The sequence below is a fragment of the Curtobacterium sp. Curtsp57 genome (assembly GCF_047324335.1).
GTDB lineage: Bacteria > Actinomycetota > Actinomycetes > Actinomycetales > Microbacteriaceae > Curtobacterium.
Genome location: NZ_CP168511.1, coordinates 1 through 230,686, shown reverse-complemented (window position 1 = coordinate 230,686; position 230,686 = coordinate 1). Strand labels below are relative to the sequence as shown.

The 230,686-nt window shown below is 70.6% G+C and carries 197 protein-coding genes, 4 tRNA genes, 3 rRNA genes and 1 other RNA gene (1 of these 205 cut by a window edge); 69 read left to right on the top strand and 136 right to left on the bottom strand.

The features are described 5' to 3' along the window. The 19 genes from ACEN9V_RS01025 to ACEN9V_RS00935 form a co-directional block, all read right to left on the bottom strand. Positions 1-1,243, bottom strand: the 5' portion of a protein-coding gene (locus ACEN9V_RS01025; RefSeq protein ID WP_413601780.1) for a DUF58 domain-containing protein. It extends 170 nt beyond the left edge of the window; the window shows 1,243 of its 1,413 coding nt (coding positions 1-1,243); the start codon lies at positions 1,241-1,243; its stop codon lies beyond the left edge, outside the window. After that, complete coding sequence (locus ACEN9V_RS01020) at positions 1,240-2,211, bottom strand: AAA family ATPase (protein ID WP_281264739.1); 972 nt, start codon at positions 2,209-2,211, stop codon at positions 1,240-1,242. The genes ACEN9V_RS01025 and ACEN9V_RS01020 overlap by 4 nt, the downstream gene beginning before the upstream one ends. Positions 2,212-2,261: 50 nt before the next feature. After that, positions 2,262-8,117: an Ig-like domain-containing protein gene (locus tag ACEN9V_RS01015; RefSeq protein WP_413601779.1), complete on the bottom strand. Its 5,856-nt coding sequence runs from the start codon at positions 8,115-8,117 to the stop codon at positions 2,262-2,264. Then, entirely contained in the window at positions 8,114-9,526 is a 1,413-nt protein-coding gene (locus ACEN9V_RS01010; RefSeq protein WP_402728876.1) for a serine/threonine-protein kinase, read from the bottom strand. Before ACEN9V_RS01010 ends, ACEN9V_RS01015 begins: the two co-directional genes overlap by 4 nt. A gap of 125 nt (positions 9,527-9,651) precedes the next feature. Next, positions 9,652-10,473 carry a PP2C family protein-serine/threonine phosphatase gene (locus tag ACEN9V_RS01005; RefSeq protein ID WP_281264742.1) on the bottom strand — a complete coding sequence of 274 codons (822 nt, stop codon included), beginning with the start codon at positions 10,471-10,473 and terminating at the stop codon, positions 9,652-9,654. Positions 10,474-10,476: 3 nt separating this feature from the next. After that, complete coding sequence (locus ACEN9V_RS01000; protein WP_413601778.1) at positions 10,477-11,232, bottom strand: hypothetical protein; 756 nt, start codon at positions 11,230-11,232, stop codon at positions 10,477-10,479. Between the two features lie 67 nt (positions 11,233-11,299). Further along, complete coding sequence (locus tag ACEN9V_RS00995; RefSeq protein ID WP_413601777.1) at positions 11,300-11,854, bottom strand: hypothetical protein; 555 nt, start codon at positions 11,852-11,854, stop codon at positions 11,300-11,302. A gap of 98 nt (positions 11,855-11,952) precedes the next feature. Beyond that, positions 11,953-12,714: a YaaA family protein gene (locus tag ACEN9V_RS00990; protein WP_413603023.1), complete on the bottom strand. Its 762-nt coding sequence runs from the start codon at positions 12,712-12,714 to the stop codon at positions 11,953-11,955. 5 nt (positions 12,715-12,719) lie between these two features. Next, the gene (locus ACEN9V_RS00985) at positions 12,720-12,983 is read right to left on the bottom strand and encodes a F0F1 ATP synthase subunit epsilon (protein WP_056124084.1); all 264 of its coding nucleotides are present in this window, start codon (positions 12,981-12,983) and stop codon (positions 12,720-12,722) included. A gap of 1 nt (position 12,984) precedes the next feature. Continuing rightward, positions 12,985-14,439: a F0F1 ATP synthase subunit beta gene (atpD, locus tag ACEN9V_RS00980; RefSeq protein ID WP_144765305.1), complete on the bottom strand. Its 1,455-nt coding sequence runs from the start codon at positions 14,437-14,439 to the stop codon at positions 12,985-12,987. Positions 14,440-14,486: 47 nt separating this feature from the next. Then, the gene (locus ACEN9V_RS00975; RefSeq protein WP_281264745.1) at positions 14,487-15,389 is read right to left on the bottom strand and encodes a F0F1 ATP synthase subunit gamma; all 903 of its coding nucleotides are present in this window, start codon (positions 15,387-15,389) and stop codon (positions 14,487-14,489) included. Further along, positions 15,390-17,018 carry a F0F1 ATP synthase subunit alpha gene (atpA, locus tag ACEN9V_RS00970; RefSeq protein WP_413601776.1) on the bottom strand — a complete coding sequence of 543 codons (1,629 nt, stop codon included), beginning with the start codon at positions 17,016-17,018 and terminating at the stop codon, positions 15,390-15,392. A 107-nt stretch (positions 17,019-17,125) separates the two neighbouring features. After that, positions 17,126-17,920 (bottom strand): F0F1 ATP synthase subunit delta, encoded by a 795-nt coding sequence (locus ACEN9V_RS00965; RefSeq protein ID WP_281264747.1) that lies wholly within the window; start codon positions 17,918-17,920, stop codon positions 17,126-17,128. 2 nt (positions 17,921-17,922) lie between these two features. Next, complete coding sequence (locus tag ACEN9V_RS00960; protein ID WP_281264748.1) at positions 17,923-18,489, bottom strand: F0F1 ATP synthase subunit B; 567 nt, start codon at positions 18,487-18,489, stop codon at positions 17,923-17,925. Between the two features lie 9 nt (positions 18,490-18,498). Continuing rightward, on the bottom strand, positions 18,499-18,735 hold the full coding sequence (gene atpE / locus ACEN9V_RS00955; RefSeq protein ID WP_027465781.1) for an ATP synthase F0 subunit C: 237 nt from the start codon (positions 18,733-18,735) through the stop codon (positions 18,499-18,501). 61 nt (positions 18,736-18,796) lie between these two features. Further along, positions 18,797-19,657: a F0F1 ATP synthase subunit A gene (gene atpB, locus ACEN9V_RS00950; RefSeq protein ID WP_402728880.1), complete on the bottom strand. Its 861-nt coding sequence runs from the start codon at positions 19,655-19,657 to the stop codon at positions 18,797-18,799. Positions 19,658-19,762: 105 nt separating this feature from the next. Then, positions 19,763-20,239 carry a hypothetical protein gene (locus tag ACEN9V_RS00945; RefSeq protein WP_402728881.1) on the bottom strand — a complete coding sequence of 159 codons (477 nt, stop codon included), beginning with the start codon at positions 20,237-20,239 and terminating at the stop codon, positions 19,763-19,765. After that, positions 20,236-21,468, bottom strand: coding sequence for an MraY family glycosyltransferase (locus ACEN9V_RS00940; protein ID WP_281264751.1), 1,233 nt, complete (start codon positions 21,466-21,468; stop codon positions 20,236-20,238). Before ACEN9V_RS00940 ends, ACEN9V_RS00945 begins: the two co-directional genes overlap by 4 nt. Further along, on the bottom strand, positions 21,465-22,139 hold the full coding sequence (locus tag ACEN9V_RS00935) for an L-threonylcarbamoyladenylate synthase (RefSeq protein ID WP_281264752.1): 675 nt from the start codon (positions 22,137-22,139) through the stop codon (positions 21,465-21,467). The genes ACEN9V_RS00940 and ACEN9V_RS00935 overlap by 4 nt, the downstream gene beginning before the upstream one ends. Positions 22,140-22,176: 37 nt before the next feature. On the opposite strand from ACEN9V_RS00935, the gene ACEN9V_RS00930 reads away from it, so the two are divergent. Further along, a complete protein-coding gene (locus ACEN9V_RS00930) occupies positions 22,177-22,839 on the top strand; it encodes an HAD-IA family hydrolase (protein WP_413601775.1) in 663 nt (220 codons plus the stop codon). Here the strand turns inward: ACEN9V_RS00930 and prmC are convergent. The 9 genes from prmC to argS form a co-directional block, all read right to left on the bottom strand. Continuing rightward, entirely contained in the window at positions 22,836-23,708 is an 873-nt protein-coding gene (gene prmC, locus ACEN9V_RS00925) for a peptide chain release factor N(5)-glutamine methyltransferase (protein ID WP_413603022.1), read from the bottom strand. The genes ACEN9V_RS00930 and prmC overlap by 4 nt on opposite strands. A 16-nt stretch (positions 23,709-23,724) precedes the next feature. Next, positions 23,725-24,804 carry a peptide chain release factor 1 gene (prfA, locus tag ACEN9V_RS00920; protein WP_281264754.1) on the bottom strand — a complete coding sequence of 360 codons (1,080 nt, stop codon included), beginning with the start codon at positions 24,802-24,804 and terminating at the stop codon, positions 23,725-23,727. 3 nt (positions 24,805-24,807) lie between these two features. Beyond that, positions 24,808-27,021 carry a transcription termination factor Rho gene (gene rho / locus ACEN9V_RS00915; RefSeq protein ID WP_413601774.1) on the bottom strand — a complete coding sequence of 738 codons (2,214 nt, stop codon included), beginning with the start codon at positions 27,019-27,021 and terminating at the stop codon, positions 24,808-24,810. 182 nt (positions 27,022-27,203) lie between these two features. Further along, on the bottom strand, positions 27,204-28,118 hold the full coding sequence (gene thrB / locus ACEN9V_RS00910; RefSeq protein WP_413603021.1) for a homoserine kinase: 915 nt from the start codon (positions 28,116-28,118) through the stop codon (positions 27,204-27,206). Positions 28,119-28,192: 74 nt separating this feature from the next. After that, positions 28,193-29,272, bottom strand: a complete 1,080-nt coding sequence (gene thrC / locus ACEN9V_RS00905) for a threonine synthase (protein ID WP_413601773.1) — start codon at positions 29,270-29,272, stop codon at positions 28,193-28,195. Positions 29,273-29,342: 70 nt separating this feature from the next. Continuing rightward, positions 29,343-30,650, bottom strand: coding sequence for a homoserine dehydrogenase (locus ACEN9V_RS00900; protein WP_402728885.1), 1,308 nt, complete (start codon positions 30,648-30,650; stop codon positions 29,343-29,345). A gap of 29 nt (positions 30,651-30,679) precedes the next feature. Next, positions 30,680-32,104, bottom strand: coding sequence for a diaminopimelate decarboxylase (lysA, locus tag ACEN9V_RS00895; RefSeq protein WP_413601772.1), 1,425 nt, complete (start codon positions 32,102-32,104; stop codon positions 30,680-30,682). Between the two features lie 93 nt (positions 32,105-32,197). Then, positions 32,198-32,959: an LmeA family phospholipid-binding protein gene (locus ACEN9V_RS00890; protein WP_413601771.1), complete on the bottom strand. Its 762-nt coding sequence runs from the start codon at positions 32,957-32,959 to the stop codon at positions 32,198-32,200. Between the two features lie 187 nt (positions 32,960-33,146). Beyond that, the gene (argS, locus tag ACEN9V_RS00885; RefSeq protein WP_413601770.1) at positions 33,147-34,811 is read right to left on the bottom strand and encodes an arginine--tRNA ligase; all 1,665 of its coding nucleotides are present in this window, start codon (positions 34,809-34,811) and stop codon (positions 33,147-33,149) included. Positions 34,812-34,880: 69 nt separating this feature from the next. Between argS and ACEN9V_RS00880 the strand changes: the two genes are divergently transcribed. After that, complete coding sequence (locus ACEN9V_RS00880; RefSeq protein ID WP_402728888.1) at positions 34,881-35,489, top strand: hypothetical protein; 609 nt, start codon at positions 34,881-34,883, stop codon at positions 35,487-35,489. A gap of 58 nt (positions 35,490-35,547) precedes the next feature. On the opposite strand, the gene ACEN9V_RS00875 is transcribed toward ACEN9V_RS00880, so the two are convergent. Beyond that, the gene (locus tag ACEN9V_RS00875; protein ID WP_413601769.1) at positions 35,548-36,276 is read right to left on the bottom strand and encodes a gamma-glutamyl-gamma-aminobutyrate hydrolase family protein; all 729 of its coding nucleotides are present in this window, start codon (positions 36,274-36,276) and stop codon (positions 35,548-35,550) included. Positions 36,277-36,367: 91 nt separating this feature from the next. Here ACEN9V_RS00875 and ACEN9V_RS00870 point away from each other — a divergent pair. From ACEN9V_RS00870 to ACEN9V_RS00855, 4 genes are all read left to right on the top strand, one after another. Beyond that, positions 36,368-36,439: transfer RNA gene (locus tag ACEN9V_RS00870), tRNA-Arg, on the top strand. 132 nt (positions 36,440-36,571) lie between these two features. Next, the gene (locus tag ACEN9V_RS00865) at positions 36,572-37,618 is read left to right on the top strand and encodes a Gfo/Idh/MocA family protein (RefSeq protein ID WP_413601768.1); all 1,047 of its coding nucleotides are present in this window, start codon (positions 36,572-36,574) and stop codon (positions 37,616-37,618) included. 44 nt (positions 37,619-37,662) lie between these two features. Next, positions 37,663-41,586, top strand: coding sequence for a Pls/PosA family non-ribosomal peptide synthetase (locus tag ACEN9V_RS00860; protein WP_413601767.1), 3,924 nt, complete (start codon positions 37,663-37,665; stop codon positions 41,584-41,586). Continuing rightward, a complete protein-coding gene (locus ACEN9V_RS00855) occupies positions 41,583-42,896 on the top strand; it encodes a M1 family metallopeptidase (RefSeq protein ID WP_413601766.1) in 1,314 nt (437 codons plus the stop codon). Before ACEN9V_RS00860 ends, ACEN9V_RS00855 begins: the two co-directional genes overlap by 4 nt. Here ACEN9V_RS00855 and ACEN9V_RS00850 read toward each other — a convergent pair. Together ACEN9V_RS00850 and ACEN9V_RS00845 are read right to left on the bottom strand one after the other, a co-directional pair. After that, a complete protein-coding gene (locus ACEN9V_RS00850; RefSeq protein ID WP_413601765.1) occupies positions 42,893-43,480 on the bottom strand; it encodes a 4'-phosphopantetheinyl transferase family protein in 588 nt (195 codons plus the stop codon). The genes ACEN9V_RS00855 and ACEN9V_RS00850 overlap by 4 nt on opposite strands. A 100-nt stretch (positions 43,481-43,580) precedes the next feature. Beyond that, complete coding sequence (locus ACEN9V_RS00845) at positions 43,581-43,784, bottom strand: hypothetical protein (RefSeq protein WP_144765352.1); 204 nt, start codon at positions 43,782-43,784, stop codon at positions 43,581-43,583. A gap of 211 nt (positions 43,785-43,995) precedes the next feature. Here ACEN9V_RS00845 and ACEN9V_RS00840 point away from each other — a divergent pair, with 211 nt between their 5' ends. The 5 genes from ACEN9V_RS00840 (at position 43,996) to ACEN9V_RS00820 (ending at position 49,476) form a co-directional block, all read left to right on the top strand. Beyond that, positions 43,996-45,987 carry a TPM domain-containing protein gene (locus ACEN9V_RS00840; protein WP_413601764.1) on the top strand — a complete coding sequence of 664 codons (1,992 nt, stop codon included), beginning with the start codon at positions 43,996-43,998 and terminating at the stop codon, positions 45,985-45,987. Between the two features lie 64 nt (positions 45,988-46,051). Continuing rightward, positions 46,052-46,777 (top strand): PspA/IM30 family protein, encoded by a 726-nt coding sequence (locus tag ACEN9V_RS00835; RefSeq protein WP_402728895.1) that lies wholly within the window; start codon positions 46,052-46,054, stop codon positions 46,775-46,777. A gap of 55 nt (positions 46,778-46,832) precedes the next feature. Continuing rightward, positions 46,833-47,654, top strand: coding sequence for an arginase family protein (locus tag ACEN9V_RS00830; RefSeq protein WP_413601763.1), 822 nt, complete (start codon positions 46,833-46,835; stop codon positions 47,652-47,654). A 58-nt stretch (positions 47,655-47,712) separates the two neighbouring features. After that, entirely contained in the window at positions 47,713-49,116 is a 1,404-nt protein-coding gene (locus ACEN9V_RS00825; protein ID WP_413601762.1) for a dihydrolipoyl dehydrogenase family protein, read from the top strand. A gap of 3 nt (positions 49,117-49,119) precedes the next feature. Beyond that, positions 49,120-49,476: a Fe-S oxidoreductase gene (locus tag ACEN9V_RS00820; protein WP_413601761.1), complete on the top strand. Its 357-nt coding sequence runs from the start codon at positions 49,120-49,122 to the stop codon at positions 49,474-49,476. A 243-nt stretch (positions 49,477-49,719) separates the two neighbouring features. Here ACEN9V_RS00820 and ACEN9V_RS00815 read toward each other — a convergent pair whose 3' ends face one another. Beyond that, a complete protein-coding gene (locus tag ACEN9V_RS00815) occupies positions 49,720-50,511 on the bottom strand; it encodes an ABC transporter ATP-binding protein (RefSeq protein WP_413601760.1) in 792 nt (263 codons plus the stop codon). Between the two features lie 20 nt (positions 50,512-50,531). Beyond that, entirely contained in the window at positions 50,532-51,425 is an 894-nt protein-coding gene (locus tag ACEN9V_RS00810) for a siderophore-interacting protein (protein ID WP_281264773.1), read from the bottom strand. A 65-nt stretch (positions 51,426-51,490) separates the two neighbouring features. On the opposite strand from ACEN9V_RS00810, the gene ACEN9V_RS00805 reads away from it, so the two are divergent. The 6 genes from ACEN9V_RS00805 to ACEN9V_RS00780 are packed head-to-tail and all read left to right on the top strand — an operon-like array spanning position 51,491 to position 57,495. Next, positions 51,491-52,432, top strand: a complete 942-nt coding sequence (locus ACEN9V_RS00805; RefSeq protein WP_413601759.1) for an alpha/beta fold hydrolase — start codon at positions 51,491-51,493, stop codon at positions 52,430-52,432. A 57-nt stretch (positions 52,433-52,489) separates the two neighbouring features. Then, positions 52,490-54,004, top strand: coding sequence for an ABC transporter substrate-binding protein (locus tag ACEN9V_RS00800; protein ID WP_413601758.1), 1,515 nt, complete (start codon positions 52,490-52,492; stop codon positions 54,002-54,004). Positions 54,005-54,024: 20 nt separating this feature from the next. Continuing rightward, on the top strand, positions 54,025-54,975 hold the full coding sequence (locus ACEN9V_RS00795) for an ABC transporter permease (RefSeq protein WP_413601757.1): 951 nt from the start codon (positions 54,025-54,027) through the stop codon (positions 54,973-54,975). Further along, positions 54,972-55,904, top strand: coding sequence for an ABC transporter permease (locus ACEN9V_RS00790; RefSeq protein WP_413601756.1), 933 nt, complete (start codon positions 54,972-54,974; stop codon positions 55,902-55,904). The genes ACEN9V_RS00795 and ACEN9V_RS00790 overlap by 4 nt, the downstream gene beginning before the upstream one ends. Next, complete coding sequence (locus tag ACEN9V_RS00785) at positions 55,901-56,719, top strand: ABC transporter ATP-binding protein (protein ID WP_413601755.1); 819 nt, start codon at positions 55,901-55,903, stop codon at positions 56,717-56,719. Before ACEN9V_RS00790 ends, ACEN9V_RS00785 begins: the two co-directional genes overlap by 4 nt. Next, positions 56,716-57,495, top strand: a complete 780-nt coding sequence (locus ACEN9V_RS00780) for an ABC transporter ATP-binding protein (protein ID WP_413601754.1) — start codon at positions 56,716-56,718, stop codon at positions 57,493-57,495. The genes ACEN9V_RS00785 and ACEN9V_RS00780 overlap by 4 nt, the downstream gene beginning before the upstream one ends. A 339-nt stretch (positions 57,496-57,834) precedes the next feature. Here the strand turns inward: ACEN9V_RS00780 and ACEN9V_RS00775 are convergent, their stop codons facing one another. Beyond that, positions 57,835-59,274, bottom strand: coding sequence for an amidase (locus ACEN9V_RS00775; RefSeq protein WP_413601753.1), 1,440 nt, complete (start codon positions 59,272-59,274; stop codon positions 57,835-57,837). A gap of 78 nt (positions 59,275-59,352) precedes the next feature. On the opposite strand from ACEN9V_RS00775, the gene ACEN9V_RS00770 reads away from it, so the two are divergent. The 3 genes from ACEN9V_RS00770 to ACEN9V_RS00760 are packed head-to-tail and all read left to right on the top strand — an operon-like array spanning position 59,353 to position 61,419. Next, positions 59,353-60,018 (top strand): YigZ family protein, encoded by a 666-nt coding sequence (locus ACEN9V_RS00770; RefSeq protein WP_413601752.1) that lies wholly within the window; start codon positions 59,353-59,355, stop codon positions 60,016-60,018. A 10-nt stretch (positions 60,019-60,028) separates the two neighbouring features. Then, positions 60,029-60,550 carry an AAA family ATPase gene (locus ACEN9V_RS00765; RefSeq protein ID WP_413601751.1) on the top strand — a complete coding sequence of 174 codons (522 nt, stop codon included), beginning with the start codon at positions 60,029-60,031 and terminating at the stop codon, positions 60,548-60,550. Continuing rightward, positions 60,547-61,419, top strand: a complete 873-nt coding sequence (locus tag ACEN9V_RS00760; RefSeq protein WP_413601750.1) for a phosphotransferase family protein — start codon at positions 60,547-60,549, stop codon at positions 61,417-61,419. The genes ACEN9V_RS00765 and ACEN9V_RS00760 overlap by 4 nt, the downstream gene beginning before the upstream one ends. 85 nt (positions 61,420-61,504) lie before the next feature. On the opposite strand, the gene ACEN9V_RS00755 is transcribed toward ACEN9V_RS00760, so the two are convergent. Together ACEN9V_RS00755 and ACEN9V_RS00750 are read right to left on the bottom strand one after the other, a co-directional pair. After that, the gene (locus ACEN9V_RS00755; RefSeq protein WP_413601749.1) at positions 61,505-62,242 is read right to left on the bottom strand and encodes a sulfite exporter TauE/SafE family protein; all 738 of its coding nucleotides are present in this window, start codon (positions 62,240-62,242) and stop codon (positions 61,505-61,507) included. Positions 62,243-62,263: 21 nt separating this feature from the next. After that, complete coding sequence (locus ACEN9V_RS00750) at positions 62,264-63,148, bottom strand: oxidoreductase (RefSeq protein WP_413601748.1); 885 nt, start codon at positions 63,146-63,148, stop codon at positions 62,264-62,266. 14 nt (positions 63,149-63,162) lie between these two features. Here ACEN9V_RS00750 and ACEN9V_RS00745 point away from each other — a divergent pair, with 14 nt between their 5' ends. Together ACEN9V_RS00745 and ACEN9V_RS00740 are read left to right on the top strand one after the other, a co-directional pair. After that, positions 63,163-64,806 carry an ABC-F family ATP-binding cassette domain-containing protein gene (locus ACEN9V_RS00745; RefSeq protein WP_413601747.1) on the top strand — a complete coding sequence of 548 codons (1,644 nt, stop codon included), beginning with the start codon at positions 63,163-63,165 and terminating at the stop codon, positions 64,804-64,806. Positions 64,807-64,826: 20 nt separating this feature from the next. Beyond that, positions 64,827-65,729: a L,D-transpeptidase gene (locus ACEN9V_RS00740; protein ID WP_413601746.1), complete on the top strand. Its 903-nt coding sequence runs from the start codon at positions 64,827-64,829 to the stop codon at positions 65,727-65,729. Here the strand turns inward: ACEN9V_RS00740 and ACEN9V_RS00735 are convergent. Further along, positions 65,722-66,267: a gluconokinase gene (locus tag ACEN9V_RS00735; protein WP_413601745.1), complete on the bottom strand. Its 546-nt coding sequence runs from the start codon at positions 66,265-66,267 to the stop codon at positions 65,722-65,724. The genes ACEN9V_RS00740 and ACEN9V_RS00735 overlap by 8 nt on opposite strands. Next, complete coding sequence (locus ACEN9V_RS00730; RefSeq protein ID WP_413601744.1) at positions 66,264-67,766, bottom strand: GntP family permease; 1,503 nt, start codon at positions 67,764-67,766, stop codon at positions 66,264-66,266. The genes ACEN9V_RS00735 and ACEN9V_RS00730 overlap by 4 nt, the downstream gene beginning before the upstream one ends. A gap of 201 nt (positions 67,767-67,967) precedes the next feature. On the opposite strand from ACEN9V_RS00730, the gene ACEN9V_RS00725 reads away from it, so the two are divergent. Further along, positions 67,968-68,672, top strand: coding sequence for a FadR/GntR family transcriptional regulator (locus ACEN9V_RS00725; RefSeq protein ID WP_413601743.1), 705 nt, complete (start codon positions 67,968-67,970; stop codon positions 68,670-68,672). Positions 68,673-68,782: 110 nt separating this feature from the next. Here the strand turns inward: ACEN9V_RS00725 and ACEN9V_RS00720 are convergent, their stop codons facing one another. From ACEN9V_RS00720 to ACEN9V_RS00700, 5 genes are all read right to left on the bottom strand, one after another. Beyond that, positions 68,783-69,409: an N-acetyltransferase family protein gene (locus ACEN9V_RS00720; protein ID WP_413601742.1), complete on the bottom strand. Its 627-nt coding sequence runs from the start codon at positions 69,407-69,409 to the stop codon at positions 68,783-68,785. Positions 69,410-69,467: 58 nt separating this feature from the next. Continuing rightward, a complete protein-coding gene (locus tag ACEN9V_RS00715) occupies positions 69,468-70,154 on the bottom strand; it encodes a uracil-DNA glycosylase (RefSeq protein WP_413601741.1) in 687 nt (228 codons plus the stop codon). Positions 70,155-70,162: 8 nt separating this feature from the next. Then, a complete protein-coding gene (locus ACEN9V_RS00710) occupies positions 70,163-70,882 on the bottom strand; it encodes a Type 1 glutamine amidotransferase-like domain-containing protein (RefSeq protein WP_413601740.1) in 720 nt (239 codons plus the stop codon). Continuing rightward, positions 70,879-71,409 (bottom strand): phosphoribosyltransferase, encoded by a 531-nt coding sequence (locus ACEN9V_RS00705; RefSeq protein WP_281264794.1) that lies wholly within the window; start codon positions 71,407-71,409, stop codon positions 70,879-70,881. The genes ACEN9V_RS00710 and ACEN9V_RS00705 overlap by 4 nt, the downstream gene beginning before the upstream one ends. Before the next feature lie 91 nt (positions 71,410-71,500). Continuing rightward, complete coding sequence (locus ACEN9V_RS00700; RefSeq protein ID WP_413601739.1) at positions 71,501-72,277, bottom strand: SDR family oxidoreductase; 777 nt, start codon at positions 72,275-72,277, stop codon at positions 71,501-71,503. Positions 72,278-72,363: 86 nt separating this feature from the next. Here ACEN9V_RS00700 and ACEN9V_RS00695 point away from each other — a divergent pair, with 86 nt between their 5' ends. The 6 genes from ACEN9V_RS00695 to ACEN9V_RS00670 all read left to right on the top strand — a co-directional run bounded on the left by ACEN9V_RS00695 (position 72,364) and on the right by ACEN9V_RS00670 (position 79,832). Continuing rightward, positions 72,364-73,455: an acyltransferase family protein gene (locus ACEN9V_RS00695; RefSeq protein ID WP_402728921.1), complete on the top strand. Its 1,092-nt coding sequence runs from the start codon at positions 72,364-72,366 to the stop codon at positions 73,453-73,455. A 140-nt stretch (positions 73,456-73,595) separates the two neighbouring features. Continuing rightward, positions 73,596-74,927 (top strand): bifunctional o-acetylhomoserine/o-acetylserine sulfhydrylase, encoded by a 1,332-nt coding sequence (locus ACEN9V_RS00690; RefSeq protein WP_281264797.1) that lies wholly within the window; start codon positions 73,596-73,598, stop codon positions 74,925-74,927. Between the two features lie 303 nt (positions 74,928-75,230). Then, complete coding sequence (gene metX, locus ACEN9V_RS00685; RefSeq protein ID WP_413601738.1) at positions 75,231-76,430, top strand: homoserine O-acetyltransferase MetX; 1,200 nt, start codon at positions 75,231-75,233, stop codon at positions 76,428-76,430. Positions 76,431-76,593: 163 nt separating this feature from the next. Then, entirely contained in the window at positions 76,594-77,751 is a 1,158-nt protein-coding gene (locus ACEN9V_RS00680; protein WP_402728923.1) for an ATP-binding protein, read from the top strand. Continuing rightward, positions 77,748-79,070, top strand: a complete 1,323-nt coding sequence (locus ACEN9V_RS00675; RefSeq protein ID WP_281264801.1) for a hypothetical protein — start codon at positions 77,748-77,750, stop codon at positions 79,068-79,070. The genes ACEN9V_RS00680 and ACEN9V_RS00675 overlap by 4 nt, the downstream gene beginning before the upstream one ends. Before the next feature lie 90 nt (positions 79,071-79,160). After that, positions 79,161-79,832, top strand: a complete 672-nt coding sequence (locus tag ACEN9V_RS00670; protein WP_402728925.1) for a response regulator — start codon at positions 79,161-79,163, stop codon at positions 79,830-79,832. 245 nt (positions 79,833-80,077) lie between these two features. Here the strand turns inward: ACEN9V_RS00670 and ACEN9V_RS00665 are convergent, their stop codons facing one another. From ACEN9V_RS00665 to ACEN9V_RS00650, 4 genes are all read right to left on the bottom strand, one after another. Beyond that, the gene (locus ACEN9V_RS00665) at positions 80,078-81,343 is read right to left on the bottom strand and encodes an MFS transporter (RefSeq protein WP_413601737.1); all 1,266 of its coding nucleotides are present in this window, start codon (positions 81,341-81,343) and stop codon (positions 80,078-80,080) included. 253 nt (positions 81,344-81,596) lie between these two features. After that, on the bottom strand, positions 81,597-81,815 hold the full coding sequence (locus ACEN9V_RS00660) for a hypothetical protein (protein ID WP_413601736.1): 219 nt from the start codon (positions 81,813-81,815) through the stop codon (positions 81,597-81,599). 75 nt (positions 81,816-81,890) lie between these two features. Further along, positions 81,891-82,199, bottom strand: a complete 309-nt coding sequence (locus tag ACEN9V_RS00655) for an MTH1187 family thiamine-binding protein (RefSeq protein ID WP_413601735.1) — start codon at positions 82,197-82,199, stop codon at positions 81,891-81,893. Beyond that, positions 82,196-83,461 carry a hypothetical protein gene (locus ACEN9V_RS00650; protein ID WP_413601734.1) on the bottom strand — a complete coding sequence of 422 codons (1,266 nt, stop codon included), beginning with the start codon at positions 83,459-83,461 and terminating at the stop codon, positions 82,196-82,198. Before ACEN9V_RS00650 ends, ACEN9V_RS00655 begins: the two co-directional genes overlap by 4 nt. Positions 83,462-83,522: 61 nt before the next feature. Between ACEN9V_RS00650 and ACEN9V_RS00645 the strand changes: the two genes are divergently transcribed. Beyond that, positions 83,523-84,236 carry a YceI family protein gene (locus ACEN9V_RS00645; protein WP_413601733.1) on the top strand — a complete coding sequence of 238 codons (714 nt, stop codon included), beginning with the start codon at positions 83,523-83,525 and terminating at the stop codon, positions 84,234-84,236. Positions 84,237-84,252: 16 nt separating this feature from the next. Here the strand turns inward: ACEN9V_RS00645 and ACEN9V_RS00640 are convergent, their stop codons facing one another. Both ACEN9V_RS00640 and ACEN9V_RS00635 read right to left on the bottom strand, forming a co-directional pair. After that, positions 84,253-85,038 carry a family 16 glycosylhydrolase gene (locus ACEN9V_RS00640; protein WP_413601732.1) on the bottom strand — a complete coding sequence of 262 codons (786 nt, stop codon included), beginning with the start codon at positions 85,036-85,038 and terminating at the stop codon, positions 84,253-84,255. 825 nt (positions 85,039-85,863) lie between these two features. Then, positions 85,864-86,709, bottom strand: coding sequence for an NAD(P)H-hydrate dehydratase (locus ACEN9V_RS00635; protein WP_413601731.1), 846 nt, complete (start codon positions 86,707-86,709; stop codon positions 85,864-85,866). A 24-nt stretch (positions 86,710-86,733) separates the two neighbouring features. Here ACEN9V_RS00635 and ACEN9V_RS00630 point away from each other — a divergent pair, with 24 nt between their 5' ends. The 4 genes from ACEN9V_RS00630 (at position 86,734) to ACEN9V_RS00615 (ending at position 91,004) form a co-directional block, all read left to right on the top strand. After that, positions 86,734-87,366, top strand: coding sequence for an HAD family hydrolase (locus tag ACEN9V_RS00630; protein ID WP_402728934.1), 633 nt, complete (start codon positions 86,734-86,736; stop codon positions 87,364-87,366). Continuing rightward, positions 87,363-88,445, top strand: a complete 1,083-nt coding sequence (locus tag ACEN9V_RS00625; protein WP_413601730.1) for an NADH:flavin oxidoreductase/NADH oxidase — start codon at positions 87,363-87,365, stop codon at positions 88,443-88,445. Before ACEN9V_RS00630 ends, ACEN9V_RS00625 begins: the two co-directional genes overlap by 4 nt. Positions 88,446-88,605: 160 nt before the next feature. Next, positions 88,606-89,967, top strand: a complete 1,362-nt coding sequence (locus ACEN9V_RS00620; protein WP_413601729.1) for a hemolysin family protein — start codon at positions 88,606-88,608, stop codon at positions 89,965-89,967. Next, complete coding sequence (locus tag ACEN9V_RS00615) at positions 89,964-91,004, top strand: hemolysin family protein (protein WP_413601728.1); 1,041 nt, start codon at positions 89,964-89,966, stop codon at positions 91,002-91,004. Before ACEN9V_RS00620 ends, ACEN9V_RS00615 begins: the two co-directional genes overlap by 4 nt. A 140-nt stretch (positions 91,005-91,144) precedes the next feature. Here ACEN9V_RS00615 and ACEN9V_RS00610 read toward each other — a convergent pair whose 3' ends face one another. Further along, complete coding sequence (locus tag ACEN9V_RS00610) at positions 91,145-92,584, bottom strand: GuaB1 family IMP dehydrogenase-related protein (RefSeq protein WP_413601727.1); 1,440 nt, start codon at positions 92,582-92,584, stop codon at positions 91,145-91,147. Between the two features lie 144 nt (positions 92,585-92,728). Here ACEN9V_RS00610 and ACEN9V_RS00605 point away from each other — a divergent pair, with 144 nt between their 5' ends. Then, on the top strand, positions 92,729-96,457 hold the full coding sequence (locus ACEN9V_RS00605) for a multifunctional oxoglutarate decarboxylase/oxoglutarate dehydrogenase thiamine pyrophosphate-binding subunit/dihydrolipoyllysine-residue succinyltransferase subunit (RefSeq protein ID WP_413601726.1): 3,729 nt from the start codon (positions 92,729-92,731) through the stop codon (positions 96,455-96,457). Between the two features lie 25 nt (positions 96,458-96,482). On the opposite strand, the gene ACEN9V_RS00600 is transcribed toward ACEN9V_RS00605, so the two are convergent. Next, complete coding sequence (locus ACEN9V_RS00600; RefSeq protein WP_413601725.1) at positions 96,483-96,923, bottom strand: GNAT family N-acetyltransferase; 441 nt, start codon at positions 96,921-96,923, stop codon at positions 96,483-96,485. Positions 96,924-97,035: 112 nt separating this feature from the next. On the opposite strand from ACEN9V_RS00600, the gene ACEN9V_RS00595 reads away from it, so the two are divergent. Beyond that, positions 97,036-97,617, top strand: coding sequence for a hypothetical protein (locus ACEN9V_RS00595; RefSeq protein ID WP_413601724.1), 582 nt, complete (start codon positions 97,036-97,038; stop codon positions 97,615-97,617). A gap of 62 nt (positions 97,618-97,679) precedes the next feature. Then, complete coding sequence (locus ACEN9V_RS00590) at positions 97,680-99,098, top strand: LamG-like jellyroll fold domain-containing protein (protein ID WP_413601723.1); 1,419 nt, start codon at positions 97,680-97,682, stop codon at positions 99,096-99,098. A gap of 11 nt (positions 99,099-99,109) precedes the next feature. On the opposite strand, the gene ACEN9V_RS00585 is transcribed toward ACEN9V_RS00590, so the two are convergent. Then, the gene (locus tag ACEN9V_RS00585) at positions 99,110-99,352 is read right to left on the bottom strand and encodes a zf-HC2 domain-containing protein (RefSeq protein ID WP_281264820.1); all 243 of its coding nucleotides are present in this window, start codon (positions 99,350-99,352) and stop codon (positions 99,110-99,112) included. Beyond that, positions 99,349-100,104, bottom strand: coding sequence for a sigma-70 family RNA polymerase sigma factor (locus ACEN9V_RS00580; RefSeq protein ID WP_413603020.1), 756 nt, complete (start codon positions 100,102-100,104; stop codon positions 99,349-99,351). Before ACEN9V_RS00580 ends, ACEN9V_RS00585 begins: the two co-directional genes overlap by 4 nt. 111 nt (positions 100,105-100,215) lie before the next feature. On the opposite strand from ACEN9V_RS00580, the gene aroA (ACEN9V_RS00575) reads away from it, so the two are divergent. The 8 genes from aroA (ACEN9V_RS00575) to ACEN9V_RS00540 all read left to right on the top strand — a co-directional run bounded on the left by aroA (ACEN9V_RS00575) (position 100,216) and on the right by ACEN9V_RS00540 (position 112,077). Next, on the top strand, positions 100,216-101,592 hold the full coding sequence (aroA, locus tag ACEN9V_RS00575) for a 3-phosphoshikimate 1-carboxyvinyltransferase (RefSeq protein ID WP_413601722.1): 1,377 nt from the start codon (positions 100,216-100,218) through the stop codon (positions 101,590-101,592). A 4-nt stretch (positions 101,593-101,596) separates the two neighbouring features. Continuing rightward, positions 101,597-102,655: a ribosome small subunit-dependent GTPase A gene (gene rsgA / locus ACEN9V_RS00570; RefSeq protein WP_281264823.1), complete on the top strand. Its 1,059-nt coding sequence runs from the start codon at positions 101,597-101,599 to the stop codon at positions 102,653-102,655. 291 nt (positions 102,656-102,946) lie between these two features. Next, positions 102,947-104,110, top strand: a complete 1,164-nt coding sequence (locus tag ACEN9V_RS00565; protein ID WP_413601721.1) for a hypothetical protein — start codon at positions 102,947-102,949, stop codon at positions 104,108-104,110. Positions 104,111-104,130: 20 nt separating this feature from the next. Continuing rightward, positions 104,131-104,913 carry an inositol monophosphatase family protein gene (locus ACEN9V_RS00560; protein WP_413601720.1) on the top strand — a complete coding sequence of 261 codons (783 nt, stop codon included), beginning with the start codon at positions 104,131-104,133 and terminating at the stop codon, positions 104,911-104,913. 590 nt (positions 104,914-105,503) lie between these two features. After that, complete coding sequence (locus tag ACEN9V_RS00555) at positions 105,504-108,215, top strand: AAA family ATPase (protein WP_413601719.1); 2,712 nt, start codon at positions 105,504-105,506, stop codon at positions 108,213-108,215. Between the two features lie 468 nt (positions 108,216-108,683). Beyond that, complete coding sequence (glmS, locus tag ACEN9V_RS00550; protein WP_413601718.1) at positions 108,684-110,465, top strand: glutamine--fructose-6-phosphate transaminase (isomerizing); 1,782 nt, start codon at positions 108,684-108,686, stop codon at positions 110,463-110,465. 134 nt (positions 110,466-110,599) lie between these two features. Continuing rightward, positions 110,600-111,316 carry a M50 family metallopeptidase gene (locus ACEN9V_RS00545; protein WP_413601717.1) on the top strand — a complete coding sequence of 239 codons (717 nt, stop codon included), beginning with the start codon at positions 110,600-110,602 and terminating at the stop codon, positions 111,314-111,316. Between the two features lie 221 nt (positions 111,317-111,537). Further along, entirely contained in the window at positions 111,538-112,077 is a 540-nt protein-coding gene (locus ACEN9V_RS00540; RefSeq protein WP_413601716.1) for an NUDIX hydrolase, read from the top strand. 18 nt (positions 112,078-112,095) lie between these two features. On the opposite strand, the gene ACEN9V_RS00535 is transcribed toward ACEN9V_RS00540, so the two are convergent. Further along, the gene (locus ACEN9V_RS00535) at positions 112,096-113,310 is read right to left on the bottom strand and encodes an amidohydrolase family protein (RefSeq protein WP_413601715.1); all 1,215 of its coding nucleotides are present in this window, start codon (positions 113,308-113,310) and stop codon (positions 112,096-112,098) included. Positions 113,311-113,409: 99 nt separating this feature from the next. On the opposite strand from ACEN9V_RS00535, the gene ACEN9V_RS00530 reads away from it, so the two are divergent. Both ACEN9V_RS00530 and ACEN9V_RS00525 read left to right on the top strand, forming a co-directional pair. Beyond that, on the top strand, positions 113,410-114,792 hold the full coding sequence (locus tag ACEN9V_RS00530) for an O-acetylhomoserine aminocarboxypropyltransferase/cysteine synthase family protein (protein ID WP_413601714.1): 1,383 nt from the start codon (positions 113,410-113,412) through the stop codon (positions 114,790-114,792). Beyond that, entirely contained in the window at positions 114,793-116,100 is a 1,308-nt protein-coding gene (locus ACEN9V_RS00525) for an LLM class flavin-dependent oxidoreductase (protein WP_413601713.1), read from the top strand. Between the two features lie 91 nt (positions 116,101-116,191). Here the strand turns inward: ACEN9V_RS00525 and ACEN9V_RS00520 are convergent, their stop codons facing one another. From ACEN9V_RS00520 to ACEN9V_RS00465, 12 genes are all read right to left on the bottom strand, one after another. Next, the gene (locus ACEN9V_RS00520; RefSeq protein ID WP_402728952.1) at positions 116,192-117,859 is read right to left on the bottom strand and encodes an APC family permease; all 1,668 of its coding nucleotides are present in this window, start codon (positions 117,857-117,859) and stop codon (positions 116,192-116,194) included. Positions 117,860-117,985: 126 nt separating this feature from the next. Further along, positions 117,986-118,789: a hypothetical protein gene (locus ACEN9V_RS00515; RefSeq protein ID WP_413601712.1), complete on the bottom strand. Its 804-nt coding sequence runs from the start codon at positions 118,787-118,789 to the stop codon at positions 117,986-117,988. A 117-nt stretch (positions 118,790-118,906) separates the two neighbouring features. Further along, positions 118,907-119,284, bottom strand: a transfer-messenger RNA (tmRNA) gene (gene ssrA, locus ACEN9V_RS00510). A 96-nt stretch (positions 119,285-119,380) separates the two neighbouring features. Next, on the bottom strand, positions 119,381-119,857 hold the full coding sequence (smpB, locus tag ACEN9V_RS00505) for an SsrA-binding protein SmpB (RefSeq protein WP_144765472.1): 477 nt from the start codon (positions 119,855-119,857) through the stop codon (positions 119,381-119,383). A gap of 116 nt (positions 119,858-119,973) precedes the next feature. Next, positions 119,974-120,888, bottom strand: coding sequence for a permease-like cell division protein FtsX (ftsX, locus tag ACEN9V_RS00500; protein ID WP_402728954.1), 915 nt, complete (start codon positions 120,886-120,888; stop codon positions 119,974-119,976). Further along, positions 120,885-121,643 (bottom strand): cell division ATP-binding protein FtsE, encoded by a 759-nt coding sequence (gene ftsE, locus ACEN9V_RS00495; protein ID WP_413601711.1) that lies wholly within the window; start codon positions 121,641-121,643, stop codon positions 120,885-120,887. Before ftsE ends, ftsX begins: the two co-directional genes overlap by 4 nt. A 61-nt stretch (positions 121,644-121,704) precedes the next feature. Beyond that, entirely contained in the window at positions 121,705-122,814 is a 1,110-nt protein-coding gene (gene prfB, locus ACEN9V_RS00490; RefSeq protein ID WP_281264837.1) for a peptide chain release factor 2, read from the bottom strand. 153 nt (positions 122,815-122,967) lie between these two features. Further along, positions 122,968-123,330, bottom strand: a complete 363-nt coding sequence (locus ACEN9V_RS00485; RefSeq protein ID WP_413601710.1) for a hypothetical protein — start codon at positions 123,328-123,330, stop codon at positions 122,968-122,970. Between the two features lie 9 nt (positions 123,331-123,339). Next, positions 123,340-124,347 carry an alpha/beta hydrolase gene (locus tag ACEN9V_RS00480; protein ID WP_413601709.1) on the bottom strand — a complete coding sequence of 336 codons (1,008 nt, stop codon included), beginning with the start codon at positions 124,345-124,347 and terminating at the stop codon, positions 123,340-123,342. Between the two features lie 178 nt (positions 124,348-124,525). Next, positions 124,526-125,689: an MFS transporter gene (locus tag ACEN9V_RS00475; protein ID WP_413601708.1), complete on the bottom strand. Its 1,164-nt coding sequence runs from the start codon at positions 125,687-125,689 to the stop codon at positions 124,526-124,528. Positions 125,690-125,871: 182 nt separating this feature from the next. Then, entirely contained in the window at positions 125,872-126,300 is a 429-nt protein-coding gene (locus ACEN9V_RS00470; RefSeq protein WP_413601707.1) for a 2'-5' RNA ligase family protein, read from the bottom strand. Positions 126,301-126,345: 45 nt separating this feature from the next. After that, positions 126,346-127,509: a cysteine desulfurase family protein gene (locus ACEN9V_RS00465; RefSeq protein WP_413601706.1), complete on the bottom strand. Its 1,164-nt coding sequence runs from the start codon at positions 127,507-127,509 to the stop codon at positions 126,346-126,348. A 59-nt stretch (positions 127,510-127,568) separates the two neighbouring features. Here ACEN9V_RS00465 and ACEN9V_RS00460 point away from each other — a divergent pair, with 59 nt between their 5' ends. The 3 genes from ACEN9V_RS00460 (at position 127,569) to glgB (ending at position 134,552) form a co-directional block, all read left to right on the top strand. Further along, complete coding sequence (locus ACEN9V_RS00460) at positions 127,569-129,596, top strand: glycogen debranching protein (RefSeq protein ID WP_413601705.1); 2,028 nt, start codon at positions 127,569-127,571, stop codon at positions 129,594-129,596. A gap of 286 nt (positions 129,597-129,882) precedes the next feature. Beyond that, a complete protein-coding gene (locus ACEN9V_RS00455) occupies positions 129,883-131,883 on the top strand; it encodes a maltotransferase domain-containing protein (protein WP_413601704.1) in 2,001 nt (666 codons plus the stop codon). Then, the gene (glgB, locus tag ACEN9V_RS00450) at positions 131,880-134,552 is read left to right on the top strand and encodes a 1,4-alpha-glucan branching protein GlgB (protein ID WP_413601703.1); all 2,673 of its coding nucleotides are present in this window, start codon (positions 131,880-131,882) and stop codon (positions 134,550-134,552) included. The genes ACEN9V_RS00455 and glgB overlap by 4 nt, the downstream gene beginning before the upstream one ends. An 80-nt stretch (positions 134,553-134,632) precedes the next feature. Here the strand turns inward: glgB and ACEN9V_RS00445 are convergent, their stop codons facing one another. Further along, positions 134,633-135,616 carry a tetratricopeptide repeat protein gene (locus ACEN9V_RS00445; protein ID WP_413601702.1) on the bottom strand — a complete coding sequence of 328 codons (984 nt, stop codon included), beginning with the start codon at positions 135,614-135,616 and terminating at the stop codon, positions 134,633-134,635. Further along, positions 135,613-137,355, bottom strand: coding sequence for a hypothetical protein (locus tag ACEN9V_RS00440; protein ID WP_413601701.1), 1,743 nt, complete (start codon positions 137,353-137,355; stop codon positions 135,613-135,615). The genes ACEN9V_RS00445 and ACEN9V_RS00440 overlap by 4 nt, the downstream gene beginning before the upstream one ends. Before the next feature lie 187 nt (positions 137,356-137,542). Here ACEN9V_RS00440 and ACEN9V_RS00435 point away from each other — a divergent pair, with 187 nt between their 5' ends. Next, positions 137,543-139,354: a hypothetical protein gene (locus ACEN9V_RS00435; protein WP_413601700.1), complete on the top strand. Its 1,812-nt coding sequence runs from the start codon at positions 137,543-137,545 to the stop codon at positions 139,352-139,354. 65 nt (positions 139,355-139,419) lie between these two features. Here the strand turns inward: ACEN9V_RS00435 and ACEN9V_RS00430 are convergent, their stop codons facing one another. The 10 genes from ACEN9V_RS00430 to ACEN9V_RS00385 form a co-directional block, all read right to left on the bottom strand. Next, complete coding sequence (locus ACEN9V_RS00430) at positions 139,420-140,196, bottom strand: alpha/beta hydrolase (RefSeq protein ID WP_413601699.1); 777 nt, start codon at positions 140,194-140,196, stop codon at positions 139,420-139,422. Further along, positions 140,193-140,501 (bottom strand): hypothetical protein, encoded by a 309-nt coding sequence (locus ACEN9V_RS00425; RefSeq protein ID WP_413601698.1) that lies wholly within the window; start codon positions 140,499-140,501, stop codon positions 140,193-140,195. Before ACEN9V_RS00425 ends, ACEN9V_RS00430 begins: the two co-directional genes overlap by 4 nt. 15 nt (positions 140,502-140,516) lie before the next feature. Next, a complete protein-coding gene (locus ACEN9V_RS00420; RefSeq protein ID WP_413601697.1) occupies positions 140,517-141,371 on the bottom strand; it encodes a transglycosylase SLT domain-containing protein in 855 nt (284 codons plus the stop codon). 248 nt (positions 141,372-141,619) lie between these two features. Continuing rightward, entirely contained in the window at positions 141,620-142,177 is a 558-nt protein-coding gene (locus ACEN9V_RS00415; protein ID WP_413601696.1) for a DivIVA domain-containing protein, read from the bottom strand. Between the two features lie 49 nt (positions 142,178-142,226). Further along, a complete protein-coding gene (locus tag ACEN9V_RS00410) occupies positions 142,227-143,225 on the bottom strand; it encodes a phosphatidate cytidylyltransferase (RefSeq protein WP_413601695.1) in 999 nt (332 codons plus the stop codon). Then, entirely contained in the window at positions 143,225-143,779 is a 555-nt protein-coding gene (gene frr, locus ACEN9V_RS00405) for a ribosome recycling factor (RefSeq protein WP_144765499.1), read from the bottom strand. The genes ACEN9V_RS00410 and frr overlap by 1 nt, the downstream gene beginning before the upstream one ends. A 46-nt stretch (positions 143,780-143,825) precedes the next feature. Continuing rightward, on the bottom strand, positions 143,826-144,545 hold the full coding sequence (gene pyrH, locus ACEN9V_RS00400; protein ID WP_413601694.1) for a UMP kinase: 720 nt from the start codon (positions 144,543-144,545) through the stop codon (positions 143,826-143,828). Between the two features lie 120 nt (positions 144,546-144,665). Then, positions 144,666-145,493: a translation elongation factor Ts gene (gene tsf, locus ACEN9V_RS00395; RefSeq protein WP_281264855.1), complete on the bottom strand. Its 828-nt coding sequence runs from the start codon at positions 145,491-145,493 to the stop codon at positions 144,666-144,668. Positions 145,494-145,577: 84 nt separating this feature from the next. Continuing rightward, the gene (gene rpsB / locus ACEN9V_RS00390; RefSeq protein ID WP_281264856.1) at positions 145,578-146,498 is read right to left on the bottom strand and encodes a 30S ribosomal protein S2; all 921 of its coding nucleotides are present in this window, start codon (positions 146,496-146,498) and stop codon (positions 145,578-145,580) included. A 259-nt stretch (positions 146,499-146,757) separates the two neighbouring features. Next, positions 146,758-148,200, bottom strand: coding sequence for a sugar porter family MFS transporter (locus tag ACEN9V_RS00385; RefSeq protein WP_413601693.1), 1,443 nt, complete (start codon positions 148,198-148,200; stop codon positions 146,758-146,760). Between the two features lie 396 nt (positions 148,201-148,596). Here ACEN9V_RS00385 and ACEN9V_RS00380 point away from each other — a divergent pair, with 396 nt between their 5' ends. After that, positions 148,597-149,157 (top strand): murein hydrolase activator EnvC family protein, encoded by a 561-nt coding sequence (locus ACEN9V_RS00380; RefSeq protein ID WP_413601692.1) that lies wholly within the window; start codon positions 148,597-148,599, stop codon positions 149,155-149,157. A gap of 263 nt (positions 149,158-149,420) precedes the next feature. On the opposite strand, the gene ACEN9V_RS00375 is transcribed toward ACEN9V_RS00380, so the two are convergent. The 9 genes from ACEN9V_RS00375 to rplS all read right to left on the bottom strand — a co-directional run bounded on the left by ACEN9V_RS00375 (position 149,421) and on the right by rplS (position 156,421). Beyond that, positions 149,421-150,374 carry a tyrosine recombinase XerC gene (locus ACEN9V_RS00375; protein WP_413601691.1) on the bottom strand — a complete coding sequence of 318 codons (954 nt, stop codon included), beginning with the start codon at positions 150,372-150,374 and terminating at the stop codon, positions 149,421-149,423. 54 nt (positions 150,375-150,428) lie between these two features. Beyond that, positions 150,429-151,592: a DNA-processing protein DprA gene (dprA, locus tag ACEN9V_RS00370; RefSeq protein WP_413601690.1), complete on the bottom strand. Its 1,164-nt coding sequence runs from the start codon at positions 151,590-151,592 to the stop codon at positions 150,429-150,431. Positions 151,593-151,648: 56 nt separating this feature from the next. Beyond that, positions 151,649-153,181 (bottom strand): YifB family Mg chelatase-like AAA ATPase, encoded by a 1,533-nt coding sequence (locus ACEN9V_RS00365; RefSeq protein WP_413601689.1) that lies wholly within the window; start codon positions 153,179-153,181, stop codon positions 151,649-151,651. Continuing rightward, positions 153,178-153,531, bottom strand: a complete 354-nt coding sequence (locus ACEN9V_RS00360; protein WP_413601688.1) for a YraN family protein — start codon at positions 153,529-153,531, stop codon at positions 153,178-153,180. Before ACEN9V_RS00360 ends, ACEN9V_RS00365 begins: the two co-directional genes overlap by 4 nt. Positions 153,532-153,669: 138 nt before the next feature. Next, positions 153,670-154,020 (bottom strand): histone-like nucleoid-structuring protein Lsr2, encoded by a 351-nt coding sequence (locus tag ACEN9V_RS00355; protein WP_413601687.1) that lies wholly within the window; start codon positions 154,018-154,020, stop codon positions 153,670-153,672. A gap of 109 nt (positions 154,021-154,129) precedes the next feature. Continuing rightward, complete coding sequence (locus ACEN9V_RS00350) at positions 154,130-154,453, bottom strand: DUF2469 family protein (protein ID WP_214978948.1); 324 nt, start codon at positions 154,451-154,453, stop codon at positions 154,130-154,132. Positions 154,454-154,507: 54 nt separating this feature from the next. Then, the gene (locus ACEN9V_RS00345; RefSeq protein WP_413601686.1) at positions 154,508-155,212 is read right to left on the bottom strand and encodes a ribonuclease HII; all 705 of its coding nucleotides are present in this window, start codon (positions 155,210-155,212) and stop codon (positions 154,508-154,510) included. Beyond that, complete coding sequence (gene lepB / locus ACEN9V_RS00340) at positions 155,209-155,955, bottom strand: signal peptidase I (protein ID WP_413601685.1); 747 nt, start codon at positions 155,953-155,955, stop codon at positions 155,209-155,211. The genes ACEN9V_RS00345 and lepB overlap by 4 nt, the downstream gene beginning before the upstream one ends. 109 nt (positions 155,956-156,064) lie before the next feature. Then, a complete protein-coding gene (rplS, locus tag ACEN9V_RS00335) occupies positions 156,065-156,421 on the bottom strand; it encodes a 50S ribosomal protein L19 (RefSeq protein ID WP_144765525.1) in 357 nt (118 codons plus the stop codon). 167 nt (positions 156,422-156,588) lie between these two features. Here rplS and map point away from each other — a divergent pair, with 167 nt between their 5' ends. Then, positions 156,589-157,371 (top strand): type I methionyl aminopeptidase, encoded by a 783-nt coding sequence (gene map, locus ACEN9V_RS00330; RefSeq protein WP_413601684.1) that lies wholly within the window; start codon positions 156,589-156,591, stop codon positions 157,369-157,371. 76 nt (positions 157,372-157,447) lie between these two features. Here the strand turns inward: map and trmD are convergent, their stop codons facing one another. The 8 genes from trmD to aroA (ACEN9V_RS00290) form a co-directional block, all read right to left on the bottom strand. Beyond that, the gene (trmD, locus tag ACEN9V_RS00325) at positions 157,448-158,140 is read right to left on the bottom strand and encodes a tRNA (guanosine(37)-N1)-methyltransferase TrmD (RefSeq protein WP_413601683.1); all 693 of its coding nucleotides are present in this window, start codon (positions 158,138-158,140) and stop codon (positions 157,448-157,450) included. 4 nt (positions 158,141-158,144) lie between these two features. After that, on the bottom strand, positions 158,145-158,750 hold the full coding sequence (gene rimM / locus ACEN9V_RS00320; protein WP_402730161.1) for a ribosome maturation factor RimM: 606 nt from the start codon (positions 158,748-158,750) through the stop codon (positions 158,145-158,147). After that, on the bottom strand, positions 158,707-158,943 hold the full coding sequence (locus ACEN9V_RS00315; RefSeq protein WP_022905822.1) for an RNA-binding protein: 237 nt from the start codon (positions 158,941-158,943) through the stop codon (positions 158,707-158,709). The genes rimM and ACEN9V_RS00315 overlap by 44 nt, the downstream gene beginning before the upstream one ends. Positions 158,944-158,947: 4 nt before the next feature. Next, positions 158,948-159,361, bottom strand: coding sequence for a 30S ribosomal protein S16 (gene rpsP / locus ACEN9V_RS00310; protein ID WP_413601682.1), 414 nt, complete (start codon positions 159,359-159,361; stop codon positions 158,948-158,950). A 168-nt stretch (positions 159,362-159,529) separates the two neighbouring features. Then, a complete protein-coding gene (locus ACEN9V_RS00305; RefSeq protein ID WP_413601681.1) occupies positions 159,530-161,653 on the bottom strand; it encodes an FAD-dependent oxidoreductase in 2,124 nt (707 codons plus the stop codon). A gap of 2 nt (positions 161,654-161,655) precedes the next feature. Then, complete coding sequence (locus ACEN9V_RS00300) at positions 161,656-162,495, bottom strand: SDR family oxidoreductase (protein WP_402730163.1); 840 nt, start codon at positions 162,493-162,495, stop codon at positions 161,656-161,658. 88 nt (positions 162,496-162,583) lie between these two features. Beyond that, the gene (locus tag ACEN9V_RS00295; RefSeq protein WP_413601680.1) at positions 162,584-163,741 is read right to left on the bottom strand and encodes an acyl-CoA dehydrogenase family protein; all 1,158 of its coding nucleotides are present in this window, start codon (positions 163,739-163,741) and stop codon (positions 162,584-162,586) included. Positions 163,742-163,746: 5 nt separating this feature from the next. Further along, positions 163,747-166,905, bottom strand: coding sequence for a 3-phosphoshikimate 1-carboxyvinyltransferase (aroA, locus tag ACEN9V_RS00290; RefSeq protein WP_413601679.1), 3,159 nt, complete (start codon positions 166,903-166,905; stop codon positions 163,747-163,749). Positions 166,906-167,023: 118 nt separating this feature from the next. Between aroA (ACEN9V_RS00290) and ACEN9V_RS00285 the strand changes: the two genes are divergently transcribed. Beyond that, positions 167,024-168,163 (top strand): glutamate--cysteine ligase, encoded by a 1,140-nt coding sequence (locus ACEN9V_RS00285; RefSeq protein WP_402730166.1) that lies wholly within the window; start codon positions 167,024-167,026, stop codon positions 168,161-168,163. Positions 168,164-168,232: 69 nt separating this feature from the next. Here the strand turns inward: ACEN9V_RS00285 and ffh are convergent, their stop codons facing one another. Next, a complete protein-coding gene (gene ffh / locus ACEN9V_RS00280; RefSeq protein ID WP_413601678.1) occupies positions 168,233-169,783 on the bottom strand; it encodes a signal recognition particle protein in 1,551 nt (516 codons plus the stop codon). A gap of 93 nt (positions 169,784-169,876) precedes the next feature. On the opposite strand from ffh, the gene lipB reads away from it, so the two are divergent. Both lipB and lipA read left to right on the top strand, forming a co-directional pair. After that, positions 169,877-170,620, top strand: coding sequence for a lipoyl(octanoyl) transferase LipB (gene lipB / locus ACEN9V_RS00275; RefSeq protein ID WP_413601677.1), 744 nt, complete (start codon positions 169,877-169,879; stop codon positions 170,618-170,620). Next, positions 170,617-171,600, top strand: a complete 984-nt coding sequence (lipA, locus tag ACEN9V_RS00270; protein WP_413601676.1) for a lipoyl synthase — start codon at positions 170,617-170,619, stop codon at positions 171,598-171,600. The genes lipB and lipA overlap by 4 nt, the downstream gene beginning before the upstream one ends. 86 nt (positions 171,601-171,686) lie before the next feature. On the opposite strand, the gene ACEN9V_RS00265 is transcribed toward lipA, so the two are convergent. Both ACEN9V_RS00265 and ftsY read right to left on the bottom strand, forming a co-directional pair. Beyond that, positions 171,687-171,845, bottom strand: a complete 159-nt coding sequence (locus ACEN9V_RS00265; RefSeq protein ID WP_281264879.1) for a hypothetical protein — start codon at positions 171,843-171,845, stop codon at positions 171,687-171,689. A gap of 58 nt (positions 171,846-171,903) precedes the next feature. Further along, positions 171,904-172,773: a signal recognition particle-docking protein FtsY gene (gene ftsY, locus ACEN9V_RS00260; RefSeq protein ID WP_281264880.1), complete on the bottom strand. Its 870-nt coding sequence runs from the start codon at positions 172,771-172,773 to the stop codon at positions 171,904-171,906. A gap of 204 nt (positions 172,774-172,977) precedes the next feature. Between ftsY and ACEN9V_RS00255 the strand changes: the two genes are divergently transcribed. Next, positions 172,978-174,009, top strand: a complete 1,032-nt coding sequence (locus tag ACEN9V_RS00255) for a TerC family protein (protein WP_413601675.1) — start codon at positions 172,978-172,980, stop codon at positions 174,007-174,009. Between the two features lie 132 nt (positions 174,010-174,141). On the opposite strand, the gene ACEN9V_RS00250 is transcribed toward ACEN9V_RS00255, so the two are convergent. The 7 genes from ACEN9V_RS00250 to ACEN9V_RS00220 form a co-directional block, all read right to left on the bottom strand. Then, complete coding sequence (locus ACEN9V_RS00250) at positions 174,142-177,882, bottom strand: chromosome segregation SMC family protein (protein WP_413601674.1); 3,741 nt, start codon at positions 177,880-177,882, stop codon at positions 174,142-174,144. A gap of 66 nt (positions 177,883-177,948) precedes the next feature. Beyond that, entirely contained in the window at positions 177,949-178,920 is a 972-nt protein-coding gene (gene mutM / locus ACEN9V_RS00245) for a bifunctional DNA-formamidopyrimidine glycosylase/DNA-(apurinic or apyrimidinic site) lyase (protein ID WP_413601673.1), read from the bottom strand. 3 nt (positions 178,921-178,923) lie between these two features. Continuing rightward, positions 178,924-179,718 (bottom strand): ribonuclease III, encoded by a 795-nt coding sequence (rnc, locus tag ACEN9V_RS00240; RefSeq protein WP_413601672.1) that lies wholly within the window; start codon positions 179,716-179,718, stop codon positions 178,924-178,926. A gap of 13 nt (positions 179,719-179,731) precedes the next feature. After that, entirely contained in the window at positions 179,732-179,935 is a 204-nt protein-coding gene (gene rpmF / locus ACEN9V_RS00235; protein ID WP_058728177.1) for a 50S ribosomal protein L32, read from the bottom strand. A 105-nt stretch (positions 179,936-180,040) separates the two neighbouring features. After that, on the bottom strand, positions 180,041-180,502 hold the full coding sequence (locus ACEN9V_RS00230) for a YceD family protein (protein WP_402730172.1): 462 nt from the start codon (positions 180,500-180,502) through the stop codon (positions 180,041-180,043). A 124-nt stretch (positions 180,503-180,626) separates the two neighbouring features. Continuing rightward, positions 180,627-181,118, bottom strand: coding sequence for a pantetheine-phosphate adenylyltransferase (coaD, locus tag ACEN9V_RS00225; protein ID WP_413601671.1), 492 nt, complete (start codon positions 181,116-181,118; stop codon positions 180,627-180,629). Positions 181,119-181,148: 30 nt separating this feature from the next. Further along, complete coding sequence (locus ACEN9V_RS00220; protein ID WP_413603019.1) at positions 181,149-183,338, bottom strand: ATP-dependent DNA helicase RecG; 2,190 nt, start codon at positions 183,336-183,338, stop codon at positions 181,149-181,151. Positions 183,339-183,477: 139 nt separating this feature from the next. On the opposite strand from ACEN9V_RS00220, the gene ACEN9V_RS00215 reads away from it, so the two are divergent. Beyond that, positions 183,478-184,041, top strand: coding sequence for an RsmD family RNA methyltransferase (locus ACEN9V_RS00215; protein WP_413601670.1), 564 nt, complete (start codon positions 183,478-183,480; stop codon positions 184,039-184,041). 208 nt (positions 184,042-184,249) lie between these two features. Here the strand turns inward: ACEN9V_RS00215 and thiL are convergent, their stop codons facing one another. Further along, the gene (gene thiL / locus ACEN9V_RS00210) at positions 184,250-185,239 is read right to left on the bottom strand and encodes a thiamine-phosphate kinase (RefSeq protein WP_413601669.1); all 990 of its coding nucleotides are present in this window, start codon (positions 185,237-185,239) and stop codon (positions 184,250-184,252) included. 25 nt (positions 185,240-185,264) lie between these two features. Here thiL and ACEN9V_RS00205 point away from each other — a divergent pair, with 25 nt between their 5' ends. Next, positions 185,265-185,750, top strand: a complete 486-nt coding sequence (locus tag ACEN9V_RS00205; protein WP_413601668.1) for a DUF3515 family protein — start codon at positions 185,265-185,267, stop codon at positions 185,748-185,750. Positions 185,751-185,810: 60 nt separating this feature from the next. Here ACEN9V_RS00205 and ACEN9V_RS00200 read toward each other — a convergent pair whose 3' ends face one another. From ACEN9V_RS00200 to leuC, 6 genes are all read right to left on the bottom strand, one after another. Further along, positions 185,811-186,899: a D-alanine--D-alanine ligase family protein gene (locus ACEN9V_RS00200; RefSeq protein ID WP_413601667.1), complete on the bottom strand. Its 1,089-nt coding sequence runs from the start codon at positions 186,897-186,899 to the stop codon at positions 185,811-185,813. A gap of 32 nt (positions 186,900-186,931) precedes the next feature. Further along, entirely contained in the window at positions 186,932-187,945 is a 1,014-nt protein-coding gene (locus tag ACEN9V_RS00195; RefSeq protein ID WP_281267598.1) for an NAD(P)H-dependent glycerol-3-phosphate dehydrogenase, read from the bottom strand. 103 nt (positions 187,946-188,048) lie between these two features. Continuing rightward, on the bottom strand, positions 188,049-188,891 hold the full coding sequence (locus ACEN9V_RS00190; protein WP_413601666.1) for a lysophospholipid acyltransferase family protein: 843 nt from the start codon (positions 188,889-188,891) through the stop codon (positions 188,049-188,051). Continuing rightward, positions 188,888-190,255 carry a UDP-N-acetylglucosamine 1-carboxyvinyltransferase gene (gene murA / locus ACEN9V_RS00185; RefSeq protein ID WP_281264891.1) on the bottom strand — a complete coding sequence of 456 codons (1,368 nt, stop codon included), beginning with the start codon at positions 190,253-190,255 and terminating at the stop codon, positions 188,888-188,890. The genes ACEN9V_RS00190 and murA overlap by 4 nt, the downstream gene beginning before the upstream one ends. Then, on the bottom strand, positions 190,255-190,851 hold the full coding sequence (gene leuD / locus ACEN9V_RS00180) for a 3-isopropylmalate dehydratase small subunit (protein WP_281264892.1): 597 nt from the start codon (positions 190,849-190,851) through the stop codon (positions 190,255-190,257). Before leuD ends, murA begins: the two co-directional genes overlap by 1 nt. After that, the gene (gene leuC / locus ACEN9V_RS00175; RefSeq protein ID WP_413601665.1) at positions 190,851-192,287 is read right to left on the bottom strand and encodes a 3-isopropylmalate dehydratase large subunit; all 1,437 of its coding nucleotides are present in this window, start codon (positions 192,285-192,287) and stop codon (positions 190,851-190,853) included. The genes leuD and leuC overlap by 1 nt, the downstream gene beginning before the upstream one ends. Positions 192,288-192,469: 182 nt before the next feature. Between leuC and ACEN9V_RS00170 the strand changes: the two genes are divergently transcribed. Both ACEN9V_RS00170 and ACEN9V_RS00165 read left to right on the top strand, forming a co-directional pair. Then, positions 192,470-193,537, top strand: coding sequence for an FUSC family protein (locus ACEN9V_RS00170; protein ID WP_402730130.1), 1,068 nt, complete (start codon positions 192,470-192,472; stop codon positions 193,535-193,537). A 49-nt stretch (positions 193,538-193,586) separates the two neighbouring features. After that, positions 193,587-193,997, top strand: a complete 411-nt coding sequence (locus tag ACEN9V_RS00165) for a GNAT family N-acetyltransferase (RefSeq protein WP_413601664.1) — start codon at positions 193,587-193,589, stop codon at positions 193,995-193,997. Between the two features lie 28 nt (positions 193,998-194,025). Here ACEN9V_RS00165 and ACEN9V_RS00160 read toward each other — a convergent pair whose 3' ends face one another. From ACEN9V_RS00160 to ACEN9V_RS00150, 3 genes are read right to left on the bottom strand one after another with little or no spacing between them, the layout of a single operon-like run. Next, positions 194,026-194,628, bottom strand: a complete 603-nt coding sequence (locus ACEN9V_RS00160; RefSeq protein WP_281264896.1) for a histidine phosphatase family protein — start codon at positions 194,626-194,628, stop codon at positions 194,026-194,028. Further along, complete coding sequence (locus ACEN9V_RS00155) at positions 194,625-194,999, bottom strand: fluoride efflux transporter FluC (protein ID WP_413601663.1); 375 nt, start codon at positions 194,997-194,999, stop codon at positions 194,625-194,627. The genes ACEN9V_RS00160 and ACEN9V_RS00155 overlap by 4 nt, the downstream gene beginning before the upstream one ends. After that, positions 194,996-195,463 (bottom strand): fluoride efflux transporter FluC, encoded by a 468-nt coding sequence (locus ACEN9V_RS00150; RefSeq protein WP_413601662.1) that lies wholly within the window; start codon positions 195,461-195,463, stop codon positions 194,996-194,998. The genes ACEN9V_RS00155 and ACEN9V_RS00150 overlap by 4 nt, the downstream gene beginning before the upstream one ends. Positions 195,464-195,546: 83 nt before the next feature. Between ACEN9V_RS00150 and ACEN9V_RS00145 the strand changes: the two genes are divergently transcribed. From ACEN9V_RS00145 to ACEN9V_RS00135, 3 genes are read left to right on the top strand one after another with little or no spacing between them, the layout of a single operon-like run. Continuing rightward, a complete protein-coding gene (locus ACEN9V_RS00145; RefSeq protein WP_243561894.1) occupies positions 195,547-195,804 on the top strand; it encodes a BatC protein in 258 nt (85 codons plus the stop codon). Further along, positions 195,801-197,048 (top strand): cupin domain-containing protein, encoded by a 1,248-nt coding sequence (locus tag ACEN9V_RS00140; RefSeq protein ID WP_413601661.1) that lies wholly within the window; start codon positions 195,801-195,803, stop codon positions 197,046-197,048. The genes ACEN9V_RS00145 and ACEN9V_RS00140 overlap by 4 nt, the downstream gene beginning before the upstream one ends. Further along, on the top strand, positions 197,045-197,983 hold the full coding sequence (locus ACEN9V_RS00135; RefSeq protein WP_413601660.1) for a sucrase ferredoxin: 939 nt from the start codon (positions 197,045-197,047) through the stop codon (positions 197,981-197,983). Before ACEN9V_RS00140 ends, ACEN9V_RS00135 begins: the two co-directional genes overlap by 4 nt. Before the next feature lie 64 nt (positions 197,984-198,047). Here ACEN9V_RS00135 and ACEN9V_RS00130 read toward each other — a convergent pair. From ACEN9V_RS00130 to ACEN9V_RS00095, 8 genes are all read right to left on the bottom strand, one after another. Further along, positions 198,048-198,123 (bottom strand) — tRNA-Glu (locus tag ACEN9V_RS00130). A 36-nt stretch (positions 198,124-198,159) separates the two neighbouring features. Further along, positions 198,160-198,235: transfer RNA gene (locus ACEN9V_RS00125), tRNA-Glu, on the bottom strand. 128 nt (positions 198,236-198,363) lie between these two features. After that, positions 198,364-198,993 (bottom strand): MBL fold metallo-hydrolase, encoded by a 630-nt coding sequence (locus tag ACEN9V_RS00120; protein WP_413601659.1) that lies wholly within the window; start codon positions 198,991-198,993, stop codon positions 198,364-198,366. 48 nt (positions 198,994-199,041) lie between these two features. After that, entirely contained in the window at positions 199,042-200,046 is a 1,005-nt protein-coding gene (locus ACEN9V_RS00115) for a LacI family DNA-binding transcriptional regulator (RefSeq protein WP_413601658.1), read from the bottom strand. Between the two features lie 21 nt (positions 200,047-200,067). Continuing rightward, positions 200,068-200,505 carry a hypothetical protein gene (locus ACEN9V_RS00110; RefSeq protein ID WP_413601657.1) on the bottom strand — a complete coding sequence of 146 codons (438 nt, stop codon included), beginning with the start codon at positions 200,503-200,505 and terminating at the stop codon, positions 200,068-200,070. 5 nt (positions 200,506-200,510) lie between these two features. Continuing rightward, positions 200,511-201,368, bottom strand: a complete 858-nt coding sequence (locus tag ACEN9V_RS00105; RefSeq protein WP_413603018.1) for a carbohydrate ABC transporter permease — start codon at positions 201,366-201,368, stop codon at positions 200,511-200,513. A 50-nt stretch (positions 201,369-201,418) separates the two neighbouring features. Beyond that, positions 201,419-202,441 carry a carbohydrate ABC transporter permease gene (locus tag ACEN9V_RS00100; protein ID WP_413601656.1) on the bottom strand — a complete coding sequence of 341 codons (1,023 nt, stop codon included), beginning with the start codon at positions 202,439-202,441 and terminating at the stop codon, positions 201,419-201,421. A 97-nt stretch (positions 202,442-202,538) separates the two neighbouring features. Next, a complete protein-coding gene (locus ACEN9V_RS00095; protein WP_413601655.1) occupies positions 202,539-203,819 on the bottom strand; it encodes an ABC transporter substrate-binding protein in 1,281 nt (426 codons plus the stop codon). A 322-nt stretch (positions 203,820-204,141) separates the two neighbouring features. Between ACEN9V_RS00095 and ACEN9V_RS00090 the strand changes: the two genes are divergently transcribed. Next, the gene (locus ACEN9V_RS00090) at positions 204,142-205,473 is read left to right on the top strand and encodes a glycosyltransferase (protein ID WP_413601654.1); all 1,332 of its coding nucleotides are present in this window, start codon (positions 204,142-204,144) and stop codon (positions 205,471-205,473) included. Positions 205,474-205,544: 71 nt separating this feature from the next. Here ACEN9V_RS00090 and ACEN9V_RS00085 read toward each other — a convergent pair whose 3' ends face one another. Then, a complete protein-coding gene (locus tag ACEN9V_RS00085) occupies positions 205,545-206,855 on the bottom strand; it encodes a glycosyltransferase family 2 protein (RefSeq protein ID WP_413601653.1) in 1,311 nt (436 codons plus the stop codon). 159 nt (positions 206,856-207,014) lie between these two features. On the opposite strand from ACEN9V_RS00085, the gene ACEN9V_RS00080 reads away from it, so the two are divergent. From ACEN9V_RS00080 to ACEN9V_RS00065, 4 genes are all read left to right on the top strand, one after another. Further along, on the top strand, positions 207,015-207,179 hold the full coding sequence (locus tag ACEN9V_RS00080) for a hypothetical protein (RefSeq protein WP_413601652.1): 165 nt from the start codon (positions 207,015-207,017) through the stop codon (positions 207,177-207,179). A gap of 93 nt (positions 207,180-207,272) precedes the next feature. Beyond that, complete coding sequence (locus ACEN9V_RS00075; protein WP_413601651.1) at positions 207,273-208,181, top strand: beta-1,6-N-acetylglucosaminyltransferase; 909 nt, start codon at positions 207,273-207,275, stop codon at positions 208,179-208,181. Then, on the top strand, positions 208,178-209,644 hold the full coding sequence (locus ACEN9V_RS00070) for a lipopolysaccharide biosynthesis protein (RefSeq protein WP_413601650.1): 1,467 nt from the start codon (positions 208,178-208,180) through the stop codon (positions 209,642-209,644). Before ACEN9V_RS00075 ends, ACEN9V_RS00070 begins: the two co-directional genes overlap by 4 nt. Before the next feature lie 44 nt (positions 209,645-209,688). Beyond that, on the top strand, positions 209,689-210,840 hold the full coding sequence (locus ACEN9V_RS00065) for a glycosyltransferase family 4 protein (protein ID WP_413601649.1): 1,152 nt from the start codon (positions 209,689-209,691) through the stop codon (positions 210,838-210,840). A gap of 3 nt (positions 210,841-210,843) precedes the next feature. On the opposite strand, the gene ACEN9V_RS00060 is transcribed toward ACEN9V_RS00065, so the two are convergent. The 12 genes from ACEN9V_RS00060 to ACEN9V_RS00005 form a co-directional block, all read right to left on the bottom strand. Further along, entirely contained in the window at positions 210,844-211,842 is a 999-nt protein-coding gene (locus ACEN9V_RS00060) for a glycoside hydrolase family 16 protein (RefSeq protein WP_413601648.1), read from the bottom strand. After that, positions 211,827-213,689 (bottom strand): PIG-L family deacetylase, encoded by a 1,863-nt coding sequence (locus ACEN9V_RS00055; protein ID WP_413601647.1) that lies wholly within the window; start codon positions 213,687-213,689, stop codon positions 211,827-211,829. The genes ACEN9V_RS00060 and ACEN9V_RS00055 overlap by 16 nt, the downstream gene beginning before the upstream one ends. After that, a complete protein-coding gene (locus ACEN9V_RS00050) occupies positions 213,676-217,236 on the bottom strand; it encodes a glycosyltransferase (RefSeq protein ID WP_413601646.1) in 3,561 nt (1,186 codons plus the stop codon). Before ACEN9V_RS00050 ends, ACEN9V_RS00055 begins: the two co-directional genes overlap by 14 nt. Then, positions 217,233-218,204 (bottom strand): glycosyltransferase family 2 protein, encoded by a 972-nt coding sequence (locus ACEN9V_RS00045; protein ID WP_413601645.1) that lies wholly within the window; start codon positions 218,202-218,204, stop codon positions 217,233-217,235. Before ACEN9V_RS00045 ends, ACEN9V_RS00050 begins: the two co-directional genes overlap by 4 nt. Continuing rightward, positions 218,201-219,025 (bottom strand): glycosyltransferase family 2 protein, encoded by an 825-nt coding sequence (locus ACEN9V_RS00040; RefSeq protein WP_413601644.1) that lies wholly within the window; start codon positions 219,023-219,025, stop codon positions 218,201-218,203. Before ACEN9V_RS00040 ends, ACEN9V_RS00045 begins: the two co-directional genes overlap by 4 nt. Positions 219,026-219,370: 345 nt before the next feature. Further along, entirely contained in the window at positions 219,371-222,103 is a 2,733-nt protein-coding gene (locus tag ACEN9V_RS00035; protein ID WP_413601643.1) for an alpha/beta fold hydrolase, read from the bottom strand. A gap of 205 nt (positions 222,104-222,308) precedes the next feature. Beyond that, positions 222,309-222,380 (bottom strand) — tRNA-Gln (locus tag ACEN9V_RS00030). 45 nt (positions 222,381-222,425) lie between these two features. Continuing rightward, positions 222,426-223,349, bottom strand: a complete 924-nt coding sequence (locus tag ACEN9V_RS00025; protein ID WP_413601642.1) for an NAD(P)/FAD-dependent oxidoreductase — start codon at positions 223,347-223,349, stop codon at positions 222,426-222,428. A gap of 1 nt (position 223,350) precedes the next feature. Beyond that, the gene (gene gltX, locus ACEN9V_RS00020) at positions 223,351-224,838 is read right to left on the bottom strand and encodes a glutamate--tRNA ligase (RefSeq protein ID WP_413601641.1); all 1,488 of its coding nucleotides are present in this window, start codon (positions 224,836-224,838) and stop codon (positions 223,351-223,353) included. 137 nt (positions 224,839-224,975) lie between these two features. Beyond that, a 5S ribosomal RNA gene (gene rrf / locus ACEN9V_RS00015) occupies positions 224,976-225,092 on the bottom strand. A 134-nt stretch (positions 225,093-225,226) separates the two neighbouring features. Then, a 23S ribosomal RNA gene (locus tag ACEN9V_RS00010) occupies positions 225,227-228,354 on the bottom strand. 425 nt (positions 228,355-228,779) lie between these two features. Beyond that, positions 228,780-230,301 (bottom strand): 16S ribosomal RNA (locus tag ACEN9V_RS00005). Together the 16S, 23S and 5S rRNA genes form the textbook arrangement of a ribosomal RNA operon. Positions 230,302-230,686: the final 385 nt, after the last annotated feature.

The window sequence follows — 230,686 nt, the reverse complement described above, 5'->3', positions numbered from 1 at the left end:
GGAGTTCGACCGCAGAACCGACGACGAGGAACGCCACCGAGATCCCGGCGGTGTCGTTGCCCACGATGCGAGCGACCTCTGCGACGGGCAGGCAGGCGTCCGCCAGGCCGACGGTCGCGAAGTCGTCAAGCAGTCGCGTCGGGGTCACGGTCGGCAGGCGGTGCACGGCGTAGACGGCGCGCTTGGCGAACTCCGGGGTGCGTTCGGACACCACGACCGTGACCTCTCGGCCGTCTCGCACCGCACGGCTGCCGAGGGACGCCGCAGCGCTGACCGCGAGCTCGAACTCCTCGTCGTCAGCGAACTCGGTCCTGGAGATGCCGAGCGCGATCACCAGGTGCGACCGACGCGTGTCCTCGAACTGGCGCACCATGAGCGCGCCGGTCTTCGCCGTCGACTTCCAGTGGATGTTCCGGGGATCGTCACCCGGCATGTACTCACGGATCGCGTGGAAGGAGATGTCGGCAGGCGAGAGGTCGGTCGTCGCCTGCCCCTCGAGGTCCCGGACCAGACCGGTGCTGGTCGACGGGATCGCGACCGTCCTCGGGTGCACGATGACCTGTTCGCGAGCGGTCCAGACGATCTCCCGGCGCACGAGGCCCACCGGGTCGGCGCGGACACCCGTCACCGGACCGACGTCGAGGACCCCTCGGCGGACCGTCGGGACGGGCACCTCCCGTTCGAACGTGCCACGAGGGGCGATGGTCGGGATGGCGACGTCCACGAGTCCGGCGCCGACCGGCACCTCGACCGTGATCGGGACGGACGGCAGACGTGCGGGGTTCTCCGCGGTGACGGTCACGCCGGCCGGGTCACCGACCGCGACCCGGCGGACCGGGAGGCTCATCCGGATGAGCAGCCTCGACCCACCGATGAGCGCGACGGCAGCGACGACCACGAGCAGGGCACCGGCGAAGCCGACGACGACGACCTCGCGCAGGCCGAAGACGTACCCCGTGACGAACGCGACGAGTGTGAGCGCGGCGACCGTCCAGCCCAGGCCGGTGACCACCGACGAGACCTCGGCCCACCCGCGTGCCACGAGCCTCCAGGCCGTGCGCCACAGACGGACGATCCCGACGACCGCGTCGGCGGCGACGCCGTCGCGGTCGCCGACCAGCCGCGTGCGGACGTTCGTCAGGCCGGCGACCGTCCCCGTGCGCTCGTACGCCGTGCTCGAACGACGCGACCGCGTCGACGAGGGACGGCGCGAGCGCGTGGAGACGGGCCGGCGGTCCGTCACGACGTGACCCGGTCCGCGGGCGGCGGGGTCTCCACCAGGAGCTGGGAGACGACGCTCGAGGCACTGACGCCGTCGAACTCCGCCTCGGCGTCGAGCACGAGACGGTGGGCGAGCACGGGCTCCGCGAGTGCCTTGACGTCGTCGGGGGTGACGTAGTGCCGGCCGCTCAGCGCCGCGAACACGCGCGACGCGCGCATGAGCCCCATCGCACCACGGACACTGACGCCGAGGCGGACCTCGCTCGCCGAACGCGTGGCGTCCACGAGGCGGGCGACGTAGTCGGCGATCGTCGCGTCGACGTGCACCGTGCGGGCCAGCGCCGCCATCTCCGTGATCGTCGCAGCGGGCACCACGCTCGCGAGCGGCACCGACGACGCCGGCGCCGAGGAGGTCTCGAGGATCTTCACCGTCGCCGCGTGGTCGGGGTAGCCGATCGACGTCTTCATCAGGAAGCGGTCGAGCTGCGCCTCCGGGAGCCGGTACGTGCCCGCCTGCTCGATGGGGTTCTGCGTCGCAATGACCATGAACGGCGCCGCGAGCCGGTGGTTCACGCCGTCCACCGTGATCGCGGATTCCTCCATCGCCTCCAGCAGTGCAGACTGCGTCTTCGGGCTCGCGCGGTTGATCTCGTCGGCGAGCACGATGTTCGCGAAGACCGGTCCGCGGTGGAACTCGAACTCCTGCGCGCGCTGGTCGTAGACGCTGATGCCGGTGATGTCACCAGGCAGCAGGTCCGGGGTGAACTGGATCCGGTTCGTCGAGCCCTGCACGCTCTGCGCCAGCGCCCGCGCCATGCTCGTCTTCCCGGTGCCGGGGACGTCCTCCAGCAGCAGGTGGCCCTCGCTGAGCATCGCCGTGACCGCGAGTCGGATCACGAACGTCTTCCCCAGGAGCACCTGCTCGACGTTGGTCACGATGCGGCCGGAGACGTCGGCGAACCAGGTGGCCTGCTCGGGGGTCATGCTCATGTGAAGGGGTTCCTCGTGTCGGTCGGCTCGGGTCGGTCGTCGTGGGTCGTTCAGCCCGCCGGCGGGGCAGCCGGGGCCGGCGCGACGTCCTGCTCGGTGGGGTTGGAGTCGGTTCTGCCGGCGACGGTCGCCTGCACGGTGATCTTCGTCGCGTCCGCGGGGATCGTCGACCCTTCCGCGTACTTCCCGTTCGCGTCACCGTCGGCGCATCCGAAGACGCCTTCGCCGATGGCACCGGTGCAGATGCGGATGGAGTAGGTGACGGTCGGCGACCCGACGTTCTGCGGCGGGTTGAGCGCGATCTTCCCGCCGGCGGTGGGCGCCACGGCCGTGGCCCGGGTGTTGAGCGGGACCGCGTTCCCGACAGCGGTGTCGTCGGTGCAGTACTGCCCGCCGTTGTTCGCCAGCCGGCAGGCCGAGACCGTCACGGCCAGCGAGTTCCCGAAGTCCTGCGCCGACGGGTAGAGCGTCACGGCGTCCCCTGACGTGGTGGCGCTGTCACCGTTCGCGAGCGCGACGCGGTAGAGCGTCGCGCGACCGGCGTCCACACGGAAGTTCGAGACGACGACCGGGTACCGACCGGCGCTGTCGGACTGGCCGGGGAGACCGACGTCCGCTCGTGGGCCCGACGGCGTGAGGTACGACTGCACCGGGCCGACGACGCTCGACGCGCAGAAGCCCAGGGAGTTGACCGCGACCACCGCGTAGTAGTAATTCGAGTCACCGCCGGGGGTGTCGGCGAACGACTGGGTGCCAGCGCCGCCGATCTGCGTCGCGTCGTTGCGTGTGACGGCCGAGCAGTTGAACGACTGCGACGACAGTCGGAACAGCCAGTACTCCCGGATGTCGGTCCCGCCGCCGTCCGAGGGTCCGAAGGTGATCGAGACCTTCGTCTGTCCGCCACTCGACTGCCCGGTCGCCGACAGCCCGCTCGGCGCCGAGGGGTTGCCCACCGCGGTCGCCGAGGCCGAGGCGGAGTTCCACTGGACCGGGCTGCCGTCCCGGTCCGCGTCGTTGCGCGCGGAGACCGTGAAGGTGTAGTTGCCCCCGCCGGTGAGGCCGTCGAAGGAGGCGCTCGTCGCCGTCCCGACGCTCCTGGTCGTGGAGGACCCGGGTCCGTCGATCGTGACCACGTAGTTGTCGACGGCCGTTCCTCGTCCGGGCCGCGGAACCGCGTTCCAGGACAGGTCCAGTCGGTTCGGCGAGGACGAGTTCGGCACCGCCTTGACTCCGGTCGGCGGTGCCGGGACGAAGTCAGCACTCAACGGCGCCGACTGCGGCGACGGATCAGACGTCCCGACGGCGTTCACCGCGATGACCGAGAACCGGTAGGACGCGCTCGGGTCGAGATCAGTGAGCGTGCAGACGGTGGAGGTCCCGCAGTCCTTCGACACGCCGTTCGTGCCGGTGACCCGGTAGCCGGTGATCGCCGAGTTGTTCGCCTGCGGCGCCGACCAGGTCAGCGTGATCTGCCCGCCGTCGTACGACCCGGTGCGTGTCGGGGTACCGGGGGCGTCCGGGACGTCCTGCACCGAGATCGTGACGTCGCCCCAGACGTACCGGTCGGGGTCGTTCGTCGCGTCGGCGACCTGGTACTGCAGGTTCGTGTTCACGGGCTTGGCGGTGCCCGAGACGGACACCTGGAGCCGTGACTTGTCGGCACTCGGGGTGATCGTGACGCCGGAGGGCAGGCCGCCGGCGAGCCCGCGGATGTTCACCACGCGCAGGCGCTCGTTCGGGAACGGGTTGGTCGGTTGATCGTTCGCGAGGACGTCGATCGTCGTCGACGATCCACGCTTCGCGACGGCGCTGTCCGCCCCCGGCTGCACGAGCGGCCTGGTGGACGCGACGATCCCGACGGTCACGAGACCGGACCGGCCGGCGTTCGCGGCATCGGCGACGCCGACGCCGATCGTCGCCGAGGTGTTCTTCTGGGCGGAGTCCGCGACCTTGATCGTCAGTCGCTGGCCGGAGATCGTGGCCGTGGTCCCGGAGGACGGCTGGCTGACGACGGAGTACTGCAGTTCGGGCAGGTCCTTCGGGTACGGGTAGTCCGTCAGCCGCGTGAGGTCGAGCGTCCGGGAGTCGCCCGGCTGCATCTCGATCGAGGACCCGGTGAACGCGGGCGGCTGGTTCGAGCGCGGCGTGACCTTCACGGGGAGGACCAGGGTCGCGACCCGCCCCTTGCCGCCGTTGGCGTTCGAGCCGTCGGTCACCTCGAACGAGATCGACGCGTTGCCGTAGTACAGCTTCGCCGACGTGAACTGCAACGTGGACGAGTCGACGGTGAGGTCGTCGCCGTTCGCGTGGGTGGCCTTGACCGTGCCGGGGTCGGTGATCTTGGCGGTCTGCCCGTTCGCGGTCACGACGTACTTCGACAGCGGGATCCTGATGGTCGACTCGCTCTTCACCGTGATCGCGCCCGCTGACCGGTTGACCTGCGGGAGGGCGTCGTCGAACCCCGGGACGTGGATGAACCCGTACGACACGATGTCCGGGTGGTCCTGCCGGGCGACCGAGAACGGGATGACCTGCGAGTCGTCCGTGAGCCGAACGGAGATCCGACCGTCGGTCGTGGTGCGGGCGGTGTCGCCGTAGCCGTCCACCACACCGACGGTCAGGGACGACGTCGACCCCTCGGCGAAGAACACGTTCTTCAGCACGTCGACGGTCACGCTCTGCCGGTGCAGGATGTCCTGCAGGTCGAGCGTGGTGTCGTCGACCTCGGGACGGAGCGGGCGCGCGTCCTTGTCCACGGTGACCGTGAGGAACGCCGTGCTCGCGCCGCCGCTCTCGTTCGACGCCGTGTAGAGCACCGCGAAGTCTCCGCTCTTCGCGGTCTTCGGCGGGGTGACGCGGATCTCCTGCTTCCGCAGGACCTTCGCGGTGACGTCCTTGGCGGTCGGCTCGGCCTTGGAGACGGTGAGGTCGCCGCCCTCGGGGTCCGAGTCGTTCTGGAGCACGCGAACCGTCACGGAGCCGCCCGGCCGGATCGTCACGTGGTCCGCCTCGGCCACCGGGTTCGACGCCTGTTCGGCCCGCGGTGCGATGCCGACGCGGATGGTGCCCGTGGCGCGAGCGCCCAGCGCGTCGACGACCGTGTAGGTGAACTCGTCGGTGCCGGCCGAGTAGTCCCCGGCCTCGTAGGTCAGGGAGTCGGAACCGATGTCGCTGACCGAACCCTTGTCGGGGTTCGACGCCACCCCGACCAGCTGCACGGAGTCCCCGTCCGGGTCGATGCCGTTCAGCGGCACGGAGATGCTGACCGCCTGGCCCGCGACGACACGAGCCGTGACCGTCTGTGGCACCGGCGGGTTGTTCGTGGCACTGTCCTTCTCACGGACCGAGATCGAGACCGCGGCGTCCGCGGACTGTCCGTCCGGGCCGGCGACGCGGTACACCGCCGTGTAGTTGCCAGGGGTCTTCGGCGCAAGGTACCGGAGGTGGTCGCCGGAGGCGAAGAGCAGACCGCCGTCGCCGGGGACGTTCTGCACGAGGTCCGGCTGCAGGGTCAGCGGCTCGCCTTCCGGCTGGGTGTCGTTCGCGAGGACGTCGATGTTCGCGACGTCCCCGACCCGGACCGTCGCGGTGTCCGGCTGCGCCACGGGCGGCTGGATCCGGTCGGGCTTCGGGATCTCGACGACCGTGACGGTGCCGGGCGACGACGCGAGGCCGTTCGTCTCGGTGTAGGTGAAGGTCACCGGTCCGTCGAGCGGTGCCGACAGGGTCGTCCTGATCGTGTGCTGGTCGAGGATGCTCGCCTGCACGCCGGAACCCCGCGCGGGTCCGTCGAGCGCCGTGACGAGGAGGACCCCGCCCGCCGGATCGATGTCAGTGGCGGTGACGTCGGTGTCCTTCGTCGACAGCGTGTTGACGAAGACGGTCTTCGGGGTCGTGATCGGCGCGGTCGAGGCGTCCGGCGGGGCCGCGATCGTCATGCGGACGATCCCGCTGGACGTCTTCGTGCCGTCCGTCACGGTGTACTCGACCTGGTGGTCCCCCACTGCGTCGCTCTGCACCCGGAAGGTCCCGGCGTCGTAGCTCGGGGTGATCGTCACGCCGCTCGCCGACGAGACACTCGTCAGCGTGATGCTCCCGTTGCCGCCCCGCACGTGCTCGAGCGGGTTCACCGTGAAGGACTTGCCTGCGTAGCCCTTCACCGGGAACGCGTCTGCCCGGAGCGGCACGCTCCCCTGCGCGGCGACGTGCACGGTGAGGGATCCGCGGCCGTCCGAGCGACCGTCGCTCACCACGAGCTGGACGCTGCGGTCGCCGGTGCGACCGCTCTTGTTGCGGAAGTCGAGGAGGCCGTCCGGCGTCGTCGAGACCTCGTCCCCGTCCGTCGCGGTCGCCGACTTCAGGTACACCGGGTCGCCGTCGGGGTCGACCCAGTCGCCGAGCACGTTGCTCGACACGTGCCCGCCCTGGACCACGTCGGCCGTGGTGTCCCTGACCTGCCTGGGCGCGTCGTTCTCGGACTCGGGTCGCACGCTGACCCGGACGGTCGCGGTGGCCGAGCCGCCGTTGCCGTCGGTGATCGTGTACGGGAACGTCACGGTCCCGGACGCGCTGTCCGACAGGGCGATCTGCAGCCGCTGCCCGTCGTCGACGATCGCGACCTTCCCGGCGGCCTGGTCGACGGACCCGACCTCGCTGACGATGATCGGGTCGCCGTTGGGGTCGTAGTCGTTGAGCAGGACCGGGAGGCTCGTGGTGCGCCCCGGACGGGCTCCCAGGTCGTCGTCGACCGCGACCGGCGGCTTCTGGTCCTTGTCGACCTCGGGGTTGTCGTCCGAGATCTGCTCCTGCTGCTGGTCGTCGTCCCGCTTGATCAGGTCGGACCAGTTGTCGATGAGCTGACCGCTGCGGTCGATCGCCCAGGAGCGCCCGGTCGCCGGGTCGTTGGCGACGACGGTGTCGGCGTTGTGGACGATCTGGAGGGCGGCACCGCCGGGCACCCGGTCGAGCTGCTGCAGCGCGCGGCCGGCGCACGTGTCGATCGCCTGCCCGCCGCTCCACGCCCCGAACGTGCAGTTGCCGTCGACGTAGGGTCGGGCCGCGCGTCCCGACACCGCCAGGGCGGTCGTGGTCACTGCGCCCGACGGCGTGACGCGGACGAGACCCGCGGCACCGGCGACGACCACCGAGTCCCCGTCGGCCGAGGACCGCTGGAGCGCCGGGGACCCACCGACCCGGTCGCCGAGGTCGACCGTGTCGCCGTCGACCGAGAGCGCGCCGGTCGTCTGGTCGAGCACCGCCATGTGGGAGCCGAACGCCGCGACCTGGAAGTCGTCCTTGCGGTCCATCCGCACGGTCCAGCGCTTCGCGACGGACAGGGTCGAGCCGACCTCGACGAGGGACGCCGTCCCGGTCCGCGGCGAGTACACCGCGACGTGCTCGTCCGACGCGTCGAACACCGCGTCCGCGCCGAGCGTCAGATCAGCCTTGGTGGATGCGTCGAAATCGGCGAGCTCCTTCGCCGGCGTGGACCAGACCTCACCGGTCTCCTGGTTGCCGATGACCGCGGTCGATCCCGAGAAGAACACCTGCGGTGACCCGGAGGGCAGGGTGACCGGGTCACCGATCGTCGCGTCCGCCACGTCGACCTTCGCGACCGTGCCCTTGGTCTCGTCGACGCTGTAGACCATCGATCCGCTCTGCAGTACGGAGAGCGCGTCCGTGGACGACTCCACCGCGGTGTTCAGCTGCAGGACCGCGGTGTTCGCGCGGCCGACCGCCCCGTACTGCGACGAGGGCACCCAGACGGTGCCGTCCCCGAGCGCGACCCGCTGCGTGTGGTACCCGCTCGAGACGACGGCGGCCCCGGCGACGAGCGCAGCGACGACCACGGACGCGCCGACGGTGATCGCGGCGGACCGGTGTTGTGCGATGAGCCGCCGGATCACGATCCGCCGCCGATCGTGGCGCACCGTTCGGCACTCGCGACGCCGGTCTTGCCGTCGCGGTTCACCGCGACCGAGATGCACTCCTCGTCGCCCTTGCTGCCGGAGACGACGAACGACGTGCCCGACTGCTGGCTCGACGCGCCGTTCGAGGAGATCACGTAGGTGTCGCCGTTCCGGAGTCCTGGGTCGCTCCAGCGGAACGTGACGGACTGACCGGCGGTCGACGCGCGGACGTCGGAGACCGTGGGGATCGCCCCGGAACCGACGCGTGTCACGAGGACGAAGGAGGTCACGGCGAGGGCGACCACGACCGCAGCCGCGACCGAGGACGCCCAGATCACGGTTCGGCGGGATCGACGTCGGGCCCGGGTGACCGAGCCGGTCCGGTGGACGGTGCCGACGCTCCGCGAACCGGTGGCCGCCACACCGCCCTGCACCGGGCGACGCGTCCGGCGCCGACGACCGACCCGGCTCGGCGGCTGGAGCTCCCGGATCATCGTGCGGTCACCCTCCGGCGTGGGCGTGGCGACGGCCCATGCCTCGACCGCGACGTCGGCAGCAGTCTGCGGGATGCCGAGCTCGGCCTGGACCTGCTGGAACCCGCGGACGAGTTCCATCACGGTGGCCGGACGCTGCTGGACCTTGCGGGACATCGCCGTCGCCAGCAGTCGCTCGAGCGACGGCGGCACGTCCGTGCGACCGGACGGCTTCACACCGCCCTTGTCCACGCGCGCCATCAGGTCGGCGGCACCGTTCTTGCCGCCGGGGACCTCGAACGGGCTGCGCCCGGCGAGGAGCGAGAAGACCGTCGCCGCGAGGGAGTACACCTCGGACTGGATGGTCCCGCGGGACTCGTCGATGAGGACCTCTGGCGCCGACCACGGGATGGACATGCCGATCGGCTCGTCGGGATCCGACTCACCGATGGTCGCCGCGATGCCGAAGTCGGACAGCACGGGGTTGCCGTACGCGGTGAGCAGGATGTTGGACGGCTTGATGTCGCGGTGCAGCACGCCTTCACGGTGCGCCGTCTCGAGCGCGGAACCGATGCGCACCCCGATCGACAGGACCTCGGAGACCGGGATCGGCTCGCGCCGGTAGCGCTCGCTGAGCGACGACGAGCAGAGTTCCATCACGAGGTACGGACGTCCGTCGGCCGCGACGCTCGCCTGGAACACGGTGAGGATGGACGGGTGCGTGCTCAGCCGAGCCATCAGGTTCGCCTCGGCCTGGAACATCTGCCGGACCCGGTCGTCGACGACTTCGTCGAGCAGGACCTTCACCGCGACCTGGCGCCGCGGCATGTCCTGCTCGTAGAGGAACACGTCGGCGAAGCCGCCGGAGCCGAGGACGTGCACCGGGCTGAACCCGGCGATCACGGGAGGGGTGGACGGTAGCCGTCGCGCCATGGCACCCTCTCCTCCCCGGCCGCAGCCGATCGTCCCCTCGGCCCTTCAGTCTACGGAAACGAGCCGGCCGGAATTCCGCACACCAGAGTACGGGATTCCATCCGCTGCCCCCAATTCGGGGGACGTCAGTGGCGAGGCAGCGTGTCCTCGAGGTCGCCGTCCTGCGGTGCGTCCTCCACTTGGAGGACCACGACGGTGACGTTGTCGCGACCACCTGCGATGAGGGCATCGCCCACCAGGCGCTCGGCGAGCTCCTGCGGGTCGGCGACCTTCGCGGCGATGCGGCCGATGACCGCGTCGCCGATCTCCTTCGTCAGACCGTCCGAGCACACGATGTACCGGTCGCCGGTGCGGAGCGGCAACGTCCACCAGTCCGGCTCCGGCGGTTCGCCGAAGCCGACCGCGCGGGTGATGACGTTGCTGTCCGGGTGCGCTTCGGCGTCCTCTGCCCGCAGCACACCGGCGTCGACCATCTCCTGCACGACCGAGTGGTCGACCGTGATCCGACGGAGGACGCCGTCGTCGACCCGGTAGGTGCGCGAGTCACCCACGTTGAAGACGAGCGCTGCCGGCTGCCCGTTCGACGCGACGAGCGCGAGTCCGGTCACGGTCGTGCCGGCACCGATCGCGTTGCCGCCCGCCGCACGCTCGATGTCCGCCGTGGCGAGCAGGAGCGCGCGCTGGATCGACTGCCGGGTACCGAACGGCCCGTCGACCGAGTCACCGAGGCGACGGACAACGGCGTCGCTCGCGCGGTCACCGGCGAGGTGTCCACCCATGCCGTCCGCGACGACGAAGAACGGTGCTTCGACGATGTAGCTGTCCTCGTTGTGGTCTCGGCGACGACCGACGTCGGTCGCGGCTCCCCACGAGAGCGTCAGGGTGGCGCCGTCCGTTCCGGGGACGTCGATGGCGTGGGCGGCGGCTGCTCGGCCGAGTTCGGTCACGTTTCAGGATCGCTCTCTGGGGGTTCGGGGCGTGCCGGTCTGAGGGGTCGGAGGCTGGTGGAGCGACGGCGGGACACCGTCGGCCCCTGGCGTGAGCCGGAGGTGCGGCGAGAGGATCTCCACCACGATGCCGTCCCCGATCTCGACTACCGTACCCGTCAGCGCGACGATCGACGCACCCGACGCCATCCGGTACGGCGCCGAGCCGGCGGGCCGGACGACGGTCCCGTTGGTCGAGCGCAGGTCGTCCACCACCGCGGCTTCGCCCTCGGCGTGCACGAGCAGGTGGGACGACGACACCTGTCCGAGCGGCGACGGTACGGTCACGAGTTCGGGCGCCGGCCCTCGGACGACACGCGGCAACGCGGGACGCCGGCCGATCACCACCGGGTGGTCGAGTCGGATGACGCGTCCGCCGACGCGGATCGACGGCACGCGGGTGCGTGCTGGTTCCGGGACGGTCGGGAGGCTCGGGGGCGCGTCCGACAGGGAGGCCGTCGGCCGCGTGGACGGCGCGGTCCGACGCGGCCCGAGGACCGTGTCCTCCGGGACCGTCGACGGGTCCGGCGCAGTGCGCGGCCCACGGATGACGGTGTCCCCGAGTGGGCCGTCGTCGAGCAGGTCCGATCCGTGCGACCCGCCACCCGAGGGGACCCGGAGGACCGTGTCGTCGATCGCGTCCTGCGCGCGAGCGGATCCGAGCGGCCGCGACCGAGGACGGATCACCGTGTCCTCGACGTCATCGGCGTCGTCGTGCACGTGGTGCCTCCCTGCGTCCTGCCCGCGGTGCGGTCTCACAACCGTAGACGATCCGGTGCACGCCCCGTCACCCCCACCACTCCGGGCGCGCCCCGGCCCGGGCCGATCGATGGACGACGAGCGCCAACGCGTCGTCCGGCACCACGTCGAGCGCGTACCCGGCTCGGACCTCGGCCTCCGTCAACGCACCGATCGCCCATGAGCACCAGGCGCCGAGCGCGACCGCTCCCGCGACGCCCCGACGTTCGTCACGCGGTGCGCCCTGCTGCTTCCAGCCGTGCCAGACCGCGGTGCACCGTGCGCCAGCGGTCCGGATGCGGTCGCGTGACGGAGCCGGGCCGCGGCCGTGGAACGCCGGCGGGGTCGGGTCCGTGAAGGGGTCGAACGGTCGGGCCGCCCGCAGGTCCGGTCCGGATGCGGCACCGATGAACCGCACCAGGGCCATCCGGGTCGCGAGTGCGGCGCACGCGGTCGCGACGGCCGACCGGCCGGCGGTGTCGAGGAGCGCGGTGCCGGGCGCGACGAGCGCGGCGGCGGCGACCGGCAGGGTCACGGCTGCTGCGATCTCGCGCGGGTAATGGACGAACGGGGAGCTGGACGATCGTGCGACGTCGAGGTTCATGCGTCGATCGAAACGCGCACCGAGCCTCCAGAGCGGTGACGGAGGCGATTCCGTGGTGAGCGCGACGTACGGGGCGCCTGTGGAGGAACGGCCGCCGATCAGACGGAGGCCGGCTCCAGGCTCTCGGCGACCAGGTCCCACCCGGTGTCCGAGCGCTCCACCAGCACGCCCACGGACGTCGCCCATGCGACGAGGTCGTCCATCGACCCGATCGACGCATCGGCCCGAGCCAGCAGCGACACCAGTCGCCCCTTCGCGGTCTTGTTCCAGTGGTTCAGCGCCTTCCGGCGGTCGCTGCCGTCGACGCTCACGACCCGCAGGGCCACGGCGCCGTCGACCGGACCGAGCGCGCGGTAGCCCTCCGAGCGCAGGTCCAGGACCAGTCCACCACCCCTGGTTGACAACGCTGCGGTCGCGACTGCGGGCCAGTGCGACGCGAGGCGCAACGGCCCGAGGCGCGAATCGTGCGACAACCGGTAGGCCGGGATCTGGTCCCCCGCGCCGATCGGCCCGAACATCGCGGACTGGACGACCACGTGCCGGTACCACCAGGAACGGACCTCCGCAGAGGCCGACGGGACGTCCAGCGGGTCGTAGAGCACCCCGGTGTACCGCTCGATCGCCGGCAGCGTCGGCGACGTGTCCAGCGAGAGGTTCCGGAACCGCTCGGCGATCGACTTCGGTCCGAGCTTGAGCGCCGTCCGCGCGGTGGACTCCTCGGAACTGACGGAGCGGGCCGCGGCGATCACCGCGGCCCGCTCTCGGGTCAGTTCCGGGAACGAGAGACCACCCAGGTCGAGGGTGGTTCCCGTGTCCCCGCCCTCCCGCTTCGTCTCCGAAGGCGGGAGGAGGACGGTCAGTCCGGTCAGGAGGCCAGCGCGGCCTGCCGCGCCACGATCGTGACCGTGTCGTGCTCGACCGAGAGGAACCCATCCTCAGCGTCGACCGCGACGGTCGAACCGTCGGCCCGCGTGATGCGGACCTGGCCCTGGGCGAGGATCGCGAGCATCGGCTCGTGACCCGCCAGGATGCCGATCTGGCCTTCTGTCGTGCGTGCGACGACCATGGTGGTGTCGCCCGTCCAGACCTCGCGGTCCGCCGAGACGACACTCACGGTGAGACCCGCCATGTCAGCGGTTCTCCTTCTGGATCTGCGCCCACTTCTCTTCGACGTCGTTGATGCCACCGACGTTGAAGAAGGCCTGCGTGGCCACGTGGTCGAACTCGCCGTCGGCGATGGCGCGGAAGGACTCGATCGTGTCCTTGAGCGGGACCGTGGAGCCCTCGACACCGGTGAACTTCTTCGCCATGTACGTGTTCTGCGAGAGGAACTGCTGGATACGACGAGCGCGCTCGACCGTGATCTTGTCCTCTTCGGAGAGCTCGTCGACACCGAGGATGGCGATGATCTCCTGCAGTTCCTTGTTCTTCTGGAGGATCTGCTTGACGCGGGTCGCCGTCTGGTAGTGGTCGGCGCCCAGGTACCGGGGGTCCATGATCCGCGACGTGGAGGTCAGCGGGTCGATCGCCGGGTAGAGGCCCTGCGACGCGATCTCACGGGAGAGCTCGGTCGTGGCGTCGAGGTGCGCGAACGTGGTCGCCGGCGCCGGGTCGGTGTAGTCGTCGGCCGGGACGTAGATCGCCTGCAGCGAGGTGATCGAGTGACCACGCGTCGAGGTGATGCGCTCCTGGAGCACACCCATCTCGTCGGCGAGGTTCGGCTGGTAGCCCACCGCGGACGGCATGCGGCCGAGCAGCGTGGAGACCTCGGAGCCGGCCTGCGTGAAGCGGAAGATGTTGTCGATGAAGAGGAGCACGTCCTGCTTCTGGACATCGCGGAAGTACTCCGCCATCGTCAGCGCCGACAGGGCGACGCGCAGACGCGTTCCCGGCGGCTCGTCCATCTGGCCGAACACGAGGGCCGTCTTGTCGAAGACACCCGCCTCTTCCATCTCACCGATGAGGTCGTTGCCCTCACGGGTGCGCTCACCGACACCGGCGAACACCGACACACCACCGTGGTCCTGCGCGACGCGCTGGATCATCTCCTGGATGAGGACGGTCTTGCCGACACCGGCACCACCGAACAGACCGATCTTGCCACCCTGGACGTACGGGGTGAGGAGGTCGATCGACTTGATGCCGGTCTCGAACATCGAGGTCTTGGACTCGAGCTGATCGAACGCGGGGGCCTTGCGGTGGATCGGCCAGCGCTCGGTGATCTCGAGCTTCTCGTCGGTGTTGAGCACGTTGCCCAGCACGTCGAAGACCTTGCCCTTGGTGACGTCGCCGACGGGGACCGAGATCGGGGCGCCCGAGTCACGGACCTCCTGACCACGGACGAGGCCGTCGGTCGGCTTCAGGGAGATGGCACGGACGAGGTCGTCGCCGAGGTGCTGCGCGACCTCGAGGCCGATCTCCTGCGACGAGTCACCGATGGTGATGGTCGTGAACAGGAGGTTGTACATCTCCGGGATTGCGTCGTGCGGGAACTCGATGTCGACGACGGGACCCGTGACACGGGCGATCCGGCCGACACCGGGCGCCGACGACGTCTCGACCGCGGTGGTTGCGGTGTCGGTCATGGCTGGTGCCTTCCTGAGGGTGGGTATCTGTCCGCGAACGACGCGGACTACTTCTTCTTCGACGAGAGGGCGTCGGCGCCGCCGACGATCTCGGAGATCTGCTGGGTGATCTCGGCCTGGCGTGCGTTGTTCGCGAGACGGGTGAAGTCACGGATCAGCGAGTCGGCGTTGTCACTGGCCGCCTTCATCGCCTTCTGCCGGGCGGCGTGCTCGGAGGCAGCCGACTGGAGCATGGCGTTGAAGATGCGGCTCTCGATGTAGACCGGGAGCAGCGAGTCGAGCACCGCATCGGCGTCCGGCTCGAACTCGTACAGCGGGAGCGGCTCGTTGTCCGTCGGCTCCTCGACACCCTCGACGACCTCGAGCGGGAGCAGGCGAACGACCTGCGGCTCCTGGGTCGCGAGGCTGAGGAAGCGGTTGAACACGATGTGGATCTCGTCCACGCCGCCCTCTGCCGTGTCCTGGAGGAACTTCGACACGACCGCGTCGCCGATCTCCTTCGCCGTCGAGAACTCGGGCTGGTCGGTGTTGCCGACCCACTGCTGCTCGGATGGGCGCTCACGGAACGCGAAGTACCCGACGGACTTGCGCCCGACCAGGTAGTACACGACGTCCTTGCCCTCGCTGCGGAGCAGGGAGGCGAGCTCCTCGCCCTGCTTGAGGACGTTCGTGCTGAACGCACCGTTGAGGCCACGGTCCGAGGTGAACAGCACCACGGCCGCACGCGTCGACGACTCCGGCTCGGTGGTCAGCACGTGGTCGACGTTCGAGAACGTCGCCACGGCCGACACCGCCCGCGTCACGGCCCGCGAGTACGGGCCGGACGCGGCCATGCGGGCCTGTGCCTTCTGGATCCGCGACGCCGAGATCAGCTCCATCGCGCGAGTGACCTTCTTCGTGGTCTTCGCCGACTTGATTCGCTGTCGGTAGACCCGGACCTGCGCTGCCATCTAGCGACGACCCTTGACGATCTGCTCCTGGTCCACGTCCTCGGCGTCGGCGGCGTCGAACTGCTCGGACCCGAGCGTCTTGCCGTCGCTCGTCTGGAAGCTCTTCGAGAACTCGTCGATCTGCTTCGACATCTCGGCGACCGTCTCGTCGCTGAGCTGGTTGGTCTCGCGCAGCGTCGTGAGGACGTCGGAGTTGCGACGCAGGTGGTCGAGCAGCTCGGACTCGAAGCGGAGCACGTCCGGCACGGGGACCGTGTCGAGCTTGCCGTTCGTGCCGGCCCAGATCGAGACGACCTGCTCCTCGACCGGGTACGGCGAGTACTGCGGCTGCTTGAGGAGCTCGGTGAGACGGGCGCCGCGGTCCAGCTGACGACGCGAGGCCTGGTCGAGGTCGGACGCGAACATCGCGAACGCCTCGAGCGAGCGGTACTGCGCCAGCTCGAGCTTCAGCGTGCCGGAGACCTTCTTGATCGACTTCACCTGGGCGTCACCACCGACGCGCGACACCGAGATGCCCACGTCGACGGCCGGACGCTGGTTCGCGTTGAAGAGGTCCGACTGCAGGAAGATCTGGCCGTCGGTGATCGAGATGACGTTGGTCGGGATGTACGCCGAGACGTCGTTCGCCTTGGTCTCGATGATCGGGAGACCCGTCATCGAGCCTGCGCCGAGCTCGTCGGACAGCTTCGCGCAACGCTCCAGCAGACGGGAGTGCAGGTAGAAGACGTCACCCGGGTAGGCCTCGCGTCCCGGCGGACGACGCAGGAGGAGCGACACGGCACGGTAGGCCTCTGCCTGCTTCGACAGGTCGTCGAAGATGATGAGGACGTGCTTGCCCTGGTACATCCAGTGCTGGCCGATGGCCGAGCCGGTGTACGGGGCGAGGTACTTGAAGCCGGCCGGGTCGGATGCCGGGGCGGCGACGATGGTGGTGTACTCCATCGCGCCGGCGTCCTCGAGCGCACCCTTCACGGAGGCGATCGTCGAGCCCTTCTGACCGATCGCGACGTAGATGCAGCGGACCTGCTTGTCCTCGTCGCCGGACTCCCAGTTGGCCTTCTGGTTGATGATCGTGTCGATCGCGATCGCCGTCTTGCCGGTCTGGCGGTCGCCGATGATCAGCTGACGCTGGCCACGGCCGACGGGGATCATCGCGTCGATCGCCTTGATGCCGGTCTGCAGCGGCTCGTGGACCGACTTGCGGGCCATGACGCCGGGAGCCTGCAGCTCGAGGGCACGACGGCCCTCCGCCGCGATCTCGCCGAGGCCGTCGATCGGGGCGCCGAGCGGGTCGACGACGCGACCGAGGAAGGCGTCGCCGACGGGGACGGAGAGGACCTCGCCGGTGCGGGTGACCTCCTGGCCCTCCTCGACGCCGGCGAACTCGCCGAGCACGATGGCGCCGATCTCGTCCTCGTCCAGGTTCTGGGCCAGGCCGAGCGTGCCGTCCTCGAAACGGATGAGCTCGTTGGCCATGACGCCGGGGAGGCCTTCGACGTGGGCGATGCCGTCACCGGCGTCGGTGACGTGCCCGACCTCGGCCGTGGAGGCCTTCGTCGGCTCGTAGTTCGAGACGAAGTCCTTCAGGGCATCACGGATCTCATCGGGGCTGATGGTGATGTCTGCCATGGGATTTTCCTTGTTGGTTTCCGGGGCCCTTCGGCTCCGAGAGGGTGATGCTGTCCGGTCAGGACAGTTCCCGTTGTGGACTTGGGGTGTCGGGTACGACCGTACGCTCAGCCCGCGAGCTGGAGCCGGAGGTCGGCGAGGCGCGTGGACACGGTGCCGTCGATGACGTCGCCGCCGACCTGCACCCTGACCCCGCCGACGACCTTGGGGTCGACGACGTGGTTGACGATGATGTCCTTGCCGTAGCGCGCCGACAGCCCACGGGCGACACGAGCCGCCTGTGCTTCCGACAGCGCCGTCGCGGTGATGACCGTCGCCACGACCTTCTCGGCCTGGTCGGCGACGATGCGCGAGGCATCGCGGACCAGTTCACCGATCCGGCGGCCACGGGGCTGCTGGACGAGTGCCGACAGGATCGTCACCGTCTGCGCCGACGACTTGCCGCCGATGAGCCGCTCGACGAGCGCGCTCTTCTCAGCGGGGCTGCCGAGCTTCGTGCCGAGCGCGAGCTCGAGGCCCGCGTCGGACCGGACGGCGGTCTCGAAGGCGAAGAGCTCCGCCTCGATCGAGGTCCCGGGTCCAGCGGTGGCCGCGACGGCGCGGATGCCCGCGTCCTCGATGCCGGCGAGCAGGTCCTGCTGCGAGGACCAGCGCGCCCCGGCGACCGCCGTCAGGACAGCCCGCGTGGTGGTCGCCTGCCCGGCGAAGACGCGGTCGATGACCGCCTTCTTGCCGACGACGTCCGCCGTGGGGTCCGCGAGCAGCGTGAGGAGCTGCGAAGAACCGGCGACCACTCGCCCGGCGGCGAGGATCTCAGCACCGGTCGCCAGGTCGGCGCTCCCGCCGAGTTCGGCGAGGACCGCCTGCGTCGACGAGAGTGCTGAACGAGTGGCGCTCCGCATGCTCAGCGCTCCGTCTCTGCCTGCGACGCCTGCGCGTCCTTCGACGACTCGAGGTCGGCGAGGAAGCGGTCGACGACCGCGGTGGCCTTGGCGTCGTCCTTGAGGGACTCGCCGATGACACCAGACGCGAGGTCGAGTGCGAGCGAGCCGACCTCGGTGCGGAGCGACTGGAGCGCGCTCTGGCGCTCTGCCTCGATCTGCGCCTGGGCGTTCGACGTGATGCGCGCGGCGTCGGCAGCAGCCTGCTCGCGGACCTCGTTGCCGATCGCCGTGGCGTCGGCACGGGCCTGCTCGCGGATGCGGGAGGCCTCGGCACGGGCGTCGGCGAGCTGCTTGTTGTACTCCTCGAGCGCAGCAGCAGCCTGCTCCTGAGCGGCCTCGGCCTTCTTGATGCCGCCTTCGATGGCCTCGGTGCGCTCATCGAGCATCTTCGTGATGCGCGGCGTGACGACACGCCAGAACACCAGGAAGATGATGACGAAGGCCACCGCAGACCACACGATGTCGTACACCGGCGGGATCAGCGGATTGTGGGTCTCCTCCGCCGCGATGATGAGTGCGTTCTGCATCGAGGAACCTTAGTTGGTGAAGATGAAGTACGTGGCGATACCGATGAAGGCCAGGGCCTCGGTGAAGGCGATACCGATGTACATGAGGGTCGTCAGTCGGCCCTGGAGCTCGGGCTGGCGAGCGACGGACTCGATCGTCTTGCCGACGACGATGCCGACGCCGATGGCCGGGCCGATCGCAGCGAGGCCGTAGCCAACCGTCGCGATGTTGCCGTTGATCTCCGCGAGAACGGTCGTTGCGTCCACGTGTTTTCCTTTCGAGGTGCGGGCCCGACGGTTGCCGGCCCCGTAGGGGGTCAGTGAGGAATCAGTGCTCGTCTGCCAGCGCCAGCTGGATGTAGACGGCGGTGAGGAGCATGAAGACGTAGGCCTGCAGCAGCGCGACGAGGATCTCGAAGAAGCTGAAGGCGATGCCGAACGCGAGCGTGCCGATCCCGAAGAACGCCAGCAGGCTGTGCGAGTCGAAGAAGAAGAACCAGGTGGCCGAGAAGAACAGCACCAGGAGCAGGTGGCCGACCACCATGTTCATCAGCAGTCGCAGGGTCAGGGTGACCGGGCGGAGGACGAAGGTCGAGACCAGCTCGATCGGCGTCACGATGATGTACAGGTACCACGGGACACCGGGCGGGAAGAGCGAGTTCCGGAGGAACGTGCCCGGGTGCTTGCGGAGACCGGCGTAGATGAAGGCCACGTACGCGACGATCGCGAGGATCAGCGGCATCGCGATGCGGCTCGTGCCGGCGATGTTCATGAACGGGATGAGCCCCGTCAGGTTCATGAACAGGACGCCGAAGAAGATGGTCGCCAGGAGCGGGAGGAACCGCTTGCCGTCCTTCTCACCGAGGTTGTCGAAGGTGTTCCGGCGGACGACGTCGAAGCCGTACTCGATGAACGCCTGACCGCGGTTGGGGATCAGCTTGAGCGCCCGGGTCCCCGCGAACGCGAAGACGAGCAGCACTGCGACCGCGATGAAGCGGATGATGACGATCCGGTCGATCTCGAACGGCGTCCCCGCGAAGAAGATCGGGTCGGGGAAGAACTCGTTGATCGACGGACCATGGAACTCGGCGGCCTTACTGCTCCCCGCCGCAACGGTGTTGGCCGCAGCGGTGAGGGACAGGGGAAGAGCGTGGGATAGCAGCGCTGTCTCCTGTGTCGGCGCGCGCACGTCATGGCACGCGATGGTGGACTGTGTGGAGGCTCGTCCGCTCCGAGCATGGCTCCGGGCGCGGACTCCTCAAACCCTATCAGGTGTCAGAGCCTTCCCGGGCTCTCAGACGCCCGGGTCGTCCTTCTCAGCATCCGCAGAGCCGGGCAGGGGCACGTCGATCGGCACACGTCCCTTGGCGATGACCGTCACGTCGATCACGAGCGACCCGATGACGCCGACGATGATCGCGATCGCGAGCACGGGCGTGTTCACCCAGTCCCGGTCCTTCAGCAGCACGAGCACCACGATGAAGAGCACGAACTTCACGAGGAACATCCCCATGATCGTGCCGAAGAAGGCGCCGGAGATCATCTGTCCGCGGGAGAACCGGATCGCCAGCAGGACGCTCACCGCCGTGAGCCCGCAGAACACGACGCTCATCACCGCGCCGATCAATCCCCCGACCAACCCCGGCGTCCCGGCGACGAAGAAGCCGACGACTCCCCCGACGACGGCGAGGGCGACCGCGAGCACGGCCCCCTGCACGAGGATGCGGCGGAAGAGCGGGCTGACGTGGTCGAGGCCGTTCGGCGTGGTCACGAGGGGTCTCCTGGAGTCGGGATGTCGCGGGTGGCTGCGGCGCGGTCGAGCGGGTCGAGCCGGGCATCGACGGCCGCTCCCGTTCCTGCTCGGCTCTGGGCGGCGATCTCGGCACGCTTCCGGCCGAGCGGGGCGAACGTCGCGATCGCGCAGATCGTGAACCCGACCGCGACGAAGGCCACGACCCACCACCACTGCAGGAACAGGAACAGCAGGCAGCCGATCGCGACGGTCGCCGTCCACGCGTAGAAGATCAGCACGGCGTGGAAGTGCGAGTGGCCCATGTCGAGCAGCCGGTGGTGCAGGTGCTTCCGGTCCGCCGAGAAGGGCGACTTCCCCGCGCTCAGTCGCCGGACGACGGCGAGCCCGAAGTCGAGGATCGGCACGATGAGGATCGCGAACGGCAGCAGGATCGGGATGAACGCCGGCAGCAGGTCGGTGCGGGTGCGCACGGCGGCCGGGTCGATGTTGCCCGTGATCGACACGGCGCTCGTCGCCATCAGGAAGCCCACGAGCAGCGCGCCGGCGTCCCCCATGAAGAGCTTCGCCGGATGCCAGTTCAGGATGAGGAACCCGAAGCACGCGCCGACGAGGACCGCCGTCAGCAGCGACGGCAGGTTGAAGAAGAACTCGGTCTGCACGACCACGCGGTTGATGAAGAACGTGTAGAGGAAGAACACCCCGCCGGCGATGATCGCGACGCCGGCGACGAGCCCGTCGAGCCCGTCGATGAAGTTGACGGCGTTCATCACCAGCACGACGGCGAGCACCGTGAAGATCAGGCTCATGTAGGACGAGCCGACGCCGAGCGTGTTGCCGATCGGCAGCGACACGATCGCGACGCCCTGCCACGCCAGGATCCCCGCGGCGATGATCTGGCCGGCGAGCTTCGTCATCCAGTCGAGGTCCCAGATGTCGTCGGCGACACCGAGCACCACGATGATCGTCGCCCCGGCGAGCACCGCCAGCACGCGCCCGGGTTCGGCGAACACCAGGCGGAAGTAGTCGACGCCCGCGATCTCGGGGAACAGGAACCACGCACACAGCAGCGACACCATCACGCCGATGAACATCGCGATCCCGCCGAGCCGCGGCGTCGGGGTGCGGTGCACGTCGCGTTCGCGGACCTTCGGGTACCACTTGTACTTCAGGCCGAGCTTCCAGACCAGCCAGCTGACCAGGAAGCTCACGACCGCGGAGATGAGCCCCGCGAGCAGGTAGTACTTCACGTGACGAGGTCGGCCCCGACGACCCGTTCGATCTCCGAGTCCGGGATCACGCCGTGCCGCACGATGCGCAGCCCGCCACCGGTGGAGAGCCCGGTGGCGTCGACGATCGTCGACCCGGTCGACGCCTCGAACCCGTCGTGCGGTTCGAGGGAACCACCGTCGAGGTAGACGGACACGCTGTCGCCGAGCATCGACTCGGCGGCGTCGATCGTCATCGCGGCAGGATCACCGGTCGAGTTCGCCGACGACACCGCGAGCGGGCCGACCTCTTGCAGGAGCTCGAGTGCGATCCGGGAGTCGGGCATGCGGAGCGCGACCGTGCCGCGGGTCTCCCCCAGGTCCCAGTCCAGCGAGGGCTGCGCGTGCAGGATCACGGTCAGCCCGCCCGGCCAGAACTCGGCGACCAGGTCGCGCACCTGCTGCGGGACCTCGCTCGCGAGCGCGTCGAGCGTCGGCGGACCGGGGATGAGGACCGGCGGCGGCGACTGCCGGGTCCGCCCCTTCGCGTCGAGCAGCCGCTGGACGGCGGCCGCGTCGAAGGCGTCGGCGGCGAGGCCGTAGACGGTGTCGGTGGGGACGACGACGAGTTCTCCCCGGCCGAGTGCGGCACGTGCGAGCCGCATCCCGGTCAGGAGTCCGTCGGGGTCGGTGCAGTCGTATCGGGATGCCATGACTCGACGATGATAGTGCGACACAATGGAGGACATCGTGAACGAGACGCCAGCGCCCCGACTCCTGTTCCTCTTCGACATGGACGACGTCCTCGTCCGCTACGACTGGAAGACCCGGATGGCCGGGTTGACCGACCTCACCGGGCACGAGCTCGACGAGCTCCGTCGCCGGTGGTGGCTGTCCGGCAACGAGTCCCGTGCCGAGGCCGGACACTTCCCGGACGGCGACGCGTACCTCGCCGCGTTCGCGGCCGCGATGGAGTGCGACGTCCCCGAGACGGAGTGGGCGCGGATCCGCGGTTCCGCGATGACCGAGCTCCCGCAGCGCATCGAGGCGGTCCGCATCGCCAGCGAACACGGGCGTGTCGCGCTCCTCACCAACAACGGTCCGCTCGCCGGCCGCTGGATCCACCGATGGGCACCGTCACTGCCGCCGCTGTTCGGCGAGCACCTCGACACGTCGAGCAACTTCGGTGCCAGGAAGCCCGACCCCGAGGTCTTCCGCCGTGCGCTCGCACACCACGGCGCGCGGGCGGAGGACACCTTCTTCGCCGACGACATGCCCGAGAACATCGAGGGCGCCAGGAGCGTCGGCATCTCCGCGGTGCTCGTGGAGCACGACACCGACCTGCGGAACGCGGTCCGGGACTTCGTCGCGTCCCGGAACGACAGCCTGGAGGCTCGGCTCACCTCCGCCTAGCGGGTCGCGGTGGTCGTGCGGTCGCGGCCCGTCAGGTCCTGGTGCGTCTCCGGGGATCGGAACCCCAGGCGCGCCAGGACGTCCCGCACGGCTGCGCCCTGCGGCTCGGCGTGCTCGATGACGAGCGCGCCACCGGGGACGAGCAGGCGCCAGGCGGTCTCGGCGAGGGCCCGGACGGCATCGAGACCGTCCGGTCCGCCGTACAGCGCGAGCGCCGGGTCGTGGTCACGGACCTCCGGGTCCACCGGGATCGCGTCGTCGGGGACGTACGGCGGGTTCGACACGACGACCGAGACGGTCCCGTCGAGCTCCGGGAACGCGTCGGCGAGGTCGCCCTCGACGAGCCGGACCGTGCCGCCGTACCGCTCGACGTTGCGACGGGTCCACGGCAGGGCCTCGGCAGAGCGCTCGACGGCGTAGACGAGGGCGTTCGGCACCTCGGTGTCCATGGCGATCGCGATGGCGCCGCTGCCCGACCCCAGGTCCACGGCGATCGGCTCCGGCACCGCCGTCGCCCGGAGCGCGTCGATGCCGAACTGCACGACGCCCTCGGTCTCGGGCCGCGGGACGAACACCCCTGGACCGACGGCCAGGGTCAGCGCGCGGAAGTGCGCCTCGCCGGTGATGTGCTGGAGCGGCTCACGGGTCATGCGTCGCGCGACGGCCTGACGGAACCGTTCGACGTGCTCCTCCGCGATCGCCCCGCTCGTCATCGCACGCGCCTGGACGGCACCGCGCGAGGTGTCGGTCGCCCACGCGAGCAGGAGTTCCGCGTCCACGCGCGGTGTCGGGACACCGTGCGCGACGAGCGCAGCGGTCGCCTCGTCGAGGAGGCGATCCGCTGTGAACGTACCGTGCGTGCCGGACAGGAGCCGAGCCTCCAGTTCAGCTCTGGTCGCCGACGGCAGCCAGGCGTGCTTCTTCGTCCGCACGGATGGCGGACTCGATGACGGGCTCGAGCGCACCGTTCATCACGCGGTCCAGGTCGTACGCCTTGTACCCGGTGCGGTGGTCCGCGATGCGGTTCTCCGGGAAGTTGTACGTGCGGATGCGCTCGGACCGGTCCATGCCGCGGATCTGCGAACGACGGGCGTCCGACGCGATCGCGTCGAGCTCCTCCTGCTGCTTCGCGAGGATGCGGGCGCGCAGGACGCGCATTCCGGCCTCTCGGTTCTGCAACTGGGACTTCTCGTTCTGCATCGCGACCGTGATGCCCGTGGGCAGGTGGGTGATGCGGACCGCGGAGTCCGTGGTGTTGACCGACTGACCGCCGGGGCCCGAGGACCGGTACACGTCGATCTTCAGGTCGTTCTGGTTGATCTCGACCTCTTCGGGCTCGTCCACCTCGGGGAAGACGAGCACGCCCGTCGTCGAGGTGTGGATGCGCCCCTGGGACTCGGTCGCCGGCACACGCTGGACGCGGTGCACGCCACCCTCGTACTTCAGGTGCGCCCAGACACCCTGTGCGGGGTCGGACGAGTTCGACTTGATCGCGACCTGGACGTCCTTGTAGCCGCCGAGATCGCTCTCGGTGCGCTCGAGGAGCTCGATCTTCCAGCCCTTGGACTCGGCGTAGTGCGAGTACATGCGCAGGAGGTCGGCCGCGAAGAGCGCCGATTCCTCGCCGCCCTCGCCGCCCTTGATCTCCATGATGACGTCGCGACCGTCGTCGGGGTCACGCGGGACGAGCAGCCGGCGGAGACGCTCCTGGCGCTCCGCGAGCTGCTCCTCGAGCGCGGGGACCTCTTCGGCGAACGCCGGGTCCTCGCGCGCGAGCTCCCGGGCGGCGGCGAGGTCGTCCCCCGCCGCCGTCCAGGCCTCGTACGCGGACTTGATCTGGTTCAGTTCGGCGAAGCGGCGGTTGACCTTCTTCGCCCGGGCCGGATCGGCGTGGAGCGCGGGGTCCGACAGCTGCTGCGTCAGGTCCTCGTGTTCCGCCAGCAGCCCTGCTACCGACTCGAACACCGGTTACTCCTGGTGGCCGTGGTGACCGTTGCCGGTCGCCGGGACCGACTTCTGCACCTGGACGAGGAACTCGACGTTGGACTGCGTCTCCTTGAGGTTCCGCAGCACGATCTCGAGCGCCTGCTGCGGGTCGAGCCCGGCGAGGGCACGACGCAGTCGCCACGTGATCTTGACCTCGTCGGCGGAGAGCAGCTGCTCCTCGCGACGGGTGCCGGACGCGTTGACGTCCACGGCCGGGAAGATCCGCTTGTCCGCCAGGTGACGGTTCAGGCGGAGCTCCATGTTGCCGGTGCCCTTGAACTCCTCGAAGATCACCTCGTCCATCTTCGACCCGGTCTCGACGAGCGCCGTGGCGAGGATGGTGAGCGAGCCGCCGTTCTCGATGTTGCGCGCTGCGCCGAAGAAGCGCTTCGGCGGGTACAGCGCGGACGAGTCGACGCCACCCGACAGCACGCGACCGGAGGCCGGCGTGGAGAGGTTGTATGCGCGGCCGAGTCGGGTGATCGAGTCGAGGAGCACGACGACGTCGTGACCGAGCTCGACCAGGCGCTTCGCACGCTCGATGGCGAGCTCGGCGACCGTGGTGTGGTCCTCGGCCGGGCGGTCGAAGGTCGAGGCGATGACCTCGCCCTTCACCGTGCGCTGCATGTCGGTGACCTCTTCGGGCCGCTCGTCCACGAGGACGACCATCAGGTGCGCCTCGGGGTTGTTCTTCGAGATCGCGTTCGCGATGGCCTGCAGCACGACGGTCTTGCCGGCCTTGGGCGGCGAGACGATCAGGCCGCGCTGGCCCTTGCCGATCGGGGCGACGAGGTCGATGATCCGGGTCGACAGCTTCGCCGGCTCGGTCTCGAGGCGCAGGCGCTCGTTCGGGTACAGCGGGGTGAGGTCCTGGAAGTCGACGCGGTTCGCGGCGTCGTCGGCGGACTGGCCGTTGATCGTGTCGATCTTCACCAGGGCGTTGTACTTCTGGCGGCTCTGCTGCTCGTTGTCGCGCGGCTGCTTGATCGCGCCGACGACCGCGTCGCCCTTGCGCAGGTGGTACTTCTTGACCTGGCCGAGGGAGACGTACACGTCGCTCGGGCCCGGGAGGTACCCGGTCGTCCGCACGAACGCGTAGTTGTCGAGCACGTCGAGGATGCCGGCGACCGGGATCAGGACGTCGTCCTCGGTGATCTCCGGCTCGAAGTCGTCGTTCTGGCCACCACGGCCGCGCTTGCGGTCACGCTGGCGACGGCTGCGGCCGCTCTCGGCCTCGTCGTTGTGACGCTGCTGCTCGTCGCGCTGGTTCTGGCTGCTCTGGCCCTGGTTCTGCTTCTGCTGGCCCTGCTGGTTCTGGCCCTGCTTCTGCTGCTGCTGCTGCTTCTGCTGGTCGCCCTGGTTCTGACCCTGCTTCTGCTGGTCGCCCTGCTTCTGCTGGTCGCCCTTGTCGGCGTCCTGCTTGCCGTTCTGCTGGCGACCGTTCTGGTCGTCCTGCGCCTGCTGGCCCTGCTGGTCGGCGGTGTCGGCGTTCTGCCCACGGCCACGACCACGGCCACGGCTGCGACGACCGCGGCGCTGACCGCCCTCGTGCTCGCCGTTCTGGTCGCTCTGCTGGTCGTTCTGGTCGTTCTGGTCGTTCTGGTTCGACTGGTCGTCGACCGCGTCGGTCGACGGCTCGGCGTCGGGTGCCTCGGCAGCGCTGGTCGGAGCCTGCTCGGCGGGCTTCTGCCCACGACGACGACGCTGGCCACCGTTCTGGCCTGCGGGCTGGCCACCGTTCTGGCCGGCTTCGGCTGCGTCCTTCTCGGCACGGACCTGGTCGAGCCCGGCGAGGAGGTCCTCGGTACCGGTCTGACCGTGGTTGGTGTGCTCCGCTGCCGTGGTCGGCGCGGTGGTCACGTTGCCGCCGGAGGTGGCGCGGCGCGAGCGACGAGCACGCGAGGGTGCCTCGGTCGTGGTCGCCTCGGCGGCGGGGGCCTCGGCGGCAGGTGCCTCGACCTCGGGCAGGGTGGGCTGCTCGGGCGTCTGGGCGGCAGCCGCGGGGGCCGTGGTGTCTGGCGTCGTCGCCTCGGCGGGACGCTTGTCCTCGATGGCGGCGATGAGGTCGCCCTTGCGGAGCTTCGAGAGTCCCGTGATGCCGAGGGAGGACGCGATGCGCTGCAGCTCGGGCAGGCGCAGTGCGCGCAGGTCGCTGGGGATCTCCACCGTGTCGGCAGAGTTGTTCACGTCGGTCAAGTTCCTGTGTTCCTTCCGAACCGCAGAGCGCGGAGATTTTTCACCGACTCCCGCACGGAGCGCACTTGCACGGGTGGGCAAGCGCAGTGCATCGGCCGCCGTTCAGACGACGGGCCGGGAATCGGTGATCTGAGGGAGATCACACCTGGGGTCGGAGATTCCCTGCTGACTGTCGAGCCGCGCTAGGGGCGTTCTTCGTGGACCGCCGGGTGCGGCACTACTGTAGCACCACCCAGATCGACGGCCAGCATGAGCGGGCGCCAGGTGGATTCGGCGTGTCGTTCCACCAGCCCGGCGGCGGTGAGACGCTGCGCGGGATCGCTTCCGAGCACCAGCAGGCTCGGCCCGGCACCGGACACCACGGCGGCGAGCCCGTGCTGCCGGAGCAGCCGGATGAGGACGTCGGTCTCCGGCATCGCGCTCGCCCGGTACGTCTGGTGGAGCCGGTCCTCGGTCGCAGCGAGCAGGAGCTCCGGGCTCTGGATGAGCGCCGCGACGAGGAGTGCCGAGCGGGACACGTTGAACGCGGCGTCGGCGTGCGGCACGCTGGCCGGCTGCAGGGACCGCGCGAGCTTGGTCGACAACGTCGAGGTCGGTACGAAGACCACCGGCGAGACGCCACGGTGCACCAGGAGTCGCTTGTACGCGGGGCCCTCTGCGGTCATCCACGCGATGGTGAGCCCGCCGAAGAGTGCCGGCGCGACGTTGTCCGGGTGCCCCTCCATCTCCGTCGCGAGGGTCAGCAGGGTCGACGCGTCCAGGTCGACGACGCCCTCGAGCAGTCCCCTGGCCGCCATCAGCCCGGCGACGATCGCGGCGGCGGAGGACCCCATGCCGCGGCCGTGCGGGATCGCGTTCACCGCGTGCAGCTCGAGCCCCGGCTGCTCGACGCCCGCGTGCTCGAGACCACGCCGGATCGCACGGACCACGAGGTTCGTGTCGTCGGTCGCGACCTCGCCAGCACCGACACCGTCGACCGTGACGGTCGCACCCGGCTCCGGCCGCACACGGACCTCGACCTCGTCGTACAGGGACAGCGCGAGGCCGAGCGAGTCGAACCCCGGCCCGAGGTTGGCGGAGGTCGCCGGCACCCGCACGCGGACCGCCCGTCCGGCCGGTACAGCGTTGCGGGCGGTGACGCCCCCGTCCGGCCCGGACGAGCGGTCGGTGCTCACTGCGCGCCGGCCAGTCCGAGCACGTCCGCGACCGCCGCGGTGTCGACCGGGACGCTCGTCGGCGTCACGTCGCTGCCGTCCTCGGTGCGGAGGGCCCACTGCGGGTCCTTCAGGCCGTGGCCCGTCACCGTGATGACGACCGTCGCGCCCTTCGGGATCTGCCCGGCGTCGGCGCGCTCGAGGAGCCCAGCGACACCGATGGCCGATGCTGGTTCGACGAAGACGCCGACCTCGGCCGACAGGATGCGGTGTGCGGCGAGGATGCCGGCGTCGGTGATCGCACCGAAGTAGCCGTCCGTCTCCTCACGCGCTTCGAGGGCGTACTTCCACGAAGCGGGGTTCCCGATGCGGATCGCCGACGCGACCGTCTCGGGGTGCTCGACGACCGCGCCGTTGACGATCGGCGCCGAGCCGGCAGCCTGGAAGCCGAACATGCGCGGCATCTTGGTCGAACGACCGGCGGCGACGTCCTCGCGGTAGCCGCGGGAGTACGCCGTGTAGTTGCCGGCGTTCCCGACCGGCAGGAAGTGGAAGTCCGGCGCGTCGCCGAGGACGTCGACGACCTCGAACGCGGCGGTCTTCTGCCCCTCGATGCGGTCGTTGTTCACGGAGTTGACGAGGTGCACCGGGTAGTTGGCGGCGAGGTCGCGCGCGATGTCGAGGCAGTCGTCGAAGTTGCCCTGGACCTGCAGCAGCTGGGCGTCGTGTGCGACGGCCTGGCTGAGCTTGCCCATCGCGATCTTGCCCTCGGGGACGAGCACGGCGGCGGTGATGCCGGCGTGCGTCGCGTACGCGGCGGCCGAGGCGCTCGTGTTGCCGGTCGATGCACAGATGACGGCCTTCGCGCCGTGCTCGACGGCCTTCGAGATCGCCATCGTCATGCCGCGGTCCTTGAACGAGCCCGTCGGGTTCATGCCCTCGAACTTCACGTAGACGTCCGCGCCGGTGCGCTCAGACAGCCGACGCGCCGGGATGAGCGGCGTGCCGCCCTCCCCCAGCGTGATGACGGGCGTCGCCTCGGTCACGTCGAGACGGTCGGCGTACTCGCGCAGGACTCCCTGCCACTGGTGGGCCATCAGGGTTCTCTCTCTGTCTGGTGCTTCGGGGCTGGTGGAACGGGGACGGTGCTGGTCGGGACGGTGCTGCTCAGGCGCCGACGACGCGGAGCACGCTGGCGACGTCGGTCACGGTCGCCTCGCCACGGAGGGCTGCGACGGTGTCGGCGAGGTCGGACTCGCGTGCTTCGTGCGTGCCGATCACGAGGGTGGCGGTGCCGCCCTCACCGTGCGCGCTGGACTGCTCGACCGTCTCGACGCTGACGCCGTGCTTCGCGAGCACGCCCGCGACGGTCGACAGCACGCCGGGGGCGTCCGTCACGTGCAGGGTGATCTGGTAGCTCGTCCGGACGGTGCCGATCGGGAAGACAGGCAGCGCGGACTGCGTCGACTCGGCGACACCGGGGCCGCCGATCACGTGCCGACGAGCAGCGGACACCAGGTCGCCGAGGACCGCGGATGCAGTCTCGACACCACCGGCACCCGCGCCGTAGAACATCAGGTCGCCGGCGGCTTCTGCCTCGACGAAGACGGCGTTCTTCGCGCCGTGGACGCTCGCGAGCGGGTGGGTGTCCGGGACGAGCGCTGGGTACACGCGGGCGCTGACGCCTTCACGACCGTTCTCGTCCGTCAGGCGTTCGCACGTCGCGAGGATCTTCACGACGTAGCCGGCCTTGCGCGCGGCACGGACCTGCTCGATGGTCACCGAGGTGATGCCCTCGCGGTGCACGGCGGCGAGCGGCACCGAGGTGTGGAACGCGAGCGACGCCAGGATCGCGGCCTTCTGCGCGGCGTCGTAGCCCTCGATGTCGGCGGTCGGGTCGGCCTCGGCGTACCCGAGCTCCGTCGCGGTCGCGAGGGCGTCCTCGAACGTGGCGCCTTCGCGGTCCATCAGGTCGAGGATGAAGTTCGTGGTGCCGTTGACGATGCCCATGATCCGCTCGATGCGGTCCCCCGCGAGCGAGTCGTGCAACGGGCGGATGATCGGGATCGCCCCGGCGACGGCGGCCTCGTAGTAGAGCTGCGCGCCGACCTGCTCCGCCGCGGCGAAGAGCTCGGGACCGTGCGTCGCGAGGAGCGCCTTGTTGCCCGTCACCACGTCGGCACCGGACTGCAGCGCCTGCAGCACGAGGGTGCGTGCCGGCTCGATGCCGCCGATGAGCTCGACGACGATGTCCGCGCCGAGGATCAGCGAGCCGGCGTCCGTGGTGAAGAGCTCCCGCGGGAGGTCGACGTCGCGCTGGGCGTCGACGTCACGGACGGCGATGCCGACGAGCTCCAGGCCGGCGCCGGCGCGCGAGGCGAGCTCGTCGCCGTGCTCGAGGAGGAGTCGCGCGACCTGCGAGCCGACCGAGCCGGCTCCGAGCAGCGCGACGCGGACGTTGCGGTATTCGATCATGTGGTGCGTGTCTCCGGGATCTCGGGGGCTCACCGCGCGGCACCGGCTGCGGCCGCGGGCGACACCCCGGTGTCGCGGGCGAGGAGGTCGTCGACCGTCTCACCACGGACGAGGATACGGGCTCGGCCGTCGGCGACCGCCACGACCGGCGGGCGACCGACGTGGTTGTAGTTGCTCGCGAGGCTCCAGCAGTAGGCACCGGTCGCCGCGACCGCCAGCAGGTCGCCGCGGTGGACGTCCCCGGGGAGGTACTCGTCGTGGACGACGATGTCCCCGCTCTCGCAGTGCTTGCCGACGACGCGGGTCAGCACCGCATCGGCGTCGGAGGTGCGGGCGAGGCGCGCGGTGTACTCGGCGCCGTACAGGGCGGGGCGCGCGTTGTCGCTCATGCCGCCGTCCACCGACACGTAGGTGCGCGTCGCCTGGTCGTGCCCGTCGGAGGTCTCGAGCGTCACGGGCTTGATCGTGCCGACACGGTAGAGCGTGAGCCCCGCCGGCCCGACGATGTACCGCCCGGGCTCCACGGCGACCTCCGGCACGGGGATGCCGCGCTCGGCGCAGGCATCCGCCACGATCGTCGCGAGGGCGTCCGCCACGTCCTCCGGTTCGAACGCCGAGTCCGCCTCGGTGTAGTCGATGCCCCACCCGCCGCCGAGGTTGAGCTCCGGCACCGGACCGGACTGCACGAGCGTCGCGTGCACGTCCATCAGACGACGAGCGGCTTCACGGAAACCGGACTCGTCGAAGATCTGCGAACCGATGTGCGAGTGCAGCCCGACGAACGCCAGGGACGGCAGGGATCGGATCGTCTCCGCGGCGGCGACCGCCTCGGTCAACGGGATGCCGAACTTCTGGTCTTCCCGAGCGGTCGCGAGGTACTCGTGCGTCGAGGCGTGCACCCCGCTGTTGATCCGGATGCGGACACGCTGGACGACTCCGGCGGCGGCCGCGGCGTCGGCGACCCGCTGCACTTCTTCGTGGCTGTCGAGCACGATCGTCCCGACACCCACCTGCACCGCGCGGGCGATCTCGGCATCGGACTTGTCGTTGCCGTGGAACCCGAGCCGACCGGGGTCGACACCGCCGGCCAGGGCGACCGCGAGCTCTCCCCCGGTGCACACGTCGACGCGGAGGTCTGCCTCGGCCATCCACGCGGCGACCTGGGTCGTGAGGAACGCCTTGCCCGCGTAGTAGACGTGCGCCGTCGTGCCGATGCGACCGAACGCCTCGGCGAAGGCGTCGCGCACCCGGACCGCGCGGGACTGCACGTCACGCTGGTCGACCACGTAGAGGGGCGTGCCGTACTCGGCCACCAGGTCGTCGGCGGACACGCCGCCGACCGCGAGCGAGCCGTCGTCCGTCCTGGTCGCGGAGGCGGGCCAGATCCGCGCGGTCAGCGCGGAGGCGTCCGTCGGGAACCGCAGCCGCGGCGGGGCAAGTGGGTTCTCGCTCACGGGACCCGATCCTACCGAGCCGGGACGGCCCTCCCGGCCTGCGTTACGCCGCTGTGGACAAAACCCACTGTGGACGAAACCGCTGTGGAACTGTCAGCACGTTCCTGTGGTCTGGAGGCCCTGCTCGCTCAGCGGGAGCTCGTCCGCCGTGACGCGCACCGTCGCGTGCGCCGCCGTCACGTCGAGCGACCGGACCCGCAGCGACTCGGGGAGGAACTGCGCCGTGCACACCGACACGGGCGTGTTCGTCACCCCGGGGATGTCGTCCACCTTGAGGTCGAGTGCCGAGTTCGTGATCCTGACCGTCTTCGGGGTGATCGTGATGCCCTTGCCGTCGCTCTGGGCGACGACGGAACCGCGGGCCTCGTACGAGATGTCGTACCCGAGCACCGCGGTCGTGCCGGACAGCTGCACGCCGCCGTCGACGAGCGACATCCGGTCGAACAGCGGGCTGTACTTCGACAGGTCCTTCACGCTCGACGCCGCGAGCGTCACGGTGCCGTCCACGTCGTGCACGGCACCGGCAGCGTCGATCGGCACGTCGTGCGCCGTGACGTCGGCGGCGAGCGGGACGCCGTCGACGGTGATCTTCCTCGACGAGATCTCGACCTCGTCGAGGGAGCCGCCGATCAGCTGCGGGATGAGGACGCCGTTCGCGTGGGCGTCGACCGTCCCCTCGGTCCCGGCGGGCAGGGACTGCTCCACCTGCTGCGCGATCATCCGGTCCACGACGCCGCGGAGCACGAACTCGGCGATGACGACGAGCGCGGCGAGCACGACCACGATGCCGATCACGACGATCGTCAGGGTGCGGCCGCGGCGGCGCCGCTTCGGGGTGTCGGTTGCGGTGGACATGCGTCCCACCTTGCCAGCGTCCCCCGGCAGCCCGCCTGGAGGCTCGGCGCGGGTCGGGCGCATGTGTCGCGTCTGGCGCGTGGTGCGGAATGCTCCCGCACAACCGAAAGCAGCTCGCGCCACGGAATTCCGTGGCGCGAGCTGCTTTCGGTTGTGCGAGCGGCGGCGGGGCGGCGGCGCGCGGAGACTACATGCGCTCGGGGGCGCTCACGCCGAGGAGCCCGAGGCCGTTGCGCACGACCTGGCCCGTGGCGTCGTTCAGCCAGAGCCGCGTGCGGTGCAGGTCGGTCACGTCCTCGTCCCCGAGCGGCGTCACCCGGCAGGCGTCGTACCAGCGGTGGTACAGGCCGGCGAGCTGCTCGATGTACCGCGCGATGCGGTGCGGCTCCCGGAGCTCGGCGGCCTGCCGGACCACGCGCGGGTACTCGGCGAGGGCCCCGAGGAGCGCACCCTCGGTGTCGTGCGTGAGGAGCGACGCGTCGAACGCCGAACGGTCGACACCGGAGGCCGCGGCGTTCCGCGCGACGGACTGCGTGCGGGCGTGGGCGTACTGCACGTAGAACACCGGGTTGTCGTTGGTGCGCTTGGTCAGCAGGTCGAGGTCGATGTCGATCGCGGTGTCGATCGCGAACCGCACGAGCGCGTACCGGCCGGCGTCGACACCGACTGCCTCGACGAGGTCCTCCATCGAGACGATCGTGCCGTTGCGCTTCGACATCCGGAACGGCTGGCCGTCCTTCAGCAGGTTGACCATCTGGCCAATGAGGATCTCGAGGTTCTTGCCCGGCTCGTCACCGAACGCGGCGCACATCGCCATCATGCGGCCGACGTAGCCGTGGTGGTCCGCGCCGAGCATGATGAGGTTCCGCTCGAACCCGCGCTCGCGCTTGTCGAGGTAGTACGCCAGGTCGGCGGCGATGTACGCGGGCTCCCCGTCGGACTTGATGACGACGCGGTCCCGGTCGTCGCCGAAGTCGGTCGTGCGGAGCCACTGGGCGCCGTCGGCCTCGTACATCTGGCCCTGCTCCTGCAGGCGCTCGATGGCGCGCTCGACGGCCTTCGACTCGTGCAGCGAGTTCTCGTGGAAGTAGACGTCGAAGTCGACGCCGAACTCGTGGAGCGACTGCTTGATGTCGGCGAACATGAAGTCCACGCCCTCACGGCGGAACATCTCCTGCGCCTCGTCGCGGGGGATGTCGCGGACGTCCCCGTCGAAGGTGGCGAGCACGCGGGCCGCGATCTCGGCGATGTACGCGCCGCCGTAGCCGTCCTCCGGTGCCGGTTCCCCGAGCGCCGACGCGACGAGCGACCGGGCGAACCGGTCGATCTGGCTGCCGTGGTCGTTGAAGTAGTACTCGCGGGTGACGAGGCCGCCCTGCGCCTGGAAGACCCGGGCGAGGCTGTCGCCGACCGCCGCCCAGCGGACACCGCCCATGTGGATCGGTCCGGTCGGGTTCGCGGACACGAACTCCAGGTCGATGCGCACACCGTCGTACAGGTCGCCGTGCCCGAAGGACTCGCCGGACTCCACGATGGTGCGGGCGATCTCGCCGGCCGCCGCGGCCTCGAGCGTGATGTTGATGAAGCCGGGGCCCGCGACGTCCACCGAGGCGACACCGTCGAGCTCGGTCAGCTCGCCCGCGATCTCGGTTGCGAGCTCCCGCGGGTTCGTGCCGAGGCGTTTCGCGAGCTGCATCGCGGCGTTCGACGCCCAGTCGCCGTGCGCCCGGTTCTTGGGGCGCTCGAGGGCGACGTGCGACTCCTCGACGGTCACGGTGTCGGACGCGCCTCGGCGCTCGACGATCCCGGTCAGGATCGACAGGTACGCGGCGGAGAGTTCGGCAGGAGTCACGGCGCACGAGTCTACCGGGCGAGCGAGGACCCACCGGTCGCACCCGGCGACGTGCAGCATCATGTCCGCATGACCACCCGACGATCCGCCCGGGCGATCAGCGTCGCCGCGCTCGCCGTCCCCGCAGCCCTCGTGCTCGCCGCCTGCTCCGGCGGCGACTCCGGCGGGTCCCCCACGCGGACCCCGACGACGGCTCCGAGTGCGAGCGCCACGGCCGCCCCGATCGGCAAGCGCATCAGTCAGACGTGCGCCGAGCTCGTGCCGGACACCACCTTCGCCGTGTACGGGAAGCAGTTCGAACTCGACGCGTCCGCGACCCCGGAGAAAGGGTCGGCAGCGGCGAAGATCGCGCAGCAGCGCGGCCGCGTCTGCGTCTTCCACGAGGTGACGGACGAGTCCATGACGATCACGCTGGCCGTCGCAGACCTGCCTGAGAAGTCGCTCACGAACCTCAAGGACGCACTCTACGAACGCGGCGGGTCGGTGCCGACGTACCGCGTGGAGGGGTACTTCGCCCTCACCGACGACGTCGGCCGCGCCGACGCGTTCGCCGACCCGTACTGGATCACCACGTCCTCGACGCTGTTCACCGAGCCGGGCTCCGCCCAGCCGGTCGTCGATGCCGTCCGCCAGGCCCTCGCGCCGGCCGCCTCCTCGACCGCGACCCCGGCAGGCTGACGCGGGTCGGACCGACTGGAGGCGCGGCGCCGGACCGCCACGAGCCTCCCGTCGGTCGTCAGTCGCGTGACGGCAGCATGGCGACCAGCAGGTCGCGGAGGGCGGTGCCACGGGCACCGGAGTCCTCCGGGTGCCACTGCACCGCCCACAGCGGCGCAGTCTCGTGCTCGACCGCCTCGACCGTGCCGTCCGGCGCGGTGGCGACCACGCGGAGTCCGTCGCCGACCCGCCCGATCGCCTGGTGGTGCGACGACCGCACGTCGAGCTCCTCGGATCCGAGCGCCGCTGCGAGCCGACTGCCCGGCGCCAGCGACACCCGGTGGTCGACCATGCTCTCCGCGGGGTCCCCCGGCGCCACGTGCCCGCCGTGCTCGAGGTGCTGGACCAGGTCGCCACCGAGCGCCACGTTGATCACCTGCATGCCACGGCAGATGCCGAGCGTCGGCAGCCCGTCCGTGACCGCCGCCCGGACCGCCTCGATCTGCGCGAGGTCGGCGACGGCGAAGTGCTGCCCGCGCCCCTCGTAGTCCTCGGGGCCGCCGTAGTGCGCCGGGGCGACGTCCTCGCCGCCCATCACGAGCACGCCGTCGGCGTCAGCCAGCGCCCGCTGCAGTCCAGCGGGCCCGAGCTGCTCGGCGGCCACCCGACGCGGCTCCCACCCCGCTGCGCGGGCGACCTCGACGGCACGCCCGGTGAGCGTCGTGAGGGCGTCGTGGAACGCGGGATCGTGTCGGTCGGCGTCGCTGACGTCGACCACGGCGAGGACGGGACGCGCTCCTGGCTGCATGGGACGATCTTGGCGGAAGTCGGGCACGCCCGGGGTGCAGCCGGTGGTCCCGGGGCGGGGTCGGGACCTGCTACGGTTGTTCCCACCCAGGGCCCCCATAGCTCAGGGGATAGAGCACTGCCCTCCGGAGGCAGGGGCGGAGGTTCGAATCCTCCTGGGGGCACAGTGACATCCCCGCGCAAGCTGTCGTCCTCGCTGCGCTCGGTCGGCAGCGCGCGACATCACGGCAGGCCGCGACCGTTCCCCCGTGGTCACCTCCGATGCTGAGCGCACCACTCGCGGTAGCGTCCGGTGCATGTTCTCGTTTCCGGTGCACACCGCTGAGCCGCTCCGGGGCGGGCCGACACTCCGCTGGGGTGTGATCGGGCCCGGCAAGATCGCACACGACTTCACGAGCACCCTGCACGCGAACTCCGACCAGCGCGTCGTCGCCGTCGGGTCCCGCTCCCCCGAACGCGCCGCGGCCTTCGCCGCCCGACACGGGGTCGACGGCGTGCACGGCTCGTACGAGGCACTCGTCGAGGACCCCGCGGTCGACGTCGTCTACGTCGCCTCCCCACACCCGCAGCACCTCGGACACGCACTCCTCGCGATCGCCGCCGGCAAGCACGTCCTCGTCGAGAAGCCGATGACGACCTCGGCCGCGGACACCAGACGCCTCGCCGACGCGGCCCGCGGCGCCGGGGTGCTCGCGATGGAGGCGATGTGGACCAGGTACCTCCCTGGAACCACCGTCATCGCACAGCTCATCGCGGACGGTGTCCTCGGCGACGTGCACCTGGCGACCGTCGACGTCGGCTGGCCGCACGAGCCGGACCCGGCAGACCGAATGTTCGATCCGGAGGCCGGCGGAGGCGCGCTCCTCGACGCCGGCGTCTACGGCCACTGGTTCGCCCGCTTCGCCACCGGTGCCCCGGTGACCAGCCGGACGACGGGAGCGGTCTCGGATCGCGGGGTGGACCTCCAGTCCGTCACCGTGTCGACGGCCACCGGCGGCGCGCAGTCCGTGGTGACCACGTCGATGACGGCGTGGACGCCCGGCCTCGCCGTCGTCGCGGGCACCGATGCGACCGTTCGGTACACCGACCACTTCGTCTTCCCCGCCTCGTTCGTGCTGCACCACGCGGCCGGTGAGGACCGGTGGTCCGAACCGACCGGGCTCCGCGGCAGGCAGGGTCTGGCGTGGCAGGCGGCAGCGCTCGCACGGTACGTCGCGGACGGTCGGACGGAGTCGCCGCTGCACGGGCTCGACGACTCGATCGGGCTCGCGACGGCGCTCGACGACGCCAGGGTCGCCCTCGGCGTCCGGGGTGTTTCCGAGCACGACACCTCGGCCCCCTAGGATCACCGGCCGGTCGACCAGTCCACGACCGGGAAGAGGACGCGATGCCCATCGTCACCGGGAACCCGCAGCGGGAACTCGCCCGCGGCGACCTCGCCGCCGACCCGCGGACGCTGCTCGACGTCCTCACCGCGACCGCGGACGCGCACCCGGAGGCCCTGGCGCTCGAGGACCCGGACGGGACGATCGACTACCGGACGCTCGTGTCGCTGGTGCGCGAGCGAGCGGACGACCTCGCGGCCCGCGGTGTCCGGCGGGGCGACCGGGTGGGCATCCGGATCCCGTCCGGCGGCCGTGACCTGTACCTGTCCATCCTCGCGGTGCTCGCTGCCGGCGCGGCGTACGTGCCCGTGGACGCGGACGACCCCGAGGAGCGCGCGACGCTGGTGTTCGGCGAGGCCGGCGTCGTCGGCGTGATCGGTGCGGGCGGGGTGCTGCGCACCCGCGACGGCGCCGCGATCCCGGTCGGCGGCGCCGGGGACCAGGCGCCGGCGGCGGCTCCGACCGTCGACGACGACGCATGGATCATCTTCACGTCCGGCTCCACCGGCGTCCCGAAGGGCGTCGCGGTCACCCACCGTTCCGCAGCGGCCTTCGTCGACGCCGAGGCGCGGATCTTCCTGCAGCGCGCACCGATCGGACCAGGGGACCGCGTACTGGCCGGGCTGAGCGTGGCGTTCGACGCGTCCTGCGAGGAGATGTGGCTCGCGTGGGGGCACGGCGCGTGCCTGGTGCCGGCGCCCCGCTCCCTCGTCCGGACCGGCGTGGACCTGGGTCCGTGGCTCATCGTGCACGGCATCACCGTCGTGTCCACCGTCCCGACCCTCGCGGCACTCTGGCCGGACGACGCCCTCGAGCAGGTCCGTCTGGTGATCTTCGGCGGCGAGGCATGCCCGCCGGAGCTCGCCGCCCGCATCGCCTCCAGGGACCGCGAGGTCTGGAACACCTACGGTCCGACCGAGGCCACCGTCGTCGCCTGCGGCTCCCTGCTGGACGGGTCGGCACCGATCCGCATCGGCCTGCCCCTCGACGGCTGGGACCTCGCCGTCGTGGACCCGGCGGGCGCCAGGGTCGCGCCGGGCGAGGTCGGCGAACTCGTCATCGGCGGCGTCGGACTCGGCCGGTACCTCGACCCGGCGAAGGACGCCGAGAAGTACGCGCCGTTCCCGTCGCTCGGGTGGGAGCGCGCGTACCGGAGCGGCGACCTGGTCCGGTACGACCAGGAGGGTCTCGTGTTCCAGGGTCGTGCGGACGACCAGGTGAAGCTCGGCGGCCGCCGCATCGAACTCGGCGAGATCGACGCCGCACTGCAGGCCCTCGACGACGTCGCGGGCGGTGCCGCCGTCGTGCAGCGGACCCCGGCGGGCAACCAGGTCCTCGTCGGGTACGTCGCCCCCGTCGCCGGTGCGACGATCGACACCGCAGCAGCGAACGCCAGGCTCCGCGAGGAACTGCCTGCGGCGCTCGTCCCGTTCCTCGCCGTCGTCGACTCCCTGCCCACCCGGACGTCCGGCAAGGTCGACCGTGCCGCGCTCCCCTGGCCGTTGACCGGTCCCGCCGGCGGCGACACCGCGGTGCTCCCGCCGACGGTCGCCTGGATCGCCGAGCGCTGGACCGCGATCCTCGGCGTGCCCGTCACCGGCGAGGACGACGACTTCTTCGCCCACGGCGGCGGGTCCCTGACGGCCGCGCAGCTCGTGTCCGCGATCCGTGAGCGCTACCCGACGACGACCGTGGCCGACGTGTACGACCACCCGCGGATCGGCGCGCTGGCCGATGCGCTCGACGCATCGGGACCGGTCGCCGCCGCCTCGCGCGACGTCCGTCCGACACCGCCGGCGACGGGGCTGACCCTCACGCTCCTCGGCCTCCCGGTGCAGCTGCTCCGCGGCCTGCGGGTCCTGACGTGGACGGCGCTCGTCGCCGGGGTGCTGCACATCACCACGCTGCCGTTCCTGCCGGCACTCCCGGTCCCGGTGCTGGTGCTCGCACTGCTCGTGTTCGTCACCCCGATCGGGAAGATGGCGCTCACCGTCGCCCTGGTCCGGCTGGTGCTGCTCGGCGTCCGACCGGGAGACCACCCGCGCGGCGGATCGGTGCACGTCCGGGTCTGGCTCGCGGAACGGATCGCCGAGGCCGTCGACGGCCCGTCCACCGCCGGCGCCCCGTGGATCAGCTACTACGCCAGGGCCCTCGGCGCGACGATCGGCCGCGACGTCGACCTGCACACGCTGCCGCCGGTCACCGGCATGCTCACGATCGGCAAGCGTGCGTCGATCGAGCCCGAGGTCGACCTCGCTGGCCACTGGGTCGACGGCGACGTGTTCCGACTCGGGCGCGTCCAGGTCGGCGCAGACGCGGTCGTGCACAGCCGGACGACACTCATGCCTGGCGCAGCGGTCGGCGCGGGTGCCGCGATCGAGGCCGGCTCCGCCGTCGCCGGGCAGGTCCCGGACGGGGAGCGCTGGGCGGGATCGCCGGCGGAACGCGTCGGCTCGGCCAGGCAGGACCGGGAGGCCCGTCCCCCGGCCCGACGTCGATGGCTCGTCGCGTACGGGGCCGGGTCGGTGGCCGTGGCCGGTCTGCCGGTGATCGGCGTCGCGGTCGGCCTGCTGGTCGCCGTCGCGATCGTCGGCCGTGCCCCGTCGCTCGGTTCCGCCGTGCTGCACGCCCTCGCCGTGGTCCCCCTCGCGACGATCGTGGCCGGCGCGGTGTACGCCGGGCTCGTCGTGGCGGTCGTCCGGCTGCTCGGGATCGCCCTGCACGAGGGCAGACACCCGGTCCGCTCCCGGATCGGGTGGCAGGCGTGGTGCACCGAGCGGGTCCTCGACGCGGCACGGACGCTGCTGTTCCCCCTGTACGCGAGCCTGGTGACGCCGCTGTGGCTCCGGCTCCTCGGTGCCAGGGTCGGTCGCAACACCGAGATCTCCACGGTGCTCCTCCTGCCCTCCCTCACGCAGATCGCATCCGGGGCGTTCCTCGCCGACGACACCATGGTCGCCACGTACGAACTCGGCGGTGGCCGGGTCACCATCGGGAAGTCCAAGGTCGGGCGTCGCGCGTTCCTCGGCAACAGCGGCATGACCGGCGCCGGGCGCAACGTCCCGCGCGAGGCGCTCGTCGCGGTGCTCTCCGCCGTGCCGAAGAAGGCCAAGCGCGGGTCGTCGTGGCTCGGCTCCCCGCCGGTCCGGCTCCGACGTGCCGCGACGACGTTCGACGAGGAGCGCACCTTCCGTCCGCCGGCGCGCCTCCGTGTCGCCCGCGGCTGCTGGGAGGTGCTGCGGGTGCTCGCACCGATGGTCTCCGCGGCGATCGCGCTCGGTGTCGGCGCCTCCCTCGTCGCGCTGTGGTCGGCCGTCGGGATCGGGTGGACGGTCCTCCTCGCCGCGCCCGTCCTGATCGTCGCCGGAGCCGTTGCCGCGATCGTGTCGACGATCGCGAAGTGGGCGTTCGTCGGGCGGATCACCGCCACGGAACACCCGCTCTGGTCGTCCTTCGTGTGGCGGAACGAGGTGCAGGACACGTTCGTGGAGACCGTCGCACGGCCGTGGTTCGCCGAGCAGGCGACGGGGACGCCGGCGTTGGCGGCGTGGCTCAGGAGCCTCGGCGCGACGATCGGGCGGGGCACCTGGCTGGAGACGTACTGGCTGCCGGAGGCCGACCTCGTCACGATCGGTGCCGGGGCGACCATCGCGCGCGGCACCGTCGTGCAGACGCACCTGTTCCACGACCGCGTCATGCAGCTCGACGAGGTCCGCGTCGACGCCGGCGGCACCCTCGGGCCGCACAGCGTCGTCCTGCCCGCCGCCGGGATCGGCCCGGGAGCCACCGTCGCACCGGCGTCCCTGGTGATGCGCGGCGAGCAGGTCCCTGGCGGCACCCGCTGGGCAGGGAACCCCATCGCGCCGTGGGAGGACTCCGCCTGGGATGGGTCGTCCGCCCGCGTGGCAGACTCGACGGCACCGTGAAGCCGACGAACGCAGCCGACCCGTACACCCCGCACAGTGGAGACCGTCGTTGGCGTGCCGACCACTACGAGCTCCGGCTCGACTACCGCGTCGCGACGAACCGGCTCGACGGCACCGCGACGATCACCGCGACCGCCCTCGAGGACCTGGACAAGGTCGTCGTCGACCTGCACGGGCTGTCGGTCGACCGGGTCGACATCGACGGGCAGCGTGCGCGGAAGACGACCACCGCCGTCCACAAGAGCACGGTGACGCCGGCGACCCCGATCGCGTCGGGCACCGAGTTCACGGTGCACGTCCGGTACCGCGGCACCCCACGACCGCTCAGGAGCCCGTGGGGCCAGATCGGCTGGGAGGAACTGACCGACGGTGTCATCGTCGCCGCCCAGCCCACCGGTGCGCCGTCGTGGTTCCCGTGCAACGACCGACCGGACGACAAGGCCACGTACCGCTTCGAGATCACGTGCGAGACCGGGTACGACGTCGTCGCGAACGGCGAGCTGCTCGGCAAGGAGCGCACCGGTCGCGGCACCAGGTGGACGTACGCGACGACCGACCCCATGGCCACCTACCTGGCGACCGTGCAGATCGGGCGCTACCGGACGCACGCGCTCCGCGGTGCCGACGTCCCCGTGACGCTGCACCACCCGGCCGACCTGGCCGCTGCGGCGAAGACCGACTTCGGGCAGGTGCCGGACATGCTCGCGCTCTACGCCGACCGGTTCGGGCCGTACCCGTTCCCCGCGTACGGCGTGGTCGTGACCGACGACGAACTCGAGATCCCGCTCGAGGCCCACGGGCTGGCGGTCTTCGGCCGGAACCACGTCGACGGTGAGCACGGCACCGATCGACTCATCGCCCACGAGCTCGCGCACCAGTGGTTCGGCAACTCCGTGACGCTCGGACGGTGGCGGGACATCTGGCTGCACGAGGGCTTCGCCTGCTACGCGGAGTGGCTCTGGTCCGAGCACCGCGGCGGTGACGACGCCGATCGACTCGCCGACGAGCACCGCGCCGGCCTGCTCGACCAGCCGCAGGACCTCGTCGTCGCGGACCCCGGGCCGAAGGACATGTTCGACGACCGGGTCTACAAGCGCGGCGCACTCGCACTGCACGCACTGCGTCGGACCATCGGCGACGACGCGTTCTTCGCCGGGCTGCGCACGATCACCGAGCGACACCGCCACGGCACGGTCGCGCCGTCCGACGTGCTGGACGCATTCGCGACGGCGTCCGACCGATCGGTGACGGCGATCGACGCCGTCTTCGCACCGTGGATCGACGACCCTGGAGTCCCGGAGCTCCCCTAGCGGCGGTCCTCGAGTTCCAGCGGCATCCCGGCCGCTGCGACGGCGAGCACGAGGTCCTCCTCGAGGCGCACGACCGAGACCGCCTGCGCCACCCCCTCGAGGACGGCCGACCCGGTCGTCACGTCGACGTCGACTGCGCCGGGGTCGACACGCATGCCCCTCCCGTCGCGCTTCAGGACGGCTTCCTTGCCCGCCCAGCACACCGCGAGGAGCGCCGCATCACCCTCGGACCGCGCACGCTCCCCCGCCGTGAACGCGTCGAGGCGTGCAGCGGCCACCCGTCCGACACGCTCCACGTCGACGCCGAGCGCTGCAGGACCGACCGCGAGTGCGACGGCGCCGTCCGTCCGCGACAGGCTCACGCCGACGATCCGGGTGTTCGCTGCCCGGTCGTCCACCACTGCCCACGGCCGCCCGTGCGCGGTGCTGCCGCAGTGGGCGCACCGGCGCCCGCCGCGAACCGTCGCGGGGTCCGCTCCGGTGACCTCCGCGACGAAGGCGAGCAGGGCCTCCCGGTCGGCCGCCCGCGTCACGCCGGGCGCGCTGACGCGCACCGACACGGTCTGGAGGCCCGGATCACCCACACACGCACCTTACGGCCGCGCGTCCCGACGTCCTGCGAACACAGCGAGACACCGCCGGATGCGGCGGTGTCTCGGAGGTCCTGCGGTGAGTCCGCGGCGATCAGGCGTGGGTCAGTGCGATGAGCGCGACGTTCATCGTCGAGTACAGCCCCTCGGAGCGGGTGGCCTGACGCACGCGTCCGCGGAGCACCTCGTACCGGCCGTCGTGCTCGCGCACGAACCCGATCACCCCACTGGCGGGCGTCGAGACGCGGTGGAAGCCGTCCTCGAGCGGGACTACTTCGGTGCTGGTCGTTCGTTCCATCGTCGACCCCTTTCGTCGTCGAAACGGTCACCGCGGATACTACCCCGATCGGGGGACAGACGGCGTCCCCCGTGAGTGTTCTCCACAGGTGCGACGCTTCCCGGACGAGTGCTGCGCTGCCTGGATAGACTCCGGGCGACGGCGCCCTTCCGCGGCGTTCCGGGGATCCACCGGGACAGTCGGCAGGGTGCCGCCGACGGACGGAGGACGGATGCGAGCGGTCCAGGGCGGATCGAGCAGGATCGGGTCGACCACGGGCAGGGGGACGTCCAGGCGCTGGGCAGCGCGACTCGCTGCGGCGACGATCACCGCCCTGCTGGTGCTCGCGCCGGCGACCGCGGCTCGGGCGACCGCGCCGGTCGGCCTCGACGGCGCGTACGTCCTCGACGACGCCGATGCGCTGACGTCGTCGCAGCAGTCCGACGTCGAGCAGGCGGTGCAGGACCTCTACTCGGAGACGAAGACGCAGCTCTACGTCGTGTTCGTGCCGGAGTTCACGGATCCGACCGACCACGGCGCATGGGGCGACGCGGTGATGAGCAAGAACCAGATCCAGAACGACAGCATCCTGCTCTCGATCGCGGTGGACGAGCGCAACTACGACGTCCAGCAGACCAACGAGACCTCCATCAGCTCCGGCGACGTCGAGTCAGCCGTCAACGACGACCTGCTCCCCAAGCTCAAGGCGGACGACTGGGCAGGGGCCGCCACCGCCTTCGCGAACGGACTCGCCCAGACGCAGCAGCCGCCGAACCTCACGTGGCTCTGGATCCTGCTGCTCGTCGTGGTGGTCGCGATCGTCGTCATCGTGCTCGTGATCCGGACGCGGAACAAGCGGAAGACCGCCGCCGCGACCAAGGCGCAGCAGGCGTCCCTGGCGGACCTCGAGCGCACAGCGGGTGCCGCGCTCGTGACCATCGACGACGAGCTCCGGACCGCTGAACAAGAGGTCGGCTTCGCGACGGCACAGTTCGGCCCCGACGCCGCGAAGCCCTTCGCCGACGCCGTCGCCACCGCGCAGAAGAACGTCCGCAAGGCGTTCACGTTCCAGCAGCAGCTCGACGACGAGATCCCGGACTCCCCCCAGCAGCGAGCCGACTGGTCGAACCAGATCATCGCGATCTGCGAGCAGGCCCATGCCGCGATCGAGGAACAGACGGACTCGTTCGACAAGCTCCGATCGCTGGAGGACGGCGTCGAGGCGGCGGCCGTGTCGCTCGGCGAGGCGGTCCGCGCGGCCCCGGCGACGGTGACCGAGGCGGCTGCATCGCTCGAGCGGATCAGGAGCACCTACAGCGGCCGCACGCTCGCGACCGTCGCCGACAGTGTCGACCAGGCGCGCCAGGTCCTCGAGTACGCGACCGAACGATCGCAGGCAGCAGACGCCGCCATCGCGAACGGTGACAAGGGCCAAGCCGTCGTCGCCGTCCGGGACGCCCAACACGCACTCGCGCAGGTGCAGCAGCTCAGCGCGTCGGCGACCGGCGCAGAGGCGTCGTTCCGGGAAGCGACGGCTCGGGTGGACGCGATGCGCCTCGACATCGAGGGCGACGTCGCGGCGGCCCGTGCCATGAAGACCGGCGGACCAGACCTCGCGTCGGCCGTCGTCACTGCGGAGACCGTCCTGCGAGAACGCCTCGACCCGAAGGACCCGATCGCCGCCGTCGACGCGCTGACGCAGGCGAACACCGCCATCGACGCCGCGCTCGCCTCGGCCCGCGGTGCCGAGGAGCAGAACCAGCGCGCGATGCAGGCGCTCGACGCGGCGCTCCGCGACGCCCGGACCAGGATCAGTCAGGCGCGCGAGTTCATCTCGCTCCGTCGTGGTGGCGTCGGCCCGACGGCACGGACCCGCCTGTCCGAGGCGGAACGGGCACTCGACGACGCGGTCCAGCTCGCCACCACCGACCCGCAGCGGGCGCTGCAGGCGGCCCGCGCCGCCGAGCAGTACGCGGCGGCGGCGATGGACGAAGCCGGCAACGACATGGGCGGGTGGCCCGGTGCAGGCGGCGGGGGCGGCGGGAACGGCGCCCAGCTCGGCGGCCTCGTCACCGGCATCATCCTCGGCGGGCTCCTCGGCGGCCGCGGCGGCAGCTACGGCGGCGGGTCGTTCGGCGGGGGCGGTTTCGGCGGCGGAGGCGGGGGCTTCGGCGGCGGAGGCGGAGGCGGCGGCGGCGGCTTCTCGGGCGGAGGTCGCTTCTGAGCTGATCCGCTGAGTCGCACCACCTCGCACGGCACAACCACCATCCCAAGAAGGGGAAACAGCAATGGCAAAGCAGTCGATCTTCGGTCGCATCTCCACGCTCGTCCGGGCGAACATCAACCAGCTCATCGACAACGCGGAAGACCCGCAGTTGATGCTCGACCAGCTCGTGCGCGACTACACGAACAACATCGCGGACGCCAAGAGCGCGGTCGCCCAGACCATCGGCAACCTCCGCCTGCTCGAACAGGACAACGAGGAAGACGTCAAGGCCGCGCAGGAGTGGGGCCAGAAGGCGCTCAACGCATCGGCAGCGGCGGACAAGTACCGCGCAGCGGGCAAGACCGAGGACGCCGACAAGTTCGACAACCTCGCGAAGATCGCGATCGGCAAGCAGATCGCCGCCGAGCAAGAGGTCAAGGACAACGCCTCCCCGCTGGCCACCCAGAACGAGCAGGTCGAGAAGCTCAAGACCGGCATCACGAACATGGAGCAGAAGCTCGAGCAGCTGAAGTCCAAGCGCGACAGCCTGGTGGCGCGTTCGAAGACGGCCGAAGCCCAGTCGAAGGTCAACGACGCGATCGGCAACATCGACATCACCGACCCGACGAGCGACCTCAACCGCTTCGAGGAGAAGGTCCGCCGCGAAGAGGCGAAGGTCATCGGTCAGCAGGAACTCCAGTCGTCCAGCCTGGACTCGCAGTTCGAGAGCCTCGAGGACGTCGGCAAGGACGCCGAGGTCGAGGCGCGTCTCGCCGCGCTGAAGTCCGGCGGCTCGTCGACGCTCTGAGCTGAACCGGCCACGCACTGCGGACGACGCCGGACCCGCCTGACAGACTGAGGAGATGCAGTTCCTCGTCGTCGGTCAGTGGCAGGGTTCGGCGTCGTCGCGTGCGATGCGCCTCGGCGACGGTGCCGCAGCCATAGCAGCCGATCTCCCCCGCACCGCGACCACCGTCGTCGACGTCCCGACCGGGGCCGGCGACCGACTCGAGACCGCGCTCGCTCGCTACACCTCCGTGCTCCACGTCGCGGAGCGCGTGGCGGAGGAGACCGCGATCGCATCCGAACCGGTTCTCGTCATCGGTGGCGACGGGTCGAGCGCACTCGGTGGCAGCGTCGCCCTCGAGCCAGGCACCGCATTCGTCCGGATCTCGGGGTCGAGTGGCTACCGGGCGCTGAACCGTGCCCAGCCGATCGCCGCAGAGACCGCCGCGCTCCGGATCCTGGTCGACCGTCCGACCGAGCTCTTCCCGTCGCTGCCGACCGTCCCTCCCGCGTCCGTTGTGCTCGCCGGCACGCGGGGCATCGACGAGGCCGAGGCGAACGCCGTCACCAGGGCGGGCATCGCGCACCTGGACGTCGACGCGGCCACTCCCGACGCGATCGCCGCCGCGGTCGAGGCGACCGGTGCCGACTCCGTCTACGTGCACGTCGATCTCGACGTCCTCGACCCGTCCGAACTCGACGGGCTCCTGGAACCCGTTCCGTTCGGCATCGACGGTGCGGCGCTCGTCGAGCGGATCCAGGCGGCCACGCGCGGACGCCGGCTGGTCGGTGCGGCGCTCACCGGCTTCGCGCCGGTCGACCCCGACCGTGCCGTGGACGACATGGGCGTCATCCTGCGGGCCGTCGGTGCCCTGAGTGCGGCCGCCCGGGTGGCGTAGCCCGGGGGACGACCAGCACTCGGTCCGGTTCCATGCCGCTCCGCGTACGCTCGGCCGCATGACGGACTACGACCTCATCGTGATCGGCGCCGGCGCTGTCGGCGAGAACGTGGCGGACTACGCCCACAAGCGCGGCCTCTCGGTCGCGATCGTGGAGGCGGAACTCGTGGGCGGTGAGTGTTCGTACTGGGCGTGCATGCCCTCGAAGGCGCTCCTGCGCAGTGGCCACGCGCTCGCGGCGGCGAAGCGGCTCGCCGGTTCGGCAGAGGCGGTCACGGGCTCGCTCGACGCCGCGGCGGTCCTCGCACGGCGCACCTCCTTCACGAGCGACTGGAAGGACGACGGGCAGGTCTCCTGGCTGGAGTCCGCCGGCATCGACCTCGTCCGCGGCCACGCCCGCATCACCGGCCCGAAGACCATCGAGGTCGACGGCACCACCCACACCGCCCGTGCGGCCGTCGCCGTCGTCACCGGCTCGCTGCACGCGCTGCCGGACGTCCCAGGGCTCGCGGACGCGAAGCCGTGGGGCACCCGGGAGGGCACGAGCGCCCGGTCGGTGCCGGAGAGCCTCCTGGTCATCGGTGGCGGCGTCGCCGGCACCGAGCTCGCGACCGCGTGGGCGTCCCTCGGCGCGAAGGTCACCCTCGTCGCTCGCCACGGGCTGCTGGGTGGGATGGAGCCCTTCGCCGGGGAACTCGTCGCCGACGCCATGCGCGAGTCCGGGATCGACGTCCGCACGGGCGTGAACCCGACGCGCGTCGACCGTGACGAGCACGGACTGGTCACCACGACCCTCGACGACGGCACCACGGTCATCACCAGCGAGGTCCTCGCGGCCACCGGGCGCACGCCGCACACCGCCGACCTCGGGCTCGAGTCCATCGGGCTCACCGCGGGTGACTGGCTCGACGTCGACGACACGATGCTCGTGACGGGGACGGACTGGCTGTACGCCGTGGGCGACGTCAACCACCGCGTGCTCCTCACCCACCAGGGCAAGTACCAGGCGCGTGCCGCCGGCGAGGCGATCGCCGCGCGGTACCAGGGCACGCCGCTGCACACCGAGCCGTGGGGCGCGCACGTCGCCACCGCCGACCACGCCGCGGCACCGCAGGTGACCTTCACGGACCCGGAGGTCGCGAGCGTCGGCCTGACCGAGGCGAAGGCGAAGCAGCAGGGGCTGAACGTCCGCGCCGTCGAGTACGAGCTCGGGAACATCGCGGGCGCCGCCCTGCAGGCGGACGGGTACACGGGTCGCGCGAACATGGTCGTCGACGAGGACCGCGGGGTCGTCGTCGGCATGACCTTCGTCGGCCAGGACGTCGCGGAGATGCTGCAGGCCGCGACGATCGCGGTCGTCGGAGAGGTCCCGCTCGACCGCCTGTGGCACGCCGTCCCCGCGTACCCGACGATGAACGAGATCTGGTTGCGCCTCCTCGAGACCTACGGCCGCCCGGAGTAGCGGATGCGCAACCCGCTGCTCGACTCCCCCGTGTCGTGGGCGGGCTGGGCGTTCGCGACACTCGTCGGGTTGTCGATCGGCGTGCCGCTGTCGACCGGCCCGATCCGCCGCGTCGACGGGCTGGTCGTGTGCTCTGGGCTGCCGCGGTGGGTGTTCCGTCGCGGCGGCACGTGCGTCGGGTCGGTGTACCTCACCAGGGACAACGACGGCGACCGGGTGCTCCGGCACGAACGCGTCCACGTGTCGCAGTGGCGCCGGTACGGCATGCTCATGCCGTTCCTGTACGCGATCGCCGGCCGCGATCCACTGCGCAACCGCTTCGAGATCGAGGCGGGCCTGGAGGACGGCGGCTACCGCTAGTCCGCCCCCGCCCCTGCCCGCGCCAGCCCCGCGCCCGCCCGCGAGTGCCCGCGAGTGGTCGTGACTCGCCGCTCGCGTTCGTCGAGTGGCCGCGAACTGTCGTCCGCCCGGCTGTACGACGACGATCTTCGACCACTCGCCGAAGCTGAGCGGGGTGTTGTGGCCAGTCGGGGCACACCAGTCGGGACACACGTGGCCACACCCTGCCGTGCATCTCGACGAGAACGCCGCGCGCAGCGCGCCTCAGCGCGGGCGGCGCGGGACCACGAGGGGCGTGCCGGTCTCGGGGTCGGGGACGACCACGCACGGCAGCCCGAAGACGTCCTCGACGAGGTCCGCCGTCAGGACCGACGCCGGCGGACCGGACGCGACGATCGACCCCGCCCGCATCGCGATCACGTGCGTGGCGTACCGCGCGGCCTGGTTGAGGTCGTGCAGCACCGCGACGACGGTCCGACCGGCCGCGTGCAACGTCGACGCGAGCTCGAGCACGTCGTACTGGTGCGCGATGTCGAGGAACGTCGTGGGTTCGTCGAGCAGGACGATGTCGGTCTCCTGCGCGAGCACCATGGCGATCCACACCCGCTGCCGCTGCCCACCGGAGAGCTCGCCGACTGCCCGGTCGGCGAGCGACACCGTGTCCGTCTGCTCGAGGGCACGCTGCACGGCGATGCGGTCGGAGCCGGACGTCGGGTGCAACAGGTCCTGGTGCGGGAAGCGTCCGCGGGACACGAGGTCGCGGACGGTGATCCCGTCGGGCGCGATCGGGGTCTGCGGCAGCATCGCCACGCGGCGCGCGACGGCCTTCGGGCGGAACGACGAGATGGGTGCACCGTCGAGGTAGACCGTGCCGGCGGTCGGCTTGAGCGTCCGCGCGAGTGACTTCAGCAGCGTGGACTTCCCGCACGCGTTCGGTCCGACGATGACGGTCAGCTCCCCGTCGGGGATGTCGACGTCGAGTCCGTCCACGACGACCCGGTCGTCGTAGGCGAGTGTCAGACCCCTGGCACCAAGCGCCGTGGCCGGAGCAGCCACCGACGACGGAGCCGCGGCGCTCAGTTCTCGGCCTTGCCGTGCCGCCAGTACCCCATGAACGCGACCTGCTTGCGGTCGAGCCCGACGCCACGCACGAGGTGCCGCCGGAGCTCCTTGATGCACCCGGCTTCCCCGGCGATCCAGGCGTAGAGCTGCGAGTCGGTCACGGGCGGGATGTCCCAGAGGACCTGCTGGTCGACGTCCACGTCCACCAGCTCGTCCGAGGAGGAACAGGCACCACCGGCCACCGCCGTCGACGCCCACGCGTGCACCTGGTCCGTCATCCGCACGCCGTGGGATGCGCCGTTCCGGGCGATCCAGCGGACCTCGACCCCGGCGGGCGCGGTGACCGGCAGCCGGTCGGCATCGGTCGGGACCTCGATGAAGACGTGTCCGACGGTGCTGACGTCGAGGGCTTCGAGGATCGCGCAGATGGCCGGAGCGGCGGTCTCGTCGCCAGCGAGCAGGATCCGGTTCGCGGAACCGGGCGCGAACTCGGCGGCACCCGTCGGCAGCTCCGCCGGTGACGACGGCACCGCGGGTCCGACGATCCGGAGCTCGTCGCCGACCCGGCACGACGACACCCAGCGCGACGCGGGACCGGCGTCGCCGTGGGCGACGAAGTCGATGTCGAGTTCGTGGGCGTCCGGGCGGAACGAGCGCACCGTGTAGGTGCGGAGCGGGTTCCGCGCCTCGTCGGGCAGCGCACGCCAGGCCGCGTACCAGTCCTCGCCGTCCGGCAGGTCCGTGAACCCGAGCCCGGGGATCGGCAGGACGACCTTGATCCGCTGGTCGAGCCCGACCGAGGAGAACGCGCCGAGCTCGTCACCGGTCAGCGTCACCCGGACGAAGTGCGGAGTGAGCGAGGTGACGGCTGCCACGCGGACGGAGAAGACACGGTACCGGGCTGCCACGATTCGAGTATGGCATGCCTTACCTAACGACTCCAGGGCGGCGACCACCTGCGAGACTGACGCTCGTGCCCGATTCCGACGACGAATTCCGCGACCTGGCCGACCTCGCCCGCGCGAGCGGCGTGGCGGAGCCGCTCCGAGCCTCCCGGCAGGAGATCCGGACCACGACGGGAGGCGCCGTCTCCGCGATCCGGTGGCAGGATCCGGCAGTGCCGGGCCGGGAGGCTCGGATCACCTACCTGCACGGGCTCGGGATCGACGCCCACAGTTTCGACCAGACGGCGATCGCCGTCGGCCAGCCGGCCGTCGCCCTGGACCTCCCGGGCCACGGCCGGTCGGCATGGCGGGACGACGCCGACTACGCGGCGTCCGCGACCGCACCCACCGTCCTCGCCGCCATGGACGCGCTCGACGTGCCGCCGGGGGTCCTCGTCGGGCACTCCCTCGGTGCGATCCTCGCGGCGCGCATCGCCGCCACCGCTCCGGAACGCGTCACCGGACTCGTGCTCGTCGACATGTCCCCGGACTTCGCCCAGCGTGCCGTGGACCGGATCGCCCGGGCGCTGGAGTCGGAACCGCCGTTCACGTCCCTCGACGAGGTCGTCGACCGGGCGATCGAGGCCCGTGTCGGTGACGATCGTCAGGTCCTCCTCCGCGAGGCCCGGCACACCACCCGGCTCGGTCAGGACGGCACGCTCGTCCGACGGCACCACTTCCCGCACCTGCCGGAGGGACGGACCTCGTCGGTGGGTCGGTTCGCGGACGCCTGGCCCGACCTGGAGTCACTCGAGGTCCCGATCCTGCTCGTCCGCGGCGACCGGGGCTACGTGTCCCCGAAGCTGGTGACCACGTTCGCGGAACGACTCCCCGACGCGACGATCGTCACGGTCGAGGCACGCCACGCGGTGCAGACGCAGGCACCGCTCGAGCTCGCGGCGGCGATCCGGGAATGGGCGACTCGTAACGGTTTGTTGCACGGGATCGAAGAAACCCCCGCGCGCCGGTAGCCTCTTCCGAGCGCGCGCGACGACCGTCGCTCCAGCGCCGGAAGGAACCCACAACCCATGAGCTTCTCCCTCCCCCGCAGCAGCCGCCGTCGCACCGCGATGGTCGCGACCACCGTGGCACTCGTCACCGGCATCGCGCTGGCGGGCTGCGCCGGATCCTCGAACGAGACCGGCGGCACCGACGCCACGGTCCGGGTCGGCCTGGTCCTCGAGCCCACGAGCCTCGACATCCGCACCCAGTCGGGCGCTGCGCTCGACCAGGTCCTCATCGACAACGTGTACCAGGGCCTCGTCGGACGCACGGCCGACGGTGACGTCCGCGACGTGCTCGCGGCGAAGCACGAGGTGTCGAGCGACGGCCTGACGTACACGTTCACGCTCCGCAAGGGCACCACCTTCCAGGACGGCAAGCCCGTCACCGCGGACGACGTCGTCTGGTCGCTGCAGCAGGTCAAGGACAACGCGTCCTACGTCGACTCGGCGAAGCTCGCGAACGTGTCGTCGATCGCGTCGCCGTCGGCGGACACCGTCGTCCTGAAGCTGTCGAAGCCGGACTCCGACCTGCTCTGGAACCTCACCGGGCGCTCGGGCCTCGTGCTGGAGAAGGCGGCGAAGAACGACCGCTCGGACACCGCGAACGGCACCGGACCGTACGAGGTCGCGAGCTGGAAGCAGGGCGACTCCCTGACGTTCGAACGGAACGCGGACTACTGGGGCACGAAGGCGAAGGTCGCGAAGATCGTCTTCCGGTACATCACGCAGCCCTCGACGGCCGTGAACGCGATGGCGAACGGCGACCTCGACGTGCAGACCGCCGTCGACGGCACGCTGAAGAGCCAGCTGCAGAACTCGTCCGACATCACGCTCCACACGGGCAAGACGACCGACAAGTACACGCTCGCGTTCAACGACAAAGCGGCGCCGTTCACCGACAAGCGGGTGCGCCAGGCGATCCGGCAGGCGATCGACTCCAAGGCGATCATCAAGGCCATCGGTGGCACGGGCGTCGAGCAGGGCGGCCCGATCCCCCAGCTGGACCCGGGCTACGAGGACCTGACGGACATCGACGCGCACGACCCGTCGAACGCGAAGAAGCTGCTGGCCGAGGCCGGCTCCCCGGAGCTCGACCTCACGCTGACGTACGCGAACATCTACCCGTCGACCATCGGCGACGTGCTGAAGTCGCAGCTCGCCGACGTGGGGATCAGCTTGACGGTCAAGCGCGTCGACTTCGCCACCTGGCTCTCGCAGGTCTTCGAGAAGAAGGACTTCCAGCTCTCGATGGTCGACCACGTCGAGGCCCGTGACTTCGGCAACTGGGCGAACCCGGACTACTACTTCGGGTACGACAACGCCGAGGTGCAGCAGCTCTACGCAGACTCGGTCGCGGCGACCAGTGCGGACGAGAAGGCGGCCGACCTCCGGAAGGCGGCGAAGATCGTCAGCGAGGACGCGGCCGGCGAGTGGCTGTACACGTCGACGTCGATCACGGCCGTCCGGAAGGGCGTCACCGGGGTGCCCTTCGACGGCACGAACTCCCGCTTCGACCTCTCGAAGCTCGCGGTGAAGTAGCTGCTGACTAGCATCGACTCGTGACCCGGTTCCTCGTCGGGCGACTGCTGCTGCTCGTCGTCGGTCTGCTCGTGGCGAGCATCATCATCTTCGCCACGCTCCGCGTGCTGCCCGGCGACGTCGCGCAGATCGTCGCCGGCACGCAGGCCACCCCGGCGCAGGTCGAGGAACTCCGGCAGCAGCTGGGCCTCGACCGCCCCGTGGTGGTGCAGTACCTCGACTGGATCGGCGGCGTGTTCCGCGGGGACCTGGGTCGGTCGCTCGTCACCGACGGCGCGGTCGCCCCGGAGATCACCGAGAAGCTCGGCGTGACGCTCCCCCTCGCTGGCATGTCCCTCGCCGCCGCCCTCGTGCTCGGCGTCCCGCTCGGGGTCGTCGCAGCCGTGCTCCGTCGACGGGCGGGCGGTGCGGTCATCGCCTTCGTCGCCCAGGCGGTCGCCGCGGTCCCGATCGTGTGGGCCGGGATGTTGCTCGTCGCGCTCTTCGCGGTGACGCTGCACTGGTTGCCGACGCAGGGCTTCCCGCTCGACGGTTGGTCGGAACCCGGACGGGCGTTCTCGTCGCTGGTGCTCCCCGCGCTGACGATCGGTGCGGTCGAGGGCGCCGTCATCCTCCGCTTCACCCGCTCCGCCACACTGTCGGTGCTCGACGCCGACCACGTCCGGACGGCTGCGGCGATCGGGCTGACCCGGAACGGCGCGCTCGTCCGGCACGGCCTGCCGAGCGTGGCGCTCACCGTGCTGGCGGTCCTCGGCGTGCAGATCGCCGGGCTCCTCGTCGGTGCGGTCGTCGTCGAGCAGCTGTTCTCGCTGCCGGGCGTCGGCCGGATGCTCGTGACCGACGTCGGTCGCCGCGAAATCACGAAGGTGCAGTCCGAACTGCTCGTCCTCACCGGCCTGGTGCTCCTGGTCGGCTTCGCCGTGGACGTCGTCCACCGTGCGCTCGACCCCCGACAGCGGGAGGCGTCGTGACGGCCTTCCGCCGCATCCTCGCCCGGCCGACGGGCGTGTTCGCCGTCGTCGTGCTCGGCCTGCTCGTGGTGCTCGCGGTCGTGTCCCTGTTCTGGACGCCGGAGAACCCGTTCCGCACCGACCCGTTCCACCAGTGGGAGCCGCCGAGCGGCGCGCACTGGTTCGGCACCGACGGGGTCGGGCGCGACATCGCGAGCTACCTGCTCGCCGGCACCCGCACCACCGTCATCGTCGCGGTCGGGTCCGGGATCATCGCGAGCGTCGTCGGCATCGTGCTCACGGCGATCGGGGCGCTCACCGCGCGGTGGGTGCGCGAGGGCATGGCCGTGCTCCTCGACATCCTGGTGGCCTTCCCCACGCTGCTCACGGCGATGCTCCTCACCGCGATCTTCGGCGGGTCGCTCGGCGTCGTCATCGCGTCCGTCGGCCTGGCGTTCGGCGTGACGATCGCCCGCGTCGCCCGCGGGGAGATCCGTCGCATCGCCAGGAGCGACTACGTCGTCGCGGCCAAGGCGTCCGGCGTCGGTCCGTGGGGCGTGCTCGTCCGGCACCTCGTCCCGAACGCCGCGCCGCTCTTCACCGTGCAGCTCTCGCTCGCGATGGCGACCGCGGTCCTCGCCGAGGCGGGCCTGTCCTACCTCGGCTACGGCGCGGGCTCCGGGACGGCGTCGTGGGGCAGCCTGTTGTCCGACCTGCAGACGTACATCGGCGTGCACCCGTGGAGCGCGACGTGGCCGGGTGCGGCGATCGCCCTCGTCGTGGCCGCGCTCTCGCTGCTCGGCGACGCCATCCGCGACGCCTCCGACCCGCGCCTGACGACGGGCGACGCCGCGCGGGACGCCACGCGGGACGCCGATCGTGCACCGGGCACCGAACCTGTGCCTGGCACGGACTCCGCACGGGTGACCGGGACCGAGGGGATCGCATGACGCCCACCGACGCGACCAGCGCGGCGACCACCGACGCGACCGCGGCCGGCGGACTGGAGGTGCGTGACCTGTCGGTCCGCATCACGGGGCGGACGGTCCTGGACCGCGTGTCGTTCACCGTGCCTCCCGGCCGGCGTGTCGGCGTGATCGGCGCATCCGGATCCGGCAAGTCCATGACGTCGCTGGCGCTGATGGGCCTGGAGCCGAGCGGCGCCGACGTGACCGGCAGCATCCGGCTGGACGGCGAGGAGCTCGTCGGGATGCCCGACCGGTCGCGTGCCGCGTTCCGCGGCGCGCGGATCGGCATGGTGTTCCAGGAGCCGGGCACCGCGCTCGATCCGCTCCGTCGCGTCGGGAAGCAGATCGCCGAGCCGCTCCGACTGCACCGCGGACTCGACCGGCGGGCTGCCGACCGCGCCGCGGTCGAACTCGCCCAGCAGGTCGGGCTCCCGGACCCCGTCTCGCTGCTCCGGCAGTACCCGCACCAGCTCTCCGGTGGGCAGCGGCAGCGCATCTGCATCGCGATGGCGATCGCCGGCCGGCCGGACCTCCTCGTCGCCGACGAACCCACGACGGCGCTCGACGTCACGACCGAGGCGCGGATCCTCGACCTGCTCGAGGGACTCGACGTCTCCGTGCTGTTCGTGACGCACGACCTCGCCGTGCTCGCCCGGATCGCGGACACGGCCGTCGTGCTCGACGCCGGCCGGGTCGTCGAGACGGGAACGGTCGCCGACCTCCTCGCTGCCCCGCAGCACCCCGCCACGCGAGCACTCGTCGATGCCGCCCGCGCCACCGCGAGGAGGACCCCGTGACCGCCCTGGAAGCAGTCGGACTGCACCGCACGTACCGACTCCCCCGCCGCGGCCCGTTCGAGCCCGGCCCGGTCCGCACCGCCGTGGACGGCGTGGACCTGACGGTGCCCGACGGTGCGCGGCTCGGGATCATCGGGGAGTCCGGTTCCGGCAAGTCGACCCTCGTCCGCCTGCTGGCCGGACTGGAGGCCCCTTCCGCAGGCACCGTGTCGGCCGGCGGTCGGCCGGTGGTCGCGTCCGGGTCCGCGGCCGCGATGCGCTGGTTCCGTCGCGAGACCGGGGTGGTGTTCCAGGACCCGTACTCGTCGCTGGACCCGCGGATGCGCGTGGGGGCGATCGTCGGGGAGCCGCTGCGGGCGCTCCGGATCCCGGGGTCGCACGCGGCGCTCGTGGCGTCGGCGCTGTCGCGGGTGGACCTGCCCGCCGACGCTGCCGACCGGTACCCGCACGAGTTCTCGGGTGGGCAGCGGCAGCGGATCGCGATCGCCCGGGCGGTGGTGCACGGGCCGCGGATCCTGTTCGGGGACGAGCCGATGAGTGCCCTCGACGTGGTCGTCCGCGCGCGGGTGATCGACCTGTTCCACTCGCTCGCCGCGGAGCTCGGGCTGACGCTCGTCCTGGTGTCGCACGACATCGGCGTGGTGCAGCGGCTGTGCGACTCGGTCGCGGTGATGTCGGCCGGGCGGATCGTCGAGCACGGTCCGGTGTCCCTGCTCGACGCCCCGGCGCACCCGCTGACCCGCGCGCTGGTCGACGCCGCCCCCACGCTCCCGTAGGGCGGGCCGGGCCGGGCCGGGCGCGCCCCGCCGCTGGTCCCTCGCCCACTGGCCCCTCGCCCACTGGTCCCTCGCCCACTGGTCACAACACCCCGCTCACGTACGTCGAGTGGTCGGACGTCGTCGGCCGCGCGCAGCGCAGACGACGGCCCCCGACCACTCGACGATCTACCAACGGGATGTCGTGACCAGTCACGAGCCGACCCGACCGGCGGGGAGCCGAGACCGGCGCGGCGGGAGCACCTGACACGGGCCGGACGGGAGGGTCGGCGCGGGGCCGCCACGAGCCTCCCGTCTGGGTGCGTCCGCGGGCGGGGCCGGTGCCGGTGCCGACCGGCCTCACCACACCGGCGGGTGCCGCCGCTGCCAGCGGATGCGCCGCTCGAGCTGCGCGCCGAGCGCCAGCAGCGTGCGCTCCCCACCCGGCCGGCCGATGAGCTGCACGCCCATCGGGAGCCCACCACCGTCCGGGTGCGTGTCCTCGGTCACCCCGACCGGCAGCGTGATCGCCGGGAGCCCCGCCACGTTCGCCATCGACGTCCACGGTGAGTACGCGCACTGGCGGCGGAAGTCCTCCTCGGGGTCCTCGCCGTACCAGCCGAGCGGACGCGGCGTGAGCGCGAGCGTCGGCGTGACGACGGCGTCGAATCGGTCGAACGCACCGATGAGCGTCGTCGAGAACAAGTCGAGCGCCGTCATCGCGTCGAGGACCTGCGTCCCCGTCAGCGCCCGGCCCCTGGCGAGCAGCCAGGAGACCAGCGGGGTGAGCGCGGACAGGTCGATGCCGGGGACGGACGGCAGCCGCGCGGCAGAGCTCTCCCACGCGACCCGGAACGCCGACGCGTACGGCACGCGCGGCATCGCGACGTCCTCGATGCCGTGGCCGAGCTCGCCGAGCACCCGGAGTGCGGTGTCCACAGCCGCCCGTGCCGCCGGATCGACCACGACGTCGACCGTGTCGTCCCACGGCGACCCGTCGAGCACGCCGAGGACGAACCGCCCCTCGCCTCGCACGGCCGCCGCGGTGAAGGGTCCGTCACCGACGTCCGGTGTGACGAGCGCGTACGGCGCGGGCTCGTCGAGGCCCGTCGGCGCCACGAGCGCGTCCAGGTACATGCCCGCGTCCGCGACGGAGCGCGTCAGCGGCCCGGCCACCGAGAGCCCGCCCACGCCCGAGCGCCCGGGCAGCGACGGTACGCGGCCCCGGCTCGGCTTCAGCCCGACGAGGCCCGTCGCGGCAGCGGGGATCCGCACCGATCCCCCGCCATCCGACCCGACCGCCGCCGGCAGCAGTCCCGCCGCGACCGCGACCGCCGCGCCGCTCGACGACCCACCAGGAGCCCGGCTCGTGTCGTACGGGTTGCGCGTGACACCACGCGCCGTCTCGGACGACGACGACATCCCGAACTCCGGGCTCGCCGTCTTGCCGAGGCTCACCGCACCGGCGGCGTCGAGCGCCGCCACGAGCGGGTGGTCGGCCGTCGCCGGCCGCTCCGGCAACGACGCCGTCCCGGATCCGGTGGGCACGCCGGCGCGGTCGTACAGGTCCTTGTCGCCGGACGGGAGGCCCCACAACGGTCTCGACGTCGGCACCAGGTGGCCGAGACGGTCGGCTCGTTCGCGCGCAGCGTCCGCGGTGACCGTCACGAAGGCACCGAGTCCCGGGTCCAACCGCTCGATGCGGGCGAGGAAGTGCTCGGTCGCTTCGCGGGCCGTGGTGTCGCCGCGGCGGATCCAGTCCCAGAGTTCCTGCGCGGAGAGGTGGTGGAGTTCGAACACGGTTCCCGAGCCTATTCGCCCTGGTCCTCGTCCCTGCCTGCAGCTGAGCCGTACCCCTCGCGCGGGTACGCTCGACGGGTGAGCCGCCGCTACCCGTCCACGATCGCGGCCACGGTCGAGCACGAGATCGTCATCACGAAGTCGCGGTTCATCACCACCGTCGTCCCGGTGTCCGACCCGGACGCGGCGGACCAGGCGATCGCCGAGGTCCGGAAGCGGTTCTGGGACGCGCGACACAACTGCACCGCGATGGTGACCGGCGTCCTCGGTGACCAGGCGCGCTCCTCGGACGACGGCGAACCGTCCGGCACCGCTGGCGTGCCGATGCTCGAGGTCCTGCGCCGCCGCGAACTGACCGACGTCGTGGCGGTCGTGACGCGGTACTTCGGCGGCGTCAAGCTCGGTGCAGGCGGACTCGTCCGCGCGTACTCGACGTCGGTGTCCGAAGCACTCGACCGAGCCGAGACCGTCCGCCGCGAAGCCCTGACGTCGGTGACCGTGGACGTCCGGCACGCGGATGCCGGGCGGGTCGACAACGTGCTGCGCGACTGGGTGCGGCACCACGGTTCGACGCTGGCGGAGACCAGGTACGGGACGGCCGCGACCTTCGAACTGTGGGTCCCCGCCCCGGCGATCCCGACCCTCGTGGCGGACCTCGCAGCCACGTCGGCCGGCACGCTCGCCCCGGTCGTCGGTGCCGAGCGGATCGTCGACGTCCCGGCTTCCCGACCCGCGTCGCGCTAGCGTCGGTGCCGTGATCGTATGGCTGAACGGCACGCACGGGGTGGGCAAGACGACGACGGCCGCGCTCGTCCGGGACCTCCTGCCCGGGTCGCACGTCCTCGACGCCGAGAAGGTGGGCGAGACGCTCATGGACGTCTCGCCACCGCTCCCGGACCTCGACGACTTCCAGCACTGGGACCCGTGGCGTCCGCTCGTCGTCGAGACCGCCCGTCGGGTACTCGACTACACCGGCGGGACGCTCGTGATGCCGATGACGGTGCTGGTCGAGGCGTACTGGCGCGAGATCAGCGACGGACTCGCCCGGTACGACGTCCCGATCCGGCACTTCGTGCTGCACGCCGAGCCGGAGACGCTCCGGGCGCGGATCGACGGCGACGAGGTGCTCGGGCCGTCCACGTTCCGGCACAGTCGCGTCGACCGGTACGCGGCGGCGTTCGAGGCGTGGTTGGGCGACGCGGCCGAGGTGGTCGACACGACCACGACCCCGGCGCCGGAGGTCGCCCGGACGATCGTGGAACGCGTGCGCCGATGACGACGGACCGCGCCCAGGCCGAGGCAGCGCTCCGCGACGCGTCGGCCGTGACGGGACGGCGCTGGCACCTCGCGGAACGGCTCGACGGTGGTCGGCAGACCGGCGCCTGGCTGGTCCGCGCCGAGGACGACTCCGCTGCCGTCCTGAAGACGACGGCGGACGCGGAGTGGGCGGTGCGGATCGTCGCCGCCCGGCACGCGGTCGACGTCGCTCGGCACGCGGGCTACCCGACGCCGGCGTGGCTCGCGTCCGGGACGACCGGAGCGGGCATCGGCTACCAGGTCCAGGAGTGGTGCCCAGGGCACACGACCGACGACGTGGACACGGCGACGGCGGAGGCGTTGATCGCGGTCGTCGAGTCGCAGGCCGGGATCGACCCGTCGCCGGAGCACTGCTGGACGGACTTCCTGCAGGAGCAGATCGGAGCGGGTCGGGAACGGCTCCGCGCGGAGTCCGGCGCGCCCTGGCCGATGCTCGACGTCTGCGACCGGCTCCTCCGGGACGCGGACCGCGCCACGTGGCCGCGCACGGACATGGTGCACGGGGACTTCCGGCCGGCCAACGTCCTGTTCGACGGCGGCTCGGTCAGCGGCGTGGTCGACGTCGAGGCGATCGGCAGCGGGCCGCGAACGTTCGACCTCGCGACGCTGCTGAGCCACGACCGGGTCGACCAGGACGCGCTCGTGCGCATCGTCGCCGCTGGGACGGACGCTGCCGAACCGGTGGTGTTCCGCGCTTGCGTGGCCGTGGTGTTCCTTGACCTCCTGCGGTTCAGCCGACGCGACGAGCACTCGACCGCTGATGGTCGCGCTCGGCAGCGCCGCCTGCTCACCGAGCGCGCGGAGTGGATCGAGCTGCTGACCCGGTGATCCCGGCGTGCCGGCGGACGCCCGACTGACGCGGTGATCCCGGCGAGCCTGCGGGCGTCCGGCTCTGGCATGGAACGGTCCCGCGTCACGCCTCGAAGAACAGGTACACGGCCAACACGAACCCGCAGACGGCGATCGCGATGCGCAGCGGCGTCGGCGGGACGCGACGCGCGACGCTCGGTCCGATCAGGCCACCGAGGACCGCCCCGATGCCGAGGGGCCACACCATCGCCCACACCACGGTCCCGGACAGGGCGAACGCCACCGCTGGCAGGACGTCCGCCGCGAGCAGGAGCACGTTCTTCAGCGCGTTCGCCCGGTGCAGCACGGGCTCCCCGTCCAGGAGCATGACGGCGATCATGAGCACGCCGGACCCCGCGCCGAAGTACCCGTTGTAGAGCGAGACCGCCGAGACGCTCGTCGTCGCGACCCCTGGCCGCATCGTGGCCGATCCGCGCCGCCGGTCGATCCACGGCTGCGCCAGGAGCAGCACCGACCCGGCCGCCACGAGGAACGGCACGATCCGGTCGAACAGGTGCGACGGCGTGAGGAGCAGCAGCACCGCGCCCGCCGCGGAGACGATCACCGTGATCGGCATCCACCGCCGCAGGGTCGGGCCGTGTCCGACGAGGTCCGCGCGGGCGCGCAGGGCGGAGCTCGCACCACTGCCGAGCAACGCGACCGAGTTCGTGACGTTCGCGGCGAGGGGCGGCACACCCACGGCGAGGAGCGCGGGGTAGGCGACGAGCGACGTGATGCCGCCAGCGGTGCCGATCACGCCGGCGAGGACCCCGGCGACGAGCAGGAACACCGCGGTCAGCACACCGGAGATCCTGCCACGGGATCAGCCCGGTCCGTCACTCGCGGCGGCGAGGAGCGGCACGAGCACGTCGCTCACGGGTGTCGCGATGCCGTGGGCCGCTCCGAGTCGCTGCACCACGCCGTTCCGCACGTCCCACTCGAGCGGGTTCCCCGCGATCCGGTCGGCGAGGATCGAGGTCCCCATGTCGGCGGGCGAGCCACGGAACTGCTCGACGAGTGCGTCGGGCACGTCGTCGCCGAGGTCCGCCCCCTCCGCACGGGCGACGAGCAGGCACTCCCGCAGGTAGTCGTGCGCGAGCCGCGCGAGGTCGTCCCGCGCGAACATCCCGGCGCGACGCCCGGTGAGGACCATGAGGCCCGCGACGGCGTTCTGCAGGAGCTTCCGCCACGCGACACTCGTGAAGTCCTGCGCGACGTCGACCTCGACCCGCGTGCCGTCCATCGCGCGCAGCAGGGCTCCGGTACCCGGCCCGTCCGGCAGGGTCAGCCGCGGCGTCGCACGGAGCCAGACGGTGCCGTCGTGCTGCGTCTCGGCCGGGAACCAGACCACCGACGGCACGACGTCGGCACCAGCGACGTGCGGCGCGAGGGAACGGACCTGCTCGACCCCGTTCTGCAGCACACAGACCACGGTGCCCGGTCGGCAGAGCGCGGCGAGCCAGGGTGCGCAGGCCCGTACCTGGGTCGCCTTCACGGCGAGGAGCACGACGTCAACGGGATCCGCCACGGCTCGCGGGTCGGTCTCGACGGGCCCTGGCACCACGATCCGCCCGGACACGTCCACGAGCTCCAGGTGGTCCCGAGCCGTCCGACCGAACAACAGCGGCGTCCGACCGGCGTCGTGCAGTGCTGCGGCGACGACGGTCCCGATGGCTCCCGGCCCGACCACGGCCACTGATGCGTCCATGGGACGATTGCACCATGACCGCCACGCTCGTCGTCAAGGGCCTCGCCGGCGGCTACGCCGCACGCACACTGTTCGAGGGGCTCGACCTCACGGTCGCCCCCGGGGACGTGATCGGCGTCGTCGGCGTGAACGGCGCCGGCAAGTCCACCCTGCTGCGGCTCCTCGCGGGCGTCGACGAGCCGCTCGCGGGCACCGTGTCGCTCGCCCCGGCCGACGCGTTCGTCGGCTGGCTGCCCCAGGAACACGAGCGGGTCGCCGGGGAGACCGTGACCGGGTACCTCGGACGACGGACCGGCTGCACCGCGGCGACCGCGGAGATGGACACCGCCGCGGCTGCCCTCGGGGACCCGGATGCCCCGGCCGACGCCGCCGACCGGTACTCCACCGCGCTCGACCGGTGGCTCGCGTCGGGCGCGGCCGACCTCGACGAGCGCGTCCCGGCCGTCCTCGCGGACCTCGGGCTGACCGTGGACACGGACGCGCTCATGACGTCGCTGTCCGGCGGTCAGGCCGCACGGGTCGGACTGGCCGCGCTGCTGCTGTCCCGATTCGACGTCGTCCTGCTCGACGAACCCACCAACGACCTCGACCTCGACGGCCTGGCGAAGCTGGAGGCGTTCGTCACGGGCCTCCGCGGCGGGGTCGTCCTCGTCAGCCACGACCGGGAGTTCCTCGCCCGGTCGGTCACCGGCGTCCTCGAGCTCGACCTCGCGCAGTCGTCGAACCGGCTCTTCGGCGGCGGCTACGACGCCTACCTGGAAGAACGCGAGATCGCCCGTCAGCACAAGCGGGACGCCTACGACGAGTACGCGTCGACGAAGGCGGATCTGGTGTCACGGGCCCGGACGCAGCGGGAGTGGTCGAGCCAGGGCGTCCGGAACGCGATGAAGAAGGCACCGGACAACGACAAGATCCGGCGCAAGGCGGCATCGGAGTCGAGCGAGAAGCAGGCGCAGAAGGTCCGCCAGATGGAGTCCCGCATCGCACGCCTCGACGAGGTCGAGGAACCCCGCAAGGAGTGGCAGCTCGAGTTCACGATCGGCCAGGCGCCGAGGAGCTCCGCGGTCGTGGCGACCCTGTCGGACGCAACGTTCACGCAGGGCGACTTCACGCTCGGTCCGGTGTCGCTACAGGTCGACGGCGGCGACCGAATCGGCATCACCGGCCCCAACGGCGCCGGCAAGTCGACGCTGCTCCGCGCACTGCTCGGCAAGCAGTCGCCGACGACCGGGACGGCGAGCTCCGGGTCGAGCGTCGCGGTCGGCGAGATCGACCAGGCCCGCGGGCTGTTCACCGGCACGGAGCCCCTCGCCGCGGTGTTCGAGGGCCTCGTGCCGGAGCTGGCCACCGCCGAGGTCCGGACCCTGCTCGCCAAGTTCGGTCTCAAGGCGGACCACGTGGGCCGCGCGGCCGGCGAGCTCTCACCCGGCGAACGCACGCGCGCCGGCCTCGCGCTGCTGCAGGCCCGCGGCGTGAACGTCCTGGTCCTCGACGAGCCGACGAACCACCTCGACCTCCCGGCGATCGAGCAGCTCGAACAGGCACTCGACTCGTACGACGGCACGCTGCTGCTCGTCACGCACGACCGGAGGATGCTGGAGACGGTCCGGCTGGACCGCCAGTGGCGCGTCGAGTCCGGCCGCGTCACGGAACGCTAGGACCGGACAGGAGGCCCGTGGTGCGACGGCGGACGTGGATCGTGGCGAGTGTGGCCGGTGCTGCCCTCATCGGTACCGTCGTGTGCGTCGGGCTCGCCCTGGTACCGGACCGCGACCAGGCGAGCCCACCGACGACCGCCGCCGCCCGGCGGCCGACGCCGACGCCGACCCTCGCCGCCGTGCCCGCGGCACCGTCGGCGGCGGAACTCGCGGCCCTGCCGCTCGCGTTCCACGACGCGGTGATCCCCGCGCTCCTCGACGGCTCGGACGTCCACCCCGAGAACGGCTGGCAGATCGCGACCCCGAACGAGCAGCTCGTCGCGCTGTACGCCAGCCCGGACGCCGACGCTGCGCCCATCGGGACGCTCTCGGCGACGGTGTCGACGGTGGAGCTCCCCGCCGCCACGGCCGTGTGGGGTCGCTCCGCCGGCGTCGACGGCGGGATGCTGCTCGTGTCGACCCCGGCCCGGAACCGCACGCCGGGTGACGGTGGCGTGCCCGACGCCCCGAGTGCGACGTTCGCGTGGGCCCGCGCCGCCGACTTCAGCATCGTAGACACGGACCGGACGATCCGGGTCGACGTCGCGGCGGACACCGTCTCGGTCGTGGCGCGGAGCGGCCAGGTCGTGGCGAGCGAGCCAGCACGGCTCGGCACACCGGACGACCCGACCCCGACCGCCACGGCGACCTACGTCGAAGCGGCATACGTCGACGCGCGGGTGACCTACACGCAGGGCAACCCGATCATCCTGACCGGCGCGCACTCCTCCCGCATCCCGTCGTACGGGGGGAACGCCGCACTGACGGCGCTGCACTTCTACCCGGACCCGACCGGCAGCTCGCACGGATGCGTGCGGATCTCCGCCGAGATGACGAAGACCCTGGCGGCGCTGCCGGTCGGTACCCCGATCCAGTTCACCTGACGCCGGGTTCGAGCCCCAGTCGCTCGATCACCTCGTCGCGCTCCTCCTCCGGCGTGCGGTCGGCGGCGACGGTGATGTGCGCCTCGTCGTCCTGCGGCGGCTCCAGGGTCGCGAGCTGCGACGCCAGGAGCGACGCCGGCATGAAGTGCCCCGACCTGGCCGTCATCCGGTCCTCGATCAAGGAGTTGTCGCCGGCGACGTGCACGAACACCACGCCGGGCGCCCGGAGGACGTCACGGTACGAGCGCTTCAGTGCCGAGCACGTGACGACACCGTTCGTCCCGGAGTCCAGGTGGTCGCGGATCCAGCTCGCGACGACCTCGAGCCACGGCCAGCGGTCGTCGTCGTCGAGCGGGATACCGGCGTGCATCTTGTCGACGTTCGCCTGCGGGTGCATCGCGTCGCCCTCGGCGAAGTCCCACCCGAGCCGCTTCGCGACCATCTCGGCCACGGTCGACTTGCCGGACCCGGAGACCCCCATCACGACGAGGACGCGGGCGTCGAGTGCGTTGTCGGTACTCAATGGACGAGTGCTCATCGGATGAACACCCCCGCGAGCAGGACGCCGAGCAACCCGAACACCGAGATCAGGCACTCGAGCACCGTCCACGTCTTGAACGTCTGCCCCACCGTGGTGTTGAGGTACCCCTTCACCAGCCAGAACCCGGCGTCGTTGACGTGCGACAGGAACACCGAGCCCGCGCCGATCGCGAGCACCAGGAGCGACACCACCGGCGACGACAGGTCCTGCGCGATCGGTGCCATGATGCCGGCAGCCGTGACGGTCGCGACCGTGGCCGAACCGGTGGCGACACGGACCAGCGCCGAGACGACCCATGCGACGAGGAGCACCGAGATCCCGGAGTCCTTCACGGCGTCGGCGATCACCCCGCCGATCCCGGTGTCGATCAAGACCTGCTTGAACCCACCGCCCGCGCCGACGATGAGCAGCACGCCGGCGACGGGCGGCAGCGCGCTCTCGAGCGACCGGGACACGGCCGAGCGGTCCATGCCGCCGCCGATCGCGAAGAAGACGATCGCGTACAGCGCCGCGAGTCCGATCGCGACCATCGGCGAACCGAGGAAGTCGAGCAGGCTCACCCAGGCGCCAGCGGCGTCGGGCATCGTCGCCTCGCGGATCGCCTGCGCGAGCATGAGGACCACCGGCAGCAGGATGCCGATCAGCGCGACCGCGAACGACGGGCTGCGCGGTTCGCTGATGACGCGGGTGAAGTCGCTCTTGCCGTTCGGCAGGGACGCGGTGTCCTGCGTGGCGGGGCCGCGCCGGGCCTCCCGTCCTTCGTGAGCCGGGTCGCTGCCACGCGAGCCGAACAGGTCGGGTGCCGGGATGTCGACCCAGCGGGCCGCGAAGCGGGCGAAGACCGGGCCGGCCAGGATGATGACCGGGATCGCGAGCACGATGCCGAAGGCGAGTGTCGTGCCGAGGTTCGCGCCGACCGTCGAGATCGCGACGAGCGGGCCGGGGTGCGGCGGGACGAACGCGTGCATCGTGGACAGACCGACGAGGGCGGGGACGGCGATCTTCATGATCGGCACGTCGCTGCGCTTGGCGACGAGGACGATGATCGGGATGAGGAGCACCAGGCCGACCTCGAAGAACATCGGCAGGCCGATCAGCGCGCCGATGAGCGCCATCGTCCACGGCAGCGCCGCCTTCGACGACTTCCGGACGAGGGTGTCCACCACCCGGTCCGCGGCGCCCGAGTCGACGAGCATCTTGCCGAACATCGACCCGAGCCCGACCAGGATGCCCACGCTCGTCATGGTCGCGCCGAAACCGACGCCGAAGCTCGTCACGGCCTTGTCCGGTGCCAGTCCCGCGCCGATGCCGACGCCGACCGCGCCGACCGTCAGCGCGATGAACGGGTGGATCTTGAGCCACGTGATCAGGACGATGATCACGACGATGCCGATGAGCGCCGCGATCACGAGCTGCGAGACCGGACCGGACGGATCGACCGTGTCGGTGCCGGCAGCGAGCACGGTGCTCGCGCTGGTTGGTGCGAGGTGAGGCATCTGCGCCCCTTCCTGGAGACGCTTCCGCGCGGCTCCGTCGCCTGGTTCCGGGCTTCGATGCCGTTCGGAGCGACATCGAATAATCTGATTAATCAGACTATACGTCGGTCTTCCGCGCGGCACACACCCGTCGGGGCAGTCTGCCGGTCTGATGGAGCACACGTCGCGCCCGGTGCGCGATCCGTACTGCATGGAGGAACGATGAGCACGCCCCGCGGACTGCACGCCCAGGTGCTCGACACCCTCGGTCAGCGGATCGTGTCCGGCGCATCGCCAGCGGGAGTCGTGCTGCGTCCTGAGGAGATCGCGACCGAGTTCGGCGTGTCGCGCTCCGTCGTGCGCGAGGCGCTCCGCGTCCTGCAGTCACTCGGACTCGTCGAGCCGCGACAGCGCATCGGGACCCAGGTGCTGCCCGTGACGTCGTGGGAGCTGCTCTCGCCGTCGGTCATCCGGTGGAGAGGTCTCTCCGACGGCTACTTCGTCCAGCAGCGCGAACTCCTCGAACTCCGGCTCGGGATCGAGCCCGTCGCGGCGTCGCTGCTCGCCGGGCGTGGGGCCGAGGCCGGGGCTCCGGTGCTGGCCGCGGCGCTCGAGATGGTCGCCGCGGCGGCGAGCGGGGACGGCCGCGCCTACCTCGAGGCGGACGTCCGCTTCCACCGCGCGCTCCTCACCGGGTCGGGCAACGCCGTGTTCGGGCACTTCGCCGGCACCGTCGAGGCGCTCCTCCGCACCCGCACGTCGGAGTCGCGCGACACGATCACGCGGTGGACCGGCGCCGCTGCCGGTCGGCACGAGGCCGTCGGGCGGGCCGTGGTCGCCGAGGACGCCGACGCTGCCGCGGCCGCGGCGACCGCGATGGTCGGTGTGACGCGCGACGAGTTCGTCGCCGAGGCGCCGGGGCGCTGACGCGCGTCGCGGCCCCGAGACTCGGCGTCGCGGCCCCGAGACTCGGCGTCGCGGGCCCGAGACTCGGCGTGAGCGACCGATCTCGCGGCCCGGGGCCCGAGGAACGTCGCTCAGCCCGAGTCTCGGCTCCGGGTGCCGGCCCCGCGGCGCGTCCGCGGACCCCGCAGGCGGAGGCGCATCGTGACGGTCCCGAGCCACCGGTCGTACTTGTACCCGACCTTGCCCATGCGGCCGATCTCCTCGAAGCCGAGCCGTCGGTGCAACTTGATCGAGGCATCGGCTGACCGATCGGCGATGACCGCGACCACCTCCCGCACTCCGGCAGCACGGCACTCGTCGAGCAGCGCCTCCATCAGCGCGCGCCCGAGTCCCTTCCCGCCGGACGCCGGTCCGAGGTAGATCGAGTTCTCGACGACGTGGTTCGACCGGTCACGCGGGTTCCAGGGGTCGACGAGCGCGTACCCGAGCAACTGTCCAGACGGGTTCACCGCGACCAGGAATGGGAGCTTCCGCCGACGGATCTCGTCGTACCGCTGCTTCCACGAAGCGAACGTCAGCACGGCGCCGTCGAACGTCACCGACGAGTTCCGCACGTAGTGCGCGTGGATCTCGCGGATGTCCGGCAGGTCCGACGGCTCGGCGGCGCGGATCGACCAGGCGAACGCGGTCTCGGACGGCGCGGGCGCACGCAGGTGACGCGGCAGCACCCGCCGCTGGCGGTATTCCTCCTCGAGCACGATCACGAGCCTACGGGTCGCGTCCGGCAGGCGGTCGCGACACCGGCCTGGAGGCTCGTCACACCTGGGCGGGCAGCGTCCAGTCGACGGGGTCGGCACCCTGGGCGACGAGCAGCTCGTTCACCTGGGAGAACGGGCGGCTCCCGAAGAACCCGCGGGACGCGCTGAGCGGACTCGGGTGTGCCGACGCGACGATCGGCGTGTCCCCGAGGAACGGCCGGACGGACCCGGCCTGCGCGCCCCAGAGCACGGCGACGAGCGGGCGGTCCCGGGCGACGAGCGCGCGGACGGCCTGCTCGGTGACCCGCTCCCACCCCTTGCCGCGGTGGCTGCCGGCGTCCCCGGCACCGACCGTCAGCACGCGGTTGAGCAGCATCACGCCCCGCTCCGACCACGGACGCAGGTCACCGTGCACCGGCGGGGTGACGCCGAGGTCGTCGTGGAGCTCGCGGTAGATGTTCGCGAGGCTGCGCGGCACCGGACGGACCCCTGGGTCGACGGCGAAGGACAGGCCGATCGGGTGTCCTGGCGTCGGGTACGGATCCTGCCCGATGACCAGCACCTTCACCTGGTCGAACGGGTACTCGAACGCCCGGAGCACGGACGCGCCGGCGGGCAGGTACGGCCGCCCCGACGCCGTCTCCTCACGGAGCCACGCACCGAGTCGGTGGACGTCGTCCTCGACCGGGGCGAGGGCCTCCGCCCACCCGGGGTCGACCAGTTCGGCGAGCGGCTGCGCCTGCATCGGAGTCGCTACGCACCCATCGTGGCGACGGAGACCGACTCGTCGCCGGCGACCACGCGCCAGACACTGCCGGCTCCGCGGACCTCGAGCGCCCCCTCACCGACGACCAGGACGGTGTCCTCGTCGATGGCGAGTCCGGCGGTGACGAACTCGGCCTCGGCGCTGGCGATGAGCCGCGCGATCGTGCCGGCCTGCACGGCGTGCACGTCGATCGTCAGGTCCACGAGCCCGAGTCCTTCGCGGAGCTCGACCTCGTCGAGGCCCTCCGATGCTCCCTCGGGGCAGACCTCGACGCCACCGACGCGCCAGCCGCCGACGAGCGCACGGTCGGACGCGATCATCGCGCCCGCCGAGTAGCCGAGGTACGGCAGGCCGTCGGAGACGAGCAGGCGGATCTGGTCGACGAGCGGCGCGATCGCGTCGAGGTAGTCGGGCGTACGCCCGCCGCCGATGACCAGGGCGTCGATGTCGCTGAGGACCGCCGTGCTGAACGGCTGCCCAGGAGCGACCTCGGTCACGAGGACCTCCGCCGCGCGGGCACCGCCGAGGACCTCCGCGATGTCGGCGGTCGACGACGGGCTCGTGCCCGTGGCGTCGGCGACGGAGAGCAGCCCGATGCGCGGGACGGTGCGGCCGACGGCGGCGGAACGGGCGGTCGCCTCGGCGAGGAAGGGCGCAGCGGCGTCGGAGGCGGCGAACGGTCCGCCGCCGACGAGGTGGATGCTCACGACTCGGCCGTCACCGGTGCGAGGGCGCTCCACGGGAACGTGATCCAGCCGTCGACCCGTCGCCAGACGTGGTCGGGCTCGAGCACGGTGCCTGGCTTCGAGTACAGGCAGGCGCTCCGCACGTCGGCGCCGGCCTTCGCGATGATGTCGACGACGAGCGCGAGGGTGCGCCCGGAGTCGGAGACGTCGTCCACGACGAGCACGCGCTTGCCGGCGAGGCTGGGGGCGTCGAGCGCCGGCGCGAGCACGACGGGCTCGTCCAGACGCTGTTCGACGTCGGTGTAGAACTCGACGTTGATCGAGCCGCACTCCTTCGTGCCGAGCGCGTAGGCCACGGCACCGGCGATGATGAGCCCGCCACGGGCGACGGCCACGACGACCTCTGGCTCGAAGCCGGACGACAGGACGTCCTTCGCGAGGAGCCGAGCGGCGTCCCCGAACTCGAGCCAGCCGAGCACCTCGGGCCCGCTCGTCACGGTCACGACGGCCGGCGAGGAGGGCTCGGCGGGTTCGCTGCTGATCGGCATCCGTCCACGGTACCGGCAGGTACCCCGCCCCCGCGACCCGAGTTCCCCGCCCGGGCGCGTGCGGGGCGGAGAACCGCCGACGGCTGCCTGGTCAGGACTTGGGCGACAGGTGTCCGCGCGCCAGCTTGTGCTGGGCGGACTGCGCGACCGGACGGATCGTGACGAGGTCGAGGTTCACGTGCGCCGGCAGCTCCACCGCGTGCACGATCGCCTCGGCGACGTCGTCGGCCGTGAGCGGGTCCTCGACACCGTCGTAGACCGCCGCGGCCTTCGACTCGTCGCCGCCGAACCGCACGAGCGCGAACTCGTCGGTCTTCACGAGCCCGGGAGCGATCTCGACGACGCGGATCGGTTCGCCGTTCAGCTCCAGGCGGAGTGCACCGACCAGGGCGTGCTCGGCGGCCTTCGCGGCGTTGTACCCGCCTCCGTTCTCGTAGGAGACGAACCCGGCGGTGCTCGTGACGGTGACGATGTCGGCGCCGCCCGTGGCCGACGCACGCTGCCGGAGATGCGGGAGCAGCGCCGCGATCACACGCTTGGTGCCGATGACGTTGACCTCGAACATGGCGCGCCAGTCGTCGACGTCCGACTCCTCGACGGTCGCCGAGCCGAACGCTCCCCCGGCGTTGTTGACGAGCACGTCCGCGCCGCCGAGCTCCGCGACGCGCGTCGCCAGGCGCTCGACGTCGGCGGCGTCGGTGATGTCCGCCGTCAGCGTGTCGATCCCGAGCTCCGCGGCGAGCGCGTCGAGCCGGTCGGCACGCCGGGCGACGGCGAGCACGTCCCAGCCCCGTTCGCGGAACAGGCGGACGGTGGCCGCCCCGATCCCCGAGCTCGCTCCCGTGACGACCGCGCGTCGTGCTGCCATGTCCGTGCCTCCAGTGCTCCGTCGACGAATGTCACGACAACGGTACCCAGTACGGCGAAGGTCACGTTCCGGTAACGTCACGAGGGATGACCATGGACGCCGCCCCTCCCGCGCCCGCTGCGCCGATCACGAACCTCGAACCGGGTCGCGCGAAGCGGCGCATCCCGATGTGGGACACCGCGCGGTTCGTCGCCGTGACGCTCGTCGTCATCGGGCACGCGATCCAACGGCAGACCACGGCGAGCGAGCACGCCCTGGCGCTGTACACGTTCATCTACGCGTTCCACATGCCGGCGTTCGGTGTCATCAGCGGGTACTTCTCGTCCGCGGACACCCCCACGGCGAAGCGCATGCGTCGGACCATCACGGACATCGTGGTGCCGTACATCATCATGCAGACGATCTGGACCGTCGTGCAGTCACTCGTCGAGGGCGGCAAGAAGTTCAACCCGACCCAGCCGACCTGGACGCTCTGGTTCCTGCTCGCGCTGGGGATCTTCAAGCTGATCCTGCCGTACCTGGCGCAGCTGCGGTGGCCGCTGTTCTGGGCGGTCGTGTTCAGCATCGGCGTCGGGTACTTCGACAACGTCGACTCCACGCTGTCCCTCTCCCGCGCGATCAGCCTGCTGCCGTTCTTCCTCGTCGGCTGGCAGGTGAAGCAGTGGGGACTGTTCGACCGCTGGTACGAGGCGCCACGGAGGATCGTCGTCCGGCTCCGGATCGTGGCCGGTGCGGTGTTCGCGGCGTGGGCGGTCGCGTGCGCGGTGTGGATCCCGCAGTTCAAGGAGTTCGACCTGCACCACTGGTTCTTCTACGACGACTCGTACTCGGGTCTCGGCGAGGACGCGTGGTGGGCGGGTGCCGTGCGCTTCGGACTGATGCTCCTCGCCGCGCTGCTCACCGCGTCGTTCCTCCTCCTGGTGCCCAGGCGGAACGTCTGGATCACGCAGTTCGGCGCGGCGACGATGTACGTGTACCTGCTGCACACCTTCGTGCTCTACCCGGTGCGTGAGTCCGGCATCCTCGCCGGCCAGCACTCGGCGTGGCCGTACGTGCTCCTGATGGTCGCGTTCGCCTGTGCGGTGAGCCTCTTCCTGGCGCAGCCGTTCGTCAGGAGGGGCATGCGCTGGCTCCTCGAGCCGAACGTCCGCTGGCTGTTCCGGCGCGACCCCGCCTGACGCTCGTTACGTCACGAGACGGGTGCGGTGGTGTGGAACCGGCCACGTCCGTACCGTTGCCTCCGACGTGACGACGCGCCGAGCCTCCCGGCCGAGCGCACGGCGACCCGACGACCGACCGCACCGGACAGGAGCACGAGATGACCGAGAACGACGCCGCGCAGTGGCGGTTCGAGACCACGCAGGTCCACGCCGGAGCGCAGCCGGACCCGACGACCGGCGCACGCGCCACCCCGATCTACAAGACGACCTCGTACGTCTTCGCGAACTCGGACGAGGCGCGTGACCTCTTCGCCCTCGCGAAGCCCGGCAACATCTACTCGCGCATCATGAACCCGACGAACGACGTCCTCGAGCAGCGGATCGCCGCGCTCGAGGGCGGCTCCGGTGCGCTCCTCGTCGCGAGCGGTCAGGCGGCGGAGACCTACGCCGTCCTCAACATCGCGCAGGCCGGCGACCACATCGTGTCCTCGTCGTCGATCTACGGCGGCACGTACAACCTCTTCAAGTACACGCTCGCCCGGCTCGGCATCGAGACGACCTTCGTCGAGGACCAGGACGACCCCGAGGAGTGGCGTCGCGCGGTCCGACCGAACACGAAGCTGTTCTTCGCGGAGACGATCGGCAACCCGAAGATCAACGTGCTCGACATCACGACGGTCGCGGACATCGCGCACCAGGCCGGGGTGCCGCTCATCGTCGACAACACGATCGCGACGCCGTACCTGATCCGTCCGTTCGAGCACGGCGCCGACATCGTGGTGCACTCGGCGACGAAGTTCCTCGGTGGGCACGGCACGGTCATCGGCGGCGTCATCGTCGACGGCGGCACGTTCCCGTGGTCCCAGCACCCGGAGAAGTTCCCGGAGTTCAACACGCCGGACCCCTCGTACCACGGCGCGGTCTTCGCCGAGGCGGTCGGCAACTCGCTCGCCTACATCATCAAGGCGCGCGTGCAGCTCCTCCGCGACCTCGGTGCGTCGAGCTCCCCCGACACCGCGTTCGCGCTGCTGCAGGGCATCGAGACCCTGTCGCTCCGCATCGAGCGGCACGTGGCGAACGCGCAGGAGATCGCCGAGTGGCTCGACCAGCACCCGGACGTGGCGACGGTGGCGTACGCCGGCCTGCCGACCTCCCCCTGGTACGGCGCCGCGACGCGGTACGCACCGAAGGGCGTCGGGGCGGTGCTGTCGTTCGAGCTGAAGGGCGGCGTCGACGCGGGTCGTGCACTCGTCGACAACCTGACGCTGTTCTCGCACCTCGCCAACATCGGTGACGTGCGCTCGCTCGTGATCCACCCGGCGTCGACGACGCACTCGCAGCTCACGCCGGAGCAGCAGCTGACGACCGGTGTGACGCCGGGGCTCGTGCGCCTGTCGGTGGGCATCGAGAACGTCGAGGACCTGAAGGCGGACCTCGAGGCCGGGCTCGCAGCAGCTCGTGCGGTCGCCCAGGCTGGTTTGCGCGCGTAGGCGTACGCCGGCGGGCGCCCCTCCGGACCCGACTCAGAACGACGAAGTCGCTGTCGTACGACAGCGACTTCGTCGTTCCCACGCGTGTGCAACTGTTGCGTCCGCCTGCTTGCGACAACGTCGATGTCGTACGACAGCGGTCTTGTCGTCCCTTGCGGACGCAACGACCCTGCGGACGCAACCACCCCGCGGACGCAACGACCCCGCGGAGCCGACCCGAGCCTCCCGTCCGCCCCGATCCGGCCACGCAACCGACGTAACACGGCGTCCGGACGGTCCACGGACCGGGACAATGGACGGACCATGGACTGGCAGACGACTCCCGAGGACTCCGTCCCGTCCACCCTGGTCCCGGGGACCGCGCTCGGGGTGATCGGCAAACCCCCGGTCACGGGCGCATGGCGACCGGGCGACCACCCCGGTTCCCGGCAGTTCGTCGCGCTCGGCGAGCAGTGGGTCCGCGGCGGACGACTGCCGAGCGTCCGGATCGCGTACGAGTCCTGGGGCACGCTCAACGACGCGAAGGACAACGCCGTCCTCGTGTTCCACGCGCTGACCGGGGACTCGCACGTCACGGGTGATGCCGGCCCCGGGCACAAGACCGCCGGCTGGTGGGGCGACGTCGTCGGACCTGGTCGGGCGATCGACACCGACCGGTGGTTCGTCGTCGCGCCGAACATGCTCGGCGGCTGCCAGGGCTCGACCGGCCCGTCGTCGGTCTCCCCAGACGGGGTGGAGTGGGGTTCGCGGTTCCCGTTCGTCACCGTGCGCGACCAGGTCGCCGCACAGGTGCAGCTCGCCGACGCGCTCGGCATCGACCGGTTCGCCGCGGTGGTCGGCGGGTCGATGGGCGGCATGCACGCGCTCGAGTTCGCGGCGTCGGCCCCGTTCCGTGTCGCCCGGCTGGCGATCCTGGCCAGCACGGCCCAGACCACGGCAGACCAGATCGCGGCGAACTCGCTGCAGCGCGCCGCGATCCAGATGGACCCGGGCTTCGCGGGCGGCGACTACTACGAAGCCGAACCCGGCGACGGGCCGTCCAGGGGGCTCTCACTGGCCAGGCGGATGGCGATGATGACCTACCGCGCGTCCGACGAGCTCAACGGGCGGTTCGACCGTTCATGGCAGTCGGACGTGTCCCCGCTCGGCGACGACGGCCGCTTCTCGGTCGAGAGCTACCTCGACTTCCACGGCAACAAGTTCACCAGGCGCTTCGACGCGTCGACGTACGTGACGCTGACGCACGCGATGGACTCGCACGACGTCGGTGCCGGACGAGGCGGCGTCGCGTCCGCCCTCGGTGCCATCACGGCGAGGACGCTCGTCGTCGGCATCTCGAGCGATCGGCTCTTCCCCGTCGAGGACCAGCACCGGATCGCCGCCGGCATCCCGGACACCCTCGACGGCGACCACGCGGCCGTCATCGACAGCGAATTCGGCCACGACGGGTTCCTCATCGAGCACGCGGCGGTCGGCGCGCACCTCCGTCGTCTGCTGGGCTGAACCGACCATTTCATCGCATTCGCTATAACAAAACCGTTTCCAATCGGAACGACCGGGCGTGCCGAACACCCCCCAACGGGTGCCGCCCGTGGAATGATGGCTGCGAACCGATCAACCGTCGGTTTCTTCCCTGCACGCACACGAGAACAGCACCAGGAAACCGATGGAACTCATCGCACAGGAACGTGACCGGCTCCTCCGGTCCACGACCCGTGTCGTCGGGATCGCCTGCACGCTGATCAGCCTGGTCAGCGTCCTCTGCTCATTCGCCGTCCCAGCAGGACCGCTCGCCGGTGGCGTCGCCTGCATGGCGGTGATGATCGGTGCGCTCGTCGCCTTCGGCTGGAACGGCTCGACGTGGTGGACGGCACTCACGCTCGTGGCGGGCCTCGGCGCCATGGTCCTCCTCACGACGAGCGTCGACGGTCTCGAGCGCACGGTGCTCGCGAGCGCGCTCGTCCCCCTCGCCGCCGGCGGTCTCTCCTCGCTCCTCATGGCGCAGCGCGGACACCTCGTCGGACTCGGGTTGACCATCCTCGGCGGCGTCGCGTCGATCATCGTGATGGCCTTCGCCGCCGGCGGACTCGTCTCCAACGCCGTCGGCGGGACCGTCCTCGGTTGGGTCCTCACCGCCGTGGTCGCGTACTGGATCTCCCGGAGCATCCCCCGCGTCGCGCGTCGCATCTACAGCATCGGCACCGCGCACCGTGCGGAACGCCAGGCCAGCGAGACCGAGGCGCAGCGCCGCCAGGGTGCCCGGCTGCTCCACGACACCGTCCTCGCGACGCTCACCCTCCTCGCCCACTCCGGCGTCGGCGTCTCCGAGCAGGCGATGCGCGAGCAGGCCGCCGAGGACGCCAGGCTCCTGCGGCACCTCCGGCTCGGCGCGACACCGCAACCACAGCAGTCCGGCGACTACTCGCTCACCCGCACCGAGGAATCACCACTCGGGCAGACGCTCGAGTCCGTGAAGCAGCGCTTCGGCCGGATGGGGCTCGAGGTCAGCTGGCACGGCACCGGGCAGGTCCTCCTGCCGTCGAACGTCCTCGACGCGTTCCTGCTCGCCCTCGCGGAGTGCCTCGAGAACGTCCGCCGCCACGCCGGTGTCGCCGAGGCGCACGTCACGATCGTGCACGACAACGACATGGTCCGCGCGATGGTCACCGACTCCGGCGTCGGCTTCGAACTCGGCGCCATCGACGAAGAGCGTCTCGGCTTCAAGGAGAGCGTGGTGAACCGCCTTCGCGAGGTCGGCGGGGACGCACGCCTCTTCTCCGCGCCCGGATCGGGCACCACCGTCGTCCTGGAGGCACCCCGATGAGTCGCGTCCCCGAGGACACGATCGGCCGCGGACTCCCCGGCGAGACCCAGCAGCCCGCTCCGCGGACCCGACGGGAGGCTCGGGAACGGTACCGGGGCACGGAACGTCGGCAGGCGCGCGGCCTCCCCTCCACCTCCACCGGTGCGCGGTCGCTGCGGCAGGCCGCGAAGCCCGGAGCGTCGCTCGGCGCCGGGCACCTCGGGCTCGGCGCGGCGGTGCTCACCGCACTCGAGGCGATCGCGGGCATCGTCTTCTTCCTCGCACACTGGACGGACTTCTCCGACCCCTGGCTCCCTGCTGCCGCGTGGATGCTCTTCGTCATCGCGGCGGTCGGCGTCGGCCTGAGCGTCCTGACCTACGGCGAACGACTCACCGGGCTGGCCTTCGTGCTGATCTGCGTCGTCCTCGGGTGCGTCGTCACCCTCGACTTCATCGGCATCTGGCCCGAGCACGACCTCGCCCACACGGCCAGCGCCTCGATCGCCGCCGGGTTCGCCCTGCTCCCCGTCGCGACGCTCCGCCCGGCTCGCGAGGTCGCCGCGGCGATCACGGTGCTCGGGCTCGCGTTCATCGGCATGGCGGTCGCATCGACCCCGATCACGACGGACACCATTCCCGGGCTGTTCTCGCTGCTGGCGCTCGTGATCGTCCCGCCGTCCGTGGCGATCTTCGTCACGCACCGCTTCCGGCAGCTCGTGCAGCGTGAACTCGACCGGGTGCTCGTGCAGTCGAACGTCTCCGCGCCGCAGTTCGCCGTCGGCATGCTCGCATCCGACGAACTCGCCCGACTCGACCTCGCGGCCGAGAAGCTCCTCGACGCCGTCGCGAACGGCACCGACCCGCTGCCCCTGTCGGACGCGTCCTCGTCGGTGGCGGCGTCACTGGCCACCGAGCTCCGCCTGCACCTCATCGAGGGCCGCCGCGAGACCTGGCTGTACCACGCCATCACCGAGTCGGACCACCTCGGCCGTGCCGTCAGCGTCGCCGACCCCGGGTCGCTCGCCGGGCACCTCTCCCCGGCACAGCGCGACGGACTGCTCCAGGCGCTCTGGCAGATGGTCGGCGACGGCCGCGGGCTGCAGCCCGGCGTCCCGATGGTCTCCGTCACGCTCGGGCCGGTCGGCTCGGACGGGCACCCGGTCTCGGACGAGGAGATGGACGTGCCGATCGTCATCGAGTCCCGCGGCGTCCCGCGCCGACGGCTCGGCCCGACTGCCTGGAGCGGACTCGCCCGCATCGGGAGCTACACCGACACGGTGCGGGACGGGGCGCTGCACATCGTCGCCCACTGCGTCGTGAGCCGACATCCCACGATGTGACGGGTTGTCGGACACCCTGACCAGCCTGCGCTCGCCGAGTGCGCCCACCACCTAGGCTCTGCCACGCAGACCACGAGAAAGGACGCCAGCATGGCGACTCCAGAGGAACCGATCCGACTCGCACTCGTCGACGACCACAAGATGCTGCTCGGCGCCCTGACGGAGTGGATCCGTGGCGCTGCCGACGACATCACGCTCGTCGCCGCCGTCACGACCTGGCCCGAGCTGCTCACCAGCCCGTCGTTCCCCGTCGACGTGGTGCTGCTCGACCTGGACCTCAAGGACTCCATCCCGGTCTCGCTGAAGATCTCGACGCTCAAGACGGCCGGCGTGAAGACCGTCGTCATGAGCACGTACTCCGAGCCGAACGTGGTGCGCGAGGCACTCGGGTCCGGTGCCCTCGGCTACCTCGTGAAGAGCGAGGACGCCGAGATGATCGTCGAGGCCATCCGCTCGGCACAGCGCGGCGAGCAGTACGTCTCCGCCGAGCTCGACCTGGCGATCAACTCCGGGGACGTCGGTGGCGTGCCGAAGCTCAGCGCGCAGGAGCGCCGCGTCATGGCGCTCTACGGCGGTGGCGAGCCGGTGAAGAGCGTCGCGTACCAGCTCGGCATCTCCGAGGAGACGGCGAAGAGCTACCTCAAGCGCATCCGTGAGAAGTACCGCGTGGCCGGCTTCGACGTCGGCACGAAGGTCGCCCTCCGGAAGCGTGCGATCACCGACGGCATCATCTTCGAGGACGGCAGCCCCCACGGCCTGTAGGTCCCTGTCGGGCGCGGGCGTCCGCGCGGGCCATCCCCTGACCATCGAGTGCGCAGACAATGCGTCCGGATACCCCCGGAGGCCACACTTCTCCGCACTCGCTCGTGGCGCTCCGGCTGGGCCGCAACGTCGAGCGCGCAGAAAATGCGTCCGGATACCCCCGGAGGCCACACTTTCTGCGCACTCGCTCGTGCATGTGATGCCCGGTACCGCGATCTCGGCGCCCCGGGCCCGGCCCGCGCGCGTCAGACGAGCGGGATCGGGGACGTGATCGGGCCGGTCGTGGGGTGCGGAGCTGACAGCGCCGCGCGGCGGTTCGACCGACGCTCGACGGCGTAGCTGATCGAGGTCATCACCACACCGAGCAGCGCCAGCACGATGCCGAGCCACCCCGGCGCCACGAAGCCGAACCCGGCGGCGATGACCGCGCCACCGAGGGCGGCACCGAGCGAGTTCCCGATGTTGAACGCCGAGTGGTTCAGCGCCGCGGCGATCGTCTTCGCGTCTCCGGCGACGTCCATCAGGCGCGACTGCACCGCCGGCGGGATCGCGGACGAGGTCGCGCCCAGCAGGAACGCCCCGACGAACACGCCGACGGCCCACTGCGCGGTGAGCACCGTCACGAGCAGCGCGCCGATGAGTGCGAACATACCGACGTAGATCGTGCGCTTGACGCTGTGGTCGGCGAGGTGCCCGCCGAGGACACCGCCCACGACCATGCCGAGGCCGACGACCACGAGCACCAGGGGCACCACCGACTCGGACAGCCCCGTGACGTTCGTGACGAGCGGCGAGATGTACGAGTACACCGCGAAGAACCCGCCGAACCCGACGGCGCCGAGCCCCATCACGAGCCAGACCTGGGGCACGCGGAACGCCCGGAGCTCACGGCCGATCGACGCGTGCTCGTCGCGGGCCGAGCGCGGGACGAAGGCCGACACCGCGAAGAACGTCGCGGCGAAGAGCACGGCGACGACGCCGTACGCCACACGCCACCCGGCGTTCTGCCCGATGAACGTGATCGCCGGGACGCCGATGACGTTCGCGACGGAGAGGCCGAGGAGCACCATCGCGATGCCCTTGCCACGCTTGCCGGGACCCATGATGTCGCCGGCGACGATCGAGGCGATACCGAAGTACGCACCGTGTGGCAGGCCCGCGACGAACCGGGCGACGAGCACCAGCCCGAAGGACGGCAGCAGCGCACTGGCGATCGTGGCGACGACGAACCCGACGAGCAGCACCATGAGGAGCCCCTTGCGCGGGAACTTCGCCGACATCGCGGCGATCGTCGGCGCACCGACGACCACTCCGAGCGCGTAGGCGCTGACGAGCCATCCGGCGTGGGCGATGCCGGCGTCCGGGTTCGCCGCGTACTGCGTCGGCAGGAGCGCCGCGGCGATGTTCGGGAGGAGCCCCATCGCGACGAACTCGGTCGACCCGATGGCAAAGCCACCGAGGGCGAGGGCGATGAGCGAGAGCGCGCGACGCGCCGGCGTGAGCTGGAACATGGTGCCTGTTTCGGACGTGACGGACGGTTCGGGACCAGCCACGGAGCTCACGGAGGAGGGGCTGGAGGTGCGGCGCGTGGCGGAGCGCGCCGGGCCCCCCGTTCGGGACGGCGGCGTCGCGGCCGGCGTTCGCCGGTCCGCTCGTCGGTGAACGGAAGAGACCGGTCCGAATGGACGGCCCGGTCGGATCAGTGTAGACCGCTCCAAACCGTCAGCGGAACCCGGCGGACCGAATCGATTCGATGCCCGCTGTTCAGGCGGCGCGACGCTCCGGCTGCCGGTGGACGACCACCGGCGCGGGGACGTCGTCGCGGTGCACCCACCCGGCACCGCACTCGGTGCAGGTGGCCCAGGCGTTCTGCTCGTCGGAGTCCACGTCGATGACGACCGTTCGCAGGTCGCAGTCGGGGCACCAGCCGTCGTGCATCATCACGATCTCCTCGTCACGTCGGTGGCCGCCCGGTGCGACCATCTGCGCAACATGACACACCCGACCACCGACATCCTCGGGAGGACGACGGCGTGTCGCCGGCGCAGCGGCGAGGACTCAGGAGTCGAGCGCAGCCTCGAGCCGCTCGAGCTTGCCGTCGAGCTCGCCCGTGTGACCAGGGCGGATGTCGGCCTTCAGGACGAGGGACACCCGGGTGCCGTACGCGCCGACGGCCTCGGTCGCACGCTTGACGACGTCCATGACCTCGTCCCACTCCCCCTCGATCTCGGTGAACATCGACGAGGTGCGGTTCGGCAGACCCGACTCGCGGACGACACGGACGGCCGCGGCGACGGCGTCGTGGACGGACCCGTCGGACGAGGCTGACGGGCCACCGGACGGGGCGACGGAGAAGGCGACGATCATGGGTCCATCCTGCCCTCTGCGGCGACGCCCGGCCCGGACCCGACGAGCGCACCCCGCCGGGCCCGGAGCCCGATCCGGACGACGAGCACGAGAGCCCAGACGAGGATCGCGACCTCGAGGGCGTTCCGGATCGTGAGCACGACGAGGATCCACGGCTGCACGGTGAGCACCTGGTCGTAGTAGGCGGGGTAGATCAGCTGCGTCAGGAACGCCATGGGCAGCGCCGCCATCGCGATCGGCAGGAACCGTCGTGCACTCCCCCGGCCGGCGATCAGTCCCCACACGATCGGCACCGCGAACCACCCGATGTACTGCGGGGACCCGACCTTGTTCGTGGCGATGAGCGCCGCGACGAGCACCAGTGCGAGCAGCGGCGCGACCTCGGCTCGACGGGCGCCGCGGACGACGGCCCACGCGGCGAGCGCGATGCCGCCGAGGACCACGAGCGCCATCAGGGGCGTGGAGGCGGCTGCGGCCAGGTGGGTGCCGTTCCCCGAGACCTCGAAGGTGAGGATCTCCCGGTCGTAGAACACCGCGGCCCCCGGGACGTGCGCGGCGGCCGCCCACATGAACGGCGTCGCGAGCGGCGCCTCGATCTGGAGCGCCCGACCGCTCTGCTGTCCGACGAAGGACAGCAGGTGGGCGGCACCGCCGAACAGCACGTCGACGAGGACGACCAGCGCGGTGACGACGAGCGCACCGACGAGGACCCCGCGCCGGTGCCCGCGCCGCACCACGAGCAGCACACCGACGAGCGCGGCCGGCCACACCTTGATCCACGCGGCGGCGGTGAACACGGCAGCGGCCACCGCCGGCCGGGACGCGACGAAGCACACGCCGACCATCGCCACCGCGGTCGCGACGGTGTCGATCCGCCCGAGGGCGATCGGCCCGAGCGCGAGGAGGAACACGAGCCACCACCAGACGACCCGCACGCCGAGCGCCCGGAACCGCCAGAGGAACGCGCACGCGGCGGCGTCGAGCAAGACCATCAGGACGAGCCACCCGGTGCCGATCGACGCCGCTCCGCCGAGTGCGGCTGCGGCCATGGGGACGATCGCCAGGATCGGGTACACCCAGTCCGAGTCCATGCCGACCCAGTAGTGGGACGTGAGCCCGGTCTCGATCCACCGTCGGTAGGTGATCGTGACGTCGCCGAGCGGCAGGTTCGCGGTCGTCGCGGTCAGCCACCAGAGCACGGCGTGCACCGCGACGAACGCGACGGCGAAGCCCACGACCTCGAACGACCTGGACCTCAGCACCCCAGGATCGTAGCGGCGCGATCCCCAGGACTTCCCGAGGATGACGTGTCACCGTCTGAGGGTGACCACTCCACGCAAGCGCACCGGCAAGCGCAGGGCCACCATCTGGATCTCGATCGCGGCAGCCGTCGTGGTCCTCGGCGTCGTCGGGACGGTGATCGGCACGACGGTGTACTCGAACACCGAGAACGCCAAGGCCGAGGCGGAGCCGAGCGTCGCCGCGAGTCGTGCCCCGTCGACACTCGACGCGAGCGATCTCGCCGGCGACTGGACCGTCGGCAGCGGCTCCGAGGCCGGCTACCGGCTGCACGAGGTCCTCAACGGTTCCGACGTGACCGTCACCGGGCGGACGGACAGCGTCAGCGGGACCGCGACGGTCGACGGCTCGTCGATCACGGCGGCGTCGATCGAGGTCGAGGTCGCCGACATCGCCACCGACTCCGCACAGCGGGACTCGTACTTCCGCGATTCCGCGCTCGACACCGCGGCGTTCCCGAAGGCGACCTTCACGCTGACGAGCCCGATCGCGGATGCCGTCCCGTCCGGGAGTGGGACCACGACCGTGCAGGCCGCCGGCGACCTGACGCTGCACGGCGTGACGAAGTCGGTCACCGCGACGCTGCAGGTCGGCCTGAACGGCGACGGCGTCGACATCTCCGGCTCGATCCCGATCACGTTCGCCGACTACGGCGTGCAGGCGCCGAGTCTCGGGTTCGTGAAGGTCGACGCGGACGGCGCGGTCGAGTTCCTCGTCCACGCGACGCCCGCCGGGTAGAGCACCCCGCCCCGACTCACCGGTCCCAGGTCTTCACCCAGTCGATCTCGAGGTGCCCAGGGTTCCCGTAGTTCCCGATCTGGAACATGAACCGGTGCGCGGTGGTCGGCACGTGCTTGGTGACCGTGAGCACGAGCTCGCCGTCCACGAAGTACCGGACCGAGACGCCGGGGATCCACTCGGTCGTGTACGTGTGCCACTGCCGCCAGGTCGCGTCCGTGTGCAGGCCGATCGCGTTCCGCTCCTGACCGGGCACCATCGAGTGGCTGAACGCTCCGACGGTGCCCTGGAAGGTCCCCTCGGGGAAGTCCAGCTCGCCCTCCGACCAGACGTTCGAGGTCGGCCAGAGCATGAAGGCGGCGCCGTTGCCGTCCCCGCCGATGGCTCGTGCCCGCACGCTGAAGGTCCCGCCGACGTGCGACCAGGCTCCGTCCGGCGTGCCGAAGGTGCCGGCGGCTCCACGCGTCCCGTCCATTGCGACGTCCATGATCCCGTCGTGGGCGCTGACGACCTCGCCGGACCAGTACTTGCCGCTCATGCCGTCCGGGTAGGGCTGCCACGACCCGGCGTACGTGGCGGCGAACTGTCCGCCGGCGGCCGCAGGGGTGTCGAAGTCCTCGGAGAACGTCGGAGCCGCACCATCGGCGGGAGGCGTGGGCGTCGGCGTGGGCGTCGGTGCCACCGCGAGCGGCGAGGCGGGATCGCCGACCCACGGGCGGGCATCAGCGGTCGTGACGGCACCCAGCGTCACGGCGGCGGCGAGGACGGCGGAGAACACGAGGAGCGCCCGAGCGACCTTCATCGGTCGTCCCGGAGCTGGACGGGGTGCTGCGCGTACTGCATGGTCGTGGATCGCCTTCCGAGGACGGGCCACCGTGTCTGATCGGTCGGGTGTCGTCCCTCGGCTGTCTGTCTACGCGTTCTCCGGCGGTCCCACGAGGCTCTGCGCCACCGCTGGCGGGATCGGTGCGGGCTCCCACGCGCGGTGCGTCTTCCCGCTGCGGTTGCGTGTTCCCGCGACACTGCACGCGACGTCGCAACCGCGTCGTGACGCGCGAGGTGAGCGACAGCGCGCCTGTCGTCCCGAGTCGGGTCCACCGCCACCCGCCGGACGGGAGGCTCGGCGCACGTCCGGCACCGAGCCTCCCGTCCGGTGGGTGGCCAGCCCGCGGACCCGCGCGTCTGCAACCAGCGACAACGTCGCTGTCGTACGACAGCGATCCTGTCGCTGACCCGCGCACGCAACAGTTGCGGGCGCGGTGCGACGACAACGTGGACGTCGTCCGACAGCGGTGCTGTCGTTCCGAGTCGGGTACACCGCCACCCACCCGACGGGAGGCTCGGCGCACGTCCGGTACCGAACCTCCCGTCCGCCCGTCCTTCCGTCGCACCGTCCGCCCGTCGCACCGTCCGCTTGCGTCTGCAACCAGCGACGATGTCGCTGTCGTACAACAGCGACACTGTCGCAATCCCGCGCCTGCAACAGTTGCAGGCGCCTTGGGACGACAACGCGGACGTCGTACGACAGCGACGCTGTCGTTCCGAGTCGGGCTCCGATCGGTGCACAAGTGCACAAGTGCACACGAGCGCACGCGAGCCGGCGCGCACGAATCAGCCGACGGCGTCGTCACACGGTGGCGTCCCCGGTGACGGCGAGGTCGCGGACCACGCCGGGCAGGGCCTCGATCAGGGCGGTCATCGTGAAGGGCCCACCCCCGGACGCACGCCGCGCCGCGGTACCGTGCACGACGGCGGCGGCGGCAGCGAGGTGCGCGAGCTCCTCGGGACCGACCTCGCCCTGACCGGCCCGGCCGGCGACGAGCGCACCGAGCACCCCGCCGAGGACGTCTCCGGCGCCGGCGGCGGCGAGCCAGGGTGTGGCGGAGGAGGCCACGAGCCGGACCGAACCGTCCGGCGTCACGACGTGTGTGTCGGATCCCTTGAGGAGCACGACGCTCCCGGTCCGCTCGGCGGCGCGGAGTGCCGACCCCCGCGGGTCGTCCTCGACGGCATCCCGGGACACCTGCAGCAGCGCAGCGAGCTCCCCGGCGTGCGGGGTCAGCACCGCGAGCGGGCCGAGGTCGACGAGCGGGATGGCCCCGGCGTCGACGACCACCGGCACGCCGTCATCGGACGCGTGCCGGAACGCGTCGGCGGTGGTCTCGTCGAGGTCGTCGAGGGAGTCCGCGGCGATGCCCGACCCGACGAGCCAGGCCTGGACACGACCGACACCGGACACGACCTCGGGGCGGCGGGCGAGCACGGAGTCCGTCGCACGGGTCGGCCCGACGTACCGGACCATGCCGACCCCGGTGTGCACGGCGGCGTCGACCCCCATCACCGCGGCGCCCGGGTAGGCGGCGGAGCCGGTCGCGACGCCGAGGACCCCCCGCCGGTACTTCGTCGTGTCGCCGGTCGGGACCGTGATCCACGAGGCGGCATCGGACGGGAAGACGGAGACGAAGTCGTTCACCACCCCCACGTTACGGTGGAGCGCATGAGCCTGTTCCTGCCTGGTCGTGTCGTCGTCTTCGACTACGGCGAGGTGATCAGCCGGACACCGCACGCCGCCAGGGACGCCCTGCTCGCGGCGACGGGGCTCGCCGCCGACGAGCTCTTCCCCGTGTACCAGGAGCTTCGTCACGACCTCGACCGTGGCGACCTCTCGGTGCTCGACTACTGGCGCGCCATCGCCGCCCGCACCGGTCGGACCTGGTCGGTCAGCGAGATCCACCGCTTCTGGGCCCTCGACTTCACCGGCTGGTTCGAGGTCGACCCCGACGTGCTCGACCTCGTCGAGGAGCTGCACGAGGCCGGGACCCGCATCGCCCTCCTGTCGAACGCCGGGTTCGACTTCGGCGACCCCTACCGCCGCTCCCCGATGGCGTCGATGTTCGAGACCGTCGTGGTCAGCGCGGAGGAGCACGTGCTGAAGCCCGATCCGTCCATCTACCGCACCACGTGCGACCGGCTGGGAATCACCCCGGCGCAGATGGTGTTCGTGGACAACAGGGCCGAGAACGCCACCGGTGCGGAAGCGATCGGGGCGGTCGGCCACCACTACACCTCACCGGCCGGGCTGCGGAGCTTCCTGGAGCGCCTGTCGGAGACCGAAGGAGCCACCGCGTGACGCACGCCCTGTTCGAACCGATCACCATCCGCGACCTGACGGTCCGCAACCGCATCTGGGTCTCCCCGATGTGCCAGTACTCGGTCGAACAGCAGGACGGTGTCCCGACGCCGTGGCACCTCGTGCACCTCGGCGGGTTCGCGAAGGGCGGCGCGGGTGCGGTCGTCGTCGAGGCCACCGGTGTCGTGCCGGAGGGTCGGATCAGCCCGCAGGACCTCGGCCTCTGGAACGACGAGCAGCGCGACGCGTTCCGGCCGATCGTCGACTTCATCCACTCGCAGGGCGCCGCCGCCGGCGTGCAGCTCGCGCACGCCGGGCGCAAGGCCTCGACGTACCGCAGCTGGTCGCCGACGCAGGGCACCGTGCCGGCCTCGGACGGTGGATGGACCGCCGTGGCACCGTCGGCCGTCGCGTTCCCCGGCTACGACGTCCCGCGCGAGCTCGGAGTCGAGGACATCCGTCTGGTCGCGCTCGGCTTCGCCGCCGCTGCCCGTCGTGCGATCGAGGCCGGGTTCGACCTGGTCGAGATCCACGCCGCGCACGGGTACCTGCTCCACGAGTTCCTCTCGCCGCTGAGCAACCACCGCACCGACGACTTCGGCGGCTCGCTCGAGAACCGCGCGCGGGCGCTGCTCGACGTCCTCGACGCCGTCCGCGCCGAGGTCGGTGACGGCTTCCCGGTCGTCGTCCGGTTCTCGGCGACGGACTGGACCGACGGCGGGCTGACGCTCGACGAGGTCGTCCAGGTGGCTCGCTGGGCGGCGGAGCACGGCGCCGACCTCGCCGACGTCTCGACCGGCGGCAACGTCGCGAACGCGCCGATCCCCGTCGGCCCCGGGTACCAGGTGCCGTTCGCGGCCGCGGTCAAGCAGGGCGCCGGCATCGGGACGATCGCGGTCGGGATGATCTCCGACGCGTTCCAGGCGGAGCAGATCGTCGCGACCGGGCAGGCCGACGTCGTGATGGTCGGGCGCGAGTTCCTCCGCGACCCCTCGTTCGCGCTGCGGGCAGCCCGCGAGCTCGGTGTGCAGGTCGACTACGAGCCGCAGCAGTACCACCGAGCAACCGTCACGAAGTAAGGCGGATTCTCGGAAAGGGAGCCCGGCGCGGCACTACGATTGCAGACACTGTGGACGATCCTCCGAACAGCTCTTCGCCCCATCACTCATCCGGCGCTCACTCAGTGAGCTGCCCTGACTCGTCGTGTGCCCGCACCGCTTCGTCGCGGGGGTGGACCCGATGAGCGTCGTCGACATCGTCATGCTGATCGGCGGCATCCTGCTGACGCTCGGCACCGGCGTCTTCGTGGCGTCCGAGTTCGCGCTCGTGAACCTCGACCGCGCCGACGTCGAAGCACGCCGTGACCGCGGCGAGGCCGGCCTGGCACCCGTCATCGGTGCGCTCAAGGTCACCTCGACGCACCTGTCGAGCGCGCAGCTCGGCATCACGCTCACGACGCTGCTGACCGGCTACCTGCTCGAGCCCTCGATCGCCAAGCTCCTCGAAGCCCCGTTCCTCGCGATGAACCTGCCCGAGGGCATCGTCGAGACGGTCGGGTCGATCGTGGCGCTGGTCATCGCGACCCTGCTGTCGATGATCCTCGGCGAGCTCGTGCCGAAGAACTTCGCGCTCGCGCTGCCCCTGCAGACCGCGAAGCTCGTGGTCCCGCTGCAGATCGCCTTCACGACGGTGTTCAAGCCGGCCGTCGCCGTGCTGAACGGCACCGCGAACGCCGTGCTCCGCGCGATGGGCATCGAGCCGCAGGAGGAGCTCTCCGGCGCGCGCAGCGCCGAGGAGCTCACCTCGTTGCTCCGCCGCTCCGCGTCGGAGGGCTCGCTCGAACAGGACACCGCGACGCTCCTGCAGCGCACGCTGTCGTTTTCCGAGCTCGACGCCAGCGACGTGATGACCCCGCGCCCCCGGCTCTCGACCATCCGCGTGTCCGAGTCCGCCGAGGACGTCATCGCGCTCGCACGCCGCACCGGCTTCAGCCGCTTCCCCGTCATCGAGGAGGACGCGGACGACGTCGTGGGCATCGTGCACGTCAAGCAGGCCGTCGCCGTCCCGCGCGAGAAGCGCGCGGAGGTCCCGGTCGGTGCGCTCATGACCGACGCCGAACGGGTTCCCGAGACGATGCCGGGCGACACCCTCCTCACCGAGGTCAGGGGTCGCGGCTACCAGATGGTGATCGTCGTCGACGAGTACGGCGGCACCGCAGGGGTCGTCACGCTCGAGGACCTCATCGAGGAGATCGTCGGCGAGGTGTCCGACGAGCACGACCGGGCACGCATCGACGTGGTCCGCTCCCGCAACTGGCTGACGTTCCCCGGGCTCCTCCGCCCGGACGAGCTCGAGGACCGCGCCGGTGTGAAGGTCCCCGAGGACGGCCCGTACGAGACCGTCGGCGGGTTCATCATGGCGACGCTCGGCCGGCTGCCGGTCGTCGGCGACGAGGTCCCGCTCGAGGACGGCGTGTTCCGCGTCGAACGCCTCGACGGTCGTCGGATCGACCGGATCCGCTGGACTCCGACCCCGACGGACACCCCGCCAGGAGGCGTCACCATCCCTGGCAGGGGCAGTCGGAAGGAGTCGGTCCGATGAGCTCCGACTGGTGGGGCATCTTCTGGCTCGTCGTGCTGCTGCTCGGCAACGCCTACTTCGTCGCGGCCGAGTTCGCCGTCATCTCGGCGCGCCGCTCCCAGATCGAGCCCCGCGCCGAGGAGGGCTCCCGCGCCGCACAGATGACGCTGTGGGCGATGGAGCACGCCACCCGCATGCTCGCCACCACCCAGCTCGGGATCACGGTGTGCTCGCTGCTCATCCTCAACGTCTCCGAGCCGGCGATCCACCACCTGCTCGAGGTCCCGCTGCACCTCACCGGGTGGAGCGTCGAGGTCATCGGCATCGTCGCGTTCGTGTTCACCCTGCTGCTGGTCTCGTTCCTGCACGTGGTGTTCGGCGAGATGGTCCCGAAGAACATCTCGTTCTCGATGCCCGACCGTGCCGCCCTGCTCCTCGTGCCGACGCTCTGGTACATCGGGCACGGCCTGCACTGGGTCGTCGTCGGCCTGAACGAGGTCGCGAACGCCGTGCTCAGGCTCTTCAAGGTCGAGCCGAAGGACGAGGCCGTCAGCGCCTACACCGTCGAAGAAGTGCAGACGATCGTCGAGCAGTCCCGTCGCGAGGGCACCCTGTCCGACGACGGCGGCACGCTCAAGATGGCGTTCGAGTTCACCGAGAAGAAGGTCAGGGACATCGCCGTGCCGATGTCCGAGCTCGTCACCCTGCCCGAGGACGCCACCCCCGGCGACGTCGAGCGTGCCGTCGCGCAGCGGGGCTTCTCCCGCTACGTGCTGACCGGTGAGACGGGCGAGCCGACCGGGTACGTGCACGTCAAGGACGTCATCGACCTGCGTCCGGACGAGTTCGACGACCCGGTCCCGCCGAAGCGCATCCGGCAGCTCATCTCGCTCTGGACCGAGATGGACCTCGAGGACGCACTCGCGACGATGCGCGCGGCCGGGCGCCACGTGGCGCGGGCGTTCGACGCGGACGGTCGGACGACGGGCGTGCTCTTCCTCGAGGACATCCTCGAAGAGCTCGTGGGCACCGTCGAGGACGCGACCAGACGCCGCTGACCACCAGCTCCGCCCGCGAAAGCGACAGAGTCACGCGGGCATGTCCCAGCGAACTGTCGCTTTCGTGGCAGAGACGGGCGCACAGACGGACGGGGGGGCCGGTGCCAGCTGGCACCGGGCCTCCCGTCCGTCCGTAGCCGCTACCAGCTGACGGGGAGCGGCTTGCCCTCTTCGTACCCGGCGGCGGACTGGATGCCGACGAGCGCACGCTCCGAGAACTCGGCGAGGCTCGTCGCCCCGGCGTACGTGGCAGAGCTGCGGACACCGGTCGTGATCATGTCGAGCAGGTCTTCGACGCTCGGACGCTCCGGGTCGAGGTAGATCGTCGACGACGAGATGCCCTCGGCGAAGAGCGCCTTGCGCGCCCGCTCGTAGGGGTCGAGCCGTTCGAAGCGCTCGCGCACCGCCTTGGCCGACGCCATCCCCCAGCTCTCCTTGTACGCGGCGCCCTTCGCGTCGCGACGGAGGACCCCGGGAGCTTCGAGCGTGCCCGCGAACCACGAGCCGATCATGACCGCGCTCGCGCCGGCGGCCAGTGCGAGTGCGACGTCGCGCGGGTACCGCACGCCACCGTCCGCCCACACGTGCGCGCCGAGGGACCGAGCCGCCGCCGCGGTCTCGAGCACGGCGGAGAACTGCGGTCGTCCCACCGCGGTCATCATGCGGGTGGTGCACATCGCGCCGGGGCCGACACCGACCTTGATGATCGACGCTCCGGCTTCGACGAGGTGGTGGACCGCGTCGGCGGTGACGACGTTGCCAGCGACGAGCGGGATGCCGAGGTCGAGCGCCGCGACGGTGCGGAGCGCGCGGAGCATGCCTTCCTGGTGGCCGTGCGCGGTGTCGAGCACGAGGACGTCCACCCCCGCCGCAGCGAGGGCCTGGGCCTTGGCGGCGACGTCGCCGTTGATGCCGATGGCGGCCGCGACGCGGAGTCGACCGGACGCGTCGACCGCAGGACGGTAGATGCTCGACCGGATCGCGCTCGTCGGGCTCGTGGTGCCGACGACGCGACCGTGCCGGGTGACCGGAGCGAAGTCGGCACCGGCCGCGGTGAGGACGTCGTACACGTGGCGCGGGGTGCCGGCGTCCTCGGCGTCGATGCCCGTAGAGGCGCCGTGCAGCAGGTCGCGCAGCGTGGCGTCGGGGCCGGCCGTGCCGAGGCGGGTGGCCGGCACGCACCCGAGGTACTCCCCCTCGCCGTCACGCACCACCACACCGCGTCCGGCGACCGGCAGGAGCTGTTCGAGGGTCTCGGCGACGGTGGTGTCCGCGCCCATCTCGATCGCGGTGTCGAACTCCACCGGTTGTTCCTTCACCCAGCGGATCGCGGCGTCGAGGTCCTGCAGGTGCATGTCCTGCGGCAGCACCCCGAGGCCACCACGACGCGCCAGGGTCGCCGCGAGTCGCGGGCCCGTCACCGAGTTCATGTTCGCGCTGACGATCGGGATCGTGGCGCCGCTGCCGTCGTTCGCGGAGAGGTCCACGTCGAAGCGGCTGGTCACCGCGGAACGGCTCGGGACCAGGAAGACGTCGGAGTAGGTCAGATCGTGCGTCGGCCGAGTCTCGTAGAACCTCATGCCGCCCACTGTACGGCTCGGCGACATGCCTCGGTCTGACACCGAACGGACATGTGGAAACGGCTACGCTTGACCCCTGTGTGGAGCAGGGTTGCCCCGCACGACACACACGAGCATCAATCGACGGAGAGTGGGCGATCGGCTGTGTCGAGCCATCTGACCGGAACTGACGAGACCGCGGGCGAATTCGGCGCGAACGAGTGGTTGGTGGACGAGCTGTACGAACAGTTCCTCGCCGACAAGGAGTCGGTCGACAAGTCGTGGTGGCCGGTCCTCGAGAGCTACCACCAGACCGCCGGCAAGGGCGCGGGCACGGCACCAGCAGCACCGGCGCCCGCGACCGCAGCACCCGCATCCGCGGCACCCGCACCCGCCGCTCCTGCAGCCGAGGCGAAGGGCGGGCAGATCCAGGCGAAGACCACGTCCAAGCAGCCGTCGCCCCAGCCGATCCCGGCCGAGGCGAACGACGAGGCCGACGACCACGACGAGACCCACGAGGACGTGGCCACCCCGCTCCGTGGCATGGCGAAGACCCTCGCGTCGAACATGGACGCCTCGCTCACCGTCCCGACCGCGACGAGCGTCCGCACGATCCCGGCGAAGCTGATGATCGACAACCGCATCGTCATCAACAACCACCTGCGGCGTGCCCGCGGCGGCAAGATCTCCTTCACCCACCTGATCGGCTGGGCGATGGTCCAGGCGCTCAAGGACTTCCCGAGCCAGAACGTCTTCTACGAGGAGCGCGACGGCAAGCCGTTCGTGGTGCAGCCCGCGCACGTCAACCTCGGCATCGCGATCGACGTCCCGAAGAAGGACGGCACCCGCTCCCTGCTCGTCCCGAGCATCAAGCGCGCCGAGACGCTGACGTTCGGCCAGTTCCTCTCCGCCTACGAGGACCTCGTCAAGCGCGCCCGCGACAACAAGCTCACGCCGACGGACTTCCAGGGCACGACGATCTCCCTGACGAACCCAGGTGGCATCGGCACGGTGCACTCGGTCCCCCGCCTGACGAAGGGCCAGGGCGCGATCATCGGCGCCGGTGCGCTCGAGTACCCGGCACAGTTCCAGGGGTCGTCGCCGAAGACGCTCGTCGAGCTCGGCGTCGGCAAGACGATCACGCTCACCAGCACCTACGACCACCGCGTCATCCAGGGCGCCGGCTCCGGCGAGTACCTGAAGAAGGTGCACGAGCGGCTCATCGGCCAGCACGACTTCTACGAGGGCATCTTCTCGGCGCTCCGCATCCCCTACAAGCCGATCCAGTGGGCGAACGACATCAACGTCGACCTCGCGCACCGCGTCGGCAAGACGGCCCGCGTGCAGGAGCTCATCAACAGCTTCCGGGTCCGCGGTCACCTGATGGCCGACGTCGACCCGCTCGAGTACCGCCAGCGCACCCACCCGGACCTCGAGATCGAGAGCCACGGGCTGACGTTCTGGGACCTCGACCGCGAGTTCGTCACCGGCGGGCTCGCCGGCACAACGAGCGCGCCGCTCCGCGACATCCTCGGTGTCCTCCGCGACGCGTACTGCCGCACCGTGGGCATCGAGTACATGCACATCCAGGACCCGGAACAGCGCCGCTGGGTACAGTCCCGCATCGAGGTGCCGTACTCGAAGCCGTCGAAGGAGGAGCAGCTGCGCGTCCTCGGCAAGCTCAACGAGGCCGAGGCGTTCGAGACCTTCCTGCAGACCAAGTACGTCGGCCAGAAGCGCTTCTCCCTCGAGGGCGGCGAGTCCACCATCGCGTTCCTCGACACCCTGATCCAGGGCGCCGCGGCAGCCGGTCTCGACGAGGTCGCGATCGGCATGGCCCACCGCGGTCGGCTCAACGTGCTGACCAACATCGCCGGTAAGACCTACGGCCAGATCTTCCGCGAGTTCGAGGGCACCACGCTCCCCGGTGCCGTGCAGGGCCAGGGCTCCGGCGACGTGAAGTACCACGTCGGCACCGAAGGCGTGTTCAAGGCCTCTGACGGCTCGTCGATCCCCATCACGATCGCCGCGAACCCGTCCCACCTCGAAGCGGTCGACGGTGTCCTCGAGGGCATCGTCCGCGCCAAGCAGGACCGGAAGCCCGCCGGCGAGTTCGGCGTGCTCCCCGTGCTCGTGCACGGCGACGCCGCGATGGCCGGACAGGGTGTCGTCGTCGAGACGCTCCAGATGTCCCAGCTCCGCGGGTACCGCACCGGCGGCACGGTCCACCTGGTCATCAACAACCAGGTCGGGTTCACCACCCCGCCGGAGTCGGCACGCAGCTCGGTGTACTCCACCGACGTCGCGAAGACGATCCAGGCACCGATCTTCCACGTCAACGGTGACGACCCCGAGGCCGTCGCACGCGTGGCCGACCTGGCGTTCGCGTACCGCGAGGAGTTCCACCGCGACGTCGTGATCGACCTGGTCTGCTACCGCAGGCGCGGCCACAACGAGGGCGACGACCCCTCGATGACGCAGCCACTCATGTACAACCTCATCGAGGCGAAGCGCTCGGTCCGCACGCTCTTCACCGAGGCCCTCGTCGGCCGCGGGGACATCACGCAAGAGGAGTACGACGAAGCGCACCGCGACTTCCAGGACCGCCTGGAGCGTGCGTTCGCGGAGACGCACGAGGCACAGACCGGCACCATCCCGGTGATCACCGTCGACGACGACGGCGCCGTGCAGGGCCTCGAACGACCGACCGCGCAGCGCGACGACTCCGAGAACGACGTCCACGAGACCGCGATCTCGAAGGAACTCGTCGAGCTCATCGGCGACGCGCACGGCAACCCGCCCGCCGGGTTCTCCATCCACCCGAAGCTGCAGGCGCTGCTGTCGAAGCGCACCGACATGACCCGCAAGGGCGGCGTCGACTGGGCGATGGCCGAGCTCATGGCGATCGGGTCGCTCCTGACCGAGGGCAAGCCGGTCCGGCTCGCCGGCCAGGACGCCCGTCGTGGCACGTTCGTGCAGCGTCAGGCGGTGTTCCACGACCGGGTGAACGGCCAGGAGTGGCTGCCGCTGTCGAACCTCACCGAGGACCAGGCGCGCTTCTACATCTACGACTCCCTGCTCAGTGAGTACGCGGCGATGGGCTTCGAGTACGGCTACTCGGTGGAACGTCCGGAGGCGCTCGTGCTCTGGGAGGCGCAGTTCGGCGACTTCGCCAACGGCGCGCAGACGATCATCGACGAGTTCATCTCCTCCGCCGAGCAGAAGTGGGGGCAGCGCTCCGGCCTCGTCCTCCTCCTGCCGCACGGCTACGAGGGCCAGGGACCCGACCACTCGTCCGCCCGCATCGAGCGCTACCTGCAGCTCTGCGCCGAGGACAACATGGTGGTCGCCCGCCCGTCGACCCCGGCGTCGTACTTCCACCTGCTGCGTCGTCAGGCGTGGGAACGCCCGCAGCGGCCGCTCGTCCTGTTCAGCCCGAAGGCGATGCTCCGGCTCCGTCAGGCGACGAGCCCGGTCGAGGCGTTCACGAGCGGCACCTTCGAAGAGGTCATCGACGACGCGAAGGTCACCGACAAGGGTGCTGTGCGCCGCGTCGTGCTGCACTCCGGCAAGGTCCACCACGACCTGCGCGCCGAGGCGGACAAGCGTGAGCTGACCGACGTCGCCCTGGTCCGGCTCGAGCAGCTGGCACCGCTCCCCCTCGAGCGGATCCTCGAGGTGCTCGCGAGCTACCCGAACGCCGACGTCGTGTGGGCCCAGGAAGAGCCCGAGAACCAGGGCGCGTGGCCGTTCGTGTGCATGAACCTCTCGCCGCACCTGGACGGACGACCCCTGTCGGTGGCTGCCCGCCCCGCGAGTGCCGCACCGGCGACGGGTTCGTCGAAGCGCTCCGCACAAGAGGCCACCGAGGTCATCACCAAGGCCCTCGGCTAGACCACGACCACGAGGCCGGGGTGCGCTACACGATCCGCGTGTACCGCACCCCGGCCTCGTGGTACCCGCGCTTCTGGTAGAACCGGTGCGCGCTGTCCGTCGCGGCCGCGCTGACGGCGGAAAGCCGGCGCGCGCCCTGCTCGCTCGCCCACGTCTCGAACGTGCCGATGAGCACGGAACCCGTACCGAGCCTCCTGGCCGTCGGGTCGACCACCAGCAGGAGCAGCTGCGCCGTCGGCTCGTCGGAGGCGTACGCCCAGGTGACCTGCGCGCCGGCGACGGCGACGGCTCGGCCGTCGTCGTCACGTACCAGCCACGTGCGGTGGCCGGCTTCGGGGGTGAGCCGTGCGAGCCGCGCCCGCATCGCGGGCTCGTCGACGGTGTGACCGAGCAGACGGACGAGGGCGGTGACGTCAGCGACGTCCGCGTCGGACCAGGTGGTCATCGACTCGACGGAGAGGGTCATGCCGCGACCCTATCGATTGGTCGCGCATCGTGACGACTCGGTTGTGCGAACCTTTGATATTCATATACAATGTTGGCATATCAAGCACCACACCGAATCGACTGGAGCCGACATGCACCTCACCACTCGTCAGGGCCGCACCGCCGCGTGGATCGCCCTGCCCCTGGCCGTCGTCGCGAGCGGGGCCGTGATCGCCACCGCTTCGTACGCCGCCTTCTCCGCCACCACCGACAACGCCGCGAACTCTTGGCGCACCGGTGCTGTGTCGCTCGCCGACGACGACAGGGAAGCGGCGCTCTTCACCGTTGACGACCTCGTTCCCGGCAGCACCGGCTCGAACTGCATCACGGTGACGTCGACCACGTCGAACCCGTCCGAAGTCCGGCTCTACACCGCAGCACAATCGGACGAGAACGCCATCGGCCAGCACCTCCAGATGACGGTCGAGCGCGGAACCCTCGCCACCGCCGGGGACTGCACCACCTTCACGGGTGCATCGACCGTGCACGACGGCACGCTCGCCGAACTGCTCACCGCCGGGTCGTTCGGCGATGGCGTCGACGACTGGAAGCCGGCGACCGGGACGTCCTCCACGACGTACCGATTCTCGTACGCCCTCGACGCGGACACCCCGAACACCGCGCAGGACTCCGCGGTCGGCACCACGTTCGTCTGGGAAGCGCAGACCGACTGACCCGGAGCGGACGACCAGACCCGACGTTGACGGCCAGACCCGACGATCCCGAGGAGCACCCGATGGCACACACGTCCGCTCGTCGCACCACCCGGTGCACCGGCGACCTCGTCCTCCTGCTCCTCGGGATCGCAGCACGCACGACCCTCGCCACCGTGTTCCTGCTCGCTGTCTGGGCCGCACTCCCAGCCGCGCTCGACTGGCGCGTGACCACCGTCGTCTCGGACTCCATGGCCCCGGCCATCCGGACCGGAGACGTGGTCGCAGCGATGCCGATCGAACCGGGAACGGCATCCATCGGGCAGGTGCTCCTGGTCGAGGACCCGGACCACGAGGACCGCCAGCGACTCCACCGTCTCGAGCGCATCGAGTCCGACGGCGCCCTGCGACTCCGCGGGGACGCCAACCCGGAGCCGGACCGGACCGCGGTCGATGCGGACACCGTCCTCGGCGTCGGCGTGCTGCGGTTCCCGGTCGTCGGGCTCCCGAGCGTGTGGCTCCGGTCCGGCGACTGGGTGCAGCTCGCCGCGACGGGCCTCGGGGTGATCGCGCTCGTCTTGCTGGGGCGCGTCGACCGTGACCTCCGGACCGGAGTTCCCTGCCGCCGCTGCGGGACGCCCCGCTGGGACCTGCACACGACCGTCGTGCGAACCACCGGCCCCGACGCGCCAGGAGGGACGTCACTCGCGCTCCCCCTCGCCGCGACCGCGGCACTCGTCGCGATCGCCGCGACCACGGCCGGCGCCGGGTTCAGCGGGTCGACCACGAGTGATGCCGCACTCGGCACGACGGACTCGTTCCCGTGCTTCCACCGCGGTGTCGCGGGTGCCGCCCTGGCGTGGGACTTCGCGGAACGCGGCGGCTCGACGGCGCTGGACTCCTCCGGCAACGGCCGCGACGGACTCCTGGGTGCCGGTGCCGCACGCACGAACGGCTCGTGCACCGAGAACCCCTTCGTCACGTTATCCGACGGCTCGACCCAGTCCGGCGTCGTCCACACGACGAGTTCGACAACAGCGCCGCCGACGTTCGCTGCCGAGCTGTGGTTCCGGACCGACCGACCCCAGGGCAGGCTGTTCGGGTTCACCGGGACGCCGACGGGGACCACGGGCGCGTACGACCGCAACTTCTACGTCGGCGCGGACGGGCGCCTGGTGTTCGGCGTGTGGGACACGTCCGTGGCGAAGGTCGTGCAGAGCCCGGGCCGGATCGACGACGGCATCTGGCACCACGCGGTGGGTCAGTTCACCGCGGGCCGGCTCGAACTTCACGTCGACGGCGTCCTCGCGGCGTCACGGACAGACGTGCTGACCGCCGTGTCCTACAACGGGTACTGGCGGGCAGGCCACGGGAGGATCGAATCGACGTGGCCCAACCCGCCGACCGACCCGACGTTCGTCGGTGCGATCGACTCGGTACGCGTCCACCTCGGCACCCTCAGTCCTGCGCAGATCACGGCTCGCTTCGCAGCCGGCCGGTGACCGTCACGAGGTCAGTGCGTCGCCTGCTCCACCCGGATGCGCGCGAGGATCTCGCTCCGGAGCTGCTCAGGAGCGGACTCCTTGCAGGCTCGACGGACCGTCTCCATGAGCACGACGTTGACGCGGTGCTCGGTGGTGCAGTCCTCGCAGCCGTCCATGTGCTCGCGGATGTCCGCCGCGTCCTCGCGGCAGAGCTCGTCGTGCAGGAACTCCTCGAGCTCCGCCTTGGCCTTCGAGCAGTCGCAGCCGCTCATCGCGCTTCCTTCCGTCCGTCGCGACCGGTGGTCGCAGCAACCTTCCGGCCCCGCCCGCGCATCGTCGCCGTCGACGCTGCGTCCGGGACGATGCCGGTCTCACGTGCGTGGTCCGCCAGGAGCCCACGGAGGAGCCGGCGACCACGGTGGAGGCGGCTCATGACCGTCCCCACTGGGGTCTTCATGATGTCGGCGATCTCCTGGTAGGAGAACCCCTCGACATCGGCGAAGTAGACGGCCATCCGGAAGTCCTCGGGGATGGCCTGCAGCGCGTCCTTCACGGCGGAGGACGGCAGGTGGTCGATGGCGTCCGCCTCGGCAGACCGGGCAGAGATCGACTGCGTGACGCTCTCTGCGCCGCCGAGCTGCCAGTCCTCGAGCTCGTCGATCGTGCCCTGGTACGGGTTCCGCTGGTTCTTGCGGTACGTGTTGATGAACGTGTTCGTGAGGATCCGGTACAGCCAGGCCTTGAGGTTCGTGCCCTGCTTGAACTGCCGGAACGCGGCGAACGCCTTGACGAAGGTCTCCTGCACCAGGTCGGACGCGTCGGCGGGATTACGCGTCATGCGCATCGCGGCGCCGTAGAGCTGGTCCATGAAGGGCAGCGCCTGGTCCTCGAACAGGGCGCGGAGCTCGGCGTCCGAGGCGGTGGTCGCGTCGACGACGTCCGCCTCTGCCTGCACAGCGTCGAGCTGCGCCTCGGTCTCGTCGACCAGGTCGTGCGGTGCTGCCTGTGGCTCGTCGGTCGTCATCGCGGGCCAGTCTAGAGCGAGCGCGGTGACCGCGGCGGGCAGGTGCTGCCGCGCGGGTGCGAGTGCTGTCGCCAAGGGTCCTCCCGATCGTTTCAGTAGTCTTGTGAACCGATGGCAGAGACGACGCATTCCCAGACCGCCACAGGCAGCGGGCGCGAGACCGCGCCCTGGATCGCCCCCGTGGCGGCGGGCCCGCTCCACGGCGACGTCGCACTGCCCGGATCGAAGTCGTTGACGAACCGCGAGCTGATCCTCGCCGCCCTCGCCGACGGCCCGTCCACCATCCACCTCCCCCTGCACTCGCGCGACTCCGCCCTGATGGTGGCGGGTCTCCGGCAGCTCGGCGTCGGCATCGAGGAGGTCGAACCCGACGGCGCGCCGAACCCGTACGGCCCGGACCTCCGGATCACGCCGGCCCCGATGACCGGCGGCGTCCGCATCGACTGCGGCCTCGCCGGCACCGTGATGCGCTTCCTGCCCCCGCTCGCCGCCCTGGCCACCGGGCAGGTCACGATCGACGGCGACCCCTACGCGCGCAAGCGCCCGATGCACGCGATCATCAGCGCGCTCGTCGACCTCGGCGTGGACGTCACCGACGACGGCGACGGCGCGATGCCCTTCACGTTCACCGGCACCGGATCGGTCCGGGGCGGCACGCTCACCATCGACGCGAGTGCCTCGTCCCAGTTCGTGTCGGGGCTGCTCCTCTCCGCGCCGCGGTTCGACGAGGGGCTGCACCTGAAGCACGAGGGCGAGCGGCTCCCGAGCCTCCCCCACATCGAGATGACCGTCGCGGTGCTCCGAGCGCGCGGCGTCCGGGTGGACGAGCCCGCCGTCGGCGAGTGGATCGTGCACCCGGGACCGATCGCGGCGCGCGACTTGACCATCGAACCGGACCTCTCGAACGCGGCGCCCTTCGCGGTCGCCGCACTCGTCGCCGGCGGGACCGTCCGGATCCGGACGTGGCCGACGGAGACGACGCAGGTCGGCGCCGATCTCGAGACGCTCCTGCCCCTGTGGGGCGCGACCGTGGCCCGAGACGGTGACGACCTGGTGTTCGACGGCGGCGTCGGGGTGCTGGGCGGAGCCTCCCTCCCGGGTCTGGACCTGGACCTGACCCGCGGAGGCGAACTGGCACCTGCGCTCGTCGCGCTCGCGGCGCTCGCGGACGGCCCGACGACCATCACCGGCATCGGCCACCTGCGCGGACACGAGACCGACCGGCTCGCCGCGCTCGCCTCCGACGTGAACCGGACGGGAGGCTCGGTGCACGAACTCGACGACGGCCTGCGGATCGAGCCGGCCCGGCTCCACGGCGCGGCGTGGGCCGCGTACGAGGACCACCGGATGGCGACGGCCGGCGCGGTGATCGGACTCGTGACGGAGGGCGTCGCGGTGGACGACATCGGGTCGACCGCGAAGACCCTGCCGCAGTTCCCGTCGCTGTGGGCGGCGCTGGTGGCGACGGCTTCGTCTCCGGGGGTGTGACGCGATGAGCTGGTGGGACGACGTCGACGGTGACGCGGACGAGGACGAGCCGTACGGCCAGTACGACGAGTCGAGCGTCCGGGTCCGCCCGAACCCGAAGGGCAACCGACCCCGCACGAAGACCCGCCCGACGTACGACGACGCGCCGAAGGGCTGGGTGACGAACGTCGACCGTGGTCGGTTCGGCGTGCTGGTCGACGGGGAGCTCATCACCGCCACGAAGGCCCGTGAGCTCGGCAAGAAGTCCGTCGTCACCGGTGACACGGTGTTCCTGACCGGTGACGTCTCCGGCGCCGAGGGTTCGCTCGCCAGGATCGTCCGGGTCGCCGAGCGCACCACGCTCCTCCGCCGGAGTGCCGACGACAGCGACGAGGTCGAGCGCGTGGTCGTGGCGAACGCGACGCAGATGCTCATCGTCGTCGCGGCCGCCGACCCCGAGCCCCGGACCCGGCTCATCGACCGGTACCTCGTCGCCGCGTTCGACGCCGGGCTCGACCCCATCCTCTGCATCACGAAGACCGACCTCGCCGATCCGGCTCCGTTCCTCGCGCACTTCGCGTGCCTGGACATCCGGATCGTCACGAGCCGTCAGGACGACTTCCCGCTCGAGGCACTGCACGAACTCCTCGACGGCGAGGTGACCGTGACCGTCGGGCACTCCGGCGTCGGGAAGTCCACGCTCGTGAACGCCCTGACCGGGTCCACGCGGGCGACCGGTGTCGTGAACGCCGTGACCGGGCGGGGACGCCACACGTCGTCATCGTCGATCGCGCTCCGGGTCGAGGACGGCGGGTGGATCATCGACACGCCTGGCGTCCGGTCGTTCGGGCTCGGGCACGTCGACCCCGCGAACGTGTTCCGGGCGTTCGCCTCGCACGCGATCCCCGTCGCCCCGTCCGAGTCCGGGCTGGAGGACACCGGCATCCCGCTCGACCAGGCGCACGACTGGGAGATCGTCGACCGGGTGAACGCCGGGGAGCTCGGCCCGACGGGCATCGAGCGGCTGGACTCCTTCCGCGCACTGCTGACCGGCATGGGCGCCGCCGACCCCGGTACGGACTAGCAGGACTCCTGCCCCACTCGCTCGTCCCGCCCCGTCCCGCCCCTTCGTCTTCCTTGCCCTGTCTTTCTCGTCCCCACTGGTCACGACACCCCGCTCACCTCCGCCGAGCGGTCGCGAACCGTCGTCTCCGAAGCCATCAACCGACGGAACGAGACCGATCGGCGAGGCATGGCCGGGGTGTCGTGACCGATCGGCGAGGCATGGCCGGGGTGTCGTGACCGATCGGCGAGGCATGGCCGGGGTGTCGTGACCGCTCGACAAACGGGCAACGAAGTTGTACAATTGCCACTCGTGTCTGAAGTTGCAAAGTACAACTTTGCGCCGACCCGCGTCGACGCCCCCGCCTCATTCGACCGCGCCGACGACGCCGCGTCCGCACACCGGGGCCACGCCGCTCCCCGGTCTCCGCATCGTGCACCCAACGTCCTCCGTCCGGCCGGCCTCGGCACGACGCTCCTGACCTTCGCGACGCACATCCTCGTGCCGCTGTTCCTCGCCGCAGGCATGGGCCTGGCGTACCTCGGCGCCTTCCACGCCCCCGCACCGAAGGACCTCCCCGTCGGCATCGTCGGCCAGGGAGCGACCGCGCAGGTGTTCGCGCAGTCCGTGACGGACCAGTCCGACGGCGCCCTCGTGGCACACGTCGTCGCCACCGACGCCTCGGCGAAGCAGCAGGTCCGGGACCGCGAGCTCGCCGCGGTCTTCGCCCCGACCGCGACGGACGCGTCGCTCTACGTCTCCACGGCGGCCAGCGAGACCACGGCAACCGCGGCGCAGAAGATCTTCATGCCGATCGCGTACGAGCAGCACCTGCCGTTCCACGTCGTCGACGTCGTCCCCTCGGGCGACCAGGACAGCACCGGCCAGGGCCTCTTCTTCCTGCTCGTCGCTCTGAGCGTCGGCGGCTACGCATCGGCGATCGCGGTCGCAGCGTTCGCCACGAAGCTCCGCACGGTGTGGACCGCCGTCATCGGGCTCGCCACCGCCGGGGTCGTCGCGGGCATCGGGATCGTGATCGCCGGGCCGATCTACGGCGTCATCACCACGCACCAGTGGCAGATCTTCCTGTTCGCGTGGATGTACGACGCGATCATCATCGGGCTCGGGATCGGCCTGCACCCGATCCTCGGACGCTGGACCACCCCGGTGCTGACGATGCTCTTCGTGATGCTGAACTTCACGTCGTCCGGCGGGATCTTCCAGCCGGCGTTCCAGCCCGGGTTCTTCGCGGCGCTCAACTCCTTCTGGTCCGGCGCCGCATGGCTCCAGGCAGCACAGGACCTGCAGTACTTCCCCGGCGCCTCACTCGGTCGGAGTTCCCTCGTGCTGACACTGTGGCTCGTCGGCGCCGTGCTCCTCTGCGTCGTCGTGCACGGCCTCGTCGCCCGCCGCACCCGGATCGCCCGCGAGCGCGAGGTGTCCCGCCTCGAGGAGGAAGAGGTCGTCGCGGCCTGACCCCCGCTACGCTCGATCCCGTGGACCTCAGCGCCGACCTGGACTTCGCCCGCTCCCTCGCCGACACCGCCGACGCGATCAGCCTCGAGCGGTTCCGAGCGGCCGATCTCCACGTGTCGAAGAAGGCCGACAGCACGCACGTCACCGACGCCGACCAGGCCGTCGAGCGGGCCCTGCGGGAGCGGATCGCGGCCGAACGACCGGACGACTCGTTCCTCGGCGAGGAGACGACAGCGGACTCCGGCGCCGAGGCGACGAGCGAAGGACACCGTCAGTGGGTGGTCGACCCGATCGACGGCACCGCGAACTACCTCCGCGGCGTCCCGGTCTGGGCGACGCTCATCTCGCTCGCCGTGGACGGCCGCCCGGTCCTCGGCGTGGTCAGCGCCCCGGCGCTCGGCAAGCGGTGGTGGGCCGCGCAGGGGCTCGGCGCGCACTCGCTCGAGGGCGAGCTGCACGTGTCGGGAGTCGCCGAACTCGGCGATGCGAGCCTCAGCTACAACAGCATCCAGCAGTGGGACGACGACGACCGTCTGCAGGCGCTGATCGACCTGTCGCGCACGGTCTGGCGCACCCGTGCGTACGGGGACATGTGGTCGTACATGATGGTGGCCGAGGGCGTCCTCGACGTCGCCGGCGAGCCGGACCTCAAGCCGTGGGACATCGCCGCGCTGGTCCCCATCGTCGAAGAGGCCGGCGGCCGCTTCACCTCGCTCGACGGCGATCCGGGCCCCTGGCACGGCAGCGCCCTCGCGACGAACGGCCTGGTCCACGACGCCGTCGTCGAGGTCGTCCGCCGGTAAGCGATCCGATCACCCCCGTTCGAGTGTCGTCCCGACACGTGACGGGCACCCGTACCCCGGGACGACGAGCTCGGCGACGAGCCAGTCCCGGAACTCCACGACGCACTGGGCGGAACCGATGCAGGCCGTACCCCGATCGCATACCACAGGGTACGGAGCGCGACCCCCGGACTCGGGGCAGGACCCCCCCATTTTGGGGTGACCATGATTCACATTTCATTGCGCTGACCGGACTACGGCCGTGACCGCTGGGTTATCTTTGCCGAAGACGACAGGTCAGGTGGCGTCTCGGGATCCCTAGTCCCGAAGCAGATCCGGACCGGTCGTGTTCGTCGAAGACCCTAACCCGAGGGGTGATACAGACGATGACATCATCGTTCCCGAGCAGGATCGAGTGCACCCTCACTCGACCGCATTCCAACCACGATCAGTCCGGCGCGCATCTGATTGCCGCCTCGCGTCCGAGCACCCGTGCGGTCACCCGCCGCACCACCGCCCGGATCTCCGCAGTGACCCTGGGCGCAGCACGCCCGGGCGCACTCCGTCCCGTCTCCACGCTCGCCTCCGGACCCGGAGGCCGGTGAGTCCCCATGGAACTCACCGGTCGACGTTCTGAGGTCGACCGGATCGCGGCCCTCGCTGTACTCCCTCGGGAGTCCGCGATGGTCGTGGTCGGCGACCCTGGCTCCGGACGCACCAGCGTCCTCGACGCGGTCTCGAACCGCGTCTCCATCCCCGTCGTCCGGCTCGGCGTCAACGGCTCTGAAGCCCGTTGGCCCATGTCCGGAGTGACATCCCTCTTCACCGCACTCGACGACCCGAGGGCCTCGGCGCACATCGCGCGGCTGGTCCGCAACGTCGACGAGGGCCTCGCCGCAGCGCACGACTTCCTCGACGCCGTGCACGCGCTGACCCTCCCGCCGACGCTCGTGCTCATCGACGACCTCGACCGGATGGACGCCGAGAGCCAGGAGCTCATCGCGTTCCTGGCCGGGCGACTCGCCGGCACCGCCATGCGCCTCGTGGCGACGGTCCGTCGTGTGCCATCGAACGGTCCGCTCGCGGCCCTCCCGATGCTCCGGCTCCAGCCGCTGCAGCCGGACGAGGCGCTCGTGCTCGCCCGTGACATGGCGCCGGAGGAGGCGAACGACGGTGTCCTCGCCGTCCTCGCCGACGAGACCGGCGGCAACCCTGGCGCGCTCCGCGAGCAGATCGGTGCACTCCGACGTGAACAACTCGTCGGCACCGAACCGCTCGTGCTGCCGCTGCGGCCGACGCCGACGACCTCCGCTGCTGCGGCGCTCGTCCTCGAAGCCGCTGCGGGACGCGATCTGGACGTCCTCGCACGACTGGCCCTCGTCCCGACGGCGCGCGTCGCCGCCTGGGACCGGGACGCGATCGACGACCTCGTGGGCGCCGGTCTCGCCACCGTCCGCGGGCCGTCGATCGCCGTCCGCGACCCGCTCGTCCGCTCCGCGCTGTACTGGAGCATGCCCGCACGGGACCGCCGCGAGGCGCACACCGCACTGGCGACGAGCGCAGCGGCGAACGACGACCGATCGGCCGCCTGGCACGCGAGCTTCGTCGACGACGTCCCGGACGCCATCGCACTGCTCGCCGCCGCACGGTCGTACGCGGTGGACGGCGACGCCCACGCGGCGGTCGCCCTCACCGAGCGCGCCCTGCACATCGGCACCGCGTCCGAGACCGAACACGCCGCTCTGCTGGGCGTGGCCGAAGCCCTCCTCGCGCACCGTCTCCTCGGCTTCGCGGCGAGGTACCTGGCGGCGATCCGGCCGTTCCGGGAACTCCGCGACGAGGTCAGGCGTCTCCGTCTGCAGTACTCGGTGCAGTACCTCAGCGGTGACGCCGTGCACGCCGACGAGCTCTCGGTGCCCGTCGACACGGCCGACGAGGGTGACGCGGACGCGCTCTCCGGGCTGCTCGCCATGGTCGCCTGCTTCCGCGCCGAGGCGTGGGAGCTCGACCAGGCACGTGACCTCCTGCACCGGGCCGAGCCCTTCGAGGACCGTGCCTCCGCGCACACCGCGGAGATCCTCGGCACGGCGCGCGAACTCGTGGCGGCGGTCGACGGCACGCTGCCGCCGGACGCCGACCTGCACGAGGGACTGGCCGCGCAGCGACTGCTCGTCATGTCCGACCCGGCGTTGCTCCTCCTCGCACACGCACTGAGCCTCGCCGAGCGCTACCGCAGCGCCCGGCGGGTGTTCGCCCTGGTCCTCGCCAGGACGACCGCAACCGCACCGGTGTGGCTCGAGGCGGCGCGGTACCTCTCCGCCGAGAACGAGGTGCGCTCCGGCAACTTCCGGCAGGCGCTCCGCGCGATCGACGTGTGGGAAGCCGGCTCGGCCGTCATCGAACGCCTCCGCGAACCGTCCAGGGCGATCGCCGTCGCCTGGCGGCACTTCGCGGAGGGCCGCTCCGCCGACGCGCTCGACGTCGTCGACCACTGCCTGCGGCAGCGTTCCACCAACCGGCTCTGGGGAGCGACGGCGAAGCTGTACGCGCTCCGCGGCCGCGTGCTGCTGCTCGACGGGCGACTCGAGGAGGCCGCGTCCTCCCTCGAGGCGGCCGACGCGATCGGTCGCAGCCTCAGGAACCCCGCGGTGCTCCGGCACCTGGGCGACCTGGTCGAGGTGTACGTGCGGCTCGGACGAATCGACGACGCGCGCACCATCACGGCGCGTCTCGCCGCCGACCACCACGCCCGACCGTCGAGGTGGGGTGCGCTGGTCCTCGCGAGGAGCCTCGCGCTCATCGCGGACGACACCACCCGCGACACCTCGCGGCGTCGGGCGCTGGAGATCTTCCAGGCGGCCGACTCGCAGTTCGAGCGGGCCAGGACGTTGGCGGCGCTCGCCGCGATCGGCGCACCCGGTGACCGCGCACGACTCGGTGCGGCAGCCGCCGCGGCGTACGAGGCGGCGGGACTCCGTCGGCCGCTCGCGACGCCGGCGTCGACGGCCGCCATGCCGTCGCTCGGCGGCAACGCGATCGGATCAGGTCCGTTCTCCGGCGGGGTGCGTTCCGGCGCACTCCTCTCCGCGTCGACGCCGGTGACACCCGGCACGCCGCGGAGCGCCCCGGACGCCGCAGCGGTGCTCACGTCGCTGACGGCCGAGGAGCGTGCCGTGGTGCAGAAGGTGACGGAGGGGTACCGCAACCGCGAGATCGCCTCGTCGCTGTACATGTCGCAGCGGACGGTGGAGCTGCGGCTGACGCAGATCTACCGGAAGGTCGGGGCGCGGTCCCGGTCCCACCTGGTCGCGCTCCTCACGTGATCTGAATAACCGCATCCACACACTGGAGGCCCGGTGCCAGCTGGCACCGGGCCTCCAGCGCGCGCTCCGCATGTTGCGACGCGCCAGCGGCGCGCGGCGCCAGCGCCGACCGAGCCTGCGAGGTCGGTTCAATCGGCGTTGCGTGACACCGCACGCGACCGCGCGGATTCGCACGGTCCGCGCGAAGAACCGCAACAAGCGTCGCGGAGCGTTGTCCACCGGCCCCACCGCCGGTGATGCTGTCCATGCACCGACCGCCGCGCCTCCCCCGGGAGGCCGGCCCACGGTACCCCGATCGGTACCCGAACCGTCGGCCCCGGTACGCCGTCGTCCGTCCTCGCCTGATCCGAGGACGGGCGGCGGTCCGGGCCGGCGGCCCCGATCGCGTGGCAGACCCGAACGCGGCGGTCGGTGCCGCCCCGCTCATGCACCGCTCCCCCACCGTCCTCCCACCCGAAGGGACATCCGATGTGCGGCATCATCGCGGCCCGCGTCACCGACGACGCGACCCCCTACCTCCTCGACGGCCTGGAACGGCTCGAGTACCGCGGGTACGACTCCGCGGGCATCGCCGTCCGCACGGCCACCGGTGGCACCGAGACCATCCGGTCGGTGTCCCGGGTGGGCGACCTCCGAACGCTCGTCGCTGCCCGATCGGGTGATGCCCTCACCGGCACCGGCATCGGGCACACCCGCTGGGCGACGCACGGTGGTGTGTCCGAACGGAACGCCCACCCGCACACGGACTGCACCGGCCGGATCAGCGTCGTGCACAACGGCATCGTCGAGAACGCCGGGCGCCTCCGCGCGATGCTCGAGGCGCAGGGGCACGTCTTCGCGTCGGACGTCGACTCCGAGGTCATCACGCACCTCGTCGAGCGTGCGCTCGCCGTGGACGCCGACCTGATGCTCGCCGTCCAGATCGCGACGGCACAGCTCGAGGGCTCGTGGGCGATCGTCGTGCTCGACTCCCGCACGAACCGCATGGTCGTCGCGGCGGAACGCTCCCCGCTCGTGGTGGCCCGAGCGTCCCGTGGCGACTTCGTCGCGAGCGACATCGGTGCGATCGCCGAGTGGTGCGAGACCTTCGTAGCGCTCCGCGACGGCGACGTCGTCGAGCTCGGCGAGTCCTGGAACTGGTCCTCCGCCGGCATCTCGGTGCCGGTGCCGTTCCCGACGCCGTCGCCGTTCGCGGCCGCGGCGCTCGACCTCGGCGACCACCCGGACCACATGGCGAAGGAGATCGAGGAGCAGCCGGCGGTCGTGGCCTCGATCGTCGACCGCATCGCCGGACGCGCGGCCGACGGGAGCATGTGGGTCGGCCTCGGGCTCCCCGGGTTCCACCGCCTCGCGATCGTCGCCTGCGGCACCTCCCTGAACGCCGGACAGGTCATCGCGACCGCGCTCCGCGGCATCGGCGGGGTGCCCACCGACATCGTCGTCGCGAGCGAGGCGGACCAGGCCGTGCTCGGTCCGGGGACGCTCGTCGTCGCGATCAGTCAGTCCGGTGAGACCGCTGACGTCCTCCGGGCGCTCGACCGGTTCGCGGACCGGTACCCCGTCCTCGCGCTCACGAACAACGTGCACTCGTCGCTCGCCCGCCGAGCCGACGCCGTCCTCGACTGCCACGCCGGCCCCGAGATCGGCGTCGCGGCGACGAAGACGTTCACCGCCCAGGTGGTGGTCGGGGTCGCGGCGATGATCTCCGCGCTGGTCGCGTCCGGGCGCATCGACCCGACACAGGCGACAGCCCACGTCGCGGGTCTCCGCGAGCTCCCGGCGCGCATCGAGCGAGCCGGACGGGTCGCCGCCGACCGGATCCCGCTGCTGGTCTCGAGCGTGAAGGACGCCACCGGGTTCCTGTTCCTCGGGCGCGGCGTCGGCCTGCCCTACGCGGCGGAGGGCGCCCTGAAGCTCAAGGAGCTCAGCTACCGGTGGGCCGAGTCGTACCCGGCCGGCGAGCTCAAGCACGGCCCGCTCGCGCTCGTCGACGAGGGCACGCCCGTCGTGGTCGTCGACCACGGGGAGCACCGACTGCAGGCCGCCATCGCCGAGGTCCGGGCCCGAGGCGGGTTCGTGATCACGATCGGCGGGCCGGGCTCCGACGTCCCCGCGCTCGGACCGACCGGGCCGTGGGGTCCGCTCGAGGCCGTCGTGCCGCTCCAGATGTTCGCCCGCGAGCTCGCGCTGCAGCTCGGCTGCGATGTCGACAAGCCGCGGAACCTCGCGAAGTCGGTGACGGTCGAGTAGGCGTGCCGAAGCCCATGAACCGACTCACGGTGTTCCTCCTCGTCCTCACCGCGATCGCCGTGCTCGCCACGGTCGTCGTGATCGTGCTGCTGCCCTCGGTGCCCTCCTAGGCTGCTCTGCCACAGTGGCGGCTGATGTCCACCGCTTCCTCCGCGTCCCTCGTCTTCGTCGCGATCCTCGTCGGCGCCGTGCTCCCGTTCGTCCCCGTCGTCGGGCAGGTGGCACGGATCGCCGCGACGATCGCGCACGAGGTCGGTCACTGCGTCGTGGTCGTCCCGTTCGGCGGCCGGATCCGCCGGATCGACCTCCGCCCGGACGGGTCGGGTGAGGCCTGGGTGCAGCTCGGCGGTGTCCCCGGCGCGGTGCGCTGGCTGGTGCGGATCCTCAACCTCTACGCCGGGTACAGCGCGCCGCTCTGGGCCGGTGCGCTGTTGCTGACCGGGGTGCTGCACGGGTCGCGGTGGCTCCCGGTCGTCGTGCTCGGGGTGATCGGGCTCATCGCGCTCGTGTTCGTCCGGAACTGGTTCGGGCTGCTCGTGGTGATCGGCTTCGACGTCCTGGCGCTGTGGGTCGCCCTCCGCCCGTCCGAGCTCACCGTGCTGGTCGTCGCGGCCGTCGGTGCACTGTTCGTGGTGGACGGTCTGCGCTCGGTCGTGCAGGTCGCCCGCTGGCTCCTCACCGGCGCCCGTGTCCAGACCGACTTCCACATCGCGGCGGCCGAGATGCGCCTGCCGGCCGGAGTGTGGTTCGTGCTGTTCGTGCTCGTCAACGGCGCGGCGGTGTGGCTTGCGCGGGGCCCCTTGCTCGAGGTCTGGGACACGATCGTCACCGGCGTCCGCGCGCTCGTCTAGCGCTGGCCCGCGCCGCGCTGCCCTGCGCGGCCCCGCCCCGCCCGCCCCGCGCTGCCGACTCGGAACGACACGCTCGCTGTCGTACGACATCGACTCTGTCGCTCGCACGCGGCTGCAACCGTTGCGCGCGCGGGGCGACGACGGAACCGCTGTCGTACGACAACGGCGTTGTCGTCCGTTGCGAGCGCAACCACCCGCGCACGCCTGCCACGATGGACACCATGTACGCAGCCGACGTCGCCCGCGCCCTCGCCGAAGCGCCCGCGAGCACCCTCCGCGACCGGTACCTCGCGTTCGTCGAGCGGCACGGGGACGCAGCGCTGTGGCGTGCGGGAGGCCCCGAGCACCTCACGGCGTCCTGCTTCGTGTTCTCGCCGGACCTGACGCACGTGCTGCTCTGCCTCCACCGCAAGGGTGCCTTCTGGGTGCAGTTCGGCGGGCACCTCGAACCGGGCGACACATCGCTCGTCGACGCCGCCCGCCGCGAAGCCCGAGAGGAGTCCGGCATCGCCACGCTCGAACTCGCCGCCACGCGCGTCATCGACCTCGACCGGCACGATCTGCACGGCGGGTTCTCGTGCGCCGCGCACTGGGACGTCGGCTTCGTCGCGACCGTCCCCTGCGACACCGACACGACGGTCAGCGACGAGAGCGACGACGTCCGGTGGTTCCCGGTCGACGCCCTTCCCGAATCACTGCCCGACGGCTTCGCCCGCCGCCTCCACGCCGTCCTGTCGACGGTCAGGGACGAGGTCCACTGACGCGGAGCGGACCTGCCCTCACTCCCAGGGGTGTCGCGCCAGGTCGGCGGGGTCGACCACCATGCCACCGGCGACGACGAGCGACCGCGGCGCCCGACGGACGAGCGCGTCCATCGAGTTCTCCGCGTCGACGAGCACGACGTCCGCGCGGGCACCCGCCACCAGGTCGTGCTCCTCGTCGGTGACGAACCGGGCGCCGTCCCGCGTGGCGAGCTCCACCACCCGCGTGATGTCCTCGTCACGCGAGTACCCGCCGCCGCGGGCGTACTGCCAGGCGATGCCGAGCAGGTCGCCGTCGCCGTAGGGGCTCCAGAGGTCGCGGATGCCGTCCGTGCCGAGCCCGAACCGCACCCCGGCGTCGTCGAACTCGTGCAGGGGCAGCTGCCGCATCCGAACGGGCGCGACGGTCGTCATCGTCACCCCGAGCCCTGCCATCCGAGCGAGCAGGTCGCGCCGCCGGACCGGCTCGAGGTCCACGATCGCGAAGCCGTGCGCGATGTTGACCTTCCCCGGGGCGATGCCGAGCCGCTCCACCCGGTCGAGCACCAGGTCGAACGAGAACGCACCGAGGTCCGCCGGCTCGTGCAGGTGGATGTCGATCCCGCACCCGTACTCGGCGGCGATGTCGAACAGTCCGTCGAGCTGCCCGACCGGGTCGCGGTCGATGAGGGACGGATCGAGTCCCCCGATGTGCTCCACGCCGTCCGCCGCAGCCTGGCGCAGCAGGTCGAGCACGCCGGGTCGACGCAGCACGCCGTCCTGCGGGAACGCGACGATCGACAGTTCGATCGCCCCGTCGAGTTCGGCCGCTGCCTCCCGCACGGCGTCGATGCCGCGCAGGCCCAGGCCGAGGTCGACGTCCACGTGCGTCCGGACCCGCGTCGTCCCGGTGCGGAGGTACTCCTGCAGCACCCGTTTCGCGATGCCGACGCTCGGGATACCGAGGTCGTCACGGCGTGCGCGCTCGTGCGCGATCCGCCCCTCGGTCGTCGGCTCCCCGCCGAACGACTCCCACGGGTGGCCCCACCAGCTCTTGTCCGCGTGCGCGTGGCTGTTCACCAGGCCGGGCAGCGCGAGCACGCCACGCCCTTCGACGATCCGCGCACCCTCCGCCGACGCCGTGCCGCTCGGGACCACCGAGTCGATGCGCGACCCCCTGACCACGATGTCCGAGGACGCACCTCCCCACGGCCGCACGTCTCGGATGACCAGGTCCACGTCGTCGTTCGCCACGCCCTCATGCTGCCACAGCGGATGTAACGGAGCGCCGCAATGGAGTATCCGCGAAGCGAAGCCTGCGAGAGTACGTGACAACCCACACGGAGGTGCCACATGTCGAACGACGACCACGGATTCGCGACCGAGCAAGTGCACGGCGGGTTCGTCCCCGACGCCGCACACGGTGCGAGGGTTCCCGCGATCCACATGTCGTCCGGCTTCCTCTTCGACGACTTCGAGCAGGCCCGTGACCGCTTCGCCGGCACCGACGACGGGTACACGTACACCCGACTCGGCAACCCGACGAACGCCGACGTCGAGCGGCGGATCGCGTTGCTCGAGCGCGGCACCGAGTCGATCCTCGTGTCGAGCGGCCAGGCGGCGGCGACGGTGGCGTTCCTCGGACTGCTGCAGGCCGGCGACCACGTCGTCAGCGCCCGGAGCATCTACGAGGGGACGCGCGGCCTGCTGCTGCAGAACCTCGGCCGGCTCGGCATCGAGGTCGACTTCGTCGCCGATGCACGCGACCTGGACGCGTGGGCGGCGGCGGTCCGCCCGAACACCAAGGCGTTCTTCGCGGAGACCATCCCGAACCCGAAGAACGACGTGCTCGACATCACGGGCGTCGCGGACACCGCGCACCGGGCGGGCGTCCCGCTCATCGTCGACAACACCCTCGCGACGCCGTACCTGGTCCGGCCGATCGACTTCGGCGCCGACATCGTCATCCACTCGGCGTCGAAGTTCCTCAGCGGCCACGGCTCCGGCCTCGGCGGCGTGGTCGTCGACGGTGGCACGTTCGACTGGTCCGCCTCGCCGGAACGCTGGACGCACCTGACGACCCCGGAGCGCGCGCTCGGCGGCCAGAGCTACGTGGAGAAGTACGGCAACCGCGCGTACGTCGTCTTCGCACGCGACGTGATCAGCTCCCGCATCGGCCCGACGCCGTCGCCGTTCAACGCCTTCCTGCTCCGACAGGGCATCGAGACCCTGAGCCTGCGCGTGGAGCGGCACAGCGCGAACGCGCTGGCCGTCGCGGAATGGCTGGACCAGCAGGCGGAGGTGACGAGCGTCGACCACGCGGGCCTTGCCTCCAGTCCGTTCCACGACCTGGCGGAGCGGTACCTGCCCCGAGGAGCCGGGTCGGTGTTCGCGTTCACGCTCGCCGGCGGCGAGCCGGCCGCGCGCACCTTCATCGACGCGGTGCAGCTGTTCAGCCGGATGACCCACCTCGGCGACGTCCGCTCGCTCGTCCTGCACCCGGCCACGACGACGCACGCCGGTCGGACGCCGGAGGAACGTGCGGCGCAGGGTATCGACGACGGACTGATCCGGCTGTCGATCGGCATCGAGGACGTCGCCGACCTGATCCGCGACCTCGAGCGCGGCTTCGCCGCCCTGCGGGCCGGACGGGAGGCTCGGCGCGGCTTCGACACGGAGCTCGCCTCCCTGGAACACTCGGTCCCAGGGCGGCACGTGATCGCCGAGGAGCTCTAGATGGCGGACCTGCAACACTTCGGGTACTTCTTCTCGCGCGGGTTCGGCCCGCAGGCATGGGGCCGGTCCGACTGGGACTGGGGCCACGACTGGACGAAGCCCGACCTGTACCAGCAGTCCGTCCGGGCCCTCGAGCAGGCGGGGATGGACCTGGTGATCGCGGAGGACGCGATCTCGCTCGGGAACCCGTCGACGCTCGACCTCCGCATCCGCCAGGCCTACGGCGGCCCGAAGCACGACCCGCTGCTGCTCGCGCCGTACCTCTTCGCCGCGACGAGCCACATCGGCATCGCACCGACGGTGAACGCCGGGATCACCCCGCCGTACCTCGCCGCACGACAGTTCGCCACGCTCGCGCACCTGTCGTCCGAGCGCCTCGGGATCAACGTCGTCACGGACGTCGGCAGCGCCCGGCACGCGGGACTCCCACCGCTCCCCCACGACCAGGCGTACGACCGAGCCGAGGAGTGGATCACCCTGCTCCGCCGGTTCTGGCGTTCGTGGGGGTCGGACGGGTACGTCGGATCGCGTCCGGACTGGCACTTCGCCGACGGGTCCGAACTCGACGCGTTCCACCACGAGGGCGCGTACTTCACCGCCGACGGACCGCTCAACGCGCTGCCGCTCGACTCCGACCCGATCGTGGTCTCCCCCGGTGGTTCCGGACGGGGGCTCGGCTTCGCGGGCACGCACTCGGACGTGCAGCTCGCGCTCGCGCCGCTGTCCGCATCGGCCGTGTCGGACTACCGCGCCCGGGTGATCGCCGCCGCGCTCGAGGCCGGCCGCACCGCCGGCGACCTGCGCATCCTGTTCGTCCTCAAGCCCGAGATCACGGTCTCGGCAGCAGAGGCCGACCGGATCGTCGATGCATCGCGGCACCCCTCGGACGATGACCTCCGAACGGCCGCGATCGCGTGGTCGAGCGACTCCGAGACGGACCTGCTCGCGCTCCACCTGGACGCGCCGATCCCCGAGGGCACCTTCGGGGACCACGTCTCCGCGGGGACGATCCGCGGGCTGCTCGGTGACACCCCGGACGCTCCGCTCCGCGAGCTCCTGACCCGGAAGGCCAGGAAGGGTCGGGTCTCGGAGCGCGCCGGTTTCGTCGGCACCGCTGACGAGTTCGCGGACTTCATCGAGGAGCTCGGGTCCGACGCGGACAACGACGGCATCATCTTCTCCGGCGACCTGCACCCGGCGCAGGTGTACCGGATGTTCGGCGACCTGGTGCCGGTCCTCCGGCAGCGCGGGCTGCTGCGGCGGGAGTACGGAGCCGGCGGGATCCGGGGGAACCTGTTCGACTTCTAGTCGCGTCACGCAACGGACGGGAGGCTCGTGGCGGCGCCGCCACGAGCCTCCTGTCCGTCTGCTGGTCGCCTGACGACCGCCGGAACCGTCGTCAGTGGTGGACGGGTTCGACCACGGACGACTCCTCGGTGTCGCGGACGTCCTCGGCGGTCCGGAGGATCTCCTCACGCGGCGACGCCGAGTTGATCGCCCAGTAGTAGATCACCAGCGAGAACACCGCGACCACGACGATGTCGATCCACAGCGGGAACACCGGGTGCGTCAGCGGGCCGAAGTCGCTGAGGAACACGATGAGCCCCATCCCGATCAGGTACGGCAGCAGCCACTGCGCCGCCTTCCAGTCCCAGCGCGGCCGGACGCTCGACGCCCCGCGGAACACGTTGTTCAGGATGATCACCACGGCGCCGATGAGGATCGCGACGCCGAGCTTCCAGTCGGTGTCCCACCCGGTCCAGAGGATGATGAGGTTCGCGACGATGAACGCGATCGGCGACAGGACCGTCGCCGCCGGCATCCGGTACGGCCGCTCGATCTCCGGGATGCGCTTGCGGAACGCGCCGAGCGCGAGCGGCGCCCCCGCGTACATCAGGACGGACGCACTCGTGATGAGACTGACGAGGCCCTGCCACGACGGGAACGGCGCGAAGCACGCACACCCGACGACGAACGCCACGATGAGGCCGACCCACGGCACGCCCTGCTTCGTCGTCCACTCGAACGCCTTCGGGAAGTAGCCGTTGCGGCTGAGCCCGTAAGAGATGCGGGACGTGGCCGTGACGTAGATGAGCCCCGTCCCGGCCGGAGAGATGATCGCGTCGATGAAGATGACCACGGCCAACCAGGTGATGCCAGCCGCCATCGCGATGTCCGCGAACGGACCGGTGTACTTCGTGAAGTCCGCGGTCGCCCACGAGCCCTGGATCGCGTCGGAGCGCAGCACGCCGAGGAACACGATCTGCAGGAGCAGGTAGATCACGAGCCCGATGAGCACCGACCCGATGACGGCGCGCGGGATGTCGCGCTTCGGGTTCTTCGCCTCGCCCGCGAGCTGGTCCGCCTGCTCGAAGCCGAGGAACGCGAAGATGATGCCCGACGTCGACACCGCCGCGAGGATGCCCTTCGCACCCTCTGGCATGAACCCGTTGGCCGCGGTGAAGTTCGAGCCGTGGAAGCCGCTGAACGCCAGCACGATGATGACGAGCAGGGGGATCGCGACCTTCCACCAGGTCGCAGCGGAGTTCGTGTTCGCGAGGATCCGGACGCTCAGCATGTTGATCACGGTGACGACGGCCATCAGGACGATCGCGACCGCTATGCCCGCACCGGTGAGCAGCTGCTGGGTCTCGCCGTCGATCGTGGTCGTGTGCAACCACGGGTGGGCGAACTGCCAGTGCTGGGCGTACTTGATCATCGCCTCGACCTCGATCGGGGCGACGGTCACGGACTGCAGCCACGAGAACCAGCCGAACGATGCACCGGCGACGCCACCGAACGCGATGTGGGGGAACCGCGCTGTTCCACCCGCGATCGGGAACATGCCGCCGAGTTCGGCGTGCACGAGTGCGAGGACGAGGATCGCGACGCCGCCGATGAGCCACGAGATGATCGCTGCGGGACCGGCGGTCTTCAGTGCTTCCTGCGAGCCGAAGAGCCACCCGGATCCGATGATCGAACCGGTCGAGGCCCAGATGAGGCCGATGAAGCCGACGTTGCGCTTGAGCCCTGAGTCGGGCAGCGCCTGTGCTGTCGATGTTGCCACTGTTGCTCCTGTCGAGATGACCACGTCCCCTCTGCAGGGGACGTGGTCATCGACTCTGGCACTTGGTGGCGATCTCGGACGATTTGTTAACGAGGTGGAAACAAATGCCCTGTATAAGCACTCAGACTACTTCTTCTTCGCCTTCTTCTTCGTCTTCTTGTCGTCCTTGTCCTTGGACTTCTTCTTCGACTTCTTCTTGTCGCCCTTGTCCTTGTCCTTGGACTTGTCCTTGTCCTTGTCCTTGTCCTTGTCCTTGGACTTCTGCTTCGCCTGCTTCCCGTCGGCGGTGCCGAGCTCGTCCCGCTTCGGTGTCGACGGCTCCTCCGGCGCTTCGATCCCGTCCACGGGCTCGACGACGACCGCGGCACCGGTGTCGGCGAGGACGTCGACGGGCTGCTCGGTGAGCTCCGACGCCAACGCGTCCTCGACCCGCTCGACGGTGATCTCGGCAGCCTCCTCGGCGAGCCGGACGAGCGCGGACGCCGCTCGGAGGCGCGTCGTGCTCTTCCGGGCGAGCACATCGGCGCGTGCCCCTTCGAGGAACGCACGGAGGGACCGCTCGGCGACCGACCGACCACGGGGCGCGGACCGATCGAGGCGGTCGAGCTCGCCGGCGACACCGGAGACGTCGTCCTCGACGTGCTCGTACCGCACCGACTCGATGAGGGCAGCCACGGTCGCGGCGGCCCGCTCGACGGCGGCGCTGCGCTGGTCGAGGACCACGAGCATCTCGAACGTCGACCCGTACGACACGGTCTCGAGGCGGACCGGCTCGGCACCGCGGCCGCGGATCACCAGGCGGGCGTCGGGGGTGGGCAGCCAGGCCGTGAGTGCCGCGACGGTCGCGACGGACCCCACGATGCGCTCGTACTCGGCCAGGCCGACTCGTTCCTGCTCTCGCAGCCGGACACGGATCGCGATCTCCTGCACGACGGGACCTTCCACTCACCGGCGCTGGCGTGTTCCTGCGCCTGGTGCGGAGCGTAGTCCTGCCGGGTGAACCGGAAGAGTGACCACGGTGTGACAGCGGCTGCGTCGCTTCGGCGTTGGTGGAGATGGGGGGAATCGAACCCCCGTCCATCGCTGCAATTCGACGTCTTCTACGGGCGTATCCGGATGATTCGTTCTGCTCGGCCCCGTCCTTTGCTACCGGCTTCTAGGACGACGGGCCCAGTCTCAGTGCAAGTCCCGCACGGCCCTGAGGCGCAACCGTGCAGCAAGTCCCCTGGATGACGCCGGAACTCAGGTTAGGAGACGATCACCTGGCCGACGGACTTCATGTGCTGGGCTGCTTACGCAGCGAGAGCGAAGTCAGTGCGCTTGGAATTGGCACTTGTTGTTTTCCACGGATCGTTAACGAGATAACCGTGGGTCCTCGGCCCGCTTCCCGTCGGCACACAGGCGATGTCGAAACCGATCATCCCCATGGGGGCCGAGCAGCGAGCCGCTGTCACACTGTGGAGTTCTGAATGCCCGCTCTCGCAGGCAGCTGTTCAGTCTACCGAGGAACGGCTCTCGCCGCTACTCTCCGAGGCGGTTCCGGCTTCGCATGGCCCGTTCGGCCTCACGCTTGTCCGTCTTCTCGCGCAGGGCCTGGCGCTTGTCGAACTCGCGCTTGCCCTTCGCGACCGCGATCTCGACCTTGGCACGACCGTCGTGGAAGTAGATCTGCAGCGGGACGAGCGTGTAGCCGCCCTGCTGGGTCTTGTGCGAGATCTTCACGATCTCCTGCTTGTGGAGCAGCAGCTTCCGCTTGCGCCGTGGGGCGTGGTTGTTCCACGTCCCCTCGGTGTACTCGGGGATGTGCACGGCGTCGAGCCACGCTTCTCCCCCGTCGACGAACGCGTACCCGTCCACGAGCGACGCACGCCCTTCGCGGAGCGACTTCACCTCGGTGCCCGAGAGCACCATGCCCGCTTCGTACGTGTCCTCGATCAGGTAGTCGTGGCGCGCGCGACGGTTGGTCGCCACGATCTTCTCGCCGCGTTCCTTCGCCATGCGCGTCTCCTCTCGAACGGTCGCTGCCGATGTGCAGCCCTACAGACTAGCGAACACCGGACGGGCGGCGCACCTTCCCGGCGCGCCGCCCGTCCGCACTGCTCCGCAGCGCCCGGCTAGACCTTGAGGTACCGGCGGATCGCGATGGATGCCGAGACCGCCGCCAGGACCACCCCGATGACGATCACCGCCGGCACGACGACCGCCGCGTCGCTCATCCCGATGAACGCGGTGCCGGAGAACCGCTTCGTCAGGTAGTTGCGGACGAAGAACCAGACCACCGCGGTGATCGCACCACCGGCCAGGACCGCCCCGATGGCTGCCGCGATCACCCCCTCGAGCACGAAGGGTGTCTGGATGAACCGGTTCGACGCGCCCACGAGTCGCATGATGCCGAGCTCTCGCCGTCGACTGAACGCCGACAACCGGATCGTCGTCGCGATCAGCAGCACGGCCGCGATGAGCATGAGCGCCGCGATGCCGATCGCCGTGTACGAGGACGCGTTCAACAGGTTGAAGATCGGTTGCAGGTAGCCGCGCTGGTCGACCACGCTCTGCACGCCAGCGACCTTCGACAGGCTCTCCTGCAGGACGTCGGCCTGCGACGGGTTCTTCAGGTTCACCCAGTACGTCTCGTTGAGGTACTCGGGCTTGACGAACTCCGTGGCGGGCGAGTCCTTGAACTGCTGCTTGAAGCGGTCGTACGCCTGCTGCTGGTCCTCGTAGTACGTCTTCTCGATGTACGGCGCGAGCGTCGAGCCCTTGAGCTGCTCCTCGACCTGCTTCCGCTGGTCGTCGGTCGCCTTGGCGCCGGTGCAGTTGCCGGTCGTGTCGGTGTCCGTGCAGAGGTACACCGCGACCTGGGCCCGGTCGTACCAGTACCCCTTCATCTGGTTGATCTGCATCTGGAGCAGGATCGCGGTGCCGACGAAGGTCAGCGAGATGAAGGTGACCAGGACGACCGAGACGACCATCGAGGCGTTCCGTCGGAGGCCGGAACCGACCTCGGACATGACGAGCCCGAGCCTCATCGGATGAGCCCCGGGATGGTCTGGATGCCGGTGGTGTTCGAGACGCCGGACTGCTGGATGGTCGGGAACGCCTGGGTCTGGTACCCGCCGGACTGCTCGTCACGGAGGACGGTGCCGCCGGACAGCTCGATCACCCGGCGCTGCATCTGGTTCACGATGCTGGCGTCGTGCGTCGCCATGAGCACGGTGGTGCCTCCCTGGTTGATGCGTTCGAGGAGCGCCATGATGCCCGCCGAGGTCGTCGGGTCGAGGTTGCCGGTCGGCTCGTCGGCGAGGAGCACGGACGGCTTGTTCACGACGGCGCGGGCGATGGCCACACGCTGCTGCTCACCACCGGAGAGCTCGTGCGGCATGCGGGTCGCCTTGCCGTTCAGCCCGACGAGCTTGAGCACGTCGGTGACGGCCTCGCTGATGAAGCCCTTGCTCTTGCCGATGACCTGCAGTGAGAACGCGACGTTGTCGAAGACGGTCTTGTTCGGCAGGAGTCGGAAGTCCTGGAAGACCACGCCGAGGTTCCGTCGGAAGTACGGCACCTTCCGCGAGGACAGGGCGCCGAGGCGTTGGCCGAGCACGTGGATCTGCCCGCGGGACGGCTTCTCCTCCTTGAGCACGAGGCGCAGGAAGCTGGACTTCCCGGAGCCGGACGCGCCGACGAGGAAGACGAACTCGCCCTTGAGGATCTCGAGGGTGATGTTGTCGAGCGCTGGACTCGGGTTGCCCGAGTACACCTTGGTGACCTGGTCGAATTTGATCATGACCGGATCAGGGTAGGTCGCCCCGCTTGGAAAACAAGCCAGGCGCGCGGCACGCTGGCGCTCAGGACTCCACGGATTGCTTCCGCCAGCGGATGCCGGCGTTGATGAACCCGTCCAGGTCGCCGTCGAACACCGCTGAGGGGTTGTTCACCTCGTGCTCGCTGCGGAGGTCCTTGACCATCTGGTACGGCGCCAGGACGTAGGAGCGGATCTGGTCGCCCCAGCTCGCCGTGATGTTGCCGGCGAGCTCCTTCTTCTTCGCGTTCTCCTCTTCCTTCTTCAGGAGGAGCAGGCGCGACTGCAGCACACGCATGGCCGCAGCACGGTTCTGGATCTGCGACTTCTCGTTCTGCATCGAGACCACGGTGCCGGTCGGGATGTGCGTCAGGCGCACCGCGGAGTCGGTCGTGTTGACCGACTGCCCACCAGGACCCGACGAGCGGAAGACGTCCACGCGGATGTCGTTCTCCGGGATGTCGATGACGGCGGTCTCCGGCATGAGCGGGATGACCTCGACGGCGGCGAAGGACGTCTGGCGCTTGCCGGCGGCACCGAACGGCGACATCCGGACCAGGCGGTGCGTGCCGGCTTCGACCGACAGCGTGCCGAAGGCGTGCGGGGCGTCCACCTCGAACGTGGCGGACTTGATCCCCGCTTCTTCGGCGTAGGACGTGTCCATCACGGTGGTCTTGTAGCCGTGCTGCTCGGCGTACCGCAGGTACATGCGCATGAGCATCTCGGCGAAGTCGGCCGCGTCGACGCCTCCGGCCCCGGCGCGGATCGTGATGACGGCGGGACGGTCGTCGTACTCGCCGTCGAGGAGCGTCTGCACCTCGAGGTCGCCCATGGTCTTGGTGATCGCCTTGAGCTCGGCGGCGGCCTCGTCGGCGGACTCCTGGTCGTCGGCCTCGTTCGCCATCTCGACGAGCACCTCGAGGTCGTCGATGCGCCGCTCGGTGTCGGTGATCTTCTTGAGCTCCGACTGCCGGTGCGAGAGCGCACTCGTCACCTGCTGCGCGTGCTCGACGTCGTCCCAGAGGTCCTGTGCCCCCGCCTGCTCGCTGAGATCGGCGATGTCACGCTCCAGGCGGTCGACGTCGACCACCGAGCGGATGTTGCCGAAGGTCTCTCGGAGTGCGGAGAGCTGCTCGGTGAAGTCCAGTTCGACCATGGTCACCGATCCTACCGGCGCGCGTCCGACACGGCCGACCGTCCGGACAGGAGGCTCGGTGCGGGTCCGCCCCGCCGGTCCCGGTCCCCGCCCCGCCGGTCCCGGTCCCCGCCCCGCCGGTCCCGGTCGCCGCCCCGCCGGTCCCGGTCCCCGCTACGGCTTCTCGTCGACGAGGGCGACGAACCGGCTGCCGATGCCCTCGACCTCGCGCCGGGTGAGCCCCACCGTCGGGTCCGGTGCCTGGTACGGCGCGTGGTAGTCGCACATCAGGTAGTCCCAGTCCGGCCACCACTTCTTGGGCCGGGCGTCCTCCGCGTACCCGCAGACCACGCACTCGAGGCTGACCCAGACCTTCTTCTTCCCCGTGCGGTTCGCGCGCGACTGCACGAGCCAGGCGGGCGGATCCTGCTCGATCGCCTCGAGCTCGACTTCGCTCAGGCGTGCGGGGATCCCGTGATGGGCCGCCATCTCGAGGGGGATGTCGAGCCGGATGGCCGCTTCGCGTCGGGAGAGCATCCGACAAGACTAGGGCGCGATCGGAGACGGGGCGCCGAACAGTCGCGTCGTCCAGTCGGCGAGGGCTGCGGTCGCGGTCCTCGAGATCGCGGCGTCGGGCACCATGCTGGTGAAGCCGTGGAACGCCCCTGGCCAGACGTGCAACTCCGCGTCGACACCGGACGCCCAGAGGCGACTGGCGAAGGCGACGTCCTCGTCCCGGAACACCTCGGCGCTGCCGCAGTCGATGTAGGTCTTCGGGAGCGCGGAGAGGTCCGTGGCACGAGCCGGCGCGGCGTAGACGGACACGCCGGCCGTGGCACGGCGGTCCCCGAGGTACGCATCCCAGCCGAAGCGGGTCATCTGACGGTCCGCGACCCCGACGCCGTCGATCTGCATGGTGGACACGGTGTCGTCCCGATCGTCGAGCATCGGGGACACGAGGATCTGCGCCAGCAGCTCCGGCCCCTTCCGATCGCGTGCGAGGAGCGCCGTGCCCGCTGCGAGGCCGCCGCCGGCGCTCTGTCCCGCGATGACGATCCGCGCTGGGTCGATGCCGAGCTCGGCGGCGTGCTCGGCCACCCAGACCAGGCCGGCGTAGCAGTCCTCGACCGGGTAGGGGTCCGGGTGCTCGGGCGCGAGCCGGTAGTCGACGCTGACGAGGACGACGTCGTGGTCGAGGAGCCAGTCGTCGTAGCCGTCGAGGTTCCCGAGGTGATGGCCGAAGACCATGCCCCCGCCGTGGATGGTGTAGACGGCCGCGGTCGTCGTGCCGGAGCGCTCGATGCGGTCGATGATCGCGAGGTCGATCGGGTCGCCGAGGTGACCGGGAACCGTGACGTTCCGCCGTTGGTACCCGCGCGAGCGCAGGCGTTCGTCGAGGACGCGCTCGGGCACGTCGAGCTGCCGCATGTGGGGCAGCATCTCCTCGGTGATGGTGAAGGGGCCGCGGGCTTCGAGCGCGGTGAGGAACGTCGCGAGTTCGGCATCGAACGGCGGACGGACGACGGGGTCGGGCACAGGGGTTTGATCGAGCACGGGCGGACTCCTCCGATGAAGAAGTGGCGACTCCCGTGAGACGCGTGTGCGATCCGATCCGCCGGAGCAGAGCGGGTTTTTTCCCTCTACCGACGACAGTAGCGCACCGTCCGGGGACTGAGCACAACGGCGGACGCCGACGACGTCGTCTGGAGCATCGACACTCGTCTTCGGTGACTCAGCGGGACGTCGTCCTGCGCTCGACGTGTCGAACCGACAGCACTCCTGCGATCGAGATCGCCAGAGCGGCCATGGCCGCCGCGGCAGCGACGCCGCCCCCGCTCCCGACGATGAGCCCCGCAACGCTCGTCCCGAGTGCCGAACCTCCGACAGCAGCCACGACGACGAGGCCGTACGCGCTCGCGATGAACCGCGGCGGCACGACGACGTCGAGCGCGCCGGACAGGACGATCGCCACCGGGCTCGACAGCCCACCGACGACGAACACCAGGGCGGCCAGGAGAACGATCCGATCAGCAGCGATCACCAACGTCGCGTATCCGCCGGCGGTCAGGGCAAGAGCGGTGAGGAGCTGCGCCCGCCGGCTGCTCGGCACCGGTCGTGCACCGAAGAGCAGGGCACCGACGGCTTCTCCGAGTGCCAGGCAGGCCAACACCGGCCCTGCCAGTTCGCCCCTGCCCGCCGCCTCCACGACGGCCGGCACGATCACCGTCAACGATCCCGTCGCCACACTCACCAGACCACCGACCGAGACGATCCGAGCGAACGGCGCCGCACCGGCCAGCGAGAGGGACAAACCGGCAGGCGGTGTCGGCGTGGTCGTCCCCATCGACACTGCCAGCAGGGCGCCGGCGGCCCCGATGACCGCCGCGACGACCACGAAGTCCAGCTGCCGAGGCGCCGAGGCCACGAGCAGGCCCGCCACCACCGGTCCTGTCGCGAGTCCCGCTTGGAACGCGACCGAGAGCAGCGCGTAGGCACCAGACCGTTCCGCGGGCTCGGAGAAGGAACGCGGGATCGAAGCTCGAAGGGCTGCCGCCAGCGCCGGGAACGAGACCCCGGCTCCGGCGAGGAGCACCGACTGCGCAGTCGCCCCCGGCGATGCGGCCACCAAGAGCATGAAGCTGCTGCTGACGCCCGCTCCGATGCTCACGACCCAGCGGGCCGAGACGCGCGCCATCACCGCCCCCTGAACCGGGACGCCCACTGCGTTCGCCAGCCCGAAGGCGCCGGCAGCAACTGCCCCGGTGGCGAGGGAATCGCCGGGCGACAGGATCAGCGACAGCGGGATCATCCCCAGCGCGACGGCTGACAGGGCAACTGCTCCGACACCGATCACGAAGGGACGGTCAGCCAGCAGGCGTCGGTAGACGACGGTCATGTGGGCTCCACAAGGGGAGCCCACCCACCCGGGAGACACACTCCCCTTGCGTCGACGGAGTCGCCGACTGCGCCGATGGTAGGCACACGAAGCACGTCATGTCGACGTCTCGAGAGGCGATCTCGCCGCGGGACGACTCGCCGCCGCTGCCGGAGCGGAGCCCCGTACCTCCGGCTCGGCCGCTACGACCGGGCGGCGAGCTGGCAGTTCAGGAGGACGCGCGCCTGAGGACCGGCGAGGGACGCCACCGCGAGGTTCGTGATGCTGATCCGCCGGGCGCGTTCCGCTCCACACACGACCGTCGCGTGAGGCCGGTACCCCGTCCCCCAGAACTCGGCATGGTCGGTCCGGAATCCTGGCAGCGACTCGACCGATCCGGAAAAGGATCCGTGCAGTGTGTGGAAGACCGGGTGTTCGGCGAGCAGCACCGGGACGTCGCGGCGCGGGCCGAACATCGCGCGTGGTCCCAGGTCGGCGTCGAACGCCGACTGCCGGTCGGCGGCCTCGCGGACGATCGACGTCACGGCAGCGACCGCGGAGCCGTCGACGACGAAGTTCGGCAGGACGGTCACGTGCACGGGCCAGTTCGCGCGGTCGACAGATGCAGGCAAGCGCTCAGGCGTTCCCACGACGACCAGCCGTTCCATCCCGCCCCGTCACCGCCCCATCGACGGCGTCCGGGAGGCCATCCCCGCAGCACCTGCGCGCGCCACCGCGTCGGGCAGCGCCGCGAGGAACGCGTCGACGTCGGCATCGGTCGAGGTGTGTCCGAGCGTGATGCGGAGCGCACCGCGGGCCTCGTCCTCCGACAGCCCCATCGCGAGCAGCACGTGCGACGCCTCGGGGACGCCCGCTTGGCATGCCGACCCGGTCGACACGGCGACCCCTGCGGCGTCGAGCAGGAAGAGCAGCGAGTCGCCCTCGCAGCCCGGGAAGGTGAAGTGCGCGTTGCCCGGCAGTCGGTCGACGGGATCGCCGCGGAGCACTGCGGACGGCACTGCCTCGAGCACGCCGGCGATCAGGCGGTCACGGAGCACCCGGACGTCGGCGTGCGGTGCGGACGCGGCGACACCGAACGCGATCGCCGCCGGCGCGTCCTGCGTCCCGCTGCGGACCTGCCGCTGCTGCCCTCCACCGTGGATGAGCGGCTCGACGGTCGCGCTCCGCCCGAGGACGAGCGCGCCGATGCCGACGGGCCCGCCGATCTTGTGCGCGGAGACGCTCAGCGCGTCCAACCCGGACGCTCGGAAGGAGACGGGGACCTGCCCGTAGGCGGCGACGGCGTCGGAGTGCACGGGGACGCCGGCGGCGTGCGCCAGCGCGACGATCGAGGTGACCGGCTGGATCGTGCCGACCTCGTTGTTGGCCCAGAGGAACGTGACCAGGGCGACGTCGTCGGCGGAGGCGAGCCGTGCCTCCAGTCCGGCGAGATCGAGGCGACCGTCCGCGTCCAACGGGACCACGTCGACGACCGCTCCGTCGTGGCGTTCGAGCCAGTCGACCGTGTCGACGGTCGCGTGGTGCTCCCCCGCGGCGACCACGATGCGGGGCCGCGGCCGGTCCTGCTGCCTGGCCCAGTAGAGACCCTTGATCGCGAGGTTGATGCTCTCGGTCCCGCCCGAGGTGAAGACGACCTCCACGGGTTCGGCGTCGAGGGACGCTGCGACGCGCGCTCGTCCGTCCTCGAGCAGCATCTTGGCGCGCTGGCCGGCGCTGTGGATCGACGACGGGTTGCCGACGGTCGCGAGCGCGTCCGTGAAGGCGGCGAGCGCCTCCGGCAGGATCGGTGTCGTCGCAGCGTGGTCGAGGTAGACCGGCACGCAGGTACCCCCTTTTCGAGCGTTTTCAGGATACCCGCCGGTCCTCGTACCCTTGTCGGGTGCACGAGACCGCGATCGAGACACCCCAGGGGATCCTCCTGGGCCCCGACGGCACCGCGCGCTTCTGCATGCGGTCGGCATCGGCCACGTCGGCGACGCTCGTCGTCGACGGCCGCGGATCGGTTGCCCTGGAGCGGGTCGACGGCACCGACCTGTGGACCGGGAGCGTCGACGGGGTCCGAGTCGGTGACACGTACCACCTGCTCGTCGACGGGCCCGCGGGACCGCGGCACGAGTTCGACGGCACGCGGCCGCTGCTCGACCCGTACGCACGCGGCATCGTGCGGACCGACGGCGAGCGCCGCTGGTCGAGCGTCGTCGTGGACGGGTCCTTCGACTGGGGCGACGTCGGCAAGCCCGAGGTGCCGCTCGACCGCGTCGTCGTCTACGAGGCGAACGTCAGGACGCTGACGAGCGAGAACCACGCCGTGCCGGAGCACCTCCGCGGGACGTACGCCGGCGTCGCGCACGAGAGCACCATCGCGCACCTGCACCGCATCGGCGTGACGACGCTGGAGCTCCTCCCGGTGCAGGCGTTCGACACCGAGCACTGGCTGCAGGAGGCCGGCCGCGAGAACGCGTGGGGCTACAACACCCTCGGGTTCTTCGCGCCGCACGCGGGGTACGCCTCGGCCCCTGCGCGCGAGCAGGGCGCTGACGGGGTGCTCCGCGAGTTCAAGGGCATGGTCCGGCTCCTGCACGAGGCCGGCATCCAGGTCGTCCTGGACGTGGTCTACAACCACACCGCCGAAGAGGGGCTCGGCGGCCCGACATCGTCGCTCCGCGGCATCGACGGCGCGAACCGGTACCGCTGGGCCGACGACGACACGTACTACGACACCACCGGCTGCGGGAACACGCTCGACACCTCGGTGGAGGCCACCGCCGACCTCGTCGTCGACAGCTTGCGGTACTGGGCGCGCGAGATGCAGGTCGACGGGTTCCGCTTCGACCTGATGGCCGCCCTCGCCCGCGACGCCGACCACGCGTTCGATCCTGACCACCCCTTGCTGGACCGCATCCGTCACCACGAGGACCTGCAGGACGTGCTCGTCATCGCCGAGCCCTGGGACGTCGGGCCGGACGGCTGGCGGACGGGGCACTTCGGCGAGCGCGTGAGCGAGTGGAACGACGGGTTCCGGAACACCGTCCGGCAGTTCTGGCTGACCGACGTGGCGCAGGAGCGGCGCACGGGGGTGCCCGGTGCCGGGATCGGTCCGCTCGCAGGGGCCCTGACCGGTTCGCGGAGCCTCTTCGGCGTGCCACGGGGGCCCCTCGCCGGCATCAACTTCGTCACCGCGCACGACGGCTTCACGCTCCACGACCTGACGGCGTACGACCACAAGCACAACGCGGCGAACGGCGAGGACGACCGCGACGGGACGAACGACAACCGTTCGTTCAACCACGGGGTGGAGGGGCCGACCGAGGACCGCGGCGTCCGGGCAGCCAGAGGTCGTTCGATGCGGAACCTGCTCGGCACGCTCCTGCTCTCCGCCGGCGTGCCCATGCTGACCGCCGGTGACGAGCGGAGCCGCACGCAGCACGGCAACAACAACGCGTACGTGGTGTCCGACGACCTGACACCGGTGGACTGGTCGACGGACGAGGACGCCGAGTCGATGACCGAGACGGTCGCCGCGCTGACGGCGCTCCGTGCCGCCCACCCGGCGCTCCGACCGTCGCGGTACGGCGTCGACGGGCAGGTCACGCCGTCCGCGTCGCGGATGACGTGGTACGGCCCCGATGGCGGTCCGATGACCGGTGAGTGGTGGGACCAGCCGATCCATCGAGCGCTGCAGTACTTCGTCGAGTCGACGCCGGAGCACGAGCCGTACGACCGGGTGCTCGTCGTGGTGCACGGCAGCGGCCGGACACGCGACCTGACCCTGCCGGTTCGGGACGACGTGCTCGCCTACCGCCTGGCATGGTCGAGCGAGAAGCACCGTGACCACGACCGGCATCGTCCGGCGGGCACGGTCTTCACCGCGTACGGCCCGGGCATCCACGTGTTCGAGATCGTCTGACGCGCTGGCGCTCGCCGCTGGCCGCTGGCTGTCGCCCGCCCCGGGTGGTTGGTCGAATCGCGCGTAGGGGGTCGAATCGCGCGGAGGAAGTCGGAACTCCCGACCACCTACGCGCGATTCAGCTTTCCATCCAGCCCGTGATGGGCAGGAACGGGCGCGGACGACGGACGGGAGGCTCGGTGCCGGGCCGCCACGAGCCTCCCGTCCGTCGATCGGCAGCGACGTGTTGTCCACAGTCTCCGGGTTCCGGTGAACACGGAGGGCGCCGCCGGGTAGCGTCGGTTCCGTGGCCACCGCAGACCGACCCCGGCGTCCGAAGATCGGGCGCATCCCGATCACCGATCTCGCCCCGACGACGCCGAACGGCTTCCCGGGCAAGGCATTCGACGGCGAGGTGATCACGTTCGGAGCGACCGTCTTCCGAGAAGGACACGGCGTCATCGGCGCCGACCTCGTCGTGGAGCGCCCCGACGGCGGGACCAGGACCGTCCCGTTGACCCTCGTCGCACCGGGGACCGACCGCTACGAAGCGACGGTGCAGGTCGACCACACGGGCGTGTGGGCCTGGCACGTCGAGGCGTACTCCGACGACTGGGAGACCTGGCTGCACGGAGCACGGCTGAAGATCGCGGCGGGCGTCGACACCGAAGCGACGCTGCTCGACGGTGCAGCACTGCTCGATCGGCTCGCCGCCGAGACCGACTCCCCCGCCGCTGCTCGCGCCGCTGAACGCGTCCGCGACGAGGACCTCGACCCCGCCGAACGGCTCGCAGCGGTCGACGACCCCCGCATCACCGGCGAAGTCGCCGACGCACCCCTCACATCGCTCCGGACGCACTCCCCCGTGCAGTTGCTCGACGTCGAGCGGACGCGGGCCGGGGTCGGTGCCTGGTACGAGTTCTTCCCCAGGAGCGAAGGCGCCAAGCGCAACCCGGACGGCTCCTGGAAGAGCGGCGACTTCCGCACAGCGGCCCGTCGGCTCCCCGGCGTCGCACGGATGGGCTTCGACGTCGTCTACCTCCCGCCGATCCACCCGATCGGGCACACCGCCAGGAAGGGCCCGAACAACACCCTCGACGCCGGCCCGAACGACCCGGGCAGCCCGTGGGCGATCGGCTCCGAAGACGGCGGGCACGACGCGATCCACCCCGACCTCGGGACGGAAGAGGACTTCCGCGACTTCGTCGAGACGGCGAAGAACACCGGGATGGAAGTGGCGCTCGACTTCGCACTGCAGTGCTCCCCCGACCACCCGTGGGTGACCGAACACCCGGAGTGGTTCACGGTCCGCGCCGACGGCTCGATCGCCACGGCCGAGAACCCGCCGAAGCGCTACCAGGACATCTACCCGATCCAGTTCGACACCGATCCCGAAGGACTCGTCGCCGAGGTCGAACGGGTACTCCGACACTGGATCGCGTTCGGGATCCGGATCTTCCGCGTCGACAACCCGCACACCAAGCCGCTGTGGTTCTGGGAGCGCGTCATCAGGGAGATCCGCGACGAGCACCCGGAGACGGTGTTCCTCGCCGAGGCGTTCACGCGTCCGGCGATGATGCGGGCGCTCGCCGAAGCGGGCTTCCAGCAGTCGTACACGTACTTCACGTGGCGGAACACGAAGGACGAGATCGCGGACTACTTCGACGAGCTCGCCCACGAGACGAGTGCGTACCTGCGTCCGAACCTGTTCGTGAACACGCCGGACATCCTCACCGAGTACCTGCAGTTCGGCGGCCGGGCCGGCTACAAGGTCCGTGCAGCGCTCGCCGCGACCGGGGCTCCGACGTGGGGCATGTACTCCGGCTACGAGCTCTTCGAGGACGTCGCACGTCCGGGCTCCGAGGAGAACATCGACAACGAGAAGTACGAGTACAAGCCGCGCGACTTCGCCCTGGCCGAGGCAGAGGGCGCGAGCCTGGCGCCGTACGTGACGATGCTCAACCGGTTCCGCTCGGCGCACCCGGCGCTCCGGCAGCTCCGGAACCTGCACGTGCACGACGCCGAGGACGATGCGATCGTCGTCTACTCCAAGCACCTGCCCGGTCGGTTCATCCGGTCTGGCCGCGACGACACCGTGATCGTGGTCGCCAACGTCGACCCGCACTCGGCCCGCGAGACGACCGTGCACCTCGACCTCGCCGCCCTCGGCCTCGACCCCGAGCAGTCCTTCGACGTCCGCGACGTCGTCACCGGCCAGCGCTGGGTCTGGGGCTCGTCCAACTACGTCCGCCTGGACGCGTTCCAGGAACCCGTACACCTGCTCGTCGTGGAAGGACCGCACCGATGACCACCGACCCCCAACAGCCAGACCGCAGCACCGGTCAGGACCGTGGGCAGGGGCCGAGCGTGCCGCCGGTCCAGCCGCCGCCCCCGCCCGTGCTCCCCCGTCTGATGCCCGAGGACACCCCCCGGCCGACACACCCGGCGAAGCACGTCGATCCCCCGACGGTGCGGGAGCCGACCCCTGTTCCGACGCCGCCCTCCGCACGCTTCGAGTCGCCACGGTACGAGCCGCGGAGCTCCGCACCCGGCGAGGACATGCCGGGCGCCCGACTCCCGCGACGCGAAGCACCCGACCGCGGTGTGCAGGAATCGGCGACACTGTCCGGGCACGCGGCCGACTCCGCGCACCCGCGCCACGTCACCGCGGAAGCGGTGCAGGAGCCGGCTGCCTCGAGCGTGGCGGAGACCCTGCCCGATGCGGTGTCGCAAGCCGGAGCGGACGGGACGGACGCGCCCGAGCCGAGCCGAGCCTCCAGCCCGGTGGCCGACGCCACGACCGAGCCGCACCCGGCCCCCGTCGAGGAGTGGCTGCGGACCGCCGTCGCCGAGGGGCGCTGGTCCCAGCCGCACGACGTCCTCGGCCCGCACCCCGTCGACGGCGGGACGAGCGTCCGTGTCGTCCGTCACCTCGCCCGCGCCGTCCGGCTCGTGCGACTCGAGGGCGACGACATCGAACTGACGCACGAGGGCGACGGACTCTGGGCCGGCGCCACCGCCGAACCGCTCGGGCGCTACCGGGTCGAGGCCGACTACGACTACGACGAGAGCACCGACACCGACGACACCACCTGGACGACCGACGACGCGTACCGGTTCCCGCCGACGCTCGGCGAGCTCGACCTGCACCTGTTCGGTGAGGGCCGCGACGAGCAGCTCTGGCAGCACCTCGGCGCACACGTCCGCACGATGGACGGGGTCGAGGGCGTCGCGTTCTCGGTCTGGGCGCCGCGGGCCACCGCCGTGCGGGTGATCGGGGACTTCGAGGGCTGGGAAGGGCGCACGACCGCGATGCGGCGCCTGAGCGACCTCGGCGTCTGGGAACTGTTCTGGCCGGGCGCCGTCGAGGGACAGCGGTACAAGTTCCAGATCCTGACCGACAGCGGCTGGGTGGAGCGTGCCGACCCGTTCGCGCGGCGCACCGAGGTCCCACCGCTGACCGCGTCCGTCATCACGACCTCCGACTACGAGTGGTCCGACGGCGACCGGGCATGGATGGAACACCGGGCGAAGACGACCACGCACGACCGTCCGATGAGCGTCTACGAGGTGCACCTCGGCTCGTGGCGCCCCGGGCTGAGCTACCGCGAGGTCGCCGACCAGCTCATCGGCCACGTGCAGTTCCTCGGGTTCACGCACATCGAGTTCCTGCCGCTCGCGGAACACCCGTTCGGCGGCTCGTGGGGCTACCAGGTCACCGGGTACTACGCGGCGACCTCGCGGTTCGGTTCGCCCGACGACCTCCGCTACCTCATCGACCGGCTGCACTCCGCGGGCATCGGCGTGATCATGGACTGGGTCCCAGGGCACTTCCCGAAGGACGAGTGGGCGCTCGGCAAGTTCGACGGCCACGCGCTCTTCGAGCACCCGGACCCCCGCCGCGGCGAACAGCTCGACTGGGGCACCTACGTGTTCGACTTCGGGCAGCCGCAGGTCCGCAACTTCCTCGTCGCGAACGCGCTGTACTGGCTCGAGGAGTTCCACATCGACGGCCTCCGGGTCGACGCCGTCGCATCGATCCTCTACCTCGACTACTCCCGCACGGACTGGCTGCCGAACATCCACGGCGGCCGCGAGAACCTCGAGGCGATCTCCTTCCTGCAGGAGACGAACGCCACCGCGTACAAGCGCTACCCGGGCATCGTGATGATCGCCGAGGAGAGCACCTCGTGGCCCGGCGTGACACAGCCGACGGACGCCGGCGGGCTCGGCTTCGGCCAGAAGTGGAACATGGGCTGGATGCACGACTCGCTCGAGTACGTGCAGCGCGAACCGGTGTACCGCAGCTACCACCACGATGAGCTGACGTTCTCGTTCGTGTACGCGTTCAGTGAGCAGTTCACCCTGCCGATCAGCCACGACGAGGTCGTGCACGGCAAGGGATCGCTCTACGGCAAGATGCCAGGGGACGAATGGCAGAAGCTCGCGAACGTCCGCGCCTACCTGGCGTTCATGTGGGCGCACCCCGGCAAGCAGCTGCTGTTCATGGGCCAGGAGTTCGCGCAGTCGTCCGAGTGGTCCGAGGAACGCGGGCTCGACTGGTGGCTTCTCGACGACCCCGGCCACCGAGGGGTGCAGGACCTCGTCGCGGCGCTCAACCGCGTGTACAAGGACACCCCGGCGCTGTGGACGCACGACGCCACGTCCGAGGGCTTCGAGTGGATCGAGGGCGGCGACGCCCCACACTCCACGATCGGGTTCCTACGGAAGACCGGCGACGAGCGGCTGGCGGTGTTCGTGAACTTCTCGGGCGTGCCCGTCGAGCGTCGCTTCGGGCTCCCGGCCGCCGGGCAGTGGCAGGAGGTCCTCAACACCGACGCAGCAGAGTACGGCGGCTCGGGTGTCGGGAACCTCGGTGTCGTCACCGCGGATGACACCCCGTGGGCCGGGCGCCCGGCGTCGGCGCACCTCGTGGTGCCGCCGCTCGGCGCGGTCTGGCTGAAGCTGACCCGCTGACCCACACGTCTGCATCGCGAAAGCGACAGATCCCCGCGAGATGCTCGCGGGGATCTGTCGCTTTGGCGGTCCTGATGGACTCAGTACAGCGCGCTCGCGAGGCGCCGACGCGCCGCGATGACGCGGGGGTCCTCCGCGCCGATGAGCTCGAAGTACTCGACGAGCCGGACACGCAGGGACTCACGGTCGCTGCCGAACACCGTCGGCACCAGGTCGAGCAGGCGCCCGAAGGCGTCCTCGACGTGGCCGCCGCTGATGTCGAGGTCGGCGACGGCGAGTTGCGCGCCCACGTCGGACGGCCCCGCACCCGCCGCTGACCGGATGTCGTCCGCCGTCCGGCCGTTCAACCGGTCGAGGAGCGATACCTGCGCGAGCCCGGCGACGGCCATCTGGTCGTGCGGGTCCTGCGCGATCGCGGTCTTGTACTCCTGGATCGCCGTGGCGTAGTCGCCCTGCTCGATCGCGTCGTACGCCGCCTGGTGGTGCGGCGGCAGCGGCTCCGGCTCGGGCTCGCCCTGTTCGACCGGCTCGGTGTCGGTGCCCGCGCCGTCGACCGTGACGCGACCGGAGACGCCGTTCTGCTCGGCGGCCTGGAGCACCTGCTCGTAGACGTCGCGGACCTGGGCCTCCGGCAGCGCGCCGACGAAGAGCCCGAGCGGGCGCCCGCCGATGACCGCGGCCACGGTCGGGATCGACTGCGCCTGGAACGCCTGCACGAGCTGCGGGTTCGTGTCGGCGTCCACCTTGGCCAGGACGATGCGTCCGGCGTACTCCTCGGTGAGCTGCTCGAGGATGGGCGAGAGCTGCTTGCACGGCCCGCACCACTCGGCCCAGATGTCGACGATCACGGGGACGATCGTGGACAGCTGCAGGACGTCCTGGAACGTGTCGTCGGTGACGTCGATGACGAGCGACGGGACGGTCAGGTCCGCACCGGTCTCGGAGCCGGTCCCTGGTGCGGCCGGGGCTGCCTGTTGGGCTGCCGGACGTTGGGCACGCTCGACCAGGGATGACAGGTCGACGGCTCCGCGGAGTCCGGACGGGGTCGGGGGGACGTTCGTCATTGCACCTCACTCGCTGCGGTCAGGCCCTGCGTGAACCCGAGCAGGACTATCTTGTCGTCCGACCCGACGGCCGGCACGGAGAAGAGCAGCTGGACGCCGTACGTGGCGCTGATGCCCTTCTTGCTGGAGTCGACCCCGGACAGGGCCTTCACCGCGCCCTCGGTGTTGACCTCGGCGCCGTCGGCGGTCGGGGTGACCTTCTCGATCTCGTTCAGGTTCACGGACACGAGCGCACCCGCCCCGTTCGTCGCCAGGGCGATGGCGGAGCCGTCCGGGGACTCGGACGAGTACTCGATCTTCGCGGTGTCCGGCAGGGAGGCGGACTTCTTGTCCTTGTAGTCCTTGCCGATCTTGCCGCGCAGGTCGTCGCCGTCCGACTGGAAGAGGTCGGCGTACTTGCTGTCCGCGTCCTTCGAGAGGATGTCGCCGTACGCCGGCCCCACCGCGTCCGGGGCGAGCGCGAGGAGCTTCGAGTCGGACGCGAGCTGTGCGGTGCCGATCGAGACCGGGGCGACCGACGGGAGCTTGGCGTCGGCTTCGAGCGACACGTCGTACGCGACCTTGTAGTCGTCGCGTGCGGACTCCTGCACGAGCGTCAGGGCCTGCGGCGCCGTCTTCTGGTCGTCCGGGTCGGAGGCGACCACGAACACCGTGCGCGGCCAGGTGTCGGTCTGCTGCGGGAGCGACACCGAGATGTCCGCGGCCGAGATCGCCGGCGGGGCCTGCACGTCCTGGTCCTTGTCGCGGATCTGGTAGTTGGCCTTGCGGAGCTCGAGCGCCGGTCCGGTGAACCGGGTCGCGGCGAGGTCGGCGTCCTTGTCGGCGTCGGCCTTCGTCGCGACCTCTGCGATCCGACCGACGATCCGGTTGATCTGCTGCCGGGTCGCGGCGGTCGGCTCGGCCTGTTCGGCGGCACCGGTGGCCGACGCCGTCGGGGTGGCGGTCGCCGTCGCGTCTCCACCGCCCTGCGGCCAGTACTCCGAGGAGCACCCGGCGAGTGCGAGCGTGCCCACGAGCACGACCGGCACAGCGATCATCGAGCGGCGGCCTCGGCGCGACCGAGCCGGGACCTGGGCCCCCGCCGCCGCTGCGCGACGCGAGGCGCGCACGCGCGGCGGCCGGGTCCCACCGCTGCGACGCCGCGGACCACGGGAACGCCGCTGGTGGAGGAACGCCCAGACGAGCAGGACGATCCCACCGAGCACGAACACGCCACCGGCCACCATGAGCGGTCCGACCGAGGGGGTCGCGGTGTCACGCGGCCAGGTCACGGAGACGTCGGAGGGAGCGGCGGACTTGCCGTCGCCGACGAGGACCACGGAGACGTCCTGCGGCAGTCGCACGGTGAACTGCCCGGCGCCGTCGTACTCCTGGTACCAGAGGTCGCTGCCCTTCGGGTCGGGAACGGAGTCGTCGCTGCCCGTCGTCTTCGCGACGAGACGCTCGCCCTCCGCGTCGTAGCGGAGCGTGTTGTGCTTGGCGTCGCCCACCCACGCGTCGACGTCGGAGGTCTTGCCGTAGGCGGCGAATACGGTCCCCGAGCCGGTGACGTTGATGCGCTGGTAGCCCGGGTTCGCGTTGAGCGTGGAGCCGGGGATGACGGTGACGGGCGCCGTGGTCATCGACGACGCCTGCGCCACGGTGGAGGACGGTGGCGCGAAGACGGTGCGTTGGGCGACGCCCAGACCGACGAGCAGCAGCCCGATCACGAAACTGACGATCGCCAGGACGAATCGCACGGATCTCTCTCCCTCCGCGCCGGGGTGGGGGGAATCGGCGCGCGAATCAACGGCCCAGGATACGCGAGAGAGGCTGGAGAGCGCATCCCTGCTCGCTGTCCACCGGCTCAGACGGGGCCCGTGCCGCACCACTACACTCGACGCGCGGGCGGTACGGCGCCGTCCGGAGGACCAGCAGGAGCGACACGTGGCGAACGACGAGGCAGAGTTCGGGACCGAGATGCGGGGGTACCGCAAGGACGACGTGGACCGCGCTCTGAACGACCTCCGCCGCGAGCTCATCAAGTCGAACAACGACCGCGCGGAGGCCGCGAAGGAGATCCGGCTCCTGCAGTCCCGCCTCTCCGACATGCAGGCGGAACTCGACGAAGCGGGCACCCCGACGTACAGCGGACTCGGCACGCGCCTGGAGTCCACGCTCCGGGTCGCCGAGGAGCAGTCCACCCGCTTGATCAGTCAGGCGGACATCGACGCGCAGCGCCTGCGGGCGTCCAGCCGCGCCGAGGCCGAGCGCACCGTCCGCGAAGCCCAGGAAGAGGCGCGCGACACCCTCGAGGACGCCAGGACCCGCGCCACGAACGAACTCGCCCGAGCGCGCGCCGAGGCCGCCGACACCGTCGAGCGCGCCCGCGCCGAAGCCGGGATGCTCACGCAGGACGCCAGGAACGAGTCAGCGGCGATCCGCGGTGCCGCGGTGACCGAGGCCGCGGAGACCCGTTCGATCGCGATCCGGGAGACGAACGCGCTCCGCGCGGGTGTCGAGCACGAGGTCGCCGAACTCCGGGAACTCGCACAGCGCGAGTCCGCCGACGCCCGGAGCGCAGCGGCCGAACTGGACCGCGAGACCGAACACCGCCGCAGCGTCTTCGAGGCCGACCACACCCGACGCATCGAGGACCTCGACCGCGAGGAGCGCACCCGCCGCGACGCCCTCGAGCGCGAGATCGCCGACGGTCGGGCCGCGTGGGAGCACGAGCACGGCGAACGCTCCCGTGCGCTCGAGCTCGAGATCGCAACGGGTCGCGCCGACCTCGCCGCCGAGGTGGACGGCCGCCGCGACGAACTCGAGTCGGAGCTCGCCGACCGCCGCCGGACCCTCGACGAGGAGCTCGCCGCCGGCCGGGCCGAGTGGGATCGAGAACTGGCGTCGGCCCGCGCGGCCCTCGAGCAGGAGCTGGAAGCGGCTCGTGCACAGCTGCGCGTCGACCAGGAGCACACCGCTGCCGAGAACGAGCGGCTCGTGCAGGAGACCGCCGACCGCATCGCGCGCGAGACCGAGGAGCACCGCGGACGCATCGAGCGGGAGCGCGCCGAGGCCACCGCGACCGCGGAGCGGCTCGCCCAAGAGCACGCCGCCGAGCTCGCCGCACGCCGTGAGCGCGAGCACGGCGAGATCGACACCGAGATCGCCGAGCGCCGCAGTGCCGAGTTGGACGCGCTCGAAGCCGAGCGCACCGCACTCCGGCAGGAGATCGACACCGCACGCGCCGGCCTCGCGAAGGAGCGCGACGAGGTCAGGGCCGAGATCGCCCGCGAGCGCGACGAGGCCCGGACGACCCTCGAGTCCGAGCTCGCAGCCCGCCGCGACGACGCCGAGCAGGACTACCTCCAGAAGCACCACGAGACCGTCACCGAGACGCAGAAGTACCTCGACGAGGCGAACCTCCAGCTCGCGGAGGCCACGCGCCGCGCGACCGAGGCGCGCGAGCGTGCCGAGCGGCTGCAGCAAGAGGCCAACGACCTCGAGCGCACCAGCACATCCGACGCCGAGGAACGTGCCCGCACCGTCCTCGCCGAGGCCCAGGAGCGTGCGCACCGCCTCGTGGCCGAGGCCGAGGAACGCTCGGCCGCACAGATCGCCGAGGCGGAGGACCGCCTCGCCGCGATCCGCACCGAGCGCGAAGCGGTCGCCGGCTACCTCGAGAACCTCCGTGGCGTGCTGTCGCACGCCGCCGGCGTCGTCGAGTCCCCGGCCGACGCGGACGCCACCGACTCCTGAACCGGCCCGGACTGGAGGCCCTGCACCGGGCCTCCTGTCCGGTCACCGCCGACAGGCGGTCGGTCTCAGTGCGTGACGTGCGTCGGCAGCGGCGCGCTTCCCGGCACCACCAGGTCCGCGATCGCGTCCAGCACGATCCGCACGTACCGCTCCCCCACCCAGAGGTGCTTCGCGCCCGCCACCGGGACGACGCGGACGTTCGGCGCGACGGCGAAACGCCGCTCGGCCGCTTCCGGCTGCAGGAAGTCGTCGTGTTCCGGGACCAGGGCGACGACCGGCACGGCGACGTCGGCCCATCGTGCGAGCTCGTCGTCGCTCGTGCGGTGGAGCGGCGGTGAGAGCAGGACCACGCCAGCGACCGTGCCGGCATCGACGTGCTCGAGCGCGTGCTTGAGGATCACCTCGGTCCCGAAGGACCACCCCACCAGCCACGGGGTGGGCAGGCCTCGTGCGGCGACGTCGGCGACCGCCGCGCGCAGGTCGAAGCCCTCGGAGACACCGTCGCCGAACGTGCCCTCCGACGTCCCGCGGGGAGAGGTCACCGAGCGGAAGTTGAACCGCAACACCGCGATGTCCGCGAGCTCCGGCAACCGGGCAGCGGCCTTCTTCAGGACGTGCGAGTCCATGAACCCGTGCGCGGTCGGCAGCGGGTGCAGCGTGACGATCGTGCCGCGCGCCGGACGACCCTGCGGCTCTGCGAGCTCCCCGACGAGGGTGAGGTGGTCATCGGTGACGAGCTCGATGTCGGTCCGCACGGCTGGGAGCACCGTGCCGGATCGGATCTCGGTGTCCTCGGTGTCGGGTGCGTCCTCGGTGCCGGGTGCGTCCGCGGCGTCGCTCATGCCGTCCTCCAGCAGTGGTTGTGCCAGTGCCGACGCGAGGCGAGGTCCGCTGCGTCGCCGAGGACGCCGTCGGCGCGCCACACCACCACGTGTGCGACGCCGGGCTCGATGGTCAAGCCGCACCCGGGGCACAGGTAGTCCTTCTGTGCGGACGCTGCCGAGATCGGCTGGACGGCGTACGCACGCCCACGACGGACCTCGGTCCGCTTCCACCCGCTCATCAGGCGATCGAGGCCGACCGACTCCTCGACCTCGTCGGGGCGACGGTCACCACGAGGGCGCCGCGGCCGGTTGCTGCGCGGCACCTGCGGGACCGCCGATCAGTACCAGTTGAAGGACTGGCTGTGACCCCACGCACCGCACGGCGTGCCGTAGACACCGGAGATGTAGTTGAGGCCCCACGTGATCTGCGTCGCGGGGTTGGTCTGCCAGTCGGCGCCGGCCGAGGCCATCTTGCTGCCGGGGAGCGCCTGCGGGATGCCGTAGGCACCGCTCGGGTTGTAGGCGTTCACGCGCCAGCCCGACTCCTTGTTCCAGAGGGAGACGAGGCAGTTGTACTGATCGGTGCCCCACCCGCGGGCGGAGACGAGCTCGAGCGCGATGGCCTGCGCGCTGCCCGGGTCAGGGGTCGCGGCGACGGCGGCGATGCTGTTCGACGGGGTGACGGCCTTCTTCGCGGTCGACGTCGCAGCCGTGTCGTCGGTCTCGGTCACCGGCGGGGTGACGACCTTCGGCGCGGGCTTCGTCACTTCGTAGCCGTCACGGGAGACCTCGAACGAGCCGTACGTGCCGTGAGCCGTGTACACCTGCGGGGCCGGGGCCTTCGTCAGCACCGGCGTCGAGACCGCAGCCTGGGCGACGTCGGCCTGCAGCGGGTTGAAGAGCGAGCCGCCGGCGAGGAACGCCACGGCGAAGAAGGACAGCGCCGGGATCGTCGAGCGACGGCGCATGAAGCCGTTGAGCGTCGTGTCGGCGGTCTTGGCCGTCGACGACGACGGTGCGAGCCCTGGGCGGCGCTGCGCGGTCGTCGCGCGCCGCTGCTTGACGATGCGCGGGTCCGACGGCGTGGACGGAACTGCCGCTGCGTGCGCGACGGCCTGTGTGGCATCGCTGACGCGGTTCTCCGCGACCGACTTGGGAGCGATCACCGGCTGGGTGACCGCGGCCTCGGCCATCGGGTTCGCCGCTGCCCGATTCGGGGCTGCCCGATTCGCTGCTGCCGGGTTCGCCAGTGGAACCGGAGTCTCCGCGGTGCGGATTCGGTTCAGTGCCGCGCGGCGTTCGCTGACCACGGGGTGGTCGTGCTGCTGCCGGGTTGCGCGGTCGGATCGAATGTCTGCCGTGTGCCTGCCCATGAGTCCGACCAGGATAACGGAACGATCACGGAAAGCGAAGCACCTGTGCCCCGCGCGTCGGCCTTCGGCTAGCGGACGGCCAGCATGACCTCGACGACCGCGTCGAGCAGCGCGTCGACCTGGGCCTCGCGGTAGCCGCCGTGCTTCGGGCGGAACACGATCGACCGCACCTCGGTGAGGCTGAGCGGCTTGCCCTCTCGGAAGTACCCGCCGAGGCGCTTCGCGAACGCGTCGACGTCCTTCGGGTGGTAGCCGGTCGACAGGACGTTCACGCGGTGGAAGCGCTGCCCGTCCGGGCGGTCCAGCCGCTCGACGACGTCGGATGCCTTCGTGCGGGCCTCGGCGTACCAGGTCTTCTGCCCGACGTCGGCGATCTCACGCTCACGCTCCCGGGAGGCGAACGCGTCCTCGAGTCGTTCGAGTGCGGCGTCCACGTGCTGCGTCGAGTACCCGCCCTTCTTCATCGAGAAGGCCGTCGCGCGGATCTTGGCCGCCTCGATGCCTGGTGCGCTGTCGTTCGCCGTGTAGGCGCGACGCGCGTCCTCGAGGAAACGCTCGACTTCGTCGATGTCGTAGCCGAGGACCGAGCGGGGGGCTGTCGGGAACGTCGTGGGCACGGGCGACATTCTGCCAGTCCCCTCCCCTGGTGGAAGCTGGACGCGCGGACCGGGTCCCTCAGTGGTTGACGATCAGGTACAGGACGTAGGCGACGGCGGCGGACGGCAGGATGCTGTCGATGCGGTCGAGGAGTCCACCGTGACCTGGCAGGAACGACGAGATGTCCTTGATGCCGAGGTCGCGCTTGATCATCGACTCGGTCAGGTCGCCGAGCGTGGCCGATCCCGAGATCAGCACGCCGAGGACGATGCCCGCCCACCACGGGAGCCCGAGCATGAGCCACGACACGAGGATGCCGACCAGGATGCTCGCAGCGACGGAGCCGGCGAAGCCCTCCCACGTCTTCTTCGGGCTGATCCGTGGCGCCATCGGGTGCTTGCCGAGGTTCAGCCCGGTCGCGTAGGCGCCCGTGTCGACCGCGACGACGACCAGGATGAACCCGACGACCCACAGCGGCCCGCCGTCCTGCGCGGACAGCAGCACCACGCAGGCGCCGAGCAGGGTGACGTACGCCTGGACGAACAGCCCGTTCGTCAGGTCGCGGAACACGTTCGCCGCCGACGGGCGGTCGCGACTGACCGCGACCTCGATCAGGCGCCAGACGGTGATCAGGACGATGCCGCCGAGGATCGTGAAGAGCGCCTCGACCTGACCGCCGAGGAACGCCGCGGGCACCATCGCGATCGCGGTCGCGACACTCGGGATGCGTGGTACGTCTCGGCCGGCGAAACGCATGGCGCTCGCGAGTTCCCAGACGCCGAACCCGATGAGGAACGCCGCCACCACCATGAATGCGGGCAGCCAGATCAGGAGCGAGCCGAGCATGACCACGGCGAAGGCGAGGGCGATCGCGATGGCTGCGGGGAGGTTCCTGCCGGTCCGCGCGGTCAGTGCCTCGTTGCGGGCGTCGAAGGACGCACGGCGTTGGCGGATCTGCGCCTCGAAGTCCGACCGCGCGGCGCGGGCCCTGGCATCGAAGTCGTGCCTGAGCCCCTTCGCCGGCGGCCGTGGGTCATCTGCTGTCGGGCGGTCGACGCCCTCGTCTCGACGCGGCATCAGACCTCGAGGAGTTCGGCTTCCTTCTTCTTCAGCGCGTCGTCGATCTGGTCGACGTGCTTCTTCGTGAGGACCTCGAGGTCCTTGTCACCGCGGGCGATCTCGTCGTCCGAGATCTCGCCCTTCAGTGCGTCGAGGTCGTCCTTCGCCTTGCGGCGGATGTTCCGGATGACGACCTTGTGGTCCTCGCCCTTCCCGCGGACGAGCTTCACGAACTCCTTGCGGCGGTCCTGGGTGAGCTCCGGGATCGTCACGCGGACGATCTCACCGTCGTTCGTCGGGCTGGCGCCGAGGTTCGGGAACGTCGCGATCGCGCGTTCGATCTCCTTGAGCGCCGACTTGTCGTACGGCGTGACGATGAGCGTGCGCGCTTCCGGCGTCTGCAGGGACGCCAGCTGCGCGAGCGGCGTCGGCGACCCGTAGTAGTCCACCGGGATCTTCTGGAAGAGCGCGGCGTTGATGCGGCCGGTGCGGACGGTTGCGAAGTCGTCCTTGGCGACGTCGACCGCCTTCGCCATCTTCTCGGTGGCCTCGGTCATGACATCACTGATCACGGTGGTTCTCCTTCGGTACGTCGTCGAGTCTAGTCAGCCGTGCAGGTCAGTTGCTGACCACCGTGCCGATGCGTTCACCCCGGATCGCGGCCTGGATGTTGCCACCCGGCTCCATCCCGAACACGTGCATCGGCATGCCGTTGTCCATGCAGAGGGAGAACGCGGTGGCGTCGACGACCTTGAGGCCCTTCAGCAGTGCGTCCTGGTACGTGACGTGGTGGAGCTTCTCGGCCGTCGGGTCCTTCTTCGGGTCGGCCGAGTAGACGCCGTCGACGCCGTTCTTCGCGACCAGGACCTCTTCGGCGCCGATCTCGAGCGCGCGCTGGGCAGCCACGGTGTCGGTGGAGAAGTAGGGCAGGCCGGCACCCGCACCGAAGATGACGACGCGGCCCTTCTCGAGGTGTCGCTCGGCGCGCCGCGGGATGTACGGCTCGGCGACCTGGGTCATGCTGATCGCGGACTGCACCCGCGTCGCGGCACCGGCCTGCTCGAGGAAGTCCTGGAGCGCGAGCGCGTTCATCACGGTCCCGAGCATGCCCATGTAGTCCGCGCGGCCGCGGTCCATCCCGCGCTGCGAGAGCTCCGCGCCGCGGAAGAAGTTGCCACCGCCGACCACGATCGCCACCTCGACCTCTCGGGCCGCGATCGCGATCTCCTTCGCGATGCTGCTGATCACGTCCGGGTTGACCCCCAGGGAGCCGGCGCCGAACGCCTCTCCGGAGAGCTTCAGCAGGACCCGTCGTCGTCCGGTCTTCTCGTCGGTCATGTGCTCGCACCCTTCGTTGAGGAGTCTCGTGGGAATCTACTAGCGCCCGTGCGGTCGTGCTGCGGCGGGCGCGAAAACGGGGCCAGGAACCGAATGGTTCCTGACCCCGTCACGGGTTCGTTACGCGCCGACCTTGACGCGGGCGAAGCCCTGGATCGTGATGCCGGCGTTCTCGGCGGCCTTCGCGACGGAGATCTTGTTGTCCTTCGCGTAGTCCTGGTCGAGGAGCGCGATGCCCTTGATGAAGGCGTTGACGCGACCCTCGACGATCTTCGGGAGCGCAGCCTCCGGCTTGCCCTCCTCGCGGGTGATCGCCTCGACGGTGGCGCGCTCCTTCTCGATCGCCTCGGCCGGGACCTCGTCGCGCGTGAGGTACGACGGGTTGGCGAACGCGACGTGCTGCGCGATGGAGCGGGCCTCGGCGGCGTTGTCACCGTCGTAGGCGACGACCACGGCGATCTGCGGGGGCAGGTCCTGGCTCGTCTTGTGCAGGTAGATCTCGAAGTTCGAGCCCTCGACACGGCGGACCGTGCGGACCTCGAGCTTCTCGCCGAGCGCGGCGGCGCTCTCGTTGACGACCTCGAGCACCGTCTTGCCGTCGAGGGGGGCCTCGTTGGCGGCGGCGACGTCGGCGGCACCCGCAGCGGCGACCGCGGCGAGGACCTTGTCGGCGAGGGTGGTGAACTTCTCGTTCTTCGCGACGAAGTCGGTCTCGGAGGCGAGCTCGACGACGGTGGCCGCGCCGTTCTCGGCGGTCGCGACGACGACGCCCTCGGAGGTCGCACGGTCATCGCGCTTGGCGACGGCCTTCGCACCCTTGATGCGGAGCAGCTCGACGGCCTTGTCGTAGTCGCCGTCGGCCTCGACGAGCGCGTTCTTCGCGTCCATCATGCCGGCCCCGAGGTCCTCGCGGAGCTTCTTCACGTCCTGAGCGGTGAAGTTTGCCATTCGAATGGCGTCCTTTCTGGACTATGCGTGTGTGGAGAGCGGAGTCGAGGGCGCCGAGCCGTGTGGCCCGGCGCCCTCTGACACTCACTCGGCGGGGGTGGTCTCCGCAGCGGCCTCGGCCTCGGCGGTCGGCTCGGCGTTCTTCGCCTCGTCGGCGATCGGCTCGCCGATCTCCTTCGCGGCGACCTGCGCGTCAGCGTCGTTCTCTTCGACGGGCGTCTCAGCAGCGGCAGCAGCCGGAGCAGCGGACTCGCCACCGAGGAGCTCCTGCTCCCACTCGGCGAGCGGCTCGGCGGCCTCGTCGTCGGAGCCACCGTTGTGGCGGGTCTTGAGACCCTCGGCAGCGGCGTCCGCGATGATGCGCGTCAGCAGGCCGACGGAGCGGATCGCGTCGTCGTTGCCCGGGATCGGGTAGGCGATCTCGTCGGGGTCGCAGTTGGTGTCGAGGATGCCGATGACCGGGATCCCGAGCTTCTGCGCCTCGTCGACGGCGAGGTGCTCCTTCTTGGTGTCGACGATCCAGAGCGCGCTCGGGGTCCGCGTGAGGTTGCGGATACCACCGAGGGTCTTGTGGAGCTTGTCCAGCTCGCGCTTCTTGATGAGGAGCTCCTTCTTGGTGAAGCCCTTCGTCGTGTCGTCGAAGTCGATCTCCTCGAGCTCCTTCATGCGCGCGAGGCGCTTGGAGACCGTCTGGAAGTTCGTGAGCAGACCGCCGAGCCAACGCTGGTTGACGTACGGCTGGCCGACGCGGGTCGCCTGCTCGGCGATGGAGCCCTGCGCCTGCTTCTTGGTGCCCACGAAGAGGATCGTGCCACCGTGCGAGACCGTCTCCTTGACGAAGTCGTACGCGCGGTCGATGTAGGCGAGCGACTGCTGCAGGTCGATGATGTGGATGCCCGAGCGCTCGGCGAGGATGAAGCGCTTCACCTTCGGGTTCCACCGACGGGTCTGGTGTCCGAAGTGGACGCCGCTGTCGAGCAGCTGGCGGATGGTGACGACGGCCATGTGCCGTCCTCCTTCTGTGTTCTCGGCGCGCGGCATGGCCGTGCGCCCGTTGCGGTTGTGTCGATCTCGACCGGAGGTCGTGATCCCTGGTGCCCTGACATGCGGCCGCCAGCGCTTGCGAGCTGGACCGTTGGCCGGATGGTTTGCGTGGACACGCGAAGTCAGCGCGCTCAGCGCGCTGCTGGAGAGATACTAGCAGAGCACGGACGGGAGGCGCGGTGCGGGTCGGACCCGTACCGCGCCTCCCGTCTGTGCCCGACTACGCCTTGGCGTCGACCGTGTCGCCTTCCGCGGTGATGCCCATCTCCTCGAGGGAGCGGCCCTTGGTCTCCGGGATCTTGGCGATCACGAAGAACAGCGAGATGAGGGCGAACAGCGCGTAGATGCCGTAGGTGACCGTCAGGTTGAAGCCGGACAGGACCGGGAACGAGATCGTGACCACGAAGTTCGCGATCCAGTTCGCCGCGGAGCCGACGCCGAGCGCCGTCGCGCGGATGCGGTTCGGGAACATCTCGCCGAGCAGCACCCACATGAGCGGACCCCACGTGGCGCCGAAGGACACGACGAACAGGTTCGCGAAGATCAGCGCGATCATGCCCCACGCGCCGGGCAGCTGCGGCGCGCCGTTCACGATCGTGGCCTGCGAGAACGCGATCGCCACCATCGTCAGCGACACGAACATGCCGGCGGAACCGGCCACGAGCAGCGGCTTCCGCCCGACCTTGTCGACCAGGAAGATCGCGATGAACGTCACCGCGACGTTGACCACCGAGGTGATCGTCGAGATGAGGAACGAGTCGCTCTCCTTGAACCCGACGGCCTGCCACAGCGTCGTCGAGTAGTAGAAGATCACGTTGATGCCGACGAACTGCTGCAGCACGGCGAGGATGATGCCGACCCACACGATCGGCTGGAGCCCGAAGCGGTTGCCCTTGATGGAACCCTTCTTCTCGTTGGCTTCCTTCTCGATGCCGTCCTGGATCTCCTCCAGGCTCGTGTTCACCGTGTCACGCGGGACGATCTTCGTCATGACGTCGCGCGCGTCGTCCGTCCTGCCCTTCGCGAGCAGGTAGCGCGGCGACTCCGGCAGGGTGATCGCCAGGATGCCGTAGACGACCGACGGGATCACGCCGACGAGGAACATCCAGCGCCACGCTGCGAGCCCGAGGACGGTCTCGGAAGCGCCGCCCGCGGTGACCGCGAAGACCTGGTCGGAGAGCAGCGCGGCGAAGATACCGAGCGTGATCGCCAGCTGCTGGAACGAGGCGAGCCGGCCACGGATGGCCTTCGGCGACACCTCGGAGATGTACGCCGGTGCGATGACCGACGCGGTCCCGATGCCGAGACCACCGACGAGACGCCAGATCACGAGGTCCCAGGTGGCGAAGGCGAACGCGCTGCCGATCGAGGAGATGAGGAACAGCACCGCTGCCCAGAACATGATCCGGGTGCGACCCCAGCGGTCCGCGAGGCGGCCGGCGAAGAACGCGCCGAACGCGCAGCCGATCAGGGCGGAGGCGACGGCGAACCCGCTGGCGGCCTCCGACAGGCCGAACTCGCCCTTGATCGCGTCGACCGCGCCGTTGATCACGGACGAGTCGAAACCGAAGAGGAAACCGCCCACCGCTGCTGCGATGGCGAACGCGGTGACCTTCCCCTTGAACGCACGGTCGGTGCCGTGCCCGGTGGACGTGTTTGCCACGATGCTCCTGGGTTCTGCCGCCGTGCGGGATGCTGCACGGTGCCCCGGCGGTCGGCTCGTTCGCCGTCCGAGCGGCGTTGCGTGGTCCGGAGCGGCCCCGACGATACTCCCTCGGCGGCGGGTGGTCATAACCGGGTTCCGAGGGAGGGCAGGGTGGCCTGGGTGGGCCCGGCCGACTCGGAACGACAGATCCGCTGTCGTACGACAGCGAGTCTGTCGCTGGATGCGTCCGCAACAGTTGCACGCGCGTCCTGACGACACCGTCGCTGTCGTACGACATCGGTCTTGTCGCTGGTTGCGTCCGCGCGGGCCCTCCACAGCCTGGAGGCACGACTCACCTTCCACAGATCGGCATCGGCGGACCTGCGCTCGCCTCCCCCGCCCCAGGCTGGTCAGGTGATCCGACCCACCTTGGCACCCGCACTCGTCGCCGGAATGCTCGTCGCGCTGGGCGGGTGCGACGTCGGGACGAACCAGTCCCCCGACCCGCCGGCAGCGGCCCACCCCGCGACGACGATCATCGTCGGGGACGTAGCGGCGCCCTGGGTGTGGCCCACCGGGGTGCGGGTGGTCGAGCGGGGGTGGGAAGCCCCGCCCGACGACTACGCCGCCGGGCACCGCGGGATCGACGTCCCGGCGGCCATCGGCACGGCGGCGGTCGCGGTCGATGACGGCATCGTCGCCTTCGCCGGGTCGGTCGCCGGGCGGCCGGTGGTGACGATCGACCACGGCGAGGGACTCGTGAGCACGCTGGACTCGGTCGCCCCGGTCGTCTCGGCCGGCGATTCGGTGCGGCAGGGATCGGTCGTCGGACACGTCGCGGTCGGGCACTGTCCGGCGAGTTCACCGTGTGTGCACCTCGGCGCTCGCGTGGACGGTCGGTACGTCGACCCGACGCCGTACCTGCCCGCACCGGAGTGGCCCGTGCTGCTCCCCGAGTCGGCGTGGCCGGGATGACCGCGTTCGCACCCCGCCGTGATCATCGCGCCCGATCGTGACGGGGCGCGACGTCCCCACCGGGGCGCGACGTCCCCACCGGGGCGCGACGTCCCCACCGGGGCGCAACGTCGCACCGGGGCGCGACGTCCCCACCGGGGCGCAATGTCGCACCGGGCGGCGGTGCGGACGAGAACCGCACCGGACAGGGTGACCCCCGGCGGGACGGACGGCGGCTCGCCCGGCGGTCGGACAGCCCGCGTCGGACGCGCGGATGTGCCGTGTCAGGCGCGCGGATGTGCCGTGCGGTAGACCTCGCGGAGTCGCGCCGAGGAGACGTGCGTGTAGATCTGCGTCGTGCCGAGACTCGCGTGGCCGAGCATCTCCTGCACGGCACGGAGGTCGGCTCCCCCGTCCAGCAGGTGCGTCGCCGCGGTGTGCCGGAAGGTGTGCGGCCCGCTCGGCCCCTCCCCGGGAAGCCCCTCCAGCAGCCGTGCGACGATGCGGTAGGCGCTGCGGACCCCGAGCCGTCCACCGCGATCCCCGAGGAAGAGCGCGTCATGGGCCGGCGTCCCGGAACCGCTGGCCTGAGTCGAGGCCGCAGCCGCCAGGAGCATCGGACGCCCCCGTTCGAGCCAGGCCTCGAGCGCGTCCCTGGCGGGCACCCCGAATGGCACCACGCGCTCCTTGCCGCCCTTGCCCAGCACCCGGACGGTCAACCGTGACCGGTCCACGTCGGCGAGGTCGATCCCCACGAGTTCGCTGACGCGGATCGCCGCCGCGTACAACAGCTCGACGAGCGCCATGTCACGCAGCGCTCCGGGATCGTCCCCAGCAGCTCGATCTGCCAGCCCGTCGAGGAGCCCTCGGACCTGGTCCTCGGTCACGACCCGTGGGAGGTGCGCCGCCCCCTTCGGCGCACGGAGTCGTACACCGGGGTCCACGGTGAGCACACCGCCCTCGGTCGCCCAGCGGGTGAACGCGCGGACCGACGAGGACCGGCGCGCGATGCTCGACCGCGCGAGCCCCCGCTCGTTCGCGTCCCACAGCCAGTCGCGGAGCACCTCGAGCGTCACCGCTCCGACGGACTCGATCCCACGGGCGTCGGCGAATCGGAGGAGGTCCTCGAGGTCGCCCCGGTACGCCCGGACGGTCTGTTCGCTGAGCCCGCGGACGTCTCGCGCCTCCCGCAGGAAGGACGTGACCGCACCGCCCAGGGTTCCGCGGTCGCCGTCCATGGCGACCAGCGTAGGCGCGTTCGAAGACGGCAGCAGGCTGGCGGCGGCGGCGCGTCATGCGACGGTCCAGCCGTCTCGCTGTCGCCGCACGAGCCCCTGGAGTTCGGCGAGCGCGAGCGCATCGGCCGCCCCTGCCACCGACAGGCCCGATCGACGAGCCGCCTCCAGGTCACCGATCGGCCGTCGCCCGAGCGCATCGAGCACCCGGACGACATCGGGATCCTCGACCGACGAACGCAACGGGACGGGCTCCTGCGAGTCCGTCCCGTCGTGGAACCCGAGTGCGGCTCGTGCCGGGTCGGAGGGCTCGACGGCGAGCTCCGCACGCCGGTCTGCGACGAGACGGTGGCACCCCACCGACGCAGGCGACGAGAACGCGCCGGGGACGGCGAACACGGGCCGTCCGAGCTGTGCGGCGTGGTTCGCCGTGTTGAGCGCCCCGGATCGCGCGGCGGCCTCGACGACCACGACCGCATCGCTCATGGCGGCGATCATCCGGTTCCGGGCGAGGAAGCGCCACCGGGTCGGACGCGTACCGGGGGGCGATTCGGCGAGGAGCATCCCCTGTCGGCTGACGTTCCGGAGCAGTTCGACGTGTCCGACGGGGTAGAGCTGGTCGATCCCACCGGCGAGCACCGCCACGGTGGGGGCGCCTGCGGCGATCGCCACGCGGTGAGCGACCGCATCGATCCCGTAGGCTCCCCCGCTGACGACGGCGCACCCGTCATCCGCGGCCGACGACGTGATCTCCGCAGCGGCCTCTGCACCGGCGAGGGTGTTCGCCCTGGCGCCGACGACCGCGAGTGTCGGCCGTTCGAACACGGGGGTCGCCCGACCGCGACACCAGAGCACGAGTGGCGCATGGTGGCCGAGGTCAGCGGTCCGCTCGGGCCAGTCCGGATCACCGGGCACCAGCAGCGTCGCACCGACCGCCTCGGCACGCTCCACCGCACGCGCGACATCGGTGCGGTCGAGGCGCGGGCCCCAGCGCAGCAGTCCGGCATCGACCGTGGCCTGCAGCCCGAGGAGTTCGTCGGGAGCGACGGCACCGACGCACGCACGCACGACCGCGCCGCCCCGGCCGGACGCCTCGGCGTACACGAGTTCCAGCGCACGCACTGCCCCGAGCGCCGCCACGAGGGCACCGGCACCGGAGTCGCCGGGTTCCGCCAACGCACTCCACGCGACCCGCGCCACCACCTCTGCGTCCTCCGTCACCGACGCCACCGGCCGTACACCGCTGAGGTCCACCCCGCCGAGCGAGGACCCGCCCGTCACAGCGCGCTCCGGAGTGCCGCCGCAGCACCGACCTGGCGCCGCGCCGGCCGGTCGACGCCGTCGAGGTCCGCGATCGTCCACGCCAGGCGCATCACCCGGTCCCAGCCGCGCATCGTCAGCGTCCCGAGGTCGAGCGCCCGGTCGAGCACCGCGGTGGAACCCGGCTCGGGCCGACCGTCCCCGCGCAACCAGGTGCCGGGCACCTCGGCGTTCCTGGACCACCCGGTGCCCTCGAGTCGTTCGGCCATCCGCGCCCGGGCAGCGGACACGATCGCCCTGGCCTCCTCGCTGGTCGGCGTCGTGCCGTCGGTCCTCCGCATCTCGGCCGTCGTCATCCGGTGGACGTGCACACGGATGTCGATCCGATCGAGCAGCGGCCCGGACATCCGCCCGAGGTACCGACGGACCGTCGTCGGCGTGCAGTCGCACGGCGGCCCGCCGAGGTCCGCCCGGGTGCCGGCGTTCCCGCAAGGACACGGGTTCGCCGCGAGGACGACCTGGCACCTGGCGGGGAACTCCGCCGCTCCGGCTGCCCGGTGCACCGTGATCCGTCCGGACTCCAACGGTTGCCGCAGTGCGTCGAGGACCGCGCGCGGGAACTCCGGCGCCTCGTCGAGGAAGAGCACGCCCCTGGTCGCCCGGGAGACCGCGCCTGGACGGATCGTCCCGGACCCGCCACCGATCAGCGCGATCGCCGAGGCCGAGTGGTGCGGTGCCTCCCACGGAGGACGCGTCGTCCAGGAGTTGGCGCCGAGGCCCGCGATCGAGCGGACGGAAGCGACCTCCAGCGCAGCCGGCGGATCCAGGTCGGGCAAGAGCCCCGGCAGTCGCTCGGCGAGCATCGTCTTCCCCGCACCCGGTGGACCGAGCAGCAGGACGTGGTGGCCACCGGCGGCGGCGACGAGCATCGAGCGGACCCCGACCTCGTTGCCGACGACGTCAGCGAGTTCGGCGGCCGGGGGTGGCAGCGCCGGTGTCGTGTCCGTCATCACCGGCTCGACCTCGACCGGAGGCAGCAGCGCACCGGCGTCGATCGCGGCGCCACGGAGTGAGTCGACGCCCGCCACCGCGACGTCGGGGACCGCCTGCGCCTCGGCGAGGTTGCCGACGGGCACCACCACCCGGTCGGCGCCGGCGTCCCGTGCCGCGACGGTCATCGGGATCACGCCGGGGACCGGACGGACCCGGCCGTCGAGCCCGAGCTCCCCGATGTAGACGACGCGCTGTGACACACCCGGTGCCGTACCGGTGGCAGCGAGCACCGCCATCGCGATCGCGAGGTCGAACCCCGAGCCGCGCTTCGGGATCGCCGCCGGCGTCAGGTTCACCGTGATGCGCCGCGCCGGCAGTGGACACCCGGCGTTCGCCGCCGCCGAGCGGACGCGTTCGCGCGCTTCCCCCAGCGACGTGTCCGGGAGCCCGATGATGCTGAACCCGGGGAGCTGACTCGTCAGGTGCGCTTCGACCTCCACCAGCCGCCCGCTGACCCCGAGCAACGCGACCGCTGCGGACCGCCCGATGTCGGTCACGCGATCGCCTCGACGTGCTCGACGACCGCGTGGTCCCCCATCACGTGCACCGCGATCGCATCGAGCCGGATGCGGCGCGCGTGCTCGGTCGGGTGCGCCGAGAACCAGAGCGGCACGAGCAGCCGGAGCCGCGCGAGCTTCTGAGCGGTGAGGGCTTCGAGCGGGTGACCGGTCGAAGCGGTCGCGCGGGTCTTCACCTCGACGAAGACCAGGTCGGTGCCCTTCCGCGCGACGATGTCGAGTTCGCCACGGGCACAGCGCCAATTGCGGTCCACGACGACGTAGCCCCGCTGTTCCAGCCAGTCCGCGGCGATGGATTCACCACGCGCTCCCAATGTCCCTGATGTCATGGGGCAAGCGTCGCCACCGGGCGCGCCCGTCCGACCACGAATGAGAACTCTGTGCAGAGAATGCCGAAGCAATCGACCTGTGGAGGAACGACGAAGCCCGGTCGACCGTGATGATCGACCGGGCTTCGGGGACAGGGACTAGTGCGCCGCTGCGTACGCTTCCTGCACCTGGGTCGAGATACGACCGCGCGAGGAGACCTCGTAACCGTTCTCCTTGGCCCATTCACGGACCTTCGCGAGCTCTTCGGAATTGCCGCGCTTCGGCGCCGACTTCGGGGCACCGGCACCGCCGGTCCGGCGGCCGCTCACTTTGCGCGCGGCGGCGACGTAGTCGGAGATCGCTTCGCGGAACTTGTCGACGTTGTCGTTCGACAGGTCGATCTCGTAGGTGGATCCGTCGAATGCGAATTCGACGGTGCGTCCGTCACCCGGGGTGATCGGCGAGTCATCGAGATCGTCGACGAGCTGGACGGTGACCTTCTGTGCCATTGTGGCCTCCTGGCGCGTGGGGAAAGTGAAATCCCGGCCAGAGTATCGCGGATTCCGCCCACCCGTGAAAAGGGCAGCGCGTTTCCCAGCAATTCGGTCGAATTGACGATCACTCGTCGAGTGCGAGTTCCTTCGGCAGTTCGAGTTCTCGCGTGGTGAGTTCCTCGACATTGACGTCCTTGAACGTCAGCACCCGGACGGACTTCACGAAACGGTCGGACCGGTAGACGTCCCAGACCCAGACGTCGTTCATCGTCAGTTCGAAGTAGAAATCGTGCTCGGTGTCGCGCCGGGCGAGTTCCACCTCGTTCGCCAGGTAGAAACGGCGCTCGGTCTCGACCACGTATCGGAACTGCGACACGACGTCGCGGTACTCACGGTAGAGGGCGAGCTCGACCTCTCGGTCGTAGTCGTCGAATTCGTCGTCATCCATTGCGCCCACAGTCTACGGCCGACGACCCCTCCGGGGACACCAGCGCCGGAGCACTCAGCGAACGAGCCCGTCGACCGACCCCAGCGCCTCGAACCCGTCCAGCGCCACGCTCGACGCCGCGTGCAGCCAACTCTTCCGGTGCAGCGGATGCGCACCGACCGACCGGATGGCGTCGTAGTGCGCGGTCGACCCGTACCCCTTGTTCGACGCCCACGCGTAGTGCGGGGCATCGTCGTGCGCCGCCACCATCAGCGCGTCCCGCTCCACCTTCGCGACGATCGACGCCGCCGCGACCGAGGCGCAGTCACGGTCGGCCTTCACGCGCACGGTGACGTCGAGCGGCGACGATCCAGGGGGGAGCGCCCGAGACAGCCAGTCGAACGAGCCGTCGAGCAGCACGACGGCACCGTCGAACGACACTCCCGAGTCGGCCAGTGACGAGAGCGCCCGTGCACCGGCGAGCCCCAGCGCCGGCACGATGCCCTGCTCGTCCACGTACGTCGCCGACGCCATCCCGACGGCGGTCCGCGCCCACCGGGTGACGACCGGCACGAGCTCGGTGCGGCGGGCGGCGGAGACGGCCTTCGAGTCCGCGAGCCCCTGGGGCACGCGCCGGACGTCGATGGTCACCGCGGCGGCTCCGACGGCGACGGGGCCCGCGATCGCACCGCGCCCGACCTCGTCGACGCCGATGACCGTGACGCGTCCGGCGGCGAAGAACGCCTTCTCGACGCGCAACGACGGCCGCACCGCGCTCACCGGTCCTTCTCCTCCACACCCGCGAACACGCCAGGGTAGTCGTCGAGCCAGGTCCACCGGCTCGTCGGCCACGAGATCACGAATGCACGACCCGTGACGTCCGACAACGGCACGAACCCCTTCGACGGCGTCTCCCCGTTGTAGCGGGAGTCCTTCGAGTCGTAGCGGTTGTCGCCCATCACCCAGATGGTGCCCTTCGGCACGGTGACCGAGAAGTCGGTCCCGGACGCACGGGTCTCGCCTGCAGGCAGCTTGAGGTAGGGCTCCTTGACCGGGACGCCGTTGACCGTCATCTGTCCGAGGTCGTTGCAGCAGGCGACCTTGTCACCCGGCAGGCCGATGACGCGCTTGATGAGGTGGTCGTCGCTGTCACCGGTACCGAGACCGACCTGCGTGAGGAGCCAGTCGATCGCCTTCGCCGGCTGCGACTGCGGCGTGACGTTCGGCACCTCGGCCCCCGTCAGCCACCCGCCCGGGTCCTTGAAGACGACGACGTCGCCGCGCTTCAGCGAGACCGCGTCGGGAACGAGTTCGTTCACGATCACCCGGTCGTTGATCTGCAGCGTGTTCTCCATCGACGCCGACGGGATGTAGAACGAGCGGATCAAGAACGTCTTGACCAGGAACGATACGAGCAGCGCTGCGACGAAGATGATGAGCAGGTCACGCAGGAAGGTGAGCACACCGTTCCGCTGTTTCGTGGAACGCGGCCGACGGCCCTCGGTCTCGGTCGTGTCGGTCATTCCACCCTCGAAGTCAAGAAACGGGGAGAGCCCCCCGTCGATGCACAACCGTACATCGACGAGGGGCCCGGAACGGCGATCCGCGAGCGGACCGTCGCTGTGAAGGCGATCAGTTGTCGCGCTTCTCCTTGATCTTGCGACGAGCCGCCTTGCCGCGGAGCTCGCGGAGGTAGTACAGCTTCGCGCGACGGACGTCACCGCGGGTGACGACCTCGATGTGGTCGATGATCGGCGAGTGCACCGGGAACCAGCGCTCGACGCCGACCTGGAAGCTGACCTTGCGGACCTTGAAGGTCTCGCCGAGGCCGTGGCCCTGACGGCCGATGACGACACCCTGGAAGACCTGGATACGCGAGCGCGTGCCTTCGATGATGTTGACGTGGACCTTGACGGTGTCGCCCGGGCGGAAGTCCGGGACGTCGGTACGCAGCGACGCTGCGTCGACGGAGTCGAGGAGCTGGCTCATGATTGGGTCACTCTCTGCGGACGCACACGGGTCGCCGCGGATCGGTTTCGGAAAAGAAGTGGTGTGTGCCCGGTGTCGGCGACTCCCCCGTGGCAGAGTCCAGCCAGGGCACGGCTATCGATTCTGCCACAGAAGAGCCGAGACACGAAACGCGGCAGGATGGACGCATGATCGAACTCCGCACCCCCGCCGAACTCGACGGACTCCGGGTCGCCGGCCGTTTCGTCGCCGACGTGCTCGACGAACTCCTCACCACCGTGGACGTCGGAGTGAACCTGCTCGACCTGGACCGGGTGGCCGCACGGATGATCGCGGAGCGTGGTGCCGTCAGTTGCTACGTGGACTACCACCCGTCGTTCGGCAACTCCCCGTTCGGCAAGAACCTGTGCACCTCGGTCAACGATGCCGCGCTGCACGGACTCCCCCACGACTCCGTCCTGCAGGACGGCGACCTCGTGAGCATGGACTTCGCGGCGAGCGTCGACGGGTGGGTCGCGGACTCCGCGGTGACCGTGCAGGTCGGCACCAAGGACCCCGAGGACCAGCGGCTGATCGACACCGTGGAGCGTGCACTGGCCGCCGGCATCGCACAGGCCGCACCTGGCAACAAGCTCGGCGACGTGTCCCACGCCATCGGCGCCGTCGCGCACGAAGGCGGCTACGACGTGAACCTGCAGTTCGGCGGGCACGGCGTCGGTCGGACGATGCACGGTGAGCCGCACGTCCCGAACGACGGCCGCCCCGGACGCGGACTGAAGCTCCGACCGGGGCTCGTCGTCGCGATCGAACCCTGGCTCATGCAGGGCACCGACGAGCTCTACCAGGACGACGACGGCTGGACGCTCAAGAGCGTCGACGGCTCGCGTGCCGCGCACGTCGAGCACACCGTCGCGGTTACCGCGGCGGGACCGGAGATCCTGACCCTGCGTCGCGCCCAGCGCGCGGACTGACGGACGGGAGGCTCGTGGCGGCCCCGCCACGAGCCTCCCGTTCGTCACGGCGGAGCCGAGACTCGCGCCGCCGGCGCTACCCGTCCGGCAGCAGGTCGGGCCGGACGCGCCGCGTCCGCTCCACCTGCTGCTCGTGGCGCCACTCGGCGATGCGCCCGTGGTGCCCGCTGAGCAGGACCTCGGGGACGTCCAGATCGCGCCACGACGCGGGCTTCGTGTACGAGGGGTACTCGAGCAGGCCGTCCTCGTGCGATTCCTCGACGAGGGACTCCGGGTTGCCGACGACACCGGGGACGAGTCGCCCGACGGCCTCGATCATCGCCATCGCCGCGACCTCGCCACCGTTCAGGACGTAGTCGCCGAGGGAGAGCTCGACCACCGAACACCGCGACGACGCCCACGAGAACACGCGGGCGTCGATCCCCTCGTACCGCCCGCAGGCGAACACGAGGTGGTCCGAGTCAGCAGCCAGCGACCGGGCGATCGACTGCGTGAACGGCGTGCCGGCCGGCGTCGGGACGACGAGCGTCGACGACCCGTCCGGCCGCAGCAGCGCCGAGAGCGCCTGGGCCCACGGCTCCGGCTTCATGACCATCCCGGCACCACCGCCGTACGGGGTGTCGTCGACGGTGCGGTGCCGGTCGGTCGTCCACTTCCGCAGGTCGTGCACGTGCAGGTCGAGCAGCCCGCCCTGTCGTGCCTTGCCGAGGAGCGAGACGTCGAGCACCCCGAAGAACTCCGGGAAGATCGTGACGATGTCGATGCGCACGGGGCTAGGAGATCGTCTCGGGGCGCGACGTGTCCTCGGGGTCCTCGAACAGACCCGTCGGCGGCGTGACCGTCACGGTGCCGCCTGCGACGTCGACCGCGGGGACGATCGCGCCGACGAAGGGCACGAGCACCTCGCCACGATCGGGGGTGTCGACGGCCAGCAGGTCCTGCGCGGGCAGGTGGTCGACGCGCGCGACCGTCCCGACCTGGACGCCGTCGCGCATGACACGCAGGCCGACCAGCTGGTGGTCGTACCAGGCGTCCTCTTCGCCGGTCTCCTCGGAGGGATCCTGATCGACCCAGAGGATGGCGCGTGCGAGGGTCTCGGCGGCGTCGCGGTCGGCGATCCCGGTGAAGAACGCGACCGGGTGGCCGTTGTACCAGCGGAGCTCGTCGATGGCGATGGTCTTCCCCGACCAGGGAGAGTCCTCGGGGACCTGGAGCGTGAAGACCGCTCCGCGCGTGAACCGACGATCCGGGTCGTCGGTGTAGAGCTCGAGCTTGAGACCGCCCTTGAGCCCGTGCGCCTTGGTGATGCGACCCACCCGGAGCTGGGTCGCCTCGTCAGGAATCGGTGTCGACCACGTCGACCCGCACCCGCTTGCCATCGGCGAGAGCCGTGACGAGGGTGCGGAGCGCCTTGGCGGTCCGACCGGCGCGTCCGATCACGCGGCCGAGGTCCTCGGGGTGCACACGCACCTCGAGGACCTCGCCCCGCGCGGAGGTGGAACTGGCGACGCGCACGTCGTCAGGGTGATCGACGATCCCCTTGACGAGGTGCGTCAGCGCGGATTCGAGCAAGGAATTACGCCTCGGTCGTCTCTGCGGCGTCGTCGGCCGACTCGGTCGGAGCGGCCGGGGCCTTCTTCTCCGACTTGGGCTTGAGGACGGCCTTCTTGGCGGTGTCAGCGACGAAGGCCTGCTTCGGCTCCGCGACCTTGACCTTGGACTCGGTGTCCTTCTCGCCCTTGAACTTGGCCCAGTCACCGGTGAGCTTCAGCAGCGCGGCGACCTGCTCGGTCGGCTGCGCGCCGACGCCGAGCCAGTACAGCGCACGCTCGGACTCGATCTTGATGACCGAGGGCTCCTCGGTCGGGTGGTACTGACCGATCTCCTCGATGACGCGACCGTCGCGCTTGGTGCGCGAGTCGGCGACGACGACACGGTAGTACGGCGCCCGGATCTTACCGAGACGCTTGAGACGGATCTTGACAGCCACAAATGCTCCTGTTGCGTGTTGTTGTGGTTGAACCGGAACCGCGGGCGTGGGGGCACGCGCGGTGAAAGCTCGAGAGATTCGTGTACCGCTGGATAGAGGGTCGAGCGGACACGATTCGACCGTTCATTCTTGCAGGTTTCGCGGCGAGAAGCGAGTCGGGACGCGCCGTCATGGTGCGAGTGCGCGGACCGCCTCGAGTGCCTCGGACGTCGCGCGCACCGCGTCGACTCTCCGTGCGTCGCGCGCACCGCCCACGATCGCGTACGGCACGCCGGCGGCCTGGAGGCCCGGCTCGAGTCCGGCGGCACCGTCCCGGTCCGCGTGCACAGCGGTCTCCTGCCCCGCGCAGATCACGACGGAGTCCGCCGGGACCATCCGCTCGGCACCGTCCTCGTCGCGGATCCAGAGCGCACCGGGTTCGATCCGCAGGTACTCCTGGACCCCGCCGACCATCCGGACGCCCGCGTCGCGCAGCCGGCCGAGCGCGACCCAGCGGGACGTCAGGCCGACACCCTGTCCGAACTTGCCCGAACGGCGGAGCACGGTGACCTGGTCGCCCGGCCGCAGCGTGCGCGACGCGACCGGCTGGCGCTGTGGCAGGTCTCCCACGACGTCCTGCGCGACCGGGACGTCCCACCGCTCGGCGAAGGACGTCGCACGGACCGCCTCGGAAGGGGACTCGGTGAGGAACGCCGCCGTGTCGACGCCGATGCCTCCGCCGCCGATGATCGCGACGGTGCCCGCGGGCACGCCGTCGCGCAGGGCACGCTCGTACGTCAGGACGTGCGGCAGCTCCGCTCCCGGGATGTCGACCACGCGCGGGACCACACCGGGCGCGAGGACCACGGCGTCGCTGTCCACCAGGTCGGCAGCGGTGGCGGCACGTCCGAGGTGCACGGTCGCCCCGCGGTCGTCGAGCTCTGCCCGGGCGGCGCGGACGGTCGCGGCGTAGTCCTCTTTCCCGGGGATCAGCGCGGCGAGGCCGAACTGCCCGCCCAGCTCCGGCGCGGCCTCCCAGAGCGTGACGTGGTGGCCCCGGCGGGCTGCGTCCACGGCCGCGGCGAGCCCGGCTGGCCCACCGCCGACGACGTCCACGCGCTTGGGGTCGGTGGTGGGACGTGCCGGGAACGCGACCTCGCGCGCCGCGCGGGGGTTCACCAGGCAGGAGACCGGCTGCCCGACGATCGACCGATCGAGGCACGCCTGGTTGCAGCCGATGCAGGTGTTCACGAGCTCGAAGCGTCCGGCGAGGGACCGCGACACGAGCTGCGGGTCCGCGAGGAACGGGCGAGCGAGGGCGACGGCGTCGATGAGCCCGTCGGCCAGCACGGTCTCGCCGTCGCGGAGGTCGGTCATGCGGTTCGAGGCGATGACCCGCACGTCCGGGTACGCCGACGCCCGGACGACACGAGCGATCCGGGACGCCTGGGTCAGCCATGCGCCGTGCGGCACCGCGGCCTGCACGGTCGGTGTCCGGGACTCGTGCCACCCGATGCCGACGGAGATCCCGTCGAGCCCGAGCGGCAGCAGGTCGTGCACCAGTGCGTCGACGTCGTCGTCGGTCGAGGACCCTGGCATCAGGTCGGCGCCGGATAACCGGATCGTGACGGCGATGTCCGGCACCGCTGCACGTACCGCCTGCACGACGGCGACCGGGAACCGCCGGCGTGCCGCTGCCGAACCACCCCACTCGTCGTCCCGCAGGTTCGTGAGCGGCGAGTGGAACTGGTTGATGAGGTAGCCCTCCGACGCCATGATCTCGACGCCGTCGAAGCCGATGTCCCTGGCGGATCGCGCGGCTGCGGCGAAGTCGGCGATCGTCCGCTCGACGTCCGCTGTCGTCATCGCCTCGGGGACGACCCCACGGGCGGCGGCCCACGGCAGCGCCGACGGGGCGATCGCGCGCTGCGGCTCGCCGTTCCGGTCGGTCATCCCGCCGACGAGCGCGTACCGCCCGGCGTGGAAGAGCTGCGCGAGGATCGTGCCGCCCGACTCGTGCACGGCGTCGACCGCCACGCGGAACCGCTCGTCGGCACCGTCGACGCCGAACACCGCGAAGTCCGGGCCACCTCGGGCCTCGTCGTTGACCGCGATGCCGCCGGTGATGATGCACGCGGCTCCCCCGGCCGCACGCTCACGGTAGAACGCCGCCATCCCGGCACCGCCGTCGTCGTGCACCTCGAGTCCGGTGTGCATCGACCCCATGACCACCCGGTTGGGCAGGTGCAGCGGGCCGAGCGTCCACGGGGACGCGACGGTGGCGACGGCGGTGTCGGCAGCGGCGATCGTCATGGCTAGGAAGCGTCCGATGCGCTCGGAGCGGCCGGCAGCACGGCGTCGCGAAGCGGCGACGTCGTGTCGGCCCAGTACGGCGGCGCGATGACGGTCAGCCCACCGTCGACCGACAGCACCTGCCCGGTGATGTACGACGCCTTGTCCGACAGCAGGAAGTCCACGGCGTCGGCCATGTCGTCCGCCGTGCCCGGTCGCTGCAGCGGCAGCTTCTCGTAGACGGTCTCGATCGGCGCCTGGCCGGGGACCTTCGTGTAGAAGTACTCGAGCGAGTCGGTGTCGATGAGGCCGCCGTTGACCGCGTTCACGGTGATCTGGCGCGGGCCGAACTCGACCGCCATGTACTTCATGTAGGACTCGCTCATCGCCTTCGCGGCGCCGAGCGCGGCGTACGTCGGGAACGCCCGGAGCGAGCCGTACGAGGTGACGACGACGATGCGGCCGCCCTTGTCCATGAGCTCGGCGGCGCGCTGGGCACCGAGGACGAACGAGCGGGCGTTCGTCGCGTAGCTGCGGTCCAGGTGGTGCAGCTTCAGGTCGGCGACCGGCTTGAAGGCGCTGGCCGCGGCGTTCGCGACGAAGTAGTCGAGGCGTCCGTACGTGTCGCGCACCAGGTCGAACAGGGCGTCGATCGACTCCGGCTGCTCGATGTCGACCTGCGCGGTGATGCCGTCACCACCGGCCGCCTTGACGTCGGCCAGCGACTCCTCGGCGAGGTCGGCGTTGCCCTTGTAGGTCACGACGACGGTCGCGCCGCGCTGGCCGAGCTTCTGCGCGAGCAGCCGGCCGATGCCGCGGGAGGCCCCGGTGATGAGCGCGATGGGTGCGGTGCTGTCGGTCACTTCAGTCCTTTGCGTTGCGTGAGCAGGATACGGACTGGAGGCTCGTGGCGGGGCCGCCACGAGCCTCCAGTCAGGTGCGTGGTGCGGGTCAGAACCCGGCCTGGCCGGTCACGACTGCGCGACCGACGACCAGCTTCTGGATCTCGTTGGTGCCCTCTTCGAACCGCTGCGCACGGGCGTCACGGTAGACGCGCTCGATGGCGTTGCGCTTCCAGTAGCCCTGGCCACCGTGCACCTGGAGCGCCTTGTCGGTGACGCGGGCGAGCATGTCGACCGCGATCATCTTCGATGCGCTGGAGAGCGTGCCGGCGTCGGGACGGCCTTCCTCGTAGGCGCGGGCGGCCTCGAGCACGAGGGCCCGTGCCGCGGCGATGTCGGCGTAGTTCTCGGCGATGTAGAACTGGATCGCCTGGCGGGTGGCGAGCTTCTTGCCGAAGGTCTCGCGCTCGTTTGCGTACTCGACGGCGAGCTCGTTCGCACGCTCGGCGAGGCCGACGGCGCTCATCGCGACCGACACGCGGCTCGGGAGCAGGAAGCCACCCAGTGCGACCTCCAGCCCCTGGCCCTCTTCGCCGAGCAGCGCGCTCGCGGGGATCGGGGTGTCGGTGAAGCGGAGGATCGCGTGGTCGGTGCCGCGGATGCCCATGGTGTCCGAGTCGTCGATCACCTCGGCACCGGGGAGCCCGGTGTTCGGCATGAGGAACGCGACGGTGCCGTCCTGGCCCGTCGTGCCCTCGAGCCGCGCCGCGATGAGCCAGTAGTCGCACTTGACGCCGAACGTGATGAGGTGCTTCTCGCCGTTCATCACGTAGGTGTCGCCCTCGCGACGGACCGTCGTGCGGATGTCCGCGCCGGTGCCGGCCGTGGCCTCGGTCAGCGTGAACGCGACGAGCTTGTCGCCGGCGACGGAGGGCTTGACGACCTGCTCGATCTGTTCCGGGCTCGCGTACGGCTGCATGGCGCGCCAGGTGCCGTTGATGACGTGCACGAGCATGCGGATCGACGCGTGCGAGCGCGACACGATCTCCATGATCTCGAGGTAGCGGGAGAACGGGATGTCCCGCCCGCCGAGCTCGGTCGGCGCCGCGAGGGACAGCCAGCCCTTGTCCTTGAGCTCCTGGAAGAGCTCAGGGCTCACCTGGCCGGTGCGCTCGATCTCGTTCGCCCAGTCCTCGCCGCGGCCGCGGACCCACTCGGTGACCTCGGCCTTGAGCTGCTGGAACTCGACCTCGTTGAACGTGGTCATCTCGGTTACTTCTCCTTCGTCGCGACGAGCGCGGCAGCCTGCTCGCGCAGGACGTTCTTCTGGACCTTGCCGACCGCGTTGCGCGGCAGCTCGGCGATGTACTCGAGCCGCTCCGGCCAGTAGTACTTGGACACCCCGGACTTCTCGAGGTACTGCTGCATCGTCCGGAAATCGAGCGGTTCACCCTGACGGGCGGACACGACGAACGCACATGCGCGCTCCCCGAGGCGCTCGTCGGGCATCGCGACGATGGCGACGTCGGTGACGAGCGGGTGCTGGTAGAGCAGGTTCTCGATCTCGACGACCGGGATCTTCTCGCCACCGCGGTTGATGACGTCCTTGACGCGGCCGGTGATCGACAGGAAGCCCTTCGCCGACACCTTCGCGAGGTCGCCGGTCTTGTACCAGCCGTCCTCGGTGAAGACGTCGTCGGTCAGGTCGGGGCGGTCGAGGTACCCGTCGAACATCGTCGGCGAGTGCAGCTCGTAGTTGCCCTCGGTGTCGGCCGGCAGCTCGTTGCCCTCGTCGTCCACGATGCGGATCCTGATGCCGGGCAGCGCGCGGCCGTCGTGTCCGTAGGCGTCCGCCGGGTCGTCGGACGGGCTCGACAACGCGCCGAGGCACGTCTCGCTCGTGCCGAACGCACCGAGGATCGCGGTGCCGAGCACGGTGCTGGCCCGCTGGGCGAGGGCACGGGGAACCGCGGCTCCGGTCGGGACGAAGATCCGGAGCGACTCGGGCTGTGGTGCACCCGCCTCGACCAGGTCGACCAGGTCGGTCAGGAACGGCGTCGCGCACTGCACGAAGGTCGCCCCGGCCGCACCGAAGGCCTGCTCGAGGGCGACGGTGCCGTCCCACACCGGCTGGATGACCTGCGGCGCGCCGAGCCGGAACGCCAGCAGCATGCCGTAGAGGAAGCCGGTCTGGTGTGCGAGCGGCGACGGGATGTAGATCCGGTCGTCGCTCGTCAGCCCGGACTGCGCGACGTGCATCGCGGTGGCGAGGCCGAGCGTGCGGTGCGGGTGCTGCACGCCCTTCGGCTCACCGGTGGTGCCAGAGGTGAACAGCAGCTGGCAGATGTCGTCCGGCGTCGGCGCGTGCGAGCGGATCTGCTCGACGTCGACCTGGACGCTCTCGAGCGCGGTGTCGAAGTAGCGCCAGTTCCACTCGCTCGCCGCGACGCGCTCGGCGGCGTCGGCGGGCAGCGGTGCCTGGTTGGTCGGGGTGTCGCCCTGACCGCGCGCTTCCGACCGGATCACGACGACGTGTTCGACCGAGAGCCGACGCTTCTGCGCCTTCGCCTCGTCGACCACGTCGAGGAGCTCGAGCGCTGGGCGACGCTTGCGGAACACGTTCGGCAGGAACACGACGCGGGCACGAGAGCGGGCCAGGGTCATCGTGGTCTCACGCGGGCCGAACACCGGCATGATCGGCGTGGCGACGGCACCCATCTGGATCGCGCCGAGGGTGATCGACACGAACTCGCGCCAGTTCGGGAGCTGCATGGCGACGGACTCACCACGGCGCACACCGAGCTCGAGGAGTAGCGCAGACACCTTGTCCGCCTCGTCCTGGAGCTCCTTCCAGGTCGTGTTCACGGGTTCGGGACCGCCGACCTCGATCACGGCGAGGCCGTCCGGGTCGGTCTCGGACAGCGTCCGGACCTTCTCGGAGAGCACGAGCGGGTCGGCGTCGACGCCGGTGAGCTCCGGCAGGTCAGCGGCACGGGCCGCGGCGTCGGTGTCCTCGCCGAGGTCGGTGTGCTGGTTCGACACGTCGGCACGGTCGGCGCGGGTGTCCGCTGCCGCCATCGCCGCCTCGGCGTCGCCGACCTCCATCTCGAGGCCGACGGAGTTCATCGCCTCGAGGAACGTCGGGTAGGAGATCCGGTAGGCACGCGGATACGTGAGCGCGGAGACCCCGTCGGCCTTCGACGCTGCGACCGCGAGCGACATGAGCACGCGGTGGTCGTTGAACGACGACATCGACGCGCCGTGCAGCTCACCGGCGCCCACGCCGGTCACGCGGAGTTCGTCGGCGCCCTGCTCGGCACGTCCACCCATCCGGTTCAGCTGCAGCATGGCGGCGACGCGGTCCGACTCCTTGAGCCGGATGTGCGCCACGTTCCAGAGCCGGGTCGTGCCCTCGGCGAAGGTCGCCATCGTGGACAGGATCGGCAGGAGGTCCGGGATCGGCTGGCAGTCGATGTCGAGGGGCTTCAGCGGGGAGCCGTCATGCTCGATCCGCACGAAGCCGGTCTCCTCGTCGATGCGCATCGGGACGCCCATCGCCGTCGCGAGGTCGAGGAACTCGCTCTCCGGGTGGTCGGTGTCCGCGGTGGTGAACGAGGTCATGCCGCGGAGCAGCACGTTGGACTCGCGGATGCCGGCAGCGGCGATGCCGAAGGCGGCGGAGCCGATGTCCGGCGGGATGACGTAGTCGTGCGGGGTCGCCTGCTGGTTCGCCGGGATCCGGTACTCGAGCCAGTCGTCGGAGACCTCGACCCGCAGGCCGAACTGGCGCATCATGCGCACGGTGAGCTCCACGTACGGCTGCTCGTTGAGGCGGCCGCCCGTGATGTGGATGCGTGTCTCCTCTTCCGCGAACGGCGCGACGAGGAGCAGGCCGGAGATCCACTGCGAGAGCGTGCCCGCGATCTGGACGTCACCGCCGCGCGGACGCTTCGGCTGGACGGTGACCGGCGGGCAGTCGTTCGTCGCCTCGAGATCGACGCCCATCTGGGTCAGCGAGGTCAGCAGCGCCTTGATCGGACGGCGCTGGAAGTACTTCATGCCCGACAGCGTCATCGGCTTGTCCGCGAGGGATGCCAGACCGGTCATGAAGTAGAGCGTCGTGCCCGACGAGCCCATGTTCAGGACGCCGTCGGCGCCGCGCGACCCGTGGTCGACGACGTCGGTCGCTTCGTACCGCCCACCGAGCCCGGTGACGTGGTACTCGTTCCCGCGGCGCTTGATGTCGATGCCGAGGGCACGCAAGGTGCCGACGGTCCACTCGACCTGCCGTGTCGTGCTGATCCCGGAGACGATGCTCGTCCCCTTCGCCAGCGACGCGAGGACCAGCGCGCGGTGCGCGTGGTACTTCGAGACCGGGATGTCGAGCTCTCCGATGAGCGGGGCAGAAGTACCTCGTACGACCAGCTGCATGCGTTCCTCTTCCCTGTTGAGCGCTTCTACGGTAGTCCTGATGGGGAAATCCTGAGAATCGAAACCGCACGATCGGGACAAGCGTTCCTTGTGCGTGTCCGACAAGGATCCGGGCAGGATGTTCAGCATGGACATCCGCTTCACCGAGTCCCCGGCATCGACCATCGGCGTCGAGTGGGAACTCCCACTGGTCGACCGCGACACCGGCGACCTGACCCCACGAGCCCCAGCGGTCATCTCCGCCGTCCGCGAGCGGCTCGGCTCGCACGAACAGGTCACCGAGGAGCTCCTGACCAACACGGTCGAGGTCGTCACGGGCGTCCACCACACCGTCGGCGGCGCGACGAACGAGCTCTCCGGCATCATCGGCGAGGTCGTCGACGCCGCTGAACCCCTCGACGCGCAGGTCATGTGCTCCGGGACGCATCCGTTCGCCGTGTGGGACCAGCAGGAGATCACCCCCGACAGCGAGCACTACACGACACTCATCGACCGCACCAGGTGGTGGGGCCGTCAGATGCTCATCTGGGGCGTGCACGTGCACGTCGGCATCGACGACCGCGACAAGGCACTCCCGATCCTCGGCGCCATGCTCGCCTACGTGCCGCACATCCAAGCGTTCACGGCGTCCAGCCCGTTCTGGGCCGGGACCGACACCGGGTACGCGTCGAACCGGGCCCTGATGTTCCAGCAGCTGCCGACCGGCGGACTCCCGCCGCAGCTCGGCGCGTGGGCGAACTTCGAGGAGGTCGTCGGCGACCTGACGCACACCGGCGTCATCGAGGGCGTCGGGGACCTCCGGTGGGACATCCGCCCGTCGCCGCAGTGGGGCACGCTCGAGAACCGGGTCTCCGACGGCATCTCGACCCTGCACGAGGTCGGTGCCGTCACCGCGCTCGTGCAGTGCCTCGTCACCGCCTGCTCGGACCGGCTCGACGCCGGCGAGACCCTGCCGACGATGCAGCCGTGGTTCATCCGCGAGAACAAGTGGCGCGCGGCCCGCTACGGCATGGAGGCGGAGATCATCACGAACGCCGCCGGCGACGAACGGCTCGTCACGGACGAGGTGCACGACCTCGTCGAGCGACTGGACCCGATCGCGGAGCGGCTCGGCTGCCAGCAGGAACTGCACCACCTCGACACGATGATCGAGCGCGGCGCGTCGTACCAGCGGCAGCTCCAGGTCGCGCAGGAGAACGACGGCGACCTGCGCGCGGTCGTCCGCCACCTGGTCGGGGAGCTGCGCGACTCCCTCTAGCCGCCCCGACACGGACGGGAGGCCCGGTGCCAGCTGGCACCGGGCCTCCCGTCCGTCAGGTGGTCGCGACTAGCGACCCAGGAACTTCTGCAGGCTCGCCAGCTCTTCCTCGGTGGGCGCCTTGCCGTTCTTGCCGCCACCGAGTCCGAGGCCGGAGCCCTTCGGCGCCTGCTGCGGCGCAGCAGCCGCACCGGCGGCGAGGGCCGCACGCTTCGCGGGGTTGCCGACCTTCTTCTTCTTGCCGCCGCCCTGCTGCTGCTTCTTGCCGCCGTGCATGCCGGGGATCGGCCCCATGCCCGGCATCTGCGGGACGCCACCACGGGCGACGGTCTTCATCATCTTCGCCGCCTGCTCGAAGCGGTTCACGAGCTGGTTGACCTCGGTCACGGTGGAGCCGGCACCGCGCGCGATGCGGAGACGACGCGAGCCGTTCAGGAGCTTCGGGAGCTCGCGCTCCTGCGGGGTCATCGACTGGATGATCGCCTCGGTGCGGACGATCTCGCGCTCGTCGAAGTTGTCGAGCGCCTCGCGCATGCCCTTGGCGCCGGGGAGCATGCCGAGCATGCCCTTGATCGAGCCGGCCTTGCGGAGCTGCTGCATCTGCTGCAGGAAGTCGTTCAGCGTGAAGCTGTCCGACGCGATCTTGTCCGCGACCTTGCGCGCTTCTTCCTCGTCGAACGCGCCCTGGGCCTGCTCGATGAGGGACAGGATGTCGCCGAGGTCGAGGATGCGGCTCGCCATGCGGTCCGGGTGGAACGGCTCGAAGTCGTCGAGCGACTCACCCGTGGACGCGAACATGATCGGGCGCCCGGTGACGCTGGCGACCGACAGGGCAGCACCACCGCGGGCGTCGCCGTCGAGCTTCGACAGGACGACACCGGTGAAGTCGACGCCTTCCTGGAACGCGCGCGCCGTGGTGACGGCGTCCTGACCGATCATCGCGTCGATGACGAAGAGGACCTCGTCCGGGTCGACGGCCTTGCGGATGTTCGCCGCCTGCTTCATGAGCTCGGCGTCGACACCCAGTCGACCGGCGGTGTCCACGATGACGGTGTCGTACTGCTGGTCGACCGCGGCCTTGATCGCGTTCTTCGCGACCTTGACCGGGTCCCCGACGCCGTTGCCGGGCTCTGGAGCGAAGACGTGCACACCGGCCTGCTCGCCGACGACCTGGAGCTGCTGCACGGCGTTCGGGCGCTGGAGGTCGGCCGCGACGAGCATCGGCGTGTGGCCGTCCTTCTTGAGCCACTTGCCGAGCTTGCCCGCGAGGGTCGTCTTGCCGGCACCCTGCAGACCCGCGAGCATGATGACCGTCGGCGGCTTCTTCGCGAACTCGAGCCGCCGCTGCTGGCCGCCGAGGATGCCGACGAGTTCCTCGTTGACGATCTGGACGACCTGCTGCGCCGGGTTCAGCGCCCGGTTGACCTCGTCGGACAGGGCACGCTCCCGCACCGATGCGGTGAACGCCTTGACGACCTCGAGCGCGACGTCCGCGTCGAGGAGTGCCCGGCGGATCTCGCGGACGGTGCCGTCCACGTCCGACGGGGAGAGCCGTCCCTTCGTCCGCAGGTTGCGGAAGGTCTCGGTCAGCCGATCAGAGAGGGATCCGAATTGCGCCATGATCCGACGATTCTACAGGCCCCGTTCCGCAGCGTCCTGTCACGCCGACACGGACTTGTTGGACGGAGTCCAGAAACGTCGTACGCTCGGAGCATGCCGGAACTCGAGGTCCTCCGTCCGCCCGGACTGCTCGACTACGCCGAGGGGCTCGCACTGCAGCGAGCGCTCCACGCCGACGTCGTCGCTGGCCGCTCCCCCGGGGCACTCGTCCTCTGCGAGCACCCCTCCGTGTACACGGCCGGTCGACGCACCGAGCGGTCCGACCTGCCGACGGACGGCTCCCCCGTGGTCGAGGTCGACCGGGGCGGACGCATCACCTGGCACGGCCCCGGGCAGCTCGTCGCCTACCCGATCGTCCGGCTCGCCGACCCCCTCGACGTCGTGGCGTGGGTGCGCGACCTCGAGCAGGTCATCATCGACGCCGCAGCCTCCGTCGGGGTCGTCGCCGAACGGGTCGACGGTCGCAGCGGCGCCTGGGTCAGGAATCCGGCCAGCAGGTTCGACGAGGCCGGCACGTTCGACCAGGCCGACACGTTCGACCAGGCCGGCGCGTTCGACAAGGTCGGCGCGATCGGCCTGCACGTCGCCGAGGGCGTCACGAGCCACGGCATCGCGATCAACTGCGGCAACGCGCTCGACGCGTACGCCGCGATCGTGCCGTGCGGGATCGCCGACGCCGGCGTGACCACCCTCGGCGCGGCGTCCGGGCGAACCGTGACCGTCGACGACATCGCCGACACCGTCGCACGTCGTGTCCAGGACGCGCTCGACGGCATGCACACCGGCGCGCGCATCAGCGGCGCCGTCACCAGCACACCCGAACGGATCCCCGCATGACCCTCGCTCCAGAAGGCCGCCGCATGCTCCGCGTCGAGGCCAGGAACGCCGAGACACCGATCGAGACGAAGCCCGCGTGGATCAAGACCCGCGCGACCCAGGGTCCGGAGTTCACGGAGGTCTCCGCCCTGGTCAAGTCCGAGCAGCTGCACACCGTCTGCCAGGAGGCCGGGTGCCCGAACATCTTCGAGTGCTGGGAGGACCGCGAGGCGACGTTCCTCATCGGCGGCGCCCAGTGCACGCGCCGGTGCGACTTCTGCCAGATCGACACCGGCAAGCCCGAGCCGCTCGACCGTGACGAGCCCCGACGCGTCGCGGACTCCGTGGCCAGCATGGGCCTGCGCTACGCCACGGTCACCGGTGTCGCACGCGACGACCTCGACGACGGCGGGGCATGGCTCTACGCGGAGACCATCCGGGCGATCCACGAGCACTCCCCCGGCACCGGCGTCGAGATCCTCGTGCCGGACTTCAACGGCCGCCCGGACCAGCTCGGCCAGGTGTTCGACGCCCGCCCCGAGGTCTTCGCGCACAACGTCGAGACGGTCCCCCGCATCTTCAAGCGCATCCGTCCGGCCTTCCGGTTCGAGCGCTCGCTCGACGTCATCACGCAGGGGCACGACGCGGGCCTCGTGACGAAGTCGAACCTCATCCTCGGCATGGGCGAGGAACGTGCCGAGATCGAGGACGCCCTCCGGCAGCTGTACGACGCCGGCACCGACATCATCACGCTCACGCAGTACCTCCGTCCGTCGCCCCGGCACCTGCCGGTCGCGAGGTGGGTCAGGCCGGAGGAGTTCGTCGAGCTCCGCGAACTCGCCGAGGACATGGGTTTCGCGGGGGTCCTCGCCGGTCCGCTGGTCCGGTCCTCGTACCGCGCCGGACGGCTGTGGGCCCGCGCGACCGTCGCGCGCGGCGGCACGGTGCCGGCGCACCTCGCGCACCTGGTGGACGCCCCGGTCGGCCGCCAGGCGGTCTAGCGCCGGCCACGGACAGACGGGAGGCCCGTCACCAGCTGGTGACGGGCCTCCCGTCTGCGTGGTGCCCGTTCAGGGCACGCTGCTTGCTACGCGCGACCGCGGATGCTCCGCAGCAGCCAGCCGATGACGGCGAGGATGATGAGGACGATGCCGACCCAGAGCAGGAACTTCAGTGCACCGACGAAGATGCCGCTGAAGAGCAGGACGAGGCCGACGACGATCGCGATGATCAGGAGTGCGGGCATGTGAGGGCTCCTTCCGTGTACCTGGACGATCCCTGTACTGCCGAGACGGTACCCGGAATCAGCCGACGAGGTTCTGCACGAACACGTGCGGGGTGAAACCGGTCAGGTCGTTGATGCCCTCGCCCTGCCCGATCAGCTTGATCGGGATGCCCGTCTTCTCCTGCACGCTCAGGACGAACCCGGCCTTCGCGGAGCCGTCGAGCTTCGTGATGACGAGCCCGGTCACACCGGCGCCCTCGATGAAGGCCTGCGCCTGCGCGAGCCCGTTCTGCCCGGTCGTCGCGTCGAGCACGAGCAGGACCTCGGAGATCTCGGTCTGCTTCTCGACGACGCGCTTGATCTTGCCGAGCTCGTCCATCAGCCCGGCCTTGGTGTGCAGACGACCCGCGGTGTCGATGACCACGATCTCGGTGCCCTCTCGCATGGCCTTCTCGACGGTCTGGTACGCCACCGAGGCCGGGTCCTGGCCGGGCTGGGCGGGGCGGACCACGTCGACCCCCGCACGCTGGGCCCACGTCGCGACCTGCTCGACCGCCGCCGCACGGAAGGTGTCCGCCGCGCCGACGAGCACCGTCCGGTCGTAGGTCTTCAGGAACTTGGCGAACTTGCCGATCGTGGTCGTCTTGCCGACGCCGTTCACGCCGACGACCAGGACCACCGCGGGACGCGCGCTGAGCTTCAGGGTGGTGTCGAGCTTCGAGAGCCGTTCCTCGAGCACCTCGCGGAGCATGCGCTGCAGGTCGGCGGGGTCGGTCGTGCCGTAGCGGTCGACGCGGGCGTGCAGGTCCTCGATGATCTCCTCGGAGATGTCCGGGCCGAAGTCGGCGCCGATCAAGGCCGTCTCGAGGTCGTCCCACGTCGTCTCGTCGATGGTCTTCCGCTGGAAGAGCCCGCGCAGCCGGGAGGACAGTGACCAGGAACTCGCCATGTTCCCAGCTTAGGGCGCGGCGGCTGATGCCGGTCCCCGGTATGCTCGGCCACACGAAGGGGAGTATTCCCTCTCGGTGACCCCGTCAGTACGGTCCGGAACGATCCGGACCCGGGGCGCCGGTCGCGATCGGTTGCAGCAGATCGTGGCGGAAGAGACCTTCAGGCCTCGGCGTACCCGGTACGCCCCCTGAAGGGAAACTCCTTGGACGTCCCGTTCCTCGTCTGGATCATCACCATCGCCGGCATCCTCGGCCTGCTGGTGTTCGACTTCTTCTCGCACGTGCGCAAGCCGCACGTCCCCCACATCCGCGAGTCCGCGTTCTGGTCCGTCGTGTACATCGCCCTGGCGATCGTGTTCGGCATCGGGATCTGGGTCTTCGGCGGCCACCAGGCCGGCGGTGAGTACTTCGCCGGGTGGCTGACGGAGAAGGCCCTGTCGGTCGACAACCTGTTCGTCTTCCTCATCATCATGTCGTCGTTCGCGGTGCCGAAGGAGTTCCAGCAGAAGGTCCTGCTCGTCGGTGTCGCGATCGCCCTCGTGGCCCGTGGTCTGTTCATCGCGCTCGGCGTCACGATCATCGACAACTTCTCGTGGGTGTTCTACCTGTTCGGGGCGCTGCTGTTTTGGCTCGCGTGGTCCCAGGCCCGCAGTGGGAACGACCACGGTGCAGACGAGGGCGATTCCCGCCTCATCCGGATCCTGAAGCGCGTCATCCCGACGTCGGACCACTACGACGGTGACCGCCTGACCACGAAGGTCGACGGCAAGCGGCTGTTCACCCCGATGCTGCTCGTCATGGTCGCCATCGGCCTCACCGACGTGCTGTTCGCGCTCGACTCGATCCCCGCGATCTTCGGTCTGACGCAGGACGCCTTCATCGTCTTCACCGCGAACGCGTTCTCGCTCCTCGGGCTCCGACAGCTCTACTTCCTCATCGCGGGACTGCTCGAGCGGCTCATCTACCTCGGCCAGGGGCTCGCCGTCATCCTCGGGTTCATCGGCGTGAAGCTCGTGTTCCACGCCATGCACGTCAACGAGCTGCCGTTCATCAACGGCGGCGAGCACATCGAGTGGGCGCCGGAGATCCCGATCTGGTTCTCGCTCGGGTTCATCATGCTGACGATCGCGGTCGCGACGGTCGCGTCCCTCGTGGTCTCGAACAAGCGCCGTGCGCGCGGCCTGACCCCGACGGGCTCGCAGCCCACGGTCGCCGCCGAGGCCGACGCGAAGTAGCCGCGAAGTAGCCGCGAAAGCGACAGTTCCCCGCCCGAGTCCAGCGGGGAACTGTCGCTTTCGCGGTACTCCCCCGCGGGCAGCCGGGCAGCCGGGCAGCCGGGCAGCCGAGCCGGCGCCCGCGGGCAGGCGCTACGCGGCGTCGCGACGCTGGACGCGCTGGCCGACGACGGCCGAGACGCCGTCCTGCCGCATGGAGACGCCGTACAACGCGTCGGCGATCTCCATCGTGCGCTTCTGATGCGTGATCACGATGAGCTGCGAGGCCTCGCGGAGTCGTTCGAAGACCGTCAGCAGCCGTCCGAGGTTCGCGTCGTCGAGCGCCGCCTCGACCTCGTCCATGATGTAGAACGGCGAGGGCCTCGCGGTGAAGATCGCCACGAGGAGCGCCACCGCCGCCAGGGACCGCTCGCCACCCGACAGCAGCGTCAGCCGGTCGATCTTCTTGCCTGCCGGCTTCACCTGCACGTCGATCCCCGTCCCGAGCAGGTCGGTGGGGTCGGTCAGCGTGATCGACCCGGACCCACCGGGAAAGAGGATCGGGAAGATGACGTCGAAGGCCTCGCGGGTGTCGTTGAACGCCGACTCGAAGATGGTCTGCATCTTCGCGTCGAGCTCCTCGATGATCGTCATGAGGTCGGTGCGGGTCTTCTGCAGGTCCTCGAGCTGCTCGGCGAGGAACGCGTGCCGCTGCTCGAGCGCCTGGAACTCCTCGAGCGCGAGCGGGTTGACCTTGCCGAGCTGACCGAGGTCGCGTTCGGCCGCCTTCAGCCGGCGCTCCTGTTCGGCGCGCACGTAGGGCACCGTCTCGACCTCGGTGAGGTCGACGTCGTCGGTCGCGTCGAACTCGGGCAGCGCGGGGCCGCCGGGCAGGGTCGACTCGGCGTCGACGAGCTCGGGGACGTCCAGGTCCTCGTCCACATCCACGGAGTCCACGTCGGCGGAGTCGAGGGAGTCCGCGTCGACGTCCTCGTCCGGAGCGACCGCGGCTGCGGCAGCTGCGGCGGCGGCCGCCCGCGAGGCATCCCGGTGCTTCCGCGCGAGCACCCGGGGGTCGATGAGCACGTCGACGGGCACGGGCACGTCGGGCCCGTACTCCGCCACCAGGACGGCCTCGCCGAGCCCGAGCTCGCTCTGCGCCCGGTCGAGCACGCCGGACACGTGGAGCTTCTTCTCGTAGATCTCCATCTCGAGCGAGTGCACACCGTCGGTGATCGACTGCAGCCGGTCGCGGAGCTCGCGTTCCTCGTTCCGGATCGTCTGCAGCTCGGTGTTGCGCTTCGACCGTTCGGACTCCGCGGTCGCGAGTTGCACGCGCGCCTCGGCCAGCGAGCGGTCGACCGCGCCGAGCACCTCCGGCAGGTCCGCGAGGACACTCTCGGCCGTCGCCATCTGTCCACGTCGGATGACCGCGAGCCGTGCCGCTTCCTCGGCCGCCGCACGCTCCGCCTCGAGCTGCCGGTCGAGCTGGTCGGCACGCGACCGTTCGGCCCGCGCCCGCTCGCGCACGGTGTCGATCTGGATGCGCTGTTCGATCTCCGCGGCACGCGCCGCCTCGAGCGCGTCCTGCAGCGCCGGTCGTCCGGTGGCGTCGACGGTCGGTCGCGGCTTCTCCGCGTGCTCCTGCTGCGCCTGCTCGGCCTCGGCGAGGACACGTTCCGCTGACTCGACGGCGCCGTCCGTCTCACCGAGCGCGGCCCGGAGTCGCTCGACCTCGGCGAGGGCGTTCTCCGCCTTCGCCCGGACCGACGCGCTCGTCCGGTCGTACTCCGCCACCGCAGCGTTGTGCGCGCGGCTCGTCCGGTCCGCATCGTCCGCAGCGCGGCGTGCGTCGTCGACGTCGGTGCGAGCGGCCTGGAGGCTCGTGGCGAGCTCCGCCGCGGCCGTCGCGATGGCATCGCGACGCGTCACCGCGTCATCCCGTTCCGCGACGAGCTCGATGCGCGAGGTGGTCCGCTCACCGCCGCCGGTCACGCGGACCGCACGGACCAGGTCACCCGACCGCGTCACGACCGTCGCCTGCGGGGCGGCGGTGAGCACGGCCTCCAGATCGACGTCGTCCGAGTCGGCGACCAGCGTGTCCGCGAGGATCGCGGACAGCGCGGGCGGGCCGCTGACCAGGTCGAGGGCGCGGCGGACGCCAGCGGGTGCGGAGGAGCCGGCCGCGGTCCCTGCGGCGTCCGCGACGACCACGTCGATGCGGCCGATGTCCTCGGTGCGGGCGTGTGCGACGGCGTCGAGGGCAGCTGCGCGGTCCTCGGCCAGGACGGCGTCGGCGAGTCCGTCGAGCGCCGCGGCGATGGCGGCCTCGAAGCCGGAGGTGACGGTGAGGTGGTCGGCGAGCCGGCCGACGATCCCGGCACGCCCCGCCTCGATGAGCGCCTGGGAACCGTCGCGGACGTCGATCGACATGCCGAGTGCGGCCACGCGCGCCTCGAGCGCGTCCCGCTCGCGTTCCATGCCGTGCAGCCGGTCGCGGAGCTCGTCGCGGGCGGTCTGCGTCCGTTCGAGCCGCTCGCGCGCGGCGTCGAGCGCAGCCTGCAGGGCATCGGCGTCGGTGTCCGCCGACGGGTCCGTCCCGACGTCCGCGAGGGCCGCCTCGGCGATCCGGGAACGTTCGGCGGCCTCGGTGAGCGCGCGCTCCCGTCGCTCCCGGTCGGCGACGGCGGAGCCCCGCTTGGACCGTGCCACGTCGACCGCACTGGCGAGTCGCTGCGCGTCGAGGTCGTGCTGGGAGACGAGCGCTGCCTGCGCGGCGATCCGCTCGTCGAGGGCGTCGAGGGTCGCACGGGCCTGCCGGACCCGGTCGGCTGCTGCTGCCATCCCCTGCTGCATCGCGGTGGCCTGGGCGTCGAGCCGGTCTCCTTCGGCCCGGACGCCGGCGACCTGCTCGGTGGTGATCGTGGGGCCCTGCTGTGGGGCGTCCGACTGCTGTGCGAGGAGCATGAGCCGCTGGTTGGCGAGGCTCGACAGGCCGCGGAGCCGTTCCTGCACGCTCTCCAGTCGGTGCACGACCGTGCGGGCACGGTCGACGTCGTCGCCGACCATGCTCTGCTCGACGTGCTGCTGCCGGGCGCGGGTCTGGTCGAGGCGTTCGGTGAGGACGATGCGCTCGGACTTCCGGCCGGCCTCGACCTCCTGGTGCTCGTGCAGCTCGCGGCGCAGGCGGACGACGTCGTCCGCCAGGATCCTGGCCTTGGCGTCGCGGGCGACGGCCGCGACGGACTGGGCCTTGCGTGCGACCTCGGCCTGGCGACCGAGGGGCTTCAGCTGACGACGGATCTCGCCGGCGAGGTCGGACAGACGCGTGAGGTTCGTCTGCATGGCGTCGAGCTTCCGGAGGGTCTTCTCCTTGCGCCGACGGTGCTTCAGGATGCCGGCCGCCTCCTCGATGAAGCCGCGGCGGTCCTCGGGGGTGGCGTGCAGGACCTTGTCGAGCTGGCCCTGGCCGACGATGACGTGCATCTCGCGCCCGAGACCGGTGTCCGAGAGCAGTTCCTGCACGTCGAGCAGCCGGCAGTTCTCACCGTTGATGGCGTACTCGCTGCCGCCGTTCCGGAACAGCGTGCGGGAGATCGTCACCTCGCTGTAGTCGATCGGCAGGAGCCCGTCGGTGTTGTCGATCGTCAGGAGCACCTGTGCCCGGCCGAGCGGGCCACGGGTCGAGGTGCCGGCGAAGATGACGTCCTCCATCTTGCCGCCACGGAGCGTCTTCGCCCCCTGCTCCCCCATCACCCACGCGAGGGCGTCGACCACGTTGGACTTGCCGGAGCCGTTCGGGCCGACGATGCAGGTCACCCCTGGTTCGAACGCGAACGTCGTCGGTTGCGCGAAGGACTTGAACCCCTTGATGGTCAGGCTCTTCAAGTACATGGCGGTCTCCGGGTGTGTCGCTCGTCGCGCTGCTCGCTGGCTGGTGTCTCGCTGTTCGGCGTCAGGCTAACGCCTGCGAGCGCGCGGACGCGGCTGGCACACGGGGCAGATGTGGCTGGACCGGTTCATGAACGCCTCGCGCACGATCGTCGTGCCGCACCGCGGGCACGGCTTCCCCTGCTGCCCGTAGACGTTGAGGCGCTGCGAGAAGTAACCGGACTGCCCGTTCACGTTGACGTACTGGGCGTCGAAGCTCGTGCCACCGTCCTCGAGTGCACGCGCGAGCACGCTGCGGACCTCGTGGAGGAGCAGCAGCACCGATGCCCGCGGAAGACGGTCCGCCGGCCGGTCGTAGTGGAGCTTCGCGGCCCACAGCGACTCGTCGGCGTAGATGTTGCCGATGCCGCTCACGACGCCCTGGTCGAGCAGCACCCGCTTGATGCCGCTGGAACGCTTCCTCGCCATCTGCACGAACCGGTCGTCGTCGAACGCGGGGTCGAGCGGGTCGCGGGCGATGTGGGACACCTGGGTCGGGATGCTCCGACGCCACGGGGCATCGGGCTGTCGGTCGTCCACGACGCCGGCGAACCCTGCGGGGGCGCCGTCGATCGTGGGCACCATCGCGTCGATCGCCATCGAGCCGAACGTGCGCTGGTCCACGAACTCGAGCTCGACGGGAGACTCCGGCGTGCCGTCGCGGTCCGACCCGCGCGGCTGGACGTCGATGACGATGCGGCGGTGCTTCGCCGCTGGACGGTCGCGGCCGAGCAGGATCTGTCCGCTCATGCCGAGGTGTGCCACGAGCGCCTCTGCCCGGCCGTCGGCGCCCGGTTCGGCGAGCGGGAGCCAGATGAACTTGCCACGGCGGACGGCGGCGGCGATGGTCCTGCCGGTCAGTCGGTGTGCGAAGTCCTCGGCGGGGCCGTCGTGGCGCGTGAGGGCCCGTTCGTCGGCGACGTGCACGGCGAGGACCCGGGCGCCGCTGACCGCGGGTTCGAGGCCGGCGCGCACGACCTCGACCTCGGGGAGTTCGGGCACGCGCTAGGACCCGGCGGGCTCTGCGGCACCGGCGGGCTCTGCCGCGCGGTCTGGCGCCGCCGTCGTGCTGTCGTCGGTGCTGCGGCCGGAGAGGCGCGTCCAGGCGTCAAGCGCCGCGGCCATCTCTGCGGTCTTCTTGCTCGACCCGGAGCCAGAGGCGATGTCCTCGCCCTGCAGCACGACGGTGGCGTGGAAGGTCTTGTCGTGGTCGGGGCCCTCTTCGGTGACCCGGTACGCCGGGTTGCCGAGGGCCAGCGACGACGCGAGCTCCTGCAGGCTCGTCTTCGGGTCCATCGCGGCACCGAAACGGTCGGGGTCGATGAGCAGCGGCTCCACGAGGCGCAGGACGAGCGCGGTCGCTTCGTCCGGTCCGGCGGAGAGGTACGTCGCGCCGATGACGGCTTCGACGGTGTCGGCGAGGATCGACGACTTGTCGCGGCCGCCGGTCAGTTCCTCGCCCTTGCCGAGCCGCAGGTAGGCGCCGAGGCCGTTGAGCCGGGCGATCTCCGCGAGGGCGACCGTCGAGACGAGGCTCGCCCGGCGCTTGGCCAGGTCGCCTTCGTCGAGATCCGGGAAGTCGCGGTAGAGCTTCACCGTCACGGCTTGGCCGAGGATGGAGTCACCGAGGAACTCGAGTCGTTCGTTGTGCCCGATGCCGCCGTGCTCGTACGCGAACGAGCGGTGCGTCAGGGCGAGCTGGAGCAGCTCCGGGGACACGTCGACCCGGAGCAGTGCACGCAGACGAGCGACGTCCGACCCCGCGGGGTTGGACCCCGTGGAGCCGGACGTCGCTGCCATGCGTGCTACCGAATCAGACGTCGGCGACCTTGCGGCCCTTGTACTCCATGTACAGGGCGGTGCCGGCCGAGTCCTCGACGACCTTCGCGCGGTGCGGGAGGCTGTAGGTGACCTTGCCGTTCTCGATCGTCTTCACGAGCTGGACCGGCGCGGCCTTCCACTGCGAACGACGGGCGTGCGTGTTGGCACGGGATTGCTTGCGCTTGGGAACGGCCATGGTGGTTCTCTTTCGGTTGGTCGGTGGTCAGTCGGTGGAGGTGCTGTGAGCGCCGTGCTCGGTCTTCAGCTGTCGTCCTCGGACTTCAGCTGTCGTTCTCGGACTTCAGCTGTCGTTCTCGTCGAACGTCAGTCCGTCGAGCGCAGCCCAGCGGGGATCCGTCGGCTCGGGAGCCGTACGCCCCGTGTCTGCCAGGCGCTCGCCCGTCACCGGGTCGAGTCCTGGGCAGTCCGGTCGGCAGACCGGCTGGAACGGCAGTGACAGCACCACCGCGTCTCGAACGACCGGTTCAGAATCCACGTGGTCTTCATGAACATGGAAGTCGAAATCCTCCGAGGCATCATACGCGAACAGCTCGGCGAAATCGACTTCGACCGGTTCGCTGATGTCGATGAGGCAGCGCGAGCACTGCCCGGTGGCCTCTGCGGAAGCGTGCCCGGAGACGAGCACGCCCTCGTGGAGGCCCTCGAGCCGGAGCTCGATGTGGATCGGAGCGCCCTCGCGAACGGCCACGACCCCTGCCCCGAGGGTCTCGGGGACGGTGATGTCGAGCGTGTGCTCGCGCATCTCGCCCGGGCGGTGCGCGAGGTCACGCACGCGCAGGGCGTAGGGGCTGTTCACGGGGGAAGACACGATCGACCATCCTAGCGCGGACGACGGCTGACGTCGAGGAGCGCGCTGCCGTGTCGTCTCAGCCGACGGCGTTCCGGAGTGCGTCGTCGACCACGGCGGGCACGTACGGCGACACGTCTCCGCCGAGCGTCGCCACCTGCCGGATGAGCGAACTCGAGACGTGGGCACGCGACGCCTCGGGCAGCAGGAACACCGTCTCGACGTCGGCGAGGTGCCGGTTCATGATCGCCATCGGGGTCTCGTACGCGACGTCCTCGCCCGAGCGGACGCCCTTCACCAGGACCGTCGCGCCGACCTGCCGGCAGTAGTCGACGAGGAGCCCGGCGGTCCACTCCCCGACCCGGATGTTCGCCGGCGCATCGGTCTCGGCCAACGACTCCTCGATCAGCCGGACACGATCGACGGCGTCGAACATCGCGGTCTTCTTGTCGGGGTTGTGCACGACGAGGACGTGGACCTCGTCGAAGAGTCCTGCCGCCCGACCGATCACGTCGAGGTGCCCGAGGGTCACGGGGTCGAAGGAGCCGGGGACGACCGCGATCTGCGTCATACCCGCGACGATACCTGCCCCACCGCCGGTTCAGTTCTTGCCGAGGAAGGCCGCGTCGGACTCGTCCAGACGCCGGGCGAGGGCGTCTCGGAGCTCGGGCTGCCCGTCGAGCGTCGGGTCGATCCCGAGCAGTCGTTCGGCTTCTTCCCGCGCGTCGACGATGATGTCGGCGTCCCGCACGACCCGGAGCAGGTTGAGGGACGACCGGCCGCCGGACTGGCGCTCCCCCAGCACGTCGCCTTCGCGGCGCAGCTCGAGGTCCACGCGGGCGAGCTCGAAGCCGTCGTCGGACCCTTCCACCGCGTCGACCCGCTCGCGCGAGGTGGTCTCGAGCTCGGCGGTGGTGACGAGCAGGCACACGCCCGCGTACTGCCCACGACCGATGCGTCCGCGCAGCTGGTGGAGCTGGGAGACGCCGAACCGGTCGGCGTCGAGGATCGCCATCATCGACGCGTTCGGCACGTCGACGCCGACCTCGATCACGGTGGTCGCGACCAGGACGTCGATCTGGCCGGCCGCGAACGCCGTCATCACACGGTCCTTCTCGTCGCCGGACATCCGGCCGTGCAGGACCTCGATCCGGCGGCCGTCGAGGACCGGCATCGTGCGCATCCGTTCCGCCGTCGCGAGCACCGTGGCAGGCGCACGCTTCGGTGTGTCGTCATCCGCGTCGACTTCCGGCTCGCCGTCGTCCTCGGCGTGGGCGTCGTCGATCGCCGGGCAGACCACGAAGGCCTGCCGACCGGCGCCGAGTTCCTCGGCCATGCGGGTCCAGATCCGCGACTCCCATCCGGGGTGCTCGGCGAGCCCCACCGTGAAGGTCTCCACCCCCGCGCGGCCAGACGGCATGCCGGCGATCGTGGAGACGTCGAGGTCGCCGAAGACGGTCATCGCGACGGTGCGCGGGATCGGCGTGGCGGTGAGGACGAGCACGTGCGGCGGCCGCTCGCCCTTGGTGCGGAGGGCCTCACGCTGCTCGACACCGAACCGGTGCTGCTCGTCGACGACCACGAGGCCGAGCTCGGCGAAGTCCACCTTGTCGCCGAGCAGCGCGTGCGTGCCGACGACGAGCCGGGAGCTGCCGGACGCCGCCGCGAGGAGCGCACGACGGCGTTCGTCGGTGGACTGCGACCCGGTGAGGATGACCGGCCGGAGTTCGGCGGCGAGGTCGGGGCCGAGGAACTTCACGATCGACCGCAGGTGCTGCGCCGCCAGGACCTCGGTCGGGGCGATGAGTGCCGACTGCCCACCGGACTCCGCGACCGTCAGCATCGCGCGGATGGCGACGAGGGTCTTGCCGGAGCCGACCTCGCCCTGGACCAGACGGTGCATCGGCCACGACTCCGTCAGGTCGTGCGCGATCTCGTCGCCGACGGCGCGCTGGTCGTCCGTCAGGGTGAACGGCAGCGTCGCGTCGAAGCGCTCGAGGATCCCACCAGGTGACGCGGTCCGCGGGGTCGAGGCGGTCGCACGTGCGGCGATGCGGCGCTGCACCAGGGCGGTCTGCAGCACGAACGCCTCTCGGTAGCGGAGGGCGTCCTGCGCACGCTTGAAGTCGGACACCTTCTCCGGCCGGTGCAGCAGTTCGAGCGCGCGGCGGAACGGCACCAGGTCGAGCCGGGTCCTGACGCCGGACGGGATCGGGTCGGCGATGTCCGGCAGGGTGTCGAGCACCACCGCCATGGCCTTCGCGATCTGCCAGGAGGACAGCGACGCGGTGGCCGGGTAGATCGGGATCGGCTGCCGGGAGAACCGGATCGCTTCCTCGGACCCGGGGTCGGCGGTCGCACGGGGGTCGTCCGCGTCGAAGAGTTCGTAGTCGGGGTGCGCGAGCTGCCGGGCGCCGCGGTAGTCGCCGACCTTGCCCGCGAAGATCCCGCGGGCGCCGACGACGAGGTCCTTCGTCCGCCACCCCTGGTTGAAGAACGTCAGCGTCAGCAGGCCCTTGCCGTCGCCGATCTTCGCTTCGAGGATGGAGCCCCTGCGCTGGCGCATCGTGCGTTCGCGGACGTCGACGACCTCGGCGACGATCGTCACCGATTCCCCGATCGCGAGCGAGTCGAGCGCCGTCAGGGCACCGCGCTCGGCGTAGCGACGCGGAGCGTGCTCGAGGAACTCCCCCACCGTGCGGTACCCGAACGCCTTCTCGACCGCCTTGGCCGTGCGGCCGCCGAGCACGTTCGCGAGCTTCGTGTCCAGCGGCGCCGGACCCCACTGCAGGTCGGACGGGGCGGCCGGCGCGGCGGATCCTGAGGTGACCACACGGCAACGGTACCCGGCACGACCGACGTGCACCGAGCCTCCAGGACGACCTGTGGAGAACGTCGGAACGCGACTTGGTGGCCGCTACGGTTGCAGCATGACCCGCATCATCGCCGGCGCCGCCGGTTCCACGACGCTCCGGGTGCCGAAGTCGGGCACCCGACCGACGAGCGACCGGGTGCGCGAAGCACTGTTCTCCTCGCTCGAGTCGCGCGGGCTCGTCGACGACACCGCCGTGGCCGACCTCTACGCGGGAACGGGTGCGCTCGGGCTCGAAGCCGCGTCGCGCGGTGCGGTCGAGGTGGTCCTGGTGGACCGGGCTGCTGCTGCCGCGATGGTCTGTCGCGAGAACGCGCGCACCGTGCAGCAGCGGGTCCCCGGTGTCCGCATCGACGTGCACGCGCAGCCGGCCCTGGGGTTCCTCCGCGGGACCGTCCGGACGTTCGACCTGGTGTTCATCGACCCGCCGTACGACGTCACGGAGTCCGAGATCGCCGAGGTGCTCGACGCGCTCGTCCCCCGGCTGACGCGCGACGCCGTCGTGATCGTCGAACGCAGCAAGCGGTCCCCGGAACCGACGTGGCCCGCCGGGCTCGAGCCGTTCAGCAAGCGCAGCTACGGCGAGACCGTCGCGTGGGAGGCCGTGGTCGCCACCGCCTGACGCTGCCGGCGGGCGGCGCTGCCGACTCGGAACGACACCGCCGTTGTCGTACGACAGCGATCCTGTCGCTCCTTCCACGCGCAACAGTTGCGTGCGCCGGGCAACGACACCATCGACGTCGTACGACAGCGACTCTGTCGTTCCTTGCACGCGCAACCACCTCGCGCCGCCCGCGCACCGCCCCGAGCGCAAGCGCCCGCGCGCGCGCTCAGCCCGCGGCGCCGTCCCAGTCCGCGTACGGGTCCCACCCGGTCGTCGGGACGCCGACACCGTCGCGCACGAGGTCGGCCGCACCGCGCTCCCGCACGACACCGATCCGCCGGAACCCCCCGGGCAACACGGCGTCTGCCGGGAACGTCGCGAGCAGCCCGTGGTCCTCGCCCCCGTGCAACGCCACGTCGTCGAGCGCCGCGGAGATCTCCAGCGTCACCCGACTCGACCGTGCAAGCCGCCCGGCGTCGATCGCGAGCCCGTCCGACAGGTCGAGCATCGCCGTCGCACCGGCAGCGGCGGCGAGCGGCCCGTCGGCGACCGGCGGCACCGGTCGGCGCTGGCGCCCGACGTCCGGGTCCTCGTCGAGTCCGGTGGCGACCACCGCGGCCCGCGACGGCTCACCGTGCGCGTCGACACCGGACCGGAACAGCCGAGCGAGCCCCCGCGCCGCGCGACCGAGCTCACCCGAGACGGCCAGCACGTCGCCGACGCGCGCTCCCGACCGCAACACCGGAGCACGGTCCTGCAGGTCGCCGAAGGCGGTCACGGCGACCGTGAACGCCGACGACGTGGACAGGTCTCCCCCGACGACCCCGCACCCGGGAGCGAGCGCGTCGACCGCGAGCCGGAACCCGTCGGCGATGCCCTCGAGCACCGCGACGGGCGTGTCATGCGGTGCGGCGATCGCGACGACCAGTCCAGAGGGCACCGCACCCATCGCGGCGACGTCCGAGAGGTTCGTCGCCGCGGCCTTCCACCCGACGTCCGACGGCGACGACCACGCCCACCGGAAGTCCGGACCGTGCACCATCATGTCGGTCGTCACGACGAACCGGCCGTCGGGAGCCGCCACCACCGCGCAGTCGTCCCCCGGCCCGACGAGCGGCGACCCCTGCGGCAGCCGCGACGTCACCCGGTCGAGCACGACGAGTTCACCGAGCTCCCCGACGGTCGGTCCGGTCCAGGGCTCGTCCTTCACGTCCACACGAGAACGGTAGCCTGGACTCTCGATGGACACTGTGCGCCGCCCCCTGCGGATCCTCGCCGGACTCGGCGTCGTGGTCGCCCTCGCCGCCGGACTGACCGGGTGCACGAACGCCGTCACGATGACCGCCGCTCCGTCGGCGAACGCCGCCGCGTGTGCAGCGGCCCAGGTCCGCCTGCCGGACACGGTCGACACGAAGTACCAGCTCCGCAACACCAACGCGCAGTCCACCGCCGCGTGGGGCCAGCCCTCGGCGGCGCTCTACCACTGCGGTGTCGCGGTCCCGACGGTCTCCGACCTGCCGTGCTTCTCGAAGGGGTCGGTCGACTGGATCCGCGACGACGAGGGGAAGCAGATCGTCTACACGACGTTCGGGCGGGACCCCGCGGTGCAGGTCGTCATCGACTCGACGAAGACCACGGACCAGGTCCTGCAGGACATCGGCAACGCCGTCGAGACGCTGCCGAAGGACGGGCACGAGTGCCTCGACCCGTCCGACGTGCAGGGCTGACGCGACCCGCGACCGGTCCGTCCCGGGGCGCGCTGATGCCCCGGACGGTCCGAGACCGTGTCAGCGAACGGCGGCGCGACCCAGCTCGATGAGTTCGGCGACGAGCTCCGGGTAGCTGACCCCGGTGGCCGCCCAGCAGCGTGGGTACATCGAGAACGGGGTGAAGCCCGGCATCGTGTTGACCTCGTTCACGACGAAGCCGTCGTCGGTCAGGAAGCAGTCCACGCGGGCGAGTCCGGAGCCGCCGATCGCCTCGAAGGCGCGGGCACCGATCGAGCGGATCTCGTCGGTCTCGGCCTCGGTCAGCGGTGCCGGGCAGAGGAGCTGCTCGTCCCCGCCGAGGTACTTCGCGGCGAAGTCGTAGAAGCCGTCCTCGGCGACGACGATCTCGCCGGGCAGGCTCGTGCGCGGCGTGCCGTCTCGACCCTCGAGGACGGCGACCTCGACCTCCCGCCCGACGACGCGGGGTTCGACGATGACCTTGCTGTCGTGCTCGAACGCCAGGTGCATGGCCGCTGCCAGCTGCTCGGGCCCGTCGACCCGGGACACGCCCATGCTCGAACCGGCCCGGGCGGGCTTCACGAAGAGCGGCCAGCCGTGCGCCGCGATCGTCTCGGCGACCCCGAGCTCGTCGGCCTGCCACTGTCGGCGGAGCACCGTCGTCCACGGGGCCACGCGGAGCCCGGCGTGCTCGAGGACGGCCTTCGCGACGTGCTTGTCCATCGCGAGCGCACTCGCCAGGACGCCGTCCCCGGCGTACGGCAGCCCGGCGATCTCGAGCATGCCCTGCACGGTGCCGTCCTCGCCGAACGGACCGTGCAGGATCGGGAAGACGATGTCGACGGGGATCGTGGAGACAGAGCCGTCCTGGTGCTCGACGGTCAGCTGCCGCGGCTCGGCGGCGCTCGGGAACCGGACGCGCGTGCCGTTGTCCGGCACCGTCGGCAGGTGCTCGCCGACGAGGGCCCACTGCGCCGGGTCGTCCGGCTGCAGCGTGAAGGCACCGTCCTTGGTGATGCCGACCGGGACGATCTCGTACGCGGTGCGGTCGATCACGTCCATGATCCCGCCGGCGGTCACACAGCTGATCTCGTGTTCGCTCGACCGGCCGCCGAACAGGACGACGACGGTGGTGCTGCTGGTGGTCATGGGCGCTCCCGATTGCAGAGTGGCCGGACCGGTCACTCGCCCTGGGGCTCGTCGGTCTCGGTGAGGTGCGGCGCGATGTTGCGCGGATCGAGCCTACCGGCGAGGACCTCGCCGACCTGCCCGACGATGGGCATGTCGACGCCGTTCGCCCGCGCGAGTTCGAGGATCGGCGCGACGGACGCCAGCCCTTCCGCGGTCTGGTTCATCTGCCGGACGACCTCGTCGAAGCGGTACCCCTGGCCGAGCAGGCGCCCGGCGGTGTTGTTCCGCGACAGCGGCGACTGGCAGGTCGCGATGAGGTCGCCCAGCCCCGCGAGACCGGACAGCGTCGAGGGCTGGGCGCCGAGCGACACGGCGAACTCCGTCATCTCCGCGAGCCCGCGCGTGATGATCGACGCCTTCGTGTTCTCGCCGTAGCCGACGCCGTCCACGATGCCGATCGCGACGGCGATGAGGTTCTTCAGCACGCCGCCGAACTCGGTGCCGATGACGTCCGTGTTGATGAACGACCGGAAGTAGGGGTTCGTCGCGACCGCGGCGACCGCACTGGCGGTGTCGGCACTCGTCGAGGACACCACGGCCGCGGTCGGCTGCCGTCGCGCGATCTCGAGCGCCAGGTTCGGACCACTGGCCACCGCGATGCGGTCCTGGTCGATCTCGAGTCCCTGGAGCAGGACCTCGCTCATCCGGAGACCGGTGGCCTTCTCCACGCCCTTCATCAGGCTGACGACGGGGACGTCGGCCGGGAGGAGTTCGCGGATGGCCTCGAGGTTCGACCGCAGCGTCTGCGACGGCACGGAGACGTAGACCTGTTGCGCGCCCTGCAACACGGCGGCCAACGAGGTCGACGCGGTCAGCGTGCGCGGCAGGTTGATGCCGGGCAGGTAGTCCGAGTTGCGCTTGGTCTCGGTGATCTCCCGGGCGACCTCGGGTCGACGGGCCCAGACGACGGTCTCGGCGCCGCCCTCCGCGAGGACCTTCGCGAACGTGGTCCCCCAGCTGCCGGCACCGATGACCGCCACGCGGGGCTTGTCCGTGGACTGCATGACGACGCGGATCGCGGCGGTGTCGACCGCGCCACGTGCGGCAGCCGTGGGATCCGGGTGGTCGTCGTGCGGGCGGAGGCCTGGTGCTCCCGAGGAGCTCGCGTCACTCAAACTTGCCGGTTTCCTTCTGGTTGTTGGCGGACGGGTCCCAGCGGGCTGCCGGTGCCCGTTCGCCGCGGAGCTGCTCGACGAGCTCGGTGATCCGGTCCATCAGGAGCGCGGTCGCCTCGATGAGCATCTGCTGGTCGATCGGACGGCCGCGGTAGGCCGAGAGGTCCACCGGGTCGCCGAAGACGATGTCGACACGGGACGGCGGGAACAGCCGGAGCTTGTTCGAGTACCGCGCCATGATCTGCTGCGTCCCCCAGTGCGCCATCGGGATGAGCGGCACGTCGTTCTCGAGCGCGATCCGCACCGCGCCGGTCTTGCCGCGCATCGGCCACAGGTCGGGATCGCGCGTGAGCGTCCCCTCGGGGTAGACGATCACCGCACCACCGCTCTCCACCAGAGAGCGCCCGCCACCGAGCGGGTCGCTGATGCGGGTCCGCCCGGAACGCTCGACGGGGATCTGCCCCATGCCGCTCATGAGCTTGCCGAGCACCGGGACGCGGAACAGCGACGCCTTCGCCAGGAAGCGGGGCTGCCGGCGGCTGAGGTAGACCGCGGTGCCCACGACGAGCGGGTCGATGTTCGTGTAGTGGTTCGGGGCGAGCACGAAGGCGCCGTCGGCCGGCAGGCGGTTCGCGCCGTGCCAGTGGTAGCGCGCGGTGAACCGGAACGTCGGGATGACGAACAGCGCGGTGATCCGGAACGCCAGGTTCAGGTCGCCGCGCTTCCACCGACGGCCGGGGTTCGGCAGGCCGGTGGTCACACGGTCGAGGTCGCGGCCGGGCGTGCCGTCGGGCACGCCGCGGTGGTCGTCAGCCATCTCAGGCCCTGTGCTCATCCCGCAAAATCGAAGTCCGCCCCGAGCTTGCGCAGCTTCGGGATGAAGTGCTCGTACCCGCGGCTGATGATGCCGACGTTCGTGATGTGCGACTCCCCCTCGGCGGTCAGTGCCGCGATGAGGTGGCTGAAGCCGCCACGGAGGTCCGGGACGCGCACGTTCGCGCCGTGCAGCTTCGTCGGGCCGGTGATCACCGCTGCCTGCTCGAAGGGACGACGGGCGACCCGGCGGTCGTGCCCGGGGAGCCCTTCCTTGTGCACGACGATGTCGGCGCCCATCTCGTTGAGCGCCTCGGTGAAGCCGAAGCGGTTCTCGTAGACGGTCTCGTGCACGATGCTCTGGCCGTCGGCCTGGGTCAGCGCGACGACGAGCGGCTGCTGCCAGTCCGTCATGAAGCCGGGGTGCACGTCGGTCTCGATGACGACGGGCTTCAGGACCTCGAGCTCCCGGTAGAACCGGATGCCGTCCTCCTGGATGTCGAACCCGCCGCCGACCTTCCGGAAGACGTTGAGGAACGTCATGAGCTCCTGCTGCTTCGCACCCTCGACGAAGATGTCGCCGTTGGTCGCGAGTGCGGCGGAGGCCCAGCTCGCTGCCTCGTTGCGGTCGTTGATCGCGCGGTGGGTGTAGCCACGGAGCGACTCGACGCCCTCGATGAAGATCGTGCGGCTCGGCTCGACCGTGATGATCGCGCCCATCTTCTGCAGGATCGCGATGAGGTCCATGATCTCGGGCTCGATCGCGGCGTTCCGGAGCTCGGTCGTGCCGTCGGCGAGCACCGACGACAGCAGGACCTGCTCGGTCGCACCGACGCTCGGGTACGGCAGCTCGATGTTCGCGCCCTTGAGGCCGTTCGGCGCCGTGATGTGGATGCCGGAGACCTGCTTGTCGACGACCGCACCCATGGCGCGCAGCGCGTCGAGGTGGAAGTCGATCGGACGGTCGCCGATGCGGCAGCCACCGAGGTCGGGGATGAACGCCTCGCCGAGCTTGTGCAGCAGCGGGCCGCAGAACAGGATCGGGATGCGGCTCGACCCGGCGTGCGCGTCGATCTCGGCGAAGTGCGCCGACTCGACGTTCGACGGGTCGAGGATGAGCTCGCCTCGTGCAGGATCCGTGATGCGCACACCGTGCACCTCGAGCAGCGCGCGGACGACCTTGACGTCGGAGATGTCCGGGACGTCCTTGAGGATCGACGGGGTGTCGCCGAGCAGGGAGGCCACCATGGCCTTCGTCGCGAGGTTCTTCGCGCCGCGGACCTCGATGCGTCCGACCAGCGGCTTGCCGCCGCGGATGACGATCTCGTCCGACTTTAACCCGACGCGTGCCCCAGCTGCTGCTGCGTCCTGTACGAGAGAGTTCACTACTTCACCGGCAATGTTTTCGGCCGCCAGTTTCCACGGCGGGATTCGAACTCCGTGATCGAGGTCTCGTCACGGAGGGTGAGCCCGATGTCGTCGAGCCCTTCCATCAACCGCCAACGAGTGTAAGCGTCGATCTCGAATGCCACGTCCACATCGCCCAGCGACACGCGCTGCGCCGCCAGGTCCACGGTCGCCTCGATGCCCGGGTTCGCCTCGATGGCGGCCCACAGGCGCTCGACTTCCGGTTCGGTCACGATTGCGGTGACCAGGCCCTGCTTGCCCGCGTTGCCCTTGAAGATGTCCGCGAACCGGGGCGAGATGACGACCCGGAAGCCGAAGTCGCGGAGGGCCCAGACGGCGTGCTCGCGCGACGACCCGGTGCCGAAGTCGGGACCGGCGACGAGCACCTTCGCGCGGTCGAATGGTTCCTGGTTCAGCACGAACGACGGGTCCTGGCGCCACCCGGAGAACAGCGCGTCCTCGAAGCCGGTCTTCGTGACGCGCTTGAGGTACACGGCGGGGATGATCTGGTCGGTGTCGACGTTCGACCGCTTCAGCGGTGCGGCGATCCCGGTGACGGTGCCGATCTTCTCCATCAGACTGCCCCTTCCAGAGCGGTTGCTGCTTCGGTTTCCAGGTCCCACGGACTCGACAGCGTCCCGCGCACGGCGGTGGCGGCCGCGACGAGCGGCGACACGAGGTGGGTTCGGCCGCCCTTGCCCTGGCGTCCCTCGAAGTTGCGGTTCGAGGTCGACGCGCAGCGCTCCCCCGGCGCGAGCTGGTCGGGGTTCATGCCGAGGCACATCGAGCAACCGGCGAAGCGCCATTCGGCCCCGAAGTCGGTGAACACCTTGTCGAGCCCCTCGGCCTCGGCCTCGAGCCGGACCCGTGCGGAGCCGGGCACCACCATGACACGGACGCCCTCGGCCTTGGTGCGCCCCTTGATGACGGACGCGAACGCGCGGAGGTCCTCGATGCGCGAGTTCGTGCAGGAGCCCATGAAGACCGCGTCGACGGCGATGTCCTTCATCGGCGTGCCCGCGGTGATGTCCATGTACTCCAGCGCGCGCTGTGCCGCTGCCTGGTCGTTGGGGTCGGTGTAGTCGGCGGGGTCCGGCACGGACTCGGAGAGCGAGACACCCTGGCCCGGGTTCGTCCCCCAGGTGACGAAGGGCTCGAGCGCGTCGGCGTCGATGAACACCTCGGCGTCGAACACCGCGTCGTCGTCGGTGTTCAGCGTGTCCCAGTACGCGACGGCCTCGTCCCAGTCGGCACCGGTCGGGGCGTGGTCGCGGCCCTGCACGTAGTCGTAGGTGGTCTGGTCGGGCCCGACCATGCCGGCACGGGCACCCGCTTCGATCGACATGTTGCAGATCGTCATGCGCCCCTCCATCGAGAGCGCCCGGATCGCCGAACCGCGGTACTCGAGCACGTAGCCCTGTCCGCCGCCGGTACCGATCTTCGCGATGACCGCGAGGATTATGTCCTTCGCCGTGACGCCGGGGCGCAGGGTGCCCTCGACGGTGATGGCCATCGTCTTGAAGGGCTTCAGCGGCAGCGTCTGCGTGGCGAGCACGTGCTCGACCTCGCTCGTCCCGATGCCGAACGCCATCGCGCCGAACGCACCGTGCGTCGAGGTGTGCGAGTCGCCGCAGACCACGGTGATGCCCGGCATCGTCAGACCGAGCTGCGGGCCCACGACGTGCACGATGCCCTGCTCCTTGTCGCCGAGCGAGTGCAGGCGGACGCCGAACTCCTCGCAGTTGCGGCGGAGCGTCTCGATCTGGGTGCGGCTCGTCGGGTCGGCGATGGGCCGGTCGATCGCGAGCGTCGGGGTGTTGTGGTCCTCCGTCGCGATCGTCAGGTCGAGGCGGCGCACCGGGCGGCCGGCCTGGCGGAGACCGTCGAACGCCTGAGGGCTCGTGACCTCGTGCACGAGGTGGAGGTCGATGTAGAGGAGGTCGGGGTTGCCGTCCTTGCCCTTGACCACGACGTGGTCGTCCCAGACCTTCTCGGCGAGTGTCCTACCCATGACCTCGACCCTTCCGTTCGCATCGGTTCGATGCCGCTGACGCGGCGCGATCCGGCGAGTCTAGCACTGGTATACCAACGCGTCCGACGCCGGTGCAGCCCGCATCGCGGCCGGTTTCCGGCCGGACTGGAGGCTCGACTCGCGTTCTCCGACACCTGTCGCGGTGGGAGAATGGCCGGGACATGACGACTCCGACGCACTCCGCCCGCACGGTCAACCTCGAGGGCGCGACGCGCGCCGCGATCGCGGGCGCCGCTCCCCTCGCACTGCTCATCGCCCTCGGGATGCCGGGGTACGCAGCCTTCGCGATGTTCGCGGGGTTCACCGCGATCTTCGGTGCCACGGAGCCGTACCGGCAGCGCGCCGTGACCACGGGAATCGCAGGGGGACTGCAGGCCCTGTGCATGTTCGCAGGGATCGCGGTCTCGATCGTCGGTGCGCCCCTCTGGTTGCAGGCCGTCGGGCTGGTCGTCGTGCTCGTCGTCGCGGTCTGCACCTTGAGCACGCTCCGGTCGATCCCGGCGCAGCCGATCTTCCCGACGTTCGCGTTCCTGGTGTCCTCGCTCGTGCCGCTGCGGCCGTCTGACCTGCCGCTCGTCGCGACGATCATCGTGTGCTCCGTCGCGTGGGCGTGGCTCGTCGCGATGTCCGGGTTCGTCATCCGCCGCGTGTGGCATCCGCGCGCGCCGCACCGCTTCCGGCCGCTCGCGCCGATGAAGGAACGGGGCTTCGGGATCCTCAGCACCCCCGCACTGTGGGAGACCGTCGCGCTCAACGTCGTCGGGGCCCTGGTCGCCGGCGCGATCGCGGAGACCATCCCAGGGCTCGGGCACCCGTACTGGGCGGTCATCGCCGTCGTGTCGACGCTCCCGGCCATCCGGCAACGGCACACCGTCCTCCGGGCGTTCCAGCGCTTCATCGGCACGATCGGGGGCACGGTGATCGCGGTCGGGATCCTGCTCCTCGAACCCGGAGCGTGGTGGATCGTGCTCATCGCGGTCGTCGGACAGTTCTTCGCGGAGATCTTCGTCGCGCGGAACTACGCGGTCTGCCTGCTGTTCCTCACGCCGCTCGCGCTCGCGGTGTCCTGGTTGAGCCTCCCCGAGGCACCGGAGCTCCTCGCCCTGGACCGCGTCGCACAGACGACGCTCGGAGCACTGGTGAGCGTCGCGCTGCTGTTCGTCGGACGCGCGATCGAACGCCGCCGCGGTCGAGCCCTCGGTGCGACGACCTCGATCCGCACGGTCTGACCGGGCGGACCCGTCGGCGGCTGTCGGCGGCGCCCGGCAGGATCGACACATGGACGACTACCGACTCGTCGCCGGGCCGCCGCCGCTCGACGACTACCTCCGCCTCCGCCGCGACTCCGGACTGACCCCGGTCCGGGCCGACCAGGGCGCCGGCGCGATCAGCGGGAGCTGGTCAGCCTGCCACGTGGTCGACGCGGCTGGCACGCCGGTCGCGATGGGTCGCGTGCTGGGCGACGGCGGCTGGTACTTCCGCATCGCGGACGTCGCCACCGATCCGGCGCACCAGCGGCGCGGTCTCGGTCGGCGCGTGCTCGAGTGGCTGCTCGCGGACATCCGGTCGCGGGCACCGGAGGGCGCCTACGTGTCGCTCATCGGGGACCCGCCCGGGCAACGGCTGTACCGCTCGCTCGGGCTCGACGACGTCGCGCCGAGCCTCGGGATGGCCGCCGTCCTGCGGTAGCCGGGACAGCCGTCAGTCGGGCTGGACGTCAGTCCGGCTGGACGTTCCAGGAGTCGATGACCGGACGCCCGTGCTCGTACCCCAGCGTGCTGACGGACGCGGTCCCGAGCTTCAGCACGGCACCGTCCTGCGGCGCGAGCCGGATCCACGCGGCGCCGATCGCACGGAGCACGTGCCCGTGGGCGATGAAGACGGCGTCCTGCCCCTCCGCGAGCACCGGACGCGCTCGGTCGAGCACGCGCTCGGCCCGGACACGGACCTCGGCGGCGTTCTCACCCGGTGTGTCCCCTGCGGGCACGCCGTCGGTCCAGAGGTCCCACGGCCCGTGCCGGAGCACCTTGATCTGCGGTGTCGTGAGACCCTCGTACGCGCCGTAGTCCCACTCGTACAGGTCCTCGTCGACCTCGGGGTCCACGCCGATGAGCGCGGCGGTGTCGCGAGCACGCTGCAGCGGGCTCGACAGCGCGAGCGCGAAGTCGCGGTCCGCGAGGTACCGGCCGGCACGCTTCGCCTGCTCGACCCCGTTCTCGGTGAGCGGGATGTCGGTGCGGCCGGTGTGCTGCCCGCTCTTCGACCACTCCGTCTCTCCGTGACGGACGAGGACGAGTTCGCCGGGGCGTTCCGAGGTCATGTGTTCCTTCCGAGCAAGAGGCCGAGCGCGGCTGCGCCGACCGAGACGACGAGCATGCCGAGGCCGTTCAGGACGGCGAGCCGGGTCTTGCCGGATCGGAGGAGCTGCACGGTCTCGACACTCGCCGTCGAGAACGTCGTGTACCCACCCATCATGCCCGTGCCGAGGATGGCGACCGCCGGGAGCGCCAGTGTCCCGGCCTGCCCGAGGCCCGTCAGGAGCCCGAGGACCAGCGATCCGGAGACGTTGATGACGACGGTACCGAGCGGGAAGCCGCTGATCCTGGCCTTCACGAGCCCGTCGAGCAGGAAGCGGAGCGCCGCCCCGACTCCCCCGCTGACGGCGACGAGCAGCAGTTCGAGCGCGCTCACCGGGAGGCCGCCCGTGGGCGCAGCAGCGTCGACACCCAGAGCCCGGCGACCACGGCGAGCAGTCCGAGCAGGACCGTGAGCAGCGCGTACCCGCTCCCAGCGCCCCACCGTCCGTCCCCGAGCAGCTGCGCGGTGTCGTCGGCGAGCGTGCTGTACGTCGTGAACCCGCCGAGCACCCCTGTGCCGACGAAGAGCCGCAGGCGCCGACGCCGACCGACGTCCGGCCCGCGGTGCGCCAACGCCTCGAGCAGCAGCCCGAGGCAGAACGCCCCGACCACGTTGATCGCGAGGATCGTCCAGCTGATCCCGTCCACGGCGGGGACGAGGTCGGCCAGCACGGCGCGGATCGCGGTCCCGATGGCTCCACCGAGCGCCACGACGCCGAGGTACCCCCAGCGGAGGTGCGGCGGGCGGGCGGCGGCCTGGTCGGCTGCGACGTCGGGGTCGATCGGGACGCTGCTCACGCGACAATCTTGGACCACCGCCAGCCGGACGTCCTACGCTCGGGCACAGACGGCACGCGGCCGCATGACGGAGAGGGACGCACATGAGCATCAACGACGACGACATCACCACGGACCCCCAGAGCGCAGGCGAAGGCCCCGCTGACGGCGGCGCCAACCCGAACGGACACGACGGCGGCGCGGACGGCTCCGCAGACGCCGGCGAAGGCCCGGCCGACGGCGGCGCCAACCCGAACGGACACGACGGCGGCGCGGACGGCTCCGCAGACGCCGGCGAAGGCCCGGCCGACGGCGGCGCCAACCCGAACGGACACGACGGCGGCGCGGACGGCTCCGCGTGAGCCGAGGACCGGAGACGACGGAGACGGCGCGCGCCCTCGAGCAGTGCATCGCCGTCCCTGTCGCCCGGTTCGCCGACGAGTACTGGGGCCGCCGCGCGCTCCTGAGCAGCGCCGCTGACCTCGGCTCGACGTTCGACGACCTGTTCTCCACCGAGGCCGCCGACGAGCTGCTCTCGGTCCGAGGACTCCGGACGCCGTTCATCCGGATGGCGAAGGACGGCACCGTGCTCCCGCAGAGCGCCTTCACCGCACCCGGTGGCTACGGCGCCGAGGTCGGCGACCAGGTCAGTTCCGAGAAGGTGCTCGCCGAGTTCGCTGCCGGCTCGACCATCGTCCTGCAGGGCCTCCACCGCACGTGGCCGCCGATCCAGGAGTTCACACGACGCCTCGTCGCGGAGCTCGGGCACCCCGCGCAGGTCAACGCCTACATCACGCCGGCGTCGTCGCGCGGCTTCGACCCGCACTACGACGTGCACGACGTGTTCGTCCTGCAGATCGCCGGGGCGAAGCGCTGGGTGATCCACGAGCCCGTGCACGAGCTCCCGTTCGCCGACGAACCGTGGAGCGACCGACGCGACGAGGTCGCCGCGCGGGCAGCGGGGGCACCCGCGATCGACACCGTGCTCCGTCCTGGTGACGCGCTCTACCTCCCGCGCGGTTGGCTGCACTCGGCGACCGCACTCGGCGGCACGACCATCCACCTGACGATCGGCGTCCCCGCCGTCACCCGGGCCGACCTCGCGCGGGACCTGATCACCCGTGCGCTCCGATCGGACCGACTCCGCGCATCGCTGCCCCTCGGTGTGGACCTCGGCGACCCGGACCAGATCGCGACGGACGTCCGCGCAGCTGCCGAGGACCTCATCGGGTTCCTCGAGTCGGCGTCGGTCGGCTCGGCCGTCGACGAGGTCGCGCACACCGTCGGGTCGCGCTTCCGTCGCTCCACCCGACCGGAGCCGGTCCGCCCGCTGCAGACGGTCGACCTCCTCGGCACGCTCTCGGGCGGCGATCGGGTCCGGTGGCGCGAGGGACTCCGCGCCGACGTCCGCGACGAGGGCGAACGCGTGGCGCTCGTCCTGCCGACGACGACGATCCGCCTGCCGGCATCGTGTGGTCCTGCCCTGCGCGCGCTGCACACCGGAGGGACGCACGCCGTCGGGTCCCTGCCGGGCCTCGACGAGGACGACGCCGTCGTCGTGGTCCGTCGGCTCCTCCGGGAAGGCGTGCTGGTACCGGCGTCGTGAGCGAGTGGCGACGCACGGGTCCGGCTGATCCACGACTCCCCCGCTCGGCCGGTGGGCCGGCGTGCAGCGACCGCTCCCGGTCACGCGACGAGGACCTCACCGCCACCGCGTCCCCCGGTCGCCGCTGGCTGCTCGTCGAGGTCGCGGGTGCGTGGGGCTGGAACGTCTGGGCCGACTCACCCGCACTCCCACCCGAGACCGGCATCGCCCTCGCGCGCCGGGTGCAGCGTGCCGGGATGCGCATCCTCGCGATCCGCCGCCCCGGCCGGTCCCGTGGTGCCGGTCGGTGGCGCTGGGCTGTCGTCGACACCGGGCTCGCGACCGTGCGGTGGGGTGAGGCCGACGGCCCGGACGAACTGCTCTCGCTCCCGCTCGACGGCAGCACCGGAACGCCATCCGACCGGCCCGTCTTCGCCGTGTGCGCCCACGGCCGGCACGACGAGTGCTGTGCCGTGCGCGGACGGTCGGTCGCAGCCAGGCTGGCGGAGGCGTTCCCCGACGAGACCTGGGAGTGCTCGCACCTCGGTGGTGACCGGTTCGCGGCGACGACGATGCTGTTCCCGTACGGCCTCAACCACGGACGCGTCGACGAACTCGATCCCGTCGCGATCGCCGAGGCGTCGACGCACGGGATCGTCGCCCCGGACGGCTTCCGCGGGCGGTCGCTGTACTCCCACGTCGAACAGGCTGCCGTCGCCGCAGCCGCCGCACGCTCCGGAGACCACCGCATCGACGCCTTCCGGCCGCGCGGTGTGCGCGCTCCGGAGACGCTCGACGACCCGGCCGGATGGTCGGTCGAACTCGACTCGGACGCCGAAGCCGTCGTGGTCACCCTCGACCGAGTGCACTCGGACCCGACGTTCTCGACGTGTCGCGCGACGGTCGCCTTGGAGATCCCGCGCTTCGTCGTCCGCGACGTGGCCACCGCGGGGTGACCGGCATGCACGACCGGGCCGGGAACGACGAAGGTCCCCGTCCGTGTGGACGAGGACCTTCGGTTGGTGACCCCAGCGGGATTCGAACCCGCGTTACCGCCGTGAGAGGGCAGCGTACTAGGCCGCTATACGATGGGGCCGCGGCACACGTTGTCGGACTCGGGCTAAGCCACCTGTGGTGACCCCAGCGGGATTCGAACCCGCGTTACCGCCGTGAGAGGGCAGCGTACTAGGCCGCTATACGATGGGGCCGTTCCGACAACTCGACAAGTATGGCACAAGCGGTCCGACCTGCCAAAACGAGGCGTGTCGCCCGGGTGTGCCGTCATGCCGCAGCGTGCATGCACGAGCCGGCCCGAGCCTCCAGTCCGGTCCCCCGCTCAGATCGTGAGCGACTCGCCCGGCTGCAACAGGACGAGCGAACCGGCGGGCTCGACCATCTCGCGGAGCCGGCCGGTGTGCATGCCGTAGCCGATGTCGGAGAGGGTCGCCTCGTGCACGGGGTAGGCGCGTCGGGGTGCGATCGCGGCGACGTAGTCCATCATCTCGGCGACCTTGAGCCACGGGGCGCCCACGGGTGCCGCGAGGACCTCGACGGGGATGCCGGGATCGGTGTAGCTGTCGCCGGGGTAGAACAGCCGCCCGTCCACCATGACGCCGGTGTTGTCGATCACCGGGACGGACGAGTGGATGACGTTGTGCCGGGTGCCGTGGAAGGTCAGCGCGAACGGCCCGACCGAGCGCGAGGACCCGTCCGTGACGACGTCGACCGCGAAGTCCGGCAGCGCGGCAGCGACTCCGGCCGGACCGAACACCACCGCGCCGGGGTTCCGGGACAGGATGCCGGACAGCTGCGCCGGCGTGACGTGGTCGGGGTGCTCGTGGGTGAGCACGACCGCGACGACACCCGTGACCTCGACGTCCCGCGTGAAGTTCCCCGGGTCGATCACCAGCCGGGCCCCGTCGACGTCGACGATCTGGCAGGCGTGCTCGAGCTTCGTGACCTCCATGCTGCCGAGCGTACGCGGGGTGCTGATGTGGTTCCGTTCGCCGGCCCGTCAGGACCGCGGCGGCGCCGTGGACGACCGCACCACGAGCGACGCCGGCGACGGCGGCACCGGACGGACCGCGGCGCCGTCGACCTCGGCGAGCACCGCGCGCGCGGCGAGACGCCCCTGCGCCTCGGGGTCCTGCGTGATCGTCGTCAACCCGACAGCTGCGCCGTACTCGTGCCCATCGATGCCGATCACCGACAGGTCATCCGGCACCGACAGGCCGAACCGAGCCGCGGCGAGCATCACGCCGAGCGCCATCTCGTCCGAGGCGCAGAACACCGCGGTCGGCCGATCGGGACCCGGCCCGAGCAACGACAGGCCGGCGTCCACCCCGCCGGCGAACGAGAACCGTCCGTCCGCGATCCACGACGGCGGCACCGAGAGTCCGGCGCCGTGCATCGCGTCGACGAACCCGTCCCGCCGGCGGTACGGCACCGCGACGTTCATGCCCGCCTCGTCCTGCCCACCGACGTACGCGATCCGCCGGTGCCCGAGCCCGACGAGGTGCTCCGTCGCGATGCCGGCGACCTCGACGTCGTCGATCCCGACGTTCCGGAGCCCGGGAGCCGGCCCGCCGATGACGATGGTGGGCAGCGAGCTCACCTGTAGCTCGCTCCGCTCGGTCTCGTCGAGCACGAGCGACAGCAGCACGAGGGCGTCGACGCGCTGCCGCAGCATCGACCGCCGGAACGCCCGGTCACGGTCTCCCCCTGGGCCGCCGAGGTTGTAGAGCACGAGGTCGTACCCCGCCCGCCGCAGTTCGGCGTCGACCCCGCTGAGCGCCTTGACGTAGAACCAGCGGTCGAACACCGGCACGACGACCCCGACGGCACGCTGCCGCCCGGTGGCGAGTCCGGCCGCCGCCGAGCTCGGGACGTACCCGAGCTCGTCGGCGACCCGGCGCACCTGGTCGATGGTGGTGTCGGCCACGGTCGGGAGGCCGCGCAGGGCGCGGGACACGGTGGCCTTGGACAGCCCGGTGACGGTCGCGATCTCCTGGATCCCCATCGGACACTGCCGGGAGGCCGGTCAACCGTCCGCGCCGTGCGTCGCGTCCCCCGCGTCACGGGTCACGGGCCCGGCACCGGTCCGCGCGACGGCTCGCGTGCGATGCGGACGCGGTGCTCGCTCGTCGAACCCGACGTGCACGTGGTCGCGGAAGACGGTCTCGACGGGCGCGCGGCCACCGGGGACGTGCACCCCGACCGGGTGCTCGTCGCGGCGGAGGACGCGGCCGACGGCCAGGGCCTCTGCGGCCTCCGACCGACGGACCACCCGGACCCGCCAGCGGTCGAGCGCGACGAGCACGAGCACGCACACCCACAGGGTGAGCGCCCAGCCGAGTGCCGGTCGCCCGGTGAACTCGCAGAACACGGTGACGGCGAGGAACGCGACGCCGAAGAAGCCGACGAAGCCCATCGCCTCCTCGATCGGCGCCGACGGTCGACGCGGTGCGCGGTACGCCATGGCGATCAGCCCTTCACGCCGCCGGCGGTGAGGCCGGCCACGATGCGCCGCTGGAAGACGAGCACGAGGATCACGAGCGGGATCGTGACGATCGTCCCCGCTGCCATCACCGCCGTGTAGGGCTCCTGGTGCGGCTGGGTCCCGGCGAACGACGCGATGGCGACGGTGACCGGCTGGGTGGCGTCCGAGGACAGCTGGGACGAGATGAGGTACTCGTTCCAGGACGAGATGAACGCCAGGATCGCGGTGGTGAACACGGCGGGTGCGGCGAGCGGCAGGATGATCCGCCGGAACGCCTGCACGCGGGTGCACCCGTCGATGCGCGCCGCTTCCTCGAGGTCCCACGGCATCTCACGGAAGAACGACGCCAGCGTGTAGACCGTCAGCGGCAGTACGAACGAGATGCTCGGCAGGATGAGCGCCTGGTACGTCCCCATCCACCCGATGTCCGTGAAGAGCTGGAACAGCGGGGAGATGAGCGCGACACCAGGGAACATCGACGCCGCGAGGATCGCGCCGGCGATGAGGGACTTGCCCGTGAACTCCAGCCGGGCCAGCGCGTACGCCGCCGAGGTCCCGACGAGCAGCGCGATGATCGTCACGACGCCGCCGATCAGCAGGCTGTTCAGCAGCGCCCGGCCGAGGTGGTTGCCGAGCTCGGTGGAGAACGCCGTCGCGTAGTTGTCGAGCGTCACGTGCGTCGGCCACGGGGTGGCGTCGAACGTGAACCCGACGTCGCGGAAGCTCGTCACCACCATCCAGTAGAACGGCAGGAGGCACCACACCGCGATGATGATCGCCTGGATCGCGGTGCGGACCCGCGGGCCGGTGTGCCGCTGGACGCGGACGTCGGCGCGGTCGATCGACCGCTCACGCGAACGCGTCGACGACCGGGGACGGTCTGCTGCGAGGGTCACTTGAGTTCACCCTTCTGCTGGGCTGCCTGCGTCTGCACGACGTTCGCACCGAGGAACCGCACGAACAGGAACGCGACGACGAAGATGATGAGGAAGGTGATCGTCGACAGCGCTGAGGCGGAGTTGAACCCCTGCCTGATCTGGTCGACGACGAGGATCGACAGGGTCGTCGTGGCGTTGCCGGAGCCACCGCCGCCGCCGGTGAGGATCGCCGGGAGGTCGTACATGCGCAGCGCGTCGAGCACGCGGAACAGGATCGCGACCATCAGCGCCGGCTTCAGCAGCGGGAGCGTGATGAGCATGAAGCGCTGCACGGTCGAGGCGCCGTCCATCTTGCCGGCCTCGTAGACCTCCTCCGGGATGAGCTGCAGGCCCGCGAGGATGAGCAGCGCCATGAACGGCGTCGTCTTCCAGGTGTCCGCGATGATGACCGCGAACCGGGACGCCCACTCGCCGCTGGTCCAGAGGATCTGGTGGCCGATGACGTGGTTCAGCACGCCGTTCGCGTCGAAGATGAAGTACCAGAGCTTCGCGGTGACGGCGGTCGGGATCGCCCACGGCACCAGGATCGCGGCGCGGACGAGCGCGCGGCCCTTGAAGTTGCGGTTCATGATGATCGCCATCCAGACGCCGATGAGCGTCTCGGCGAGCACGGTGACGACCGTGAAGAAGAACGTGTTGCCGAACGACACCCAGAACTGGGCGCCGAGGCTGCCAGGGGGGCACGTGACGTTGCCGCACTGCTGGCCCAGCCAGTGCACGTAGTTCGTGACGCCAGCGAAGCCGCCCTCGACGAACAGGCCGGTCGCCTTGTCGAGTCCGGCGTCGAGCTGGAACGACTGGATGATCGCGCTGACGACGGGGTAGCCGATGACGACGGCGAGGAGCACGATCGTCGGGCCGATCAGGTACACGGCCCATCGGCCGTGTTCGGCGTTCAGTCCGCCGCGCCGCCGCTTGGGCGGCTCCAGACCCTGGGGGTTCGGGATGGCGGCTGGGATCTCGGTTGCTGCTGACACTGACGGCCTCCTTGCCGGTGTCGGGACGCGAGTAGGGGCGGACGGGAGGCTCGTGGCCAGGCTGCCACGAGCCTCCCGTCCGACGCGGCGCGAGCCGCTAGTTGCTGGTGGTCGCCGCCTTCAGGGCGGCTTCCATGTCCTTCATCGCCTCGTCGACGCTCTTCGAACCCTTGAGCGCCGCGTAGGAGTTGTCCTGGATCGCCTTCGTCACGGCCGGGTAGTACGGCGTGACCGGGCGGGGCTCCGCGCTCTGGATCGACTTCAGCAGGGTGGGCAGGTACGGCAGCTTCGCCGTCAGCTCGGAGTCCGTGTAGAGGTCACCGAGCACCGGGGCGAGCGAGCCCTGGGTCGCGAAGAACTTCTGCGTGTCGCTCGACATCAGGAACTCGAGGAAGTCGTGCGCCGTCGCCTTGTGCTTCGAGTACGCGCTGATCGCGGCGTTGTGACCGCCGAGCGTCGATGCACCGACGCCGTCGGCACCCGGGATCGGGGCGATGCCGAACGTGTCCTTGACCTTCGACGAGCCGTCGGTCTTGGCCAGGCTGTAGACGTACGGCCAGTTGCGGAGGAACAGCAGCTTGCCGTCCTCGAACGCCGTGCGGCCCTGTTCCTCCTGGTAGGTGATCGCCTCGGCCGGGATGTTCCCGTCCTTGAACGCGTCGACCAGGTTCTGCAGACCGGCCTTGGCCTTCGTCGTGTCGACGTCCGGCGTGCCGCTCTTGGAGAGGATCGACCCGCCGGCGCCGTTCACGGCCTCCGAAGCGTTGACGGTGAGTCCCTCGTACTTCGCGAACTGGCCGGCGTAGCAGCCGATGCCGTTGTCCTTGGCGATCTTGCAGTCGTCCATCATCTCCGACCACGTGGTCGGCGGGGTCTTGACGAGGTCCTTGCGGTAGTAGAGCAGCGCGCCGTCGGACGTCTGCGGTGCCGCGTAGAGCGTGTCGTTGTACGTCGCCGTCTTCACGGTGGCGGGCAGCAGCTTCGACGTGTCGACCTTCATCGATCCCGTGAGCGGCGTCAGCCAGCCCTTCGCGGCGAACTCCGCGGTCCACACGACGTCGACGTCGACCACGTCGTAGCCGTCGTCCTTCGCCTGGAAGTGCTGCACGAGGTCGTCGTGCTGCTGGTCGGCCTGGTCGGACTGCTCCTTGAACGTGACCTTCTCGTCCGGGTGCGCCTTGTTCCACTTGGCGATCAGGGGGCGGACCACGTTCGAGTTGTCCTTGCCCTGGACGTACGTGATCGGGCCGCGGCTGTCCTGCCCGCTCTTGGCGTCGTTCGAGGCCGAGCTCCCGCTCGAGCACCCGGCCAGGGCGAGGCCGATCACGGCGACCCCGGCCACTGATGCGAGTCGCACCTTCGCGCGTGTGTTCTTCACAGCGTTGTCTCCTCATCGAGATCACCAGGAGTCGTCGGCTCGGGTACCGGACGACGACCACCTGGAGCAGGCGACGCTGCCTGCTGGGAGTGGAAGCTACGCCCGCGCCCGGCGTTCTGCAACCGGTTGCATCCAACCCGTGACCTGAGCGTGACCTTCGGGCTTCGTGAGACTTCCTGGGTGAGCGCTCACCGACTCGGCGCCGTGGCGACCTGCACCTCGGCGACCCTGGACGACGGGGCGTGCGGTGTTCCGCACGATCCCCGCCACCTCGTTCCCCGGTCGTTGTGACCGGGAGAACGGGTCCGTAGCGTCCGGTGCCATGGCCACCACCTCCGCCGTCACCACGCCGGGCCCCCGTCGCGTCATCAGCGTCGACCTCGACGCTCCGCTGCCGCGACTCGTCGCCGACGAGACCGGCGCATCGGCCCTCGTCATCGGGTACCGCGACGGTCATCCCGTCACGACGCTCGACGTCCTGCTGACCGCCGACCCCGACGACGCGGCACGGGCCCTCGCACCGCTCGTCGACCAGAGCGCGACCGACGGTGCGTACGACAGCCTCGCTCCGGTCTCCGACGACGACCTCCCGATGATCTCCGTCGTCGTCTCCACCGTCGTGGACCGCGTCGAGGACCTCGGCAAGCTGCTCGACGTGCTCGAGCACCTCGACTACCCGCGGCACGAGGTGGTCCTCGTCGACAACCGCGTGCACCTGCCGGACATCGACGCGCTCCCGGCGCTCCTCGACGGTCGCGACGTGCGACTCGTCACCGAGCGCCGTCCAGGGCTCTCCGCCGGCCGGAACGCCGGCGTCGCGGCGGCCACCGGCGAGGTCATCGCGTTCACGGACGACGACGTCCGCGTCGACCCGCAGTGGCTCCGGGCGATCGGCTCGCGGTTCGTGCGCGAGCCCGACCTCGACGCGGTCACCGGTGTGATCCTCCCGGTGGAGCTCTCGACACCGGCGCAGATCTGGTACGAGGCGTACTACGGCGGGTTCAGCGCCGAGCGGACCTTCGCCCCTGTGACGATCGTCCCCGACGACGTCGCCGGTGCCATGCGCCACGCGCGGGTGTCGGCCGTGCGGCCGGACGGCACCGTCAGGAAGCACTTCGCGGTGTACGGCATCGGCGCGTACGGCGCCGGCGCGAACATGGCCTACCGGCGCTCGCTCATCGACGCCGTCGGTGGCTTCGACACGACGCTCGGAGCCGGCTCCCCCGCACGTGGTGGTGAGGACCTCGCGATGTTCATCGAGACGCTCTGGCGCGGTGGCCGCATCGGCTTCGAGCCACACGCCGTCGTCCACCACCGGCACCGCCAGACGATCGAGGACCTCCACAAGCAGCTGCACGGCAACGGCGTCGGCTTCACCGCGCTCATGTGCGCGCTCGCCGCGAAGGACCGGCGTCACCTCGCCGTGCTCGCGCGGCTGATGCCCCTCGCCGCGAAGGTGAAGGCGAAGCAGATGGCGTCACGTCTCGCCGGACGTCGCGATGCGGCGGCTGAGTCCACGAACGAGGCGTCGACGACCCGCATCCCGCGCTCCCTGGCCTACCACGAGCTCAGGGGCTTCCCCGCAGGTCCCGCCGCGTGGCTCCGCAGCCGCCGGCGCTGGCGTGACGTCGAGGCCGGGCGCTTCCGGGCATAGCGGGAGCGCCGCACGGAACGTGCGGGGGCGTCAACGGCGACGCTCCCGCACGGCGGGCTACCCGCGGCGGGCTACCCGCGGCGGGCGCGGAGGCGTCCGAGCACGTACCGCCAGGGGCCGCCGAGCGCTGCGACGAGTTCGACCCGCTTCAGCCCGGCGGTCGCCGCGCGGAACTCGTCGTCGACGGGCCATCCGGCGGTCGCGGACACGGCGGTCGACACCTGGTCGGCGCCACCCTGCCCCAGCGCCCCGAGCTGGCGGAGCGCCCCGACGGCCCGACGCAGCACGGCGAGCGCGGTCCGCGGCCGGGTCATCAGCTTCGCGACCCACGCCCCGAGACCCGTGCCGTAGCCGAGCGCCTGCCCGCGCAGGGCCTCGCGGTCCGAGCGGTGCTTGTGCCAGACGAACGCGGACGGCTCGACGGCGAGCGCGCCACCCGACAGCAGCACGCGGGTGAACAGGTCGGGGTCCTCCCCCGCGCGGGACGGGGTCCCCGGGCCGAGGGCGACGTCGAAGCCGCCGAGCGCCAGGGCCGCGGAGCGCCGGAGGGACATGTTTGCGCCGGTGCCGAACGCACCGACCGAGAACGGGAACAGCGGCAGGTCCGCCGGCGGCGCCGAGGTCCGGAACACCCGGCGGTCGAGGTTCCGCGCCCACGTGACGCGCTCGTCGAAGTACCGCTGGGTCGGGTTCCGGAGCTCCCCGCTCGGGACGAGCCCGGTGACGCAGACGACGTCGTCGTCCCGGTCGTAGGCGGCGGCGAGCGCCGCGAGCCAGTGGGTGTCGACGACCACGTCGTCGTCGACGAAGGCGACCACGGCTCCGGACGCGAGGGCGAGACCGGCGTTCCGTGCGCGGGAGACGCCGGGTCGGGCCTCCAGGACGTACCGGAGCCTGGCGTCCGCGAACGACGCGACCACGTCGCGGGTCGCGGAGGTGGTGGGCGCGTTGTCGACGACGAGCACCTCGAAGTCGTCGTACGCCGAGGCGAGCACCGAGGCGACGCAGCGGCGCACGTCCTCGGGGCGGTCGCGCGTGCCGATGACGACCGACATGCGTCCGGTGGCCGGTCCCGCGGGCACGGCTGGGAGGCTCGTGGCACGCAGCGCACGCAGGGCCGGCCCCAGCTCGGCTGGCTCCACGTCCCCGCTGGCGTCGACCGCGACGTCGACGAAGCCGGCGATCTCACGGCCGTCGCGGACGAGCAGGCGCGCGCGGCGGAAGCCCTCGGCGCCGGCGAGTTCGACGACGGCCGCGGCGAGCGCCTCCCGCCGGTCGACGGAGCCGACCCATGCTGCTCCGGCCCACGTGGGGGCATCGGGCGAGGGCATCGCGGGCGTGAGCGTGAGCACGCTGGACCTGGTCGCCTGGGGTGCGGTCATGCTCCCGATGGTCGGGTGCGGCCGTGGCGTGGTCAACGCGGGTCCGTACCCGTTGCGGCGACGGTCGTCCCTCTTGCGGTTTGCCGCCATCAGGAGCCGTGCTGCCCGTAGGATCGGGGACACGACCCGGCGGCAGCACGCCGGGCACGAGGAGGACGCATGCCGCTGGGCCCCACGACCGAGCTCGGCGGTCCGTTCCTCGTCGTCGACACCGGTGACCACGTCGTGTGCGTCTGCGGCCACGAGCAGGTCGCGCACGAGCACTACCGACCCGGCACCGACTGCGCCCTCTGCGACTGCCCGAAGTTCCGCCGGAAACGCTGATCCGACGCCGGTGGTGCGGAAAACCGCCGCTTCCCCGCAGAGGGGTCATGGCCGCCTTGTCGGTGCTGGAGCGGCGCGGTTAGCGTCGCGTCCATGGCCACCCCCTCCGCCGCACTCGCGTGCATCGTCCTCGCTCACGAGGACCCTGTGCACGTGCGCCGGCTCATCGAGTCGCTCGACCCGTTCCCGGTGTTCCTGCACTGCGACGCGCGGACCTCGGAGTCGGTGTTCAGGGCGATGACCGACGGGCTCCCCGATCGTGTCCGGCTGCTGCCGCGGATCCGGACCGGTTGGGCGAAGTGGGAGAACGTCGAGGCAGAGGTCTCCGGGTACCGGGCAGCACTCGCCGACACCGACGCGTCGCACGTGGCGGTGCTCACCGGAAGTGACTACCCGCTGGCGAACGCGACCGAGATCGCGGCGCTCCTCGCGGCGCACCGTGAGGAGTCCTTCGTCGCCGTGCACCCGCTGCCGTACGAGGCGTGGGGACGCGACGGTGGCCGGGCACGGCTCCGGTTCCCGCACTGGGCGTGGCGGAAGCACATGGTGCGGCTGCCGATCCCACGCCGGTTGCCCCGCGGTGTCGTGCCGGCCGGGGGCTCGCAGCTGAAGGTCCTCGCGCGACACCACGCCGCTTCGGTCGTCGACGCGGTCGACCGTCGCCCCGACCTCGTGCGGTTCTGGCGACGGACGTGGATCGCCGACGAGACGTTCGTGCCGACGGTGCTGCGGTCCCCCGCCCTGACGCCGGGGTTCGCCGAGCAGCACGTCCCGCACGCGCTGTGGTGGATCGGGTGGGACGGCAGCGCGATGAAGAGCCCACCGTGGCTGACGACCGCCGACGCCGGACGGCTGCTCGAACGCCGGACGTTCCCCGGCGGACTCCCGCACGTGTTCGCCCGGAAGTTCTCGACCGAGCAGAGCTCCGACCTGCTCGACGTCGTCGACGGCGCGTTCGAACTGCGCCGATCGACCGGGGCACCGAGGGAGGTCACGGCGTGACGTCTCCGACGCAACCCGTCACGCCGGTGCCGGAGTCCGTCGACACGGGGTCCGTCGCCGTCCGCAAGGGCGCCAACGTCCTGTTCGGCCGCGGCCTGCTGTACGTCGTCGTGTGGTCGATGCAGCTCGTCGTGTCGTCGCTCATCTCCCCGGTGCTCGCACACCTCATGCCGCCGGCGGAGTTCGGCGTGCTCGCGTCGGCGATCGCGCTCTACCAGGCGCTCGTCGTGCTCGCGGTCGCCGGCATCGACCAGGCGTCCGTGCTGCAGCGCGCCGAGGACGGCGACGACCGGAAGGCCCGCGGACTCCTGGCCGTCGGCATGGTCACCGCGAGCATCGTCACGGTCCTCGCGCTCACGACGATCCCGGTGTGGGGCGACGCGTCCGGCTTCATCGGCGAACACCCGCTGCTGCTCGTCGCGGTGCTCTGGACCGGACCGGCGGCGATCGTGCAGATCTCGTTGGCGCTCCTCGTCGCGCAGGACCGCATCAGGGTGTTCGCGGTGACGAGCCTGCTGTCGTCGATCGGCGGTTCGATCATCGGGCTCGGCCTCCTGACGTTCGTGCGAGCCGACGCCACGACGTACGCGTGGGGCGGCGTCGTCGCGCAGGCGGTGGCGATGGGCATCGGCATCGCCGCGACCCGTCCTCGGTTCGCCGGCCTGCTCGACCGGAGGACCATCGCCAGGGCGTTCCGGCTCGGCATCCCGATCGCGCTCGGCAACCTGTCCTACTTCGTGCTGAACGCCGGTGACCGGATCGTGGTGCAGCGGTTGCTGGGCCCCGACGAGGTGGCGCGGTACCAGATCGCCTACGTCGTCGGGTCGGCGGTCGTCCTGCTGCTGACCTTCACGAACCAGGCGTGGGCGCCGCACTTCGCGGCCCTCCGCGACGCCGTCGCCCGCCGACGCCTCGCGATGCACTCCCGTGACGAGCTGTACCTGCTGCTGGCGCCGGTGCTCCTCGCCGTGACCCTGGTGTCACCGCTGGCGCTGCCGATCCTGGCCCCGGCGTCGTACCGCGTGCAGGAACTCACCGTCGTCGTGTTCGTCGTCGCGATCACCGCGTTCCCCGTCGTCGCGAGCGGTGCGACCGGCCGGCTGCTCCTCGTCGAGCGACGCGGAGTCGCCGTCGGAGTGATCGCGGCGATCGCGGCCGCGGTGAACATCGGCGCGAACCTGGTCCTCGTCCCGCTCCTCGGCATCGCGGGCGCCGCGGTCGCGACCGTCGTCGCGTACGTGGTCCTGGCCGCACTGCAGCTGGCGGCGCTCCCCGACCGCCGCGACTGGCGTGGACCGAGAGCACGCGTCGTCCTCACGGTCGCCGCAGCGCTCGCCGTGGCCGCCGTGTCGGTGTTCGTCCCGCAGGACGTCCTGTGGAACTGGGTCCGCTTCGCCGGCGTGATCGCCTGCGTCCCCTGGTTCTTCCGTCGCCTGCGTCGTGCGCGCGGGGGTGTGGCGTGAGCCGCGGCGCCCGGTCAGGGGCCAGACGCCTCCGCGTCGGTGTGGTGACCAACGGGCTGGCGATCACCGGCGGGGTCGAGCGGTGCGTGCTCGAGGACACCCGCGAGCTCGTGCACGCGGGGCACGACGTCGAGATCTGGCACCGGTCCTCCGACCAGGGTGACGACGGGCGCGCACCGTTCGACGCACTCGGAGTCCGGCTCCACGACGCCCGTGACTACCGCTTCGGCGTCACGACCGCGCTCCGTGACGCCGCCCGATTCGCGTGGGAGGGGCTGCGTCTGCGGCGCTCGCACCTCGACGTGCTCTGGCTCAACCGGCCGGAGTTCCTGCCGTGGGGCCGTGTCGTCTCGATGTTCTCCGGCGTCCCCCTCGCCGTGCACCTGCACCACGCGCCGAACTACCGGCGCCTCGGCCCGATCTCCGGAGGGCGCACCCGCTACCTCGCGGTCTCGCAGTCGATGGCACGGGCGTGGTCCGAGGCGGGCATCCCCGCCGCCAGGATCACCGTCGTGCCGAACGGCGTCGACACGTCGACGTTCCCGGCACCGTCCACCGCGGACGTCCGGCACGCGCGTCGGACACTCGGGATCGACAGCGCCACGCCGACGGTGCTGTACTACGGCCGGCTGACGCGCTCGAAGGGCGTCCTGGCCCTCCTGGAGGCATGGGGCCGCGTCCTCGCGACGGCTCGGGCCCGGCAGCCGGTGACGGTCCCCGCCGCGGCCGGGTCCGCGCGCCGGCAGCCGCTCCTCGTGCTCGCAGGCGCGCTGTACCCGGACGACGCGGACGACGTCCGTCGTGCGGTCGATGCGCTCCCCACGGGCTCGGTGCTCGTGCTGCCGGAGCGGGACGACGTCGTCCCGCTGCTGCACGCCGCCGACCTGGTGGTCGCGCCGTCGATCGAGCCGGAGGGCTTCGGCCGTGTCGTCGTCGAGGCGATGTCGACGGGTCGTCCCGTGGTCGCCGCTGCAGGTGGCGGCACCGGCGAGATCCTGTCCGGCGAGTGGGCGAGGTTCACCGTGGACCCGACGGACACCGAGGCGCTCGCCCGGACGGTGCTCGACGCCCTCGACGAGACCGTGCACGACCCGTCGCTCGGTGTCCGCTGCCGGGCGTGGGTCCAGGAACACCACGGCCGCGCGCCGCACGTCGCCGGGCTCCTCCGCGCACTGCTCGAGCACGCAAGGAGCTGAGGCTCAGCCGGCTCGCGAGGCGGCCGCGTCGCCCTGCGTGCGCGCGTCACCGACCCAGCTCGGGACGTCCCGAGCCGTCACGTCGTCCGGCATGGTCGCCTGGGGCTCCGCACCGGCGGCCGGGACGTCGATCGTGACCCAGTCGATGAGGAGCGATCCCGATGCGCTGCGCGGCGGCCGGCCGTCGTTCGAACCGGCCTGGACCACGAGGTGCATGCGCGCCGTCGGGATGTTCTCGGTGGTGGTGCCGACCACGGTGTCGTCGACGAGGAACGACATCCTGGTCGGTGTCCACTCGATCGTGTACGTGTGCCAGTCCGCCAGCGACGCCCCCGTCTGGTGCTGGATGCACTTCTCGGCGGGGTCCGCGAGGCAGTGCACGTTCAGGCCGGCCGGTGCCCCGAGTGCGCCCTCGGGGAAGTCCACCTCGCCGTCCGCCCACGCGTTGTCGTCGCTCCAGAGCAGCACCGCGACGCCGTAGCCGTCGACCTCGTCGCTCTTCATCCTGACGCTGTACCTGCCGGAGGTCTGTCCACCCCACCGACCGTCGACGAGCGGGACGACGCCGCCGGCGAGGGGCGTCCCGCTGCTCGTCGTCCGCAGTCGCATGTCCAGCACACCATCGTGCGCGGTCAGCGCCGAGGACTGGTATCGCCCGGTGCCCGCCGTGTCCGCGAAGCCGTGGTAGACCGAGAACCGGTCTGCGTAGTCCGCTTCGAACCCGCCGGTGGGTGTCGGCCGGGCGAAGTCCTCGGAGAAGACCCGCTTCCACCCGCTGCCGTCGCCGGTCGGCATGGTCACCCCGCTCGGGTCGGCGACCGCCACGGTGTGCGGCGGGTCGTCGCCGCGGATCGCGACGGTCGCAGATGCCGCGACGACCCCCGCCGCGACGACGAGCGCCCCCGCGACGAGCGCGAGCCGTCGCCACCTGGTGTCGACGGGGGGCCGGTGCCGCGGAACCCCGGCGCCGTGCGACGCGGTGGGGATCACCCGGCCGCCCATGTCCGTATCTCCGAGAGCCCGACGTTCACCGTGCTGTCGGAGACACCGGTCGTGGTGAACCGGACCCACGTCACATTCCTGGCGCTGAAGTCCACGGTGAGCGGGCTGCCGTCGTTCGGCAGGGTCCCGACGGCGACCTGGCTGCCGTCCGAGAACGTCAGCGTCCCGCTGGTGACCTGGTCGGACGCGTTCGGGCGGTCGTCGAGGACGATGCGCTGCAGAGCCACCGACCTGCTCCAGTCGAGCTGGATCCACACACCGGTGCGACCCCACGGCGCGACCCACTCGGCAGCGGCGTTCGCCGGGTAGCCCGACACGACACCGTCCACCGCCTTCGCGACGGTCTGACCGTCGGCGGGGTTGTCCCAGGCCGCGGTCGGCGTCGCGGAACCGGTGACGTCGGTCAGGGTCGGGTCGGTCGGCGTCGTCGGGTCGGTCGGCGTCGTCGGTGTGGACGCGTCGGCCGGCGCGTACGTCCGGATCTCGGCGAGCCCGACGTTCCGCGTCGAGCTGCTGACCGCCGAGACGGTGAACCGCACCCACGTCACCGGGCGAGCGCTGAACGCGACCCGCTGCACCGCGCCGCCGTTGTCGAGTGCGGGCACGCTCACGCTGGATCCGTCCGAGAACGTCAGCGTGCCGCCGGTGACCTGGTCGTCCGGGTTGGGCCGGTCGGAGAGGTCGACCTCGCCGAGCGACGTCGGCGAGCCCCACGCGAGCTGGATCCAGGTGCCGACGCCGCCCCACGGTGCCACCCACTCGGCCGTCGGAGCGTCGGGGTACCCGCTCACCACGCCGTCCACGGCCTTCGCGGCGGTCTGTCCGTCCGCGGGGTTCTCGGCGCTCGCGGTGACGGTCGCGCCCGAGGTGACGTCAGCGCCGCGGGTCCCCGGGTCCGGGTCGCCAGGAGTGGTCGGCACGGTCGATCCCGCGGTGTACTCGCGGCTCAGCCAGGAGCCCTCCGGCCGGGACGAGCACGCCTGCCACGACGCGCACGTCTGACCGTCGTGCTGCGCGTAGGTGAAGAACGCGTCGCCCTTGGCGTCGATCTGGGCCTGCGTGAGGTTCGACGGGAGGTTCGCGATCGGGTAGCCCATGTACCCGGTGAAGGAGTGCGCGGTCGCGTACTGCTGCTGCACGGCATCGGTCAGGTAGGCGACGGTGTGGTGGTCGCTGTGGTCGCCGTCGCCGTAGGTGCCCTTCTGGTCGAGGGTGTGGATGTCCGTCGGCTGGTAGGCCGTCACGACGGCGAGGAGTGTCGCCTCGAGCTGCGCGAGCGTGTACGTCGCCGAGTACGTGGCCCCGGTCAGGGTCCGCATCGTGCTGATGGTGCCCTGGTAGAGCTTCTGCAGGCTCTGCGAACCGTCGGCGGCGAAGCCCGAACCGTCGACGTTGCCGTCGGGCAGCTCCATGAACACCAGGCTGAGTTTCGGGTCGGTCGCGAGCGTCACGGTGCGGAGCGTGCGTCCCGCCGCCGTGGTGGTGCCGTTCGTCCACGTCGAGGCGACACCGGCCATCCGCGCGTAGGACGCCATCACCCCGGCCTCCCGTCCCTTCCAGTAGGACGCGGACATGCCGGCGTCCCCGCCCGTGACCACGACGGAGCGGACGCACCGCCCTGCGTCCATGTCCTTGCGGAGCTCGGTGCCGTCGAAGAGCAGGTCGTCGTCGGCGTGCGCGACGACGGTGAGCACCTTGCCGGCACTGCAGTCGACCGTGGTGGCGGCGTTCGCGGTGCCGCCCGTCGGCGCAACCAGGATCGCGGCGGTCAGGGTGACTGCTGCGACGACGAACGCGACGGTGTACCGCCCCGCACGGCTCCCGGCGCCCGGTTCAGTCCGTCGCATGGATGATGCCTTCCCTCGTCAGCTCGTAGACCGCGGTCGTCCCGGACGACCAGACCCGCTTCCAGTACGGCGACGACGCCATCGCCGCCGCGAGCCGCTGGTAGTCGGCGTCGCTCTGGTAGCCGTACCGCTCGTCGTACGCGCCGAACGGCTCGGCGACGAGCGCGTAGTACTTCGTCGCCGTCCAGTTGCCGACGAGGTCCTTCGTGATGGTCGACACGTCGGCCGCGGCGTCGTACGGCCCCGCCGGGTCGGGGTACGGCCCGAGCGCCTCGCGCGACAGGTAGCCGACGTCGAAGTACCGTGCGCCGGTGTTACTCGGCACCGCATTGGCCGAGCCGGTCAGCAGCAGGACGGACCCCTTCGGGGCGGTGGCGTCGTAGTACTGCGTCGCAGCCGACTGGCTCCTCGTCATCACGCGGTTCCAGTCGAGCGACGTCTGACCGAACGCCCCGATCGCCACCAGCGCGGCGACCCCGGCGGCCGCGACGGCCACCCGCACCGCGGACGGACGCATCGCCGAGGTGACCAAGCCGCCGATCCACGCCAGCCGGCCGCCTGGTCGCGGGACCGCTGCGGCGAGGATCGCGATCCACGGCGTCGCGAAGAGCACCACACGGAAGATGCCTTCCTGCCCGTAGTTCGTCGCGACGAGCAGCGAGATCGGGCTCCCGGCGGCGACGAGGAGTCCCCAGTGCACGCGGTCGCGCCGGAGCAGGACGGTGACGAGCGCGACGAGCCCGAGCACCACGAGCGCCGCGGCGGGGACGTCGAACGCCAGTCGGGTGACGAGCGGCTTCGGGAGCACGGTCATGTCGTGCGTCGGCGGCTGGACGTTGTCGAGCACCCGACCGACCGCGGCGAAGGACAGGAACTTGTCGAGCACGCTGCCGTTCATCACCGCGAAGACGACCGCGGGGACGAGCACGACGACGGGCAGCCACCACGGCCGCACCATGCGGAACACGACGAGCACCACCAGGGCTGCGACGGTGAGGTACGGCGAGATCTGGTGGGTCACGGCGAGCACGACGCTGATCGCGGCGATCGCGGCGATCCTGGTCAGCCCCACCCTGCGGGCGCGGGGCTTCGCTGCGACGTGACCGTCGGGTCCGGTGACGACGGTGGTCCGCAGCTGCCCCGTCGCGAGCACCAGGACCACGATCGACAGCAGCACGCCGGTGGACTGCGGCGAGAAGTAGGTCGTGTTGAGCGACCCGGTCATCGCCGTCAGGAAGGCGGCGATCCACGGACGCCTGGCCCCTGGCAACCAGTGCGCTGCCAGCACCCCGACCGCGATCGTCGTGCTGAACGCCAGCAGGACGGGCACCCACGCGGCGATGAGCATCGCGTTCTGGATGCCACCGACGTCGGCGACCCACGCGCCGCCCGCGAAGAGCCCCGACCAGGTCTGGAAGATGTCGGCTGCTGGGTTCGTCCCGCCGTACTGTCGGATGTACTCGAGGACGCCGACGTGCCGGGCCGCCGCCATGACCGTCGGCATCCCGTACGCGATCGCCTGTGCCAGCTGGACGGCGCCGCCGAGCACGACCACGGGCACGGCCACGCCGCGGCCACGGACGAGGGCGACCACCGCAGCGGCGACGACGAGTGCCATGCCGACGACGAGGCCGGGGCCGAGCGACCCGAAGAGACCAGCGCGGACCGGGTCCCCCATGTGCGTCACCGCCGAGGCGACGACCACCACGAGCCCGGCGACGGACGTGGTGGTCACCGTGGCGGTGGGGGTCCAGCGGACCTGGCGCGGCGCCGCGTGCGCCGCGTACCGCGCGCGGCGGAGGTCGGTGAGGTCGCGCGGCACGGCCACCGCGACGGCGATCGCGGTCAGCACGGTCACCACGACGAACGGGGCCGTCGGGTGCCAGATGTGGAAGGTCGCCATCGTGTACCCGATGCCGATCGTCCCGACGAGGGACGCCGCGACCGCGAACACCGTGAACCGCGCGAGCGGCATCGGGCGGACCAGGAGCAGCGGCGCGACGCCGAGCAGGGCGAAGAGGAACACGCCGATCGCAGCCGCACGCAGATCGGGCAGTCCGGCGAGCGAGCCGACCGCCGCGACGACGAGCGTCAGGACGACGAGCGCCGCCGCCCCGAGACGGGCGCCGGGTCCCATCGCGCCGCTCGGTGCCGGTCGTGCAGGACCAGCGGTCTCGAGACCACGCTGCAGCTCGTGCCGTCCGTGCGCCGTCCGGTCGATCGTCCCGGCGCCGCCGATCCGTTCGCGCAGCGCGAGGAACGGCGCCGTGAACGCCGACCGTCGTTCGACCCCGCGGAGCCGACGCTTCGTCGCGGCGAACTCGGCGTCGACGACGTCGAGCGGTTCGGACGCGGCGGACCCGTCGACGGCACCCGCACGGTCCCCCTGCTCGAGTCCGAGGCGCGCGAAGGCGCTGATGGCCTCGGGAGCAGCGTCGATCGAGGCGGTGAGCGTCTCGCGGTCGAAGGCGTTCTTGGTCATCCAGGCTCCGAGTCCGTGGCCGTTCGCCGCGGCGGCGCGGCGCAACGACGCGACGTCGTCCGCCGACCGCTGCCACGCGATCGCGGCGGGTTCGACCGCGATCGCGGCACCCGCGAACAGCAGTCGTGTGAAGAGGTCGAGGTCGTCCCCGCCGCCGACGCGGGTGCCCGGTCCGAAGGCGGTGTCGAACCCGCCGATCCGGAGGGCCGTCGCGCGGTGCACGGCGAGGTTCGCCCCGGTGCCGTACGCGGACGCGGCGAAGGGGTGCAGGGGGAGGTCGCCCGGGTCGTCGCCGAGCCGCAGGACACGGCGGCGGATCGTCCTGGCCGCCGGGGTGCGCTCGTCGTGCCACCGCTGCGCCGGCGTGCGGAGCTCCGCACTGGGCACGAGGCCGGTCACGCACGCGACGTCGGGGTCCGTGGCGAACGCGGTCCCGAGGGCGTCGAGCCACCCGGCGTCGACGACGGCTCCCTCGTCGACGAACGCGACGACCGCACCGGTCGCCGCGAGCAGGCCGGCGTTCCGCGCTGCGGCGAGCCCGCCGGACGGTGCGGCGATCGTGGTCACCGTGCGGCCGTCGATCGTCACGACGGCGTCGTCACCCGGCTCGGCCGCGTGCGAGACCACGACGACGTCGAAGGACGGGTACCGGCAGGCGAGCACCGAGCGCATCGTCGAGTCCGAAGCACCGTCCGTGCAGAGCACGACGGTGACGGACGGCAGCACCAGACCTGCTGCCGTCGCGGACACCGACGAGACCCGCGCTGCCGGCGCCGGCATCGGCCGGATCGCGCGCTGCAGGGAGCGGACGTCGATCGTCTCGCCGATGCGGCGGCGCTCGGTGATCTCCGCCTCGACGAACCCGAGGGGCTCGCCGTGGTCGCGCACGAGCAGCCGGGCACGCCGGTACCCCTCGGCCCCGTCGAGGGCGATGACGTCGCGGTGGCTCGAGGCGTGCACGTCCGCGCGGTCGACCTCGCCGACCCACAGGGCGCCGTCCCACGTGGGGAACAGCGGACCCGTGGTGATCGGCGAGACGACCATCGCCAGGGTCGCACGCGTCACGGTGCACCCACCGGCTGCACGGCGACGGGGGCGGGTGCGGGCGACGCCACGACGACGCCGCCGAGGAACCGGCCGACGGCGTAGCCGGTCACGGTGCCGAGCACGCACGAGACGATCGCAACCGCACGGGTCCCGCCGCCTCGCCCGAGCCGACCGAGTTCACGGAACAGCGCCTTCGGCAGCACCTTCGTCAGGTAGGTCGACTCGCTCGACAGCGAGTCCTTCGCCCCGACACGACGGCTGAGGACCGCCTTCGAGATGCCCTCGTAGTAGCTCCGGCGCCGCACGTACCGCATCGCGACGCGATCAGGGGACACACGGTGCGAGACGTTCGACCGCGGCTCGAAGCGGATCCTCGCGGTCGGGTCGGCCTGCGCGATCCGGATGCAGAGCTCCGTCTCCTCGCACCCGAGCGGCTGGTTGCCGACCCGGCCGATCCCGGACCGGAACCCGCCGGCGGCGAGGAGCACGTCACGGCGGAACGCCATGCTCGAGCCGATCACGTTGCGGACGTCGCCCGGTTCGGTGGGCAGTCCGGTGTAGCTGCAGCCGACGATCCACAGGAGCTCGTCGGGGTAGGGACCCGCACCGGTCGCGGTCGGCCACGACGGGGTCGCCCGACCACCGACGCCGACGACGGACGGCCGCGAGAGCGCCTCGACGAGGTGGGCCAGCCAGTCGTCGTCGGCGGTCGCGTCGTCGTCGAGGAACGCAACGACGTCCGACTCGGCGAGCGCCACGCCGGTGTTCCGCGCGCCGGACAGGCCGCGGTCCTCGGCGTTCTCGACGACCAGCAGCTCCGGCCAGCGAGCCGTCGCACGCAGGAACAGCTCGGGCTCGTGGTCGATGACGACGACCACCTCGGTGGCGTTCGGCTGTCGCTTCGCGGACTCGACCGAGTCCTGCAGGTCGCCCCAGCGCTGCTGCGTGTACGCGCAGATGACGACCGCGACCGTCGGGACGCTCACGCGGCTTCCTCGTCCAGTGCCGGCACCGCGGTCGGGACGACGCGGGGCGTGACCGGGGTGAGGCGCGCGCTCGCCTGGGCGTCGGCGGCACGTCGGCGCTCGTGCATGATCGACTTCAGGACACGGATGCCGTCCGTGACGGCGTTCAGGTTGCTGGCGCCGTGCACACGGAGCTTCTCGTGGCTCGGGACCTCGGAGATCGCCAGGTCCGCTGCTGACCAGCGGCAGGTCAGGACGGTCTCGATCTCGAACCCGTCGCCCCACAGCATCGAACCGTCGGACGGCTGCGGGAGCGTCGAGGACAGCAGGCCGATCTTCGGCAGCGCGTCCGCCCAGAAGGCGTTGTAGCCGTAGCAGAGGTCGCTGTACCTGGTGCCGAGCAGCAGGTTGCAGAGCAGGTTCAGCCCGCGGTTCCCGAGGCTCCTGACGATCGTGATGTCGTCGCTGCCACCGCCGAGGGCGTATCGGGTGCCCTTGGCGACGTCCGCGCCGGCGACGAGGGCGTCGACGAAGCGCGGGATCTCGTCGGGGTCCGCCGAGCAGTCGGCGTCGAACATGACGACGACGTCGCCGGTGACGGCCTCGAACCCGCAGGCGAGCGCGTTGCCCTTGCCCTTCCGGGTCTGCTGCACGACCTTGATCGCCGGCATCAGCCGCTGCGCGGTCGCGATGGTGTCGTCGACGGAGTTGCCGTCGACCAGGATCACCTCGTACACCGGCGGGAGCTTCGGGAGGATGATCTCGAGGTTCCTCGCTTCGTTGCGTGCGGGGATGACGACCGAGACGCGAGGGTCCAGGGGTCGGATCGTGCTGGCGGACATGGTGCTCCTGTCGGGTTCAGGGCTGCAATCGGGAAGACCGTCACGGCGACGGTCGTTGGTCCTCGGGGTACGCGAGGACAGGACGCGGGTACGTCAGCTGCGGTGCGCGGCGGTGAGGGTGCACCGTCGTTCCCGTCGGGAGCGGGGGTACGCCGTTCCCTGGGGATTCCCACCTTCGTCGGGGTGGGGAGGCCGGTCAATGCGATCGGTGATCCGTTGCGGGGCCCCGGGTGCGGATACGGAAACCCGCAAGCGGGCTGCGGTGGGTCGTCGGGTCGCCCCAACAGACGGACGGGAGGCTCGTGGCGGGGTCGCCACGAGCCTCCCGTCCGTCTGTTGGGGCCGTCAGGGCCGGGTCGGGTCCGTCCCGAGGGCGGCGCGGAGCTCCGCCGCGAGCTCCGCGACGTGCGGTTCGCGCAGGATCGACGTGTGTTCAGCCTGGATGTGCACCGTGCGGTTGTCCCCGCGGAGCACCGAGGACCAGCGCTCGACGTCCGGGTTGTCCTCCGCGAGCACGAAGGTCGACCGCCCGTGGAAGGGCGTCGGCGTGTGCCGGCGCACGATCATCTCGGCGTGGTCGAACATCGCGTCGAAGTCCTTCTGCCCGCCGTAGCGCAGCACCCCGGCGCCGTAGGCCCGTGCACGACGCACGAAGAGGTCCCCGTACGGCACGCCGGACGGCAGCACGCGCTTCACGGCGCGGTCGAGTCCGTGTCGGAGCGCGCGGACGGCGGCGTTCCGCGGCTCACGGGGCTGCATCCTGGCGAAGTTCAGCTGCGCTGCCTCGGTCCGGGTGCGCGGCAGGTACGAGTCGAGCAGTGCGAGGTGTTCGATCTCCTCCCCTGCCTCGGTGAGGAGCCGTGCCACCTCGAGTCCGACGATGCCACCGAGCGAGTGGCCCACGATGATGTACGGGCCGCGCGGCTGCACGATGCGCATCAGCGCGATGTACCGCCGGGCGCTCTGCTCGATGCTCCAGTCCGGGATCGCGCGCCGCTCCAGGCCGTGCTGCTGGATCGCGTAGACGTCGTGCTCCGGCAGGTACCGGGAGAGCGGCAGGAACGTCAGGCCGAGCGCGCCGCCGCCGGACAGGCAGAACACCGGCGGGCGTCCAGGGGTCCGCGCCTCGGACACCTTGACGATGTCCGGATGGCTCGGCAGCGCGCTGGCACCCGAGCGGACGTGTCGTGCGAAGGTGCGCAGGGTGGGGTGCTCGAGCAGCTCGGACGCGCGCATGTCGACGCCGAGCCGGGCGTGCACGATCGCGAGCATCTCCTCGGCGGACAGCGAGTCGCCGCCGAGTGCGGAGAAGTCCTCGTCGAGGTGCACACCGCGGAGGCCGAGGACCTCCGCCCAGATCTGCCCCACGACGAGTTCCCACTGGTCGTACTCGCCCTCCACCATCTCGGTCTCGATCGACGGCGCGCCGGGGAGCAGCCCGCGGTCGACCTTGCCGCGCTCGTTGCGCGGCAGCTCGGGCATCGGGACGATCGACGCCGGCACCATGTACTCGGGCAGCCGATCACGGAGCGCACGGCGGATCGCCGCGGGTGCCGGGGTTCGACGTCCAGGTCGACCGACGACGTAGGCGACGAGGCGGGTGACGGCCGGCGGCTCGACGAGTGCGGTGACGACGACGTCGTGCACGTCGTCGACGGCGCGGAGCGCTGCCTCGACCTCGCTCGGTTCGACGAGGTACCCGCGGACCTTCACGGCGTCGTCGGAGCGGCCGAGGAGCACCAGGCTGCCGTCGGCCTCGAGCTTCGCGAGGTCGCCCTGTCGCCACGTCGGCGTGCCGTCGTCCGTCGCGCCGAGGCGTTCGGCGGTCTTGTCCGGTGCACCCCAGTACCCGGCGGAGAGTCCGTCGGACTCGATCACGAGCTCGCCGGTCTCGCCGAGGTCGGCCGGGGTGCCGTCCTCGCGGACGATCCTGGCGGTCTTGCCGGGGAGCGGGAACCCGGCGGGGATCACGCCGGGGGCGACGTCGTCGCCCGGGGCGACCGAGCAGTACGCGACGCACCCCATCTCACTCGCGCCGAAGCCGTTCCAGATCACCGTCCCGGCGTCGAGCACCGGGCGCGCGGCGATGACGTCCGTGCCGGTGATCGGTTCGCCCACGGTCATCAGGAGGCGGAACGGGAGCCGTGCGCCGCCGGGCACCGCCTGCTTCGTCTGGACGATGGACCGGAGGAGGTGCGGGGTGCAGACGAGCACGTTCACGTCCTCCACCGGCATCCGCTCGAGGAGTCGGTCGGTGCCGAGGTCCCGCGGGTCGAGGAGCACGATGGCCCCGCCGTTCAGCAGGGTGTCGAAGGCCATGAGGTAGCCGGCGGCGAAGGACAGCGGGAGCACGAGGCCCATCCGGTCCCCCGGTCGGAGCCCGAGCGCGACGGCGTCCTGCTCTGCGTTCTGCAGCTGCTGCCGGTGGGTCATCGCGACGCCCTTCGGCATGCCGGTCGACCCGGAGGTGAAGACCAGCACGAGGGGGTCCGTCCCGCGCCGCTCCTGTTCGGCGATCGCGGTGCTCCGCGCCACCGCATCGGCGCTGGCCGTGCGGTCCGCGGCGTCCGCCGAGGCGTCGAGCAGTGCGTCCAGGTCGTGGACCGTCCCGGCATCGCCGAGGACCGAGGCGGCGAGGTCCGCGTGCTCGGTGTCCGCGAGGACCTCCGAGACGCCCGCGAGCTCGACCACGTGGCGCAACCGGGCCTCCGGCAGGTGGTCGTCGAGGATTACCACGACGCGGTTCGCCATCGTCAGCGCCAGGATCGCCAGGACGGCCTCGGTCGTCTGACCGGCCATGACGCCGACGGGGACGGGAGCACCGCCGGGGACCGCCCCGACGCCGGCACCGGTCCGGTCGTCCGGGTGCAACCGCTCGGCGAGCACCGCTGCGAGCGACGACGCGAGCGCGTCCGCCTCGGCGAACGTGCACGCGCGGCCGTTGCCGGCGAGGGCCGGTTCGTCCGGGTACGCGGTGACGACGCGTGCCCAGCGCTCGAGGACCGAGTGGTCGTCCGCGGCGGGGACCACGGCGGTGTGGTCCCAACGGTGGTGGAGCAATGCGTCGGTGGACGTCATGGCAGTTCCCCTGGATCGTCTGCTGACCGCCCGTCCGGTACGGCCACTCGGACAGTAAGTCGACGAGTGGTCCCCGTTCCAGGGGTGACGACGGCGGGTGCGGACATCCTGCGGTTCCGCGCATCCTTGCGGGTTCCACTGAACGTGCTGGGAACGGCGCACGAAAACGGCCCCCGGGACATCCCGGGGGCCGTTCTCACATCTGCTGGGGTACCTGGACTCGAACCAAGAACGACGGTACCAGAAACCGCTGTGTTGCCAATTACACCATACCCCAAAAGACCTGTCGGTCTTCCGTCCCCGTTGTCCGGGGCACGGTCATCTACTGTACAGCATCCCGGAGGTCCGCAAGACCACCGACGAGGTCGCGGTGCACCGCGGCGGCGGTCGTCGCACCGTGCCCGGCGGCGACGATGAGCTGCTCGGGCCCGGGCGGGGTCACGTCGCCGACGGCGTACAGCCCGGGGACCGTCGTGCGTCCGACGCGGTCGACCACCACGAGTCCCTCGGCGTCGCGGTCGAGTGCCGCGTCGACCCAGCCCAGGTCGACGTGCCACGTCGGCCGGACGAACCCGCCCGTGCGCGGCTCCACGTGGCCGTCTGCGAGGCGCACGCCGGTCATCCCGGACCGGTCTCCCTCCAGGTCGGCAACGGGCCGCTCGTCGATCCGCACGCCCGCGTCGGCCAGCCGTCGGCGGCCGTCGGCATCGAGCGGCGCGATCCCGTTCGTGTACACGACGAGGTCGTCCGTCCACGCCCCGATGAGCAGCGCCCGATCGACGACGTCGGCGGTCTCGCACACGAACGCCAGGGGTTCGCCTGACCGCTCGTAGGCATCGCACTCGACGCAGCTGTGCATCGCGGTGCCGTAGAACGCCCGCAGGGACGGCAGCGCCGGGAACTCCTCACGGAGCCCGGTCGCGATGACCACCGTGCGCGCCGTCTCGTCCACCTCGGCGCCGCGCCAGGTCCCGTGCACGCGCCAGCCGCCGCCGTCCGGTGCGACCCGGTCGACGATCGTCTGCACGACCGTGGCCTCTGCGTACTGTTCGACCTCCGCGCGTCCGAGCTTCCGGAGCTCGAGCGGCGACACCCCGTCGCGAGTCAGGAAGCCGTGCGACCGCAGGGTGGCGGCGTTCCGCGGACGGTTCGCGTCGAGCAGCAGCACGGACCGCTTCGCCCGCACCAGGTTGAGCGCGGCACTGAGACCAGCAGGCCCCGCACCGATCACCGCGACGTCGTACACGTCAGCGAGCCGAGAGTGCGCGGAGCCGAGCGAGCGTCGAGTCCTTGCCGAGGATCTCCATCGACTCGAACAGCGGGGGGCTGATCCGACGACCGGAGACCGCGACACGCAGCGGTCCGAACGCCAGGCGCGGCTTCAGGCCGAGACCGTCGATCAGCGCGACGCGGAGCGCACCCTCGATCGCCTCGGTCTGCCAGTCGTCGAGCGGCTCGAGCGCGGCGATGCTCGCGGTGAGGACCTCGGTCGGGTCGCCCTTGAGGCTCGCGAGCGCGTCCTCCTCGACGACCAGGTCGCCGTCCGCGGTGAACAGGAACCCGAGCATCCCCGGGGCCTCGCTGAGCAGCTGCATGCGCTCCTGCACCAACGGCGCCGCGGCCTCGAGCACGTGCTCCTGCTCGGGGGTGGCCGGGTCCGAGAGGTACTCGGTCAGGTACGGCTTCAGCCGGTCCCGGAAGTCCGCCGGCTCGAGCAGGCGGATGTGGTCACCGTTGATCGACTCGGCCTTCTTGTGGTCGAAGCGGGCCGGGTTCGGGTTCACGTCGGCGACGTCGAACGCCTCGACCATCTCGTCGATCGAGAACACGTCGCGGTCGGGACCGATCGACCAACCGAGCAGCGCGAGGTAGTTGATGAGCCCCTCGGGGATCATGCCGTTCGCGCGGTGGTGGAAGAGGTTCGACTCCGGGTCGCGCTTGGAGAGCTTCTTGTTGCCTTCGCCCATCACGTACGGCAGGTGCCCGAAGCGCGGGATGAACTCGGCCATCCCGATCTCGAACAGCGCCTCGTAGAGGGCGATCTGTCGCGGCGTCGACGACAGGATGTCCTCGCCACGGAGCACGTGCGTCACGCCCATGAGCGCGTCGTCGACCGGGTTCGTGAACGTGTACAGCGGCTTGCCGTTCGGACGCACCACCACGAAGTCCGGGAACGTGCCCTGCTTGAACGTGATCTCGCCGCGGACCAGGTCGTCGAAGCTCAGATCCCGGTCCGGCACGCGGAGCCGCAGTGCCGGCGCACGCCCCTGGTCACGGAACGCCTGGCGCTCGTCGTCGGTCAGGTCGCGCTCGTGGTTGTCGTAGCCCTGCTTCGGGTCGCGACCGGCCGCGATGTTCCGCGCCTCCATCTCTTCCGGCGTCACGAAGGACTCGTAGAGGTGGCCGGCGTCCTTGAGCTTCGCGATGGCGTCCTCGTAGACGTCGGACCGCTCGGACTGCCGGTAGGGGCCGTGCGGTCCCCCCACCTCGACGCCTTCGTCCCAGTCGAGCTGCAGCCAGCGCAGCGCCTCGATGATCTGCTGGTACGACTCCTCGCTGTCCCGTGCCGCGTCGGTGTCCTCGATGCGGAACACGAGCTTGCCGCCGCTGTGGCGGGCGTAGGCCCAGTTGAACAGGGCCGTCCGCACGAGGCCGACGTGCGGCGTCCCCGTCGGCGAGGGGCAGAATCGGACGCGGACGTCGGAACCGGTGGCGGTGGTGAATGGCGCAGTCATGACGCCGACGATCCTATCGCGGGCGACCCGGGCGGCGGCGGCCGTGTGGACGGAGTTGAAGCGGTCCTGGAACGTACCGGAAACGCAGAAAACCCCTGACCAGTTCTGGTCAGGGGTTCCCTGGTGTTGCAAAAGAAGTCCGGCGGCGTCCTACTCTCCCACAAGGTCCCCCTTGCAGTACCATCGGCGCTGAGAGGCTTAGCTTCCGGGTTCGGAATGTGACCGGGCGTTTCCCTCTCGCTATGACCACCGGAACACTGTCGACCATGATCTGGTCTCAACATGTTCCTTCAAGCCGTTGCTGAAGTATTCAATTGATTCCCGATCGTCTGTCGGGAACCACAAAGTGGACGCGAGCCCGTGACCCGAAGGCCACGGAAATAATTGTGTTGTCAAGTCTTCGGCTTATTAGTACCGGTCAGCTCCACGGGTCGTTAGTCCCCGCTTCCACATCCGGCCTATCAACCCAGTAGTCTGCTGGGAGCCTCTCACACTCAAGGTGCATGGAAATCTCATCTCGAAGACGGCTTCCCGCTTAGATGCTTTCAGCGGTTATCCGGTCCGAACGTAGCTAATCAGCGGTGCCCTTGGCAGAACAACTGACACACCAGAGGTTCGTCCATCCCGGTCCTCTCGTACTAGGGATAGATCTTCTCAAATTTCCAACGCGCGCAGCGGATAGGGACCGAACTGTCTCACGACGTTCTAAACCCAGCTCGCGTACCGCTTTAATGGGCGAACAGCCCAACCCTTGGGACCTACTCCAGCCCCAGGATGCGACGAGCCGACATCGAGGTGCCAAACCATGCCGTCGATATGGACTCTTGGGCAAGATCAGCCTGTTATCCCCGAGGTACCTTTTATCCGTTGAGCGACAGCGCTTCCACAAGCCACTGCCGGATCACTAGTCCCGACTTTCGTCCCTGCTCGACCTGTCAGTCTCACAGTCAAGCTCCCTTGTGCACTTACACTCGCCACCTGATTGCCAACCAGGTTGAGGGAACCTTTGGGCGCCTCCGTTACTCTTTGGGAGGCAACCGCCCCAGTTAAACTACCCATCAGGCACTGTCCATGAACCCGATCAGGGTCCTACGTTAGACATCCAAAGTGACCAGAGTGGTATTTCAACAATGACTCCACGAACACTAGCGTGCCCGCTTCACAGTCTCCCACCTATCCTACACAAGCCACTCCGAACACCAATACCAAACTGTAGTAAAGGTCACGGGGTCTTTCCGTCCTGCTGCGCGTAACGAGCATCTTTACTCGTAGTGCAATTTCGCCGAGTTCGCGGTTGAGACAGCTGGGAAGTCGTTACGCCATTCGTGCAGGTCGGAACTTACCCGACAAGGAATTTCGCTACCTTAGGATGGTTATAGTTACCACCGCCGTTTACTGGGGCTTAAATTCAGAGCTTCGGCCGAAACCTAACCCCTCCTCTTAACCTTCCAGCACCGGGCAGGCGTCAGTCCGTATACATCGTCTTGCGACTTCGCACGGACCTGTGTTTTTAGTAAACAGTCGCTTCCCACTGGTCTCTGCGGCCTTCAACGCTCACGGAGTACATCCGGTCACGTGTCCGGCCCCCCTTCTCCCGAAGTTACGGGGGCATTTTGCCGAGTTCCTTAACCACGATTCTCTCGATCTCCTTGGTATTCTCTACCTGACCACCTGAGTCGGTTTCGGGTACGGGCGGCTGCAACCTCGCGTCGATGCTTTTCTCGGCAGCATAGGATCACTGATTTCCCCTAACGGGTACGCGTCGGATCTCAGGCGTACAGACGACGGATTTGCCTATCGTCAGCCCTACATCCTTACACCAGGTTCACCTTACGGATACCATCGCCTGGCTCAGCTACCTTCCTGCGTCACACCTGTTCATACGCTAACCGCACCAGCATGGGGTCGAGCGTTAGACCGCACCGCTTCACCCCGAAGGGATCCACTGAATACGGGTTAGGACTCTTAGCACCACTGGATTAGCTTGGGCGGTTGTTCGCCGGTACGGGAATATCAACCCGTTGTCCATCGACTACGCCTGTCGGCCTCGCCTTAGGTCCCGACTTACCCAGGGCGGATTAACCTGGCCCTGGAACCCTTGGTCTTTCGGAGGACGGGTTTCTCACCCGTCTTTCGCTACTCATGCCTGCATTCTCACTCGTGTGGCGTCCACGGCTGGATTACTCCGCCGCTTCACTCGCCACACGACGCTCTCCTACCACTCCGCACGACTGAACCACGAAGGCTTGTCTAACATGCGAAATCTACAACTTCGGCGGTGTGCTTGAGCCCCGTTACATTGTCGGCGCGGAATCACTTGACCAGTGAGCTATTACGCACTCTTTCAAGGGTGGCTGCTTCTAAGCCAACCTCCTGGTTGTCTATGCAACTCCACATCCTTTCCCACTTAGCACACGCTTAGGGGCCTTAGTTGGTAGTCTGGGTTGTTTCCCTCTCGACGATGAAGCTTATCCCCCACCGTCTCACTGCTGCGCTCTCACTCACCGGCATTCGGAGTTTGGCTGACGTCAGTAACCTGTTGAGGCCCATCGGCCATCCAGTAGCTCTACCTCCGGCGAGAAACACGCAACGCTGCACCTAAATGCATTTCGGAGAGAACCAGCTATCACGAAGTTTGATTGGCCTTTCACCCCTATCCACAGCTCATCCCCTCCATTTTCAACTGAAGTGGGTTCGGTCCTCCACGACGTCTTACCGTCGCTTCAACCTGGCCATGGATAGATCACTTCGCTTCGGGTCTAGGACATGCGACTGAATCGCCCTATTCAGACTCGCTTTCGCTACGGCTGCCCCACACGGGTTAACCTCGCCACATATCACTAACTCGCAGGCTCATTCTTCAAAAGGCACGCCGTCACCCCTACAAGGAGGCTCCGACGGTTTGTAAGCAAACGGTTTCAGGTACTATTTCACTCCCCTCCCGGGGTACTTTTCACCTTTCCCTCACGGTACTTGTCCGCTATCGGTCATCTGGGAGTATTTAGGCTTATCAGGTGGTCCTGACAGATTCACACGGGATTTCTCGGGCCCCGTGCTACTTGGGATACACATCCGGCCATAACACCATTTCGTCTACGGGGCTGGCACCCACTACGGCCCGGCTTTCAAACCGGTTCGACTATGATGCGCTGTAACCGCCCCAGTCCGGCAGAACTGAGCGACGTGTCCCACAACCCCGACCATGCAACGCCCGCCGGCTATCACACATGATCGGTTTAGCCTCATCCGCTTTCGCTCGCCACTACTCACGGAATCACATGTTGTTTTCTCTTCCTGTGGGTACTGAGATGTTTCACTTCCCCACGTTCCCTCTACCCGCCCTATATATTCAGGCGGGAGTCACCAGGTCGACAAGTCGCCTGGCGGGGTTTCCCCATTCGGAAATCCTCGGCTCACAGCTCGATTATCAGCTCCCCGAGGCTTATCGCAGATTTCTACGTCCTTCTTCGGCTCCAGATGCCAAGGCATCCACCGTTTGCTCTTAGAAACTTGACCACAAAGATTAAAATTGCGATCGACTCGACAACACGACCACCCCGAAAGGCAGTCATCGTTGCGAGCGATCTAAGATGCTCGCGTCCACTGTGTAGTTCTCAACATACGATCGGCACCACACTCCCCCAGCCATAACAGCTAGCTTCACGTGGCCCATCGAAGAACCATGCGGATCACTCCGCCGGCCCAACCCCCACCACCACTGTCGTGGACGGCAGGAAGCCTGGTCCCTCAGGACCCAACAACGTGCACCAGCCAGCCCGCTCACCCCCGACCCCTTCCAACCAGACCCGAAGACCTGGCGTACTAAGACCGGAAGCCGCGCTCCCGACTGCACTGTCAATGTTCCACCCATGAGCTACCGGCGAGAACGTTCGTCTCGATCCGGCGCCTGGACATCGCAAGCGATGCCAGATGCTCCTTAGAAAGGAGGTGATCCAGCCGCACCTTCCGGTACGGCTACCTTGTTACGACTTAGTCCTAATCACCGATCCCACCTTCGACGGCTCCTTCCACAAGGGTTAGGCCACCGGCTTCGGGTGTTACCGACTTTCATGACTTGACGGGCGGTGTGTACAAGGCCCGGGAACGTATTCACCGCAGCGTTGCTGATCTGCGATTACTAGCGACTCCGACTTCATGAGGTCGAGTTGCAGACCTCAATCCGAACTGAGACCGGCTTTTTGGGATTCGCTCCACCTTACGGTATCGCAGCCCTTTGTACCGGCCATTGTAGCATGCGTGAAGCCCAAGACATAAGGGGCATGATGATTTGACGTCATCCCCACCTTCCTCCGAGTTGACCCCGGCAGTCTCCTATGAGTCCCCGGCATAACCCGCTGGCAACATAGAACGAGGGTTGCGCTCGTTGCGGGACTTAACCCAACATCTCACGACACGAGCTGACGACAACCATGCACCACCTGTACACCGACCACAAGGGGGCGACCATCTCTGGCCGTTTCCGGTGTATGTCAAGCCTTGGTAAGGTTCTTCGCGTTGCATCGAATTAATCCGCATGCTCCGCCGCTTGTGCGGGCCCCCGTCAATTCCTTTGAGTTTTAGCCTTGCGGCCGTACTCCCCAGGCGGGGCGCTTAATGCGTTAGCTACGACACAGAAACCGTGGAAAGGTCCCTACATCTAGCGCCCAACGTTTACGGCATGGACTACCAGGGTATCTAATCCTGTTCGCTCCCCATGCTTTCGCTCCTCAGCGTCAGTTACGGCCCAGAGATCTGCCTTCGCCATCGGTGTTCCTCCTGATATCTGCGCATTCCACCGCTACACCAGGAATTCCAATCTCCCCTACCGCACTCTAGTCTGCCCGTACCCACTGCAAGCCCGAGGTTGAGCCTCGGGATTTCACAGCAGACGCGACAAACCGCCTACGAGCTCTTTACGCCCAATAATTCCGGACAACGCTTGCACCCTACGTATTACCGCGGCTGCTGGCACGTAGTTAGCCGGTGCTTTTTCTGCAGGTACCGTCACTCTCGCTTCTTCCCTACTAAAAGAGGTTTACAACCCGAAGGCCGTCATCCCTCACGCGGCGTTGCTGCATCAGGCTTTCGCCCATTGTGCAATATTCCCCACTGCTGCCTCCCGTAGGAGTCTGGGCCGTGTCTCAGTCCCAGTGTGGCCGGTCACCCTCTCAGGCCGGCTACCCGTCGTCGCCTTGGTGAGCCATTACCTCACCAACAAGCTGATAGGCCGCGAGTCCATCCCCAACCAAAAAATCTTTCCACCACCAGACCATGCGGCCAGTGATCATATCCAGTATTAGACGTCGTTTCCAACGCTTATCCCAGAGTCAGGGGCAGGTTACTCACGTGTTACTCACCCGTTCGCCACTAATCCACCCAGCAAGCTGGGCATCATCGTTCGACTTGCATGTGTTAAGCACGCCGCCAGCGTTCGTCCTGAGCCAGGATCAAACTCTCCGTAAAAAATTACAGACCCAACACCCGAAAGCGTCAGGCCGAGTTGATCTTGACTGTTGACTGTCTACTGACAATCTTCAATCCAAAAGGAATTGTCTCCGACTCGACCAGCAAAACCGGCCGAGCACGGGGTCAATAAATTGGCATTGACAATGTGCACGCTGTTGAGTTCTCAAGGACCAGACGCGCCGAGCTTCTTCTCCCTGGAGGGAATGCCCGCTCGGGCAACTTCGGTACTGTACCACTACTTCAGTGGCGGTCTTTCGACCGGCTTCATTGGAGTGGGTGGTCCCGCTTGAGGTCGGCTCGGCCGGACTGCATCATCGGGGCTTTCGCTCCGGGTGACCGTCTCGGCTTCTCCGCCGCACCTTTGGGGTGACGAGTAAGAACT

What these genes read in the sequence shown, in the direction of transcription:
- coaD (WP_413601671.1), bottom strand. Translation starts at nt 181,118, where the DNA reads ATGACGCAGATCGCGGTCGTCCCCGGCTCCTTCGACCCCGTGACCCTC.
- ACEN9V_RS00640 (WP_413601732.1), bottom strand. Translation starts at nt 85,038, where the DNA reads ATGAAGGTCGCTCGGGCGCTCCTCGTGTTCTCCGCCGTCCTCGCCGCC.
- ACEN9V_RS00375 (WP_413601691.1), bottom strand. Translation starts at nt 150,374, where the DNA reads ATGGACGGCGACCGCGGAACCCTGGGCGGTGCGGTCACGTCCTTCCTG.
- atpA (WP_413601776.1), bottom strand. Translation starts at nt 17,018, where the DNA reads ATGGCAGACATCACCATCAGCCCCGATGAGATCCGTGATGCCCTGAAG.
- lepB (WP_413601685.1), bottom strand. Translation starts at nt 155,955, where the DNA reads ATGACCGACACGACCGAGACCGAGGGCCGTCGGCCGCGTTCCACGAAA.
- rimM (WP_402730161.1), bottom strand. Translation starts at nt 158,750, where the DNA reads ATGGCAAGCGGGTGCGGGTCGACGTGGTCGACACCGATTCCTGACGAG.
- ACEN9V_RS00785 (WP_413601755.1), top strand. Translation starts at nt 55,901, where the DNA reads ATGACGCCCACCGACGCGACCAGCGCGGCGACCACCGACGCGACCGCG.
- tsf (WP_281264855.1), bottom strand. Translation starts at nt 145,493, where the DNA reads ATGGCAAACTTCACCGCTCAGGACGTGAAGAAGCTCCGCGAGGACCTC.
- ACEN9V_RS00230 (WP_402730172.1), bottom strand. Translation starts at nt 180,502, where the DNA reads ATGCGCGAGCACACGCTCGACATCACCGTCCCCGAGACCCTCGGGGCA.
- ACEN9V_RS00690 (WP_281264797.1), top strand. Translation starts at nt 73,596, where the DNA reads ATGACCGAGAACGACGCCGCGCAGTGGCGGTTCGAGACCACGCAGGTC.
- ACEN9V_RS00845 (WP_144765352.1), bottom strand. Translation starts at nt 43,784, where the DNA reads ATGGAACGAACGACCAGCACCGAAGTAGTCCCGCTCGAGGACGGCTTC.
- ACEN9V_RS00170 (WP_402730130.1), top strand. Translation starts at nt 192,470, where the DNA reads ATGACGACTCCGACGCACTCCGCCCGCACGGTCAACCTCGAGGGCGCG.
- ACEN9V_RS00620 (WP_413601729.1), top strand. Translation starts at nt 88,606, where the DNA reads ATGAGCGTCGTCGACATCGTCATGCTGATCGGCGGCATCCTGCTGACG.
- ACEN9V_RS00250 (WP_413601674.1), bottom strand. Translation starts at nt 177,882, where the DNA reads ATGTACTTGAAGAGCCTGACCATCAAGGGGTTCAAGTCCTTCGCGCAA.
- ACEN9V_RS00040 (WP_413601644.1), bottom strand. Translation starts at nt 219,025, where the DNA reads ATGTCCGCCAGCACGATCCGACCCCTGGACCCTCGCGTCTCGGTCGTC.
- ACEN9V_RS00305 (WP_413601681.1), bottom strand. Translation starts at nt 161,653, where the DNA reads ATGACGATCGCCGCTGCCGACACCGCCGTCGCCACCGTCGCGTCCCCG.
- atpD (WP_144765305.1), bottom strand. Translation starts at nt 14,439, where the DNA reads ATGACCGACACCGCAACCACCGCGGTCGAGACGTCGTCGGCGCCCGGT.
- ACEN9V_RS00825 (WP_413601762.1), top strand. Translation starts at nt 47,713, where the DNA reads ATGACGGACTACGACCTCATCGTGATCGGCGCCGGCGCTGTCGGCGAG.
- ACEN9V_RS00420 (WP_413601697.1), bottom strand. Translation starts at nt 141,371, where the DNA reads ATGGCCGAGGCCGCGGTCACCCAGCCGGTGATCGCTCCCAAGTCGGTC.
- ACEN9V_RS00585 (WP_281264820.1), bottom strand. Translation starts at nt 99,352, where the DNA reads ATGAGCGGCTGCGACTGCTCGAAGGCCAAGGCGGAGCTCGAGGAGTTC.
- leuD (WP_281264892.1), bottom strand. Translation starts at nt 190,851, where the DNA reads ATGGAGAAGATCGGCACCGTCACCGGGATCGCCGCACCGCTGAAGCGG.
- ACEN9V_RS00760 (WP_413601750.1), top strand. Translation starts at nt 60,547, where the DNA reads ATGACGACGGACCGCGCCCAGGCCGAGGCAGCGCTCCGCGACGCGTCG.
- ACEN9V_RS00200 (WP_413601667.1), bottom strand. Translation starts at nt 186,899, where the DNA reads ATGACCACCAGCAGCACCACCGTCGTCGTCCTGTTCGGCGGCCGGTCG.
- ACEN9V_RS00705 (WP_281264794.1), bottom strand. Translation starts at nt 71,409, where the DNA reads ATGCCGATCAGCAGCGAACCCGCCGAGCCCTCCTCGCCGGCCGTCGTG.
- ACEN9V_RS00875 (WP_413601769.1), bottom strand. Translation starts at nt 36,276, where the DNA reads ATGCAGCCAGGAGCGCGTCCCGTCCTCGCCGTGGTCGACGTCAGCGAC.
- ACEN9V_RS00745 (WP_413601747.1), top strand. Translation starts at nt 63,163, where the DNA reads ATGACCGCCACGCTCGTCGTCAAGGGCCTCGCCGGCGGCTACGCCGCA.
- ACEN9V_RS00195 (WP_281267598.1), bottom strand. Translation starts at nt 187,945, where the DNA reads ATGCAGTCCACGGACAAGCCCCGCGTGGCGGTCATCGGTGCCGGCAGC.
- leuC (WP_413601665.1), bottom strand. Translation starts at nt 192,287, where the DNA reads ATGGGTAGGACACTCGCCGAGAAGGTCTGGGACGACCACGTCGTGGTC.
- ACEN9V_RS00115 (WP_413601658.1), bottom strand. Translation starts at nt 200,046, where the DNA reads ATGGGGATCCAGGAGATCGCGACCGTCACCGGGCTGTCCAAGGCCACC.
- ACEN9V_RS00830 (WP_413601763.1), top strand. Translation starts at nt 46,833, where the DNA reads ATGCAGTTCCTCGTCGTCGGTCAGTGGCAGGGTTCGGCGTCGTCGCGT.
- ACEN9V_RS00165 (WP_413601664.1), top strand. Translation starts at nt 193,587, where the DNA reads ATGGACGACTACCGACTCGTCGCCGGGCCGCCGCCGCTCGACGACTAC.
- ACEN9V_RS00055 (WP_413601647.1), bottom strand. Translation starts at nt 213,689, where the DNA reads ATGCGACGGACTGAACCGGGCGCCGGGAGCCGTGCGGGGCGGTACACC.
- ACEN9V_RS00985 (WP_056124084.1), bottom strand. Translation starts at nt 12,983, where the DNA reads ATGGCGGGTCTCACCGTGAGTGTCGTCTCGGCGGACCGCGAGGTCTGG.
- ACEN9V_RS00355 (WP_413601687.1), bottom strand. Translation starts at nt 154,020, where the DNA reads ATGGCACAGAAGGTCACCGTCCAGCTCGTCGACGATCTCGATGACTCG.
- ACEN9V_RS00730 (WP_413601744.1), bottom strand. Translation starts at nt 67,766, where the DNA reads ATGCCTCACCTCGCACCAACCAGCGCGAGCACCGTGCTCGCTGCCGGC.
- ACEN9V_RS00350 (WP_214978948.1), bottom strand. Translation starts at nt 154,453, where the DNA reads ATGGATGACGACGAATTCGACGACTACGACCGAGAGGTCGAGCTCGCC.
- ACEN9V_RS00725 (WP_413601743.1), top strand. Translation starts at nt 67,968, where the DNA reads ATGAGCACGCCCCGCGGACTGCACGCCCAGGTGCTCGACACCCTCGGT.
- ACEN9V_RS00530 (WP_413601714.1), top strand. Translation starts at nt 113,410, where the DNA reads ATGTCGAACGACGACCACGGATTCGCGACCGAGCAAGTGCACGGCGGG.
- ACEN9V_RS00545 (WP_413601717.1), top strand. Translation starts at nt 110,600, where the DNA reads ATGTCCACCGCTTCCTCCGCGTCCCTCGTCTTCGTCGCGATCCTCGTC.
- ACEN9V_RS00265 (WP_281264879.1), bottom strand. Translation starts at nt 171,845, where the DNA reads ATGCCCGCACTCCTGATCATCGCGATCGTCGTCGGCCTCGTCCTGCTC.
- prfB (WP_281264837.1), bottom strand. Translation starts at nt 122,814, where the DNA reads ATGGTCGAACTGGACTTCACCGAGCAGCTCTCCGCACTCCGAGAGACC.
- map (WP_413601684.1), top strand. Translation starts at nt 156,589, where the DNA reads ATGATCGAACTCCGCACCCCCGCCGAACTCGACGGACTCCGGGTCGCC.
- ACEN9V_RS00860 (WP_413601767.1), top strand. Translation starts at nt 37,663, where the DNA reads ATGCCCATCGTCACCGGGAACCCGCAGCGGGAACTCGCCCGCGGCGAC.
- ACEN9V_RS00540 (WP_413601716.1), top strand. Translation starts at nt 111,538, where the DNA reads ATGTACGCAGCCGACGTCGCCCGCGCCCTCGCCGAAGCGCCCGCGAGC.
- ACEN9V_RS00890 (WP_413601771.1), bottom strand. Translation starts at nt 32,959, where the DNA reads ATGTCCACCGCAACCGACACCCCGAAGCGGCGCCGCCGCGGCCGCACC.
- ACEN9V_RS00880 (WP_402728888.1), top strand. Translation starts at nt 34,881, where the DNA reads ATGACCACCCGACGATCCGCCCGGGCGATCAGCGTCGCCGCGCTCGCC.
- ACEN9V_RS00975 (WP_281264745.1), bottom strand. Translation starts at nt 15,389, where the DNA reads ATGGCAGCGCAGGTCCGGGTCTACCGACAGCGAATCAAGTCGGCGAAG.
- ftsE (WP_413601711.1), bottom strand. Translation starts at nt 121,643, where the DNA reads ATGATCAAATTCGACCAGGTCACCAAGGTGTACTCGGGCAACCCGAGT.
- ACEN9V_RS00475 (WP_413601708.1), bottom strand. Translation starts at nt 125,689, where the DNA reads ATGACCGTCGTCTACCGACGCCTGCTGGCTGACCGTCCCTTCGTGATC.
- ACEN9V_RS00715 (WP_413601741.1), bottom strand. Translation starts at nt 70,154, where the DNA reads ATGCAGGCGCAGCCGCTCGCCGAACTGGTCGACCCCGGGTGGGCGGAG.
- rsgA (WP_281264823.1), top strand. Translation starts at nt 101,597, where the DNA reads ATGAGCTGGTGGGACGACGTCGACGGTGACGCGGACGAGGACGAGCCG.
- ACEN9V_RS00445 (WP_413601702.1), bottom strand. Translation starts at nt 135,616, where the DNA reads ATGACGAACGTCCCCCCGACCCCGTCCGGACTCCGCGGAGCCGTCGAC.
- ACEN9V_RS00295 (WP_413601680.1), bottom strand. Translation starts at nt 163,741, where the DNA reads ATGACCACGTTCAACGAGGTCGAGTTCCAGCAGCTCAAGGCCGAGGTC.
- ACEN9V_RS00430 (WP_413601699.1), bottom strand. Translation starts at nt 140,196, where the DNA reads ATGAGCGACGCCGCGGACGCACCCGGCACCGAGGACGCACCCGACACC.
- ACEN9V_RS00555 (WP_413601719.1), top strand. Translation starts at nt 105,504, where the DNA reads ATGGAACTCACCGGTCGACGTTCTGAGGTCGACCGGATCGCGGCCCTC.
- ACEN9V_RS00660 (WP_413601736.1), bottom strand. Translation starts at nt 81,815, where the DNA reads ATGGTCGCACCGGGCGGCCACCGACGTGACGAGGAGATCGTGATGATG.
- ACEN9V_RS00995 (WP_413601777.1), bottom strand. Translation starts at nt 11,854, where the DNA reads ATGAACCTCGACGTCGCACGATCGTCCAGCTCCCCGTTCGTCCATTAC.
- ACEN9V_RS00590 (WP_413601723.1), top strand. Translation starts at nt 97,680, where the DNA reads ATGGCACACACGTCCGCTCGTCGCACCACCCGGTGCACCGGCGACCTC.
- ACEN9V_RS00695 (WP_402728921.1), top strand. Translation starts at nt 72,364, where the DNA reads ATGACCATGGACGCCGCCCCTCCCGCGCCCGCTGCGCCGATCACGAAC.
- glgB (WP_413601703.1), top strand. Translation starts at nt 131,880, where the DNA reads ATGACCACCGACCCCCAACAGCCAGACCGCAGCACCGGTCAGGACCGT.
- glmS (WP_413601718.1), top strand. Translation starts at nt 108,684, where the DNA reads ATGTGCGGCATCATCGCGGCCCGCGTCACCGACGACGCGACCCCCTAC.
- ACEN9V_RS00840 (WP_413601764.1), top strand. Translation starts at nt 43,996, where the DNA reads ATGCGAGCGGTCCAGGGCGGATCGAGCAGGATCGGGTCGACCACGGGC.
- ACEN9V_RS00960 (WP_281264748.1), bottom strand. Translation starts at nt 18,489, where the DNA reads ATGCAGAACGCACTCATCATCGCGGCGGAGGAGACCCACAATCCGCTG.
- ACEN9V_RS00360 (WP_413601688.1), bottom strand. Translation starts at nt 153,531, where the DNA reads ATGACATCAGGGACATTGGGAGCGCGTGGTGAATCCATCGCCGCGGAC.
- rplS (WP_144765525.1), bottom strand. Translation starts at nt 156,421, where the DNA reads ATGAGCCAGCTCCTCGACTCCGTCGACGCAGCGTCGCTGCGTACCGAC.
- ACEN9V_RS00820 (WP_413601761.1), top strand. Translation starts at nt 49,120, where the DNA reads ATGCGCAACCCGCTGCTCGACTCCCCCGTGTCGTGGGCGGGCTGGGCG.
- ACEN9V_RS00680 (WP_402728923.1), top strand. Translation starts at nt 76,594, where the DNA reads ATGGAACTCATCGCACAGGAACGTGACCGGCTCCTCCGGTCCACGACC.
- ACEN9V_RS00655 (WP_413601735.1), bottom strand. Translation starts at nt 82,199, where the DNA reads ATGATCGTCGCCTTCTCCGTCGCCCCGTCCGGTGGCCCGTCAGCCTCG.
- ACEN9V_RS00205 (WP_413601668.1), top strand. Translation starts at nt 185,265, where the DNA reads ATGGACACTGTGCGCCGCCCCCTGCGGATCCTCGCCGGACTCGGCGTC.
- metX (WP_413601738.1), top strand. Translation starts at nt 75,231, where the DNA reads ATGGACTGGCAGACGACTCCCGAGGACTCCGTCCCGTCCACCCTGGTC.
- ACEN9V_RS00110 (WP_413601657.1), bottom strand. Translation starts at nt 200,505, where the DNA reads ATGGCGTACCGCGCACCGCGTCGACCGTCGGCGCCGATCGAGGAGGCG.
- ACEN9V_RS00835 (WP_402728895.1), top strand. Translation starts at nt 46,052, where the DNA reads ATGGCAAAGCAGTCGATCTTCGGTCGCATCTCCACGCTCGTCCGGGCG.
- ACEN9V_RS00735 (WP_413601745.1), bottom strand. Translation starts at nt 66,267, where the DNA reads ATGAGCACTCGTCCATTGAGTACCGACAACGCACTCGACGCCCGCGTC.
- gltX (WP_413601641.1), bottom strand. Translation starts at nt 224,838, where the DNA reads ATGACTGCGCCATTCACCACCGCCACCGGTTCCGACGTCCGCGTCCGA.
- aroA (WP_413601722.1), top strand. Translation starts at nt 100,216, where the DNA reads ATGGCAGAGACGACGCATTCCCAGACCGCCACAGGCAGCGGGCGCGAG.
- rnc (WP_413601672.1), bottom strand. Translation starts at nt 179,718, where the DNA reads ATGGCAGCGACGTCCGGCTCCACGGGGTCCAACCCCGCGGGGTCGGAC.
- pyrH (WP_413601694.1), bottom strand. Translation starts at nt 144,545, where the DNA reads ATGACCGACGAGAAGACCGGACGACGACGGGTCCTGCTGAAGCTCTCC.
- ACEN9V_RS00080 (WP_413601652.1), top strand. Translation starts at nt 207,015, where the DNA reads ATGCCGCTGGGCCCCACGACCGAGCTCGGCGGTCCGTTCCTCGTCGTC.
- ACEN9V_RS00750 (WP_413601748.1), bottom strand. Translation starts at nt 63,148, where the DNA reads ATGGACGCATCAGTGGCCGTGGTCGGGCCGGGAGCCATCGGGACCGTC.
- ACEN9V_RS00085 (WP_413601653.1), bottom strand. Translation starts at nt 206,855, where the DNA reads ATGACCGCACCCCAGGCGACCAGGTCCAGCGTGCTCACGCTCACGCCC.
- ACEN9V_RS00485 (WP_413601710.1), bottom strand. Translation starts at nt 123,330, where the DNA reads ATGCTCTCCCGACGCGAAGCGGCCATCCGGCTCGACATCCCCCTCGAG.
- ACEN9V_RS00600 (WP_413601725.1), bottom strand. Translation starts at nt 96,923, where the DNA reads ATGACCCTCTCCGTCGAGTCGATGACCACCTGGTCCGACGCGGACGTC.
- ffh (WP_413601678.1), bottom strand. Translation starts at nt 169,783, where the DNA reads ATGGCGCAATTCGGATCCCTCTCTGATCGGCTGACCGAGACCTTCCGC.
- ACEN9V_RS00190 (WP_413601666.1), bottom strand. Translation starts at nt 188,891, where the DNA reads ATGAGCACAGGGCCTGAGATGGCTGACGACCACCGCGGCGTGCCCGAC.
- ACEN9V_RS00075 (WP_413601651.1), top strand. Translation starts at nt 207,273, where the DNA reads ATGGCCACCCCCTCCGCCGCACTCGCGTGCATCGTCCTCGCTCACGAG.
- ACEN9V_RS00935 (WP_281264752.1), bottom strand. Translation starts at nt 22,139, where the DNA reads ATGGCATCCCGATACGACTGCACCGACCCCGACGGACTCCTGACCGGG.
- rpmF (WP_058728177.1), bottom strand. Translation starts at nt 179,935, where the DNA reads ATGGCCGTTCCCAAGCGCAAGCAATCCCGTGCCAACACGCACGCCCGT.
- ftsY (WP_281264880.1), bottom strand. Translation starts at nt 172,773, where the DNA reads ATGGCGAGTTCCTGGTCACTGTCCTCCCGGCTGCGCGGGCTCTTCCAG.
- aroA (WP_413601679.1), bottom strand. Translation starts at nt 166,905, where the DNA reads ATGCAGCTGGTCGTACGAGGTACTTCTGCCCCGCTCATCGGAGAGCTC.
- ACEN9V_RS00090 (WP_413601654.1), top strand. Translation starts at nt 204,142, where the DNA reads ATGGCCACCACCTCCGCCGTCACCACGCCGGGCCCCCGTCGCGTCATC.
- ACEN9V_RS00120 (WP_413601659.1), bottom strand. Translation starts at nt 198,993, where the DNA reads ATGGAGGTCACGAAGCTCGAGCACGCCTGCCAGATCGTCGACGTCGAC.
- ftsX (WP_402728954.1), bottom strand. Translation starts at nt 120,888, where the DNA reads ATGAGGCTCGGGCTCGTCATGTCCGAGGTCGGTTCCGGCCTCCGACGG.
- ACEN9V_RS00865 (WP_413601768.1), top strand. Translation starts at nt 36,572, where the DNA reads ATGTTCTCGTTTCCGGTGCACACCGCTGAGCCGCTCCGGGGCGGGCCG.
- ACEN9V_RS00410 (WP_413601695.1), bottom strand. Translation starts at nt 143,225, where the DNA reads ATGCCGCGTCGAGACGAGGGCGTCGACCGCCCGACAGCAGATGACCCA.
- ACEN9V_RS00615 (WP_413601728.1), top strand. Translation starts at nt 89,964, where the DNA reads ATGAGCTCCGACTGGTGGGGCATCTTCTGGCTCGTCGTGCTGCTGCTC.
- rpsB (WP_281264856.1), bottom strand. Translation starts at nt 146,498, where the DNA reads ATGGCCGTCGTCACCATCCGCCAGCTGCTCGACAGCGGCGTCCACTTC.
- ACEN9V_RS00415 (WP_413601696.1), bottom strand. Translation starts at nt 142,177, where the DNA reads ATGTCGCCCGTGCCCACGACGTTCCCGACAGCCCCCCGCTCGGTCCTC.
- ACEN9V_RS00525 (WP_413601713.1), top strand. Translation starts at nt 114,793, where the DNA reads ATGGCGGACCTGCAACACTTCGGGTACTTCTTCTCGCGCGGGTTCGGC.
- ACEN9V_RS00035 (WP_413601643.1), bottom strand. Translation starts at nt 222,103, where the DNA reads ATGACGTCCACCGACGCATTGCTCCACCACCGTTGGGACCACACCGCC.
- ACEN9V_RS00665 (WP_413601737.1), bottom strand. Translation starts at nt 81,343, where the DNA reads ATGTTCCAGCTCACGCCGGCGCGTCGCGCGCTCTCGCTCATCGCCCTC.
- ACEN9V_RS00900 (WP_402728885.1), bottom strand. Translation starts at nt 30,650, where the DNA reads ATGATCGAATACCGCAACGTCCGCGTCGCGCTGCTCGGAGCCGGCTCG.
- ACEN9V_RS01020 (WP_281264739.1), bottom strand. Translation starts at nt 2,211, where the DNA reads ATGAGCATGACCCCCGAGCAGGCCACCTGGTTCGCCGACGTCTCCGGC.
- ACEN9V_RS00965 (WP_281264747.1), bottom strand. Translation starts at nt 17,920, where the DNA reads ATGCGGAGCGCCACTCGTTCAGCACTCTCGTCGACGCAGGCGGTCCTC.
- ACEN9V_RS00630 (WP_402728934.1), top strand. Translation starts at nt 86,734, where the DNA reads ATGAGCCTGTTCCTGCCTGGTCGTGTCGTCGTCTTCGACTACGGCGAG.
- ACEN9V_RS00800 (WP_413601758.1), top strand. Translation starts at nt 52,490, where the DNA reads ATGAGCTTCTCCCTCCCCCGCAGCAGCCGCCGTCGCACCGCGATGGTC.
- lipB (WP_413601677.1), top strand. Translation starts at nt 169,877, where the DNA reads ATGCCGGAACTCGAGGTCCTCCGTCCGCCCGGACTGCTCGACTACGCC.
- smpB (WP_144765472.1), bottom strand. Translation starts at nt 119,857, where the DNA reads ATGGCGAAGGAACGCGGCGAGAAGATCGTGGCGACCAACCGTCGCGCG.
- ACEN9V_RS00610 (WP_413601727.1), bottom strand. Translation starts at nt 92,584, where the DNA reads ATGAGGTTCTACGAGACTCGGCCGACGCACGATCTGACCTACTCCGAC.
- ACEN9V_RS00580 (WP_413603020.1), bottom strand. Translation starts at nt 100,104, where the DNA reads ATGACGACCGACGAGCCACAGGCAGCACCGCACGACCTGGTCGACGAG.
- ACEN9V_RS00160 (WP_281264896.1), bottom strand. Translation starts at nt 194,628, where the DNA reads ATGACCTCGGAACGCCCCGGCGAACTCGTCCTCGTCCGTCACGGAGAG.
- ACEN9V_RS00060 (WP_413601648.1), bottom strand. Translation starts at nt 211,842, where the DNA reads ATGGGCGGCCGGGTGATCCCCACCGCGTCGCACGGCGCCGGGGTTCCG.
- ACEN9V_RS00145 (WP_243561894.1), top strand. Translation starts at nt 195,547, where the DNA reads ATGAGCATCAACGACGACGACATCACCACGGACCCCCAGAGCGCAGGC.
- ACEN9V_RS00670 (WP_402728925.1), top strand. Translation starts at nt 79,161, where the DNA reads ATGGCGACTCCAGAGGAACCGATCCGACTCGCACTCGTCGACGACCAC.
- ACEN9V_RS00675 (WP_281264801.1), top strand. Translation starts at nt 77,748, where the DNA reads ATGAGTCGCGTCCCCGAGGACACGATCGGCCGCGGACTCCCCGGCGAG.
- lipA (WP_413601676.1), top strand. Translation starts at nt 170,617, where the DNA reads ATGACCCTCGCTCCAGAAGGCCGCCGCATGCTCCGCGTCGAGGCCAGG.
- ACEN9V_RS00700 (WP_413601739.1), bottom strand. Translation starts at nt 72,277, where the DNA reads ATGGCAGCACGACGCGCGGTCGTCACGGGAGCGAGCTCGGGGATCGGG.
- ACEN9V_RS00215 (WP_413601670.1), top strand. Translation starts at nt 183,478, where the DNA reads ATGACCCGCATCATCGCCGGCGCCGCCGGTTCCACGACGCTCCGGGTG.
- ACEN9V_RS00285 (WP_402730166.1), top strand. Translation starts at nt 167,024, where the DNA reads ATGTTCAGCATGGACATCCGCTTCACCGAGTCCCCGGCATCGACCATC.
- ACEN9V_RS01010 (WP_402728876.1), bottom strand. Translation starts at nt 9,526, where the DNA reads ATGGCGCGACGGCTACCGTCCACCCCTCCCGTGATCGCCGGGTTCAGC.
- ACEN9V_RS00595 (WP_413601724.1), top strand. Translation starts at nt 97,036, where the DNA reads ATGCACCTCACCACTCGTCAGGGCCGCACCGCCGCGTGGATCGCCCTG.
- thrC (WP_413601773.1), bottom strand. Translation starts at nt 29,272, where the DNA reads ATGGCCCACCAGTGGCAGGGAGTCCTGCGCGAGTACGCCGACCGTCTC.